The following is a 230,686-nucleotide window of genomic DNA, read 5'->3' on the forward strand; positions in this document are numbered from 1 at the left end:
ATGATACTTAAACCCTAAGTTACTTATCATTGAAAAATTAAAATATTTTTATTAATCATGACATAACGTTGATAATCATTCAAAATACAGCACTTAAAATTTAGTAAGCATTAAGCAGAAAAAGCAGCCTGTTATTCTTTTTAGTTCAGACAAAAAAAATCCTCGATCATCGATCGAGGATTTTTCTCTTGGCAATAAGATGCTAAATAATTAGCTAGTCAAATCATCAAAAAACTTCTTCACGCCATCAAGAAATGACTTAGAGCGAGGGCTATTTTTAGCACCTTTTTCGCCACCTAAAGACTCTTCAAGCTCACGTAATAGCTGTTTCTGCTTTTCATTAAGCTTAACAGGAGTTTCAACCACAACCCGGCACAGCAGGTCGCCCTGGCTTCCGCCGCGAACCGACTTCACACCCTTTCCGCGCATGCGGAACAGCTTACCCGTTTGAGTTTCTTCCGGAACCTTTAGATTGACCCGCCCGTCTAGCGTAGGGACTTCAATTTCACCACCTAAAGCCGCCATTGCGAAGTTAATCGGCACTTCACAATAAAGGTTATTACCATCGCGTTCAAAGATAGGATGCTGTTTCACCTGAACCTGAACGTATAAATCACCAGACTGTGCACCATTCTCTCCGGCTTCGCCTTCGCCAGACAAGCGGATGCGGTCACCGGTATCAACACCCGCAGGGATCTTAACCGACAGCGTTTTGGTCTTCTCTACACGGCCCTGACCATGACACTTATTGCATGGATCTTTAATAATCTTACCGCGACCATGACAGGTTGGGCAGGTTTGCTGTACGGCAAAGAAACCCTGACGCATTTGAACCTGACCAGCACCATGACAGGTAGAACAGGTGATTGAGCTGGTACCCACTTTCGCACCGCTGCCGTGGCAAACGTCACACTCAGCCAGTGTTGGAATACGGATCTCTTTAGCCACACCGCGAACCGCTTCTTCCAGCGTTAGCGTCATGGTGTATTGCAGATCAGAACCCCGACTTGCACGTTGACGACGACCACCAAAGATATCGCCAAATACATCACCAAAGATATCGTTAAAATCACCGCCGCCGCTGAAGCCACCGCCACCACCCATGCCGCCTTGTTCAAAAGCAGCATGACCATACTGATCGTAAGCTGCTTTCTTTTGTGCATCGGTCAGCACTTCATAAGCTTCTTTAATCTCTTTGAATTTCTCTTCAGATTCTTTATCACCCTGGTTTCTATCCGGGTGATGTTTCATCGCTAAACGTTTATAGGCCTTCTTAATTTCACGCTCATCTGCGTCACGGCCTACGCCTAGGATTTCGTAATAGTCTTTCTTCGCCATCGGTGGACTTTACCCTATATATGCGTACACGGGCGTAGAGTTACCTCAACGCCCGTGCCAAGTTCCGTTAACAATACCACAATTTCAGCATCATTACCGTGCCCGCTTAAGGGCGATTACTTCTTGTCTTTAACTTCTTCGAACTCAGCGTCAACGGCGTCGTCATCTTTACTTGGCGCGCTTTGTGCGCCTTCTGATGCGGTTTCAGCATGTTGCTGTTGAGCCATTTCCATCAGTTTACCGGATACTTCAACCAAAGCCTGAATCTTCGCTTCAATATCCGCTTTATCTTCACCTTTCAGTGAAGTTTCCAGCGCACTTAACGCAGCTTCAATTGCGGTTTTGTCATCCGTTGGTAGTTTGTCGCCAGCTTCTGTAATTTGCTTACGGGTACTGTGCAACAGGTGGTCACCCTGATTACGGGTTTGAACCAGCTCTTCGAACTTACGGTCGGCATCGGCGTTGGCTTCTGCTTCACGAACCATTTTTTGGATCTCTTCTTCGTTCAAACCAGAAGAGGCCTTAATGGTAATGTTTTGCTCACGACCGCTGTTTTTATCTTTCGCCGATACGTGCAGAATACCGTCAGCATCGATGTCAAACGTTACTTCGATTTGCGGCATACCGCGTGGTGCTGCCTGAATTCCGTCCAGATTAAACTGACCCAGAGATTTGTTATCTGCCGCACGCTTACGCTCACCTTGAATAACATGGATAGTTACCGCAGACTGATTGTCTTCAGCCGTCGAGAACACCTGACTGTGTTTAGTCGGGATCGTCGTATTCTTGGCAATCAGCGAAGTCATCACGCCGCCCATGGTTTCAATACCTAGAGACAGAGGCGTTACGTCTAACAGCAATACGTCAGTAACATCACCCGCTAACACACCGCCCTGCACCGCAGCACCAATAGCGACTGCTTCGTCCGGGTTAACGTCTTTACGCGGCTCTTTACCGAAGAAATCAGAGACTTTCTTCTGTACTAAAGGCATGCGGATTTGACCACCGACCAGAATAACATCGTCGATTTCATTGACTGATAGGCCAGCATCCTGTAATGCGACTTTTAACGGCTCTAAAGAGCGGTTAACTAAATCTTCAACCAGCGACTCAAGTTTTGCACGAGTCACTTTAATATTCATATGCTTAGGACCGGTTGCATCTGCAGTAATGTACGGCAGGTTCACATCCGTTTGCTGAGCAGAGGAGAGTTCAATTTTCGCTTTTTCTGCTGCTTCTTTCAGGCGTTGCATCGCCAGCGGGTCATTGCGTAAATCAAAACCCTGCTCTTTCTTGAACTCATCAACCAGATAGTTGATCAGACGATTATCGAAGTCTTCACCACCTAGGTGAGTATCACCGTTAGTTGCCAGTACTTCGAAAGTTTTCTCGCCGTCAACTTCGTCAATTTCAATAATAGAGATATCGAATGTACCACCACCTAAGTCATACACGGCGATAGTACGGTTACCTATCTCTTTATCCATACCGTAAGCCAGTGCAGCAGCGGTTGGTTCGTTGATGATACGTTTTACATCTAAACCCGCGATACGACCGGCATCTTTGGTTGCCTGACGTTGAGAATCGTTAAAGTATGCCGGAACTGTAATTACCGCTTCGGTTACTGGCTCACCTAAAAAGTCTTCTGCCGTTTTCTTCATTTTTTTCAAAACTTCAGCAGAGATCTGAGGTGGCGCGATTTTTTGACTTTTTACTTCAACCCATGCATCGCCGTTATCTGCCCCAATAATTTTAAAAGGCATAATGTCACGGTCGCGCTGAACTTCTTCATCACCAAAACGACGACCAATCAGACGTTTAATTGCGAAAAGTGTATTTTGTGGGTTGGTCACCGCCTGACGTTTAGCAGGCTGACCAACCAGAATTTCGCCGTCTTGGGTATACGCGATAATTGACGGAGTTGTACGATCCCCTTCCGCGTTCTCAATTACGCGAACCTGTGTGCCGTCCATTACAGCAACACATGAGTTCGTTGTACCCAAGTCAATACCAATAATTTTACCCATTACATGTTCTCCACTTAAAAACTATATTCGTTCACATACTCACCTATATGGGGGTGTAAAATGACTTTTCAACTGCCAATAAAAGTCTTACATCCATAGGCTTGCTTCACCGTTGTTCATAAGATGGGGGCGACAAATCTGGCATCAAGGGGGGCAAATAAAAAAAATTTCGCATTAATCCTGATCAAAACCATTGTTTCGTGACTCAGGCCTCATTATTATGCGCGCTCACGTGTAATACGCGGTGTTATTTACCCGTGGTCGTTGTTAGTTAATTCCGCCTCTATGCGGATAAAAATCCACTTATTAAATCAGCATTCGTGAGTACAGAGGAAATATGCACTCGAATAAATTAGCAAACCCAGGTCCACTAGGATTGATGGGATTTGGGATGACCACTATCCTATTAAATATCCATAACGCCGGATTCTTCCCGGTAACCACAGCCATTGTTGCTATGGGTATTTTTTATGGTGGTATGGCACAGGTTATTGCCGGTATTTTAGAGTTCAAAAAAGGTAATACTTTCGGCGTTACCGCATTTACCTCTTATGGTTTCTTCTGGATGACCTTAGTCGGTATCTGGTTGATGCCGGAAGTAGGACATGCTCATGCTACCGATGGTACCTTCCTTGGTATCTATTTAGCATTATGGGGCATCTTCACCCTATTTATGTTCTGCGGTACCTTGCGCGCTAACCGTGGCTTACAGTTTGTCTTTGCCAGCCTGACGGTACTGTTCTTTATGTTATCTATCGGCAATATTACCGCAAATACAGGCCTGCTGAACGTTGCGGGTTATGTTGGTATCGTTTGTGGTGCCAGCGCAATTTATTTGGCAATGGCGGAAGTCCTGAACGAACAGTATGGTCGCACCGTTCTGCCAATTGGTGAACGTAAAGCAGGTTAATCTCTGTTTTATTTATCACCCAAAAACGCCTGCTGATGCAGGCGTTTTCATTTAATTTGGGGGAGATTAAGACAATGCCTTACAAACGAATGAACAAACTAAATCCATTAAATGTATTTAATAACAAATGTTAAAAGCCACCCGTACATACAGATGGCTTTTAACTGGTGCGATGAATTTGAGCTTATGACGCCGTCACCGATGCCTTCTCTAACTCCGAATCACTGTGTTCCACAATGCTATCCGTCGCTCTCAGATCGTTACGTAGATAGATCCCCAACAATATTCCCATCACCGATAGTGCCAAAACATAATATGCCGGAGCCATTGGTGTGAATTTCATCAGATAAGTTACACATATCGGCGTCAAGCCGCCAAAAATGGCGTAAGAAACATTATAAGAGAAAGAGATGCCAGAGAAGCGTACCTCTGCTGGAAATGCTCGCACCATAACATAAGGAACAGCACCCACCACTCCCACACATAACCCAGCGATGCTGTAAGTCATAAACAGCAGGTCAACATTGGTTGCCGAGTGGTAAAATGTCCAACTGGCAACAGCCAGCAACGAACCGCCACCGATAAAAGTTTTACTGGCACCAAAACGGTCAACAGCCATACCCGCGATGATACAACCCACGCACAATGAGATAATCGCCATACTGTTTGCTTTCAGCGCAATAACTCGCTCAATACCAAATTGAGTTTGCAGATAGTTTGGCGTCATCAGAATAACCACAACAATACCGGCAGAGAGTAACCAGGTCAGTAACATAGACACGGTGACCGCTTTGGTGTGATTCACCACCACTGATTTTAACGGCAGCTCTGCGGCTAATGCTTTACGCTGCTGCATCTCAATGAAAATCGGTGTTTCTTTTAACCAACGGCGCAAATACATGGCAATCAGACCAAAAATGCCGCCTAAAAAGAAAGGTATTCTCCACCCACCGTTACGAATAGTTTCCATGCTCATCATGGCGTTGATCATGGTTGCGACAAAAGAACCTAGCAAGATCCCAACGGTCAAGCCCGCGGTCAACACGCCACACGCTATACCGATACGCTTATAAGGGACATGTTCAGCCACAAACACCCAAGCTCCGGGAACTTCGCCACCAATAGCCGCACCTTGGAAAATCCGCATCAACAGTAACAAAAGTGGAGCGGCAATGCCGATTGATTGATAAGTTGGTAGCATCCCCATGGCCAGCGTAGGTAAAGCCATCAGCAAAATACTCAAAGAGAACATGCGCTTGCGCCCTACCAGGTCACCGAAATGAGCCATAATGATCCCCCCCAACGGGCGAGCTAAATAGCCTGCGGCAAAAATACCGTAGGTCTGCATCAGCACCAACCATTGAGGCATATTGGCAGGAAAGAAAAGTTCACCGATAACCACGGCGAAGAATACAAAGATAATAAAGTCGTAAAACTCCAGCGCACCGCCTAATGCTGCCAGAGTCAGCGTCTTATAATCCTGTTTGTTCAATCGGCGATTTTGTTGCTGAATCATAAATTTCCATCTTTTTCTATAGGTTGATAAAAAAATTAGCTTACCATCTGTAAATTAATTTTTACTATATCGTACTCATTGCGATACACCAGTAGATGAAAATCTTATTTCGTAAAAAGCTCTAATTTAACCTTTTATATCGCGAATTGCGCTCTTGGGCCTAAAGGATTCTACTACCTGCGGATAGGTCTCTACATAAGGCCCCTCTAATAGTTGAATGCAATACGGGACACTAGCGAAAATACCCGATACTACCGTTTTCCCATCCTGATCTTTAACCCCTTCCAACGTCTCTTTAATCGACTTTGGTTGCCCCGGAAGATTAATAATCAGCGCATGTTTACGAATTACCCCAACCTGACGGGAAAGTATTGCCGTGGGTACATAGTACAAACTGATCTGACGCATCTGCTCACCAAACCCCGGCATAATGCGGTCGGCAATGGCTAATGTCGCATCAGGCGTAACGTCACGACGAGCAGGGCCGGTTCCTCCTGTGGTAAGAACCAGATGACAGCCTCTTTCATCCACCAATTCACACAACGCTTCCTCTATCAACGCTTGTTCATCAGGAATTAATCGACTTTGAGTTTCATACTCACTGCTCAAAGCGGTTTTTAACCATGATTCCAGTGCCGGAATCCCCTGATCCTGATAAACCCCATTGGATGCGCGATCGGAGATAGAAACCAAACCAATGCGTAACTTATTCATATCTAATCCTCTGTCACTAAACTGTGCGCTTACCTACGCACTATCATACTATTGTTAACACTATTTTTGCAGCGTAGTGCACACGGAGGATGTCATTATCCCCTAGTGAATCACTGATAAAAAAATACCGGCCTGAAGGCCGGTATAATTATCTTTATCAAAAAATCATTACAGCAAATCTGCAATCATCTTTTCCAGTTTTTCCTGATCGACAGCAAACTTACGGATACCATCTGCCAGCTTATCAACCGCCATTGGATCCTGATGGTGCTCCCAGTAGAACTGTGCTTCATTCAGCGGTGCTGGACGATCTTTTACTGAACCGCTATAGGTCAGCTTACGTTCAACTTCTCCCTGACTTTCAGACAATTCTTTTAATAATGCAGGGGCAATGGTCAAACGGTCACAACCGGCAAGCTCCAGAATCTCACCGGAATTACGGAAGCTAGCTCCCATCACTACAGTTTTGTAACCGTGTTGTTTGTAGTATTCGTAAATACTGGTTACAGAAACAACGCCCGGATCTTCATGAGGGGCAAACTCTTTCTTATCGCCATTGGTTTTGTACCAGTCCAGAATACGTCCAACAAACGGAGAAATCAGGAACACACCCGCTTCAGCACAAGCACGCGCCTGAGCGAAGGAGAACAGCAGAGTCAGGTTACAGTTGATACCTTCTTTCTCAAGCTGCGCCGCCGCGCAGATACCCTGCCATGTAGATGCCAATTTAATCAGAATGCGGTCATTGCTGATACCCGCATCGTTATAGAGTTTGATTAAATGTTTAGCTTTAACAATGCTGGCCTGCGTGTCATAGGAGAGGCGAGCATCAACTTCAGTAGAAATACGGCCAGGGATCAGTTTTAAGATTTCCAAGCCAATATTTACTGCCAACTTATCGGATGCATCCACGATTTGCTGTGCACGGTCGCTGCTTTGGCCTTTTGCCCAAGCAATCGCCTCATCAATCAGTTTACGATATTCAGGTAACTGAGCCGCATTCAGGATCAGAGAAGGGTTAGTTGTTGCATCCTGAGGCTTATACAGTTTCATCGCTGCAATATCGCCGGTATCAGCCACAACGGTAGTAATTTTACGTAGAGAGGAAAGTTTATCTGTCATGATAGGTCTCTTGTTAAGCTTGTGAGGCATCGAAGTATTATTGGACTAGCCTGATAATAACATGACTTAACAAGGGTGCAACGACGGAACGTAGGAGTCGTAGGTTTTCGGCATAAAATTTATCTCGACCTCTCTGCTGACAAGACTATTACTCAATGATAAATAATATAAAAATTACGTTGTGCAAAAGATTTCTTAAGCCTCCTATTAAATCCATCGCTTTTTCTATTGCCACTTTCTGCTAGAGTAACGAAAAATGATTTATCACAGGATCTGATTATGCTGATTACTCTCTCTCCGGCAAAAACTCTCGATTATACAAGCCCTCTGGTGACCGAACGTTATACTCACCCCGAAATGCTGGACCAGTCGAAAACGTTAATTAAAGCGTGTCGCAAGTTAGCGCCAGCGCAAATTGCCAGTTTGATGAGTATCAGTGATAAGTTAGCCGGTCTGAACGCCGCGCGGTTTACAGAGTGGCACCCGGACTTCACGCCAGATAATGCTCGTCAGGCACTGCTAGCATTTAAAGGGGATGTTTACACCGGCCTGCACGTTGACGATTTTAACGATCGGGATTTTGATTTCGCCCAGCAACATCTACGCATGCTGTCCGGGCTGTATGGCGTCTTACGTCCTCTTGATTTGATGCAAGCTTACCGTCTTGAGATGGGCACCCGGCTGGAAAACCCACGGGGTAAAGACCTGTATGAGTTCTGGGGCAAACGGATTACCGATAAATTGAATCAGGCGCTGAAAGATCAGGGGGATGATATTCTGGTTAATCTGGCTTCAGACGAATACTTTAAATCCGTTCAGACCAAATCATTAGACGCCACCATCATTAAACCGGTGTTTTTGGATCAGAAAAACGGCAAATACAAAATCATCAGCTTCTACGCCAAAAAAGCCCGCGGTCTAATGAGTCGTTTTATTATTAAAAATCAGCTAACGCGCCCAGAACAGCTAGTTGATTTCGATTTGGAAGGTTATCAGTTTGATGAAACCGCGTCTCAGGGCAATGAACTGGTATTTAAACGCCCTGAACAATAATCATCAATAGTGCTATCGGTAAAATGGCCTCCATGCAGTCGTGCATCAGGAGGCCATTTTTATTCAATACAGATTACGCGGGTAAGCCCATCAGGAATGCACGTAATGGGACAAAATCTGCCGGTAAATAGTGAGAAAGTAGCGGCAAATCAGCCCGGTCGGCCAATGCTTTTGGCAGCGGCAATGTCGAACCCAGAATTTGCTCTACGCTTTCTTTAAATTTCGCAGGATGTGCCGTACCCAAGAATAATCCAAACTCACCCTCTTTCAGTTCATCACGCAATAAGCGATAGGCAATGGCACCGTGTGGTTCAGAGGTGTATCCCAATGCCGCCAGCTCGCGCAATGTTTTAGCCGTCGTTTCATCGCTAACCGCACCGTAACCTAATGAACGAATAGGCCACTCTTTACGGCGAAATAATTCTTCAATGCGCGGCCAGTTATTTGGCTGACTGACATCCATAGCGTTAGACAAGGTCGCCACGGTTTTATGCGGCTGCCACTGACCATTAGCCAGATAGCGAGGAACGGTGTCATTGGCATTGGTCGCGGCAATAAAACGCTTCACCGGCAAACCTAATGATTTAGCCAACAGTCCCGCAGTCAAGTCACCAAAGTTACCGCTTGGAACCGAAATCACTAATTGATTACGTTGCGCTTGAGTCAGTTGTGCTACCGCCTCAAAGTAATAACAAATTTGCGCCAGCAGTCGGCTGATATTGATTGAGTTGGCAGAGTTAAGCCCCAGTTCTGTTTTCAGTACTTCATCATCAAAAGCCTGCTTAACCAGCGCCTGACAGGCATCAAAATCACCATCAACGGCAACGGTATGAATATTGCCCCCAGGGTACAAAATAATTTCTCCTGTAGCGGGCTGATCTTGCCATTGGGATAAAGGATCACCACCCGTACATTTTTTAAACCATAGAATGCATGAGCAACGGCAGCGCCGGTATCACCGGATGTAGCTGTCAGAATAGTCACCGGTGTATCGCCAGCCACTTCCGCCAGCATTTGCGCCATAATTCGGCCACCGAAATCTTTAAATGCCAGCGTTGGGCCGTGGAATAACTCTAACGTCGCGATATCTTTTTCAACAGCAACGACTGGGGCTGGAAACTGAAAGGCACTGGCTACTCGTTTAGCCACAGCATCCGCTGAAATTTCATCACCAATGTAGGCTGACAAAATACGGGCACTGCGAGTAACAAAATCCAGCGATAATAAATTGTCGATTTCTGAACTGTTAAAAGCAGGCAAATCCGTTGGAAAAAATAGCCCTTGTTGTTTACCTAACCCCTGACGTACTGCCTGAGCAAAGCTAACCTGTTCATTATGATCTTTTAAGTTATACAGTTTCATTATGTCACTATTTTCCATTAATCCAATTTACGGGCACCGGCAATATCCAGACGGCAGACGTGAACAAAGCCTTCATCATTTTGTACATAGTGTTTTGCCAGCCAGTCGGCAAGGCGTTGAGCTGTTTCCAGACGATCGCTCACCGCAAACAGCGTCGGGCCTGAGCCAGAAATACCGCATGCCAGCGCACCAATATCCTGCGAAGCTTTACGCGCCTCCGCAAAACCCGGCAGCAAACGCGTGCGGTATGGTTCGGCGATCACATCCTGCATTAATTTAGCTGCCAGCTCAGGTTGCTGGGTATGACAGGCGTGAATGAACCCTGCCAAATAGCGACCATGACGGATACAATCCTGACGCAGGTACTGCGCCGGTAAAATGGCGCGCGCTTCGGCAGTAGAAACCTTAATGCCAGGATATGCCATCACCCAATACCAGTTATCAAAACTGGGTACCGACTGACTGATAATGCCATTCTCTTCCAACATCAGTTGCATGCCCCCAAATAGCAAGGAGCCACGTTATCGTAATGCACGCTACCGGATATTCGCCCTTCCAGTTCACCCATCATGCCGAGCAGTTCGGTATGGCTAAACGGTCGGTCGCAGAATTCATTCAGCGCCATTAAACCGGCGACCACAGAACAGGCGCTGGAACCCAATCCTGAACCAATCGGCATATTCTTTTCTAACACCATCGCTACAGGCAGTTCGCGTCCCAAACGCTGGCAAAACAGCGCCCAGCATTGATAAACGATATTTTCTTTAGGCTCTGTCGGTAATTTGCTAACAAAACGCCCTTTATTACTCAGGCTAAAACTGTCCGCCGATTGAATGCTGACGCAGTCCCCCAACAGCGATCCATCGATGGGCGATACTGCCGCGCCCAATACGTCAAACCCCACGCTGACATTGCCTATCGAGGCCGGTGCATAAATTTTTATCATATTAAACTCCCAGCTTTCCTGACAGGGTACGTAGCATATCGGCAAAAACACCCGCGGCGGTAACATCATTACCAGCACCATAACCACGTAAAACCAGCGGTAGTGGCTGATAATATTGGGTATAGAATGCCAGCGCGTTTTCACCATTCTTCACTTTGAATAGTGGATCGTTATCATCCACCGCATCAATTTTCACCCGACACTCGCCTTCTTCAATCACACCAACATAGCGCAACACTTTGCCTTGGCTGGCAGCCAATGTCACGCGTTCGGCAAACTCAGTATCCAACTGCGGTAAACGTTCCATAAAGGTTGACACATCACCACCTGCATCAAAAGAGGGTGGCAATACAGATTCGACTTTAATCTGATCCAACTCTAACGAATAACCCGCTTCGCGAGCCAAAATCAGTAATTTTCGGGCTACATCCATACCGGATAAATCATCACGAGGATCGGGCTCGGTATAACCTTTTTCTTTCGCCAACCGAGTAGCGTCTGACAGGCTTACCCCCTCATCCAGCATGCCAAAAATAAATGATAGGGAACCTGAAAGAATACCAGAGAAGCGCATCAATTCATCACCGGCATTCAATAAGTTCTGTAAGTTCTCAATGACCGGTAATCCAGCACCCACGTTAGTATCGTAAAGGAATTTACGGTTACCGGTACTGGCCGCTTGCCGCAACTGATGGTAATAGTTCATAGAGTCAGTATTGGCTTTCTTGTTTGGCGTCACGACATGGAAACCATCAGCGAGGAAATCAGCATATTGAGAAGCAACTTCCTGACTGGAAGTACAGTCTACAATCACCGGATTAAGCAAGTGATACTCTTTTACCAGTCGAATTAAACGCCCCAAATTAAATGGCTCTTCTGCGGCTGCCAGTGCTTCACGCCAGTTCGTTAAATCGATGCCCAGTGTGTTGGTCACCATACCTCGAGAGTTAGCGATGCCACATACGCGTAACTCAATATTCTTGCGTTTCAGCCACGGTTGCTGGCGATAGATCTGATCCAGCAGCGCGCCCCCCACACCGCCAACACCGATTAAGAACACATCCAATACTTGATTAGTGTCAAACAGCACCTGATGGCTGGCCCGTACGGCTGTAATTGCTGAGTCATTACTGACTACCGCAGAAATCGAACGTTCTGAAGAGCCTTGGGCTATCGCCACGATATTGATATTAGCGCGGGCTAATGCACTAAAGAAACGAGCAGACATGCCACGCAGCGTACGCATATTGTCACCAATCACTGAAATAATGGCCAACTTGTCGACCACGTCCAGCGGATCCAACAACCCGTCTTTTAGCTCCAAATAAAACTCATCTTCCAGTGCCCGGCTGGCACGAACCAACTCACTTTGGGGTACACAAAAGCTAATGCTGTATTCCGAAGAAGACTGAGTAATCAGAACCACAGAGATGCCCGCTCGAGACATGACAGAGAATACCCGGGCGGCCATACCGACCATACCCTTCATCCCAGGCCCGGAGACATTAATCATGGACATGTTGTTCAGATTGGTGATGCCTTTAACCGGGTAACGGTCATCACCGCTTTCACGGCTGATTAACGTGCCGGGCGCTTGTGGGTTAGCCGTATTTTTTATCAGGCAAGGAATTTGAAATTGGGCAATAGGAGCGATGGTACGAGGGTGGAGAACTTTAGCACCAAAATAGGATAACTCCATCGCCTCCTGATAGGACATTGATTTAAGCAACTTTGCTCCCGGAACAGAGCGCGGATCACAGGTATAAACGCCATCAACATCGGTCCATATTTCACAGCTGTCGGCGCGTAAGCAGGCCGCCAGAACCGCTGCCGAATAGTCAGAACCATTACGTCCTAATACCACCAGTTCACCTTTCTCGTTACCGGCAGTAAAACCCGCCATCAAAATAACGTGATTCTCAGGAATACCCAACTCAACCAAGCGGCGAGTTGATTCAGTAATATCAACAGTAGATTCCAGATAGTGTCCATGAGCCAACAGCATAGCAACTGGATTAATCACCGTTACACCATATCCCCGAGCCTGAAAAACAGACTCCATAATAGCGATAGACAACTTCTCACCACGGCTGATGATAGAAGCGTTAACGCTATCAGGACACTGGCCCAACAGAGAAATACCGTGGAGCACATGCTTCAATTGAGCAAATTCCTGCTCCACAAAACTCTTTAATCGACCATATTCAAACCCAGGTTGTTCTTCAGCCAACCCGGAAAGCAGTTCGGCAAAGATTTGTTCGGCATCCATCATATTGGTCATGACTTCCTGACCGGCTACCGTTTTCTCAATCATAGCAACCAGATGGTTAGTAATTTTTGCTGGTGCAGACAGTACCGTAGCGACTTGGCCCTGACGCGCATTATTTTCAATGATATCCGCCACACGCATAAAGCGCTCGGCATTTGCTACTGATGTACCGCCAAATTTCAGAACTCGCATCTCTTGGCCTCTCATGCCTTAATCCAGTTGTGATGTAAATTATTCGCAAAAAAAAACCCGCACTCGATTCTACGGTGCGGGCTCTTTTCATTTCTTGTAAGCGTCAGCCCGCCCCGCTACTAGTTGTACCGGTGGTGGTAATGATTGTAATCATCAGGCTAACGTTTTGCATAATTTGGTATTTATCTCTGGGCTGTTTTATTAACGCTATATACTGGTTAAAGCAATTGCTGTTCAGAGTCAATTAATTTTTCATATTTCATCAAAATTAATTTAATGCCTTTAACTGCAATTTTTATGTTTCTGTGAAATAATTTAAATTATATTCAAATAGTTAAATCATAAAAATATCATTACTCATTAACATTGGGTTATTCATCCATACTCCCCTCATTTTGATAGTTATCAGAATCAGTGTCCTAAAATATCGCAGAGAGCCACTGTTCTGATGATAAATGAAAACGCAGTTTCAATATTTAAAATTTTATCCATAAATTTAATACCTTACATTTTACTGCAGCCGGTTTATCTTGAAAGCGTTTTTAGGATCATAAAAGTTACAATTGAAAAATATTTGTTAAAATATATTTCTTTTTAGAATGAAAAGAAGGAGAATCCTTGCGCCGCCACACACACCTTGGCTTTATTGAAAATCACAGCGGCATAAATGTTTCAACTTAAGGTTTTTATTGAGGTTGAATTGTGAAAAAAATGTCAAAAAATGGCATGTGATATGCATTGTTTTTGTAGATTTTTCTCACAAATCAGCTAATGTGCTATAACTATTATTGATATATATCAACAAGCCACAAGTTTGTTGATCGGCAAAAGAAATACTCCTGTTATATTACTGCTACAATAAAGAGTAATAAGTGATCGGTTTTAACAAATCACAGGTATGTAGGTAGTTTGCCTTGGCCGAACCAGCGATTGTGTTGAAATTTGAAATAGCACGGGGATTCGTCCCTTATACTGCAGTAGTTTGTTTTAGCTATCGATGGTTTAAGAACAGAACCAGACTACTGTAATATTAAATTTGATTTTGTTGGCAAATTAGGTAACAGACATGCAAACCCCGCATATCCTGATCGTTGAAGACGAACTAGTAACTCGTAACACATTAAAAAGCATTTTCGAGGCGGAAGGATACGTTGTCTTTGAAGCCAATGATGGTGCAGAAATGCATCGGATTTTGTCCGACCATAACATTAATCTGGTCATCATGGATATCAATCTGCCCGGCAAGAATGGACTACTGCTAGCGCGTGAGTTACGTGAGCAAGCTGCGGTCGCATTGATGTTCTTAACCGGCAGAGATAACGAAGTGGATAAGATTCTTGGCTTGGAAATTGGCGCAGATGATTACATCACTAAACCGTTTAATCCACGGGAACTAACTATTCGTGCACGTAATCTGCTGTCACGGACCATGAACCTTGGCGCAGTGAGTGGCGAAGAGCGTAAGCTGGTTGAAAACTATAAGTTCAACGGCTGGACTCTGGATATCAACAGCCGCTCTCTGATTAACCCTAACGGAGAAATGTTTAAACTGCCGCGTAGCGAATTCCGCGCAATGCTGCATTTCTGCGAAAATCCGGGAAAAATTCAGTCTCGTGAAGAGCTGCTGAAGAAAATGACTGGTCGCGAGTTAAAACCTCACGATCGTACGGTTGATGTGACTATTCGCCGTATCCGTAAGCACTTTGAATCAACACCAGATACACCGGAAATCATTGCTACGATTCATGGTGAAGGTTACCGTTTCTGCGGCGATCTTGAAGATTAATCAGCAATAACGAACAAAAAACCAGCATAAATTAATGCTGGTTTTTTTATTGTCTAAATTTAACTATCAAACTAACTGTAATTAGTTGTTGTTGCCCCAAGGAATGATGGGGACAGTACTCAGCGCATTTTTAGGCGAACCATCAACCACTTTATCAGAATAGACCAGATAGACCAGCGTGTTGCGCTTATTATCATAAAAGCGAACCACCTGCATGCTCTTAAAAATTATCGAAGTCCGCTTGCGAAATACCTCTTCGCCATCCGCTTTACGATTTTTAATCCGGTCGGTCAGAGTAATTGGCCCTACCTGAATACAAGAAAGTGCGCCGTCAGCCGTGTCTTCCGCCAGCCCCAGCCCCCCTTTTATTCCACCGGTTTTTGCCCGGCTCAAATAGCAGGTCACATTTTGAACATCCGGATCGTCAAAAGCTTCAATCACAATTTTATGATCGGGCCCTAATAGTTTAAATACCGTATCAACAGAGCCAATCTCTTCTGATTTAGCGCAGGCCGCCCAAAACAGGGTAACTGAGCACAGTGCCAAAATGACCTTCTTCATTAGCTATCTCCAGTGAACATCGATTAATGACTATATTATGCAATTGTGGCCTATCGGTACACAACTAAAGCCCCATTGCAACCCGCTGAACCATAGTCACTAACTTATGTCATATAGACGTGGAACAGCCTGTTTAAAAATTGTTATGATGCATGATAAGTATCACTGTATAGCACAGTAAAACCTTGTTTCACGCTGAAGATTGCGCCAGTATCCATCACCTGTTAAAAACATTTTTTGCGATGCCGTGAGCAAAATTAATAAAAAGTGTTATAATTCAGTATAGTTACGTCAATTCTGTAGATAATGCGCCCAATTTAATGAGGAAGTTTTTTATGGATCAAGCCAGTATTATCCACGATCTTCTAGACTGGCTAGAAAATCATTTAGATCAACCATTATCTCTGGATAATGTCGCCGCAAAGTCAGGCTATTCTAAATGGCACCTACAGAGAATGTTCAAAGAAGTCACTGGGCAAGCTATCGGTTCTTATATTCGCGCTCGCCGTTTATCCAAAGCGGCCGTAGCCTTAAGGCTAACGGCTCGGCCAATATTGGATGTGGCGTTACAGTACCGTTTTGATTCCCAACAAACTTTTACACGAGCGTTTAAAAAGCAGTTTGCTCAAACTCCAGCATTCTATCGCCGCTCAGATTCATGGAGCGCTATTGGCATGTGTCCGCCAATTAAACTATCCGGCAACAATTTAGTCCCCGTCGAGTATGTTATTCAGGAAGAGAAACAGTTGGTGGGAGTGACCCAAAGCTATACCTGTACTCTGGAAAATCTTTCTCGCTCCAAAACAGCAATCCGTACTCAGTTCTGGACACAATATCTGGGCAATGCCCTGACTGAAATTCCACCGATTCTTTATGGTCTTAACCACACTCGGCCCAGTCAGGAAAAAGATGATGAACAGGAAGTGTTCTACACTACAGCTATTGAGCCTGAGCATGTAATACCTGGCGTTGAAGGTCATGAAATTACACTTCAGGGAGGCGAGTATGCCCTGTTTCGCTATAACGGACCGCCGGATGGATTACAACAGTTTGTCATGACACTCTACGGAACCTGCCTGCCGCTTCTGAAGCTGACGCGCCGTAAAGGTTACGATATTGAAATATTCCATCCTAAAGGCGTTAAAGTCGGTGACAGCGCCCCTGCGGTAATTTCCGGTGAATATATGATTCCGATCCAGCGTTAACGCTGGATCTCATCGAGTGCATCTGCCGTGAGGTGCTGTGTATCTCCGGCAAATTCCACTATCCATCCTGGTGCAAGCCACGGACTATTCTGGCTCTCCACTAAAGAAAGGGAGCAATTGCGTAAACGTAAACGGCGTTCAGCATAAGGTGGAAGTCCCAAGACATTTCCCAGCAGGCTACCTAACGCAATACCGTGACTAACCAGAATTGGACGGCTACCTTCAGGTAACTTTTTACAGTCATCCAATACTGCACGCATCCGAGTGGAGAGTTCGGTCAACGACTCCCCTTGAGGAATACGTCCATTTGGTGTGCCATCAAGAATCAACATGCGTTGCTGTTCCTCTTCTGGCGTGAGGGAATCGACGCGGCGCTGCTCTAGAATTCCCATGTTCAACTCCCGTAATCGGGAATCAAAAGTTGGCTCAATACAGCAATATTCAGCGAGCAGTTGAGCTGTTTGACGAGTTCGTCCCAGATCGCTGGCAATGATGTGGGTGATACCCATATTCCTTAAGCGTTTTCCCGCCTGACGGGCCTGTAACTCACCTAACGAGGTCAATTTACTGTCCGTTTGCCCCTGAATTTTGCGAGCAACATTCCATTCTGTTTCACCATGTCGAATTAAGTATACCTGTGTCATGCCTGTTATCCGTTATACTGTGAGATTGTTTTCTTACTGCCTTGATTTAACGCTATGTATCATGTAATTGCTGCAACCACTAATCCCGCTAAGATCAACGCTATTAGCCAGGCATTTACCGAACTGTTTGGCCCTGACAGCTGTCGAATCGAGAGCGTTGAAGTCAACAGCGGTGTCCCTAATCAACCAATGGGTGATAAAGAGACCCGTACCGGCGCCCGCCACCGCGTAATGTCTGCGCGTCAGGTCAGGCCGGAAGCTGACTTCTGGATCGGTATCGAAGCCGGGATTGATGATGATATGACATTTGCCTGGATTGTCATTGAAAATAATCAGTGTCGTGGTGAAGCCCGTTCAGCTAGCCTGACGCTGCCTCCAGTGATCCTGAAAAGCCTATATGAAGGGAAAGAGCTGGGTGATGAAATGGCTCAACTCACAGGGATCAACAATATTAAACAGCAGGGCGGAGCTATTGGGTTATTTACTGAAGGTAGACTTTCCCGTACCAGCGTCTATCAACAAGCTCTTTTGCTGGCTTTTGTCCCCTTTCATAACGAAATTTATCAGGTACATGATAAATAAATTCAACCGAACATCAGGTTATTTATCCGTATCCTTAAGTAAGGTATCTTCCAGCCAGGTTCTGAATTCAGGTCTGGCCATTTTTAAACTGTTTGAACCACGGGTAATGGTAGCAATACCGGCACCCAGTTCATCCTTCAGGTCTCTCTGACTCATGGCACCTCGCATAAGTTCCTGAACAATTCTCACGCGAGTACCCAGCGCTTCTCGCTCGTCTGGTGTCATCAATAGCTGTAGCAGGTCAAACTGATACTCATCGGCAAAAGATTTCTGTAGCAGAGTGACAAAATCTTGCCACTCTTGCTGTTGGTTGGATACTGGCATGAGATTTTCTCCGGCTGATGAACTATCTTGCTAGTACGATAGCATAAACCGGAGAAAAATGCAGAGATAAACATCTCATCAGTAGCTGCGTTTCCACTCAGCATCCGTCATCACCACGGTTGGTTTACTCATAAAACTGCGGTAGAACAAATCGTAAGCCAATACGTTTTTCACATAACCTCGAGTCTCATTGAATGGAATGCTTTCCACAAACGCCACCGCATCCAAACGCCCTGCGCTGTTGTTTAGCCAACTATTCACTCGATTTGGACCTGCATTGTATGCTGCGGCAGCCAAAATACGGTTTTTACCGAACATCTGATAAGTATGTTCTAAATAGGTTGTTCCCAATTGAATATTAGTTTCAGGATCGAGCAACTGGCTGACATTATTATAGTTAATGGAGCTATCGCGCTGCGCAGTCTGTTTCGCCGTTGCTGGCATGAGCTGCATTAATCCGCGAGCCCCCACCGGTGACTGAGCCTGTGGGTTCCAAGCGCTTTCCTGACGAGCAATCGCCATAGCAAAAGAAACCGTAATGTCTTTATCATTGGTTGAAGTTTTAAACATGCTTGGATAAGCCAGCGGGAAACGCTCTTCGATATGATCCCATAGCTTAGCCACAATGGTCGCCTGAACGCTAAGATCGGCCCAACCTTGCTCATAAGCGTACCTAGCCAGTGCTTCCTGATCGTTCTTTGGTAAACTCTCCACCAGATTACGCCACTCAGAGCGGGCTAAATTATCCTGACTCCAGTACATCAACTCTCGCACCCGATTGACTTCAGCACGCTGAGTCAACGACTTCGTTGGTTTTACCGCATTTTCAACCCTGACCGGATAATGTACATTCAGGCGCTGGGCAGCAACCATCGGATAGAAACCACGATTATTCATTAAATCACGTAGAATAGTCTGCCCTTCACTCTTACTACCTTTACTGATTAAACTATCAGCGAGCCAGTAACGCCACTCATCTTTTGCCGCATATTCAGCGGGCATACGGGTAATCCACTGCGCTACGCCATTTTGGTCACCATTACTTAATGCCAGACGGATACGGCGCTCAAGCAAATCACCGTCAGTACTGCGAGCCACTGCCGCATCACGCCAACTGGCCTGCTCGCTGGTGACATTATTATTCATCAGGCGAATAGCAATACTACTTTCCAGAGCCTGTTCATCTTGCTGACTCATTTTTTGTGCACTGACAATTTGTGGTAGCATCGATCGGGCTCTTTCCACATCTTTACGGGCTGCTTTAGCAAACGCTAAACGAGTCTCTTCCCGAGTAAAATCCGTTGGTGAAAATTCGCGAGCAAAAGCATCGACACTTAATGGATCTCTCTGTAATCGACTGAGTCCATCCCCGACGCTTTTGTAGCTGGCAGGTAGCTGTGAAATCAGGGCATTCACCAATGAAGTATTATCTTCTTCACCGGCTAAACGAATACGTTCCAGTGTGACTAATGCCGTTTGATGACCCGCATTACGCCACTCGCTGAATAGCTTGTCACAGGAAGAAGGCAATGATTTGCCTGTTAACCAGATTATTTTAGCTTCATCAAAAGCCTGCTGACGGTTGCCTGTCGCCCACTGGGCATAATGAAAATCACAGCTAGCCGCCACAGAAGATGGCGCTTCTGCCGTAAAATTAACGATACCGTTCCAATCCTGACGGCGGGCCAGTTCATTAATGAAGTTATTTTTCAGATTACGTGCAAGTGGCAATGTAGGATAACGCGTCACAAACTGCTCGGCTTGTTTAACGCTTAAAGTGGTTAAATCTTGGGTCAGTTGACGATATTCGAGATAAGGATAAAGTGGATAGTCGCTTAGCGTTGGCATCAGGCGCGAAACCTCATCCATCTGGTTGCTGTCCCATGCCACTTTCACTTGTTGATAGCGCTCACGCTGCTCGCCAAGGGAGTCAGCCCAAGCACTTTGAGCCGTTACGGTGACCATCAGCCCCGCCATGAATGTACCTGTTTTGATTAAGCTGCGCCAATTTTCCGTCACAAACATCCTCACTTTTCCTGTCATTAAGCTATTAATATCAGCCTGCTTCAGAGTTGATTCATTTAGCATCAAACGCAATACCAATGCCACTAATCCTGCAAATATAGCATACCCTTATCTTGCCCGACGCTGAAAAAACTAAAACGCTGAAGAAATTAACCGTATTTAAAACATCATATTAATGATGAACAATCGAACGTTGGCATGGCTGGCGATAGCATTCCTTTTCACTGCCAGAAGCCATAATATTACTAAGACCGTAAATTATCCGTTTGATTCCCATTTCGAAGTCTAAATAACAAAAAGCCCTCCGAAGAGGGCATAATTTATATCAGCGGGTTAAACGTCTTATAACCGCTTAATAGATAATTGATTTTCGCCTACGGTGATTTCCAAACGCTTATTAGAATGATGCTGGGCAATACATAACTCACCAAATAGAGCGACATGATATCCAAGCCCTTCAACTAGGCTCATCAGTTCTTTTCTTTTAGCAACCATGCCCTTCATATAGTCACCCCAAACTTCAAACAAAATTGGAGGATAACCTGATTCAGATAACCAACTTTTTGCCCCAGAAATAACTTCAAGCTCTAGCCCTTCTACATCGATTTTAATTAAATGCGCTTTTGGCAAGTTGAGGCTATCCAATGTAGCAATCCGCACTTTTTCAGAACGCGCTTCCGGAGAAATAACAAATTGCTGTTCTATCCGAATTTCCGGGTTTAAAGATAATGCGCCAAGATTATCTGAACGATGAGGATCTAACTGGGGAACGTCTATTTCACCGTCATAATCACCAACTGCCATATTATTTGCATAGCACTCGGACAGATCGTTAATTAAATAATTGGCGCACAATTGATAAAACACCTGACGCTGTGGCTCAAAAGAATAAATTCGACCGCCCACTGCTTTGATATGGTTCCCCATAGGTACAGACCATGCGCCTAAATTAGCACCGACATCAATCAGAACAGGTTTTTCAATATTTTCAATCAGTAGCTGCGCAATATCGAGACAAGCCTGTTCCCATACTTTACCTTTACGTAAGTGAGTACTAATCATGTCCGGACCGTTGGATAGTAAATAGTTTAACCGACCGACTTTATACAGTCCGTGAGCTATTTTCCTTTCCTCCGCTGGTTTCTTTTTAATCATGAGACATCCTTGCGATGTGATGTTACTAACATTGGCAATCAAAGCGTACATAATGCCAAGAAGTAAATCTAAGTCAATGCATCATACCGACTTACATCAATAGCTAACTCATTCATATAATTAGAAAACAACAAGTTATGATTAAACAAAAAATGACGGTTTTGATTATTATAAATACAACTAATACTTTAAATTAATTACGAAAATAAAAACTAACCATACCTACAACCACGCCAAAAAATGACATAAGACCAAAATATATACACATCACCTTCCGCTTCGCTTCAGATAAAATCGTGCCGAACATCACTTTGTTGCAACACGGCTCGGAGATAGCTGGGATAGCGAGCTGAAAACGGCTAAACTACGCCATCATAATATCCATTGGCTGGGATCTTGTTATATCGGCCAATGGTTATCAACTGGGCTGATCCAACAGATATCGCGGCATGAAGGGATATAGCTCGGTGACTACGTTGTATAACGTTTACGGATAATCAAGAAACCCAGTAATTAAGAGGCTTATAATACAGTGGCACAATACGTCTACACCATGCATCGGGTTGGAAAAGTCGTTCCCCCGAAAAGGCATATTCTGAAAAATATTTCTCTCAGTTTCTTTCCCGGAGCCAAGATTGGCGTACTGGGTTTAAACGGCTCAGGTAAATCAACCTTATTACGCATTATGGCGGGTATTGATACCGATATTGAGGGTGAAGCGCGTCCACAACCAGGTATCAAGATTGGTTATTTACCGCAGGAACCTAAGCTAAACCCAGAGCAAACCGTACGTGAAGCGGTAGAAGAAGCGGTCAGCGAAGTGAAAAATGCGCTAACCCGCTTGGATGAAATCTATGCAGCCTATGCGGAACCCGATGCTGATTTTGACAAGTTGGCAAAACAGCAAGGTGAGATGGAAGCCATTATTCAATCTCACGACGGTCATAACCTTGATAACCAGTTAGAGCGTGCAGCTGATGCTCTGCGTCTACCGCCGTGGGATGCTAAAGTAGAGCACCTGTCCGGGGGTGAACGTCGTCGTGTAGCACTGTGTCGTCTGCTGCTGGAAAAGCCAGATATGCTGCTGCTCGACGAACCAACCAACCACCTTGATGCCGAGTCTGTCGCCTGGCTGGAACGTTTCCTTCATGACTATGAAGGTACCGTGGTTGCCATTACCCACGACCGTTACTTCCTTGATAATGTTGCCGGTTGGATCCTTGAACTTGACCGTGGTGAAGGCATTCCGTGGGAAGGCAACTACTCCTCATGGCTGGAACAAAAAGATAAGCGACTCGAGCAAGAAGCCTCATCTGAAGCCGCTCGTCGTAAATCGATTGAAAAAGAGCTGGAGTGGGTTCGCCAGAATCCAAAAGGCCGTCAGGCCAAGAGTAAGGCTCGTCTTGCCCGCTTTGATGAACTGAACAATGTTGAGTATCAAAAGCGTAACGAAACCAGCGAACTGTTTATTCCACCGGGCCCTCGCATTGGTGATAAGGTGTTGGAAGTCGGCAATCTGACTAAATCCTATGGCGATCGCATGCTGATTGACGATTTATCCTTCGCTATTCCGAAAGGGGCTATCGTCGGTATTATCGGTCCTAACGGTGCAGGTAAATCTACTCTGTTCCGCATGATCTCACAGCAAGAGCAGCCTGACAGCGGCACCATTACCTTAGGTGAAACCGTGAAGCTGGCTTCGGTAGATCAGTTCCGTGACAGCATGGACAACAGCAAGACCGTATGGGAAGAAGTTTCCGGTGGTCTGGATATCATGAAGATTGGTAACTTTGAATTACCAAGCCGCGCCTACGTAGGCCGCTTCAACTTTAAAGGTACCGATCAAGGCAAGCGCGTTGGCGAACTGTCTGGGGGGGAACGTGGTCGTCTGCATTTGGCTAAACTATTGCAGGTTGGCGGCAACATGTTACTGCTCGACGAACCGACCAACGATCTGGATATCGAAACCCTACGCGCCTTGGAAAACGCCCTGTTGGAATTCCCTGGCTGTGCCATGGTTATTTCCCATGACCGTTGGTTCCTAGACCGTATCGCCACCCATATTCTGGACTATGGCGATGAAGGTAAAGTTGAGTTCTTCGAAGGTAACTTTACTGAATACGAAGAGTGGAAAAAACGCACTCTGGGGGCTGAAGCTCTGGAACCCCACCGTATTAAATATAAGAAGATCACCAAGTAGTTCTGGTCTATTCTTATGGTAAGCGTTATTGATAAAGCCCCGTCATGGGGCTTTATTATTAGAAGTAGTGAATATTCCGGCCGTAAAAAATAGCTATATTGGCCTTGTGCTCGACCGGGAGACCATCTGTACTAGAATCTGGAGCCACTATGCCAAAAACCGCCTTAATACTTGGAGCCAGTGGGCTTATCGGTAACCAGTTATTGGGTATGCTGGCGTCCGATCCGCGTATTACTCGCATTTATGCACCAAGTCGTCGTCCGTTATCCGGTGTCGGTTCAAAAGTGGTGAATTCGGTTGGTGATGATTTACAGACACTGCTTGATGGGCTGACAGAACCGCTTGATGTCGCCTTCTGCTGCCTTGGCAGCACCATAAAAACCGCTGGCAGTCGTGATGCGTTTCGCTTTAGTGATGTTACTTTGCCGGTACACGGCGGCAGAACCGCGCTGCAACTGGGGGCGACTCACTATCTGGTGGTTAGCGCAATAGGGGCCAATGCTAAATCGTGGTTCTTCTATAACCGAACCAAAAGTGAAATGGAACAGATGCTAATGGCCCAACGCTGGCCACATTTGACCATTGCTCGCCCTTCAATGCTGCTTGGTCATCGACCAACGCCACGGGCTAATGAGCTGATTACTGCCCCGATATTTAAACTATTTCCCGGCAAGTGGAAATCAATTCAGGCAAAAGATGTGGCTAACGTTCTCTGGATGCGGGCTTTTTCCCCGGCATTGACCGCCATTGAGATTATTCAATCCGATCAATTGCGTGAAGAGGCCGCTGAAAATCAAGTTTAGCGTTTTACTTTTGGTCCGGCGGGATATTCCGTTATCAAAGGATGAGCCATCACTGCCTCAACAAAACGCTCCAGCGCTGGCATATTGAGTGTGCGGTTAGGATAGACCAGATAAAGCTCGTTACCTTCTGCCCGCCAGTCTTCCAGCACCGGTTGTAATAACCCCTGCTTAACCACCTCTGTCGCCAAGAATGACGGTAGAAACGTGATACCCGCACCTGCTATCGCGCACTGACGGGCGTACAGCAAGTTATCTGTAACATGGTGCGCCGTCTGTAACCAGCGATAGCTTTCATCTCCCCTACGTAATAAACACTCTGACCAAGCGCGGTGAGTTATGCAGCGATGCTGCGCTAACTGGCTAGGGTGTGTGACGGGTATCGCTTGGGATAAATATTGTGGAGAGGCTAGCAAATAACGGGGATACAGGCCAAGGAAACGTCCGATTAGCGTAGAATCCTGAGGCTTTCCAGTGCGAACGCCCAAGTCAAATCCGGCCCCTACCAGATCGGTTACCGTATCTGAAACATAAACTTCTACCGATACTTCCGGATAGCGTAGTTGAAAATCAGTCACGATAGGAGCTAACAGTGTTACCGCCAACCCTGCGGGTGCCGTGATCCTCACTCTACCGCTGGGTGATGCCTTTAACATTTGCAGCGACTGGCTTGCCCGTTCCGATGCTTGCATCATCTCCTGGCAGTGAACCAGATAACGCTCACCGGCAAAGGTCAGGCTTAACTGTCGGGTGGTTCTCATTAGCAAACGTAACCCCAACGCCTGCTCCAGGTGGCTTATTCGCTGACTAACACTCGATTTAGGCAGCCCTGCCCGCTTAGCCGCAGCGGTAAAACTACCGGTTTCCACCACCAGCGTAAATAACGCCATATCCTGCAATTGTTTGAACACGATTGTTCACCAACGATAAACAGTTTGTTTGTCATAATTCATCTTATCACTTTTTATGAGTACCGCTAGACTACATGCCAATTACTATTCAGAAAGGAATAATCCCATGTCCAAATATGCCATTGCTGTCGACCCGGTAAACCCGCAACAATTTATTCAAATTCCGGTACCTGAAGCAACGCCTAGTGAGTTTGACCTGTTGGTCGAAATCAAAGCAATTGCCATGAATCCGGTGGATACCAAAGTTCACGCGGGTTTGAAGAAAAATGGTTTACAACAACCTCGCATCTTAGGTTGGGACGCCACAGGCACGGTCGTCGCGGTTGGCCCTAAAGCCACCGGTTTCGCCATTGGTGATGAAGTCTGGTATGCAGGAGATATCACCCGTTCTGGCAGCAACACCACCCATCAACTGATTGATTCCCGCATTGTGGCTCATAAGCCAAAATCCCTGAGTTGGGTAGAGTCTGCTGCGATTCCCCTTACTGCATTGACCGCATGGGAAGGCCTGTTTGAACATCTGAAAATTCAGGAAGCCGGCAGCGATAAAACCCTGCTCATTATTGGCGGTGCGGGTGGTGTTGGTTCATTAGCAATTCCGCTGGCGGCGTTACGCAGCAAAGTACGTATTATTGCTACCGCTTCCCGTCCTGAGTCAGCAAAATGGTGTCTGGATCGTGGTGCCGACCTGACCGTTGATTACCATAATCTGCAAGAGAATCTGTTAAAGCACAATATCAAACAGGTTGACTATATTTTCTGTCTGAACGATACCGATGGTCACTGGAAATCCATGAGTGAGGTTATCGCACCATTCGGCCATATCTGCTCCATCGTAGAAAGTGCCCAGCCGCTGGAACAATCGCTGATTCGCACTAAAGGCGTTGCCCTGCATTGGGAACTGATGTTTACCCGCAGCATGTACCAAACACCTGATATGGCGGAACAGGGTCGTATATTGCAACAGGTCGCAAATATGATAGATAAAGGTGAGTTGAAAGGCACGCTGAATACCACGTTGCATGGCCTTAGCGTAGAAACCATTACCAAGGCCCATGCGAAGCAGTTAGAAGGGCATATGACGGGTAAGATAGCGATTGAGTTTTAGTTTCTTGTTGAGTACTTGATAAATTATCATTGATGGATATTCCGGCCGTAATGGCGATGTGTGCATATCTCTATTGTGCTCGGCCGGGAGACCATTAGTACTTAAGTTCTGAGTATGTTGGGCCTACGCTTGCGCCAAGTCGCCCCCACGGCACCCTCTCCCTCCGATGTACTATTTTTAGACACAAGCGTTCAATCTCTAAACTTTATCATTATATTGATACACTCGAATTCCAGTACCTAATTTTCCGTGTTATTTATACTAATTACTAATCCAATCAATCCATTATCTCTATTAACTTTCTGGTTTTGGCTGGAATAACCCCTGCCTGCATCAATAAACCGTCATGGACGGATGATATAATGACCTTCTGATGTGGCTTGACGGGATGCGTTAATGGACGACAAATTTGATGTCATCATTATCGGTGGCGGAATTGCTGGCTGTACCTGTGCGCTGTTACTGGCACGGGCTGGGGTAAATGTCTTGCTGCTGGAGCGCGCAGAACAGGCGGGGGGGAAAAATATCTCCGGTGGTCGCCTTTATAGCTATAGTCTTGAAACCATTCTGCCAGAATTTGCTCAATCAGCTCCCATTGAGCGACAAATCACTCAGGAAAAACTTAGCCTGCTGACCAATGAAACCAGTGTCACCGTGGATTATCGCCATCCCGAATTTGCACAAGACGCCACGTCCTATTCAGTACTGCGGGCCCGCTTTGATCCCTGGTTAATGGTGCAGGCTCAAAATGCCGGAGCGCAATGTCTGACCGGCGTTCAGGTCGATGCCCTGATTCAGGAAAGTGGTGCCGTTTGCGGCGTTCAGATTGGTGATGACCGGCTGTATGCCCATGCAGTGGTTCTGGCGGAGGGAGCAAATTCCCTGCTGGCAGAGCAGCATCAGTTAGTCAAAAAACCCCCGAGTCATACTATGGGAATTGGCGTTAAAGAGGTGCTGGCGCTACCCCAATCTCGTCTTGAAGAACGTTTTTCACTGGAAAATAATCAGGGAACCGCCTGGCTGTTCGCCGGAGAAACCATTACAGGAAAAGCAGGCGGCGGCTTTTTATACACCAACCGAGATACCCTCTCCATTGGATTAGTTTGTAATCTGTCGGTGGTGAGCCACGGGAAAAATGCATTGCCGCAAATGCTAGAGAGCTTTAAGCAACATCCACTCCTGCGGCCTCTACTGAAAGAGACAGAACTGTTGGAGTATGGCGCACACCTGATTCCCGAAGGGGGAATCAATGCCCTTAACCCGCCATTTGGTGCAGGCTATCTGATTGCCGGTGATACCGCCGGATTTTGTGTAAACAGCGGTCATACGATTCGAGGCATGGATCTGGCGGTAATCAGCGCACAGGCGGTAGCCGATACCCTAACGATAGCGCTACAGAAAGATGACTTCAGTGCGGCCTCACTGGCGGCTTACCAAACCCATCTGGAAAACAGCACCCTTTGGACGGTGCTAAAACAGTACCGCGGGTTACCCGATACGCTGCTAAAAAATCCACGGTATTTTGCCGAGTATCCACAAATAACCAGCGATATTTTACGCGAACTGTTTGAAATTAATCGCCATCCAGCACCGCCACTGCGTAACATCCTGTGGAAACATGCCCGCCGGGCTGGCTTGATAACACTGTTTAAAGATCTGATCGGGGGAGCGCGCAGCCTGTGAAAATAGAAATGAAACTCAGTAAAAATCACTATGTCATTGACGAAAATCAGCCGCATATCGTTGCAGCAGATCACCCGGATCGACAGACATTACAGCAGTTGGTTAACGCCTGTCCTGCTGGACTTTACCAACTCAATCAGGATGGTAGCCTGAGCTTTAACTATCATGGCTGTCTGGAGTGTGGCACCTGCCGGTTACTGTGTAATGAAAAGACGCTGACGCGCTGGCACTACCCCGCAGCGGGTTACGGAATAACCTTTCGGTTTGGTTGATACGGGATATGTGAAGTGCCGCAGGGAGGCTGATTCACGGTTATGCTACCCTGCGCCGATACTTTTACCGTGCTCTGAGCGGTAATAATAAAAGCCAAATGGAGAGCTTCCCTGTGTCTATATTGCAGTTATTGAAACAACACCCCGTCATTGCTGCGGTAAAAGATACTGAAAGCCTGAACACTGCTCTAGAGTCAGACTGCAAGATCATTTCGATCCTGTACGGCAATATCTGTAATATTGGCACCATTGTTCAGCGCATCAAGAAAGCGGGAAAGTACGCCTTTATTCACGTCGATCTTTTGGACGGAACCTCCAACAAAGAGATCGTCATTAACTTTCTGAAACTGGTTACCGCCGCCGATGGCATTATCAGCACCAAAGCCTCGATGATTAAAGCAGCAAAAGCCCAAGGGTTTTACGGTATTCACCGGATATTTCTGCTGGACTCCATCTCATTCCACAATATTGATAAACAGGTAGCCCAATCCAATCCTGACTGTATCGAGATTCTACCCGGCTGCATGCCTAAAGTACTGGGATGGGTGGCAGAACAGATAGATTTACCGATTATCGCCGGCGGATTGGTTTGCGATCATGAAGATGCCACCAACGCTCTAAATGCCGGTGCCAGCGCGGTTTCCACCACCAATACCGGCGTCTGGCAACTGACGTTTTAATATCGTAACCGCGCTCACCGGTACATTCTTATCTTTGATAACCATTCAATCTGATAATTGACGGCTAATACCGCGAATATTCGACTGCTGAACACAGTCTACCAACGCCTCTAATACGCTATTCATATCATCAACAATACCCACATCGGCCTGCGAAAAAATAGCAGCATCAGGATCGGTGTTAATCGCCACAATAAATTTACTGTGGCGAATTCCAACCGAAAACGCGGCCGCGCCGGATACACCTGCAGTAATACAAACCTCGGGTGCAACCAAGGTGCCGGACATGCCTAACATGGTTGACATACTACTCCAAGCATTCATCGCGACCGGACGACTAACCCCTAACTGAGCCCCCAATGCTTGGGCAATATCATTGAGCCGCTGTACGTTTTGGCTATTTCCAGCACCTTGCCCTATAGCCAGCACTCTCTCCGCTCGAGTGAGCCGTGGCGGCTCTTCCGGCATGCTCACCTGATGTTCAACCAGCCATATTGGCATTTCAGCTTCCGTTAATATCAATTGTTGCTCAATTTCCTGGTAATCCTGAGTTTGCGCGACTGCCCCGCCCTGACGGGCCACCCCAAGGCAATACGGCGTAGCCCGCAGCGTCAATGTGGCCATCATGTTGTTGCCATATACTGACTTCTCGACCTGACAACCGCTTTCATCTATTTGTCCGCTCATCACGCCCAGACAAGAGGCCCCATTTAGGCGAAAAGCCAGACGCGTTGCCAGTTCATTTCCCAGCGAACAACTGGAGAAAAGCAGTAATTCTGCCGGATAAATTTGGTAAACCTGTTCCAGCAGCGGCAACACCGACTCCGCCACCAGCAATACCGGGCTTTTTAACCACTGAATCTGCGTAATGGCACAATCGAACTGCGGCAAACGTTCCGGATGAACACGCCGGTGAAACAGCCACAAAGCCACTTCACTTGCTGCCAGTTGGCTTTGCTGCAAAAAGCGATTGATCTCTTGTGCCTGCTGTAAAAAGGAGGGAGAGTCTGCATCGAGAATTAATGCCACTTTCATCAGCCTAATCTCCCTTGCAAATAGTCATGGTACAGCCGCCGGGCTTTTTCCTCAGGCGTACTGCCGGTAATTATCACGCCACCCCGCCGGTTTTGCTGGCGAGTCAGCTTCGTCAGTTGTTTATCATTTTCCTGCTGTAACGCCTGTGGCGTCAATCCAAGCTGTTCCGGTGAATAGTGGTGGATGCTGTTTTTAGCCCCTGCCAGCTTCTGCTTCAGCGTAGGCACTCGCAACGCACTGGCCTGAGTTGAATTACCTACCGCCAATACTGCGGGTGTCTCAATAGTCAGCGTTTGTTGTTCATCTTCCGTTTGCCTGATGACGATGACTTGCCGGGTCTCTCTGATAACACGGAAATCACTGACCTGTGTGATGCAGGGCCAGTTCAACAGTTCAGCCAACAGCATCGCCGTTTGCATGTTATGCCCTTCGCTACTTTGCATACCCAATACAATCAGGGACTGCTGATCTATCTGCTGGTGATAAGCCTGCATGATTTTCGCTACTGCCAGAGGATTAAAACGCAGATCAATTGATGACATTGGGTCGATTCTGATTGCAGACTGAAAACCCAAGGCATACATCTGTTTCAGGTAGTGTTCTCCCCGGCGATCATCGATGGTCAGAGCACTCAAACTGAGTTCGTCTTCTTTCCAGCCAGTGCTGTCGCGCACCATTAACATCAGCTCTGCCGCACTTTCGTCAAAACAGTTCAGCATGGTTTGCGTAAAGCTCACATCAATTTGCAGGCTATCGCCAGCCTGCCAGTCCTTTTCAGCCATCATGCTTAAATCAGGCGAAGCTTTAAAACCCAACAAAATCTTCACAGTCAGCCCTCCTCTCCTGCTGCGGTACTTTCTTCACCGTCGACGCCCCCACCAGCGTCAGATTTTTGGTTTCCGGAGCCCAAAGTACCGAGACCCACAGCCCCATCAGCAGTACCGCCACCAAAATCAACATGGTGTACTGGATACCTAGAGCCAATATCGCTATAGGCAGAAATCCGGTGCTGATAGCCGAACCTAAACGACTCATGGACGTAGCAAAACCAACCCCCAGTGAACGAATATCCGTTGGAAAGCTTTCGGCCGGGAAAACCCCCACCAAATTGCTGACGGCAGAAATAGTCAGCGTAAAAATCGCAAACAGTAACAGCATAAGACCGGTTTGCGAGGAAGGAACAAATGCCAGCGTCACTAGGCTTAGTATCAGGACCACAAATGCCGTAATCAAAAAGCCCCGACGGGAACAGAACTGAGTAAATCCAATGCCGAATAGCGCTCCCACAATTAATAACCCATTCAGCATCAGATCGGTGGCGAAGCTCTCGGTTAAGCCGAGGGCGCGTAGCATAGAAGGCAGATAGGTATAAATGGCAAAATAGGGGATCACCAGACAGACAAAAAACAGGCTGTTAAACGCGGTTCTTCGCCAGTAGCGGGCAGAAAACAGCGTACGCAGGTGGCGGGCAGTTTCTACCGGAATTTCATCATTGAGTATCACATTAGGGCCAAAACAGCGTTTTACGATTTCGTGGGCTTCATCAATGCGGCCTTTGCGCATCAGCCAACGCGGAGATTCCGGCGTACCCCAGCGCGAAATCATAATGCACAGCGCCGGTATGGATGCCGATGCCAGTAACCAACGCCAAGCATCCGGTCCGGCATCCGCCAACCAGTGCCCCATAAAGCTGGCGGAAACATAGCCCACCGTCCAGATAACGCTGAAGGAACCAAGCAGTAGCCCACGATATTTACGCGGAGAGAATTCCGCCAGCATGGTGTGGCCGACAGAGTAATCCCCTCCCAGACCAATTCCCACCAGTACCCGCAGCCAAAACAGTTGTTCAGGAGAAGAGGCAAAAAACTGTAAAAATGATGCCAGAGTAATAATCACAAAGCTGAAAGTGAATATCTTCTGACGACCAATATGATCGGAGATCCATCCCAGAATCAGACTCCCAAGAAACAAACCAAACAGCGCAGAACTACCAATCATTCCTTCCCATAAGGGGGATAGCCCCATTTGAGGGCTAATTTGTGTCAGCGCAAAACCGATTACACCTAGCACATAGCCATCGGTTAAATGTGCACCAAAAGTCAGGCCTGCAATTTTGAGATGAAAACGGTTAAGGGGAATGTCATCCATGCGGACGGGTGAAGGGTTAGGCAGTGTCGCTATTGTTCTGTTGGCTATTAACATAGTTGTTCTCATTCAGCAGTAACGACCATTCGCAGTCCTTAAACAAAAACCGGGCCGCCTATAACAGACAAGCCCGGTCAGAGACACTTTAGCTTTCAATCGGGTAGATAGTACCGATATTCATAATACCGTTCGGGTCATACACCTCTTTCAGCGCTTTCAGTATGTAGTAAGCGGAACCGTGTTCATCTTTAGTCCAGTGCACGCGATGCTTACCAATACCGTGATGATGCACCATCGAACCACCCAGTTTGATGGTCTCTTCCACAATGATTTTATTCAATGGGTTATGGTATTTATCAATCTCTTCCTGTGGGGAACAATCCACCACATTGTAGTCATACACAAAGTACATATTGGTACCGTTGATATAACTGTGAGAAGAGTGACCGCCAAGCATAGTGATATCGTCCGCATGTGGGAATTCATTACGGATGCGGTGAATCACACTTTCATAAATTTTATTGATTGAACGCCAGTCGCCGGAAACCTCCGTTGTAAAGCCCATATTCTTGGTCTTCATAATCTGTACCCGTTCCGCCGCGACTTTATCCGGTCCCCAGTTAAGATTATTAAACCAAGTTTCAATCAGCTTACTGTCTACTTTCTTACATTCAGGATGGCGAGCCACAATGGTTTCAATGCCGTTACCTGTCGCGCGAGCAATCTCTTTGGCACCTTCCGCCATAAAGATCAGTACACACTGACCATCAGCAAAGTGAGTAAAGTGCTGAGAGCCATCTTCCGCATCATATAAACGCGCAATCGATGGGCGATATCCTTCAACCATTACTTCACGCAGGATATCAAAACCGGTCTTCATGTTGTCCAGAATATAGCCGTAGAACAGGTTATTTTCCGGCATGTATTTGAATATTTTCACTGTAACTTCAGTGATGTAGCAAAGTGCACCTTCGTTACCAATGATCACATGGCGAATATCCGGCCCAGCGGCGCGGCGCGGTACGTTTTTAATCCGGGTTACGGTACCGTCAGGGAATACCGCCTCAAGACCGACCACCATATCTTCAATAGCACCGTACAGCGTTGAGAACTGCCCGATACTGCGGGTAGCCACCAAGCCCCCCATTTGAGCCAGCGGTTTAGACTGTGGTGAGTGCCCGGTGGTATAGCCCTTGGCTCGTAGTTTATTCTCCAATACCTCCAGTGCAACGCCGCACTGGGCGGTAGCCTGCATGTTCTCAATATCAATATTGATAACCTGATTCAGCTCGGAGCCATCCAGAACCACAGAGTTCGCCACCACGGTTTCTAGGCCACCTTCAGTGGCAGAGGATCCGGTACGCGGCACGCAGTTGATATGATTTTTATTCAGGAATGCCAGTACGTCTGAAACCTGCTGAGTATTGGCTAATTTCACCACCGCAGCCGGTAGCGGTAGCGTGAAGATACCGTGGATATCGGCATATTTTCTGAAACGGTCAATGCTGTTTTTCTGCAGCACCTTTTCATCGGTAATGACTCGTTCGGAGCCTACGATCTGTTTGAGCTTCTCAACAATAGCTTCTCTTGTCAGCGACATGATTAATCCTTCCTGCTTTCAGTACATTTCTATGGCATGTCTTATGCCATGACGGTGGAGAACAAATAATCTAAACATCAAAATATCGACTTAGCGCACCAGATAGCCGCCGTCGACCACCAGCAGATGGCCATTCACATAGTCCGAAGCGCGGCTGGCTAAGTACACCATCGCCCCCATCAGGTCCTGAGTTTCACCCCAGCGGTTTGCCGGAATATGATCCAGAACGCGTTTGTTGGTTTCAGGATTTTTACGGGTTTCGGTGGTGATATCGGTGGCGTAATAGCCCGGGGCAATACCATTAACTTGGATGTTGTACTGGCCTAATTCGTCACAGTAAGCCTTAGTGAAACCTGCCAGTGCGTGTTTGGTGGCAGAATAGGCCGGTGACCACTGACCACCCAAATAGGAAAACAGTGAGCAGATATTGATAATTTTGCCGTGGCGTTGAGGGATCATCACTTTTGCCGCTTCATAACTGAGCTCAAACGCAGCGGTCAGGTTGATATCAATCATTGGGTCCCAGTCCGCGCGGCCAAAATCCAGCACCTTATTCAACTTACAAATACCGGCGTTATTCACCACAATATCAACGGTTCCAAAGTGTTTCAGACACTGGGCAATCACTTTAGCCGGAGCGCCTTTTTCAGTGATATCCACCTGCATAAACTCAACTTTCACCCCCTGCTTCTCAATCATTTCACGGGTTTCACCCTTATCCATGATGAAGCTGGGAATAAACAGATTGGCACCTGCTTTAGCCAGCGCCATCGCAAACGCCTGACCCAGACCGCTATTGCCGCCGGTAACGATCGCCGTTTTGCCTTTGAGTGAGAAAAAATCCAGAGAAAATTCATCCAACGCATTCAGTGACATGGTGTAACCCCTTTGATTCCTGATTAAAACGCAAAAAAAAAGAGAAAAGTAAGCTCCCCGCGTTGAGCGGGAAGTTACTTTTCTCATAATCTCTAGTAACTATTTAAAGTAGTAACATATCTGATAACGGGTTTTCCGTGACAATCCTCACAAAATTCAATCTGATAAAACTCAAGCGCTAAATAACACCAGATTGCCTGGAGCTTACTGTATCAATTTGTGGCATCACTCAAGCTTCGTAAGGCTGAAATTCATTATATTGAAAAATATCAGTAAGATAGATGAATAAATTTAGCTCAGAATGGGAATTGTGACCACTCTCACGGAAAGCCGTCAGCCTCACATGCTATTAATTATCACAGTTACTAGAGACAACGAGAAAAGTAACTTCCCGCTCAACGCGGGGAGCTTACTTTTCTCTTTTTTTTTGCCCTAAAATCAATGTTCCATAACTGAGATAACACCATGCAAAATAATAATTTTCGCCGTTGGTTAACGCTGGCGATTATCAGTATCAGCGGCGGCGTCAGTTTTGATTTGGCTTACCTGAGATATATTTATCAAATCCCAATGGCAAAATTTATGGGATTCACCAACACCGAGATCGGCTTCATCATGAGCACCTTCGGGATTGCTGCGATTATTCTGTACGCGCCCAGTGGGGTCATTGCCGATAAGTTCTCCCATCGCAAAATGATGACCTTCGCGATGATTGCGACCGGTTTACTCGGCTTGCTCATGTCAGTTTACCCGCCTTTCTGGGTGATGATTCTGATTCAGGTTGCCTTTGCCATCACCACTATCCTGATGCTGTGGTCCGTCTCCATCAAAGCCGCTTCGCTGCTTGGTAACCATGAAGAACAGGGAAAAATTATGGGCTGGATGGAGGGTCTGCGCGGCGTGGGTGTCATGCTGCTGGCGGTATTTACCATGTGGGTGTTTTCACTGTTTATGCCGGATGACCCGAGCAGTCTGAAATCAGTGATTATGATATACAGCGTAGTGTATATTCTACTCGGCATCCTGTGCTGGTTCTTTGTCAGCGATGGTTACACCTCACGAACAGAAAGTGACGGTGAGAAGAAAGATAAACCTGCCTTTAAACTTAGCGATATCTTGTCAGTACTGAAAATCAGTACCACCTGGTATTGCAGTATGATCATCTTTGGCGTGTATACCATTTACGCCATTCTTAGCTACTCTACCAACTATCTTACTGAAATGTATGGTATGACGCTGGTAGCCGCCAGCTATATGGGAATTGTAATCAACAAAATTTTCCGCGCCATGTGCGGCCCTTTGGGTGGGCTGGTGACAACTTACAGTCGCTTTAAGTCTCCGACGCGAGTCATTCAGTTTCTGGCAGCGATCGGTGCTATCACCCTCGGCGCACTGTTGTTTACCAACCAAAATCCAGGCTCCGTGGTGGTTGGCATTGGGCTGATTCTGCTTCTGGCCTTTGCCTGCTACGCCTCTCGAGGCCTCTACTTCGCCTGTATTGGTGAAGCACGCACCCCAAAATACATTATGGGAACCACCGTCGGCATCTGCTCTGTCATTGGTTTCTTACCTGATGTATTTGTCTATCCCACGGTCGGTTACTGGCAAGACTCCCTGCCTCCGGCAGAAGCTTATCGCAATATGTGGTTGATGGGACTGGGAGCCACCTGTCTGGTGATTGTGTTTACTTTCTTGTTGTTTAACAACATGAAGCGCGCCAGCCAACAGACGACAATACCAAACCCGGTAATGGAATAACGCCATTTTGAACATTATTATTTTTAATCATGAGGTTAAAAAATGAGTGACAAATATTTGATGGGTGTCGATGTGGGTACCCAAAGTGCCAAAGTGGTGATATTCGATCTGGACGGTAATGTGGTTAGCGAAGGGAAGCAGGCATTACGTAAGATGGACATTCCTGCCCCTCTACTGGCAGAACATCCGGACGATGATCTGTGGGACTCCTTAAAGCTAGCGTTCCAAAGAGCCATGACAGAATTTTCTCAGGCGGGTCGAAAAGCAGAAGATATTTTGGCGATGGGTGTGTGTATTATTCGCTGCTGTCGAGTACTGCTCAAAGAGAATGGGGAGCTGGCCTATCCAGTGATTAACTGGATGGATAAACGTTTAAACAAGCCTTATCAGTACATTGATGCCTATAAAGGGGTGCGTTATATCACCACCACCTCAGGCTATATTACCCACCGCCTGACGGGCCAGTTTAAAGATACCTGCGCCAACTACATTGGCTGGTGGCCAATGGATAACGATACACTGGACTGGAGCACCGACCCAGCGGTCTGGAAGAGCTGCAACCTGACGCGAGAAAACGTACTGGATGTGGTGAAGCCGGGAGAAATTTTGGGCTATGTCTCTGAACTGGCTGCAAAACAGATTGGCGTACCTGCCGGTATTCCTGTCGTAGCTACCGCCCATGATAAAGCAGTTGAAGCATTAGGCGCGGGTTCACTGGATGAAGGCGTCGCGCTGATTTCGCTGGGTACTTATATCGGTGCGATGGTGCATGGTCATGCCAATGTAAAAGATGCCCAAAACTTCTGGCCGTTCCAAGCCTCGATTCCTGGTCGTTACCTGTATGAGTGCATGGGTGTTCGCCGCGGTATGTGGACTATCAGTTGGTTCCGCGATCAGTTTGGCGAATCTGCTCTGGCAGATGCCGATAAAACCGGTGTCAGTATTGAAGAACTGCTGAACAGGGAAGCCTCAAAAGTCCCTGCCGGTTGCGAAGGTTTGCTCACCATTCACGACTGGGCACCGCCATCGGAAGCTGAATTCCGTAAAGGCGTAATGATGGGTTTTGATGGCCGCCATACTCGCGCCCATATGTACCGCTCGGTGCTGGAAGGCATTGCTTTCACCATGAAGAATCATATGGATAAGATGGCTAACGAACTCAATACCCCGTTCAAACGCCTGATTATCTCTGGCGGCGGGGCCAACAGCGATCTGTTTATGCAGATCTTCGCCGATGTATTTGGCATTCCAACCAGTCGAAATGTGATGAAAGGCTCCGCCTCAGTAGGATGCGCCATTAACGCTGGCATGGCCGTCGGTGCCTTCGACAGCTACCAACAGGCAACCCAGAAACTGGTTCGTATGGGAGACACCTTTATGCCTGATATGGAAAATCACCGTTTCTACAATGCGCTCAATGGAGAAGTCTACACGCAGGTAAACCAATACTTCGACCCGCTATTGAAAAAATTAAGCCCGCTGGTGGATTACGCGTGATCTAATAATAAGAAGGGGCGCAAAGCGCCCCTTGAGACTGCTGACCAGCCTAATAAATCAGCAACTGTGCATATTCCGACCGTAAAAACACGGTGCCAATATAAGCACCGTGTTTTTACGGTCGGTAAACAATCTGTACTTAGATACAGAGTGCGACGGGTCTGGCCGGGTTAGGGGCACTCCGGCAGCTAAAGCTGCTACGATCCCAACACCCGTCCTTCCCGTCGATTGGCTATCTTGAGGTGAACAATTGAACTACCAGACTTTGTCATCAGTCTGAAGGGGGGCTTTGCGTCCCTAGCCCGGCTCGGCCCGACGCACACAAAAGCCAAATACATGGCTCTCCCGGCCTAGCACTCGGATGATATTCGTGCATAGTCCTTACGGCCGGAATATTCACCTAAATAAACATGTCTTCCACATTAAAGATCCTCAAGTACCCTCAACGCATCCGACAGCTTCTTCACCCCAAACACCTGCATATTAGGAATACTCTTTTTCGGCACATTCGCATGAGGAACAATCGCGCGTTTAAAGCCATGTTTTGCTGCTTCTGAAATTCGCTCCTGACCGCTGGGAACCGGGCGAATTTCCCCCGCCAGTCCAACCTCACCAAACACCACTAAATCTTCCGGTAATGGGCGGTCCCGCAGGCTGGATACCAGCGAGAGCAACAGCGCCAAATCGGCACTGGTTTCGGTGACTTTCACCCCACCCACCACATTAACAAACACATCCTGATCCGCCATTTGCAAACCACCGTGACGGTGAAGCACCGCCAATAGCAATGCAACCCGGTTCTGTTCAAGGCCGACCGCTACCCGACGAGGATTAGACAACATGGAGTGATCCACCAGCGCCTGTATCTCTACCAGCAGAGGGCGTGAGCCTTCCCAAAGCACCATCACCGAACTACCGGAAGTAATCTCATCTCCCCGACTAAGGAAAATAGCCGACGGGTTATTGATCTCTTTAAGTCCTTGCTCCGTCATAGCAAAAACCCCCAGCTCATTAACCGCACCAAAACGGTTTTTATGGCTACGCATAGTGCGATAACGGGAGTCAGAATCACCATCCAGCAACACCGAGCAGTCAATACAGTGCTCTAGGACTTTCGGTCCCGCCAACGAACCATCTTTAGTTACGTGCCCCACCATAATAATGGCGACACCTTTGGTCTTGGCAAAACGCGTCAAATAGGCGGCGCTTTCTCTTACCTGAGCAACGCTGCCGGGAGAGGACTGGATATCCGCCATATGCATCACCTGAATAGAGTCAATCACCATCAGACGAGGCTGTTCTTGCTCTGCAATCAGGCAAATTTGCTCAATGCTGGTTTCTGACAGCATCTGCAAATGTTCCGTTGGCAAACCAAGACGATGGGCTCGCATCGCTACCTGCTGTAACGACTCTTCCCCGGTGACATACAGAGTCTTCATCTGGCTGGCCAGCTTACACATGGTTTGCAGCAACAACGTACTCTTACCCGCCCCCGGATTACCACCAATCAGAATCGCACTGCCCGGCACCACACCGCCGCCCAATACCCGGTCAAACTCTTTAAAACCGGTAGAAAAACGTGGAAGTTCTTCCAGACTAATTTCTGACAGTTTTTGAACCTTACTGACTCCCCCTTCTCCGGCATAGCCAGAAAAACGGTCAGAACGAGATGAAGAGGCAGCCGCAAGACGAATCTCAGTAATGCTGTTCCAGGCATTACAGGCGCTACACTGCCCCTGCCAGCGCGGATAATCCGCCCCACACTCATTACATACAAACGCTCGTTTCGCTGGCTTCGCCATAATTACCTCAAAATATCCCAAAACAGTTCATACAATAAAAAACACGTCAACCTTTGGCCTTGGTACTTAGTCCCTGACCTTACCAATGAGCACTGGAATTCAGCCGACAACTGAAAGAGGGTAGCACGCCAAACATGGAAGTTTGGCGAGGCGCAGCGACGTAGGGAGCGGCTCTGCGCCGGTGCGTAAGCCCGAATGAAGGCGGAGGGAAGTCGCCATCAGGCGACCTGGATTCGTGTGCGAAGGCGCGGGGGTGCAGGGGGCGTTCGCCCTAACGCCCCTTGCTCGACCGCCGCACATTAATCAATCCGGAAACCGGATTCAGAAGCGGTCGAAACCTTCACCAAAACAAATCTGCGGGTTATTTCCCCTCATGATTCTGACTCGCCGACAAAATACACAACACCCCCAGCAAATTCGCGAACCGAATCCCTACCTTCGCCTTAGAGTACACCTTCGGTTTGGCGTGATAGGCAATGCCCAAACTCGCCACTTTAATCATTTTCAGATCATTCGCTCCATCACCAATAGCCACCGTTTGCTCCATTGGGATGGACAGTTCTTCTGCCAGTTGCTGTAATTTAACAGCCTTAAATTTTGCATCTACAATCGGGCCGGTGACTTTACCGGTCAGTTTACCCTGCTTAATACCGAGCTGATTGGCAGATACCGACACCAGATTCAGTCTCTCTTTTAAATGGTCAGCAAAATAAGTGAATCCACCGGAAACAATCGCCACATGCCAGCCAGCCTCATGTAGCTTTTCCACCAGCGTGGTTAGCCCCGGCATCAACGGCAAACTTTCTCTGACTTGCTCAAGGATAGCGGAATCCGCATCTTTCAGCGTCGCCACTCTTTGACGTAAGCTGGCAGCAAAATCCAACTCACCACGCATTGCCCGTTCGGTGACTTCAGCAACCTGTTCACCAACGCCAGCCAGCTTGGCAATTTCATCAATGCATTCAATCTCAATGGCGGTAGAGTCCATATCCATCACCAGCAATCCAGGCGAACGTAATGATGGCAGATTCCCCATTTGAGCAACATCAAACTGATACTCTTCTGCAATCTTCTTCGCTTTGGTGGATAACACACCGGCCAAGCGTATCACCTGATATTCTTCCACCGTCCAGGCGGAAACCACTACCAGAGGTTCACACAGCCTGCGTTGGAACTGGGATAAACGCTGTTTATCTAATCCTTTACCATACAGTAGCCAGCCCGTATGACCGGCCCAATAGTCAAGCGGCATGACCTCGTCACCACTCAATGACAGCGGCAACCCTGGCCAGCAGTCTATTTCTGCGGGTAAATCGCTATAGGTCAGGCTAATTGGCATGCTACAACTCCTTAAAAACGAGGCTTCTTTGCACAAAAAAATGGTTTCAATGGCAAAACAGCGTTCCAAGCTATCCTAATGAATAGAGTTCTGGCAACATAAAACATCTTCAGCACATAAGGTAGTTGCATGACCAAACGGCTCAAGTTCAAATTTCACCTACATCGAATTGTTATCGTTTTGTTCTGTCTGGCATTATTAGTCGCCCTGATGCAGGGTGTTTCCTATTTCAGCTTAAACAACCAGACAGCACAAGCGAAACAATCACAGGAACTGGCCCGCACGTTGGCAAAACAAGTGACATTTACCCTTGCGCCGCTGTTAGATGGCCCGGTTGACAGCATCGATGACCAAAAAATTAAGCGTATTCTACAACATCTGACCGAACATAGTCGGATCCTCGACGTTTCAGTATATCAAGTGGATGGTACGCTGATTGCACAACAGGGGGATGGTACCAGCGTTCGCGATCGCCTTGCTCTTGACGGTCAGCGCCCCGGTAGCTATTTCAATCAGCAGATCGTGGAAATGATCAATAGCAAGGAAGGACCGTTGGGGTTTATCCGCCTAACTCTGGACACTCATGTACTGGCAACCGAATCTCAGCAAGTAGATAACACCACTAATATGCTGCGCCTGATGTTACTACTGGCCATGGTGATTGGTATTATTCTGGGACGTACGCTATTAATGCAACAACGTAGCGGATGGAAAAAATCGCCCTATCTGTTAACCGCAGGAGATTCAGAACCAGAAGAAACGGCCCTTCCGGCTTCCGACACTGAAAAGCCGATACAGCGAGTGCATAAAAAGAAGCGCCCACACAAAAAGAGACCGTATCGTTAACCGCAACGAAACAGCGCTATGCTATTGGTATACAGCTGCTGTGCAATTTCACTGACCGACTCACTTCGCAGTTGGCACAGTTGCTCAAACACCAATTTAACGCGCTCTGGTCGGTTAGGCTCGCCCTGAAATCCTGACAGCGGCATATCCGGTGCATCGGTCTCTAATACCAGTGATGTTAGCGGTAGCTTTGCTATCACTTTTCGGGTTTTTTGTGCCCGTTCATACGTAATCACACCACCAACACCAATCGAATATCCTAGCCGGATAAAAGCCTGCGCCTGAGATAAACTACCGGAAAAACCATGTACCACACCGGTACGGGGTAACGTATGCTGTTTTAATATTCCGGCTAATTTATCATGCGTACGGCGAGAATGCAGAATCACTGGTAAATCAAAGCGTTTCGCCAACTTAAGCTGCTCTGACAATAGCCATAATTGCCGCTCAGACTGCGGGGTTTCCATATAGTCATCCAACCCAATTTCCCCCACCGCAACAATCTTGCCATCATGTTGACCCAACAATTGCTCCAACTGTTGAAGTCCTTGCTCTCGATGCGAGTCGATATACAAAGGATGCAAGCCTAATGCGCCATAAATCGCGGAAAACTGGCGGGTTAATTGAATGATTCCATCAAACATTTCGCTGGTGACCGCAGGCACAATAATGCGCTCAACGCCAGATTGTGCGGCTAATGTCAGGCTCTCCTGCTCATGATGAACAAAGGGGGGGAAATCAAAATGACAATGAGTATCAATAAATACGGGCGTCACACAACCTCCACTATTAGGGGAATAGCATTATTGCGGACTTATCATATCAGGCTGTAATGGGCGGGAGAATCGCTAGAATCTGAATGTCATCAGATGTATTTTTCAATACATCGACCAACAAATTTTGTGTTCCTGCTGAAGTGCCCATCATCAGATCAAAGGGATCAAAACCTGCGCGTTGAAACTGATTTAGTACTCTGACAGTAAAAATCCCCCGCTGTCCACGCCTTCACAAATCAGCGCAATCTTGTCTGATCCCTCCGGCTTATGGATCAACGGTTTTTTACATCTCAAAATGGCAGGTATTTGGTTTCCCAAATACTAACCTTCTAATTTTTAATGATGGGTTCTCGACTCAGAAGATGCTCTTTCTTGCTCTTTTCCGTAATCTTCTTGCAGAATTCCTGAAAGCCAATCACTGTTTCCCGCAAAGAATTCATCTTCAATGCCAGCCATCTCAGCCCACCAGAGTCGGATAGATCCTTTCCACTGCTTTAGTCTGCCCAGAATAATATCACTATTCATCATAATAGCTCCTCAGTCAGACTGGCAGTAAAGCGTTAACTCGCTTTACTGCGCCATCTTAACGGTTAGTGTTTTACAACCAGATCGTTTTTCACGGTTTTAACGCCTTTTACTTGTTTAGCTATGCTTTCGGCCTGTTTAGCCTGAACCGCTTTATCAATATTACCGGTCAGTAACACTACCCCTTCGCTGGTTTCAACTTTGATTTTGCGTGAAGGGACAATTTTATCTGCCAAGAATTTGGCTTTGACTTCACTGGTAATAGCAGAGTCGCTAACATAGCTCTCTACCGTACTGCCTTTATCTTCTTGTACCTGAAGTTTGTTGCTAACAGATTTCACCCCTTCAACTTTTGCTACCACTTCGTTAGCTTGGGTCATCTGTTCGGGACTGGTGACAAAGCCACTCAGGGTAACAACACCGCCGGTGGTTTCAACTGAGATGTGTGTGCTTTCGATGCTCTTATGATCTAATAACGCACTTTTTACTTTTGCCGTAATTGTGCTGTCACCCATAAAGTTATCGACTTTCGTCATCGATTTGTCGATAGAAGAGCCGACTTTATCAACTGACTTATCAATAGATGTACTGACTTTTTCAACGGCATTTTCGGCCTTAGTTGCCACGGTTTCTTCAGCCCAAGCGCTCCCGCTGACAACAACCGTACTTAATACTATGGCGATAAAAGAACGTGCTAAGGGTACATTTTTCATTGATGATTACCTTTAGGTTTAAATACAGGAATAATGAATAAATCAGCCCACTTGGCAGTGATTCATCCGGTTATATCAACTAACTGCACAATACAATTAGCCAATAACCGTGAATAGCGGTGCAATTATTGGGCCATATCAGTTTAAATGATTAAAAATCAATAGATTATTAATAGTGTGATATATAATAGGAGGTGGACATGTTCTTTTTTAGCGACAAATTCAATGTATTAGTAACATTAAAATAACAAAAAATCATAACTCATTGAATTAATTAAATGCTAACTGTCACCCATCAGCAACACTTCAATATAATCTGTTAAATATTGTCCCAAATATGCGATTAGCTATCGGTATAACTATAGAACACCACAGGTAAACTGTTGTATAGATCACAAAATTTTTGTAAGTCTGTTTATCATTACACTGTTAATCGCTGATTAAATCGAATAAAAAAGGCCCGACGTAAATCGTCAGGCCTGTACACTGCACCAAAATAGTGAAATCAGCGGCTAATTATCACCATTAATGCTCACGCGTTTTACGGAATAGAATGTCCGGATAACGCTCTTGAGTCAGATTAAGGTTAACCATCGTTGGCGCAATATAGCTTAGGTTCTCGCCACCATCTAATGCTACATTCAGCTCGTTCTTGCGTTTAAACTCTTCCAACTTTTTCGCATCGCTACATTCAATCCAGCGGGCGGTAGAAACGTTCACTGATTCATAAATCGCTTCTACGTTATATTCACTCTTCAGGCGAGCTACCACCACATCAAACTGTAGCACCCCAACCGCGCCCACAATCAGATCGTTGTTAGCAATTGGTCGGAAGACCTGAACCGCACCCTCTTCAGAAAGCTGTACCAGCCCTTTCAGCAACTGCTTCTGCTTCAGTGGATCTTTCAGGCGAATGCGGCGGAACAGTTCAGGAGCGAAGTTTGGAATACCGGTGAATTTCATCTCTTCACCCTGAGTGAAGGTATCACCAATTTGAATGGTACCGTGGTTATGCAGGCCGATAATATCTCCTGGATAAGCCTCTTCCACATGGGAACGGTCACCGGCCATGAAAGTCAGCGCATCAGAGATAATCACATCTTTGCCCAAGCGAACCTGACGCAGTTTCATGCCTTTTTCATAGGTTCCTGACACCACACGCATAAAAGCCACGCGGTCACGGTGTTTCGGGTCCATGTTGGCCTGAATCTTAAAGACGAAACCAGAAAACTTCTCTTCCACCGCCGAGACTTCACGCACATCAGTTTTACGCGGCATAGGGGCTGGAGCCCAATCAACCAAACCATCCAGCATGTGGTCCACGCCAAAGTTACCCAAGGCGGTACCAAAGAATACGGGGGTCAGTTCACCCGCCAAGAAAGAATCCAGCTCAAACTCGTGAGAAGCACCTTGCACCAGCTCCAGCTCTTCACGCAGTTGCGCGGCTAAATCCTCACCCACGGCAGAATCCAGTTCCGGATTATTGAGCCCTTTTACAATACGGACTTCTTGAATGATATGGCCTTTACCGCTTTGATACAGATAGGTTTCATCTTTATATAAGTGATAAACCCCTTTAAATAACTTACCGCAGCCAATTGGCCAGGTGATCGGTGAACACATAATTTTCAGTTCACTCTCTACCTCATCCAACAGCTCCATCGGATCGCGGATATCCCGGTCCAGCTTGTTCATAAAGGTCAAAATTGGCGTATCGCGCAGGCGAGTAACTTCCATTAGCTTACGGGTACGATCTTCTACACCTTTTGCCGCATCGATAACCATCAGGCAGCAGTCAACGGCGGTTAATGTACGATAAGTATCTTCAGAGAAATCCTCATGTCCTGGGGTATCTAACAGATTGACCAGACACTCTTTATAGGGAAATTGCATCACAGAGGTCGTAATCGAAATACCACGCTGCTTTTCCATCTCCATCCAGTCGGACTTGGCGTGTTGGTTAGAACCGCGCCCTTTTACCGTACCGGCAGTCTGAATCGCCTGTCCAAATAACAGGACTTTTTCAGTGATGGTTGTTTTACCCGCATCGGGGTGAGAAATAATCGCAAACGTGCGTCGGCACGCTATTTCTGCAGCTCTTGACGTATCTTTCATCAGGGATTCTCTGGAAACTCTCAGGGAGCAAAAAAAGGGAATTATCGTTAATTGGCGGGAATTTTACACACATAGACCGAGAAAGGATAGGTTCCTCTCTGATTAGTCCGCGATTAGAACAAACAACACGCTTGAGTCAATGATGCGACTCCCATTCCTGACCGTAACAACGCATGCATCCTATGACGCCTTGTCAGAAAATGATAACTCTCCGTTAAGTAATGAAAACATTCGCTATCATGTTATTTAATTACTATATTAATAAACGAATCTGATCGTCTCAGAATGTTAAATATACAACTGAGATGCAACGCTATTATTAATAACGCTTTTCACAAAAAAATCATCAACCACTAAGGAGTAGAAAGGATGAAGATTGCAAAGTCACTTGCAGCCCTGTTGGGGGCCATTATTATGACCATCGCAGTTGCCGGTTGTTCACCTACGGCTAAAACAGAAGGTACCGGTGGATATATTGATGACTCCGTGGTTACCACTAAAGTAAAAGCCGCACTTTTAGGTGAAAAAACCATTCACTCTACCCAAATTACCGTCACCACATTTAAAGGAAAGGTACAGCTAAGCGGTTTTGTACGTTCGAAAGATGAATCCAACGCCGCTGAAGACGTGGCTAAAACCGTCGTTGGCGTACGTTCGGTAGAGAACTCGCTACTGGTAAAATAGTTTAGCGTTCAGAGAATAAACAGAAAAAAGCGCGGACGGCTATCACCCAACCCGCGCTTTAAATTTTTATCAATGGCTGATGGCTACAACGTTAGCGCCATAATCACGGCATCTTCTCGTCCATCTGCTGCCGGGTAATAACCTTTTCTGATCGTCACTTCATTAAAATCAAAAGCACGATACAACTCAATGGCGGCCAGATTGGAGGCCCGAACCTCCAGCCACAGCGTCATGACGTCCCGTTGAATTAACTCGTCGATCAGGTATTGCAGCAGTTCTCGCCCTAAACCACGACGCTGAAAATCCGGATGAACCGCAATATTGAATAATGTCGCTTCATCAAGCACCACTTGGGTGATGGCAAAAGCAGCAATAGTGTTATCAATGCTCAATGTTAGATTCAGGTAGCGATCACCCTGATTACTGTTTAGCGTCTGTTCTGTCCAGGGAAATGCATGACTTGCCTGTTCAATTTGCCAGACTGCCGATAAATCATCCGGCTTGAGGAAGGAAATGGTATTCATCGCGACAAATCTGCTGCCATAAGGTACGTTTTGCTTCAGGATTAGCCGCCAGTTCAGGCAGCGTTGGCGTGCTTAATACAGGTAACTCAGCCAGTACAGCCGGTAAATCGGGGAATTGCTCTAGCCCCATCAACCAGAATACACAGCGGGTATCTTCCGGCACCATCATGGCCTGTTCGGGAGTCAGGCAATATACCTGTTCTACCGAAAGGAACATGGCGCGCAAAATATCTTGCATCAACGGTGAAGAAAGCGGAGGTAGCAGTTCTGCCAATAAAATCACTTTAAGGTTAACCGGCAAAACCATGGCAACTTCCCCCTGCAACGCAGCCGGACGCCTCAGTTGATACTGCCTGATGCCCATTTGTTCCAGTTGCCAGTCACGCCGTGATGTCGTCATGATTACCCACTACTCGCTATCAATTTCATAATTAAGCTGCGCTATGCTAGCAAACCCATCGAATAACCGCCAATAAAGCTCTATAATTCGGCGCAAATACCATTTGAGGCATTTCCATAACTGATTCACCCGCCTGCCTCACAGGAGAATACTATGTCCGTTTTTTGCCCGGCCAGTGAAGTGATGCTGCGCCATGCCGATGAATTTACCGAGCGCCGCGTACTGTTTGCCGGCGATCTGCAAGACGATCTTCCCTGCCAGTTTGAAGCGAGAGAAGTTCGGGTTCACTGTTCTCAGTATCACCACTGGCGTCAACTCGCTCGTACTCTGGGGGAAAAAGCCCAGTTTAGTTTACTGCCACCGCCGGAACTGATTGATGGTTGCGACACGCTGATTTTCTACTGGCCAAAAAGTAAGCAGGAAGCCCAGTTTCAATTAAATGCCCTGCTCAATCAGTTACCCATTGGTACCGACCTGTTCATCGTCGGAGAAAACCGCAGCGGCGTACGCAGTGCAGAAACCCTGCTGGCAGATTTTGGCCCCATCGCCAAAATGGACAGCGCTCGTCGCTGCAGCCTCTATCACTTCCGTTCAGAGCGTCAGGCACAATTTGATGTATCTCAATGGTGGGATGAGTATCAGGTTGATGATGTGATAGTCAAAACCTTGCCAGGCGTATTCAGCCGTGATGGGTTTGATGTGGGTAGTCAATTGCTCCTTTCTGCGTTGGAAAATGTAAAAGGCAAAGTGCTGGACGTAGGCAGCGGTGCAGGTGTGCTATCGGCGATTCTTGCCCATGAAAACCCGGGCCTGAATCTGACCCTAAGCGATGTTAACGCAGCCGCACTCGAATCCAGTAAAGCCACTATCAGCGCGAATGTGTTACAGGCAAAAGTGATTGCCAGCGATGTATTCTCTGATATTGAAGGTCGTTTTGACTTTATTATTTCCAATCCGCCGTTTCATGATGGCTTACAAACCAATCTGACCGCGGCTGAATCCCTGATCCGTGGTGCGACAAAACATCTACAATTAGGTGGGCGTTTGTGCATTGTTGCTAATGCCTTCCTGCCTTATCCCGATCTTCTAGATGCGACCTTTGGCAGTCATGAAGTGTTGGCACAAACCGGTCGTTTCAAAGTCTATCAGTCCATATTAGGCCGTCCGTCAGCAGCACCGAAAGATAAAAAAGCAACAAAGAAACGATAAACAATCGATCCCTTAAGCTATATACTTAAGGGATCCCTATCGCATCATTAATTCGAACCTTTTCCCCCTGAATCTGGCTTTATACCCACTGCTCGTCACTGTTGTCGCCAGATTGCGGGATACAATTAACCCTCCGCTAAACGGGGCACGTTATGATTCGATTTGCTGTTATTGGTACCAACTGGATTACCCAACGTTTTATTGACGCTGCACATGCTACCGGAAAGCTGAAACTCACTGCGGTGTACTCCCGCAGTCTAGAAAGCGCCCGCGGTTTCGCAGACCCTAATAAGGTAACGCTGCTGTTTGACGATCTTCAGGCGTTGGCTGAAAGCCAAGAGATTGATGCGGTATATATTGCCAGCCCGAACTCATTCCACTATTCACAAGCGTTGTTGATGCTACAGCACCACAAGCATGTGATATGTGAAAAGCCTCTGGCTTCACACATTCAGGAAGTAGAAAGCTTGATCGCCTGTGCTAAGAAGCATCAGGTCGTGTTGTTTGAAGGATTTAAAACCGCTTGGTTACCTAACTTTATCCTGTTGCAACAGATGCTGCTGCGTATCGGTAAAGTGCGTAAAGCATTTATTAACTACTGTCAGTACTCTTCACGCTATCAACGTTATCTCGACGGTGAAAACCCGAATACCTTTAATCCCACTTTCTCTAACGGCTCAATCATGGATATCGGCTACTACTGTTTGGCCAGCGCCATTAGCCTATTTGGAGAACCTAAAGGGTTAGACGCCAGCGCAGGGCTACTGGACTCTGGCGTTGATGGACACGGCACGGTTTGGATGAACTATGGCAATTTTGATGTAGTTCTGTTTCATTCCAAGGTCAGTAATTCTGATATTCCCAGTGAAATTCAGGGTGAAGAAGGAACGCTGGTGATCGAGAAAATATCCGAGTGCCATAAGATTACCTTTACCCCACGGGGCGGCCAGCCACAGGATATCTCGCTGCCACAGCATGAAAACACCATGTTCTATGAAGCAAATGTATTTGCCGAGCTAATTGAACAACAGAGTATTGACCACGCAGGTATTCCCGTCTCGCGCAGTACATCCCGAATATTGACTGAGATACGCGCACTTACCGGCGTGAAATTTCCTGCCGACACCCCGTCAGGGCTGTCTCATTGAGGGAAGATTGATAGCGGAATTTAAACCGGTAGGATTCTGATAGTAAAAGAATCTTACCGGTGAGGCATTATCCGTAAGTATTAACGACGAACCGCAATAACTTCGATTTCTATTTTTGCATCTTTGGGTAAACGGGCCACTTCCACACAAGAACGCGCCGGAAATGACGGTGCATGGTTCTCAGTAAAGAAGGCCTCATATGCCGCATTAACCGTGCCGAAGTCATTTAAATCTTTAACGAATACCGTGGTTTTTACAATATCAGCTACTTTCAGGCCGGCGGCTTCCACAATCGCTTTCACATTCTCTAAAGACTGACGAGCCTGAGCCGCTACATCCTCAGGAAATACACCTGTTTTAGGATCGATTGGAAGCTGACCAGATGTGATAATCATACTGCCCAGATCTACGCCCTGTACGTACGGACCAATTGCCGCTGGTGCTTTGTCAGTATTAATAATGTGGGACATGGATTCTCCTTAGTTTATAAGTGTCGTTTTTGTCATGTTGAGATCAATTACGCCAGTCATTATAAGGCGCTGACAGAAAGATGCACCATAAGCCGCTAAACAAAGAAAGTAAATCCAATAATTCTTAACTATTCAATACGTCATTCTAATGTGGTGATGGTCGACTATTGATAATAAAATACTTTGCCTATTTTCCTGATGTAATAGAATATGAAACATGATTTCATTTTGAATAAGGAGTAAACATGATCGCCGGAAATATCCACCACTTAGAGCTTGTCCCTTACCTTCCAGCCAAGCTAAAACAGGCTATCGAATACATTAAAAGCAACATCACTAACGATACGCCATTAGGTAAGCATGATATTGATGGTAATAATGTGTTTGTACTGATTTCCAACGATAGCACCGATGAGTTGCAAAACCGCCGCGCTGAGTATCATGAACGCTACCTAGATATTCAGATCGTACTAAAAGGTGAAGAAGGTATGGTATTCAGTAACCTACCGGCTGGTACGCCTACCGATAATTGGCTAGCAGATAAAGACATCGCCTTTTTACCTTCTGGCAAACAAGAAAGACAAATGATTATGCAAGAAGGCGACTTCGTGGTTTTCTACCCTGGCGAAGTACACAAACCCCTGTGCGCCGTTGGCAAACCTGCTCACGTACGTAAGGCTGTGGTTAAAATGTTGGTGAGCGCGCTGTAAAGCCATAAATACAAAACCGCCCTGTTTGGTTGCCGATTGGCATAAGATGGGGTGATTTTAATTTTTGGTACCGCTTTTCGCCCTTATCCCTTGATCTATTTGTTGAGCACTGGAATTCAGCCGACAACTGAGTGAGGGAGCACGACCAACATGAATATTGGTCGTGGCGCTGCTTCGCCGGGAGCGAATCAGCGCCGGTGCGTAAACCCGAACGAAGGCGGAGGGTAGTCGCCACAGGCGACCTGAATTCGGGTGCGAAAGCGCGGGATTGTTAAGGGAGTTCGCCAACCCACTTAACTCGGCCACTTGCACGATAGACAATTTAGACTCTGCACTATTTAGTGGACGAAACCAGCTCCCAACTAAATTTTTACCTGTTCGACAAAAAATTAATATGAGTGTACCAACGTCGCCACCATCACCGCCTTGATAGTATGCATCCGGTTCTCCGCCTGATCGAACACCACACTGTGGACTGATTCGAATACGTCATCAGTCACTTCCATACCGCCATGTAATCCATATTGTTCCGCCATCTGTTTGCCCATTACGGTTTGATCGTCATGGAACGCTGGCAGGCAGTGCAGAAACTTCACCTGTGGATTATGAGTTAGCTCAATCATAGCTTGATTAACCTGATAAGGTTTGAGTAAAGCAATACGCTCTTTCCATACCTCTTTTGGCTCTCCCATCGACACCCAAACATCGGTATACAGGTAATCAACCCCTTCAACGCCCTGAGCAACACTTTCCGTCAGCGTAATGCGGGCACCGGTCTTTTTAGCAATCGCCTGACAGCTTTCGACTAAAGACTCCTGCGGCCAGCAGGCTTTTGGTGCGACCAGCCGAATATCCATCCCCATCAGGGCCGCCCCTTCCAGCAATGAATTTCCCATATTGTTGCGGGCATCCCCCAAATAGGCGAACTTAACCTGAGACAGGGATTTTTGCGGCGAATGCTCCTGCATGGTCAACAGGTCAGCCAAAATCTGAGTTGGATGAAACTCATCCGTCAGGCCATTCCATACCGGAACGCCAGAAAATTCCGCCAGCGTTTCAACAATCTTCTGACCAAAACCACGATACTGAATACCATCATACATACGGCCCAATACCCGGGCTGTGTCTTTTATTGATTCTTTATGTCCAATCTGACTACCGCTCGGACCAAGATAAGTCACTCTGGCACCCTGATCGAAGGCCGCCACTTCAAAAGCACAACGGGTACGGGTGGAATCCTTCTCAAAGATTAACGCAATGTTCTTACCGCTCAACAGCGGCTGCTCTGCGCCACTTTTTTTATCTTTTTTTAGTTTGGCAGATAAAGCCAGCAATGCGGCAATTTCATTTGGACTAAAATCAAGTAACCGGAGTAGATGACGCTGATAAAACTGAGGCATTAGACTGTCTCCCTGAGCATAAATGGAAAGTATCGCAATAAATTGAATTAAAAATCAATTTATATGAATTAATATTCACAATCAACCCGATAATACAGAAAACTTTCTCTTTCCTGTGGAGCTACCGGTTGCACTATGTGAGAATACCGTTAACTGACTATCCTAATAGGAAAAATATCATGGCTAATGACGAACTAAGTATCCTGCTGGAAGAACAACGCGAAGAAACCCGCCTGATTATTGAAGAATTACTGGAAGATGGCAGCGACCCTGATGCGCTGTACGCCATCGAACATCACCTCTCTGCGGAAGATTTCGACACGCTGGAAAAAGCAGCGGTAGAAGCTTTCAAACTCGGCTATGAAGTCACCGAGCCGGAAGAATTAGAAGTAGAAGATGGCTTAGTTGTTCTTTGTTGTGACGTGGTCAGCGAAGTTTCCCTCAATGCTGAGATCATTGATAAACAAGTTGAACAACTGATCAAACTGGCGGATCGCTTCGACATCAATTACGACGGTTGGGGCACCTATTTTGAAGATCCTAACGGTAATGACGATGATGAGGACGATGACGGCGAATATCCTATGGATGATGAGGATGACACCGGAACGCGTCATTAATTTTCACTAACCTGAGGTTGATTGCATGGCCAGACAGCGCATGCGTTATATCACTTTGCCTAGCGGGGACGATGTCCCGGTATTTGGTCAGGGTACCTGGTTTATGGGGGAACGCAGCTCCGATATTCAACGCGAAATTCAAACCTTGCGTCATGGTATTGAGCGGGGTTTATCACTGATTGATACCGCAGAAATGTATGCTGATGGTGGTGCCGAACGCGTCGTTGGCGCAGCAATTAAAGGCTGTCGTGACGATGTGTTTCTGGTCAGTAAAGTACTTCCTAGTAATGCCAGTGCACAAGGGACTATTGCTGCCTGTGAAGGCAGCTTAAAACGCTTGGGCACGGAATACATTGACCTCTATTTGCTACACTGGCGAGGCCATATTCCGTTAAAAGAGACGGTTAACGCAATGGAAGACCTCGTGGAACAAGGGAAAATCGGCCAATGGGGCATCAGCAATTTTGACGTCAACGATCTGGAAGCGCTAATGACCCTTGTGGACAATGAGCAAATTGCCACCAATCAGGTGCTGTATAACCTCTCCCGTCGGGGGATTGAATACGACCTGCTGCCATGGTGTCGCAGTAATAGTATGCCCGTCATGGCCTATTCGCCCATTGAACAGGCTCGCCTGCTGGAGCACCCTGCGCTGGTGACGGTGGCAAAACGTCATCACGCTACGCCAGCGCAAATTGCGCTGGCGTGGGTATTGCGCGATCACAATATTATTACGATTCCTAAAGCCTCTACTGTTGAACATATGATAGAGAATATTGGTAGTTTAAGTATTCATCTGGAGCATGAGGATTACGTTACGCTAGATGCGGCATTCCCACCGCCATCGCGGAAGAAACCTTTGGAAATGCTTTAACACGCTATAATCAGGGCGAATAAAATGGCTGACACATTTATTCGCCCGTGATTATTTCAATCGCAATCCGTTCGCTGAAGTTTTAATTAAACTAATATAATCAGCAAATTATATTAATAATTGATTGCGACTCTGGCCCTGTCTTTTTGCCGAAAAAAAGTCACCGGTTCATACTTATCAACATTTACAACAGGTTTTAGATCAGTGGTTGCGTTACTGATTAAATCAATTAATATCTTGGCATCACTTGATAACACTTATCGTAATATTCAGTAAGGATACTCATGAGAAGACTTCCAATTTACCTAATGCTGGACACGTCCGGTTCAATGACCGGAGAACCCATTGAAGCAGTAAAAAATGGTGTTCAGACTCTGTTATCAACTCTGCGACAGGATCCCTATGCATTAGAAACCGCCTATCTGTCGGTTATCACCTTCGATTCATCTGCCCGGCAAATCATCCCTCTCACTGAACTGCTTAACTTTAAATCCCCTGATTTAGTAGCGACCGGTACAACCGCCTTCGGTGAAGCCTTATCACTATTATCCAGCAGTATTGAGAACGAAGTTCAGAAAACCACAGCAGAAATTAAAGGTGACTGGCGTCCACTGGTATTTATTATGACCGACGGCGCACCAACCGATGACTGGCGTAAAGGTCTGGCTGACTTTAAGAAAGCACGTACTGGCGTGGTGGTTGCCTGTGCCGCAGGTCAACATGCTGACACCTCTGTGCTACGAGAAGTCACCGAAGTGGTGCTTCAACTCGACACCGCGGATTCCAACTCCATCAAAGCATTCTTTAAATGGGTATCCGCCAGTATTTCAGTCGGTAGCCAAAAAGTTGATTCTGGGCAAAAAGAGGTGACCGGCCTCGATGATCTACCGCCACCACCACCTGAAGTTAACGTTGTACTGTAACGAGATTAAAATTAAGGAGAAGTTATGGCTGTTAGTTTAAGTAAAGGACAAGGCGTTAGTTTAAAGAAAAATGAGTTTGATTTGTCCTCAGTCACCATCGGCTTAGGCTGGGATATCAATGAAGAGAAAAAAGGCTTCTTTGGTAGTCTGATGGGCAAAAAAAGCGAAGATTACGATTTAGACGTTGCCGCCTTCTTATGTGATGAGAATGGTAAAGTTAAAGATCTCGGTAACCAAACTAATGGCCGCCCAACGTTAGTCAATGGCGACATTGTTTTCTTTAACAGTCAAAAACATAAGTCTGGTCAAATCTGGTTAACCGGCGATAACCGTACGGGTGAAGGCGATGGTGATGATGAACAAATCATTGCTAAATTAAATACCCTAGGCCCGGAATACGCCAAGATTGTATTTATCGTACAGATCTACAAAGGCCAAGAATTACAACAAAACTTTGGAAAAGTGAAAAACGCCTATATTCGCGCCGTTGATGCAAAAAATATCGAAATGGCGCGATTCAATCTGTCCGGTGGTGCTGAATATGCAAACCAGTGTTCACTGCTGTTTGCAGAATTAGTCAGAGAAGATAGCGGTTGGAAACTTAACGCAATCGGTGAACCATCGCCTTCCGACAGTTTTGTGTCACACCTGAAGGACTACGTTTAATGAGAAGGCTACCCGTCTATATTCTGCTGGATACATCAGGCTCAATGCGTGGGGAGCCGATTCATTCAGTGAATGTTGGTATTCAAGCAATGCTCAATGCGCTCAAGCAAGATCCTTATGCCTTAGAAAGCGTGCATATTTCGATTATCACCTTTGATAATGAAGCCAGAGAGCATACTCCACTGACCGCACTGGAAAACTTCCAGTTTACGGATATTGAAGTACCCAGTGCCGGTGGAACCTTTATGGGCGCTGGCCTTGAATTACTGATTAAGCTGGTAGATCGTGACGTTAAGCGTTCAACTGAAGATCAAAAAGGTGATTGGCGCCCGCTGGTGTTCCTGATGACTGACGGTAGCCCATCGGATGCTTATGCTTACACTCAGGCCATTGAGGAAATCAAGAAGCGTCCTTTTGGTTCAATTATTGCCTGTGCCGCGGGGCCTAAAGCCAAGCATGAATATTTGACCCAACTAACCGACCGGGTGGTTTCTCTCGATACGTTAGATTCCACTGCCTTTTCCAGCTTCTTCAAATGGGTATCGGCAAGCGTTTCTGTTGGTAGCAGTAGTGCAGGGATTACAGACACACAACGTACTCTCCCACCACCTCCCCCGGAAATTCAACTGGTTCTGTAAAACCCGAATGGCAAAGAGTCTCTCATGCGAAGCTTTGCTATTCTTATTTACGCCCGTCAAGCTGAACATTGTGTTTAGCGCTATCAGCCATTTTTTACCTAAAGGTCATTTCGATTACCGTTGATGGTCTTCAGTTAAAAAATAGCACTCAAATTAACATAAAGGATTTTGGTTATGAGAAGACTTCCCATTTTTTTCGTTCTCGATTGTTCTGAATCGATGATTGGAGAAAATCTGAAAAAGCTCAATGATGGTCTACAAATGATCATTGGCGATCTAAGACGAGATCCCCACGCGTTAGAAACCGTTTATATCTCTGTGATTGCTTTTGCTGGCATCGCTAAAACTATTGCGCCATTAGTTGAAGTTGTTTCATTTTATCCGCCGAGATTACCGATTGGCGGCGGCACCTCCCTTGGCGGAGCGCTTAATGAACTGTCCTACCAAATCGATCGCAATGTGATAAAAACCACCGCCGAACGCAAAGGGGACTGGAAGCCTATCGTTTATTTGCTGACAGATGGCCGCCCTACCGATAATTACACCGATGCGATTAAACGTTGGAAAGAGCAGCACGCGAAAAAAGCTAACCTGATTGCCATTGGGCTTGGTCAGTCGGCAGACCTCAACATATTGAGGCAGCTAACCGATAACGTATTGCTGTTTGAAGATACTCAAGAGGGTGACTTTACTAAGTTTGTAAAATGGATAACGGCTTCCGTCGTCGCCCATAGCCGCAGCGTGGGTGAAGAGCCGCCTCCACTACTGTCTAAAACCGATGAAATCGTGCGTTTAGCCAAAGATGAAGTCGCACGCGCTTATGATGATTCGTGCGTTACGTTGGTTGGTCGCTGTAATAAAACAGAACGGCCCTATCTGATCAAATATGAGCGCCCTAACGTGAATACTTCATCGCTTAATTTTAAGCTGAATCTTAATCGTTTTAACTTAACCGGCTGCTTCCCTATTGATGAAGAGTATTTCTCGTGGAGTGATAACTCTGTATCAGCCCTACAAGTTAACACCTCTGAATTGGAAGGGGTTCCAGGTTGCCCACACTGTGGCAACTCAACGGCGTTTGCCGTTTGTGGCTGTGGAAAGTTAATCTGCGTTAATGGCCCGGAAGTCGTCAATTGTCCGTGGTGTAAACAGACCATCAAGTTTAACGATCACGGCAGCGACCATGACTTTGACGTAAACAGAGGGAAAGGCTAAATGACAAATAATACGCGAGCACTGCTGACCGCCGGACTAAGCAATGTAACGCCACGTTTATCTGAACTCGAACTCAGCCATCTCGAGAAACAAGCTGAGATTCAGCATATTCTCAGCCGCTTCAGCCAGGAGCTTAATGAAAAAGTTCAGCAGCTCAATGCGGCGCTCCCGCTGTTTACAAATACGCAGGAGAAAGCAGAACCCGCACCTGAAACCATTTTAGCGGATGAAATCACACCAGCGGCAACAGAGAGTGAGATCGCTGCCGTTCATAACGATCTCGCCGCACCCGCTCAAAATGATAACGCAACCCCGCTGAGACCGGGTCAGGTTCCAGATCGATCTGCGGCTCCGGCCATTGCACCTAAAGAGTCATCAATGCCAAAAGTTAATTTTGCCTTCGCCAATGCGAAAGTGGGCAGCGCCTATCTATCCAGAGTTGATGCCACCAGCCACTACGGTGAGGCAGTGACCATTCAGGAAATTAAGTTCAGCCATGATATTGGTATTGGCTTTAATCCTGAAACTCAGGAGTTATACGGTACACCAACCCTCGATGGTGATTATCAACTGTTTATCAAATGGACGACCGATGGAAAATCATCGCACTTCTCAGAAGCATTAATGATCGTTAATCCCGATCCGCGCAGCCTGTGGAAAATTATCGAGCCACCGGCAGACGATAAGTATTTTAAGCCCAACACTGATAATCAAATGATTAATCAGAGCGGTGTTAACATCGCCGCCGCCAGCCGCCGCGGGCGTTCTCATGAACACATTGGCTCGTTCAGAGACGATGACTTTTTTATCTCCCACGATAGCGAAACGGGCTGGAGCATTATGATCGTCGCCGATGGTGCCGGCAGCGCCCAAAACTCCCGGCGTGGTTCAGAGCTGGCCTCCGAGACGGCAGGTAGCTACCTGAGTAAGCAAATGCAGGGAGAGTCAGGCCAAAAATTAAAATCCCTGATTCAAGACTGGCAACCCGAATCACAAAAACAGATCGGTCCCCTATTCTCAGAGTTATACAAGAATGCGGCAAAATTAGCGGTTAATGCGATCGAAAGCGAAGCGATCGATATGGCACAAACCACCAAATCTTACTCTACGACGCTGTTGGCGACCGTATCTATTCGTATCAACGATGAACTGTTTGCTGCGGCATTCTGGATGGGCGACGGCGCTATTGCTGCCTACGGCCCAGTTGGAAAAGTGCGTTTATTGGGGATGCCGGACAGCGGTGAATACGCTGGCCAAACTCGTTTTCTGGATAATGATGCGATTAATGACAGTAGTTTTAATAACCGTATCATGATTGGGAAATGGACCGAAATTACCCACCTGATCCTGATGACGGATGGCGTATCTGACCCCTATTTTGAAACGGATAACGGGCTGACTTCCAGCGATAAATGGGATCTTCTGGTTAATGAAATTCTACCTTGCCTTCAATCTGACGAAACCGCAGAGAAACTGACAGAATGGTTAAACTTCTTCTCGCCGGGTAATCATGACGACCGCACCATCGCTATTAGCTGGTAATGCAGAAAGGATAAGTTTACATGGCAAATATCATCACTTGTAAAACGGTAGACGGTAAGACCGTACAGTATGTAGACGACATCATTGGTTCCGGTGCCATGAAAGATGTCTATTTTTCACCCGATAAATCCTATGTGGTGGCTTTCTACAAAAACCCGCAAGATGCACAGGCCGTCGATCGTATTCAGATGATCACCGGCAGGTTTAAGCAAAGCATCTTTGAACAAGTCGGCGGTGAATACTGGAAAGATTTATTCTGCTGGCCAACCGATATGATTGAGCATAATGGCAAACTGGGGATTGTCGTACCAACTTATCAAAACCATTTCTTTTTCAAATATGGTTCGAAAAATGACGATTTTCTCGCCATTAAAGGAAGAGAAAAAGAGGGAAAATGGTTCGCCAGCGCCAACAACCAGAATAAATTCCTCGATCCTCGGGAGCGTGGTAACACACTGAATTATTTGAAGGTCTGTATTTTATTGTCACGGGCAGTTCGCAGAATGCATGCAGCCGGGCTGTGCCACAGTGACCTGAGCTACAAAAACGTGCTAATTGACCCGGAACAGGGACATGCCTGCGTCATCGATATTGATGGTTTGGTAGTACCCGGTAAATATCCACCTGACGTTGTGGGTACACCTGACTTTATTGCGCCGGAAGTGGTGAAAACCAGCCATTTACCAAAAGAAGATAAAAACCGTTTCCTGCCCAGCATTTTGACTGACCGTCATGCCTTGTCGGTACTGATCTATATGTATCTGTTTTATCGACACCCGCTGCGCGGCGGCAAGATTCATGATATTGATGATGAACTGCGTGATGAATCCCTTTCTATGGGGGAAAAAGCGCTGTTTATTGAAAACCCAACCGACCACAGCAATGCGGTAAAACTGAATCAGGTTAAAGCGTCTTCTCTGCCATGGGCCGATACCAATAAACTGCCTTACACCCTAATGGGCCCTTATCTGTCTGTGTTGTTTGAAAAGGCATTCATTACCGGCCTGCATGAGCCGTCGAAAAGACCAACTGCAGATGAATGGGAAGCCGCACTGGTCAAAACGGTCGACCTGATTCAACCCTGTCAAAATCTGGCCTGCGAACAGAAATGGTATGTTTTCTCCGGAAAGACTCAACCGTCTTGCCCGTATTGCGGAACGGCATACAAAGGTAAGTTGCCTATCCTCAATCTGTATTCATCACGTAAAGAAGGATCGTTTCGCCCAGACGATCATCGCCTGATGGTATGGACCGGGCAGTCGATTTACCAGTGGCACGTTAACCGTCTGATTGCCCCGAATGAACGTACTACCGCAGAACAGAAAAAACGCGTTGGTTACTTTCAGTTCCATAACAATCAATGGTGGCTGGTGAATGAAGGGATTAAGGCGCTATTAGTTCTGCCGGACAAACGCCAAATTGCTATTGGCGATAAGCTGGAACTCATCGATGGGCTTCAGTTTGTTCTGTCAACGGAAGAAGGTGGCAGACTAGTGGTGGTCCAAATGGTCGATAACTAATTTATCTGCTCGTTAAGCATAAAAAAGCCGCGAATATTTTCACGGCTTTTTCTATTAAACAGTAATCAACAAATGATTAAATGTTTACACCGTACTGAATAGCTAAGGCCGCCAGACCACCGGCAAAACCCTGACCGATTGCCTTGAACTTCCACTCTGCACCGTGCTTATACAGTTCACCAAAGATCATGGCAGTTTCAGTTGAGGCATCTTCACTCAGATCAAAACGTGCAATTTCTTGACTATTATCGTTATTCACGACGCGCATATAAGCGGAGCTAACCATACCAAAGTTTTGCTTCAGTTTTTCAGCTTCGTGAATGGTTACTGCGAAAATCAGCTTCTTCACATCTTCCGGAACTTTATCCATTGTGATCAGCACTTTCTCATCATCACCATCGCCTTCACCCGTACGGTTATCACCCTGATGAACCACTGAACCACATGGGCTGGTTTTGTTATTAAAGAAAATGAATCCAGAATCGCTAATCACTTTACCTGCTTCGTTAACCATGAAGACAGATGCATCCAGATCGAAGTCTGCACCATCAGTAACGCGAGTATCCCAACCTAAGCCAATCATTGCTTTAGTCATTGTAGGTGCTTCTTTAGTTAAAGAAACATTACCGCCTTTGCTTAATGATACTGCCATAGTATTAATTCCTATTAATTGAGTAAGATGTTACAAAAACGGGCACTCTCAGGTACCCATTATTTTTTATTAACCTACATGGATACCGTATTGGGTAGCCATTGCTGCCAGACCGCCAGCATAACCCTGACCTACCGCTCTGAACTTAAATTCGCCGTTATGGCGATACAGCTCACCGAACACCATCGCGGTTTCCGTTGACGCATCTTCGCTCAGGTCATAACGCGCAATTTCGATATTGGTCAGTTCGTTAACAACGCGGATAAATGCATTAGCTACCTGACCAAAATTTTGGCGGCGAACATCTGCATCATGAATGGTTACGGTAAACACCACTTTTTCTACATCAGCAGGGATGCTTGCCAAATTAATTTTCAATGATTCATCGTCGCCATCGCCATCACCTGTACGGTTGTCGCCAGTATGTTCAACAGAACCACATTGAGATTTCAGGTTGTTATAGAAAATAAAATCATTATCACCGCGAACTTTACCGCTCGCAGATAGCAAAAACGCAGAAGCATCCAGGTCAAAATCTGCGCCATCAGTCGAACGGTCATCCCATCCTAAACCAATGAGTACGCGAGTCATTTGTGGATCGGCTTTACTTAAGGATACGTTTCCGCCTTTTGATAAACTAACACCCATTACTTACTCCTTTAATAATTTAGCGTTTGTAAATTAAGATACTGACTCTGAATCGTTTTCTTCTTTTCCAGGCCAAATCAGACTCGCCAATACGCCAAGTACTAACATTCCCAGAACGATAAACAGGCTAGTTGTTGGGTCAATAGTGTAACCATGTCCAAATAAGTGCGCGGTGGCATTTAACGCCAGTTTTGCCGCAATAAAGAACAGCAGTGCAATAATCGCTTTTTCTAAATGCACCAGATATTGCTTCATCGCCTCAAGAACGAAATACAGGGTACGCAAGCCTAAAATCGCAAACATCATTGCACTATAGACAATCAGAGGTTCCCGGCTAACGGCAATAACAGCAGGTACTGAATCGAACGCAAACATCACATCGCTTAATTCAATAACAGCTACGCATAAAAACAGCGGTGTCGCGTAAAACATGCCTTTGCCAATTTTACCCACTAAATCCGAGTTTTCTGGCTTAGCCAATTCGGTATCAAGCTCTTGCTTATTAAGTAAAAAACGATTACCGGACAGCTTCGGATAAGAGGGAAACAGTTTTTTTGCAAAACGATAGGCGAAGTGCGATGAATAATCTTCAATTTCATCATCATCACCGCCACTGCGTAACATCATCACAGCAGTAAAGGCAACGATGGCGGCAAACAGTAATTCAACCCAAGGGCCCAGCACCAGCAAACCGGTACCGATAACCACAAAAATAGCCCTGAAAACGATCGCCCCGATGATCCCCCAATACAACAGGCGGTGGCGATAAATATCAGGTACGGCAAACCATGAAAAGATGGCCATCATGACAAACAAGTTATCAACGGAGAGCGCCTTTTCTAACACATATCCTGTGATATAGAGGCTAGCCACACTTTCGCCGTGATGAACATATAAATAACCACCAAATACCAATGCCGTTGCAACCCAAAAAATTGACCACAGTACAGCACCCTTCAGGCTGATTACTGTGTCTTTGCGGTGTGCATATAAATCAATAATGATTGCGGCCAGAGCAATACCAATAAAGACCAGAACTGTCTCAATAGGGAACCCTAGTGAAGTTGTTTCCATTCTAATTACTTACCTTCCAATTTAAGGATTACAGACCAAAATCTTGTGGATCTAGGTTCAATTCTTTTGCCATTTGTCGAACGACTTTCTGTTCAGACTCGTCGAAATTACCATCACTGGCACCAACAGCAATACACACTCTTATCATCAAACGAGCTGCATCAACGTTAGTACGCAACTTACCTACCGTTTTTAACGCTTCAGCTTCACCAATAGAGTGGTCAAACTCAAAGCTGGAAACGGTTTTATTGAAAAAGGCAATAACATCAGCCATATCAAAAACCTTTAATTCTTCAGAGTTTTTGATAAAGGTTGCCATTTTCTGTTTTTCTTCACTACTTACAGAACCATCAGCGGCAGCAACTAAAGCACAACCTGCTACGGTTGCTTCCATAAAAGTGCGGTTTTTAAATTTACCGATCTCTTTAGTCAGCGTATCTTTACCCGCCAGAATGGCTGATTTCAATTTTTCTAACATGTTTTTGTCTCCATCATTTTGAACCCGCAGTCCAGCTAAAGCCCCACCGAAAGGCATTATCCATATCCTTATGTCCGCTGAAATATTGGTTAATACGCTCAATGTTAATAGACCCGTTATGATTAGTAAGACGGGCTATCGCACACATACCATTTCTATTCTGACCTTCCGTTAATCGTGTTTCGATCGGCCCCTGACCGGGCATATGAATGGTAACAACACCATCCGTTTGAGCCCAGTTAGGTACCCCTTTATAAATAAAGGCAAACACCAGAACTTCATCTATATTTTTCCATTGGGAACCGTTGATATGCAGCCATTCACCCTCAGTGACGGCCCCCGTCCGATCGTCCCCTTGTAATTCTGCATAAGGCTCGGAATCAAAATACCCGAAGGTATTCCCCAATGCCTGTATAACCCATTTCTCGCCATCTTTTAGGCGAACAAATGCACCTAAATCTAAATCAATCGACTTATTTGCACTTAACAGATTATTCAAAAAGCCCTTGCTTTCGGCTTTCTGATTCCAGTTCAAATTCACCCGAATCAGCCCAAAATCATCTTTCTTAGTGAGATTAACCCGAGGACTTTCTTTCGTTAATGAGATTTTACTTAAGTTTACAGTCGACTGCCCAGAAGATGCTCCAGAAGAAGACGCCGGTGCAGGTGATGAAGGTGCAACGGGTGCTTCATCACCGTTAACTTCAATACCAAAATGTTCTGCCAACGGTTTTAAACCACCGTTAAACCCCTGATCGATAAAGCGGAACTTCCATTCATCATTACGGCGATATAACTCGCCTAGAATTAGCGCCGCTTCCGCACGACTAGACATACCTACATTAGCGACAATAATCACTTCATTATCGCATTCGACCTGAATAGCCAGCTTACTCAATGCTTGGATGGTGTCATGATTATCGCAAGTAAGGGCAAATGTGATTTTCTTAACCGACGCTTTAACCTTGGGTAAATTCACTTCAAAAACGGAAGTGAGCCCTTCCTCTAACAGACTCACACTGCCATCATCATTAGTCTTCTGACCATAAAAGACCATATCCGCATCACCAGATACTTTATCATTGTCATACAAGCGATAGGCAGAAACGTCCGCGGCTTTACCCGCGATAATTTTGACTTTTAAAATCGATGATGGGACGGAGGTATTACCTCCTGCTATTAATTCTTTCACTGAGAAAGCTCCCGTTTAATTTGTGGAATCATATCCTTCACTGTCCGGCCATTAATCGCAACACCGTGCGCTTTAAACGTCCAATCACCATGATTACGGCTAAGAGAAGCAATAAATACTCCAGTGTGGCTACCCTGTTCCGTCAGGTTATAACGAGCCAATTCTTTCCTGTTGGAATCCAACACCCGGCAGAAAGCATTGGCGACTTGGTTGAAAGTCTGACCTCTGAAACTGTTAACGGTAAAGGCTAGGGTACTCACATTAGCCGGGAGCTGTGTCAGGTTCACGGTGATGACTTCATCGTCACCATCTCCTTCACCGGTCAGATTATCACCATGATGAACCACCGATCGACATTTAGACTGAAGCCGCATAAACCAGACATTCTCAATGAGCTGGTTATTCGCATCCAGTAAAATACAGGACGCATCTAAATCAATACTACTATCTCCCCCCATCAGCTTACCAAAGAAACCTCCAGAGCCTGATGATACGGGATCCCAACCTAATCCGATGTCAACTTTCGATAACGCAGAAGACATTTTCGTTAGCGATACTGACTGACGTTTAGTTAACGAAACTTTACCCGAGGGTTCGGCAACCGGTGAGGTAACCGGTGTTTGTGTTGGAACAGCTGTCGGGGCCGCTGTTGCAGGTTCATCATCCGCCACTTCAATGCCAAAATGTTCAGCCAATGGCTTCAAACCACCATTAAATCCTTGAGCAATAAACCGGAATTTCCACTCATCATTACGGCGGTACAGCTCACCTAAAATAAGTGCTGCTTCACTACGTCCAGCCAGCTCTGAATTGGCAGTAATTAAGCACTCACCTGCACATTCAACCTGAACACCCAGTTTCCCTAACGATTGAATTGTCTCGTTTTTATCACAGGTCAGAGCAAAAGCAACTTTTTTAACCTCTGCATGCATTTTGGTCAGGTTAACCTCAAAAACGGAGGTCAACCCCTCTTCAATCAGGTTGATGCTAAGGTCATCATTGGTTTTCTGACCGTAAAACACCATATCGGAATCGCCAGATACTTTATCGTTATCATATAAGCTATAGGCAGAAATATCGGCAGCTTTACCAGAGATTATTTTGATTCTTAAAGTGGAGGATGGAACCGAAGTATTGCCTCCTGCGATGAGTTCTTTCACTAAGTAACGCTCCAATGTTATTGAATCAGCTATAGCCAACTGACTATCACAATGTTGAATAGTATAACTTACTGTTTCATATCAATTAAAAAATATAGTTCAAATATATACCGTTTCTGATACAGCAACGTTCAGCCTAATACTTTTTCCGTTTTACGATAATATTAAAAATATGACTGTTGGTAAGAAAATTAGCATCAAAGAGGTATAATATTACGTTATCTTGTTAGAATTCACCCCAAGAAATATTAATATTAATCTCACCCGCTCATCATGTTACTAGCCTAATCTATCTCATTTATGAAAGCGAGTAGGTTTTTGTCGGACTATCAGCCAGAAAATAACTGACTTGTCGAATAATTTCATCATAAACTAATCAGCCTATTAAACCCCCGCCCCAAAAGAAACATAACCCAATAAAACAAAAGAAAATTTCACTATTAAAGATTCATTCTTTTGTAAAAAAATGAAATGTAATCTATACAAAATGACGCTTTGGTTAAGATATAATTTTACTGATTAGTGCTAAAAATCTTTGACTGACAAAATGATGATAAATTCACTCCAATGTATAAAAATACTCTTTTCAATGAAAATTGCCCACGAACTAAAAGTTTTATCTATCAATATCGCAATATAATGTAATATACCCACGGTTTTTATCTAAAAATGCAATAATACAAATTCAGATCAATGTGATTAAGGAAACGTCTCATGTTGCTATTTACCGAAGGATTATCGTCACAAAGAGAAATCATTGCTGAGATAAAAGCCCTTTTTCCATCTCTGTTCGTTGTGTCCACGCACTCCCAAGAGCGCCCCGAAATTCATGCGTTTTCTGACCGCACAGAAGCAGAGCCTAAAAGTGCCGATCTCCGTCTGGCCTTTTTACGTGATGTTATCGACAAATATGGCATAAAGCTGATTCATGCAGGCAAGCATACCTTATGGTATGAAGCACATCGTAATATCATTGAATCTCTGGGTGTCTCGTTGGTAACGGGCGTTTCTGATGCAGAGATGTTTAACGTTGCTGACAGCAAAATTCGCTTTGCTCAGTTGATGAAGCAACACCAACTTCCGGTTGTGCCTTCAATAGAAATTACCGATGTGGATCAGTTAGAAGCTGAACTTAAATCCCGTCCTTTTGGTAACGATGTTCTGTATTGCGTTAAACCTGTCAAAGGCATTTACGGTATGGGCTTCTGGAAACTTTCAGATGAGACTCCCGCAGCACGATGCTTTTACGACACAGACTCACGCATGGTAAATACCTGCATCTTCTTGCATGCCATGAAACAAACCAATGACTTTAAACCGTTGGTATTAATGCCCTATTTAGATGGCCCTGAACGCTCAGTTGATATGGTTGTCAGGCAAGGCGTCACCGTTAAAGCCGTTGCTCGGGTTAAAAATGGATCTTATCAAACGTTTGAAGAATCAGGGGCAGCGATTGACTTAGCTATCACTTGCGCCTCGGTACTCAAAGCTGACGGTATTGTTAATGTCCAAACCCGTAATGCACCCGATGGAAGCCCGGTTTTATTGGAGATGAATCCCCGTCCATCAGGCGGTATTGGCTACTTAGGCCATTCAGGTATCAGCCTGCCTGCACTGTTTGTCCAAACCTATCTTGATATTAAACCAACAGTGAGTGCCACAAACCCTCTCCTGCCCAATATCAAAGTTCGCCCTTTAACGCAGGCCATTATTGTTTAATGACAGGAATGGTTTTCTCTTCATATCATCAGGGAATCGAATGTTAACAATTGAGTTATCAACCGGTATCATTTCAGTCCGTTCTGACCAATCCACAGACTTTAGTGCTCTGTTTGAAATGGCAGAAAGAAGCAATCCTAAACGTTCTTTTCTGTTTGTCAGTAAGGTGCTGGGAAAACATATCCCGGTAACTCCGTCAGCAATGAAGGCTAGTCATCATGCCTTAGCGGCGAAAATCCCTACGGACTTGCCACAACCCATACTCTTTATCGGCATGGCTGAAACTGCCGTGGGGTTAGCCGCGGGCGTACATCGGGAATATACGCGGTCTGGGAGTCAGGCCTGTCTGGTCACCTCTACGCGCCATCCGGTCGACGGCGAATTGTTTTGTGAATTCAAAGAGAATCACAGCCATGCTACCGACCATCTGATTTATCTTCCTGAAGACCCACAGCTCCGTGAGATGTTTTTGAATGCTCGTTCGTTGATTCTCGTTGATGATGAAGCCACTACCGGTAATACCTTCGGTAATCTTTACCAATCATTATTGACCGCAGGCCTGTCAAACCTGTCGCAAATCATTACAGTAACGCTAACCAACTGGAGTGATGGTGCATTAGCTAAACGGTTAGATATCCCAGTAAATGAAGTCAGCCTGATATCTGGCGCTTGGTCATGGCAGCCTAAAGAAGATGCTCCCATCCCGGTGATGCCATCAGTTAATGTAACGGCCCGTGGGTTAGCCCCAATGGCCGTTCAACAAAACTGGGGGCGATTAGGCTGCAACCAGCATAGATTAACGCTCAAGCAGGATGGCTCTTCGTATATTGGGAAAAAAGTACTGGTTTTAGGTACCGGTGAATTTATGTGGCAACCATTTCTGTTAGGCGAACAGTTGGAAGCTGCCGGCGCTGAGGTATATCTCAGCTCTACCACACGCTCACCGATTGCTATTGGTATGGCGATCAAATGCGGCGTTGCCTTCTCCGATAACTACGGGCTGGGTATTGCGAATTATATGTATAACATTGTTCCTGATGAGTACCAGCACATCTTGCTGTGTAGCGAAACGCCTGCATCATTTATTGACCCTGAACTGCTGGCCTATCTCAGTCGTGGTAAAGCAACGCTGGAGGTTATTGTCCATGATTAACACCTCACAACCTATCGCCCTGATTGATTTGGATGACACCATTTTTCAAACCAAGCGCAAAATGCTGAATGAGCTAAATATTGAGCCAAAACACGTAGGGGCTCTAGACAGGGAATATCAGCCCCGTAGTTTTATGTCGGAAAAACAGTTCAATTTGATAAGTTGGCTCTTAAGCACCTCAGAAACCATTCCCGTCACAGCCAGAGGTACCGAAGAACTATCAAGAGTCCAAGTACCGTTTACCAGTTGGGCGATTACCACACACGGCGCGGTGCTCCTTGATAAAGGCAAACAGCCAGATGAAGAGTGGAAAAACATTGTACTTAACAGACTGCAACCGCTCTCTCCACTGATCGTTCAACTTCGCGATGCCTGTGAGCAACTGTTAAACAAAATGCACGTTAACGGTTGGGCCAGAATCAACTATGAGTACGATCAACAGCCCATCTATTTTGTGATGAAACACACTGATAGCACCAAAACGGAAGAAATTTATCGGGTCGCCGATCGATTATTCAAAGAACAGGATTGCTCTGAGTTTTATCTGCACCGTAATGGCAATAATGTTGCCTTTTTGCCGCACTGTATTGATAAAGGTGAGGCGGTAAAACACCTGCTCGGTAGGTTACTGGCCGAGGCGCCAGATCGCCCAGTATTAGGCTTGGGTGATAGCACCAGCGACCATCGTTTTCTGCATTTATGTGACTGGTTTGGCATGCCTAAAAATAGTCAGTTATCACAATTTCTATCATCTTTAATTACGTAAATTGGAGTTAACGTGACATTACGCGGATTTTCCGGATCTTATCCCACCGAATGGATAAATTTTCTCTTAAACACCGTCGTTACTGAGTTGACGTCAGTAGAAGAAAAAGAGCGATTGATTCAAAGCGGAGAGAAACACTATTCAGATATGCTCAGTGAAGAACCTGAGCCCAGCGCATTTCATCTTGAACTTTACCAAGGCGCGCTAGAGGCGGGAAGTTATCGGCTGGCCACTGAAGTGATGACATTAGCCAAAGCGCTGGTCAAAAACCTGCCAAACCAGGAGATTGTATTAGTTAGCCTGGTCAGAGCCGGTGTTCCTCTCGGCGTTTTGCTACATCTGGCGCTAAAAAAATTAGGTGTTCGTTCATTTCATTATGGCATCAGCATCATCCGCGATCGGGGTATTGATGACGTAGCCATGACGCAAATAGAACAACAGCATGGTACGCAAGGTATCGTATTTGTCGATGGTTGGACCGGTAAAGGTGCCATTACCCAAGAGCTACATCGCTCACTATCCATGCGCTCAGGCTATCCAGAACGCAACCGCTTAGTGGTGCTGGCAGATGTTTGTGGTAGCGCATGGTTAAGTGCATCTACTGATGATTGGCTGATTCCCTTTGGCATTCTGGGAGCCCCTATCTCCGGGCTGATATCGCGTTCAATTTGGTCAAGTGATGACTATCATGGCAGCGTCCTGTGTAATCATTTAACAAAATTTGACTGCAGTGTTTCTTTTATTAATACCGTAACGCAAAAATGGAATGATATTGATATCACTGCGATTAAAGCAGCGATATGTGACGATCCCGCAGTTTATCCCCTACTAAAGATGAGCCAGCATACCGTTACTTCACTGGCTAACAAGTATGAAATCAGAAATCTTAATCGTATAAAGCCGGGTATTGCGGAAGCGACGCGCGCCGTATTGAGACGGCTCCCCGACCATGTTTTAGTGCGTTCTAAAACCGATAGTGATGTTTCTCTCCTCATGTATCTGACCGAAAAATTATCCATCCCCGTACAGGAAGTCGGAGATGCTATCGCCCCTTATCGAGCTATTACCATTATTAAAAAAGTAGGTAAAGAATGATTACTCCCTATGATTTAGGTGCAACATTGTATATGCCCGCCACCAGAAACGACCTGTTTCAGGTGATCGCGCAAAATAAGTACCCCAATTTAAAGTCATTGGTTATCTGTCTTGAAGATGCGGTTATTGAGAAAGAGATTAAGCTGGGAATTGAAAACCTCAGCCAATTGTTGGCCAACATCGCAGATCTCACTCTGAAAGATGCCCCGCTGATATTTATCCGCCCGCGTAATATTTCTATGGCTAATATGCTGATAGCTGGGCTGGATCTCAGCAAAATTACTGGATTCGTTCTGCCTAAATTCGAACTTGAACAGGTTGATGAATGGAGTAAAACATTATCCAGTACACATCTTTTCGCTATGCCAACGCTGGAAACAGCAGACTGCTTTGATGCCACCAAGATGAATATTCTGGCGACCACCATGCGTAACGATGGCTATTTTTCCAAGAAAACCATTGTGTTACGGATTGGTGGTAATGACTTGATGCATGTCTTGGGCATTCGTCGCAATCGTTCCAGAACGTTGTACGATGGCCCACTAGGCTATGTGATCAAAATGATTGTCTGTATATTTGGCGCTCAAGGGTTTTATATGACGGCTCCAGTATGTGAAATTATCGATTCCCCAACGGTGCTGCTGGCCGAATTGGAAATTGATAATGAGCATGGACTGGTTGGAAAAACCGCTATTCATCCCAAGCAAATAGAGCATATCAATAATACGTTTAAGGTTGAGATCACTGATTACCTTGATGCTCTAAAAATCCTCAATAGTAACAGTGCCGTTTTCCAGTCCAACGGTGCTATGTGTGAACCAGCCACTCACCATATGTGGGCGAAAAATATTATTGCTCGTTCTCAATCTTATGGTTTTACGGATGAAGTCCCACATTCTCTATATGAACAACATTTAGCAGAAAAAATTATGTGATCTTCTGATAGAATTTTTACCATTATTATCACTGATTCACTGCCCAATAAGGGACGGATCATTTAAACATTTGGATGTTAAACGTTGAGCATCAAGATTAAACCGGAATTATACAAACTGTCGATGGCTAACCCCCTGCACTGGATTGCTACGGGTTTTGGCTCTGGCCTGTCTCCAAAAGCACCTGGCACTTTTGGTTCTCTGGCAGCAATCCCCTTCTTTTATTTGCTGCAGATGTTACCAATGCAGGCCTATTTGGTGATGCTAGTGCTCACCTTTGCTCTTGGCGTCTGGGCTTGCCAGTCTGCAACGGACGCCATCGGGATGGACGATCATGGTGCCATTGTCTGGGACGAGTTTGTTGGTATGTGGATCACCTGTATTGCGCTACCCCAAGGATTTATCTGGATGATCGCAGCGTTTGCTACCTTCCGCTTTTTTGACATACTGAAACCCTGGCCTATCCGCTGGTTTGATAGCCATTGCACCGGGGGCTTTGGCATCATGATTGATGATGTTATTGCGGGGCTCATTGCTTTTGGCGTCATACAGGCAGCATATCATCTGGTGTAACCGCCAATTCAGCACTTGCTTCCTGTTGAATGATGGCCACCTGTAGTTCAATAACGGCCAATACATGAAGCAATTGCTGCTGGTTTAACCCACCAAAGCCAAAAAACAGCAGCGGTGAGGATACCGTTTTCAGCCAGGCCACCTCCGAACCATTCGCCAGCTCTACCAGAGTATCAAAACGAATATTTTCTAGCAGGCAGCGCTCACGCAGTTGTTCGACCTGTTTCACCGTGAGAGGACATACCAATGTGAGGTGCAACCCATTTTCAATACCCAGAATTCGTCCCTGTGGGAAAATGCGCTGTAGCCCCTCTACCAGTATGCGCTGACGATTGGCGTATTCCTGTTCCAACTTACGCAAATAGCTGTAATAACGCTGGTCATGCATGAAATCAGCCAAAAATTGCTGCTGTAACCAATTACTTCCGCTATTACTTAACGCTTTCATATTTTGAACGGATGTCAAAATCGCGTCTGGACACACCATATACCCCATTCGCATACCCGGCCCCAACGTTTTAGAAAAAGTACCGATATAGATCACCCGGTCGTCTTCATCCATGGCTTTCAATGCAGGCAAAGGCGTACTGTTATAGGAAAAAACCGAATCGTAATCATCTTCAATAACATAAGCTCCGGTCTTTTGCGCCCAAGTCAGTAAAGCGCAGCGGCGCTCAAGAGAAAGGGTTCCACCAACCGGGTATTGATGTGAAGGTGTGACATAGCAAAGCTGAGTGGGACGAGAAGGAAGATGCTCAACCTGAATCCCGTGTTCATCGACCGCGACCGTTTCTACTTCAGCCTGATAATAATCAAATAAATGCCACGCCCCGGAATAACAAGGGGACTCGGTGACAACTCTGCAACTTTTGGTATTGAGAATAAAAAGCTGGGTAAGTAAAGCCAGCCCCTCCTGAATCCCATTAATCACAATCACATTTTCTGGCTGGGTTTCAATACCGCGAGTCAGACGCAGAAATCTGGCTAATTCTGTACGTAACGACATCAATCCCTGAGGAGAATGGTAACGAGTTAGCAAATGATGTTTAGAGTTGCTGGCTGAATTATTCCACTTTCGCCAACTTGGCCATGGAAAAGCATGAGGATCGGGAACGCCCAATCGACAATAAAGTTCAGGCGTCGTCGGAGAATAGACATCTTGGCCTACGCTGGCTGGCATGAGCTTAACCGGCTCTCTGGCATTCTCTATGCGCGCAGACTGAGGCGCTTTTTGTATTGCGCTACTGAAAACCACCTCATAGCCAATGCCTGGGCGGCTTTTAACATAACCATTTTGAATCAGCTTGTCATAAGCCATAACGATCGTAATGCGTGCCACATTCAAATTGCGGGACAGCTCGCGAATCGATGGCAACCGATAGCCAACGGGTAATTCTCCCTGCAGCAAAGCCTGGTGTATGGTCTGAAATATCTGTTGCTGTAAAGGAGTACCCGATGATGGGTCCAGATGAATATCCAACATACTAAACCGCCATTTTCATCAAATTAAGATCGAATAAAAGCCATAGTCGCATCATAAGGGAGAAACATCCCGAAAAAATTGATACTAACCCTATAGTGTTATCTGTTCCTATCTACAACATCTCCCTGTCTCTATCTGTTGACGACCGTTTCCCGTTAACGTTATTAAAAAACAGAGAGATAACTATGTGTAAGCTAAATAAAAAAACAATATCACTGATGTTCAGTGGTGCTTTACTGATGCTGTTATTAATTTGGGGAAGCTATCAGGGCATTCATTACACCAGCAAAACCGAGTTTTGCCTCTCCTGCCATTCCATGAGCATACCAGCAAAAGAGTATCAGGAAAGTGTCCATTTTAAGAATGCTTCCGGCGTAAGGGCGGAATGCAAAGACTGCCACATTCCGCCCGGAATTATTCCGACACTGGTCCGTAAAACTCAGGCAGTAGGCGAACTTTATTATCAATGGGTCTCCCCTTCTATCGATACTCCAGAGAAATTTGAAGCTAAACGAGCCGAATTGGCCCATAAAGAGTGGTCTCGTATGGCGGCAAACAATTCTGCTGCCTGTAAATCCTGCCACAGTTATCAAGCGATGGATCATGGCAAGCAATCCGCCGCCGCCGCACAACAAATGACCACCGCAGCAGGGAAAGATAGCCAATGTATCGACTGCCATAAAGGCATTGCACACCGTAAACCGGATATCAGTAGCGGTTTTCGTGATGATTTCAATAAGCTTCAGCAACAGGCACAACAATTACCTGAAAGCCATGAGCTATTCACGCTGAGCGATAAAAAGATCACCGCGGCGGTCAATGGTGAAGCCGGTAAAGCCCAGCTAATGCCAGCCACAAAAGTCACCGTACTGGCACATCAGGATCAGCAAGTACAAATAGAAATCACCGGCTGGCGTGAAAGCAGTGGCCGGGGAAGAGTGATCACCCAATATCCCGGCAAGCGCGTATTCAGCGCCGTACTGGATGATTCGCTCCTACCGGCAGTAAAAGTCCTTAGCCAACAGGAAGACCCAGTTTCCCACCAGCAGTGGGAACAGATTAGCGTTACCGCTTGGACATCCCAAGAAGGATTCAGCGCCAATCTACAACCCGTGTGGCAATACGCAGAGAGTATGTTGAAATCCACCTGCAGTTCCTGTCACAGCACACCCCCGACGACTCAATATAACGCCAACGGCTGGATTGCTGGATTAAAAGCCATGTCCACCTATTACCGATTATCCAAGCAGGAAGAGAGCACCTTGCTGAAATACCTGCAAACCCATGCCAGCGATACCAAAGAATAAAAATACAATGAGGATATTTCTATGAGTTTTCAAAAAATTAGTTCATCAAGACGTCGTTTCATTCAAGGCATGATGGCCACCGGAGCCCTGAGTGCTATCACCACCGGTCCATTAATGGGCCGGGCTTGGGCGGCCGAAGCCAGCCCAGAACAGTGGATTCAATCCGGCTCTCACTTCGGTGCGTTTGAAGCCAAAGTGGTGAATGGTGAATGGGTTGATACACGTCCATTTAAACATGACAAATTTCCTTGTGACATGCTGAAGGCGGTAAAAGAGATCGTCTATAACCCCTCTCGCGTTCGCTATCCCATGGTTCGCCTTGACTGGCTGCTCAAACGCGAAAAATCCGATCGCTCACAGCGTGGTGATAATCGTTTCGTGCGTGTTACTTGGGATCAGGCGCTGGATCTATTCTGGCAAGAACTGGAACGAGTACAGAAGCAATACGGTTCATCTGGCGTATTTACTGGTCTTGCCGACTGGCAGATGGTCGGTAAATTACACAAAGCTGGCGGTGCGATAGACCGAGCGCTCGGTATGCACGGCAGCTATGTGACTACCGTAGGTGACTACTCTGCGGCGGCGGCTCAGGTAGTGCTTCCACATGTGATTGGTTCACTTGAAGTGTATGAACAGCAAACGTCATTACCGCTGGTGATTGAAAATACCAATACCATCATTCTTTGGGGCTGTGACCCAATAAAAAATCTGCAGATTGAGTATCTGGTTCCTGACCACGAGCCTTTTGGCTACTGGCAACAAATCAAAGATAAAGTGTCTCAGGGGAAAATGAAGGTGATCAGCATCGATCCGGTGCGCAGCAAAACGCAAAATTATCTGGGCTGCGAGCAGTTGGCGCTCAATCCGCAGACGGATGTAGCACTCATGCTGGGTCTGGCCCATACCTTGTATAGTGAAAAACTCTACAATGCAGATTTTGTGAAAGAATACAGCGTTGGTTTTGATCAGTTCCTGCCTTATCTTATGGGTGAAACTGACAAACAGCCGAAAGATGCCAAGTGGGCCGCCGCCATTTGCGGTATTGATGCAGAAAAAATACGTGAATTAGCCCATCAGTTAGTTAAAGGTCGTACCCAATTTATGGGGGGATGGTGTGTACAACGAATGCATCACGGTGAGCAATATCCGTGGATGCTGGTGGTTCTAGCAACTATGGTGGGTCAAATTGGCTTGCCCGGTGGCGGAGTGGGATTTGGCTGGCACTATAACGGTGGTGGCACGGTCACCTCTAAAGGGCCGGTGTTGTCTGGCCTAGGTGGATTAAGCCACCCACCAAAAGCGGTTCATGCCGCGGATTTTCGTGGCGCATCGCCACACATTCCCGTTTCCCGCATGGTGGACTGTTTACTCTCTCCGGGTAAAAAACTGGCCTTCAATGGCGAAACACTTACCTTCCCAGATATAAAAATGGCTATTTTCACCGCCGCTAATCCATTCCATGCCCAGCAAGATCGCAACCGCATGATAGAAGCTTGGAAAAAGCTTGAAACCATCATTGTCCTTGACCACCAGTGGACGGCTTCCTGTCGCTTTGCCGATATTGTCCTACCGGTTACCACCCGCTATGAACGTAACGATATCGAGCAATTTGGTACCCATTCCAATAAAGGACTGATGGCCATTCGCCAAGTGGTTAAACCACAATTTGAAGCACGCCACGACTTCGATATTTTTACCGATTTGTGTAAGCGTTTTAATCAGAATGAAATTTACAGCGAAAAACTGACAGAAATGCAGTGGATTAAACGTCTGTATGACGAAGGCCGTAAGCAAGGTCAAGATACGGGTGTAACCATGCCTGATTTTGACACCTTCTGGAATGGTGAAGGTTACATCGAATATCCGGCAGGAACGCCGTGGGTGCGTCATGGTGAATTCAGAGAATCACCGGATCTCAACCCGCTGGGCACCCCGTCTGGGCTGATAGAGATATACAGTAAGACCATCGCCGGATTCAACTATCAGGATTGTCCAGGCCATCCAGTCTGGCTGGAGCCGTTTGAACGCAGCCACAGCGGCAAACAGGCTGAAGCATATCCACTTCACCTGCAATCCTGCCATCCGGATAAGCGCTTACATTCTCAAATTTGCTCCAGCGATAACTATCGCAAGACTTATGCTGTCAACGGGCGTGAGCCGCTGTATATCAGCCCGGCTGATGCAAAAGCGCGTGGGCTGAAAAATGGCGACATCGCCAGAGTATTTAATGCCCGTGGGCAGGTATTAGCCGGCGTAGTTATCAGCGAAGATTACGTGACGGGAGTGGTTCGTATTCATGAAGGTGCCTGGTATTCCCCACTAGAAGGCGGCAAAGCCGGTACGCTTTGCACCTATGGCGACCCTAACGTACTGAGTGCGGATATAGGAACATCTCAGCTTGCTCAAGGCCCTTCCGCTCATACGGCCATTGTACAGGTTGAACGCTATCAGGGAACCATCCCTGCCGTAACCGGTTTTGGTGGTCCTCAACAGGTTCAAGGTACGCATGCATGATAAGAACTGATAATCTGGCCCGGGAACGGGCCAATATTTACCGTTGGTTTGCTTGCCTGCTGTTTCAGGAGCTCTCGGTTACGGATATAGCGTCATTGAACTCACCGGAACTTCAGCAACTACTGCGCGGGCTGAAATCGATTCCTGAGCTGCACCTTCCTGCCGATTTATTTCGGCGTAAATTGAAGGCGTTAGCCAACCGCCCGAACAATCAGCTTGAACTGGCTGCCGATTATGCAGAATTGTTTCTGATGGCTCCACCGAGTGGGGTTTCTCCCTACGCCGGACACTATCCGCATAGCTCCCCGGCGGAAGAACGGATCCTGATGGATCAATGGCTAAATCGTCTGAAACAGCAAACCAGCAACAATGAGGCGGCGGATCATCTGGCCGTGCAACTTGCCGTAATGGCATTATTGATTGAATCACTCGATGACCTGTCGCCTTCCTTTACTTCACAACGTCAATACCTCAACGAGCGTTTACTTAGCTGGTTACCTAGCTTGGTTAAATTATGTCAACAACGAGATAAATTTGGCTTCTATTCATCACTGCTTCGGTTACTCAAAAGCTATATTTTGCAAGATGAACAGTATTTAACTGAGTGCATTCATACATCATCTTCATCGATACAAACCCCATAAACCACGTTTTTCTTACCAATAACCATTCCATAATAGAAGGTTATTGGTAAGTTCTCCCCAAAAAAACCATCTAAGTAATATTAAGAAAATGCGATAAACAGGTATAACAATAAGTAAATCTACCGGTTTTTTTTAGGACTGAAAGTGTGTGGAATTAGCGGTCATCCCCCGGCAAAATACCTTCCAAGCAAGCATGGCTCAGCAGCGTTAACGCTTCATCAATGAGTCGATGACTATTCCAATTTTGTCTTAGAGGTACCAAATAGTGAAACTGAATATTATCAATAAATATACTGTTCCTGGCCTGATAGCTGTTGTTTTTGGATTTGGTGCTTTTCAGGCTTATCACACTTATGACAACCACCAAAGCTACACCTTAAGCAGTACCACCAAACATGCGAATAAAGCAAAAATGGATGTTGTTGCCGAGCCAACAAATCTGACGCTGTTTAGCCAGGCAACCACCGCACCTAAAAATGCCGTTCAGGCACCACCGGTCGCAGTAGAAGTTAGCGCCATTGTCTACAGCAGTGATACGGATTTATCGATGGCCACGCTCAAGCAAGGAAGTGAAGAAATTAACTATCGCGTTGGTGAAATGCTTAAAGGTTACAGTGACGTGTTTGTTGACTCTATTGATAAGGATGGGATCCATCTGCGTAATAAAGGCAACATGGAAACCGTGAAGTTAAAACAACCTGATTATATGAAAGGGCACGCAGTATAGTCAGGATGTTAACGATAAGTCCGAATAGCTCCGTTCTCACTCATCGTATCATAATGGAAGTATTAAGTTAGCAGACAGGGACTGTCTGGAAAAACTCGCTGCGTGATTTGGATGGTAATCGCAGTAATCAGGGAAGATATATCCCCTAAAATAAAGCCGTAGGGAAGCGGCTATGTTACAAGCAGGAAGCGATTAAAAGGATACGTTGCACAATCGGGATGATGCAGTAACAGCTAATGAGCCTCGTCGTTATCGCTGTTATTGATGTGCATAATAGAACGGCCCCGCCAGTTATGGTGGGGCCGTTTTTTTATATCTTCCGAAAAATTAATCAGAAAACTTCATCAGCTTACAAAGCAGCGATGATCGCCTTCTGATCCAGCAGTTTGGCTTTATCGTCGATAAAGGTAGCTAAACGCTCACGCTCTTTAGCCACAACCGCTTCCGGAGCACGAGAAACAAAACCTTCATTTTCCAGCTTGCTCTCAATACGCTCAATTTCTTCTTCGATGCGCGACACTTCTTTCGCCAGACGCTCCAACTCAGCGGCTTTATCTACCAGACCCGCCATTGGAATTAACAGCTCGGCACCTTCCACCAGTTTGGTTACAGAAACCGGGCCTTTATCACCGGCTGGCAGAATGGTCATCGACGACAGACGCGCCAGCGTTTTAATAAAGTTCTCGTTTTCCATCACTCGGCTTTGAGCTATCGGACTGGCTTCACGCAGTAACACATCTAGCAGTTTACCCGGCGCAATATTCATCTCGGCACGGATATTACGCACCGCAACGATGGCCTGCTTGATCCACTCCAGTGAATCCCGAGCGGCTTTATCGTCCAGCGCTGCATCATACTCCGGCATTGGTTGCAGCATGATGGTATCCGCAGTGATGTTTTTCAACAGTTTCACGCGCTGCCAGATAGTTTCGGTGATAAATGGAATGATTGGATGCGCTAAACGCAGTAATGACTCCAATACGTGGACCAGCGTATGACGAGTACCGCGCAGCGCTGTTTCAGAACCTGAATTCATCACCGGCTTCGCCAGCTCCAAATACCAGTCACAGAACTGGTTCCAAGTAAATTCATACAGAATGTTGGCAGCCATATCGAAACGATAGCTATCCAGTGCCTCACGATAGACTTTCACCGTCTGGTTAAACTCCGCCAGAATCCAGCGATCTGCCAGCGAAAGCTCTTTCTCTCCACCGTTTTGACCACAATCCTGATCTTCAGTGTTCATTAATACAAAGCGGCTGGCGTTCCACAGCTTGTTACAGAAGTTACGGTAACCTTCCAGACGTTTCATATCCCAATTGATATCGCGACCGGTTGAGGCTAACGCCGTCAACGTAAAACGCAGGGCATCCGTACCGTGCGCTTCAATACCGTCCGGGAATTGCTTCTCGGTGCGCTTACGGATTTTCTCCGCCAGTTGCGGCTGCATCATGTTACCGGTGCGTTTTTCTAACAGGCCATCCAGAGAGATACCGTCTATCATATCCAGCGGATCAATAACGTTACCCTTGGTTTTGGACATTTTCTGTCCTTCATCGTCACGGATAAGGCCTGTCACGTAGACGTTTTTAAACGGTACCTGTGGTTTGCCATTTTCATCTTTAATAAAGTGCATGGTCAGCATGATCATGCGGGCAATCCAGAAGAAGATAATATCAAAACCACTAACCAATACATTGGTTGGGTGGAAGGTACGTAAATCCTCTGTATTTTCCGGCCAGCCTAGGGTTGAGAAAGTCCATAACCCGGAGGAGAACCAAGTATCCAGCACGTCTTCGTCCTGAGTCAGCACCACGTCAGCCGGGATGTTATTCTCTTGGCGCACTTCTTCTTCGTTACGGGCAACGTATACGTTGCCTTCTGCGTCATACCACGCAGGGATACGGTGTCCCCACCATAATTGGCGGGAAATACACCAGTCCTGAATATCGCGCATCCAAGAGAAGTACATATTTTCATACTGCTTAGGCACGAACTGAATATCGCCATTTTCAACCGCTTCAATGGCAACTTTGGCCAGAGGAGCAGTACGTACATACCATTGGTCGGTTAGCATAGGTTCGATAACCACACCGCCACGGTCGCCATAAGGAACCGTTAAGTCATGCGGTTTAATCTCTTCCAGCAGGCCAAGACCATCAAAGGCGGCAACCACGGCTTTACGTGCGGCAAAACGCTCTAACCCACGCAGCTCAGACGGTAACGCATCGAGATAAACTTCACTTGGTTCACCATTGGTATCAAATATCTCTGCGCTATCGCGGATATCGCCATCGAAGGTCAGAATATTGATCATTGGTAGAGCGTGACGACGTCCAACTTCATAGTCGTTAAAGTCATGGGCCGGGGTGATTTTCACACAGCCGGTACCTTTTTCCATATCCGCATGTTCATCACCCACCACCGGAATACGGCGATTTACCAGCGGCAGGACAACATACTTGCCGATAAGGTCTTTATAGCGAGGATCTTCTGGATTAACGGCTACGCCGGTATCGCCCAGTACCGTTTCAGGACGCGTGGTGGCAACCACCAAATAATCTTTACCGTCCGCGGTTTTTACGCCATCGGCCAGTGGATAGCGCAGGTGCCACATGGAACCTTTGGTTTCACGGTTTTCTACTTCCAGATCGGAAATCGCCGTACGCAGTTTTGGATCCCAGTTAACCAATCGTTTACCGCGATAAATCAGGTTCTCTTTGTGTAGGCGAACGAATACCTCTTTTACCGCATTAGAGAGGCTTTCATCCATGGTAAAGCGTTCACGCCCCCAATCGACGGAAGCACCTAAACGGCGCATTTGGCCGGTGATGGTGCCACCTGATTCGGCTTTCCACTGCCAGATTTTGTCGATAAAGGCTTCACGGCCGTAGTCGTGACGCGTTTTGTTCTCTTCAGCAGCAATTTTACGCTCCACCACCATCTGGGTCGCGATACCTGCGTGGTCAGTTCCTGTCTGCCAAAGGGTATTTTTTCCCTGCATGCGCTGATAGCGGATCATGGCATCCATGATGGTCTGCTGGAATGCGTGTCCCATATGCAGGCTACCGGTTACATTCGGCGGAGGAATGACGATGCAGTAGCTTTCTTTGCTGGTGTCGCCATTCGGCTTAAAGTAGCCACTCTCTTCCCAATGTTGATAGAGGGACTGTTCGATGTCTTGCGGGTTATATGTTTTTTCCATGGTATTTTTATATCATTCAGATGGTTGGCGGCGTTGCCGTAGACAGATTAAAACCGACGCTGCGATAAACTTTATAACGTTCGCGCGCCAACTGCTTTAAATCGTCTTCATGTGGAACAAAGTCTATCACTTCATAGAATGCCGTAGCAAAATCTGGAAATTGACTCTGTAGATTAATCAGAAGATCCCGTGGTGCGTTGCTGCGTTTACCGGGCCAGCACAGCTCCACCGGCGCTCCATATTTAGGGCCTTCACCGGCCAGGTTATGAGGAACAAACCGATCGGTATCCAACGTCCATAGTGCTTCATCCAACTGCTCTGCCTGTTGTTGGGTTTCGCAGGCGATGAGTACGCGTTTCCCCATGCGCCAACGTTCAGCCACAATGCTACAGGTCAGCGCTTCGCAGGCTGAGAGCCCCTGTGATGAGTTGCTGTGGTCGAGCAGATAAAATGATGCTGTTTTCATAGTTGGCGTTGGGTGATCACTTTGTTTAGTCGTTAAGGCATACCGTGATTGTTGAGTTGATAAGTTAGCTTCAGAGGATATTCCGGCCGTAAATACAATGTCTACATATGGGCATTGTGCCCAGCCGGAAGACCGCCCGTACTTAGCATCGGAGCACGTCGGGCCTAGTCTGCCTACGGGCACTTACAAAATACCGAAGGTATTTTGCCCTTCGGGCCAGCGCTAGCGCTGTTCAAACAGGCAAAGCCTGTTTGTCGTTGGCTTACGCCAAGTCGACCCCACGGCAGCCTCTCCCTCGATTAGCTTTATTTATAACTTAATAACTTAAGGAGCACGCGTGGCGTGCTCCTTTAATCACATAGATTGACATGATAATACCATGTCATACAGGTAACAGAAATAAACAACGTACGGCTTATATCAGTGCCTGTTACTCGTCGTAGCTTTGGCCTGAGCGGTTAAGCAAGAACTGGGTTAGTAAGGCTACCGGACGTCCTGTTGCGCCTTTGGCTTTACCTGAGCGCCATGCGGTGCCGGCGATGTCTAGGTGTGCCCAGCTGTATTTGCGGGTAAAGCGGGAGAGGAAGCAGCCCGCAGTAATCGCGCCCGCAGGACGACCGCCGATGTTGGCCATATCAGCAAAGTTAGACTCTAACTGCTCCTGATACTCATCTCCCAACGGTAAGCGCCATGCGCGGTCGCCGGCCTGTTCGGATGCGCCGATCAGTTCGGATGCCAATGGATTATGGTTCGACATCAGGCCTGTGATTTGGTGGCCTAAGGCAATAACGCAGGCACCGGTCAGGGTGGCGATGTCGATAACCACTTCGGGTTCAAAGCGCTCAACGTAAGTTAATACGTCACATAACACTAAGCGACCTTCTGCATCGGTATTCAGCACTTCCACGGTCTGCCCGGACATGGTGGTCAACACATCGCCCGGACGGTAGGCTCGTCCACCCGGCATGTTCTCACAGCCAGCCAGCACCCCGATGATATTGAGCGTGAGTTTCAGCTCTGCCACTGCGCGCATGACGCCATATACTGACGCCGCGCCGCACATATCATATTTCATCTCATCCATGCCTTCGGCAGGTTTGATGGAAATACCACCCGAGTCGAACGTCAGTCCTTTACCCACTAACACGATAGGCTTAGCATCCGCGACCGGATTGCCTTTGTATTCAATCACTGACATCAGCGATTCATTCTGGGAACCATGACCTACCGCTAAGTAAGCATTCATTCCTAGCTCTTTCATCTGCTGTTCGCCAATGACTTTAGTCATGATATTTTCACTGAACGCATCAGCCAATTGACGAGCTTGGGAAGCTAGATAAGCAGCGTTACAAATATTTGGCGGCATATTGCCCAAATCTTTTGCGACTTTTATACCGGCCGAAATCGCTAGACCGTGCTGGATGGCTTTTTCACCGCAGGTTAGCTCGCGACGGGTTGGTACGCTGAGTACCATTTTACGCAATGGACGGCGTGGCTCGACTTTATTGCTTTTCAACTGGTCGAAAATATACAGCGCTTCTTTAGTAGTTTCGACGGCCTGACGCACATTCCAGTAGGTGTTACGCCCTTTTACGTGCAGCTCAGTCAGGAAACAGACCGCTTCCATTGAGCCAGTATCGTTTAGGGTATTGATCGTTTTCTGCACCACTTGCTTGTACTGACGCTCATCAAGATCGCGCTCTTTACCACAACCGATTAATAAAATTCTTTCTGAAAGTATGTTGGGTACATGGTGTAACAATAAAGTTTGACCAACCTTACCTTCCAGTTCACCACGGCGAAGTAACGCACTAATATAGCCATCGCTGATCTTATCCAGCTGCTCGGCGATAGGTGACAGACGACGAGGTTCAAAAACACCGACGACGATACAAGCGCTACGTTGTTTTTCCGGGCTACCACTTTTTACACTGAACTCCATGCACTCTCCTGAATCTTAAAGAGACAAGGCAGGTGAGTTATGGATAGAATAGACAGATCCGTAACGCCCCTGCGGTTTTTATTAACGTGACACAAATAGTGTTAATATTTTATGCCCATTAATACTATTATTAGCAATATAGGCTGCCATTATGGTAGATGTTAGTAAAAATGGCGAATTAACGATGAAAGTATCGGCTTTCCTGTAAAAAAACAAGTTTTCACAGGCGTAATTAACTTGATAATCATTAGATATCTGATCCGGGAGACATTCAAGAGTCAAATCGCAATCCTATTTATCCTACTGCTGATCTTTTTTTGTCAGAAGCTGGTGCGGATTTTGTCGATGGCTGTTGACGGTGACATCCCGACGAACTTAGTTTTTTCTTTGCTTGGCCTCGGTATTCCCGAGATGGCGCAACTCATTCTGCCTCTGAGCTTATTCTTAGGCATTTTGATGACCTTCAGTAAGCTGTACTCGGAGAGTGAAATCACCGTGATGCATGCCTGTGGGTTGAGCAAAAACGTATTATTGATTGCCGCACTGGCCCTTTCGATACTGACCAGCGCAGCTGCCGGGATTAACTCGCTCTGGTTAGGGCCCTTGTCTGCTGTAAGCCAAGAGCGGATTATTGCCAATGCCAAAGCCAACCCAAGTTTAGGGGCGCTGGTTGAAGGGCAGTTTCAGCCCTCTCAGGATGGCAACGCCGTGCTGTTTGTTGGAAAAGTAGAAGGTAATGCGTTTACCGACGTTTTTCTGGCCCAATTACGCCCTTCAGGCAACCAGCGTCCTTCAGTGGTCGTGGCGGATAAAGGCCATATCATTGAAGACCCCAGCGGTAATCAGCGTATTCTTTTAGAGACGGGTACTCGTTATGAAGGCACCGCGCTACTGCGTGACTTCCGCATTACCGATTTCAGCCACTATCAAGCGCTTATCGGACATCAGGAAGCGATGCTTGATAACAGCGGCGTAGAACAGGCCAACATAACTTCACTGATAGCATCAGACAGTCATCAAGCCAAAGCCGAGTTGAACTGGCGTTTAACGCTAATCATCTCTGTGCCGCTGATGGCGTTGCTAGTCGTACCGCTGAGTGAAGTAAATCCACGTCAGGGCCGAGTAGTGAGTATGCTACCGGCGATGCTGTTATATTTGATCTATTTTCTGCTGCAAAGCTCATTAAAATCGAATGCCGGCCGTGGAAAAATCGATCCGATGATCTGGGTTTGGGTCGTCAACTTAGGCTATTTAGCACTGGGTATTTTATTAAATCTGTGGGATAGCCTACCTTCCCGCCGTCTACGTGCCCGGCTGAGAGGAGCGGTTTAATCTATGTTCAGCGTTTTAGACCGTTATATCGGCCGCACGATTTTCAGTACCATCATGAGTACCCTATTTCTGCTGGTCAGCCTGTCCGGAATTATCAAATTCGTGGATCAACTGCGTAAAACAGGAAAAGGGAACTATGATGCATTGGGTGCCGGCCTTTACACCCTGTTAAGCGTACCAAAAGACATTGAAATCTTTTTCCCGATGGCTGCACTGTTGGGCGCACTGTTAGGATTAGGCGCACTAGCAACCCGCAGCGAACTGGTGGTCATGGAGGCCTCCGGATTTACCCGGATGCAGATCGCTTCTGCGGTAATGAAAACCGCGATTCCTTTGGTGCTGTTGACCATGGCAATTGGTGAATGGATTTCTCCGCTGGGCGAACAAACCGCGCGTAATACCCGAGCCCAAATGATGTATGGCAGCTCACTGCTCTCTACTCGCGATGGCATATGGGCAAAAGATAAAAATGACTTTATCTATATTCAAAGCGTCGTGAAGGAAGATGAGCTCTCCGGCGTCAGCATTTATCATTTCGATAAACAGAGTAAGCTGCTGTCAGTGCGCTACGCGGGTACCGCGACTTACGATAAAAACAGCAACACTTGGCAGCTCTATCAGATCGACCAATCGGACCTTAGCCAACCGAATAAAATTATTGGCACTCAAACCCTAAACGAAGAATGGCAAACTAACCTAACGCCGGACAAACTGGGTGTGGTAGCCATGAATCCTGAATCGTTATCCGCCAGCGGACTGTATGAATACAGCAAATACCTGAAGCAAAGCGGTCAGGAATCTGCACGTTATCGACTCATCTTCTGGAACAAAGTGCTGTCGCCGCTATCCGTAGCCGTGATGATGCTGATGGCCTTATCGTTTATCTTTGGTCCGCTGCGTAGCGTACCAATGGGGATTCGGGTAGTTACCGGCATCAGCTTCGGCTTTATTTTCTATATGCTTGACCAAATTTTTGGCCCCCTCAGTCTGGTATATGGCGTGCCGCCATTTATTGGTGCGTTATTACCAAGCCTGTTATTTTTGATTATCAGTATTTTTCTGCTTAAACAAAAACGCTAAACCTCTTCACATGGCGGTGATAACCGATATCACCGCCATGTGCGTTTCCTGCTAATCATTAAAGAAGATTAAAGAGCGTTGAAACACCCTATACTCACAGGTAACATACCCGCTACTCACGGTTGATTAACTAATAGGGAAAGCGCCTTTATCATCATGACGTTATCATTGTTGCCCAAATTGCTTTTGATTCTGGCCGTGCTATTTAGCGCGCCGGGCTTTGCAATGGCTACAAACCATGATGCCTGTGCCCCTACATCCGTTACTCAAGAACACCATACCGCTATGTCACAGCATGATGCCCCAATGGAACACTGCGACGATAACGCACACTGCATGCTCTGTTTTTCCGTTGTTCCTTCCATGTCATTTTCTGTTGCTGCCTCAATCGGTCATGAGACCTATCGTGTCTCTGTCACGGCCTGGCACTCGCGCTCACTTCAACCAGAACCGCATCCTCCTAGAAGTCTCAACGTTTAAATCATCCTGTTTAAACCTGTTGAAGCGACTTATTGGACCTTTGTCCCTATTTTCGCCTTAACATTCAGATTTCAATCGCATGATGCAGCGACAGGCGCATCATTGCTCTGTTCATCTTTGATGATGAATAAGATAAGGGGAATATTATGAATCGTAGACTATTTTTAACCAAGTTAGCCGCCGCAGTCGGTACACTGGCCGCCGCTAAAGTCGTGGCACAACCCCACCATATAGAAAAGATGCCCTCTGGACACGATATGGGAAATATGCCTCATCACGGCATGGGTAATATGCCGATGGGAGGAATGCACAACGATAGCCTGCTGCCAGAATCAGCACTGCCGAAAAACCTTCCATTGCCAGATTTGAAAAAGCTGCTTAACGCCAGCGATAAACCAAACTATTTCAGCGCAACCCTCACGGCCAAGCCGGTTCGGGTACAGCTCACCCCACAAGTAGAAACCGAGTTTTGGGCCTATAACGACCAGATCCCCGGCCCCGCTATCGAAGTATTTGAAGGGGATACGGTAGAGATTCTATTTAAAAATGCGCTATCACAACCGACCACCGTGCACTGGCATGGACTGCCGGTTCCACCCGATCAGGACGGCAACCCACAAGACGAAGTCGCACCAGGCGCTTCTCGCGTGTATAAATTCACTCTACCGGAAGATTGTGCCGGTACTTACTGGTATCACCCCCATGGGCATCATACCGTAGCTGAACAAGCGTTCCGGGGTCTGGCTGGGGTATTTATCGTTAAACCTAAGCAAGATAGATTGGCACATATTCCGGTACAGAACTGGCTTATCTCCGATCTAAAACTCAATGCAGATGGTCAAATTGCACCAAACTCCATGATGGACTGGATGAACGGTCGAGAAGGACAGTTTGTTCTGATCAACGGTGCATCACACCCAAACATCACACTGGACCAGGCAACCCGTGCCCGGCTATGGAATGCCTGTTCGGGCCGCTATCTCAATCTGTCTCTTAATGATGCGGATATCTATCTGATTGGCACCGACGGCGGCCTGTTGGAACAACCTTATAAGCTCAGCACCCTGCTGCTAACGCCCGGTGAACGGGCAGAGATTCTGATTGTACCGAGAAAAACGGGCAAACAAAGCCTTCAGGCTCTGGCCTACGATCGCAGTAAAATGGGTTGCGCCACCGAAGAGGTCACCCGTTCTCTGGCATCCATTAACCTGAAAGAGAGTCAGTTACCTGAGTTACCGCAGAAGTTGGCAACCCTGCCGAATATGGGTAAAGCCAGCGCGATAAAAACGCTGGAATACTCCGAAACCATGGATATGAGCAAAGGCATGTCAGGAATGAACTTCCTGATTAACGGTAAAAAGCACGATCCAAAACGTATCGATCTCACCAGCAAAGTGGGAGAAGTCGAAGAATGGGAGATTTTCAATAACTCTCATATGGACCATAACTTCCATCTGCACGGAACGCAGTTTACCGTGGTCAACTACCAGCTCAACGGTCAGTCACGCCTGCCGGAATATATCGGCCGTAAAGACACCATCAACCTGAAGCCCTATGAACGCGTTCGCATCAAGCAGGTCCAGCAGCATAAAGGCTTGCGTATGTACCACTGCCATATTCTGGAACATGAAACGCTGGGCATGATGGGACAGTTGAATGTGATTTAAGCCAAAGCCGTACCCGGTGGCTGAAAGGCCACCACTTTTCGGCTATTTTCGAACCAGTCAGATGAAATTTAAGGGATAACGCTTGCGCGGTGTTGTCTGACAGGTATAATGCCGAAGTTTTCCGCATTCTTCTCAGTGCCTGAGTGGCGAAATCGGTAGACGCAGTTGATTCAAAATCAACCGCCTTCGGGTGTGCCGGTTCGAGTCCGGCCTCAGGCACCATTAGAATGTAAATAGACCTCAACTGAGGTCTTTTTTTATGTCTGAAATCCGCATTCCACCAGCCTTTTGATGCTTTTATATCCATTTTCAGTATACTCACATCGACCAGCATCAAGCTCTCAATATGGGTAAAAAGCTGGGTAACCTCGGTTCGATAAATAAGTTACCCATGAAAACAATAGAAAGGAGCAAGGATTATGGCTCTAACCGATGTAAAAGTACGTAGCGCAAAGCCTCTGGAAAAGATGTATAAGATTCCAGATAGCGGAGGATTAGTTCTTCTGGTTTATCCGAATGGTTCCAAGTATTGGCGCTTACGCTATCACTTCGGCGGCAAAGAAAAGATGTTCTCACTGGGTACCTACCCTGATATCACCCTTGCAGAAGCACGAAATCGACGGGATGAGAGCAGGAAGCAGATAGCTAACGGTATAGATCCTAGCGAAAAGAAGAAAACCGCGAAAACTAAACAGGCTAATACGCATACCTTTGAAGAAATCGCCAGAGCTTGGCATAGCAGCAATAAAAAATGGATACCAGCTCATAGTGCAAGAGTCATTAGAACCCTTGAATTAGAGATTTTCCCTTCAATTGGTAATAGTTATATCGCAGATTTAAAAACTTGCGACCTATTAGCCCCCATAAAGAAGGTGGAGCAATCAGGTCGATTAGATGTTGCTGCTCGTTTGCAACAACGAACTACGGCAATCATGCGCTATGCAGTACAGAACGGCATTATCGACTACAACCCAGCGCAGGATTTAACTGGTGCTATCGCTACCGGCAAGAAAGTCCACCGCCCTGCACTTCCTTTCGATCGAATCCCTGAACTACTTACACGTTTAGATAATTACCAGGGAAGATATTTAACCACTCTGGCAGTAAAATTAACCTTACTTATTTTTATCCGTTCCAGCGAACTTCGCTTTGCTCGTTGGTCAGAGATCGATTTTGAGCGGGCTCTTTGGACAATACCGGGAGAACGTGAAGAGCTGGAAGGTGTTAAACACTCACATAGAGGCTCAAAGATGAAAACAACTCACCTTGTTCCCCTTAGTAGACAGGCCATGGAGATCTTAAAGCAGATACATCAAATTAGCGGTGACCACGAGCTTATCTTTATTGGCGACCATAACGCCAATAAACCAATGAGTGAAAATACGGTAAATAAGGCTTTACGAGTGATGGGCTATGACACCAAGACAGAGGTATGCGGTCACGGCTTCCGTACTATGGCCTGTAGTGCATTAATTGAGTCTGGATTGTGGTCTAGGGATGGAGTTGAACGGCAGATGAGCCATCAGGAGCGTGACAACGTCAGAGCCGCTTATATACATAAGGCTGAGCACTTAGACGAACGCCGGTTGATGGTGCAGTGGTGGGCGGATTATCTGGATGAGAATCGGGTGAAGGAAGTTAGTCCGTTTGAGTTTGCTAAATTGACTAAACGGACTGGCTAGCAGCATACTAAATTTTATCTGAATATTAGAGGTGGCGTGTGCTGCCTCTTTTTTTTGTTCATATTTACTAAGTAAGAATAAGATACCTTCAACTCAATCTAAAAGAAGAACAAATTATACTTGAATAATTGATGACTAATCAGATCTGAACGCCCCTCTGGGGGCCCTACTATTCTATGCACTGTTTAGCTGTAATAGTTTTTTATCGAACTCAATGCACACCTGAGGGATAGTCGCAATACAACCAAAACAACGCTTTGAAAATAACAAGGTATCCTTATGAACTGTTTTACATATAAAAAATAAATAAATCATTAAAACCAAAGCGTTAGTTTACTGACCAAGAAAGCTCGAAATATCAATATAGATATAGAGGTTATGTTGTTGATTGTATAAGATACTGTAAAACATAAATAAGAGAGCATTAAGCTATGGGTTCACTCACGCTCAGGAAAGCTTTAAGCGTGCTGGCTAAGTCATCTTCATTTGCAGTAACTACGGTGACTAATCGGCAAAGGGATATATTTGACGAATTAAAAGATCAACTCTTTGTAAAACAAGATATTGAGACAGCTCTCGTTAAGTGTATGGACTCTCTAAAACAAGGCGAGATCATCTTTCTTTGTGGTAGTAGTGGCGATGGCAAATCAGAAATCCTAATTCGTTGTCGTGAACGTTTTCAACAACGATTGCACTTCCATCTTGACGCAACCCATAGCTTTGCACCAAGACAATCAGCAATTGATGCATTGGACGAACTTTTTGATAATCATAGAGAGGATGGACGCCCTCTAGTTATCGGTATTAATACAGGGATGCTAGCAAATTATGCAGTGGAAGGCGCTGAACAGCATCGAGTTATTCGCTCAGCGATTGAATCATTTTTATCAGAAAAATTAACTGCTAGTAGCCCGTACATTAAGGAAATTTATAATTTCTTTGATTTTGAACACTATCCAAAATTTCGTTTTGATGAGGAGAAGAATTATTCACGGTTCATCAAAAGTCTACTGCAAAATCTGACAACAGCTGATAGTTCAAACCGGTTTTATGCCATTGCCCGAAACGACGAACAAGCAGGTATAGAGCCTAAAGTTACTGCAAATTTTAGGCTCTTAAGTGAACCTTGTGTTCAGGACGTTCTAATAACCCAACTTTTTAAATCTAGATTGATAAGAGATCAATTTGTTACTACCAGAGCTTTATTAGACCTGCTACATCATCTACTACTCGGCCCCGGTTATTTATTTGATAATCTATTTGTAGGTGAAGAAAATGAACTAGTTCGGAAGATCTCAGGCTTTGATCCAGCTCGGATACATACTCAAGAACTCGATCAGTTTATATTAAGTTATGAACTAGGTTTGCCTGATTCAGAACTTGAAGATTTTTTGGTAATGCTCAAGCAGAGACACATAGAGTTTAATCGTCAACAACCTCATCAAGCCCATGCTTCCTCATTAATTCGCCTTTTCTTTTTATTGCGAGCAGAATCATTAGGTAATAATTACCATCAGAGATTTGCTCGATATTTTGACGAAACACTACTGGAACGTTATGCGCAAATATGGCATTTGCACATGAATTACACGGGTAACACTGAGCAGAAAAAATCTCTACGCCGATTTTATGTTACAGAGTTGATTTCAGGAATCCAGCGGTATGCAAACCGTAAAGCCCCCGAATTAATTACACGAAAAGATGAATTATTTTTAGGTGAGTTCGGCGGTATAAAAATAACGGCACCTGTCGAATTGAAACCCGATTTTGATGGCATCCTACGTAAAAATTCGACCAATAAAACATGCTTTCAAGCTCATCTAAAAATTGGGGAGCATTCATTGTATTCTATCAATATCAGCATGAATTTATTTGAGTTGTTGGACAAGCTCAATCATGGCTACCGGCCAAATAAATACGATAAAAGTGCCATTGTATTGTTAGATGAAATGGTTGAACACATCACTAAACTGGCAAAATCTAGCTCCGAACTCCGCTTTTATGATGAAGGACAAGGTGTTTATACCGCCAAATCTGATGATGACATAATTACCATTAGTGGTTTAGGCGGAGTAGCATGATATATCCAATTGCAGAAAAATTGATAGTACGCCGCAACCTATTAGATAGTTATTTACCTGTTCGCAATGGAAATAATGATTTTAACTGGGATGTCGTAACGGGTTTTATTTTAAGTCATGCGTTACGCCTGCAAATGAAGATGTTTGACTTGGATCAGTTTAAAGAAAAATGTGAAGAACATTTTACCTCTCAATTAGATGAACCCAACTTCTGGCCTGTACTAGAACGCATGTATTTCACTAATAAAGATATTCTCCGTGTATCACCTCTTTTTTTATTATTTCATGCGCAACAGTTTACTGGCTCGGGTAAATCCAGCCTAGGCGCAGCAAACTGGCGATTAAGTTCTATTTTTGCCAGCTTAATGGGGAATTTTCACCTGCAACAGCCAATTCAGGATCAACTCAACTTTATTGAACAACAGATGCTGGATGAACTAAAAGACAATCTTCAGCCATTTGAGAAAAACCCCTTTATTGATGAGCAGCCCTATTTACCTTATCTGGCTAAATGTTTTCAGGACGATCTAACTTTTCTATCAGAGCATCCCCAATACCTATTACAAGAATTGGGTAATACACTTCGTTTATATGCTTTTACCTATTGTACCCAACTAGCACTAAATTTGGATGACTGGCAAAGAGGTCAACCTAGAAGTAGAGGCCTATTTTTTATTCTTGATACGGAAAAAGCCAGTTCAGAACGAGAAAAAATAAAACGCTTTGGTTATAAGGTATTTGCCAATAACAGCAAACGATTATTTCCTATTCTATCCATGCTTGAAGTGCTGCAATGGGACAAAGAAAAGAAACGGCCATTGTGGCAGGTCTATCAGGACACGTTAGCCTATCCTGATCAAGGTTCTGTTTTAGAAAAACTCAATGAATATCTAAATCAATTTATTCAAGACCGTGCTCTTAATCCTATTGATAAACCAGCTATGGATGTTGAAAGCGTTTTCCGTCAATTGCAACAAGTGGCTGAAGAGCAGTTCAATACTGAGCAATCCGACCGTGCTGACGTAAACCGTAAATATATCAAAGAATTAGAAAATAATATTTGTAGTGACTTTATTCAGCTGCGTGGACGAGCAGGAAAGGTACTGGTCTTAAATCAAGATCGCTTACTTTTACTCACGAATCTAACTATTGGAAAAAATAAGAAACTAAGACTCCATGAACTATTGTGCGGTTTTAAACAACGCGGGTTTTATTTCGATAACCAATCCACACAAACACTGGTTACGTTTTATGAACGTATGGGGAATGTTGAACGAATGAGTGATAGTGGAGACGCTGTATATGTCCGTAAAACTATATGAAACCTATTTAGCCCAGACATTTATTGAATGGGTTAGCCGTGATATTCAAGCCGGGGAACGATATGACTTTAAATCCCCAGATGCCAATAATGCATTAAAACTCTATAAGGCCTTTGTTGAGTTATCCGGTGAAAATTCAATAATGTTAGCTGAGCAGAATTTCCATTATATTCTGTGTAATGACATCCGACTTATTCCTGTATTACATGGGGATAGTGAACCAGCATTTACTGAAAATTATATATCCCATCTACGCGATCAATTTTCTAATAGTGACGAATCATTCAAAGATGTAGCATTGCTGATTATTCATAACAGCATGTTAGATACTTTGCTTAATAGTGCAAAAGACGTCGCAGCATCAGGGGCAATTTGGCATCCTGAAACCTTCAGTTGCAAACTCAAAGAGTTAATTATGCCTGGTCGTAAAGATTATGCATTATCTTGTTGTTTGCTTGAAGACCAACTAGCGATAACGCTTGATGAAGGAGCTACGGTTTTTAGCTTTGCACCATTATATCCTCTCTTAGATGACGGTAATCTTGACTTCACTGAATTAGAACTATTTAAAGATGATGCGCTGTTGGACTTTGATAAAGAGCAGCTCCGAAACCGACTAAACGAAAATCGTAAACTTTATAGTTCAATTACAGAAAGCGTTGAACGATATAGCGACCAACTAGAAAACGTACTGTCTGAATTTAGCCCTAAATTTATCCAACAACATTTCGTTGAAAATGACGACTGGCGTTCACTTGATTTTTCCGTTTATCGTGAAGAAATAAAAACCAACAATGAACAAAAATTAGTTCTGGATGATATTTCAATAATAGATGGCATTTTGTGGCAACGAGCAAAAAGCTCTACAAAGGCAGGACAACGTGATTTCAGCTTACTAATACAAGTCCCTCAAGGGCAACAACAAGCGGAGTTATCATTTACCTTCATTGGTAATGACTTACAAGATAAGCAAGTAAGAATTGCACATAACAACAAACTAAAGAAACAGCGCTTATGGCAAATAAGTCGTGCCGGTGGAAAATATTCGCGAATGAAAGTAGCCGTACCATTCGATGGACATCCCTGTTTCTTTAGTCTTGAATTAGTCGATCGAGGAAACCGTGCTGAAGAATATAAATTTCGTCTATTAATCGTCCAAAAAGGCAGTTTTTGGTTAGAAGATATTAAGCATTGCTACCGTATAGAGCCAGGAAACGGACGGCTAACATTACAATTAGAAGAAAATAAATTACGTATTGCACAATCCGGTGATGAAATTTGTACGTTAGATGAAAACATCAACGACATTGACTGTTCACAATACGCGCAATTAGATTTTGATACATTAGCAAATGAGTCTGAACTTATTGAATTCACGCTACTTTCAGGAGAAGACCGCCTACGTTTCAATATTGAAGGCTTAAGTGCGGAAGAAGTTCTGACTTTACCACTACTATTTGATCAAAACCGCATATCCAAGCTTTTCCGGGAAGATGGACATGCCGAATATAATCGAACTAAGCAACGCATCATTCTTGATAACACAGAACATCGCATCGTAGGTGTCCGTCTGCAGCTACTAGAGCTGGAAGCTACAATGGTAGAACAACAGCTTCTTTATGTTGGTAAAAATCACCATTCTTTTACACTTAACGACATACAAACTGATCATCCAAATTTATATCATGCCTACCAAGAACTATTTGCTTATTATCAACGTTATAACTCTTTGCCTAGTCTAGTTTCATGGTCAGAAAGCTACTGCCTATTAATCAACAAGGTATTGGTAGCCTATGAACAAGTGCTACTAAATATTGCGCCTTATCAGGTACTCAGTGAACAAGATAAATCACTGTTACGCTTAGGTACTTATTATCATGAAGACCCTGATTTTTTTGAACATAGAGAACGTCTTTCACCTTTGCATCCACTGATTTTGGCTTATCATCTACAACTAGTAGAAGCTATCAGAGCCGAATTTAAGCAGCATTCATCAACATCTTTTGCCGAACTACCCGACATAACGTTGGATCGTTTAATCGCCTCAGGACTAATGCCATTTGTTTATCACAGTGAGCACGAATATGCTCAACTACAACCCGTTGCTGAAAACCGCTTCTGGATTGATATTGTACCGCAACGAGGTATGAGCCATGACTATGTGAAACGGTTAGTCAAAGATAAGCTTAATGAATTTACTGATGCGTATGCTCGGCTATTTTATGGTGCGGGTAATAGTGCTCTAATAATTAATGCAATCAATCAAGGGAAAGCTAAGGAATTATTTATAGGTTTAGTGGATTATTTTAAACAAGAAAAAGAAAACGCGACACCAATACACGTTAACTGCTATGACGAACATCTAATACAGAATACGTTTGATGATTTTGCAGAAAGCGGGTCTTATGAGCAGCTAAAAGATAACTTAGGCCTGAATAGTGGCGCGTGGCGAACTGATGCTGATATGCTAATTGACCTAATGCGTAGTCGCCTAACCTTCAGCAAATTCACCACTCCACCAGAAAATGAAAAGCTAGCTTATGCTCATTTAGCATTTTTCAGTAACATTGCGCCTGTAGATTGTAGAAGTATCAATATAGACAAAGCACCAAGTGGAGTCTTATGTCATGGACTCATCGCTGGAGAAGGTTCAGAGACACAGTCTGATGCCTATTTTACCGCCTTTGGCTTACGGCAAGTAAATACTGAGCCTTATTCAACTTTACGGCTTGCGAAGCTATTAGGAACCTTATGGCAGCCGGCTCGCCAGAGCAATAGCCAATACCAAGGTCAAAGCCTAGGGTTGGCGGTTAGTGCCAACTTCAAAGAGTTATTAACCCGGTCTTATGACAGCTCACTTTGGACTACCATAATAGACCCTAAAGTCACTCTTGATTTTTTCACCAACCAAAAAGGAGTAGTGCTTATCCACTACTCCGATCAATACACCAGCTGTGCTGGGTATGATGCAGTCACCGTAACTAAACAGGTAAGCCTGTTTAAACAATTACTCCAGATGGAAAACACCGAAAAGCAGGAAAGTAAAATCGATGGTGAGCAACTACTTTCTGAATTTAATGCTTTCAATGGTGAGTGGTTACTGAGAATGTTGCGCTCCAATGATAAAGAACGCAAAGAAAAGCACGGCATTATCGGTGCCTACAAATTTACACAAGCAATGCTACGCCATTCCGATATTTGCTGGATCCCACTTTCCGTAGCTGAGATGATCCGGGTATCTGGCAACGTAGGGCTTAGAATGAAAGAAAGCGAGTTCTCTCGCCAGTTACATGGTTACCGCAAAGGTGCCATCTCAGATGATGTTCTATTTGTTGGTTTTAAGGATGGCAAGCTATTTTTACTCCCCTTAGAAGTTAAGACCGGAGTTAGACCTGATTATAAATATGCAGGTCAGCAAGCCCGCGAACTAAAACGTTATTTACAGCAAGATATTCTGGGCAAAACAACGTTAGCATCACAGCTGTATCGCGCGTTATTTATTCGCCAGATATTAATGCAAGTAGAGAAATTGCAGATCTATGGTGTATTAAATAGTTCAGCTCTTGAACCGTTCCTTGCTAATCGCGAATGGTGGCTGACAGGAGAATATCAACTAGGTGAATTACCGGATTATATTAACGGTATTGTATTGGCACATGTCAGTAACGGCAGCTGTTTTGAACCATCCTGGAAAGAAACCGAAGATCGAATCTTACAGATCGAGCTACCTTATACGCTACTTTCATCCTTAATTGCAGCACGAACTAATACACAATGGGAAGTGCTAATGGAACGCTATCACGTTCCAGAGAAATATCAGCTTAAACCTAACAGTGAAATGAGTGTATTCGAGGCAAAACTTGATGAATTATTGGCAGTGCTAGAAATTGAACCGATTTCTGAGTCAGTGCAAGTTAACATTCCAGTAGATAAAAGTGAATCGCCGCAACCAACTGTAATATCTGATGAGCCACTGCAGGTATTATTTGGCCACGAGTCATTACATCAAACCCCTCTTTATTGGGAACCAACGAATACCGCCAAATTTATGAATACCAATACCGGCATCATTGGCACAATGGGTACTGGCAAAACACAATTCACTAAATCAGTGGTTACACAACTTATACGTAGCCAACCAAATAATGTTGCTGGAGCGCCTATTGGTCTACTCATTTTTGACTATAAATCAGACTATATAGATGAAGCGTTTATAGCAGCAACTGGAGCAAAAAAATATCGCTTGTCTTTACTACCTTATAATCCGTTATCTCTATTTGGCGATATGCCTATGCTACCGAGGCATACAGCGATGGGATTCGCAGAGACGATGGGCCGAGCTTACAATTTGGGTGTTAAACAACGAATGAAGCTCATCACCCTAGTGATGGAATGTTACGAAGCTGCTGGAATTTCCGCTAAAGACAGTTCTACATGGGGCTTAACAGCTCCAACAATTGAAGATATCTGGCAACGGTATATCACGCAGGATAAAGTCGAAGAAGATTCACTGTATGCAGCTCTATACAACCTTGCTGATTTCCAGATTTTTGAAACAAACCCAGAGAATATGGTGAGCTTATATGATTTGCTCACTGGCGTTACAGTTATTGAGTTGTCTGGTTATTCAGAGGAAATTCAAAATCTAGTGGTAGCCCTAACTCTAGATTTGTTTTATGCCCAGATGCAAAAACGCGGCAAGCCGATAATCCAAGGCGATTACCGCCAGATGACAAAAATGATTTTGGTTGATGAAGCCGATAACTTTATGCGTCAAGACTTCCCTAGTTTACGTAAAATTCTTAAAGAAGGCCGTGAGTATGGCGTAGGAGTAATTCTATCTACACAGGAGATCACTCACTTTAAGACTGGGGATAATAATTACGCCTCTTATATTTTGACCTGGGTTATCCACCGAGTATCAGAGATTAAAAATACCGATATTAAGGCGGTATTTAATGTTGATGATAAGAATGAACAAGAATCATTAATGGGCCAAGTTCGACAATTAGATAAGCATTTTAGCCTGTATATTGATGGTGATAAGAAGGTGAAGAAAATGCGGGATAAGGCATTTTGGGAGCTATAAATGACTATTGTTAACGCGATAAAATCTGCTTTAGCTACTCTAGGTAAACCATCAACATATGAAGAGGTTTATCAAGAAATTCTCGATAAGAATCTATATGAGTTCGGAGCTAAAAATCCTAAATCTATAGTAAGGGGAAAACTAAGAATTCATACTTCAGGATTAAACTTTCCAAGTGCAAGTCAGCGTAAGTTTTTCAAAATACATTCAGGAAAAGGGAAGGATGCTTTATATATAAATTTAGATAATACTGTTTTAGAGGAAGTTGATGTTTCTCAGTTACCAACTACCACTCTAACAAAAATTGATAAAATATGTTTTTTATTAAAAAATAAAATAGAAAGATTTGTAGCTAACAAAGATGCTCATACGATTACGTTGTGCGAGTGCCGTTGGATGCTTTTCGGTTCTTTTCTTCCTATCATTGTAGACTCTATATTTAGGGTTTGGTGCTTAAAAATAACATTACTCTCTGCTTTATCTGAAAATATAAAAGGTGGAGAGGTATTTCTATTTACATCGGCACTAATTACCCCTTTCTTTTTCTTTTTAGTTAAAAACTTATCAAGTAATAACAAGGAAAATGAAGAACTTCCTTATATAGGATATATATTTGCTTTAACTATCGTTTCATTGGTAGCCGGGTTGGGTGCTTTTATTTATTACAGAACCGGTGCCATTTTAGCAACAAGTGAGCAAGGTAGGATGCAGGATATATTTTCAGCCAGACTCGGCGGATGGGCATGGGCAATATATTTCGCTTCTCTTTTAGTATGGTATTACTCTGCATATATGAGTAATAAATCTGCAAAAGCATATTCTAAAATAAGAAATTCTCAGGCTGATAAATTGTCTGAAGAATATAGTGAAGTTAGGGAGTAATTAGATGAAATCCATAAAAATAAAAGCATTGAAAGTCTCTCAGCCTATTGGTGAGTTTTATTGTGGTAAAATTAAAGCTAGTGATCTAGTCAGAATCACTTTTTCAGATGTTCGGCGTATGTCTGACTCAGAAAATCGTGAACTTGATGATTATATTGGCATTCAACGTCCATTAATTGAGTCTAGAGTTAAAGCCATTCGAAGTTTCATTTCAGGCGTTGACTCATCCTTTCCGAATTCAATAATAATAGCAATGAGTTCTGATAATGTTTCTTGGAATGAAGATAATGGTGATTTTATTATTACACCTAATGATGATGGTGATTTTAATAAACTAGCCAAAATATTAGATGGACAACATAGGATTGCTGGGTTTGATGAAGACAATGTGACATTTGTAAATGAAGTTGGAGAAGAATCAGAATTCGAATTATTAGTTACAGTTTTTGTTGATGCTGATATTTCAACACAAGCAAATGTCTTCTCTACAGTTAATTTGGCTCAAACTAAAGTTAATAAGAGTTTAGTCTATGATTTAGAGTCTTTAGCTTATTCCAGAAGTCCGGAAAAAACTTGCCATGATATTGCAGTTCTTTTAAACAAAGAAAAACAGGGCCCATTTGAAAAAAGAATCAAGAGATTAGGCGTCGCTACACCGAAAGTATTGAATGAGACGCTAACACAAGCAGCTTTTGTGGAAAATCTTCTGAGATTAATAACATTTGATGCAAAATCAGATCGTAACTATTTCTTAGCTAAAGAAAAAGGAGGGAAAGCTTCCAAGGATTATAACCTTGAAAAAATTGATGAAAAAAACTTTATTAAATATCCGTTACGTAAGAGTTTCATCTCTGAGAAAGATTCCGTAATAGCAGCAAATGTATCTAATTTTTTCAGTGCAGTAATGTCCCTCTGGCCAAATGCGTGGGAAAAATCAAATAAAGCATCATCTTTAAATAAAACCATAGGATTAATAGCTCTTTTTAGAGTTCTAAAAGACATTCTGTCTTATATGAATGAAAGATACGGTGTCAATGCTTTAAGGATATTATCAATAGACGACTATTATCAAATAATTGATGGTGGAGATCTTGATGAAGAAGAATTCATGCAATTAGATGCCGTATCTAAAAGCGCTAAAATAATCTATGACATGATTTGTGATAACTTAGCACTTTATGAAGATGAAGATGAAGATGAAGATGCTTAATAACTAGTTACTAATTGCAAAATCGATTGCTCTTTTGAGCAATCGATTTCTGCATTTTATCTAGCTAAAGGCTATTTACTAATTGCGTCAAACTACGATAATTCCTTAATGCTGCAATCCCATCTTCAACATGCGCTGCCCACACCTTCCCCATTTCCTTATCTTCCATCTGAGGGTAAAGCATTTTTAATAGCAGCTCCGTAGTCTGTAGAGTTTCACCCAGCCACGTAATTTTATCCAATACTAAAGAACCATCCAATTTCTTATTATCCCGTTCAGGTGAATAACGAAACTCAGTTTCGACTGAACGAAAAAATGCTAAACGTGCTGCAACATTGGGGGTGATTCCAGTATAACCTTTCAATTTTCTAAGTTGTTCTTCAGTCTGACGACTGAGCTGCATTCTATTCGGGAGCATCAAACCGCCTCCTTGGTTAATTCCCAGAAATAGCCGGGTTTTAAAGATGATGATTTAGTGTTCGCATTAAAGACAATCTCATAAGCATGCGAAATATCATCACGCAGCTGATCAACAAAATACCGCTCATCCACTTCAGTATCAGTAGACAACAACACTACCTGATGACTAGCATACGGAAAATAATGATTAATCAATTTATCTCGATGCAGAGAATCTAAGCGGCCTAACGGAGTATCAATAATCACCGGCAGGTCACGCCCAGAAGTTTTTGCCAGTGCTTCAAGAATGGCAATTGCGTAAATCTGTTTTTCTCCAGCAGAAAGCAGCTTACGATTAATGACAGAACCTTTCTCATCTACTAACTCAACGTCAAACGTCTCCGGATTTATATGCGAGTAAAGCTGTAAATCTTCTTTGCGGGCTAATTTCCGATAGGCCATTTCAAAATTAGTCGACAGTGTTCTAACCCTAGCCTGAGTTAGTACCTCACTGTAGCGATCAAGCAAATTAATCGTCTCTTGTGCGTTCTTAAACGCACTACTAAAACTATGTTGATTCCTCGTGGAATCATGCGCTTTTTGTACCTGACGAACGCAGTCTAGCTGTTGCTGTTTAACCTGTTTAGCCTGTTCCAGCACAGTACGATATTTTTGATGCTCAGTTTCTCGTTGTCGATCGAGATCTCGTAGCTTCTCAAAAATATCAAGCAATTGATCGTCTTCCGGTGCTCGAGCGATATTGGCCGCTGCCTGTTCTAACTGTTGTTCAATATCAGTAAGCTGTTTGCGGTAAAGATCAAAGCGCTCCCATGCTTTTTTACTATCTTGCTCGATGGACTGCTGTAACATGCCAACTTCACGTTCAGAGATATCAAACAATAAATCGCCTTTAGGTTTAGTCGACATGTAATCTTTCAGGTTGTCGGCAATTGCCTCCGTAGCAATAACTCTGGTACTACTCTCACTGCTGGAACGTAAAGCAATATCATTTCTTAGCTGAGCTAAAAACTGATTTAGCTCTTTCTCAAAGCTCCTCGCCTGTTTGATCTGTGCTTCATCGGCAAGTTTCTTTAGTAGCAAAGATAATATGGTTGGAGCTAGTGCATAGGGTAATGAACCATCACATTCATGGCGTAGTGCTTTCTCCAACCGATCCTTATCTTTTAACAGCGTTTCGACTTTTTGCTTTTCCTGTGCTTTAGTCCGGGCAAATGCCCCCCCCTGCGCATTCAGCATGCCTTCATAACGAGTAATATCTTTAGACAGAACATCAATCCGCGTTTTCGTAAAATCTGCTTTTTCCAGCAGAATTTCTGCCTCACTAGCTAACGTTTTAATTTGCGTCTCTAACTCTGCGAGATGATGTTGCTGAGAGCCTTCTAGCTGGTTAGATTGCTGCCGCTTAACAAATATTACTAAGTCATTACGTAACTTATCAATCAGATCCAACCCCAACAAACGGCGCACAGCAGTGCGTAAAATATTCCCGGATTCATCCTCAGCTAACTCAGCTATTTTCTCACCATCAAAAAAGAACAAATCGGCAATACCATGAGGAATTAATTCATTAAGAAAACCCTGGCACTGCTCATAATCCAGTTCACTACGAGGTTGCCCATCTTGTTGCAATGAAAGCTGGTCCTTTTTGCCTCTTTTCCAGCTACGCGTCACAGTAAACTCTGATTCCTGTCCGCCTTTATTGTAGGTAAATGTCAGCTCTATTGCTGCATCTTCCGGACGTTCGGAGGTATCGACACCGTTATGGATTAACTCACTGAGTTGGTTAATATAATCTTGCTGCTGAGTCGCAGAGCCAAATGCTAATCGACCGTATAGTGCCAACCGGATTGCTGACAGAATAGAAGTTTTTCCCGCACCGTTTAAACCACCAAACAATACAATTGGACGAGAGTTATCTTCATAGTGTCGTGTTCTAGGCGCTAAATCGATAGTATGAGAACCATTGAATACCCGGAAATTATGTAGCACCAGTTGTTTAATTAGCACGTTCGTTTTCCTCACTGGTAAATACAGATATTTCACCGGCATTGATAATTCTGCGTTGTAAATCCTGAAGTTCCTTCTCCAGTTTTTCAACCCCTTCCTGATGCACATCCCGCTCGTTACGCTTCTGTAACGTTGCCTGCTGTTGCTTAATCTCTTCCAGACTACCCCAGTCTTGTTTCAGGATCGTACTGAGCTTATCAAATATCCCCTGACGGCGGCTTAATCCTTCCATTGAGACTTCCAGTTCAATCAGCTTCATTACCATTTCAGGCACAACGTCGAAACTTTGAGCAATCTGCGCAAGTAAGTCAGCATCACTGGCATCAAAACGTGACTGGTCATCTACTATCCAGTCTAAATCTTTCTGATATACCCCACGATAAATGCCCGGTAATGCATCATACCAGTCAGGCTCATTCGGATCTTTTAACCATTCCTGACGGATAGCGTGCAGCTCAGGTTGAGTAATTAGCGTGATAGTATGACCTTGCGCATTCATGTCACGCTCTATTTCCAGTAAGTCTTTCAGCCATTGCTGCCGGTATTTCATCCAGTAAGGACCTGGAACATGCTTACGTTCAGCGTTAGTGTCTTCACCATCTTTGGCGTACTGATAACTAACCTTGCCAGTACGGCGCTTATAGTTACGGAAAGTATCTTTATTTACCGGATCGGTAGTAAATGCCAGCAGATCACGATATTTCAGCAATGGAGACATCCAAACTTCACCATTTTGAATCAGGCTTTCCATTGCTTTATCTTTGGTGACAACGGTACAAGTCCAGCAGCCAAAACGTGAGTTACCACATGATGGGGTGCTATCATCAATCACCAGCGGACATTCACCCTGCGCTGAAGAATCCATATATAACGTCCATAAAGGGCGATTATTCCCCCCCACGGGCTTTCCCACTCATCAATATCATCAGGTGCATAACGGAATGCGCCTCTTAACAATTTCCATACGTCTTCCACATCCCAAGTATCAATCGGCGTGTAGATAAAGGCATTAGATAGTGTTGTGTGTCTGGCAAGACGTGAACCGTCAATTTTATGTTTAGCTATAACTTGTGCACGAGAGGCGCTTTCACTGCTGCGTGAACCTAACACCACAATTACTTCATCAAACTGACTGACTTTATCTTTAATAAAATCGCTTACAGGATTGATCTTCATTCGCTCAGTGCACCAGCGGAAACTGCGTGTTGGCGCAGGATAACCTTTACCTAACAGATTTACCCAAAATGTTTCATGCGTTTTAGGTGTGACAGCATGCTGTGTTATTGGTAATCCGTCACGTTTTGCACCAGACTCAATTTGCAACATGGTTTTCTTAATTAAGTCCACTACTACCGGAGTTTCTACTAGCGTATCGGATGAGACAACAAATACATCCTTTTGCCGCATTTCGGGAGGAAGACCTAACAATGCCAAATATACTAATGTAACAACTGCAGAAGAGTCTTTGCCACCACTATAACCAATTACCCAAGGCCGTTTATCTGCACAATAGATACGTTGAACCTCTGACACATACTCAAAAAGAGGACGGCCAGCAAAAGACTCTTCATTGATGAAATCTTCGTAATCACCCAAATCATGGGCTTGAATCAATTTACTCATGATACGACCATTTGTGCTTCGAGCTGTTGTTCTTCAACGCTGAGAGGCAGCATTAAAGCCTGCTTAAGTGCATTGCAGGTAAGTTGAATAGCGGTGGTTGATTTGCTCAGCTTACCATGTAGCATTGCCCGTTTAACCCACTCAGGATTAGTCTTACGCCAATTTATCTCTTTTAAAAGATTTAGTTGCTGTTGCCAGTGCTCTGGATACTCAGCAAATAAACTACGCCCAAGCAACCCTAAAGCATGTAAACCAATTCCATGCGCGTGTAAATATTCTTGGCGAAGATGGGCTGGAGAAACTTCCTTTTTAACGGCCATTTGCCAATCGGGCATGACTTTATAAATTTCTAGCCAATATTGACTTGCCAGCTCTTTATCTTTATCGGTACAACCGTCTTTTGGACCATGTCCAAGTAAAGCTCGTGTTGCTTGTTTGATACTGCTTAGAGTGAAAAGTTTGTTAGAAAGCATAGATATACTAGATTTCTCCAATTCAGTAAGGCCGATAAAAGGCTCAACATAATTGGCAAGGTAGCGAGCTAGTTCAGACCCCATATCTCTATGATCATAAAGGGTCGCTAATGATGGGCTAGGTTTTACCGCATATTTATTAAGATCGGCAAACATCTGCTGGCTGCGTTTTAAGCCTTCATCAACAAAAAATAGAACGGGAATATTGTCTTGCCCTAAATCTGGTTTCTCTTCTAAAGCTTGTTCAATCGCTTTACGCCGATGTTGCCCATCATTGATTAGAATCTGTGCGTCCATTGGAACTCTTAAAATTCCAAGATTATTCGAACCAGTATGCTCGACAAATTCAACATCAACTGCGATCGATGCAGTTAAAGCAGAAAAGACATATTCTTTTGGATTATCAAGCAAATAACGAACCATTTCTGGAATTCGTGTTTTATTTAATGTTCGCTGTGCTCTAAGTTCAGGAGGAACTTCTGTCTCATCAAAACTAAAAATTTTGGGTATGATACGCATAGGGCAAGTTGCTATATAAAAAGGCCGCCCCGCTTGTATTCCCCGTACAGCAGGAAATGAGTAACAGTACTCTGTATCAAAATTAGCCATTGCCATAACCCACTGAGATGAAATCTCATTAAACCTAGTTACGTTATATTTTACGTAATTTACGATAAAATACCACAAAACGTTATCCCTTACGTCATTAGGTCAAAGGTGCATCATTAAGCATGTCTTCAAGTAAAAATACAAGTTATAGTAAATAATTCTTATTTATTATAATAAGTTATAGTGTATTGATAGTACTCTGTCATTAAACATTGATCGTCAAAAACAATCGATACTCAAATCCCGATCGAAACAAACGATCAATCAGTGATAGGAAACCTGATAGATTAAAAAAAACAATAAATCTTCAATCGATTCAGGATTAAATCTCATGGCTCTCAGTATTTACGTTCCGATCATTCGTAATAATAGCGAAGGATTAACATCAACTAACCCGTTGGCTTTAATGCTTACTCAAGACGTTGCCCTGAATTACCTGCTAAAGCATGCGCAGATGTGTCATCCCAATGAGGCACTGACTTACCGTATCGCTCGATATGACTTATTGGAAGAGCTAGCTTGCTTTACCTATATCGACCAGACCCACTATCAGGTAGTGATGGTTGATGGGCAACCCGACAGCCTAGAAACCATTCTCAAGCAGTAACCCCATGAAGAATCTCAATATAGAAAAGCATTCGTCCCATACAGTTAACATAATAAGATAAAGCCCGTGGATAGGGTCTACTATCATTTAGCTTCTGCATCCACGAGTATTTGGCGAATCATCATCGGTTCTACACCAGAAGAATCAATTCTAAAGCTAGAGCTAATCCGGCTGGCAATCGTTACTTGCCCCACAACATTATCGTTGTAGCGTAACACTACAGTCTTCCCAATTTTTATCTTAGTAAATGTTGATAATTGATCTGCACACTCTTAATTTAACCGAAAAAAAACACCCTCACGGCCAACCAACTCTGGCTCAACTTTAGAAACTTCCACGACACAATCTGTCGGAATGAAAACTGTTTCATCACCGACAGAAAAGGAGATATCTTCAATCTTAGCTTGCGCACTACTCGCGATAAAAATAACAAAAATTAATACAACCAAACGCCCTTTCATGAATTCACCTTCCATTCCTTCGTATATTCGACATATCAATCCAACTCCTGAGAAACATCACCCCATCAGCATCAATGTCTTTATATTGAGATTGGATTATCTGGCCAACTTGAATAGAAAGCAAAGAACAGATATTCCTCAACTAGGACTTGCAATTCCGGATGTTGAGTCAAATAACTCAACATCAATGCATTGAGCGTGACAACAGATTGCCTTAATACGGTATCAATATCTCCGCTCAATAACGCATGAAAGCAGACTAATGCAAAACGTTCCCGTTCTGAAGCCTCCATCAGCGTTGATGATAATTGAGAGACTGTGTGCTGTAACTCACTCAGCCCCAAGCGATGGCACTCGTCATTAAAGAGCTCAACGAATGGGGGGACTTGCGGATAGTGTTCCAACGGACTTTTTGTTCGTGTTATTGCGGAACCTTGTGTATAAGCGAGTCTTCGTGGATGGTGACGGATGATATTTTCCTTTATCAACACCTTAATAATGAGTTCAGGAGCGATTATCCCGCTTGCTCGAGTACCTTCAATACTATTGAAACCACTAGGTAGCTCACAGAGTACAATCTGGGTCCAACGGCGTAATCGATTCACTTCGGGTTCTAAATCTATAGCGACATCAGTGTATTGATTAAGCCGGCTTTGAGCCTCTATTTTTAATATCATTAATTGACCTAATACTGCCGGATCAATAAAACGGTTCTGTCGGGCAATGTAATGTCTGAAAGCATACATATTGCAGGTCTGAGGACGTGCGGCTACCGGCACATCCGTGATAAGTGATGATGTCATAATAGTCTCACGACGATAGGATTAAACAGGTAACCCTTTGCGCTTTCGGGGATAAGGCTTCGAATAACACCATCAGGGTCGTTTAATATAAGCAAAAAGTGGATAATCGGGTGCGAAGGTATGGCGATAGGGGTTCTCGCTCAGCGGTGACGGCGAGACATCAGGTCTGTTGATATCCGATACATAAAGATGGTTGTAATAGTAAAATTTTACTTTGCGATAAGATTACCGGTCATCAATGAGGGAGCGGTGACTATGTTCTCTAAAACACCGTCATTGAATGACAACAACAGACATAATTACACCCCCTACAACGCTACGTTGATTGAAATCACAACCATAAACCAGTGAGTTACTTCGAATTACCCCCATAAAAGTATATTTTATTCCAATCATAGTTTACGACGATCAAAATCAACAGCATTGATCGTTCATAACGATCTGACTCTCTTTGCATGCTCTGGTAGTGTTCTTCAATCTGTCAAAAAACAAAATAGTCTTTTATTTACAAAGGATTATTTTGTGACATTTACCGAGATAAGAAAATCATTCCGATGGCATTAAGCCATGAAAATAAAGCACTTTACTCATTAACTTAAGGACTCGCACTATGGGTGGCATATCAATCATTGAATTGTTAATACTTTTAATTTGTGCATTACCTGTTGCTCTCATCGTTGTACTCATTGTTTTTCTGATTAAACGGATGTCAGCACCTAAAAAGAACAACTAAAAGATAAGGTTAGGAAAAATCATATGAAGAACTCGTTAACAATAGCGACAATTCAACAGGCGCTAGACTGGGCTTACGACAAAGCAGTCAATGGTGTTAAAGGACTTGATACCGCTCAAGAAATAGCAGAAAGCTATATGAAAGAAGGTAATAGCCCCATCAACAACGCCAATTCACTGATACGTTGGCAAAATAGCAAGGCGATAACCAGCGGTTTTATTACGGGTCTGGGAGGCGTAATGGTCATGCCCGTGGCGCTTCCCGCTAATATTACCAGCGTGCTGTATATTCAACTCCGCATGATTGCGGCCATCGCTTATATGGGGGGATACGATTTAAAAGACGATAAGGTTCGAACGATAGTCTATGCCTGCCTATGTGGTAGCGCTGTGAGTGACATATTAAAAAGAGCAGGCGTTGATGTGGGTAAGAAACTGACCCTGTCAACCATCAAAAATATGTCAGGTGCAATTATCACAAAAATAAATCAAGCCGTTGGATTTCGTTTACTGACAAAGTTCGGCAGTAAAGGCGTTATCAACTTAGGGAAACTGGTTCCTGTCGTCGGAGGGGTTATTGGCGGTACGCTGGATGGAGTGACCACTAATATCATCGGCAATACTGCTCGTAATCAGTTCCTTAAGGACGATGATAATACGGAACGTTACGAAACAAAGAACAATAGCGCCTGCATTGATGACTGATGAAGGAATATGACGATGATTAAGAATTATCTCCCTCAGAAATTAAGGAAATGTCTTATGCGTAAAAACTGCTTTATGGCGCTATCTGGTCTTTTGCTCCTTTGCACCAGTGGTGTAACCAGCGCTTCAACCATGCTGCAATGTAATTTAGACAATCATCACACGATAACCCTCGATATAAGCAGCGAAAAAGGATTGGTCTACGACTATAAAAAAACCGGGGAAAGCAAATCGGAGTTAACGTTAATTGGTAGTGACCCTTACTATGCAAAAATCTTGGGGGTAAACTGGTCTTATCAATATTTCCGTTTTGAGAAAGGGACTTATTCTTATGTTGTCTATAATCGAAATGATGTAAAACTTGGGTTAGCCGTCTTTCATGGTGGCAAACTTATGATGAACAGAGTCTGTGTAGGTGACGTAATATTAGACAGAGAAGCCTACGTATATGCCAGTGAACATGTCTATGTCGATGCTGACGGGGCCGAGTATGACTATTTGATTGAAGAGTAATTGATCATAGCCCCTAATAGAAATTAACCAGCCCCAAATTGGATTAACGGTCAGGGCTGGTTCAGCGTATTTACTTCAAACTGTATCCAAAGTTACGTTCCCCCTCCACACTGACTTTACTACGCTCTTTAGCTAGGTAGCTAACCCGAGTCATCAACTTGGCATAGACGCCATCCGCATTCAGCGTTTTCTCGTCAAGGTAATAACATGGATTTTCTGGAAAATAAGCGAGTGACTGATACCGTTCATCATTCACACCTAACGCACTGAGCCAAGCTTGTGTGATTAATGCAGCTAGATTCCCCTTCAACTTACGATAGTCCCCCAGAAAGGCGTAGGCGTCCTTATTCAGCAAAAGCAGTACATGGTAGTGTTTCTTCTCTTCTGGCTGATTAAACTCTCTGACCCATACGTAACGAGGCGTACAAGAATGGACTCTTTTCCCTGCTAACCTTTTCTTGTTTGAATCCGCTTTAAGCTTTGCTTTCAATGAGTCAAAAAAACGAGAGATAACCGCAGAATCAATTCTGGCTAGTACATTGTCAGGTAGCCTTAAATCAAACCGTAAAGCTAGTATTCGAGGGTGTTCATTTAACGCAGACTGAATAACGTCAATAATCTTATTTAAATAATCAGAATTAAGTGGGCCATAGGTTCTGATAATATCTTCAGCGTTCATAGTTTATTCCTCAGTAAATAATTAAGGTTGGATAAGTCAGCAATGATATATAATTAACAGCTACCACCACTCTTGGTTTTTATAAATCTAGTTACTTCACACATAGAGAGTTCATTGCTTATTATTTATGATAATAAGCAATGAATTATTAACTGGCATTAATCAATAGTGAATAGATAAAGGGGCATTGCTAGATGCCCCCTTACATTATTATCTGGATTGATAATATAAGTATCTTTGTTACTGGCACCACTACAGCTACTAACACTCTCTTTATTAATACTAAACAAACCGACAATAACCAGCTAATTAATAAAATCTATTGCACTGAATAATTAATACGATTCATCAATGAATGATAGCGAAAATAAATAGCGGGGGTAAAATTCGAATTTATTTATTCATTATAATTCACTCTGGAATTAAGTCTTAATCAATGTTGGTGCACCATGAATAGATTTAATCATTAAGCATTGTCAGATTGATAAATTCTTTAGTGAAGATTAAAAGTGTTAGTAACGGGATTGACTAACGATTACATTCCAGCGTCCGTGGTTAATTCAACCGCAACATCACCTCTGGATTCTTTAATACGTTGACGTAGCCAATTTTCGACTTCGCTTTTTAACCAGCGAGAAGAGCGCCCCATTTTAATTTGCTTGGGGAACTGACCTAGCTGTATCAGTTTATAAAACCATTTGTCCGTTAGGCCCGTTAATTGCGTAATAAAAGCCATATCTACTAGCTGGTCATCCATTAAATCAATTGGTAAGTTATTCATGTGATATTTCTCCGTTAAAGTTGAGTAAGGAGAATTCCGTGCGTCGCAGACACCTTAGGCGCCTGTTAATTTAAGTTATTCGATGATAGGCACCTCTTAGTTATTCAGTCGCTTAGCGTAAGGCTAAGGACGTATAATCAGATTCAATCAGCAATGACTCAATTAGGGACGAACGCATTCTCTACATCACATGTTGCAACCGCGTAAAAAATTACTTGAGGCCCGTTGACGTTAATAAAGAAAAGTTTGAAAACCACTCTCTATAATCAGTAATACATCACCGCAGTACACTTTATTCAGTACCGTGATCTGTAAGTGGGCTTTTTAGCATCATATTAAATAGCAGTTAGACATTGAGTTGGTGGTCACCACCTACATTGGCGATTTTACGTTGGTCAGGGGCTGAATTTGACTTTTAACGGAAGGGTAGATACTGGTTTCTCACCCACCAACCGTTGACTTTCAACAACAACACAGACTAATGGGGAGAACGTTAAAAGACAGTTTTCGATCAGCAGAATGTAAGAAACCGCCAATATTGAGATAAAAAAGAGATGACGACGGTAGTAGCGATGAGGTGGAAAAGGGCTATATAACAGCAATAACGACAGGTGACACATGAAGAAGCAGTCTAGTAATGTAAAAATGCACATCCAGAACATGACAAGATAACAGCAAAAAATCAGGTAGAATTACTCAAGAATACTAAAAATATATGGAGTACCTACACCAATAAATATCACATTGACTTCAAAAATACTACATAGTAATCTTTTTTCATTAAAGATTGTACAGCTAATCGCTATGGAGTTAATCGTGAGTTCAACCCCTATCGTCATAAAGGAACAGGACAGACGTGTTTGCCGCTCTTATTACGTCTATCTATTGTCTAAGAACATCAATACGCCTCAGGTAGATTTTTATAAACCCGCTCATTGCTGCAAAGTGTTTAATGAAGTATTGGCACTGGCTTATCCGAATCCCCAAACGCGACAGCAATTTATTCAATCGATGGTATTAACGTGCACTGGCACGTTAATACCCGATATTGAATTTGAATGGCTCAAGAACAATGAGCACGCGTGTTATTGGTTATGGACATATTTAAGGAGTGCTGACAATGGCATGCTAAATAATTACTATATAACCGATAATACTGTAACAAATGAATTAACTGACTATGAAAAATTAGGGTTAAATACATCACCAGTAAATACACAGCACAGATACAATCTTATTATTGATTTTTTTGATAGTTGGTATGCGCCACTCAATTATAAAACTTCATTACTTAAAAAATTAGAGAGCGAATGGGAAGCAATCAATGTCAAACCAAAACCCTTTAAGTGGCTTGATATTAATGATGACGAACAATGCAAATGGGTGTGGAACTATATCTCCGAGGCTCAGAAACCGAAACTTGCATATACCCTAGCCTACAGTGATAAAATGAAGATTCCAACATTTTATCTTCACCCTTCTAATATTGATGAAATTAAACTCGCTATTTATGTAGCAGTCAATTTATGGCGAGCACATCCGGATACCAAGAAACTCTTCTTTAAAGATATTAATAAAGCCTTCAGTCAGAAGAAGCACCGAATAAAAAAGGCGGATAGTAAACCCTTTAATACCTATTTAAAGATTGAGACAAAAAAACGACTAAATGAAATAGCTCGTCGTCAGGATAAAAAGATTGTTGATATAATTGATAGTCTCATCAATCAAGCATACGACACATTGCCACCAGAGCAATAAACTCCACACTGTGTTATCTTCTAACCTATATTTTTCTAAAAAGGTCTTTTTTAAGGCCTTTATTATTTTGAATAGAATAAACTCCATTCTAAATATTTTTAGACATACATCATAATCCGGATATCAATCACCTATCGGTTATATCATGCTTATTCAGGCTGATGGAATACACCCCGCAAGCCTACAATGATTATTATGTTGAGGAAATAAATCAATGACACGTCTTGCTTCCCGTTTTGGTACTGTAAATACTATTCGCCGTGACCGACCACTAACCAACGATGAATTAGCTCGTCACGTTCCCAGTATATTATCGGAAGAAAAACATATCTCCCGTAGCGACCGCTACACTTATATTCCCACCATTACGTTATTAGATAACCTACGTAAAGAAGGCTTCCAACCGTTCTTTGCCTGCCAAACTCGCGTCCGTAATCTTGATAAACAAGACCACACCAAACACATGCTACGCCTACGTCGTGAAGGTCAGATAACCGGGAAAGAAGTCCCTGAAATAATCTTACTGAATAGCCATGACGGTTCCAGCAGTTATCAGATGATCCCTGGCCTATTCCGCTTCGTGTGTGCAAATGGAATGGTCTGTGGTGACAGTTTTGGTGAAGTCCGCGTACCACATAAAGGCGATGTTGTTGATCGTGTGATTGAAGGTGCCTACGAGGTATTAGATATCTTTGATCGAGTAGAAGAACAGCGAGAAACCATGCAAGGTATCTCGCTACCAAAACCCGCACAACAAGCCTTTGCTCATGCCGCCCTAGCCTACCGCTACGGTGAAGAGCATCAACCAATAACCGAAGAACAGATCCTGATGCCCCGGCGTTGGGAGGACAGAAAAGATGACCTGTGGACCACGTACCAACGGCTGCAGGAAAACTTGATCAAAGGCGGACTATCTGGTCGTTCAGCCAAAGGTAAACGCGCTCGGACTAGGGCCATCAATGGTATTGATGGTGATATCAAGCTTAATCGCGCCCTGTGGATGATGGCTGAGAATATGCGCCAGCATTTAGCCTGACACCACTATGTACCACTAAGAGAATCAATCAATAGGAATAGATAATATGACTCATGATAATGGACTGACCATCAATACCCTACAGTCAACGCTTGATTGGCTGTATGACAGGGCTATCAACGGTATTGCCGGACTGGACTCCGCTCAAACACTGGCTGATGCTTATCGGTATACTCACCCAGACCGCCGAGAATGTGTGAACGCTTTAATACGCTGGCAGAATACCAAAGCCGGGACCAGCGGCTTCCTCTCTGGATTAGGTGGCATAATGACACTGCCAGTCATGATACCGCTCAATATGACCAGTATCTTGTTTATCCAAATCAGGATGATTGCAGCTATAGCTCTATTGAGCGGCCATAATCTGAAGGACGATAACGTCAAAACCTGTGTCTATTTATGCTTATGTGGCAATACAGCAAAGGATATCCTGAAGAATGTCGGTATCCAGCTAGGTACACGACCAACTCGGCAACTGTTCGGTCAAGCCTCATCAGGAGCAATACAGTGTATCAACCGCTCTGTCGGCGTTAAGTTGATGGCGCAAGTCGGCCAAAAAGGCAGTATCAATGCTATCAAGCTGATACCGCTGGTCGGCGGACTAATCGGTGGCATGTTTGACAGCATCACAACCGACATCATCGGGAATATGGCCAGAGATATATTTATCAGCCCACACGCGATCCCTGCTCTTATCCATAACGACATCCAGACTCAGTAACCTCTAGCTCGTTTCAGCCCTGATTACCTAAAAAACCACTGACATCAGTCTGCTTTAGCACTGATGCAATCTCGTTTGCTTAATTTCACACAAAAAGGAAATCACTACGCTTATCACCCAACGGCACATTCACGCCAATACCTTAGTCTGGCATCAGGGCCAAATAACATGGATGCCTCTGAACACCACGTTATTGGCAGCAGCGTTGCCCACAACATCTGAACATGAACCGCCCCCACAACCTAACTACCGGCTTAACAATTCGGTGGTCTGGTTCTTGGCATTTGCCCCACTATTAGGATTTATGCTGGAAAGCGTTATCGCCATTCTGATTTATGGCCGACGAGGCCTTGGCTATTCGGTATATCAACTGCTCTTTACTCATCCGTTCTGGTACCTCTCCGTTATCTTGAATATTGCACTCAGCTATCGCGATGAGCACAACCTAAAAAAAGCGGGTATCGATACTTCCAGATATGGTGCCATGACCTGGCTAGTGCCCGTCTATTTATGGCGACGGGCAAAGTCTCTAGGACAGACCCCGAGTTATTTCTGGGTCTGGGTCATTCTATTCGGGATCATCATGTTAGGAACAATTTAATTCATTCAGCTCAGGACAGGCGCACCGTCATTGGTGTCCTGTCCTTTTTGCCGTCTTGTTATTCTTTATTACGAGAACACCACTATGTCTAATCACATTCGGCGCGAACAGCGCATTATCAGCATGGCGTTACAGCTATTAGAAAAACAGATCAAAGTGAGACCTTATTCTTTCACTTCATCAACACAAACCAGAGAGTATCTCCGTTTGCAGCTAGAACAATTAGAACGGGAAGTTTTTATGGTTTTGTATCTGGATAACCAGCACCGGCTTATCGCTAGTGACGTCACTGCATTAGGCACAATTAACGAAACATCAATATATCCCAGAGAAATCATTAAAGGATCTTTAGAATTTAATGCCGCAGCGGTAATCCTTGCTCACAATCACCCTTCCGGGCTGGCAGAACCTAGTCAGGCAGATCGCTCAATCACCAATAAGTTGAAAGAGGCACTGTCGTTAGTCGACGTAAAGGTACTCGACCACTTTGTTATTGGTCATGGTGAATTAGTCTCATTTGCTGAGCGAGGTTGGTTATAAGTCAGATGGTTCCAATACGCTATACCGCATTAGCAGTTCAGTCTTCAATGTAGTTCCTCCTATATAACGCAACAATCAATCACATAATCCTTTTACCAACAGGAGATCTTTAGATGTCTGCATCACCGACGTTAAAAACCGGCGTATTTCATTTTACTTTATTACGAGATATCGCTCAGGACGACTGGTTCACTCTGTGTCGTCTGGTCACCCAAGCCCATCGACAACTCCGCCTGAAGCCGGAAACAACCGGTATTGAACCAATCCCTATTATCTGCAACGGTGCGGGTATCACGCCACTGCGCTTTGACGATAGCCTAATAGGGCTCGGTGTTATCGTGTTTAACGGGGAGCATCACCACCAACTCAGTGGTGATACCTTTATTCTAAATCAACATCGTCATCCCTACGACCGGGGATATTGTCATACCCATGGTCACCCCTATTGTTTTATGGTCATGGCAGTATTACTACTGGCCCATTACACCTGCCCGACTGTCTGGAAAATCACGTCTGATGTCAGTTGCACTCAATGGCAACGTGTTGCCGACTGGCTGCAAGCAGAACTGGCAATAGTGATAGCACTTCCCACCGAAATATTTACAGGAGTACAACCATGAATCTGATAGCTAGCTTGCTGTCACTGCAATCACTGGATAATGTTGATTTGATACACACCGTCCGGGTCACTGAGTCAGCATTTAATAATTTAACCACGTTTGGTAGTGAAGGCATTTTCTACCCAGCGACACAAAGCTCTGCTGATGCAGAATATGTAATACTAGACCTTGAGTTTATCCGTGACCATCAACTGGATTTTGATAAATCTAGTTTTACTGAATGGTGTCAAACACACCTATCGCTAAATATGACTGCATTAAAGCCGTTATCTTATTTATTTGTGGTCGGAACCAATGAAGTCTGAAACCATTTCTTACTAGGCTAATTAATCGTTAGTTGTAGTTAGTGCATATCGTTTGCTGAAAAAGTATAGATACAGTAAATTAGTTAAGTTCTAACTAACTGAACTTACCTACTCAAATCACATAAAAGCAAATATGGGTAAAAAACGGGGTAACTTTTTTAATTAAATTATCAATTATGATTAATATCATTAAGTTATATTAAAGTTCGAGTCCGGCCTCAGCACCATTAGAATGACATTTAAAGACGCTTAAGGGCGTCTTTTTTTGTGGGTGGAATTCTTGTTTTGTAAGGCCTTTGTGCATTCCAACTCAAAACAGATAAAAACGAAAAACTCAGCCAGAATTCTACGGACAATGGAGCTTGAGCTATTCCCCACTATTGGTAATCGTGATATTGCCAACCTAAATACCCGCGACCGATTATCCCCGATAAAGAAAGTAAAAGAATCCGGAAGTCTATAAATTGCAGCCCGACTACAACAGTTCACAACCGCAATTATGCGTTATGCCGTTCAAAGCGGCATCATTGATTACAACCCGGCTCAAGACCTAGTTGGCGCAATCACCACCAACAAGAAGCAAGAAAGTTCACCGCCCTGCCCTCACCTTTGATCGTATTCTTGAACTACTTACGCGTTTAGATAACTATCAAGGAAGATATTTAACCACTCTGGCAGTGAAATTAACCTTACTTATCTTTATCCGTTCTATGCCCGTTGGTCAGAGATCGATTTTGAACGAGCGCTTTGGACAATACCGGGAGAACGTGAAAAGCTGGAAGGTGTTAAGCACACACACAGAGGTTCAAAGATGAGAACAACTCACCTTGTTCCCCTTAGTAGACAGGCCATGGAGATCTTAAAGCAGATACACCAAATTAGCGGTGACCACGAGCTTATCTTTATTGGTGACCATAACGCCAATAAGCCGATGAGTGAAAATACGGTGAATAAGGCTTTACGGGTAATGGGTTATGACACCAAGACAGAAGTCTGTGGTCATGGCTTCCGTACAATGGCCTGTAGTGCATTAATTGAGTCTGGGCTGTGGTCTAGGGATGGAGTAGAACGGCAGATGAGCCATCAGGAGCATAATGGGGTTCGTGCTGCGTATATCCATAAGGCTGAGCACTTGGATGAGCGGAGATTGATGGTGCAGTAGTGGACGGATTATTTGGATGAGAATCGGGTGAATAAGGTTAGTCCGTTTGAGTTTGGTAAATTAACCAAACGAACTGATTAGCAGCATGTTAAGTTTTATCTGAATATTAGAGGTGGCTTTTACTGCCTCTTTTTTATTTTAATAAATAATGACAATGAACCGTATTTATTAAAATAAAATCTACCCGACTAAAACAAAAAGTGTCACAGTTAACAATTAGTTGTGATTTACCAATTTTTAATCCCTCGATTACGTTGCTAGCAAATGTAATAGAACGCCATTCTAAGGTTTCAGCATTACATTCAATTACAGCAGCCACACGATAGAATCGAAAGCATACCATCCTATTGAAATTCGGCTAGAAAAACAACACGGTAATATCTGGTCGATCGACTATATAACATGAGAAATACAGGCCTTTTTCCATACCCCTATTATTCATAGCTTCATTCCTGATAAGAATAGAATTTATTCAATATGAAAAATAGGCAAATTACAGCTAGTAATATTACTAGTAATTATAAAATTGATAGGTAAATCAATGAAGTTGAACTATTAGGTTGTTATTATTCTGTAGGTGGTTATCAAGATGTAACAGTATTCATGCCGTTTGTATCCATAAAGCTGAATATTTGGATGAAAATCGGGTGAAAGTGATAAGTCCGCTTGAGTTTACTAAGATTCAGAATAGGCAGCTTTATTGAGTGGTATTTTATTAGTTTCGCCACGATAGACCTACATGAGTGGGGAGCAATTCGATTATCAATTTTTAGCTCTATAGATTTAGATGACAATTCTAGCTTAAATACCTCTAAACCGCTGAGATAAGAAGCGATAAATACAAATTACATTCAATAAGTTATAATATTTTTGGTATGGAGTCTCAGGGTCTATGGAAATAAAAAAGGTAGGTGGAGCAGGACTTCACGCAAGTGAGCTTAAAGCAATCAGTAAAATGGAACAGCAATTCCAAAAAAGCTGGCACGGATTCGCAGGATTGGTTGTATCCGATGCTCAAGGACCAATGGAAATTGACTGCCTTATTATTACCCATGACCGCCTGCTTTTGGTCGAACTCAAAGAGTGGAATGGCACGATAGAGTATGACAATGGGATGTGGATCCAAAATGGTCAAAACCGTGGCAAAAGCCCCTTTGCCATCAAACGAGAACATGCCCTACGCCTGCAGAAGTTACTCGATAGAGAGTTATCACACAACCTCGGCTATTGGCTCGCTGTAGAGGCCCATGTTGTGCTCTGTGGCAATGCTACTCCAGACAATCTCCCCTTGATAGAGAGACCTTTCGTCCACTCGCTGGATGAGTTTCTCGCTATTCGAGCTCCTGAGAAGTATGATTCTCTAGTTGCAAACAAAAAACTTGCAGGTTTCTTCAACACTACAGGGAAAGCCAGGCCAAACTCTGAAAAGTCCCTACCAACCATCTACACATTTTTCGACGGTCCGAAGGTTCAGAAAAAAGAACTGGTTGTTGGTAACTTCCAGGTTCATACGAATAAACCTTGGTTTTCTCACCGAAACTCTATCTACAAGGAATACTCAGCTCAAGATCGGTCAATGCCTGCAACAAAGGGACTGATACGACGTTGGGACTTCAATCAACTGGGTACTCTGCATGCCTTACAATCAACATGGTCTAATATTGCCCTGCGTGAAAATCGGATTGGAAAATTTATTCGTGATAACAGTAACATGCGTGATTACTTACTTAGATACGTCAACGATGCTTCAGCCGATGACGTCACAGAAGATTTCTGTGAGTTGTATGAGTTGCCTCGAAATACCGATCGTTTAGATGAAATCATCGCCAGTGATTCCGCATCCTGGTCAAGGGAGCAACGGCTCGATCGAGTACGAGCTCTTCTGGCCCCTTTTGGTGACTTACATGCATTAAACATTGCTCATCGTGATGTTGACCCACATAATCTCTGGTATGCCAAAAATCACCAAAGTATTCTGACATCTGGTTTTGGTGCCGCATTCTTTCCGGAAACCGGAACAGTGGCAGATCATCGAAAATTACTGCAGAGCTCACCAATTTCCCTACCGGAAGATGCGATGTGTGCAGGTGACATCATTGACGCTTTTCGTATTGATGTCTTCCTACTGGCCTCTGTAGCCTATCAAATTTGCTTCAATCAGAAGCTTAAACTAGTGGATGGAGTCCCCGAATGGACACCACCTGTAAACGATCCTTTCGATGGTCTCTTAACCTCGTGGTTTGAGAAAGCACTCTCTTGGGATGCTGCTGAACGCTTTAATGGTGCCCATAGCATGCTGACAGAGTTCAATTCTCTCACAGGAACAAGCGCCGCAGAAGATAATGAGTCCCAGCAGATCTTTGAGCAGTTGATGCACAGTCCCCATCGACGCCAAGATCTCACACCATACTTGATCCTACAGGCCTTCCCTCCTCCTGCAGAAAAACTGCAGGATGCCATCAACGCCCTGTCTAGCGAGAGTAATAAGAAGGTTTTCCTGGCTCAGAAGGATAATCAAGAAATACTTGTGAAGTTATGGGGAAATGTTCAGATAACGCAAAATCAACCGGGGTCTAACCGCCGAATACTACAGTTTCTAAAGCGCTTGGATAAATTTCAGGATACTTCTCTAGCGACTCCAAAGGTCCTAGACTTCGGTTTAATGAATCCACAAGGACTATTTGTAGCTACTGAATATGTGGAAGGTGAAATTTGGCCAAGTTTCTTGTTGGATTTAACCTTGTCTCAAGAAGACAAGCGAAGTATGGCTATTAATCTAGTTAGTACCGTGATGGACTTTCACGACAAGCGATTTGCCCATGGGGATCTACATCCAGAGAATATTCTTCTGAAAGACAGCAATGTCGAGCAAGTCATGCTTCTGGACGTGCTTGATTACGGCAGTGAAACAGAGGCATTCAATACTGATTACGGGCCGGCAAATCCAGCTATCACCGATGCTTATGGTCGTGACCGGTTTGCTGTCTTCAAGATCGTTGAAGAGCTATTCGCAGGAGATTTGCCTGCAAACATTCAGGAGGAACTCATTCGTGCTCGTGACAATCAAACACAAATCCCAGTTGCCCTTACCCCATTATTCAATGCATTACAAACAGCCCTAGAGCCAGAACAAACTGTTCAGCCTGAAGTTAAAGAAGAGGAGCCTATCTTACTAACTTGGGGAGCTAACAGTTTTCCAGAAACGCCTACGTTGTTGGAACCCATTGATGGCGGTTATTACTTCAACTGCAAATGGAGTAAGAGTCAAGGTCACGGTAGGGATAAAGAACTTGCTTGTTTTATTACGGGCAATACCTCATATCTGCAAGTAAACCTAGATGTTGAAGCACGTAAAATTCTTAAAGTCCGACATATTACTTCTATTCCTCTAAGTGATGTTGTCAGCGCACAACGGCGTTCTGTAGGGCGGCTAACACGTCCTATTGCTCTCAAAAATGGAACTTTGGATGAACGATGCTCGTTGGTTGATGCAATTCTAAGTATGGAGACTGTTATTGATGCACTTATTGAGGAATTTAGTTCTTCAGAGGACATTTCAGAGCCCCCCTTAACGGATGAAGATCGCCGTGAGTTATCTCCAGAAAAACTGTGGAAAGCATTGGCTGATACGGAAGAACAAATTCGTCAAGGTTTTCAAATTGAATATAGCGCGGAGGAAAAAGTCAGCGATAGTGGGCATCCTATGTATCCCTATCTGTGTCTGGATGGACGAGATCTACAAATTGACATAGATGAGACCTATTATATCTATCAGCCTAGATCAGATGAAAGACTTGGCGAGCTCGTGATTAACGAAACGACTGGCAGTTATATAGCGATAGATCCCGTCAATCATTGGGCTAGTAAGCAGTTTACACCTGGCAAGTTGCTTCAACTTGAATCCATTCGCAGTAAATCATCAAGGGAGCTACGGCTTAAAGCGTTGAACCGGGTTATGGCTAAAAAGTCAGTCATACCAAACTTGATCGACTATTTTGATATCCGACAAAAACCAGCTCTGAGAGAAATGGCAGAGCGTCCAACTGCTCAGAAACTTCGGGAGTTATACGATGTACCAGGGCAGGAAACAAACAGTAAACAGCTTGACGCATTCCAGTACTTGGTAGGACAAGGTCCTATCGGTGTTCTTCAAGGACCACCAGGTACCGGTAAAACTACCTTTGTCAGTAAATTCATCCATTACTTGTTTGAACATGCCGGTGTAAATAACATCTTACTGGTGGGCCAACAGCACTCGGCGGTGGATAATGTCGCGATTAAAGCTCTTGAGCTTTGCTCAAACAAAGGTCTAGAGCTAGATACTATCCGAATTGGCAATGAATCACTAATTGATGACCGCATGTTGCCGACCCACGCCCGAGCTTTGCAACAGAAGATCCGCCATAAGTTTCATCGGGAATATGATATGCGAGTTAGTGCTCTCTCTACTCGACTGCAGCTACCACATGAACTTGTTCAAGATGCAACACGATTACACCGTAGCCTAGCGCCTTTATTAGTACAATTAGGACAATACGAACGCCAGCGAGAAAAGCTGATACGCACTGGCGGAGAGGCTAATGAGAACAATGCGGGGCAATTAACGGAGTTAATGAACCAACGCAACCAGACGGTAGAAACGATTGAGACAATCGTGCGCCAGCAGTTCAATAATACGCTTGGTGAGCTACCAACGGATAGTGAGCTGTTACTAGACAAACTGTTACAGATGTTGGCTCAAAACCATGCTGTGAACAATCCCGTCAAGGTGGAGCGCCTGCATCAATTATTATCCCTAAGTCAAGAGTGGCTCGATGTTTTGCGCTCTGGAGAAGCTGGTTATGAACGGTTTATGCTGAAAACTAAACAATTAGCTTGCGGTACCCTAGTGGGAGTTGGACGTCGTAGTTTAGAGCTGGATCATAGCCAGTTTGATTGGGTTATCGTCGACGAAGCTGGTCGTGCTCAAGCCAGTGAGTTAATGGTTGCGCTGCAAAGCGCGAAACGCGTCTTATTGGTGGGCGATCATAAGCAGTTACCGCCGTTTTACCAGAACGAGCATATAAAACACGCAAGCAGGCTACTTGAAGTTAGTCAAGAAGCCTTTCAAGAATCTGATTTCGAGCGAGCCTTCAAGGCATGTGGCGGAGTCACTCTAGATACACAATACAGGATGATTGAACCCATTGGTGATCTAGTCTCAGCCTGTTTTTACGCCGATGATATTGGCAAGCTATACACAGGGCGAGGGCCAGCCAAGCCTTGGTATAATGAATTACCTCCCCCATGGAACAAGGGCGTTAGCTGGATCGATACCACCTCTAAGCAGGGAGAGAAAGAAGCTAAACCCGGCTACACTAACCAACATGAAATAAATCTGTTATTACAATCGTTGCGAGTTTTAGTAGATGCGGATGCTGTTGAACACCTGCAACGAACAGTTACAAATGAGCATCCTTATCCTATTGGTATCATTACTATGTATAGGGCTCAGAAAAATGAGATTGAAACTCAGATCAGTCAAGCCGAATGGATGGGACCGCTTCGTCACTTGGTAAGAATCGACACCGTAGACTCTTACCAAGGGCAGGAAAATAAAATCATTATTCTTAGCTTGGTGCGGGATAATCCCAATACCCTACAAGGTTTTTTGCGGGATGCACCTCGAATCAATGTAGCAATTTCTCGGGCACAGGAGCGTTTAGTTGTCCTTGGAGCTAGCCGCATGTGGCGTAAAGATAATAATGACTCCGCATTGGGCTCGGTGTATGAATATATCGCTGAGCAATCAACCCAAGACAATAGCCACTATCAGGTAATTACAACTCTCGAATTCAACAAGGAAGCCATACCAGCATGATCCCGCTTTCTACAGACACTAAAGCACGTGTGGGGAACCGCATCACAATTCTGATTCCCGCGCGAAAGTACATCATGAATGTCGCTTGGACCGAAGAAAAGCCAATGCCTGCTATTGAGCTATTTGCATGTCGGCTGCTTATACTTTTTGAGCGAATGTTGCCCCTTGAGCTCCGTGAATTCTTCGGGCTCTCGGAACGAGAAGAAGAAGAGTTGCTAAATTCATTAGAAGATAAGCGTCTAGCTGCACTGGATCTCCTAGGTTATCTAGTCCCCAGTCCTCTGTTACAAGGCCAGATCGGCCATGCGGGTAGAGTACCAATGCTGGTTAATTACAACGAGCAGACCGAGCATGTCGTACTAGATGCTTTTGCTTTAACCGTACGTAAAGAGCAACGGCTGAGCCGATTGATGTTCGGCTTACCAGAGCTTCCCATGCCGGAATCCGTAAAAGGATTAGGAATAGATAAAGTCATTGAAGAATTTGGTCGACAGTTTCGCAGCTATCTGGAAATCACTCGCCACAATGAGCACGAACGCCTACGCACTCAACTTTATAAAGTGATGGGCTGCAGTGCTAGTGAAGTACTCCAGTTGGCGGTCGATATTGAGTTCACCTATCAGCAGGCTAAGGGAGAGCCAAAACAATGGATCCGCTCCGTCGAACGGTTAAGCTCTAACCAGAGCCGTCCCCTCAGTAGTAAGCTCGAAGCCCATATCGCAGATTTTCTTGGCTCGAACTACATCGAAGAAAAAGGTACCGATGCGGAAACTTACTGCCGGTTGGCTGATGATCATGTTCTTAAAACTTATGTCAAAGGTTATCAGGTAGACTACTCACGTTGGATCGTCGCGCGGGATGAGAGTAAGACAGGTTATGGCTCGCCTGATACGCGCGGTGTATTTGGGCCCTTGTATCTACTTGAAAACCGGCGTGAAGCACTTGAATGGATTCGTAAAACACTATACGAGCAGGACGAACTTACTGATCTAAAAGCACTATGGATGCCGAGTAACGTTCCATTTTGGGGGGCCAACTCAGAAGATATTGATCGCTTTATTCAAGATCTAAAAAACATTTTTGAGCGGAGAGATAACGACGCAAAGATCTCCCTAATCCATCAGGGGACACGCTGGAATGTTCGACAGTACTTGAAAAACATATTTCCATATGGATTTTCGACCCCGTTAGCCCTAGATAGACTAGAGTTGTTGATAATTCCCGGAATTTTTGGCCTAATTCAGTACCATGGTCAACCTAATACCGATAGCGGCGTGAGTTTGCCCATTGGCTACATGACCAAAGACCCTGCGCGTATTAAGCACCTGGAATTATTGTTCAAAACCAGAATTGGTGACTTTGGTAATTTGAATGGCACTTGGGCTCCACCCAGAGAAAGCAATTCCCCACTAAAAGCGCAGGAGTTGCTACCACAAAACTGGCTAGCCAACCCCATCTCTCAGAGCACAACTAGGCCTATTCTTAGCTTGAATCGTTAATATCAAAGTCAGTTATCAGAAATGGTAGCTGACTTTTGTAGTGATGTGATGGCCGTCCCTTCTTAACCTGAGATCTGCCACACTTAAATTGAACAATCTCATTAACTGAGGAACAACATCATGAACACGAGCAAAGTCATTGGTATTAATTTGTCTAAATCTGTTTTTCAGGTATTGTAAGTGCACCCATTTTAGTACCACGTACTTTTTGAGATTTCCGGTTTTTAGCCGTCAACCGGTATTCTTCCGGTGTCAGGCTATTCAGGGATTCATGAGGTCGCTCACTGTTATATTCATTCAGCCAGCGATCTGTGATCTCCCGTACTTCAATTACGCAGTAAATAATACTAATTTCCTTCTATCCGACCGTAGAGCATCGACTCTACCTTTACAGTTTTTATTTACCAAGTAATACACATCAACGGCGTGGTAAGCCTAGTTGCTCACTAATGCTCACCTTAATCATTCCTCATAATAAAACCACTCACCAGAGTCCAACCTGACCATCGTCTTCATACCCTCTCCCTGTAAATACATTAACGGGTTAGATCGCACTGCATATGAGTCCAGCTTCTGTAGTTAAAACAGCATAATTAACACACAAAAAAATAGTTATAAAGTTATTTTATTCAATGAGATAACCTAATTTCAGGCCATTGATATAGATAAAAACGAAATGGATACAGTCAGTATTCTTGTCGGATTCATCATTAGAACTGACAAACTGATAGCCAGTTAAATGATTCCAAAACATGTGTTTCTGTTTGATGATTAAATGCAGGTTGGTTTGGTGGTACCCGAAAACTCAATGTATATGCCAGCGTCATACTCCGTTATGGTGCTAATAATCTAATGACCTTTTCCTTCCGCATAGGCACCATTGGTATCACCCATTTTCAAACTTTTGCGATCCACCGCGACAATTCCAAATATCCCTTCCCTCCTCCATTGACCCGTTCACTGTACAAATATACCGTGTGGTGATTACCCGCCGCGTTGCGGGTAATTAAAAAAGCGAAACCCCGCAGTGCGGTAACACTAACGGGGTCTCTGACCACAAAGTTATAAGAGGTAACATCATGGCTGTCGTGAAGCATACCCAAACTCGCCCCCAATTTATACATTACCCGCGATCAAAATTCAGATCCGGATCGGAAAAACGATCCTCTGTTTCAGCAGGTTGCCTGAAAATGGGAGGGTTCTCTCATGCTTAATCTTATCGACTCAACCCCAGGCGATCCGCTGGAGCTGGCAGAACAATGCCTCGCCCTGGCCACTGCGGTAATCAAAATCAGTGAAGCACCGGTAAAAGAGTCATTGCAGTTTATTCTGCATGAGAAGATGGAATCCCTGTTCCATGCGCTTTATAACGCAGAAGGATCTGTTTGATTGTTCGGCGAGTAAATAGCGCCAATCAGAGGAAGCACTTACCCTTCGGGACTACGCTTTACGTTGCCCCGAAGGTTTTAGCTAAAAATACCAACAGGCCGGTTTCTAAATCAGGCTATGACTAAACGCATCAACTGCCAGTATGGCGTTCGCCACATCTTCACCGGTTAAATTAGGATTAAGATTCTTTAAGGTATCGCCATCGCTGTTAGCCAGTGTGCCGACTTTAACCAAATTGTCCCAACTTTCATTTTCAAGATGAAGATCTTTGAGCGTGGTTGGCATTTTGATTGAGCGATAGAAGCGGACGTATTTCGCAATTTCCTCATCAGAACGCTGCTCTAACACCATATGGGTCAGCGTGCCATAAGCCACTTTTTCACCATGACTTAAATGATGAATATCACCCTGAATAGCCGTAAAACCATTGTGTATCGCATGAGCACCCGCCAACCCGGCATTTTCAAAACCCAGACCCGACAGTAATGTACATGCCTCAACAACGGCCTCAACCGCTGGCGTAACGACTTTTTTGGCAACCGACAGATAAGCGCTGTAGCCATAAGTTAACAATGTTTTTTCACAGGCCTCGGCAATCGCCATTGCGGCAACGGTAGGATCGCCACCCACCATTGATTTGGCATGAGAGCGTTTAACCGCAAGCGCCTCAGCGTAAGTCGCTAAACCATCGGCAATACCCGAGGCAAACAAACGAACCGGAGCCTGAACGCACACGCCTGTATCAACCAGTACCAGATCCGGGTTTTTAGTATAGAAACGGTAGCTATCAAACACGCCGTCATCGGTATAAATAACCGATAATGCGCTGCACGGTGCATCTGTTGATGCAACGGTTGGAACAATGACTACCGGCTGCTTCAGTTCATCGGCAACGGCTTTTACCGTATCCAGCGTTTTTCCGCCACCCAAACCGACAACCAGCTCCGTTCCCGCTTTACGGGCTAAATCGGCAAGTCGACGAATTTCATTACCGGAAGACTCACCGTTAAAACGTTCATAGTGGAAGGTGATTTTTGCAGAGCCTAAAGAGGATTTAACATCATCGCCGATCAGCCCCCAGACAATGTCATCAGCCACTAAAAACGCGTTTTGTCCAAGCTCGGCAACATAGTCGCCCAGCTCTTTCATTACCCCCATACCCTGAACATATTTCCGCGGTGAAGAGAAAACAAATTTACTCATGATTCGGCTCCATTTACATCAATGTATTCTGGTGGCTCAGTCATCATCGTTTCATGGTTAAAAACAGTTTTATGACTATAGCCCTATTACCTAATTGAGAGATCGATACTTTTTGATACTCACACAATCAGAGAGAAAGTGAACTAAACGCACCAAGCCAATCTTGCTCAAATTTGTCTATCGCCGCGTCTACGGCAGGCGCAGCAAGGAACTGCTGTACAACATCCAGTGGTAATGTGATAGCTCCGCACCCAATTAACATACAATCAAGTGCCTGACGCGGTGTTTTAAAGCTGGCGGCCAATACTTTTGCATGAGGAGCATGGAGCTGCAGCAGGGTTTGAAGTTCACGTACCGTCTGTATTCCATCCCCTCCCTGAGCATCAACCCTATTAACATAAGGTGCGACATAAATAGCACCCGCTAATGCCGCTAACAGCCCCTGCGCTGCGCTGTATACCGCGGTTCCTAATGTTGGAATACCTAAAGTGTTTAATTGCTTAATCGCCGCCAAACCTTCCATGGTGACCGGAACCTTAACCACGATACCGGGTGAGTACTCTGACAATTGCTGTGCTTCGGCAACCATTTCATCAGCAGTACGCGCCATCACCTGAGCAAACAATGTGCTACCTTGTCCCAATGCGGCTCGTAACTGAGTGAGAACTTCCCATACGGGTACCCCTCCTTTTGCAATGATACTGGGATTGGTGGTTACCCCTTGTACCGGATATATACGTGCCAAGCGCTTAACTTCAGCAATATCCGCAGTATCTAAATAAAGCTCCATGTGGGTTTCCTCTGTTAAAGATTAAAGTTCAAGTTCGCGTGTTAATAAGGTCACAATCTCGTTTGCCTCTTTGGCATTCATCAGAGATGCGCGGAATTCTTCATGCATAATGCGGCGTGCCAGACGTGAGAAAATCCGCATATGCTGGTCCCCTGCTGCATGTTTATTAAGGGTTAGCATAATCACGAACTGCACATCTTCATCGCCCCACACCACCGCCTTAGGCAGGCGAGCAACGCTGATGGTTGATTGTTCGATATGTTCAGATTTGGTATGTGGAATGGCGAATCCAAAACCCAAGCTGGTGGCAAATACCGCTTCACGGGCCCATACATCCGCTTCTAATTTGCGAGGATAACGACAGCGCCCCGTCAGCAGTAAGTTATCGGTCATTCCTTTGATAACTTCCTCTTTGCTCTGCCAGTCGTTGCGAATAGAGATGCATCCCTCGTTGATAAGCGGAGCGTCTTGCTGTGTCATTCTAAATTGAGCCAGCAAATGCTCCACCTCTAAAGAGGTCCTACAGTTCATCGCTTTATTTAATAGCTGACGACATTCTTTCGTGTCCAGCTGTGCTAACCGTGCTTTGGTTGCCGGTATGGACGGCGCGCTCATACTCAGTTCATCCAGCCCCATGCCAACTAACAGTGGAAGAACCGATCCTTTAGCCCCTAATTCACCGCATAATCCAATCCATTTCCCCTGACGATGAACCATTTGAACCGCATAATCCAAAGCGCGTAAAAAGGCAGGATTAAGACTATTGTAATGTTTAGTCACTTTCGCGTTGTCACGATCCACCGCTAATAAATACTGAGTCAGGTCATTACTTCCAATGCTAAAGAAATCAATTTCCTCACAGCACTGATCGATGATGAACATCACCGAGGGCACTTCCAGCATAATGCCAAACGGTATCTTTTCATTAAAAGGAATTTGTTCTGAACGCAGTTTTTGTTTCACTTCAGCTAATTGATCCTTTACCCACAAAATCTCTTCCATAGAGGAAATCATGGGGATCATTATTTTTAGTGAGCCATGAGCGGACGCCCGTAAAATTGATCGTAGCTGTGTATGAAAAAGAGATAAAAATTCCTGATAAATACGGACGGCACGATAGCCAAGAAATGGGTTATTTTCCGCAGGGATTTTCAGATATTCCACCGGTTTATCACCGCCAATATCCATGGTGCGAACAATAATACTGCGCCCATTGGCATGTTCTAATGCCTGACAGTAAATATTATAAAGTTCTTCTTCTGATGGCGCATGAGAACGATCCATATACAGCATTTCTGTACGAAACAGACCGATCCCTTCAGCACCATTAGCAAAAGCGGGCGCGGCTTCAACAGAATGGGCAATATTTGCCGCAATTTCCAGACGAATACCATCTGCGCTGCACCCCGGCAGGTCAAAATAGGCTTGCTGCTGTTCTCTGATACGTTGTTGAACCGCCGCTTCTTGTCGGTAATAACGTTTTACCGGCTCGGTCAGTTCCACCACCACCAGCCCGAGATCGCCATCTATTTGTACCTGCTGCTTTAAATAAGGCGCTAACTGACTGGCATCAACGCCGACCAAGGTAGGAATATTAAACGAACGAGCTAGAATGACCGTATGAGAAGTGCTTCCTCCACTGCTGAGTAATAATCCTTTAAGTCGTTTTTTATCCAGTTCAAGAAATTGGCTGGGGGTAAGCTCATCGGCCATGCAAATGCTGTCATGCTCCAACTGCCCTTGTGATGGGAATCGAGCGGTACCGTAGATTTGTTGTAGCAATTGGAAACAAACATCACGCACATCCAACGCCCGCTCCCGAAGATAGTCACTTGAAGAGTTAGCAAATTGCTGACAAAAATGGTTAGCCCCATTAATGATGGCTTGCGCGCAGCCGGTGCCCGATAAGATGTTTTGATTAATCTCATGACGTAAAGACACATCGGTAACCAGAGAACGATGGGCCTCCAGCACCGCCGTCGTTGTACCACTGTTTTCTAACAGTTGAATATTTATTAATTTCAGTAAATTATTCAAACCATTATCTAATAATTTTTGCTCGGCTTTCACATCGCCGATCTTAGGCAGCTCTCCTGGCTGGGCGAAATTAAACGCCACCAAATGAGTCAGTGCCCCTTGTGCAATACCGCTACTTACTGGCCGGGCACGAATAATATGGGGATGTAAATTCGTCAATGAGGCCGGTAATTCCACAACTTCATCAGCATCGACCTTTTGCAAAGGCGCATCACAATGTGGGAACTCTTGGGTAATAAACGCGGATAAACGATCAAATGCCGTCTGAGAATCGCTCCCCAAAATTGAAATATGGCATTCGTCTCCCATCAACGTATCCGTACCGATGATGGCTAACGCACTTTTGGCATCGCCGCGACGATCGGTCCGCAAGTTATACCATTCAATATGAGCAGAAAACTGATTACATAATGCTTCGACGAGACTCGCGGGGCGAGCATGTACACCATTTGGCAATTCACAACAAAACTTCACAATTTGCGGCATCACACCTTCTCCTGAACCAAAGTCTGTTATTGGTTAACAGGATAAAAGTATGCCTATAGCGGCGACTATAAGATAAAACTGCCAAAAACTGGATAAATGTAGCCTGCTGAGAAAAATGAGATACCGCTCACAAACAACCTGAGAGACCATGACTTCTGAGTTTGGTAAAGAATTTTGAGGCGGATCGCATTTTGAGATGTGACTTACAAAAATCCAGTAAATGGCATTTTTCTCTCCTGTCTGAGCGGTAATGAATTCCTTATTGTGATGCTCAATCCATACTCAGGTAACCCCTTACGGGACAGGAGTTCGTAATGAAGGAGTTGGTTCAGATACTAAAACATACGCGTCAGCACTTAATGACGGGTGTATCGCATATGATACCTTTCGTGGTCTCGGGAGGCGTCTTACTTGCAATTTCTATCATGCTATACGGCAAAGGCGCGGTACCCGATGCCCTTACCGATCCCAATTTAAAAAAATTATTTGATATCGGTGTCGCCGGTTTAACCTTAATGGTGCCATTTCTGGCAGCTTATATTGGTTACTCCATTGCTGACCGTTCGGCGCTGGCACCTTGTGCCATCGGAGCATGGGTCGGTAATTCATATGGTGCCGGTTTCTTTGGTGCCATTATTGCCGGGCTAATCGGTGGCATTCTCGTTTTTTACCTCAAAAAAATAGCGGTACCTAAAATATTACGTTCCGTTATGCCTATCTTCGTTATCCCCGTTATCGGAACCATGTTAACGGCCGGAATCATGATGTGGGGGCTAGGTGAGCCTATTGGCATTCTGACTAATGCCTTAACCACTTGGCTTCAGGGTATGCAGCAGGGAAGCATTATCGTACTTGCCATCATTATGGGGCTGATGCTGGCTTTTGATATGGGCGGGCCGGTAAACAAAGTGGCTTATGCATTTATGCTTATCTGCGTTGCTCAGGGCGTGTATACCGTTGTCGCCATTGCGGCGGTGGGTATAGCCACACCGGCAACCGGCATGGGGCTTGCGACGCTCATCGGTCGCAAATACTACACGGCGGAAGAGCGCGAAGCCGGTAAAGCATCACTATTAATGGGCTGTGTTGGCGTAACCGAAGGGGCCATACCTTTTGCCGCGGCAGACCCTCTGCGAGTTATCCCTTCCATTATGTTTGGTACCGTCTGTGGCACTGTTACCGCTGCCGTTTTGGGTGCCCAGTGCTATGCAGGATGGGGCGGCGTCATCGTGTTACCTGTCGTTGAAGGCAAACTGGCCTATCTGGCGGCGTTACTGGTCGGCATGGTTGTCACGGCCATTAGCGTTAATCTGCTGAAAAGTATTGCTGCAAAAAATCAGGTACCAAAAACGAATGAAAAAGAAGACGATCTCGACCTGGATTTTGAGATTAATTAATTGAACTTATTGAGAGAAAAGATCATGACCAAAATTATTGCTGTAACCGCTTGCCCTTCTGGTGTTGCTCACACCTATATGGCTGCCGAAGCGCTGGAACGTGCCGCAAAGGCAAAAGGATGGGAATGTAAAGTCGAAACTCAGGGGTCAATTGGCATTGAGAATGAATTAACTCCCGACGATATCTCCGCTGCTAGCATCGTTATTTTAACCAAAGATATTGGTATTAAGCATGAAGAGAGATTCCAAGGAAAAACCATCGTCCGGGTAAATATTAGCGATGCGGTAAAACGCGCAGATACGATTCTGGAAAAAATTAGCGCCCACTTAACACAAGCCGCTTAACCCGATAAAAATCGCAGTGTAACGCTGCGATTTTTTACCTCTGTATCAGCTCGGAGCCTTTATGACTACTCGTATTGAACGTTTAAAAACTGCTTTATTTGCTAATCCTCGCGAAATCTCGTTAGAACGCGCTTTGCTTTATACCACCAGCCACCAACAGACTGAAGGTGAGCCAACGATCATTCGTCGGGCTAAAGCCACCGCTTATATTTTAGATAACGTTGAGATTTCTATTCGTGAAGATGAGTTAATTGCAGGTAACCGAACAATAAAACCACGTGCAGGCATAATGTCTCCTGAGATGGATCCCTATTGGCTACTTCAGGAATTAGATCAGTTTTCTACCCGACCACAAGACCGCTTTAACATTTCGGAAGAAGATAAAAAAACTTACCGTGAGCAATTACTCCCTTACTGGGAAAAACGCTCCATGAAAGACTTTATTAACAGCCAAATGACTGAAGAAGTGAAGTCTGCAGTTAAAACCCAAATATTTAGCGTTAACCAGACAGATAAAGGTCAGGGTCATATTATTATTGATTATCCTCGTCTGTTGGATAATGGCCTTGAACATTTAGTTCAGGAACTCCGAGCCTTATGCGCTCAAGAGCCACAGAATCATTTTTATCAGGCCACTTTATTGCTATTAGAGGCCTCTCAGCGCCACATTTTACGCTATAGCCGACTCGCTGAAGAGATGGCTTTAACCTGTAGCAATGCCGCTCGCCGTCAGGAACTATTAACCATATCACGCATATCCCATGATATGGCTAGCCAGCGTCCACAAAGTTTCTATGAAGCCTGCCAGTTATTCTGGTACATGAATGTTATTTTGCAGTACGAATCTAATGCCAGTTCGTTATCCCTTGGTCGTTTTGACCAATATATGCTGCCGTTTTATCAAGCTTCACTCAATCAGGGTGAGGATGCGGAATATCTGAAAGAATTACTGGAATCGTTATGGATCAAATGTAATGACATTGTCTTGCTGAGATCGACGTCCAGCGCCCGTTATTTTGCTGGTTTTCCAACGGGATACACCATTTTATTAGGTGGATTAAATGAGGCCGGACGCAGTGCCGTAAACGTTCTCTCTTCCCTGTGTTTAGACGCCTACCAGAATATCTGTTTACCGCAGCCCAATTTAGGGGTTCGGGTGAATGAATTCATTGACCGTCCATTCTTACTGAAAACAGCCGAAACTATTCGTCTCGGTACCGGTATCCCACAGATATTCAACGATGAGGTTATTGTTCCCGCCTTCCTTAACCGGGGTGTATCACTGGAAGATGCCAGAGATTACTCAGTTGTTGGCTGCGTGGAATTATCCATTCCGGGTAAGACATACGGACTTCATGACATTGCGATGTTTAATTTGTTAAAAGTCATGGAAATTGTTTTGCTTGAAAATGAGGGGAATGAATCCCTTTCCTATGCGGAATTACTACAACAAATCCGCAATAAAATATGTTATTACGTCAAACTCATGGTGGAAGGTAGCAATATTTGTGACATTGGGCACCGCGACTGGGCGCCTGTCCCATTACTTTCTTCATTTATCCACGACTGTTTGCAAAATGGAAAAGACATCACTGACGGCGGCGCTCGTTACAATTTTTCCGGCGTTCAGGGTATTGGTATTGCCAATTTAAGCGACTCGCTTCATGCACTAAAAGGCATAGTGTTTGATCAGCAACGGATGAGTTTTGATGAACTGCTTGCCACATTGAAGAATAACTTTGCCACCGCCGAAGGTGAAAAAGTACGGGCTCGTCTGATTAACCGCTTTGAAAAATACGGTAATGATATCGATGAAGTGGATAATATTAGTGCCGAATTACTGCGTTTTTATTGTAAAGAAGTAGAAACCTATAGTAATCCCCGTGGCGGACAGTTTACGCCGGGTTCTTATACGGTTTCCGCCCATGTTCCACTTGGTGCTGTTGTTGGTGCAACACCGGATGGTCGATTTGCCGGAGAACAACTGGCCGATGGGGGGCTATCCCCAATGCTTGGTCAGGATAGCCAAGGGCCAACAGCGGTACTTAAATCAGTCAGTAAGCTGGATAATTATCTTCTGTCTAACGGCACATTGCTAAACGTGAAATTCACACCGTCCACTTTAGAAGGTCAGGCTGGCCTGAATAAATTAGCAGATTTCTTAGGAGCCTTTACCAAACTTAAGTTGCAGCACATTCAATTTAACGTAGTCAATGCGGATACATTGCGTGCCGCGCAATCACGTCCTCAGGACTACGCAGGTCTGGTAGTTCGCGTTGCAGGCTATAGCGCCTTCTTTGTTGAGTTATCGAAGGAGATTCAGGATGACATTATCCGACGCACCGCGCATCAACTGTAAGTCGCTTGCGGATCTGGATAGTCAAAGATCCGGGGAGGTTGCCCGGATCTTCAACATTCAGCGTTATTCTTTAAATGATGGCGGCGGAATTCGTACCGTCGTCTTTTTTAAAGGTTGCCCCCATACGTGTCCGTGGTGCGCGAATCCGGAATCTATCTCTTCCGCCATTCACACCGTCCGTCGGGAGACAAAATGTCTTCATTGCACCCCCTGTCTGAATAATGTTCGGGAGTGCCCCGCTACGGCAATGGAACATATAGGGCAAAATATTTCTTTTGATGAACTCGTGAAGGAAGTGTTGAAAGATGAAATATTCTTTCGTTCCTCGGGTGGAGGGGTAACCTTATCGGGTGGTGAAGTATTAATGCAATCTGCCTTTGCCACTCGGTTTCTTAACCACCTCAAACGCCTTGGTATTAATACTGCTATAGAAACAGCCGGTGATGCTCCTGCAGGTTTTTTATTGCTATTGGCAAAGCAATGCGATCAGGTATTGTTCGATCTAAAAATAATGGATATTCAGCAATCAAAAGCAGCGCTTAATTTAAGGCTGCCTAGAGTGCTGAGCAATTTTGCATTATTAATAAAAGAAAACATTACGGTGATTCCACGTATTCCTCTGATTCCTGGCTACACGTTTAATAAAAATAACTTTCAGGCCATTCTTAACTTTCTAGCACCCTTTTCGTTAAAAGAAATACACCTATTACCTTTTCATCAATATGGTGAAGCTAAATACCGGCTACTAAATCGGGAGTATACGATGCGTGATGTCCCCGCTCCCACAGAACAAGAAGTAAAAGAATTTTACCTGATGGCAGAGCAAGCGGGGTATATTGTAACGATAGGTGGATAATAATTAGATAAAGGAGTCTATCGATGGCAATTAAACTCGTCGCAGTAACCGCATGCGTTAGCGGGGTAGCCCATACTTATATGGCTGCAGAACGATTAGAAAAGCTATGCCAACAGGAAAAATGGCAAGTGAAAATTGAAACTCAAGGTGCGCTGGGTATTGAACATCCTTTAACTGATGAGGATATTAAACAAGCTGACGTAGTGCTATTAATAACGGATATTGATATCGAAGGCAGCGAGCGCTTTAGTCATTGCCGCTATGTCCATTCCAGCATTCATCTTTTTCTATGTCATCCCGAAAAAACGCTAACCGCCATCAGAAAGGCAACGACATCGCCTCAGTCGACGCGCATTAATGTTAGTTAAGCACTTGTTAATTAATGGCTTTATCCGTTAGCTGACTATGATATTGACGTCGATATTCTGATGGTGACCGTTCTGTTGCCTTGCGAAATAGTCGACAAAAATAGTTGCTATCAACAAATCCACAGGCATGGGCGACCTCTTTTACTTTCATATCGTAACCCTTAAGCAAGCATTTAGCCTGTTCCAATCGGCTATAATTCAGGTATTCATTAAATCCAATTCCACCCGCTTTACGAAATAAATGGGATAAGTAATTGGGTGATATATAAAATGCCTGAGCGACCGACTCTCGCGTAAGCGGCTCTTGATAAAAGGTATCAATATGATCTCGTATCACATCAAAAAGTGCCTGACTACGGGATGCCGTTTGTACCTGACTTTTCAATAAATCGATACAATGACTAAATAAACTTTTTACGATAAATTGCGCGGTACTTTGTTCTCGCTGATTCCAAACTAATTCATTCAGTGCCTGAAGTAAAAATGATCCCACTCTTGGCCCTCTGCGTAGTACATTTTGCTTATTTTGGTTATGAAATGTTTTGCCATCCCAATACAAAATACTAAAACCAATCTGTTGTTTACCGAACAAAATGCTTAATGTTTTCACCGGCTGTTGCCAGACGGGATAGTTCCATCCCCCACCGGGAATAAATAGCACATCGCCCCCCTTCATCGTCAGTTCGCTACTTCCAGGCCACGACATCGTCAGAGAGCCTTCAATAACCAATTCCAAACGAGGAAAACTCACCTGATGTGCAAGATCGGGGGCGGCTTGCTGATTATCCGCAAAATAGATATGACAAATACTTTGTGGTTCCGATACTAAATTTGTCAAAAGGGACATCGGTTCAATAAGCATAATGAACTCATTAATAGAGAATGAGTGAAAATTATATCAGTTCAATGTTTAACTTCTTGAATCTTGGTCAATTTATGATGTAAAAACCGTTTTATTCTAGGTCTCTGCGCTATTTTAAAGATAGAAGCGTCTCTCCTGTTCATTTTGCATAAAAAATAGCATTCCTCTTCCTCGTTTTTTATGACGAAGAATGATCTGTTTGATTATCCGGTTGATAAATATGACTAACAAAGCCTGATGGTTTAGCCCCTAAACCTAAAAGCAGCTCGTCGGGCCTAACGAAAGGAACGACTACTGCGCCAATAATAATTTTCTTGCGGCGTCATAAGCCGCCAGCGTTTCGTTGCGGGCCTGTTTGTGATCGACTATCGGGCGTGGGTAGTCGAGCGTTATCTGTTCTTTATCCGCCCAAGTCCACGGTGAATGAATCGCTTCTGTTGGAACATCGACCAGTGCCGGTAACCATTGCCGGATAAACACCCCTTGGCTGTCAAATCTTTCCCCCTGCGTGGTAGGATTGAAGATGCGGAAGTAAGGCGCAGCATCGGTGCCGGTTGATGCCGCCCATTGCCAGCCGCCGTTATTGGCGGCCAAATCGCCATCAATAAGCTGCGACATAAAGTAACGTTCCCCTTCCCGCCAATCGATCAGCAGATCTTTCACTAAAAAACTGGCGACGATCATCCGCAATCGGTTATGCATCCAGCCCGTTTGATTCAGTTGGCGCATCGCCGCGTCAACGATGGGAAAACCGGTATTTCCCTGCTGCCAAGCCACCAATGCTGCACGATCGTTGCTCCATTGCACATTATCAGTCCAACCTAGAAAGGGGCGGTGCTTACATAAGTTCGGATGATAAGTTATCAGATGACGGTAAAACTCTCGCCAAATCAATTCACTGAGCCAGACTGCACCTATTTTTCCCTCCAGAGCATCTGGATGCGCTTTCAACAGAGCCTGCAAACACTGGCGTGGCGACAATACCCCCAATGCCAAGCAGGCAGAAAGTCGGCTGGTACCATCAATGGCTGGAAAATCTCGCTGCGTGTCGTAGTGCTCCACGTTGTCCTGACAAAATTGCTGTAGTCTGACCAATGCACTCTTCTCATCGACAGCAAACAAATCCGTATCGAACGGTTGCTGTGGGTAATCCAACGTAATTGGCTCAAGCTTATCGGGCAGCGCTTTCGTCCGTACTCCTGGTGGATTAACACATTCGGGTAGTTCTTCACGCAATCGACGTAAAAAGGCTCTCTTAAACGGAGTGAAGACCTTATACATTTCATGATTACCGGTCATGACACTACCCGGTGCCAGCATGACACTATCGTCAAAACCCTGGCAGGTGATATGACTTAGCGCTTTCTCAACGGCGGCATCACGCTGTCGCTCGTTGAACTCATACTGATAGTTGTAAAACAGCGCCGTCACCTTATGCGTTTCACAGACCTCACGCACCGCATCGATACTGGCGGCAAAGTCGTCTACCGGCTTAACGATAAACGGAATGCCTCTCTTTGCCAGCGACTGTTGCAGAGCATTAAGTTGACTCAACAGAAACGCCGCCTGACGCGGAGCCATTGAATGTTGCTGCCACTGTTTCACTGGCGCAATAAACAATGCCAGTACCTCCACCTCGCTAGAGCGACAAGCGGCGGCGAGAGCCAAATTATCATGTACACGCAAATCTGCGCGAAACCAGACCAGATGAGAGGCCATATTTATCCTAGATTAATGTCCGTAGCGTAAGCGTAACGCTTCTGGCCAAAGATCAAAGTAGCGCTGTCCCGCCAGATAAGCGTCCGGAAATTCAGACATATAGTGTTTGAGTAACGTCACAGGCGCAAGCAACGGCTGGGTACCCTGACGATAACGTTCAATCAACGAAGTCAGTTCATGGCGCTGACGGGGGTTAAGATGAGGGCGAAAATAACCCTGAACATGCATCAAAACGTTAGTATGATTGCGGCGAGTCGCCTGATGTGAAAGAAGATCCATCAGACGTTGGCGGTATTCCACAAAAAAATCCTCCAATTGCGACCATTCATGCATAGCGGCCACAAAACGCCCCAACTCGCGATAGTCTGGCTGAGAGTGCGCCAGTAGCAGCAGCTTGTAACGGCTATGATAGGCCATCAGTGCGCCGCGAGTCAGGCCCTGCTGGCGTAGTTGATTCAATTCATGCAGGGCATAAATACGTTCAACAAAATTCTCACGGATATGCGGATCATGCAATCGTCCATCCTCTTCTACCGGCAGCCACGGCATAGCGTTCATCAGAATACCAGTATAGATACCACGCCCGGCCTTGCGGCTATTGTTTTCGTCGGGTTCATACACCCGCACGCGTTCCATCCCGCAGCTTGGTGATTTGGCACAAACGATATAGCCACATAAATGGGCGAATTGCGCAGTGCGCTTTAGCGAAAACGCATGCATATCGGCGGTTAAATCCCCTTGTCGCTTATCGCTATAGCGCAGAGCAATTTGACCATCGTCCTGTTTAACCAGACGCAACGCCGGACGCGGTACCGGCAGGCCAATAGCCATTTCTGGGCAAACTGGTTCAAACCGCACCCAGGGTGTCAATTCCTCCACCGCAAACGTAAATCGCTTATGCCCACCGTCGAAACGAACGGCTTCCCCTAACAGACAGGCGCTAATACCAACTGGGATTTTCTCGCTCATAGCCGCTCCTTAATCGTTATTACATTAAGAGTAGCTAAAAAAGCGAAACCCCGCAGTGAGTTAACACATGCAGGGCCTCTGGCTAGGCTGTTATTAGCAACAGTGACCGAGGGAATCAAACACGATACTGAATCCCAATCATCGTCTGAGTATCAAGGTAACTGTTGCCGCCAAGCCGCTGAATAAAGATATAAACATCAATTTGTTAATAATTAAATATAAAGCGAAAGGAGGGTCTTGTCCCCTCCCTTCTCTCATGGCTTACAGCTAATGCTTTCAGCCGTTATTTTTTCGAAAATCGACGTCGAACCACCACAAAGAAAACCGGTACCAAGAAAATAGCCAACAGGGTCGCGGTAATCATTCCCCCATTACGCCAGTACCTACGGCATTTTGTGCACCCGAACCCGCACCGTGGCTCACGACCAGAGGTGATACCCCCAAAATAGAGGCCAGTGATGTCATTAGTATCGGCCTTAAACGCATTCTTACCGCTTCAAGGGTGGCCTGAATGAGATATTTCCCCTCTTTCTCCATCAAATTCTTGGCGACGCCACCATCAGGATGGCATTTTTAGCCGACAAGCCGATAGTCGTCAGCAACCCAACCTAGAAGTAAACGTCATTGTTTAACCCCCGCATGGTTGCCGCCAACAACGCACCAACGACCCCGAGAGAAACCACCAGCATGACTGATATTGGTATTGACCAGCTTTCATTCAGTGCGGCCAAGCATAAGAAAACGATCGCCAGCGATATTACATAAAACGCAGGAGCCTGATTACCGGAAAGACGTTCCTGATAGGACATTCCCGTCCACTCGTCACCAATGCCCGCAGGCAATTTTTCCGCCAGATCTTCCATTAACGTCATGGCTTCCCCGGTACTTTTCCCTTCCGAGGCTTCGCCCTGAATCTCTAGGGAAAGTACCTAATAAAACCACCGGCACGGCAATGGTGGGAATAAGCGTCGCTCTAATGTTCTGTAAGAAGATATACATCACCAGAAATACCAGAACGATGGCTTCAAATAGCGTTTTCACTACCTCAAAAATAGATATCTTAACGAATGGTGTCGTGTCGTAGGGGTAAACCGTCTTCATCCCTTCAGGGGAAAAAGGCTGTAGTTCTGCCACATCAGAGTGTTTTATGTATTACAACAATAAACACTTGATATTATAAGAGGCATTTTTGCAGAAATTAATCCTACAGCGAATATTAAAAAATAAATCAGTGTTTGAATTAGCAGAAAATAAATTTAAATTAGGCCTAAATTTAAAGTCCAATGATGGACTAAATATAATTTGAAATAATTTCATTCCAACACGATGATAACGGGTTGGCGGACATGGAAACAACGCACCCGGCCTATATTCTCTCTTTGATTATTATAGTCCAACATGTAACCTTTTTCATAAAACCCAGCCTAAATAACATCTAAATAAAGATATTGAACATGGTTGAAAAACCTATAACAGAATGTTTAAACTCCCAGAATAACCGCTTGCGGAAATATTCAATGAGATATCTCAAATAAAAAATTAAACATACTCGAATGGAGTGCGAGAATGGATTTTCCATTAAGTAGCATACATAAGCCCATAGATGCTATTCAAAAATTAATCGATGAATTACTCCCACATTCTCATCAACAAATTATTCCGCCACATAAAAATTTTGCTGTCATGAGCAATGCTACCTGATTCTGGATGGCTACATACAACTGTATAGAGTTCAGGATGGTATGATCTTATACTCGGCAAATTCACCAACGATTTTAGGATTAAGCTGCAACCTTATTCCAGGATCAGAGGATTTTTTCTTCACCACTAAAACCGCTACGACTATCGCTACCCTGCCCACAGCCAAAGCAACTCAAATCATCGAGAGCAAAAATTTGTGGGAGTATTTATCGATTTTTCAGTCGTTTATTATACTACGCCTGCATGAATACAACACCAAGATAGCCGCACTCAGCGCTTATGAAATCACCCGTAACCAACTGATTAATCTTCTTCAGGAACCCGATGAAATCAGAAGCAATACTACGGCCGTTCAATATATTCAGGACCATACGAGATTGTCTCGTAGTGGTGTGATGAAAATGCTATCGCAATTAAAGATAGGAAATTACATTGAGCTGGATAAAGGCCATCTGATTAAAATCAACAAAATGCCCCTACGATATTGATGTTAAATATCACTAGTTAAGCGGATATAAAAAAGAAGGAAAATTATTTGAGACAAATAATTTTCCTTCATTGCTAACAGTAATGATGACTATACCAAATCATTTCTTATCGTGGTCAGCAGTAATTTTCACCAGATCGGTATAAGTGACTAATACACTTTGACCGACCTTCAGATCTTTTAAACCAGCCTGAATTTTAGGATCCTTAACGGAAATCACTTTGCTACGGCCGTTAGGACCTTCAAAAGTGATTTGATGTTTCTTAATATCAATGTGAGTAATTTTCAGCGATAAATTCACCTGACGCAGTGCATTTGCATTTGGCGTAGGGTTATCTTGGGTTGCTCTACTGATTTCTTCTTTAGTCAGAATGGTTGGTGCGGATTTATTCACATCCGTTTCAAGCGCGGCAACAATAGAACGTTCTACCGTTGCTTCAATCATGTCACCGGCTTTTAAATGTTCCAGATCTTTTGCCCGATTGGTCAGTTGGAAGCTAATGTTCTCACCATCTTTACCGGCTAACACAATGACATGGTTACTCTGGTCCACTGAAACAACTTTAGCAGCAAGAAGTTCTGTTTGTACGTTTCCAGATAGAGGAATGGTATCAGCCTGAGCAGAGCAAATAGTCGCGGCTAAAAAAGAAACCGCAGCAGTCGTTTTAATCAATTTACTCAGTAACGTCATGATTCGTTATCTCCATTTAATTCACAGTTAAGTAATAAAAATTCACTCACGCTAAACAATCTATCTGCTTAGGATTATCAATTTATACTCAACGATCTCAATGCAACAGTCACTGACGGAGTTATTAATACACTTCCTAAATGGTCTAAATTGTGACTGTGGGATATCAGAAAATACGTTTCCGGTTACTAATTTTCTGAGAGTTGGACATTATTCACAGATCTCATATACCTGCGGTTGGTTCCAGACCGTGGTTTTTATCAATGGGGAAATCGCTCGTCATTTGATCATCCTGATTGGAAAAACGATCTGCAATTAATTGATTCATTTCTGAAATATTAAGAGGATATAGCAGGTTTACTGATTACCGGGATTCACGGTACTATCCGGACTTTCAAATCCGTATGTTGAAATTTATCGGATATCTCCTTTTAATAAAATGGATGTTTTATGGCAGTTTTTAACGGTAAGAAAAGTATTGTCTTTGGTATCACCGGAGGGATCGCTGGCCTTCTCAGTGCGCTAGCATATGAAGCACTCAACATTAACAACGCGCTGGCAAGTTGGACCATCTCTGGCGGTTTTGATGCCGCATTGATTTCATTATTTATTGTTATTGGCCAATCCTATTATCAATCACGAACGCTTCCAGTCACATCAAGATTGGTATCGGTACTAATTCAAGGTTTTATTTTTGGTACGCTCGGTGGTTTGGCGGTATACGCCTTTATGGCAATAACACAATCTGGAGATGTCGGTCGCGTTATTGGCTGGGCGCTCAGCGGGGCGGTTTGTGGATTTCTGGTATCCAAGAAAATCCCTAATATGAGCAAAAAACTGGCTATCGTCGCCGGTGCTATCGGTGGTGCGGTTGGCTGTCTATTAATGTATATCAATTTGGGCTTTGTGACTGGGGTAGCAGTAACCGGTGCCGCTATCGGAATTGTTGTCGCAAGTGCTGAAGTCATGTTCCGTAAATGCTGGGTTGATGTGACAGTTTATTCTGAGCCGTTGAAAGAAAACGGGGTCAGTATGGCGAAGAAGACTAATCAGTATGTGCTTAATCTTGGCAAAGATGCGATCCACGTCGGTTATTCATCCGATATGGATATTTTGCTGAAAACCAAAGGAATTGCCATGAGCAAAGAGGTTTCTCTGATTACCCTAGAAAACAATACGTGTTATTTAAATGACACCAAAACCGGCGAAAAGAAAGAGATCAAACCTGGCGAGAAAATCATTATCGAGAACTGTGAAATTCAGTTTTGTAATTAATCACACAAATCACCGTTTCTGTTCACTGGCTGCTACGTGGTCGGTGAATGGAATATAAAACCTGCATAAAAAGATGGAATCTGTGTTTCACGAACGCTATAACGCCACCCATCCATAAAATCTAAATGTCAAAAGGGTCCATGATCAACATGAACCCTTTTTAATCCAGCCGCCGAATCAGTCAACCTTACTCACGGAAGTTGGTGTTCCTACCAACTCAGGCGTTACCGTTGGCGCCACCCGAACAGCATGATGAACTTCATAGCCATACACTAGGCTAATCAGTTCCGGTTCTGCAAATTCCCGGCCTAAAAACTCCAGCGCGACAGGCTGAGGCTGCGAGTCTTTTGTCATACCGGCCATAAATGAGATGGCAGGCAGTCCAGAGAACGCACTCAAACTCACGTTTTTACGTCCTTCGGTGTTCTTACCAATCGGCATATTCAGTTCGGTAATGGTCGGATAGAGTATCGCGTCGTAACGCACCTTTCCGTTCATCACGCGGTTCAGTTGCACACGAATAAAGCCATCACGCCCCTGAATGTTTTTCTTATACACCGGGTCGTCATTACGTTTGTCGCTCAACCCAGTATAAAGCGTTAACCATTCTTCAGTCGTTGGCGCATAGCCTTTGCTTGCCAGCAACGCGTCATAGCTTCTCACATGACCATCTTTATCAGAGGGCCACTCGGTCAAATATTCAGTCAGCCCCTGCTTGATTTCATAACCGGCCAGGCTTTTAAAACCCTTGAGAATTTGCTCCTGCTCCGGTAGCGCAACAATATCAATCGTCGCGCCAGCCTTACGCATTGCATCTAACGCGTTATCAATCACCTGATAATACGCCCGATTTTTCTCTGTTCGCTCAGGAAGCATGCCGGAGATTAGCGCAATTCTAGCGCCTTTCAGACCATCTTTTACTGAAGCATCTCTGATTTGCTGTTTACGTTCTGGCGTAGACCAAGCTTCAGTAAATTGTAAAACCTGAGCACAGTCCGCTACTTTACGGCACATAGGCCCCACCGTGTCCTGAGTTTTGGACAGTGGTGCAACGCCGTTCAGATCAGCCAGTGCGCGGCTGGGTCGAATGCCGGTCAGCCCCGCAACCGCCGCAGGAATGCGAATCGAACCGCCGGTATCGGTTCCCAATCCGACCATCGCAAGGCTGGCTGATACCGCAGACCCCGTTCCACCGGAAGACCCACCGGGACCGTTGGTCAGAATATAAGGATTGCGCGTTTGCCCACCGGCAGAAGAGAGGCCAAGCATGGCAATAGCAAACTCATCCAGATTGGCTTTGCCTAGAATAATTGCCCCCTGATTAATCAGGTTATCGACTACCGCAGCATTAGCCGGAGGCTGGCTATTTTTCAATGCAGAAGATCCCAGCGAGGTAGGCATATCTTTGGTATTGATATTATCTTTTACCACCACCGGAACACAAAACAGCGGCTGATGCTTATCTGCCTGCTTGTCCTTCTGTCGAGCCAAAGCAAGCGCCTCGGAATTAACAGTGATAATACTGTTAATTTTGGGGCCATTTTTATCAAAGGCATGAATACGATCCAAATAGCCCTGCACCACTGCTTCACAGGTGATTTGTTGACTATTTAACGCTTGTTGTAGCTGTTCAATCGTGGCTTCAGACCAGTTGAATGCCGCCGCGTTGGCTGAAAAAAGCGTCATCGCAGCCGCGCCAATCATTGTTAGCGAGAATTTATTCATTTTATTATCCACTCAAATAGGCGGTAAAAATCCGTGATATCAGTAAAGTGGGCTGACAACATCCGAGAATGGAGAACATCGCCCTACCGGCCGAATACAATATCGATATACACACATTGTATTTACGGCCGGGATACTCACTGAAATAAAGATTGAATTGAAATAGGAACTGAAATAGCGCCCTACAAAACTGTCAGCACCACTCACAGGCTTCCATTACAACACCATTTCCCACATCAACATTCCCACCAAAACGGAAACCAACATCGAGAGCACACCCGGTAGCCAGAATCGGTATTTATGTGTTGATCCGGTTGGATCAATTTCTTCCGCAAACAGCAACGTGGGCTGAGCTGGAATAAAGTAGTTAACGTTAACCGCCTGAATCATTGCCGCCATAAAGCCCGGAGGAACGCCCAGCCCAAGCGCCAATGGATAGATGATGGATATAATCGCCGTTTGAGACATCACGAAAGTTGCTACGACCCCACAGATAATCACAATAAACCACGGGGCAATAGAAATCAGGCTACCCACGCTCTGCTCAAGCACAATCGCGTTTTCGGGCGACTGGAAGATCGTCGCCCCTAACCACCCCGGCCCAAGCACCGCAATGGCTGCACCAACCGCAGCGGTAAAGATTTTAGTCTTGTAAATAACCGCGGGTGACATTTTGGTCAGGAAAATAATCGCGGCGGCAGCCAAGAACATAAAAATCTGCACCGTCGAAGTGGCGGGCATAAATACGTCTTTGCCGTTAACCACGTTTGGAGTAGTGAGCATATGCAGCAAAGATTCATTGGTACCAAATATCAGAATCAGCGCAACGCTAACCAGAAACGCCAGCACAGACAGCTTTTGCTGACGGGTGAATACCGGTTCTACGACCTCGGCCGATTCATTATGAATCGTATCAAGTGGGATCAGCCCCTCAGCCAGACGCTTCTGATATTCAGGATCTTTATCCAGTGGCTTACCGCGGAAGGACATAAATACGCTTAACGCCAGCGTTGAAATCAGCGCCGCGGGCAGCACAATCATCAAATACTGACCGAAGGTATAACCGGCATAGCCGTTCAAAAAACCAAATGCCACAATCGCTGATGAAGCGGCAGGAGAACAAACCAACGCCATATTGGCCGTCGTCACACAAGCCACCAGAGGACGCTCGGGCCGAATGCCCGCTCGCAGGGCAGTACGCGCAATAATCGGCTCCAGAGAGAGCGTTATGTTTGCCGTACCGATACCAAAAACAAAACCGAAGATAATCAGTGGAGAGACAAAGGTAATTGCCGAAGGTTTTTTCTCAATCAGTTTACCGGCATGGTGCACCAGATAATCTAGACCGCCACTGGCTTCTAATAAACCACCGGCGATACCGATAGCCAGAATAATCATTACCGGTACCACAGGCGCTTTGCCAATCGGTACCTGAAAGACAAATATCATGATAAACAGGCCCAGTATGGAGAGTATCCCCACCCCAAGCGCCCCGCCAATCTTAAGGCCGTAGATCACCAGCACGGCCATGACCAGAACTTCCAATATCAGCATTAGCATTATTCTTCCCTCAAATAACGTTCTGTCAGCGCCGTCCAATAAGCACCGCCGCGTAAGATCAGATCATCGTTAAAGTCATAATCCGGCTGATGGCAGTTTGGCGTGTTGCCATTATTCAGCAGTGCATAAGCACCCGGACACGCTTCCAGCATGTAGGCAAAATCTTCACTGTTCATATAGGGCTGGAAGGATTTAGGGCAATCCTCTTCAGACAGCACGCTGATAGCCACTTCACGAGCCAGATTAGCGGCAAAGGCATCGTTAACCACCGCCGGTGCAATAGACTGAACGACTACCTCCGCTTTGGCTCCCATACCGCTACAAACATGCGTTGCGATACGTTCAATGTTTTCAAGCATCATATTTCTGACCGCATTGTCCATGCTGCGAACGCTAAGTAACATTTGAGCGGTTTCAGGAATAATGTTGTAGGAACCTTCCCGACCCGCCAAAAACGAAGCCACGGTAACCACCGCGCGGTCTTTCGGTGCGGTATTACGGGAAACGATACTCTGAAGAGCCAGAACCACGTTGGAACCCACCACTACCGGGTCAATCGTATTTTGAGGTTCCGCACCGTGGCCGCCACGTCCTTTAATATTGATGGTGACGCGATCGGACGAAGAAAGCATGGCGCCGGGCTGTACGTAGAACAATTTATTATTTTCTGCATTTGGCATGCTGTGCAGAGCAAAAACATAATCACATGGGAAACGCTCAAAGAGACCGTCGTTGATCATGGCCGGAGCACCGCCCTGTCCCTCTTCTGCCGGTTGAAAAATCACATTCAGCGTACCGCTAAAATTTTTACGTTCTGCCAATAAGCGAGCGCCTGCCAGCAGCATGGTGGTATTGCCATCATGACCGCAGGAGTGGCTGGCACCAGAAATAGTACTTGAGTAAGGCAGTCCGGTCGCTTCCTGCATAGGAAGCGCATCCATGTCCGCACGTAACCCGATCGTTTTGCTGCCTAAACCGCATTTCAGTTGACCAACAACGCCGGTTTTACCGATCCCTCGATGAACCTCATAGCCCCATTGAGTTAAATAATCAGCAACAATATCGCTGGTACGTTGGGTATCAAAACCGATTTCCGGATGAGAATGCAGGTCATGACGAATTCTTTTTAAATCATCAAACCAGTCTTTCAATTCCTGATACATAGACTTCCCCTTGTTCAAAAAATAGGATGTGTTATTTCCAATAGCAGTGAATATTTATTTTTCTGTTTGTACTGGAAGCCAATTCTATTTTTTGTTTACCTCCCATATAAGATGATTTTTTCTTTTTGGAGATAACTTTTAGGTATAGGGTGCAGAAAAATATATTGGGTTTTAAACGCCAAGAAATGAATATATCAAATTGATTTAAATATAAAATTTAATTAAAAAACAAATAACCCTATGTGAGATAACTCACAATTCTTCAGTTTTAAATAATCATTTATGTGATATGCATACTGAATAAAGTAACGATCTTGATACTAATATGTTATCGCCTTATTTTATTTATTCGGGAAACGACACTATTACCCTTAACATTACTGATATTTTACTTTCTGAAGCTATTTTGGTGTGTTTCCAATACGGATAAAAAGACCTATATTAGGCGGGAATCAATAAAGGGAAATGTCTCATGTCAGTGAAAATGAATCACCTTAAGGCATTCAAAGAAGTGGCCGAACGAGGCAGTATTCGATCCGCCAGCCGCTCAATGGGAATATCTCAACCTGCACTGACCCGAAACATTAAAGATCTTGAAAATCAAATGGGCGTGTCGCTGATTGAACGCAATTCTAACGGCATCACACTGACGGTATACGGCGAATACTTCCTCAATCATGCCAAACTTATCCTGAAAGAGCTGGAGCTGGCGCAAGACGGCATTCGGCAGCAGCTAGAAAAGTTTAACGGCTCGGTTAGCATCGGCATGGGTGGCAGCGTCGCCCTGAGCATTTTGCCTGAGGTCGCAGCCTGGTTTAGAAAAGACTATCCCGAAGCCAAGATGTACATCTACGAAGAACAGGTAGATGCACTGCTGAATAGCCTAAGAAATGGGGAGCTGGATTTTTGCATCAATACCGCCAATCCAGAAATGCATAACGGCGAGTTTGATTTTGAAGCGCTGTTTACCCTCGATTACGCTATCTTTGTCCGACAGGATCACCCGCTGGCCGGCGTGGCTTCCCTTAATGAACTCAAAGATCAAAGTTGGATCCTACCGATCACGCGTTCAGGGTATCACCAGAAAGTGCTGGATATGCTGACAGAGAATGGGCTGAATCCGGAAGTTTCATTCTATATTAACAACGTTTCCGGTGCGGTTGAGTTACTGAAAAAAACCGACTGTTTCAGTATTCTTTCTCACGATCTCAACCAATCCGACAGGAACGATCACGGCATTGTGCCCCTTAATATTGATTTGAGTCTCCCACCTGCAACTTACTATATTGTTTGCCGAAAAAGCAGCCCGCTGCTGCCGCTGGCACAAAAGCTTATCCATTTTTTCAGGTTGGAATGCAATGCCAGAACCAGAAAAAGAGCCTCAGTGCGCCAGTAAATTTACATGCATCCGGCACAGCTACCACAGCGCCAGTCCTGTGGGTTAACCGCCTGATAGAAAAAGCGAATATGCGTTTCATCAATAGGTAGGCCGTTATCCACTAAACAGTCTGCCAGCCAGTCGATATTTTCTAGGATCCAGTCATCCTCATCCCGCCCCTCGGCAAACATATCGTTTTCCGGGTCGATAATGTAATAGATGCCGTAGGTTCCCATGTCTTTATCCCTTCGGTTTTCCGGCAGAATAAAGGGTCGGTCAAAATACGTGATGTGCCACTCGCCGTGACACAATAGATTACCGGATCGGCCCCAACGGGCGATAAATGGATTTGTATTCATTGCATGGTGAATTTGAAATAGATAAGCCAGAAAGTAGCCAAGCCCGTAAGATACACTATTATGACTCAACTAAAGACCAACAAGATAGAGACATTTACCTAAACCCGTTTATCTTAGTGACGTTCTCTCATCTTGCTTGTATGAACGGTTACAACATGACTACCACTCTATTACTCCTTTTCAGTTTCGCCGATCCGTATGCAGGCCCCTGACATACTGATTACTCGTCAATTTAATGTCTCCTTTCTTGTTCATGCAAGTTGCAGGGAGCCATTAAACCTAACCCAATAGTATGGTAATGTGCTTTCTCAGGCGCTCGCATCAATGTTACTGACGTCCTTCAAAAGGAATACTATTTAAGGAGAGGTTTAATGCTTCAATCGTTAAAACCCGGTGAGAATACCTCACTTTCTCAGGCCAAAGGGCAAGTACGAGTATCCCATTCTGTTGGTACCAATCTTGATATTAATCTGACTGCTTTTTTAGTCACTGATTCTGGAAAAACCATTAATGATAATGACATGGTTTTCTTCAATGCTCCGCATCATGCTTCCGGCGCAGCCTCGTTCATCCCACCCGTGACCCAAGGCTCTACCGTAAGTCACAGCATTGATTTTGATCTTTCACGCCTTCCGGCAAATATCACCAAAATTGCCATTACGCTGACGCAGGATGGTAGTGCTGGCGGCTTCTCCACCGTCAATGATTTACGAGCTCAGGTGTTAACGGCTGGCAATACGCTGGAATTAACTCCCGGAGTGTTCTCGCAAGAAACCGGTATTATTGTGCTGGAACTGTATGTACGGAATGACCAGAACAAGGCCCGAGCCGTATGGCAGGGGTTTGCATCCGGGCTTGCGGGATTGTGCAATCTTTACGGTATCGAAGTAGAAGAATCTGCACCAGTGGCTGCCGCAGCGCCCGCTCCGGTAAATATGAAAAAAACCTTGGTCACCCTAACGAAGCCAGACAGCAGTCATAAAATTTCGCTGCTTAAAGGGGATTCGGCTCCCAAAAGTATCCGAGTTAGCGCAACCTGGATTGATAATGGTGATGGCATAGATAACGACGATTTGGATCTCAGAGTGGGTATTCTCCGTCCTGATGGTCAGATGTCTATTATTCAGGCTCCCGACAAGAGCGGTGCGTTTAATGCCGATCCTTTTGTGTTTCATACCGGCGATGTGGTAACCGCAAGTGTTTCTGCTCCAGGCTGTGAGACCGTTGAAATTAACCCGGCAATCTCTCGCTTAATGGGTGGAAAAGTTGCCCTAGTTTGCAGCGTGTATTCAGCCATAAGCAATGGTATTGTCGCCATTGCCTCGCTCAAACCCACCATGCGTATGGAATACGGCGATCAAATCGTTGACTGTGCCTTTGAATTTAAGAAAGGTTTCTTCAATAGCATGGTTTATACCTATGTGATTGGTATTATTGAAATTGATCAGGATAATATTACTCTGAGACCTTCTGGTATAACCTCCAAAGCGGGCAGCGAATCCACACCATGGCTTACCCGTACAGGTGATGAGATCTCGCTAACGATGGATGGCCCTTATGTGTTTAAAGGAAAAAAAATTTCCCGTAGTGGTAGTAAACGCTACATATAACCGATTTCAGTGAAATGACGGTATAGAAGACACAAGAAAAAACCCCGTAGAGGTCAAACTCCACGGGGTAATTGGTGATGGCGTGCTACCGTTTCATTAAACCGAGCGTGGTGTAACGCTAACCGGTTGCCCGCCCTGATTTACCATCTGCGACTTCCAGTAAAAACGAGGCGGTAAATCAGAGGTAAGGGCAAATGAAGCCTGCTTCAGGAAAGTATGAACAAATCCGGCCAATTCCACTAAAGCAAACTGTTTACCGCCGCATACGCGCTGCCCGTGGCTAAAAGAGATACCAATGCCGCTCTCTTTATCATTCAGGGGAGAATAAGTGTCATCTCGAAGATTAAGCTCACCCGGATTCTGATATACATTTTGGTTACGCATAATACCAATAAACGAAATGATGATATTTTGCCGTTCACTAATGATGTCGTTACCAATCTTATCGTTGCCTAGCGACTGACGAATAATGATAGGTATTGGTGGATACAGGCGTAACGCCTCGGAAATAAAGGTCATTAGCCTTGGCATTTGACTAAGATCTTCTCCGCAAATCGGATGAGGATGATTTATCACTTCCTGATAAAGCATTTCTTGCTGCTCAGGGTGGCTTGCCAGCAAATAGCAAACCCAACTCATGGTTGCCGCCGTCGATTCTGAGCCAGCCGCTAAAAATGCCATCAGTTCCTCTTCCAATACCACCTGACTGTCCGGTTCTGATTCCACACTAAGGATACGTTCCAATAGCGCGTTTCTACGCTCAGGATCCCTAAATATTTTCAGGTCCGCATTAACCTGCCGACGTAATGCCCGTAGCTTAACCAGTCTTCTTCGATGTTGGATATTCAGCGAACCCGCCGGTATAAAAGAGAATTCGGAGCTGAACTCCATCAGTTCCGCAATATTCTCAATATTGATGCCTGACTCTTCCAGCGAAATCGGAAAGAAATTCTCAATAAATACGGCCATAGCCATCTTACGGAACACGCTGTCATCAAGCGTAGCCTGACCCGCGCTGCTGGCTTCAATAAACTGTGCCACTCCCCATTGTGCATGACGGATGGAGAGTTCGACCGTTTGGTGGTCGTCAAAACAATTTAAAAACGGTTGGGTTAAGTTTTTATGTCGTTTCCAGACCTGACCATTTTCAAAAAAACGCGATGAGCCCAAGGCCTGTTTAAACCAGGTCATGTTCTTTTCATAGTTATCATAGTTACGGCGTAAAACATACTCAGCATCTTCCCTATTCTGGATGATCAATGTGGGCACACCATTGAGCTCAAGCGAAACGTTCTCGCCATTCTGTTCATCCGCTAACGAGTATAAATAATGACAAATATCCGTACTTAAGTGATGCATCATGCCTCTTTTTTATAACAATAATTAAAATAGGATTAATAATATCGACTATCTCCATTTATATTGTTTAAAAGGAGATCTCATAATCTGTTTGTATACCAATCACACCATAACTCCGACATATTTTAGTTATAGCAGATCAAATAAAGTTCAGATAGTACCCTCTCAGCGAAATTAACACTCATAGCCTTGAGGATAGTCAGATACCCCACACCATATCAAACCGTGGTTATAAATCAGCATTAATTAAAATAGAAGATAAAATATAATTAAAAAACATAAAGATATGAAATAAACAAATGATATTATATAAATAAAAATGTCAATTAATAAATAAATGATTTCGTTATAAGGTATATTTTCCTAATACTTAAATTATGCCATTTACTATATATTTTCTGTTAATCAGCCGTGGTATTTAATCAATAATTCATGATATAGGTTCAATATATTAACGTTCGCATCATAAAATAACTCATTAAATCAGGAAAAAATAATTTTTTATCAATAGGCTCATTGCCGTTTGTTTATGCTTATACCGAAATTGAAACATTCACCAGCTTTAGTCTGATTTGGCTAGCATGTCACAGTCGAACAGTCAGATTATGCAATCGATTGAAGCGACGGCCATTTTCCCTTTATTGCGAGAGATCTAGCAAATCTGACAGCTAGTTATTATCAACACCTTATGCCATAACATACTTTTTCACACAGGGAAGATAATTATGGCCAGAGCTAAACATAGCAATATGATGATTACCATCATCGTCATCGCTGTTATCGGATTCTTCTTCAAATCAGAAAAGCCAGCTTCTTCAGATAAATTGTCATCACAGACTACAACAGCGGCTTTATCACAGCCTTTATCGCCCCATCAAATCACCCCATCATCACCTCAAACGCTGGCAATAACCCAATATGTAAAAGCCGAAAAGCTTAACGTACGCATTTCACCCAATGGAAAAGTTATTGCTTCACTTAAACAAGGGCAGAAAGTATCAGTCCATGAACAAAAAGATAGCTGGTCAAGGGTTACACCTGATAATGAGCCAGCCGGGTGGGTCTCTTCGGCTTTACTGTGTAATACCGCTAATTGCTATATCAGTCATCCACAAGCGGTCATCACACCCGTCACTCTGCGTTCTCAGCCAAAGCCACAGCCGGCTGCACGTTCTATCAACTATTCAAACAGTGGATGTTCATGTTCTTCAGGGCGTATTTGTATTGGGCCTCGCGGTGGGCGGTATTGCATTACTTCCGGTGGAAATAAACGATATGGCGTTTAATCTGCATTAAAAAAAACAGCGTGCCACTAAAGCACGCTGTTTTTATTCGGTTTTGCGATAACCTTTCATTACCGCAAACCACGTTTTAAATACCCACTATTTAGAAGCTATATTTCATACCCACCATTCCCTGAGTATCACGATAGGTATCACTGCCAAACTGCTGACCTACGTTAATCCAAGAAGTGATGTTGTTATTCCACTTACCTTCCACACCCAATTTCACTTCAGCCAGGTCTTTTGCACCTTTCTGAGAGTCAGATAAACCACCGATATTCACTGCATAGTTATCGGTGTTATGTAACCAGTTCAGTTCCAGGAAAGGTTCAAACTCGCGGTTTTTACCATCGTCCACATGGCTGTGGCCGTTGGCATAAGTACGAATACCTAAACGGGTCATCAGGTTACTATCCGTATCATCTTTTATCCGGGTGCCAGTACTGTCGGTTCGGTCATTCGCGCTAACGCCCATCCAAACGATTTGTGCTTTAGGCTGTAACCAATAACTGGCATTTTCGCTTTGCCCCAGCTTAAAGCTATAACCACTTTCTATTGAAGCCGTCACACCGCGAGATTTATAGTTTTCAGTCTTGGCATTATTGCCGCTGACTTCGTTATCGAACCAGTTATACAGTACCCAAGTATCAACATAAGTACCCGTTTTGTCTTCGTTATTGGCATACCAAGTACCATAAAGTCCGGCACTGTAACCATCAACGCTTCCTTTAGATGAATAAAAGTTCGAATCGGTGTGGCTATGATTATTCGCATAACCGGCCATTACCCCCAGCAGCCAACGATCTAAACCATCGTTGCTCCACTGAGCTAAATCGCCGCCCATTTGCATCACGTAGCGGCTACCCGTGGTTTTTAACTGACCGCTACCATCATGGAAACTGTTGTATCCACCAACATGACGCATCCACATACTGGTGACTTTCTTCTCACCGGTTAACGCATCAATATATTGCGTCTCACCTAAGCGATCGTGTAACCGTGTGATAAACATGGTATTAGCTGCCGCTAGGTTAGCAATGTAGCTACCAAATTCCTCACGATAGAATGGTGTAACGACCACAGGTTCAATATTCGGCGTTGGATCGGGTGTTGGATCAGGTGTTGGACCTGGAGTCGGAATCGGATCCGGCGTAGGATCGGGATCCGGAGTTGGTTCAGGCTCTATCGTCGAAATCAAATACCAGTTTTTAGGATTAGCACCGGTAATTGAGCTACCTGGACGAACAAAATAGTTATAAGGGCCTGCAAAAATACGCTTACTGTTGCTGAAAGTTCCGGCTGAATTACCCGCAACGGTAATAATTTCGATCCCAATATTGGTTAGTGCGCCATTGCCGCCAATATGATTAATCTGTACATCAGTCTGACCTGAGGTATCGCCTTTCACCACCATCTTATCCGTATCGGAGCTATCATCCCCTAATACGGTGTTCAGGATCAGTGTGCCGCCATTACCGTTAAAGTTATTGTCAACGGTTAGGATTTTCGGCGTAAAAGTGCCTCCGGCTGCGGGTTCACTATATTTCAGTCTAGAATTGGTTAAGGTCAGATTAGTGACTTCAGAATCACCAGTCATGTTCCAGATGCTATTTGCACCATCAATATTTAAATTAATAACGCCAAGATTATCCGTAACGTTAGCATTGCTGGCATCTTTATAGGTGTACTGACTGACCGCTGCGGTACCAGTAAATTGACTATCGTCTTTCATGCTGAGATCGATAAGACCCGATTCCGCATACAACTTGCCATCAAGATGATAGATACCCGAGGTCAAAGAGGTGACTTTAGCCGCCTCGTTAACTACTGTTCCTGCACCATCATAAAGTTTGTCATCAGTACCGGTATAGTAGTTAGTTTGAGCGGAGGTAATAACGGAACCATCACCCAGCGTATGCATCACATAGGCGGTATCCGCTTGTTCCGGGGCAATAGTGATATCCCCTGTCAGTTCAATTCTTCCACCTAACGCATTAAAATTATTGTCTGACGTTAATTTCTTCTCGGCGCGCAGCGCATCAGCACCCGTACCGGTGGTAGAAACCGTTGTTGCTCCAGTAGTACCCTGTAGCTGAATCACACCGCCTTTATTGGCATAAACCGCATAGGCGTTATTACCGGTTGTTTTGATGGTGCTTCCTGAACCAATAATAGCGACAGCATTGGTTCCTTTTGCCGTACCGTTGGTTGATACGCTATCACGGTTACCTGCATACACAGCATAACCAATAGCATTCGAGCTATTACCACCCGTACCACCCGCCTCTATATTTGACTTATCACCAACATAGGCCAAATTATAGAAAGGTGCCTGAGAGGTTAAATTAACACGAACAGCAACGCCATTTTTTACTGTGACATTGCTCTCCTTACCGAGATAAACCCGGCCATAACCAGCGCCTGCGGCAGGGCTTTGGGCAACGTTAATACCGTTACTGTTACTGCCTTTTGCCGTGATGATGGCGCGATCGCCCGCAATAACCGTATAAACACCATTGGTGGAAGCTGTTCCATTCGTGCGAATCGCGTCAACCGAGCTGCCTGATGTAGTAACCGATAAATCAGTGCCAAAAATAAAAGCCGGGTGAGGACCATTCATGGCGAAATAGATACCATTGGTATTATTGGTTTCACTTCCCGTACCAAATATGGTCTTACTCCCTGACGTAGTAATCGTTACATTATTGCCACAGTTATTGGATACCGCATAAGCGCCACCAAACACCGTTGTATTAGTAATCGTTGCACCATTGCCACAAGGCACATTGGCATCAGCCAATACGGAAAAACTCATAAAAGGTAAAAGGAAACCAACAGAAAGGATAGATTCGGTGATAGCATTTCTTCTAAATTTCATTTTTACTCCTGTAAAAAAATGAAAAAAACAAGGAAACTTATTTATATTTAGCTAATACCACATTGCACGAGCGCATTATAATTAAAATACAATAATTTAAAATAGCAACAAATTCATATTCTATTTAACCCAATCAATTAAAACATTAACTCATTGTTTAATAATCTTTTTTAGTATTGTAAATGTTCAAATTTAAAATTTAATTCATATTTATAAATCGATAAGAAAATAGAACAACATAATAAAATTATAGAAAATAAATTATAAATACCCTTAAAAAACAAATGAATCCAAAAAAATCACCACATTAAAATAGGTAATTAAAATACATTTACCTTCCATCTTTAATTCACAAATTAACAACATTTTTCATTTAAAAAAATCAACATGAAAAGTATCGTTTTATAAGAAATTACATTCTCTATTTTTGATATTGATGAAGGGATAATGTAGGAAAATATTAAGTTACATTGAGAAAAAACGGTTTCCTAATTTCTCAATATAAACGGCAGGTATTGTTCATTGATAGGCAAAAAAGAGCCATAAAAAAACGGCGTGTCATTAATGACACGCCGTTGATTGTTGTATTACTTCGTCAGTTTTTAATTAAAACGCGTAACGAACGTTAATACCACCCTGCATACTACGATAACTCTGGTCGCCAACCTGACCACCTACACTGACTGTCGTACTCCAGTTATTGTCAAACTCGCTCTGGAGACCCAGTTTCAGTTCAGCACGGTTCTTCGGCATATCTTGTTTAACGGTATCTTCGCCCGTTTTAACAGAAGCACCGTCTTTGCTGTACCACCAGTTAACTTCTGCAAACGGACGGTGAGTATAGCTCTCACCTTTGATCTTGCCCGTTAAACGAGAACCTAAACGAGTACTCCAGTTATCATTATTCTGACCATCAACTTTGATTTTGCTAGAGTCAACAAAACTATCCGCTGCGTAGTCGTTATAAACAACTTGAGCCTGAGGGATTAAGCGCCATTCGTTCATGGTATTATCGTTAAGTACGAAGCTGTAACCGGTTTCCAGTGATGACGTCATCGAAGTAGAGTCATACTTGTTTGTTGATCTCAACTCACCGCTGGCGGTGTTATTGTACCAACCATACTGAGACCAACCATCAAGGTAGGCACCTTTCTGATCTTTAGCATCAGCAAACCAAGTCGCATAAACACCCAGACTGAAACCTTCAACAGTACCCGTAGCGTTATGTTGCTCACCGTTCATATTGGCCTTGCTGTTGGTATCAGAGTCCACATCACCCCAGCTTCCCATCACACCAATAACCGTGCCGGCATCACCTGCGGTATAGCTCAGTAAGTCGCCACCAACCTGAATCAGCGTGTAATCGCTGTTCGTATCAAGAGCACCGTTACCGGCTTTATTCTCAACGCGACCACCGATAATACGGCCCCATGCACTGCTGTCAGCACTTCTGAACTGGCTACCCTGACGGTCAAACAGCGTCAGTGATTGTAATACGCTAGCCATTGACTGGTTGCTTAAATAGATACCTGCTTCAGGACGCAGTTGCGGCTTGTTCTCTGGTCCAACAGAACGCAGATACCAGTTACCGTTTGCTTCATACGGAAGTCCCTGATACAGGCTGTATTCATAAGCACCCGCCACAACACGGTTAGCCAATGTGAACTGACCGTTTGATTGTCCACCAACGCTGATAACTTCGATGCCCTTCTTAGTTTGAGCACCTTCACCACCGGCATTGTTCACCACGACGTTAGTGTTACCAGAGGTATCACCAGAGATAATCAGCTTATCGGTAATAGAATTATCACCACTCAGCACGGTACTCAGGGTTAACAGACCATTGTTACCAATGTAGTTACCTTTTACGATGGTTTGACTACGTGGATCCGGGCTAGCCATGCGGATTTCACCGTTGTTAGTGAAATCACCACCAATCGTAAAGTTACCTGCTGGTTCTGCAGCATAACCGTTCGCCGCATCAGCCGTTGCCAGTAAACCGTGGTTGATAACGCTGCCATTCACGCCGCCATAACCACCCAGCTCTGCACCTTCAGCAATGGTGACCACATTAGCACTTTCCAGTACCGCATTGTTCAGCAGGGTCATATAACCCGCATTAATGTTGGTAGTACCTTGATAGGTTTGGCTGTTATCAATCAGTAATTGACCACTGCCTTCCTTAACCAGATTACCTGCACCGCTGATAACACCGCTGAAGGTATTATTCACGTCATTAGTGGTCGTTAATGTTGCGCTACCTAATGTTACCTTACCAGCACCGTTAAGGTTGTTAACGTGTTGATCAAAGTTGTTTAGATCGAACGTTCCGCCATCGGCTACGGTCAACTGTGAGCTCTTAGCAATAACATCAACGTTTCCTGCACGCAATGTACCTGAATTAACCAAGGTTGCGCCGGTATAGGTGTTCGCGCCAGACAGTTGAAGTGTACCTTCACCCGCTTTAGTCAGCGTTTTGCCATCCCAACCGGTTGCCGCATTGGCTGCTTCATCCGCCAGTACTACACCCAGATCGAAGAACTCTTTCTGGTCAGCCAGCGTGAAGGTACCCTGTGCTTTCTCTGGCGCTTTAGACTCAGCCGCGAACCAAGAAAGACCAAGACCAATACTGTAGTTCTGATCGTCATGAATTGGCGTCAACGTCAGATAATCAACTTCGCTAGCCGCGCCGCCAACAGAAACCGATTTAAAATCACCCGTCAGTTTACCTGCTGCTGAAGTGGTGATAACACGGAACTCATTACTTTCTAATTCTGTACTGTTCATAGTGGCAGGAACGCTATAACCGGACAGGTTAAAGGTTGCACCGCTACCAATTTCAGCCGATTTTGCCGTCACAACAGAAGCAGCATTACCGGCAGTCACTTCAAACTTGCCGTCGATTTTGAATTTATCAGCAACCGCCAGAGTCGCATCTGCCGCCATTGATAAGGTAGCTTCTGCATCGCTGGTTACGTTAGCCGCGTTAAAATCACCCGCTTGTTCAAAACGTAATGTGCCTGCTTTCACATTAACATTACCCTGGCTGGAGCCATCGTGGGTTAATGTCGCTTTACCGCTACCGGTTTTATTCAGCGTACCCTTACCAGACAAGGCATTCGCTAACACTTCATCGTTGGCGAAATCGAGCTGTAAAGTGCCGTCATTGACGATATCTCCACTGCTTAACGCTTTACTTTGTGTTGCCACTAAAGTGCCGGCCTTAACGTTGGTACCGCCTTGATAGGTATTTTCAGCCGTCAGCGTCAGTGAACCAGAACCGTCTTTAGTCAGGCTGCCGTCACCACTAATAATACCGTCATAGGTAGTAGCATCAGTGTCTTTAACCGTTAAGTTGCCGGTGCCCATCGTGATAGAGCCGGTTCCACTCAGGCTTTTTACCGTTTGATCAAAGTTATTCAGATCAAATACGCCTGCGGTCATTTTCAGGCCGGAGCTGGCAGCAATGATATCAACGATATTTGCCTTCAACGTACCGCCATCAATGGTGGTTTCACCAGTAAAGCTGTTAGTTTTGGTCAGTACCAACGTACCGTCGCCCGCTTTGTTCAATGAACCAGCATCTTGCAACAGAGCATCCATCACCAGTTCGTTACCCGCGTCAACATTCGCTACGGTGATGTTCGCTGCACTATTACTTAAAGAAATAATCGGAGCAACCAAAGTACCCGAACCGATGAACAGGCCTGCGGTTGAAACGACATTGTTAGCACCTGCCGTCAGATTGAAGGTACCACCGTTAGTCAGTACGGTACCGCCTGCGTTGATATTAATGCCTTTAGCCGTCAGCGTAGTCTTGTCGTCACCCTGAAGTGTTGCACCGTCATTAACGGCAAAAGTACCAAATTCTACGTTACCGTAGCTAACACCATCTACTAACGTGAACTTTCCGCCGTTGACGTTGGTGTTGTTTTTAATATCAGAGTTATATAACGCATCACCTGGGTTGCTGCTGTTACCATGGAAAATCACTTCACCGTCACCGGTCTTATTGATTTCCATTTTTGCGCTGGAAACAGAGGCAATTGGATCATAGAAATGAATCAATTTACCCGCAGCAGTATCCATATTCAGGCTGCCTGAGCCGCCCAGATAAATGGCGTTAGGATCGCCCGTGCCAGCTACCGGTGCATAGATGCCATTACCAATGTCGGTAAAGGTTGCGCCCTGACGGTTGCCTTGGAATACAATATCGCCATCTTTAGCATTCAGGTTAATGGTACCGCCTTCCAGATAGATAGCACCGCCCTGAGTTTTCGCCACGTTGTTGGTAAAGGTTGAGCCTGAGCCCAGATTTATTATGGCCTTAGGACCGACATCGTAATAAATCGCACCGCCGTAAGCATCGCCAGTTAATGAATAAACGTAGTTACCGTCAAAATTGGCCGCTCCGTTGAAGTTCATCAGGTAGCTGTAGTCACCACCATTACCATAAGCACTGACTGCGCCACCCAATGCATTACGGTTATTTTTTGCTTCAACAACAAAGTTGTTCTTGAAAGAAACCGCATTATTGAAATTCAGCTTGACGCCTTCGGAACCCGGATTCAGGTAACCGATGTTGATGGCACCACCACGAGAATGTTGGTCATTAACGTGATTCGGGTATTCAAAAGAATCTACCGTCGAACCATAGACATAGTTTCCGGTGAAATTGGTTGGCCCGTTAAACGTCAGGGCCGCAGAACCACCCCAGGAATCGATAGCACCACCAAAAACAGAAGAATGGTTATTGATGAAATTGGCTTCGCCATTAAAATTCATCACGCTACCATTGGTATCGTATAGTGTTACTGCTCCACCATAGTTACCGGTCCAGTTACTATCAAAAGTCACTTTACCGTTGAAATTCATGGTGTTATTAGAATAAAGTCCGACTGCCCCTGGTTGATCCCACAATCCGTGGTTGCCCTTGAACAACAAGCCAGCTGCACCACCGTCAACATTCATTACGGAACCTGTGCCGCCACGAATAGACAGGATAGGACCGTAGTCTGCTGACGCCCCTGAGGCATAGTCAGTTGGGCCGATATCGAGGAAAGTAGTCCCTTCCAGATTAAGGTTAACCGTTGTCTTCGATGAATCGATCTTAACCAGAGTAGAACGCGCCCCGGTAAACGGATCCGCAGTAATCGTAGCGTTCTTAATAGCGATGGTATCCAGCGCTTCGTCGATATCGAATAAACGCTGTCCGCTGCTAGTACCAATGGTGATAACTTTACCATTACCATCAATCGCGATAGTCGATTTACCTGCGGCATTAATATTAAAAGCCGTCTTCCAAGTAACATCACCATTCAACAAGAGATCATACGCACCCGTATTCAAACCGTTAGCGTAAATATCCTGACCTTCGGTCAATGTTGTTTGCGCCCCAGTGGCACCCATTGATACGCCCAAGTACACCGCAGGGAAAGAGAATACAATGGCTTTATGAAGAGAATTAAATCTATATTTACCGTCGAGTCTTTTTTTCATCCTAGTATTCCTAATTAAATCGTCCTTTTCGACACATGAATAAATTCAGGTAACAACCTGATTTACTTACCTGATATACAAAATAAATATTGTCTAAAAATAACACTAATCATAAGGATTCGAGTTATTAATACATTGACTGTAAAATTAAAGAGCACTAAATAACCGCACTTCATATATGTAATAAAGAAGTGTGTTATTATCGTCTTTAACAAGCACATCAATAACCCAATATGGGTAATAAATAATAGAAGACCAATTTTCAATATATTGAAATCATATTGTGAAAACATAATTTCAAATATTATGCTTACTATTCATTAGCATAAATATAGCCTTTCCAGAGTGGATTCAGAAGAATCCATGATCGACGCAATACTGGCTATCGCCTTGCAGTGAGAATGAAACATACTCAACTCATCCCTGAATCTATATAAACGCCCTATAGCCCAATTATCAATTGGGCTATAGGTTAATAAAACGACACGATCATTAATAACATAATATTAACTATCGAACCTAATAAAACTAGGCTATGGGTCATGGTAGCATGAGATTTTTAACGCTCTCAAGTAAGAATTCCCTTATATCCAAAAATAGCCATTTCAATATATTTAATTTGCAACACATCATATTTAGAACACCCGAAAAATACACCCCAAAAATATACAACACATTAAAACTAACTTATTGAATCTCTTTCTGTAAAATAAGCGAACAGACTGTGACCCCTTTCTCAAAATAAAGGCCATGCTGTATCTATATTTAAAAAATAATAAAAATCACTGTACCTATAAAAAATCTATTTATAGGTCAAAATTCATTCTAATGGCCTAAAAAATAAAAAAACCGGTGCATCGTTAATGACACACCGGTTTTGATGAGTGGTTAAAGTGACTGATTACCAAATATAACGGACACCAATACCCCCCCCTATACTGTGATAATCATCGGCCCCCCCCTGAACCCCCAGATTAACCCAGGTACTCCACGTATTATCAAATTCGCTTTGTACGCCCACTTTCAATTCTGCTCTGTTATTTGGCATATCCTGATCGATACGCATACCGTCAAAGGTCACAGAGGCATCCTGCTTGCTGTACCACCAGTTAACTTCAGCAAATGGATGATGGGTGTAGCCCTCGCCCTGTATGTTACCCGTCAGGCGTGTCCCCATACGGGTGCTCCACATTTCATTATTCTGCCCGTCAATTTTGGTATTACTCGAATCAACAAAGCTATCGGCAGAATATTTGTTATAGACCACCTGAGCCTGAGGAATCAGACGCCATTGGTTCAAACGATTATCATTGAGAATAAAGCGATATCCCGTCTCCAACGATGCGGCAAGCGGACGAGAGTCATAGCTATCCGTCGCCATCCCTTCACCACTGACGTGGTTGTCATACCAGCCATACTGATACCAGTTATCAACATATGCCCCTGTCTGCTCTTTCGCATCGGCAAACCAAGTGGCATAGATCCCCAAGCTAAAGCCATCAACCGTACCGGTTGAGCTGTGATGGATTCCATTCAAATCTGCATTGCCCGTTGCGTCAGAATCCACATCGCCCCAACTGCCCATGACCCCAGCCACTAAGCCCGAATCACCCATGTTATAGCTCAGTAAATCGCTACCCACTTGCACCAGCGTATAGTCACTGCTCATATCGATATTGTGACCCGCGGCCTTGCTGTCAATCCGGCCACCGATGATGCGTCCCCAACTGCTGCTATCTGCACTCCTAAACTGACTGCCCTGACGGTCAAACAGCGTTTGCATTTGCAATTGGCTGACTACCGACTGGTTGCCCAAGTAGATACCCGCTTCTGGACGCCATTGAGGTGCCTCGCCGGGTCCTTGCGAACGCAAATACCAGTTTCCGTTAACCGCATCAGGTAACCCCTGATACAGGCTGTAATCATAAGCACCGGCAACCACTCGATTAGCCAGAGTGAACTGGCCGTTTGATTGACCAGCAACGCTGACCACCTCAATACCGTTGATCGTCTGTGCCCCTACGCCGCCGGAATTATTCACCACAAGACGTGTAGTACCTGAGGTATCGCCAGCCACTACCAGTCTATCCGTTGCGGAGTTATCACCACCCAAGAGCGTGCTCAGAGTGAGTAACCCATTATTGCCAATATAGTTACCTTTAATGATTAACTGGCTACGTGGGTCTGGGCTGGCCATGCGAACTTCACCGGCGTTAGTTAGATTACCGCCGATAGTGAAATTGCCTGCCGGAGCATTCACTAAGCCAATCGCGGCATCCGCTACGGACAACAGGCCATTATTCATCACGCTACCGTTAACACCACCGTAGCCTCCTAGTTCAGCACCCGTTGCAACAGTAACCGTATTAGCACTGGTTAACACAGACTCTTTGAGCAGAACCAGCGCTCCGGCATTAATGTCTGTCGTTCCTTGGTAAGTCTGGTTCTTGTCTATAAACAACGTACCAGAACCTTGCTGAACCACATTGCCACTGCCGCTAATCACACCGTTATACAAATGGTCATTACTGCGGTCGAAGACTAATGTTCCGTTATCGGTGATATTGCCTATAACACTACCGCTGGTGCCACCATTTCCCAGTTGTAACGTTCCATTGGAAATGGTGGTGCCTCCCACATAACTGTTATCTCCGGTTAATCGCAGTGTTCCATCGCCAGATTTATTCAAACTACCCGCACCGCTAATCACACCACTGAAGGTGCTCTCCACACTGTGATTAGTGCTCAGGGAAGCCTCGCCTAAAACTACATTACCGCCACCGTTAAGGTTATTAACCTGTTGATCGAAGTTGTTCAGATCAAAGGTCGCTCCTCCTGCCACGGTCAACTGTGAACTATTGGCAATGATATTGGTATTTCCGGCCAGTAACGTACCACCGTTAATCAATGTGGCCCCGGTATAACTATTGGCTTTAGAGAGCTCCAACGTGCCTGCACCCGCTTTGGTCAGGGTTTTACCATCCCAACCGGTGATAGCATTTGCCACTTCATCCGCCAACACCACATCCAGATCGAAATACTCATTGGCACCACTTAAGGTGAAAGTACCGTGAGCACGTTCAGGTGTGGCACTGTATGAACCGTACCAAGACAGCGCCAGACCAATACTGTAATTCTGGTTGTCATGAATGGCGGTCATCGACAGATAATCTACCGGACTGGAAGCGCCACCTAAGTTAAACGAAGCAAAGTCGCCGGTCAGATTGCCCGGAGCCGAGGTACTAATCACCATAAACTGGTTATAGGCTAACTGACTGGCGCTGGTGGTTTCTGGTGCCGAATAACCGGACAGATTGAATATGGCGTCACTGCCAAGTTCTGCCGTATCCGCCGTCACCACTGACGAGGTATTACCGGCAACAACCTCCAGCATTCCTTCTGATTTAAACTGGTTGGCAACCACCAGTGATGCATCCGCCGCCATGGAGGTCGTTGCTCCGACAGACGTTTGGTAATCACCGGCATTAAATGCACCATTTTGCGTCAGTTTAAGCGTTCCGTTATCAACTGAAACGCGCCCCTGAGATGAATCCACGCCCGTTAACGTAGCCTCGCCAGCACCGGTTTTAATCAATGTGCCGTTACCACTTAACTGATTATTCAGGGTGTTATTCTGAGCAAATGCCAACTCCAGTTCAGCACTGTTATTAATATCTGACAGGCCAAGCGCTTCTCCCCGGGTACCCACCAAACGCCCCTGATTAATAGTGGTAGCACCGCTGTAGAAGTTGACGCCGTTCAGCGTGAAGGTATCCGCACCGGTTTTAATCAACCCACCATTACCGCTGATAGAGCCAGCAAAAGTCGTCGCCGCTAGGCTATTAACCGTTAAATCACCATTGCCTAATAAAACACCGCCATTACCGCTCAGGTTGTTGGCTGACTGAGCGAAACCATTCAGGCTCAGGATGCCGTCGTTACGAATAATGACGTTAGCACTGTCAGCAAAAGCATTGGCGATACCCGTCTCTAAAGTACCGTGGTTGACCAGCGTATCGCCGGTATAGGTGTTGACTGACGACAATACCAATGTCCCTTCGCCTTCTTTTGTCAGACTCTGCCCATTCCACCCGGTACTGGATCCCGCCTGATTGGCCAGTACGATATCCACATTAAACCTGTCATTGGAATTGGCTAGGGTAAAGGTACCATTACCTAAAGTCGCACCCGCTAACCAGGTCAGGCCATAACCAACGTTATAGTCCTTATTGTCCACGCTCTTTCCAGCACTCACCGTGAGATAATCTACCGAGCTGGAGACACCATTCAGGTCTACGCTGGTAAAATCACCGGTGATACCGTTAGTGGTATGAATGATGGTGAATTCCGTATTAGGCAGATCGCTGGCCTTAGCCGGATCGACATCAGCGTCAATACCGATGACATTCAGCGTTCCACTCAATGCGGAGGTATCGGCCTGAATCACTGGTTCAGTGGTTCCTAACAGAACCGTCAGTATTGAACCGCTGTTCTGAACCAGCGCGCCACTGAGGTTTAGGGTGCTGTCTTCGGCCAATGAGGTGGTCGCGCCACCACTGGTGGTTAAACTACCACCGGTGAAGTCACCGCTCTGAGCAAAGTTCAGCGTACCCTGACTCACGCTGATGGCTCCCTGAGTCGAGCCTGCACCGTTCAATGTTGCCGTGCCGCTACCGGTTTTATTCAGGCTGCCCGTACCGCTTAACACATTGCTTAATGTGCTGTCGCTGGCGAAGTTCAATTCCAGCATCGCATGGTTGGTCACTGTGCCGCTGCCTAACGCCTGACCCTGAGTGATGATCGTGGTTCCTGTATTCAGGCTACTGCCGCCGGCATAAGTATTGATGCCACTGAGGGTTAGGCTGCCGCTTCCATCTTTAATCACACGTCCATTGCCGCTGATATCACCACTAAATTGGGTATTGGCACTGTTGTTGGCGGTTAATGTCGCAGTACCTAAAGTAATATGACCACCGCCGTTCAGGTTATTCGCCAGTTGGTCAAAATTATTCAGATCTAACGTGGCACCGCTGGCTACCGTCACGTCGCTGCTGGTGGCGAAGGCATCGATGATACCCGCCTGTAACGTGCCGCCATTAATCAGGGTGCTGCCGGTGTAAGTATTGACGGAGGAGAGTTGTAAGGTACCTAGCCCTGCTTTGGTCAAACTCTTGCCGTCCCAGCCGCTGGTGAAGGTGCCGGTTTGATCCGCCAGCACCACGTCCACATTAAACAGGTCTCCGGCATTCGACAACGTAAAGGTCCCGTTGCCCAACGCGGTTCCCGCCAGCCAAGTCAGGCCGAAGCCCACGTTGTAGTCCGCGTTGTTCACCACCCGACCGGCGAGGGTCAGGTAGTCCACATTGCTGGCTGCGCCGCCTAAATCAACCGCAGTGAAGTCGCCGGTGATCCCTCCGGTGGTGTGGATCACGGTAAATTCGGTGTTGGTTAAATCACTGGCATTGGTTGGCGCACCGGTGGTGAATCCGGTGATATTTAGCGTACCGTCTAACGCAGCACTGTCCGCAGTAATCACCGGCTGAACGTTCCCCACCGCCACATTTAACGTGGCGGTAGCATTTTGCGTTAGTGCACCGCTCAGGTTCAGTGAAGAATCTGCCGCCACCGTCGTGCTGGCCCCATCCGCCGTGGTCAGGCTGCTGCCGTTAAACACCCCGCTCTGGGCAAAGTTCAACGTGCCCAGATTCACGTCGATGGCGCCCTGAGTTGAACCCACCCCGTTCAGCGTGGCGATACCCGCGCCGGTTTTGGTCAGACTGCCCGTACCGCTTAACACATTGCTTAATGTGCTGTCGCTGGCGAAGTTCAGTTCCAGCACCGCCGCGTTATTAATGGTACCGCTTCCCAGCGCGCTGCCCTGTGTTGCCACCAGCGTACCCGCATTGATGGTGCTGCCGCCCTGATAGGCGTTGATACCGCTCAGGGTCAGGATACCGGTACCGGTTTTGTTCAAGCTGCCGGTGCCATCAATCGCGCCGCTAAAGGCCGTATCTGCACTGTTGTTGGCATTTAACTCGGCGCTGCCCAACAGGATGCTGCCGGCCCCCGTCAGGTTATTCGCCTGTTGGTCAAAATTATTCAGATCTAACGTGGCACCGCTGGCTACCGTCACGTCGCTGCTGGTGGCGAAGGCATCGACGATACCCGCCTGTAACGTGCCGCCATTAATCAGGGTGCTGCCGGTGTAAGTGTTCACTGAAGAGAGTTGCAGCGTTCCCAGTCCGGCTTTGGTCAGGCTCTTGCCGTCCCAGCCGCTGGTGAAGGTGCCGGTTTGATCCGCCAGCACCACGTCCACATTAAACAGGTCGCTGGCGTCAGTCAGCGTAAAGGTTCCGTTGCCCAACGCGGTTCCCGCCAGCCAAGTCAGGCCGAAGCCCACGTTGTAGTCCGCGTTGTTCACCACCCGACCGGCGAGGGTCAGGTAGTCCACATTGCTGGCTGCGCCGCCTAAATCAACCGAGGTGAAGTCGCCGGTGATCCCTCCGGTGGTGTGGATCACGGTAAATTCGGTGTTGGTTAAATCACTGGCATTGGTTGGCGCACCGGTGGTGAATCCGGTGATATTTAGCGTACCGTCTAACGCAGCGCTGTCCGCGGTAATCACCGGCTGAACGTTCCCCACCGCCACATTTAACGTGGCGGTAGCATTTTGCGTTAGTGCACCGCTCAGGTTCAGTGAAGAATCTGCCGCCACCGTCGTGCTGGCCCCATCCGCCGTGGTCAGGCTGCTGCCGTTAAACACGCCGCTCTGGGCAAAGTTCAGCGTGCCCAGATTTACGTCAATGGCCCCCTGAGTTGAGCCTGCCCCGTTCAGCGTGGCGATACCCGCGCCGGTTTTGGTCAGACTGCCCGTACCGCTTAACACATTGCTTAATGTGCTGTCGCTGGCGAAGTTCAGTTCCAGCACCGCCGCGTTATTAATGGTACCGGTTCCCAGCGCGCTGCCCTGTGTTGCCACCAGCGTACCCGCATTGATGGTGCTACCGCCCTGATAGGTGTTGATACCGCTCAAGGTCAGGATACCGGTACCGGTTTTGTTCACGCTGCCGGTGCCATCAATCACGCCGCTAAAGGCCGTATCTGCACTGTTGTTGGCGGTTAACTCGGCGCTGCCCAACAGGATGCTGCCGGCCCCCGTCAGGTTATTCGCCTGTTGGTCAAAATTATTCAGGTCTAACGTGGCACCGCTGGCTACCGTCACGTCGCTGCTGGTGGCGAAGGCATCGACGATACCCGCCTGTAACGTGCCGCCATTAATCAGGGTGCTGCCGGTGTAAGTGTTCACTGAAGAGAGTTGCAGCGTTCCCAGCCCTGCTTTGGTCAAACTCTTGCCGTCCCAGCCGCTGGTGAAGGTGCCGGTTTGATCCGCCAGCACCACGTCCACATTAAACAGGTCTCCGGCATTCGACAGCGTAAAGGTTCCGTTGCCCAACGCGGTTCCCGCCAGCCAAGTCAGGCCGAAGCCCACATTATAATCCGCGTTGTTCACCACCCGACCGGCGAGGGTCAGGTAGTCCACATTGCTGGTCGCGCCGCCTAAATCAACCGAGGTGAAGTCGCCGGTGATCCCTCCGGTTCCGGTGGTGTGGATCACGGTAAATTCGGTGTTGGTTAAATCACTGGCATTGGTTGGCGCACCGGTGGTGAATCCGGTGATATTTAGCGTACCGTCTAACGCAGCGCTGTCCGCGGTAATCACCGGCTGAACGTTCCCCACCGCCACATTTAACGTGGCGGTGGCGTTTTGCGTTAGTGCGCCGCTTAAGTTCAGCGAAGAATCTGCCGCCACCGTCGTGCTGGCCCCATCCGCCGTGGTCAGGCTGCTGCTGTTAAACACCCCGCTCTGGGCAAAGTTCAGCGTGCCCAGATTTACGTCAATGGCCCCCTGAGTTGAGCCTGCCCCGTTCAGCGTGGCGATACCCGCGCCGGTTTTGGTCAGGCTGCCCGTACCGCTTAACACATTGCTTAATGTGCTGTCGCTGGCGAAGTTCAGTTCCAGCACCGCCGCGTTATTAATGGTGCCGGTTCCCAGCGCGCTGCCCTGTGTTGCCACCAGCGTACCCGCATTGATGGTGCTGCCGCCCTGATAGGTGTTGATACCGCTCAGGGTCAGGATACCGGTACCGGTTTTGTTCAAGCTGCCGGTGCCATCAATCACGCCGCTAAAGGCCGTATCTGCACTGTTGTTGGCATTTAACTCGGCGCTGCCCAACAGGATGCTGCCGGCGCCCGTCAGGTTATTCGCCAGTTGGTCAAAATTATTCAGGTCTAACGTGGCACCGCTGGCTACCGTTACGTCGCTGCTGGTGGCGAAGGCATCGATGATACCCGCCTGTAACGTGCCGCCATTAATCAGCGTGCTGCCGGTGTAAGTGTTCACTGAAGAGAGTTGCAGCGTTCCCAGTCCGGCTTTGGTCAGGCTCTTGCCGTCCCAGCCGCTGGTGAAGGTGCCGGTTTGATCCGCCAGCACCACGTCCACATTAAACAGGTCGCTGGCGTCGGTCAGCGTAAAGGTTCCGTTGCCCAACGCGGTTCCCGCCAGCCAAGTCAGGCCGAAGCCCACATTATAGTCCGCGTTGTTCACCACCCGACCGGCGAGGGTCAGGTAGTCCACATTGCTGGTCGCGCCGCCTAAATCAACCGAGGTGAAGTCGCCGGTGATCCCCCCGGTGGTGTGGATCACGGTAAATTCGGTGTTGGTTAAATCACTGGCATTGGTTGGCGCACCGGTGGTGAATCCGGTGATATTTAGCGTACCGTCTAACGCAGCGCTGTCCGCCGTAATCACCGGCTGAACGCTCCCCACCGCCACATTTAACGTGGCGGTGGCGTTTTGCGTTAGTGCGCCGCTTAAGTTCAGCGAAGAATCTGCCGCCACCGTCGTGCTGGCCCCATTCGCCGTGGTCAGGCTGCTGCCGTTAAACACCCCGCTCTGGGCAAAGTTCAGCGTGCCCAGATTTACGTCAATGGCCCCCTGAGTTGAACCCGTGCCGTTCAGCGTGGCGATACCCGCGCCGGTTTTGGTCAGGTTGCCCGTACCGCTTAACACATTGCTTAATGTGCTGTCGCTGGCAAAGTTCAGTTCCAGCACCGCCGCGTTATTAATGGTACCGCTTCCCAGCGCGCTGCCCTGTGTTGCCACCAGCGTACCCGCATTGATGGTGCTGCCGCCCTGATAGGTGTTGATACCGCTCAGGGTCAGGATACCGGTACCGGTTTTGTTCAAGCTGCCGGTGCCATCAATCACGCCGCTAAAGGCCGTATCTGCACTGTTGTTGGCATTTAACTCGGCGCTGCCCAACAGGATGCTGCCGGCCCCCGTCAGGTTATTCGCCAGTTGGTCAAAATTATTCAGGTCTAACGTGGCACCGCTGGCTACCGTTACGTCGCTGCTGGTGGCGAAGGCATCGATGATACCCGCCTGTAACGTGCCGCCATTAATCAGGGTGCTGCCGGTGTAAGTATTGACGGAGGAGAGTTGTAAGGTACCTAGCCCTGCTTTGGTCAGGCTCTTACCGTCCCAGCCGCTGGTGAAGGTGCCGGTTTGATCCGCCAGCACCACGTCCACATTAAACAGGTCGCTGGCGTCAGTCAGCGTAAAGGTTCCGTTGCCCAACGCGGTTCCCGCCAGCCAAGTCAGGCCAAAACCCACGTTATAGTCCGCGTTGTTCACCACCCGACCGGCGAGGGTCAGGTAGTCCACATTGCTGACTGCGCCGCCTAAATCAACCGAGGTGAAGTCGCCGGTGATCCCTCCGGTTCCGGTGGTGTGGATCACGGTAAATTCGGTGTTGGTTAAATCACTGGCATTGGTTGGCGCACCGGTGGTGAATCCGGTGATATTTAGCGTACCGTCTAACGCAGCGCTGTCCGCGGTAATCACCGGCTGAACGCTCCCCACCGCCACATTTAACGTGGCGGTGGCGTTTTGCGTTAGTGCGCCGCTCAGGTTCAGCGAAGAATCTGCCGCCACCGTCGTGCTGGCCCCATCCGCCGTGGTCAGGCTGCTGCCGTTAAACACGCCGCTCTGGGCAAAGTTCAGCGTGCCCAGATTTACGTCAATGGCCCCCTGAGTTGAGCCCGTGCCGTTCAGCGTGGCGATACCCGCGCCGGTTTTGGTCAGGCTGCCCGTACCGCTTAACACATTGCTTAATGTGCTGTCGCTGGCGAAGTTCAGTTCCAGCACCGCCGCGTTATTAATGGTGCCGGTTCCCAGCGCGCTGCCCTGTGTTGCCACCAGCGTACCCGCATTGATGGTGCTACCGCCCTGATAGGTGTTGATACCGCTCAAGGTCAGGATACCGGTACCGGTTTTGTTCAAGCTGCCGGTGCCATCAATCACGCCGCTAAAAGCCGTATCTGCGCTGTTGTTGGCGGTTAACTCGGCGCTGCCCAACAGGATGCTGCCGGCCCCCGTCAGGTTATTCGCCTGTTGGTCAAAATTATTCAGATCTAACGTGGCACCGCTGGCTACCGTCACGTCGCTGCTGGTGGCGAAGGCATCGACGATACCCGCCTGTAACGTGCCGCCATTAATCAGGGTGCTGCCGGTGTAAGTGTTCACTGAAGAGAGTTGCAGCGTTCCCAGTCCGGCTTTGGTCAAACTCTTGCCGTCCCAGCCGCTGGTGAAGGTGCCGGTTTGATCCGCCAGCACCACGTCCACATTAAACAGGTCTCCGGTATTTGCTAGGGTAAAGGTTCCGTTGCCCAACGCGGTTCCCGCCAGCCAAGTCAGGCCGAAGCCCACGTTATAGTCCGCGTTGTTCACCACCCGACCGGCGAGGGTCAGGTAGTCCACATTGCTGGTCGCGCCGCCTAAATCAACCGAGGTGAAGTCGCCGGTGATCCCCCCGGTTCCGGTGGTATGGATCACGGTAAATTCGGTGTTGGTTAAATCACTGGCATTGGTTGGTGCACCGGTGGTGAATCCGGTGATATTTAGCGTACCGTCTAACGCAGCGCTGTCCGCCGTAATCACCGGCTGAACGTTCCCCACCGCCACATTTAACGTGGCGGTAGCATTTTGCGTTAGTGCACCGCTCAGGTTCAGCGAAGAATCTGCCGCCACCGTCGTGCTGGCCCCATCCGCCGTGGTCAGGCTGCTGCCGTTAAACACCCCGCTCTGGGCAAAGTTCAGCGTGCCCAGATTTACGTCAATGGCTCCCTGAGTTGAACCCACCCCGTTCAGCGTGGCGATACCCGCGCCGGTTTTGGTCAGGTTGCCCGTACCGCTTAACACATTGCTTAATGTGCTGTCGCTGGCAAAGTTCAGTTCCAGCACCGCCGCGTTATTAATGGTACCGCTTCCCAGCACGCTGCCCTGTGTTGCCACCAGCGTACCCGCATTGATGGTGCTGCCGCCCTGATAGGTGTTGATACCGCTCAGGGTCAGGATACCGGTACCGGTTTTGTTCAAGCTACCGGTGCCATCAATCACGCCGCTAAAGGCCGTATCTGCACTGTTGTTGGCATTTAACTCGGCGCTGCCCAACAGGATGCTGCCGGCACCCGTCAGGTTATTCGCCAGTTGGTCAAAATTATTCAGATCTAACGTGGCACCGCTGGCTACCGTTACGTCGCTGCTGGTGGCGAAGGCATCGACGATACCCGCCTGTAACGTGCCGCCATTAATCAGGGTGCTGCCGGTGTAAGTGTTCACTGAAGAGAGTTGCAGCGTTCCCTGTCCGGCTTTGGTCAAACTCTTGCCGTCCCAGCCGCTGGTGAAGGTGCCGGTTTGATCCGCCAGCACCACGTCCACATTAAACAGGTCGCTGGCGTCAGTCAGCGTAAAGGTTCCGTTACCCAACGCGGTTCCCGCCAGCCAAGTCAGGCCAAAACCCACGTTGTAGTCCGCGTTGTTCACCACGCGACCGGCGAGGGTCAGGTAGTCCACATTGCTGGTTGCGCCGCCTAAATCAACCGAGGTGAAGTCGCCGGTGATCCCCCCGGTGGTGTGGATAATCGTGACATTACTTGTACTCAGATCGCTGGCATTTACCGGTATATTGCTGGTATCAACACCGGAAACGATGAGTGAACCATCCAGTACCGCGGTTGCCGCACTAATAATTGGGTAATCTATCCCCAGAGTCACGTCTAAACTTGAATCGGTGCTTTGTGTTAATGCCCCACTGAGGTTCAATGTGGCATTTGCTGCCAGCGTGGTCTTGGCATCAGCCGCCGTAGTAAGATTTGCCCCTGAGAATTCCCCGGTTTGCACAAAGTTTAGCGTTCCGTCATTAACCTCGATATTCCCCTGAGCAGAACCGACCGCATTCAGGGTTGCTACACCGGCTCCACTTTTAATTAGGGTTCCACTACCCGACAAAAGATTACTGAGTGTGCTATCCGCCAGAAAATTTAATTTCAGAGTCGCTGTATTGTTGATGCTACCCGAGCCCAGCGCATTACCTTGGGTTGCTATCAGCGTACCTGCACTGATACTGCTTCCCCCCTCATAGCTACTTTCACCGCTCAGTATCAGGGTACCGGTACCGGTTTTGCTCAAGCTACCGGTGCCATCAATCACACCACTAAATAGGGTATTGGCGCTGTTGTTAGCCGTCAGTTCAGCGCTGCTCAACAGGATGCTCCCGTTACCGCTCAGGTTATTCGCCTGCTGATTAAAGCCATTCAGATCCAGCGTGGCACCGCTACCTACAGCAACATCGCTGCTAGTGGCAAAGGCATTAGCAATGGCTGTTTGTAATGTGCCATCATTAATCAGGGTACTACCCGTATAGGTATTGACCGAGGAGAGTTGCAGCGTACCCAATCCGGCTTTGGTCAGGCTCTTGCCGTCCCAGCCGCTGGTAAAGGTGCCGGTTTGATCCGCGAGAACCACGTCCACATTAAACAGATCGCTGACGTTCGTTAGCGTAAAGGTACCGTTGCCTAAAGCAGGACCTGCCAACCAGGTCAGGCCAAAGCCAACATTATAATCCACGCCGTTCACCACCCGACCGGCTAACGTTAGGTAATCTACATCGCTCTCCGCGCCACCTAAATCCACCAGCGCAAAGTCATTGGTGATGCCATTATCGGTATGAATAACGGTAAACTCGGTGCTGGTTAACGCACTGGCACTGTTAGGTAAAACTGTCTCAAAACCGGTAATATTGAGGGTGCCGCCTAATGACGCCGTGTCTGCATTAATGGCTGTCAGGCCACTACCTACAACCACGTTTAACACCGCACTGTTGTTTTGTGTTAGCGCGCCGCTCAGATTCAGAACGGATTCTCCTGCCAGAGCTGTCGTAGCGCCATCGGCGGTCGTTAAGCTATCGGCAGTAAAGATGCCATTCTGAGTGAAACTTAACGTTCCCTGATTAACACTTACAACACCCTGATTTGAGCCAGCGCGACTCAGTGTCGCTACGCCAGCCCCCGTTTTAGTCAAACTACCGCTGCCGCTTAAAAGGTTACTCAATGTGCTGTCAGTGGCAAAATTCAGCACTAACTCAGCGCTGTTATTCACCGTGCCGGTTCCCAGCGCGTTGCCCTGCGACGCGATTAGCTTACCGGCACTGATGGTGCTGCCGCCCTGATAAGTATTCACGCCGTTCAGGGTTAAGGTACTGATGCCATCTTTGACTAGGCTGCCGGTACCCTCAATCACACCGCTAAAGAGCGTATCTGTACTGTTGTTAGCGGTTAACGCAGCATTGCCTAACAGAATATTGCCTGCGCCACTCAGATTATTGGCTTGCTGAGCAAAGTTATTCAGATCCAGCGTAGCCCCGCTGGCTACCGTCACATTAGCGCTGGTAGCAAAAGCATTGGCAATACCCCCTTGCAAAATGCCGCCATTAATCAGGGTATCGCCGGTGTAAGTATTCACCGAAGAGAGTTGCAGTGTTCCCAGTCCGGCTTTGGTCAGGCTCTTACCATCCCAGCCGCTGGTAAATGGCCCTGTTTGATCTGCCAGCTCCACATCCACATTGAACAGATCGCTGGTATCTCCCAAGGTAAAGGTACCGTTGCCCAATGCAGAACCTGCCAGCCAGGTCAAACCAAAACCTACGTTGTAATCTACGCCGTTCACCACCCGACCGGCCAGCGTCAGGTAATCCACATCACTCTCTGCACCGCCCAGATCGATGGTGGTGAAATCATTGGTGATACCGTTAAGCGTATGGATAACGGTAAACTCCGTGCTGGTTAGCGCGCTGGCGCTGTTTGGTACATTCGCATTGAAGTCGGTGATATTCAGGGTTCCGCCCAGTGAGGCCGAATCCGCATTAATCGCCGTTTGGCCGGTGCCGACACCAACGTTTAGCACTGCACTGCTATTTTGTGTCAGCGCACCGCTGAGGTTCAGGATGGATTCCCCTGCCAGAGAGGTCGTAGCCCCATCGGCGGTGGTCAGGCTGTCGGCAGTAAAGATGCCATCTTGAGTGAAACTTAACGTTCCCTGATTAACGCTCACCGTGCCTTGCGTTGAACCAAGACCGCTTAACGAGGCAACACCCGTTCCGGTTTTTATCAGACTACCGCTGCCGCTCAGTACATTACCGAGTTCGCTGTCGCTGGCAAAATTCAGCGCCAGCGTAGCGCTATTATCAACGTCGCCCGTTCCCAGCGCATTACCATTGGTGGCAACCAATATACCGCTACTGATAGTGCTGCCCCCTAGGTAGGTGTTCACGCCACTTAAGGTTAACGTGCCAGTGCCAGTTTTAATCAGGCTGCCGAGACCAGCAATGTCGCCGTCAAAGTCGGTATCTGCGCTGTTATTCGCCGTCAGTGCTGCATTACCTAGCGTAATGCTACCTGCACCGCTCAGGTTATTGGCTTGTTGATCAAAGCCATTCAGATTCAGCGTAGCACCACTGGCTAGGGTAACATCGCTACTAGTAGCAAACGCATTGGCAATACCCGTTTCCAATGTTCCGGCATTAATCAGGGTACCGCCGGTGTAGGTATTCACTGAGGAGAGTTGCAGCGTGCCCAGCCCAGCTTTGGTCAGGCTCTTACCGTCCCAGCCGCTCGCAAAGGTGCCTGTTTGATCTGCCAGTACCACATCCACATTAAACAGGTCGCTGGCGTCAGTCAGCGTAAAGGTACCGTTGCCTAAAACCGTACCCGCCAGCCAAGTCAAACTAAAGCCCAGATTGTAATCCACCCCGTTAACCACCCGACCAGCCAGCGTCAGGTAATCTACATTACTGGTCGCTGTGCCCAGATCGACAGAAGCAAAGTCACCGGTAATACCATTAGCCGTATGGATGATAGTGAATTCAGTATTCGGTAGTGCACTGGCGCTAGTTGGTGCACTGGTGGTGAAACCTGTCACATTCAGTGCGCCATTCAGAGATGCAGAATCTGCTGTAATTGCCGGTTGAGCGGTTCCTACGTCTATATTTAGCGTTGCGGTGCTATTTTGAGTGAATGCGCCACTCAGGTTGAGTAAAGCATCTTGGGAAAGAGAGGTGGTCGCATCATTAGCCGTCGTCAGGCTGGCTCCGTTAAACACCACGTTTTGGGCAATGTTTAAGTTGCCCTGATTAACGTTGATGGCTCCCTGAGTTGAACCTGTACCACCCAGTGTAGCAATACCGGCACCCGTTTTAGTCAGGCTGCCGTTACCGCTCAATAGATTACTCAATGTACTATCGGTGGCGAAGTTCAGTTCCAAAGCGGCCGTATTGTTCACTGCGCCAGTTCCCAGCGCGCCTCCCTGTGTTGCCACCAGCGTACCCGCATTGATGGTGCTGCCGCCCTGATAGGTATTGACACCGCTCAGCGTCAACACGCCTACGCCCGTTTTAGTCAGGCTCCCCGTGCCGCCAATCACACCACTAAATGTCGTATTGGCAATGTTGTTGGCGGTTAACTCCGCGCTGCCCAACATGATGCTGCCACTGCCACTCAGATTATTCGCAAGTTGATTAAAGTCATTCAGATTCAGCGTGGTTCCGCTAGCGAGGGTGACATCACTACTGGCAGTAAAGGCATTAGCAATCCCCGTTTGCAACGTGCCGCTATTAATTAACGTACTGCCGGTGTAAGTATTTGCCGAAGAGAGTATCAGCGTACCTAGCCCTTCTTTGGTCAGGGTTTTACCATCCCAAGTACTCGTGAATGGCCCGGATTGATCCGCCAGTACCACATCCACATTAAATAGGTCGCTGGTATTCGCCAGAGTAAATAGACCATTGCCCGATGTTGGCCCCGCCAACCAAGTCAGCCCCAAGCCTACGTGGTAATCGACACCGTTGACCACGCGTCCACCCAATGTCAGATAATCGACCAGACTGCTGGAACCATTAAACCCAATACTGGAAAAATCACCGCTAATACCGCTATCGGTATGAATAATAACGAACTCAGTATCGGGTAAGGCACTGGCGCTGGCTGGAGCACTGGCAGTAAAACCGGTGACATTGAGCGTGCCGTCCAGCGAGGCGGTATCCGCGGTGATTGATGGTTCAACGGTTCCTATATTGATATTTAGCGTTGAACCGCCACTTTGCGTCAGCGCACCACTCAAGTTAAGTGAAGAATCTGCCGCGATGGCGGTCGTGGCGCCGCTGTCAGTAGTCAGGCTGATGCCATTAAAGACGTCGCTCTGAGCAAAGTTTAAGCTTCCCTGATTAACGTTAATTATGCCTTGGTTTGAACCAGCACCGCTCAACGTTGCAATGCCCGCGCCCATTTTCACCAAATTACCGTTGCCACTCAGGATATTACTGAGCGTGCTGTCGCTAGCAAAATTCAGCGCCAGTGTTCCCGTATTATCAACCGAGCCGCTTCCCAGCGCACTGCCTTGAGTCGCAACCAGCGTACCGCTGCTGATGGTGCTCCCCCCCTGATAAGTGTTAACACCGTTCAGAGTAAAAGTCCCGCTACCGGTTTTAATCAGGCTACCGGTACCGTCAATGACACCATCAAAAGCAGTATCAACACTGTTATTCGTGGTTAATATCGCGTTGCCGAGGGTGATGCTACCCTCACCGCTCAGATTATTGGCCTGTTGATTGAAATTGTTCAGATTCAGCGTGGCTCCGCTGGCTACCGTGACATCACTACTGGTAGCAAAGGCGTTAGCTATGCCGGTTTCCAGCGTTCCTAGATTAATTAACGTGCTGCCCGTGTAGGTATTAACGGAAGAGAGTTGTAGAGTGCCAGCACCTTCTTTGGTCAGGGTTTTACCATCCCAGCCGCTGGTAAATGGCCCCGTCTGATCCGCCAATACCACATCCACATTAAACAGATCGCTGGCATCACCCAGTGTAAAGATACCGTTGCCCAATAAGGCGCCGGCCTGCCAAGTGAGATGAAGGCCAACGTTGTAATCCACACCGTTAACCACCCGACCGGCCAGCGTCAGGTAATCCACATCGCTTTGTGCACCGCCTAGATCGACGGTCGTAAAGTCATTGGTGATGCCATTAGTGGTATGAATAACGGTAAACTCGGTGCCGATCAGCGCACTGGCGTTATTCGGTACATTGGCATTGAAATCGGTGATGTTGAGCGTACCACCCAATGACGCGGTATCCGCATTAATGGCTGTCTGACCACTGCCTACACCCACATTTAATACTGAGCTGCTGTTTTGGGTTAGCGCACCGCTCAAGTTCAGAGTGGATACTCCCGCCAGCGAGGTGGTGGCACCATCGGCGGTGGTCAAACTGCTGGCATTAAATAGCCCCTCTTGAGCGAAAGCTAAAGTCCCTTGATTAACCGCAATATCACCTTGGGTGGAACCGAGGCTGTCTAATATGGCGTTACCGGAACCCGTTTTCACTAGGCTGCCGCTACCACTTAACACGTTATGTAATAGGCTGGTGCCCGCAAAATTCAGCGCCAGCGTGGCGTTATTATTAACTGTACCGGTTCCTAATGCGCCGCCCTGAGAGATTGCCAGCGTACCATTGCTAATGGTGCTACCGCCCTGATAAGTATTGATGCCGTTCAGCGTCAAGGTTCCAGTACCGGTTTTAATCAGACTCCCCGCTCCGTCAATCACCCCATCAAAGTCGCTATCTGCACTGTTATTCGCGGTTAATACCGCGCTGCCCAGCGAGATACTCCCTCCACCGCTCAGGTTATTCGCCTGTTGATTAAAGTCGTTCAGATCCAGCGTGGCTCCGCTACCCACCATCACATTGCTACTGGTAGCAAAAGCATTGGCAATGCCCGCTTGTAACGTGCCGCCATTAATCAGAGTGCTGCCGGTGTAAGTATTCACCGAAGAGAGTTGCAGGGTACCCATCCCTTCTTTGGTCAGGGTTTTACCATCCCAATTGCTGGTAAACGGTCCGGTTTGATCTGCCAGCACCACATCTACATTAAATAAGTCGCTGGCATCACCGAGCGTAAAAATACCGTTCCCCAGCGTCGTACCGGCCAACCACGTCAGATGGAAACCAACGTTGTAATCCACCCCGTTAACTACCCGACCAGCCAGCGTCAGGTAATCCACATCACTTTCTGCCCCCCCCAGGTCGACGGTCGTAAAGTCATTGGTGATGCCATTGGTGGTGTGGATAACGGTAAACTCGGTACTGGTTAACGCGCTGGCGTTATTCGGTACATTGGCATTGAAATCGGTGATATTCAGTGTGCCACCTAGTGAAGCGGTATCCGCATTTATCGCGGTCTGGCCCGTGCCGACCCCAACATTTAACACCGAGCTGTTATTTTGGGTTAGCGCACCGCTCAGGCTCAGGGTGGATTCTCCCGCCAGCGAGGTGGTGGCACCATCGGCGGTGGTCAAACTGCTAGCATTAAATAGGCCGTTTTGAACAAAACTTAACGTGCCCTGATTAACCGCCATATCCCCCTGAGTTGAGTTCACACTGTCTAATGTGGCGACACCGACACCGGTTTTCACCAAACTGCCGTTACCGTTTAATATGTTACTCAGGGTGCTGTTAGTGGCGAAATCGAGTTGCAGCGTGGCATTATTGTCCACGATGCCAGTTCCCAGTGCGCTGCCTTGGGTTGCCACTAGCGTACCCGCATTAATCGTGCTGCCGCCCTGATAGGTATTGACACCGCTCAGCGTCAAAGCTCCGCTACCATTTTGGAGCAGATTGCCGCTACCACTGAGGATACCTGCATAAGCCGATGCGTTGTTGCGGTTAAAAATCACCTGTCCGTTGTTGACAATATTGCCGGCATAATCCCCCGTCGCCCCGCCATTACCTACTTGCAGAATCGAACCGCTATTAATATTGGTGTCACCGGTATAGCTGTTATTGCCGGTTAATAGCAGGGTTCCGCCCGCAAGGGTAATGTTGCCAACGTTGCCGCTGATAGCCCCATCAAAAATGCCGCCACCGGTAATAGATAGGTTACCGGCATTAACATTCAAACTTCCCGCGCCGTTCAGCGAACCAACCGTTTGAGTTTTACCATTCAGATTAGCGGAGGCTCCGCTATTAATAATCAGATCGTTGGTATTTCCCAGCGCGTTATTGCTGCCCAGAATCAGGGTGCCAGTACCTACCGTAGTCGTACCGCTATAATCATTTGTCAGGTTATTCAGGGTGATACTATTGGTGGCATTGAGCAGCAGATTGCCGGACCCGGTGATTTTGGCATGTAATTCATCCATACCTGCTGGCGTTGTGGCATCGCCGGACAGCGTTAGCGTCTGCCCATTTTGTAAATCCAACTGTGATAATGAGTAACGGGTATAAAGCCCGGTGGCATCATCACCCAGCACGAAATCATAAGAACCGATAGCAACCAGATTGCTGTTCTGAATCACATCCGCTATCTCAACCACCGGATTGCCTAAAAGATCCGTTAGCGTCAGATTAGCGGCACTACCCGATACACTGTTGGCAGTGACTAAGCGAAAATCGATACCGTCATCCTGCCCCAGAATATTACCGCTAATATTGGTAATCGCACTGGGGTCGATGGCGACATTTCCGGAGGTCAGCGTTAGCGCTCCGGTATTAATCACCCCGGTTGATAAATTATTAAAAATTAATGAGCCGCCGTTTAGCGTCAACCCTCCTATATTTTGGGTGCCACTTCCTACCGTAGTCGTGCTGCCGCTATCCAGCTGTAAAGTAGCATTGGTTAATGCGGTGGTATTATTACCAGATAGCGCGAAACTACTGCTGCCCAACTGTACGGTACCAGCAAACGCATTACCGGCTCCGCTACTAAACTGGAAAGTATTACTACCGCTAAGTAACCCCACCTGCAGTAAACCATTTCCGGTCAGGGCGTTATTAAAGCTGTAATTACCTGAAGACGGTGTATCAACAAACATTGATGCGCCAGAAACAATATTCACGCCGCCAGAACTGACGGTGCCGGCTCCGGTCAGGCGTAGTGTTCCGCCGGATACGGTTGTACCACCGGTGTAAGTGTTAACACCCGTTAAGGTAAATATGCCACTGCCGCTCTTGGTTAATCTGCCGGTTCCACTAAAGATATTATTGGTCGCGATACTAAAGCCATTTGAGTCAACGGTGCCTCCAGATGCGCCTAACACCAGATCACCGGCAGAGAACCCGTTGATAAAAGCAGCATTGTCGCTTTTAGCCTGTAAAATACCGCCGTTAAAATTGACCGTCGCTGCGCTACCCGTTCCTTTTTGAAGGTTAGAGGTTAGCAATACACCTGAGTTATTCAGATTGAGTACGCCACGTCCTGCGCCATTACCCACCAACACACTGCTGGCATCAAGTATTGTCCCTGCTCCGTCAACCACCACATTACCCTGCGAATTGGCCAGTACGCCTAAATACAGGATATTGTTGATATGCGCCTGAGCGCCGCTGTTAATGGTTAATGTACTGTTACTGCTGGCGGAATTCCCCACATACAGGTCGTTCATCTGAACCTTGGTACCACTGCTGCCAATGGTCAGCGCAGCATTGCTATCAACCGTTCCTGTGGTGATCTGCGTTTGACTACCACCATTAATATTTAGACCACCACCGGTCACCTGTAACGCTGACGCAGGAGCATCAAGCGTCACATTACCGGTTAAGGTTAATACGCCCGTACCCTGCTTCACCAGATTACCGTTACCGCTGATAGTCCCTGCATAGGCGGTAGTATTAGTGCTGTTAACCGTTAATACGCCGGTACCCGTAGTTATTGCGCCACCGGTTCCACTTAGGCTTTTTAGCGTTTGATTAAAGTTGTTCAAATCAAATACGCCACCGGTCATGGTTAGCCCGGAACTGGCAGCAATAACGTTGGTATTATTGGCCTGTAGCGTGCCTTCGCCAACGCTGGTGGCTCCGGTGTAAGTGTTGGTTTTGGTCAGAACCAGAGTACCTGCACCTGTTTTACTGAACGATCCGGCATTGGTTAACAGGCTGTCTAAAATTAGCGTATTGCCAGCGGCAATGCCTGCCGTTGAAACGTTAGCCGCACTGGTACTTAAAGAGATGCTTGGCGCAACAATTGTCCCAAATCCGCCAAACCGTCCGGCGGTTGATATCACGCCTCCGGTACCCGCATTCAGGTTAAAGATCCCACCGTTGGCTGCCACCGTACCACCGGAATTAATATTGATGGTTTTTGCCTGAAGGATACTGTTGTTATTCCCCTGAACCGTACCGCCATTATTCACCGCAAAAACACCAAATCCAGAGTTACCATAGCTAACGCCATCAGTGAATGAGAAAGCACCGCCATTAACGTTAGTGTTGGTCTGAATATCGGAGTTATAGAGAGGATCCCCTGGATTACCACTGTTACCATGAAACACCACGTCACCCTCTCCCGTTTTGTTGACGGTAATGGTGGCAGTAGAAATAGATGCAATGGGATCGTAAAACTGAATGAAATTACCGGCAGAAGCGTCCATGTTTAAGCTTCCTGTGCCACCCAGATAGATAGCATTAGGATTTCCCGAACCGTCTACCGGTGCATAAAGCGGCCCACTACCGATGAGCGCAAAACTTGCTCCCTGACGGTTACCTTGAAAGAGGATATCGCCCCCGTTTGCTTTTAGGTTAATCGTCCCGGTTTTCAGATAAATACCGCCACCCTGCGTTTTGGCGTAATTGTTAATCACGCTGGAACCCGGCCCTAAATTTAACGTCGCGGCGGCACCCGCATCATAGTAAATTGCCCCACCGTAACCCAAGCCGGTTAATGAATAAACGTAGTTGCCATCAAAGGTTGTGGCTCCGTTAAAATTCATAAAATAGTTATAGTTACCGCCATTCCCATAAGCACTAACCGCACCACCTAAAGCGTTATAGCCATTTTTGGGATCAATGACAAAGTTACCTTTAAAGGTCGTATTGTTATTAAAGTTCAAGTTAAGACCGCTACCCCCCGGACTGAGATAGCCGATGTTAATGGCGCCTCCACGGGTATGCTGATCGTCAACGTGATCAGGGTAATCAAACGAGTTTGTGGTCGTGCCGTACACATAGTTGCCGGTAAACAACGTGGGGCCATTAAAGTCCATAATGGCCGAGGCACCCCAGAAATCGACTGCGCCACCAAACACCGAGGAGTGGTTATTAATAAAACTGGTTTCACCCGCAAAGGTCATCTTACTGCCGGCAATATCAAATACCGTGATGGCACCGCCGTAGTTAGCGGTCCAGTTACTGTCAAAGGTCACTTTACCGGTGAAGTTCATCGTATTGTTTGAATAGAGGCCGACCACACCGGGCTGATCGGCCAGCCCATGGTTTCCTTTAAACAATACGCCTGCGGTTCCACCATCAACATTCATCGTGCTGCCGGTACTACCACGAATAGATAAGATTGGGCCGTAATCGGCGGAGGCATAAGTGTTGTAATCCGTCGGCCCAATATTCAGGAACGTGGTGCCTGCAAAATTGATATTGGCAATATCGTTAAGCTGATAAAGCCGAATTAATGAACTACGTGCACCGGTGAAGGGTTTAGAGGTAATCGTCGCGTTATTGATAGAGATAGTATTATTGGTTTGAGTTATATCAAGTAAACGCTGGGAACTGCTACCGTTAGCGGTGATGGTGTAATGATTACCATCAATCGTAATCACCGTCTTGGCTGCACTATTCATCGCAAACATGGTATTCCAAGTCACGTTGCCATCAAGTAACAAATCATACGAGCCGGTATTCAACCCATTGGTATAGATATCCTGACCTTCCGTCAGAGTTGTTGCCGCTTGGACCGGGATGGATATGCTTAAATAGAGGGCGGGAAATGCAAGGACTATCGCTTTATGTAAAGAGTTAAATCGGTATTCGCAACGGTTTCTAACACTATGTTTCTTGTTCATTTGGTTTATCCTGATAAGAACCTGCCCGATTACGGCACATTCAAAAAAACAGATAAAATCCCTGTATCTCGAGGTAAAAAGAAATTAGCATCCGTTCAATTTCGTTTATAAATCACAGAGGTGACTCTGCTATAAAAATCAAAATAGCCAATATAAATCAACATATTAATTAACAGACTCATACATTCTGTAATAAAAATAGCATCTAATAAATATAGATTAGAAATGAAATAATAAAAGCTAACAGTTCAATGTATTGGGATATTCTTATCAGAAATTGAATTGGAGAATAGGCAGGCAAATTTTAAATTAACCTATTGAATATAAAATAAATTAATATAAAAACTCACACGTTTAAAAATTAATCACAGTACCAACACAGGAAAACATTTAGTCGCATTCTGTATAAAAATCGCTATCAATCTCCGCTTTACTGGGGTTTAATTTAAAAAATCATTACCATAACGAACATTATAGCTTGTTATCTCGCACTCTATTTTTGTCCTATAGTTTATAAAACTACCTGATTAGGTACACAACAATGTCCGATATACCGCCCAATATTAAAATGCACTTTCAGCTGTTAATAAATGCATTTGCTGAGAGTGATAAATTTGAAAAAATCACCATTAAGAAAGGCAGTAAATTTCTGATAACTGATAATATCTGCTGCATTCAGGAAGGGGTATTTTCTATTTATATGAATCAGGAAGACCGCTTGCTGACCTATGCTGAAGGCTATGCCATCTTCGGTTTGGTGAATACCTACACTCCCCCCACGCTCCGTTTATATATTAAGCCAACCCAAACCAGCACAATATATAATTTACCCGCAGAAGAAGGCCTAAAAATCATCAGAGAGAAAAATTTATATGAGTCAGTAAGCCATGTGCAAGCTTATAATATGACCAAATTTTTCCATATGTTTGAAAAAACCATCACACCTAACAACTATGCTTTTATTCGCACACTTCTTATGGATTTAAACCAAAACAGCGATGCGGTGAAAGCATCCGTGACGGTGGCATCTTATATTATTAAACGCTCCGGGCTGTCACGCAGCTATGTGATGCTGGTGCTGTCAGAATTGAGGAAAGGAGGCTATATCAACATGGAAGATGGTAAATTGACTTCGATAACTTCGTTGCCGGAAAGGTTCTAAACGCTCGGTCTATTGCCACGTTTTACTAACGTTTGTAGGCCTCGCGGTGTCTGGCACTCGCGAGGCTCAAGAGATTATCGTACCGCAGAAGGCAGCAACACCCGACGCGCACCAATATAGTGCTCCTGCCAGTAATCCTCATCTAATCGACTAATCTGAATATCTTTACCCGTGCGTGGTGCCTGTATAAATTCACCACCACCCAGATAAACACCTACGTGATCCGCATAGCCATAACCGCGACTATGGGTACGAAAGAAGACTAAATCACCACTGTGCAGTTGTTCTTTCTCTATTTCAATCGCCTGCTCCGCAGACATATGAAACATATTATTAGCCGTTCTTGGTAGTGTTGATTTCAGATGATCGCGATAGGCATAATTAATCAAACCGCTACAGTCAAATCCGGTGCTGGGAGATGTACCACCGTAGTGATAAGGTTTGCCCAATTGCTTCCTTAAGTTAGCAATCACCTCACGCTCAGCCGTCATCATGGTGTTTTTCTGAACGGTTGAGATTTGAGGGTGCATACCTTCGGTAATCTGTAACTTATTGATATTTTTCTGACGGAAAGGATTGATACCCGCGAGAATTTCTTGTTGTTCATCAGACTGCTGGTAAGCCTTACTGGCGTTATTTAATGAAACCCGTTTACGCTTGGTGTTGCTTTTTATAATCACATGGGCAGCCAACGGTGCTTTTTTACCGATTTTATGATGATTCGCTGCATTAGCATTAAAAGAGAGAAACAGCATAAAAATGCAGATACCGCCTCCAACAGAGGTGCGGAACAGGCTATAGAGTGCAGTGGGTATGATATGTTTCATAATAGTATGATTTAAATTTATATTTCTATCTCAAACTAAGAAGAGGAAAGTGGAATCATTCTATTCAGTTAAGTCGATTTTAAAATGCTTTTTTTGTAACTCAAACCTATAGAAAAATGACAAAATATTTCAAGCAGAAACAAGTTCAGAAAAAATGTGACATCTCCTGTGCGTCACTTATTAAGCCCATCCATTTTCCTTATCACAACGGATGCTCAGGCCTTAGCTATTCTCTTCATTTATTCACTTTTGATGAGAAATATTTAATACCATCCCATAAAGCGTTGTAATAATGTATTTTATAAAGACGTTAATCACGCCGTCGATACCTAAAACCAGCAACAGAAGAAGTCAAAATTAAAAAGCCTGAGTCCAGTGCAATACCGAACTCAGGCCCCATTCGACGATATTAAACTACCCAAGTTATCCGGGTCAGTTCCAATAACGTTTTTCTATTTACATCCCATCTTAATCAGCAATAACCGGTGAAGCGGAAATTGCGTCAGGCTGCTTTTTTGCTGTCCAACCTTTGTAAGCTAGGGGCAGGAAAGCAACCACGACAGCTAACAGGGAAACAATGCCTACATAGTAAGCGGGTGCCATAGCACTTTGCTGTAACCATGCACCGGTGATCATTGGCGTTAAGCCACCAAATACCGCGTAAGCCAGATTGTAGGCAAATGATAGACCGGAGAAACGAATAGCCGGCGGGAATGCACGAGCACCGACAATTGGCGTAGTTGCAATCGCACCCACAAACAGCCCCATCAAACCATAATTAAACATCAATTCACCTGCACCAATTTCTGGGTGCAATGAACTGTAAAAATGGTAGGCCGTTATTGCGAGACCACCCCAAGATACCGCCATACAAATACGTGTACCTAGCTTATCGCTGATCCAGCCCCAGAAAATACATCCCAGAGTCAGCATAAATGTCGCTACGCAGTTAGCTTCCAGCGAAATGGTTCTATCCACGTGATACATCTTCTCTACCACCACTGAAGGGGTCATCAGAATAGTGACCACAATCGCCGTAGACAGAGACCAAGTCAGAATCGCGGTAATCCCACAGGCTTGTTTATGGCTCTTAATCACGGTTTTAACCGGAAGTTCTTTCGCCAGTGCATGCTTCTCTGCCATCTCTTTAAAAATTGGCGTTTCTTGCAGGAATTTACGCAGGTACACCGAGATAAAACCGAATACACCACCCAAAATGAATGGAATACGCCATGCATATTCATTAATTTCTGCCGTGCTGTAGTTACGCTGAATCAAGATAGCCACAATCGAACCCAGCAGAATACCGCCGGTAATACCAGAGGTTAAGGTGCCAACACCTAAACCATAGCGCTGCTCAGGCGTATGCTCAGCAATAAATACCCATGCCCCCGGCATTTCACCGCCAATTGCCGCACCCTGTAGAATACGCATCAACAGCAGAAGAATAGGTGCCATCACGCCAATGGAAGCGTAGGTCGGAAGCAGACCAATGACCAACGTGGGTAACGCCATCAGGAAAATACTAAGAGTAAACATACGCTTACGACCGATCTTATCGCCGTAATGCGCCATAATAATCCCACCGAGCGGACGAGCCAGATAACCAGCAGCAAAAATACCCAGCGTTTTCATTTGGGCAAAAAATTCATTATCACCAGGGAAAAATAGATGAGTTAATGTTCCAGTAAAGAAAACAAAGATAACGAAATCATAAAACTCTAGGGTGCCACCAAGGGAGGATAACCCTAAGGTCTTATAATCATTCTTATTCAACGGTCGCGCTTTTGGCTGGCCAGTTATTGTGGGGGAAGATGCTGTCATTTGCTTGTAACCTGTTATCGAATTATTGTATTTGCGAAAATCTTGCCTAAAAATCTATTAATTAAATGTCCAAAAGTGACCAACGCGCACAGGTTCCGGAGCCGGAAAATAATTCAGGAATGCATATATCGTTCAGAGATATTCTGTCTCTGAAGGCACTCAATCCATTGATTCGCGGTCAGTACTGCGTAGCTTTATGAATGGTCACTCGATACTAGTTATAGCAGTAAATTCGATATACTGTAAACCACACAACTGAAAATAGGTCATCATGCTTTATTTATCAGCAAAATATAGAATATTTCACTGAATTATCCTTGTTTAAGAATGATTCATAACAAATAGCGTCAATTAAACCATTTATCGGAGGCAAAAAACACGCCGTTAAGCCCGCCATTGCAACACTTTGGTGAAAAATGTTAGCCAACGGTAAAGAGCAATATTCCCCAGACAGAAAATAAAATCAGCACACTGATTCTTAGGCCCAATCCGCTGATTATTTTACGTTCAAAACGGATGAAATATCGCCACCATCAAAGATCCACCCATTATTTTCTTATAGCGATAAATGAAAATCTTATTTATCAATTTAATTTTCTTCCTATCTAGTAGATAGCTATTTATTACCTAAATAGAGTTAGGTAATACATATTCTATAATATATTTAAGATCATCGTTTCACTATTCAGTGAAAAAAGCTATGATAAATGCGTGTTTTAAAATCTAATTAATTGATTTTAATAAAATGAGATAAACTTCATGGCTAAAGAAATAATAGTATGTGGCGTCAGCATTAAAGTAAAAAATAGCGTCAGCATATACAATCAAATTGCCTCATTGAATTTAGATCAATCTTTTTCCGCAATAATTGATTACCTTGATGAAGATTTGCTACAAATAGAGTTCAATAATGGCAATATTGTCGATATTGGTTGGTATCCCTCTTTTGATGAGCAAGGCGCATTCATTATCCATACCATTTCTGACAATAACTGGGATCAGCCCCACGCAAAATTTACTACTCGAAACAGTACCGACCTTATTACTCTGCTCAAACAGTCTATTACTATGGCATCAGCTTAATCATACAGCCGATTTCTTTTATCAGGTTGCCCCTGCAAGCTTCTGATTTTTCTTATTGATATCCCAGCCCTACTTACAACACACCATTACACCGCCCCGCTCAAAACAATTCGCCTAAAAACCAATACGTTGTAATTAAGTTACAGAAATAACAATACGCCATCGAAGCAGAGCGTTCGAAAAACAGCGTTACCCGTTGGAAAGGCGAGAAATGAAAAATACTTTGTGATTAAAGTCACATTTAATAAACAAAAGCCACAAACAAAATAGTGATTAACTTCACATAAAAATCACGAATTCAGGATTTTCTTTAACATTGTTACTTTATTACAGGTGTTTTTTGTGATCAATGTCACCAATAACCGTAGCGTGAGGGGGGGGGATAAGTGATAAGCATCACAAAATCCGCTCGGGATACGCGAGATAAAAATGTCGTGATAGAGTCGGCCTGCATTGAAATTGATTGACGGTTTTTGGCGAAACCGTCCCGACTACTACTACGCGCACCAGTATCTGCGCGCACCTCGAGGGGTGTTTTATGTTATCACCAAATATAAAGGTCAAGGTACAGAATTTTGGCCGCTTCCTCAGCAACATGGTGATGCCCAATATCGGCGCATTCATTGCCTGGGGGCTGATTACCGCTCTGTTTATTCGAACCGGTTGGCTACCGAACGATACATTAGCCAAACTGGTTGGCCCAATGATTACCTATTTGCTACCGCTGTTAATCGGCTATACCGGCGGGCGTCTGGTTGGCGACGAGCGCGGCGGCGTGGTGGGTGCGATAACCACAATGGGTGTCGTTATCGGTGCTGATATGCCGATGTTCCTGGGTGCCATGATCGTAGGGCCGTTAGGGGGTTATGCCATTCGCCGTTTTGACCGCTGGGTTGACGGTAAAATCAAAAGCGGTTTTGAGATGTTAGTGAATAACTTCTCTGCCGGCATTATTGGTATGTTATTAGCTATTCTGGCCTTTATGGCAATCGGCCCGCTGGTTGAATCGCTGTCTAAGATACTGGCTGCCGGGGTTAACATTATGGTGCAGAACAACCTGCTGCCGTTAACCTCTATTTTTGTTGAACCGGCAAAAATTCTATTCCTGAATAATGCCATCAACCACGGAATTTTCTCTCCGCTAGGCATTCAGCAGGCGACAGAGACCGGCAAATCCATCTTCTTCCTAATTGAAGCTAACCCAGGGCCAGGGCTTGGGGTTCTGCTGGCCTATATGTTCTTTGGTAAAGGGAGTGCGAAGCTGTCTGCACCGGGTGCCGTGATCATCCACTTCTTTGGTGGTATCCATGAGATCTACTTCCCCTATGTGTTAATGAACCCGCGTTTGATTATCGCGGTGATTTTGGGCGGAATGACCGGTGTATTTACCCTAACGCTGTTTAATGCAGGACTGGTTTCTCCCGCGTCTCCCGGCTCTATTTTTGCCGTGCTGCTGATGACACCCAAGTCATCGTTAATCGGTGTGGTTCTGTCGATTCTGACTTCGGGTATTGTCTCGTTCTTGGCTTCCGCCGTGATGCTCAAGCGTGTACCTGCGGGGGAAGAAGAAGATAATGGCCTCGCAGATGCCACTCGCCGTATGCAAGGCATGAAACAACAATCCAAAGGTAATAAAGCACAAGGCGGTGCAGCCCAACCAACCATGCATAAAAGCGATATGGTAAAAGACTTAAGCTATGTACGCACCATTATGGTTGCCTGCGATGCGGGTATGGGTTCCAGTGCTATGGGCGCTGGCGTATTACGCAAAAAAGTAAAAGATGCCGGGCTCAATCATATTACTGTTGCCAACTGTGCGATTAACAGCCTGCCAGACGGTGTCGATATGGTTATCACCCATCAAGACCTCACGCGCCGGGCTATGGATCATGCCCCCCATGCCATACACATCTCGCTGAAAAACTTTCTCGACGGCCAGCTCTACAATGACTTAGCGGCCCGCCTGCTGGCAGCTAAACATCCGCAAGCGGCTAACGACAGTAAACTCATTACTCAAACCTTTGTCGCCGCTAACGATGACCATTTTGATCCCGCCAATCAGGAAGAAAATCTGTTTGAGCTGAGTGCCAACAACATCTTCCTTAATCTACAAGCTGACAATAAAGAGCAAGCGATTCGCTTTGCCGGTCAGATGTTGGTTAATGGTGGCTACGTAGAGCCCGACTATATCGACGCGATGCTGGCCCGTGAAGCCTTAACCTCAACCTATCTTGGAGAATCCATTGCCGTTCCACACGGTACCGTAGAAGCCAAAGATCGCGTACTGCGTACTGGCGTAGTGATTTGTCAATATCCACAAGGCGTCTGCTTTGGTGATACACCGGACGAAATAGCCCGTCTGGTGATTGGTATCGCGGCGCGTAATAACCAACATATTCAGGTGATTACACGCTTAACCAACGCGTTGGATGATGACGGCATTATTGAACGTTTGGCACAAACCAGCAGCGTACAGGAAGTATTAGACCTGCTGGCCGGTGAGCAGGCCGCGTAATAGTACGTATTGCAAAGTATCTACTGCCGCAGCCAGCCGTCTAGCTGCTGATACTTTGTCATTAGGGGCTGGTCCCCCAGCCCCTGTTTTTTTTACGGTTTAGGTTTGAACACAGAATATTAAGGTTAACTTTATGAAAGCAATACACTTTGGTGCAGGCAATATCGGGCGCGGGTTTATCGGTAAACTATTGGCCGATGCTCAGGCCGAGCTCACCTTTGCCGACGTTAATCAACCGTTGGTTGATCAACTGGCACATCAGCAAAGCTATCAAGTTAATGTCGTTGGTCAAGATGCCAGAATAGAGAAAGTCAGCCGCATCAGCGCAATTCACAGCGCCAGCCCGGATGCCATCCGCCAAATAGCTCAGGCAGATATCATTACCACCGCCGTCGGCCCACAGGTGCTAGAAAAAATCGCAGGTACACTGGCACAAGGATTGATTGCTCGCTATCAACAGGGCAATCACCAGCCGTTAAACATCATAGCCTGTGAAAATATGGTGCGAGGCACCAGCCAGCTTAAACAGCATGTGATGCTGCAAATCCCGGAAGAGATGCAGAAGTGGATGGAGCAGAATATTGGTTTTGTGGATTCCGCCGTAGACCGTATTGTCCCGCCTAGCGAAGCGGCAAACGATCCGCTGGATGTCACGGTAGAAACCTTCAGCGAATGGATTGTAGACAGCACTCAGTTTAAAGGGGCGTTGCCGCACATTGAAGGCATGGAGCCTACCGCCAATTTGATGGCCTATATAGAACGTAAGTTGTTTACCTTAAATACCGGACATGCCATCACCGCCTATTTAGGCCAGTTGGCTGGCTACAAAACTATCCGTGACGCGATCCTCAATCCGGATATCCGCCAGAAAGTAAGCGCCGCCATGAAAGAGAGCGGTGCCGTGTTGATTCGGCGTTACGCATTCGATCCTGAGCAACATGCCGCCTACATTGATAAGATCCTCAGCCGTTTTGAGAATCCCTATTTGCATGACGACGTTGAACGAGTCGGCCGCCAACCTTTGCGTAAGCTAAGTGAAGGGGATCGGTTAATTAAACCGCTTCGTGGTACGCTGGAGTATGGTTTACCTCATCAAAATTTACTGCTTGGTATTGCTGCTGCTTTAAGCTATCGCAGTGATCAAGATCCCCAAGCGCAAGAGCTGGCAGCCATGCTGGCGTCGAAGGGAATTGAACAAACCCTGCTAGACGTTTGTCACCTTGAGGATCAACCCGAGGTTGTGGCTCAAATAACAAATGTGTATAACACCATGCAGCGTCAGGCTTAGCAGATGCCTGTATAATGTAAGTATGCACTTTTATGTAACAACATCAGGCAGCAATGTCTGCTATTCAGGTAAAAAGCTTTAGCTGGCAAAGTAAACTATGGCAACGATGGAAGAGACACAGGTATTTGAAAACCGCATTCTGGAACGTTTGAATGCCAGATTAACGGTCAAAGGCTTTATCGAGGCTGCTGTCAGCCTGTTAGCCGATGCCGTCGATCTGTTGATCCTGCAGGTATTCCGCAAAGATGACTATGCCGTTAAGTATGCAGTTGAACCGTTGTTGGAGGGCTCAGGCCCTCTGGCCGCGCTTCCGGTACGCCTGAAGCTGATTTATGCCCTTGGCGTCATCACTCGCGATGAGTATGAAGATGTCGAGCTATTACTGGCGCTGAATAATGAACTGCTGAATATTCAGGATAATCTCAGCTTTACCGATGATGAAGTGCTGGGTCCGCTGCATATGCTGCACGGCATCACCCTGCCCCCACCTCCGGTGCTAAACCTGCCGGAAGAGGTGATTGATGACAAGCTGGTGGATATGCAGCTTCAGCGGTATCAGCAGGCTATTCGATCGACGTTAGTTTTGTATATTACGGATTTGTTGTCGCGGTTGGGGCATAAGAAAGCTTTTTAGATGATCTATTTCTGCTACTGTGGCGATTCCGGCCGTAAATACGATGTTGCGTATATCACCATCGTGCTCGGCCGGTAGACCGTCTGTACGTTGCTCTGGTGCGTCTACCTAGGCGCGCTCCGGCAGCCTCTCCCTCCGATTAGCATCGTTTACTATTAGCCTCGGTGGCGATTCCGGCCGTAAATACGATATTGCATATATCACCATTGTGCTCGGCCGGTAGACCGTCTGTACTTGAGTGCAGAGTGCGTCGGGCCTAGCCGGGCTACGGGCAGTTATGAAACACCTTGCGGGCCAGCGCTAGCGCTGTTCAAACAGGCTTTCGCCTGTTTGTCGTTGGCTTACGCCAAGTCGACCCCCACGGCAACCTCTCCCTCCGATTAGCAATACTAACTGTCAGTCAGGTGATTCATTCAGGTATTTATTTTTTTATATTTTGCCCTTTGCCCTTTGCCCTTTGCCCTTTGCCCTTTGCCCTTTGCCCTTTAGGTTAAAGCATCCGAATGTTGCCGAAGGAAGACCAGAGGCAGCACGAGCCGCATGGATGCGGCGAGAGGCATAGCGACGCCGGGAGCGGCTCTATGCCGGTGCGTTAAGCCGCTGGGCTGACTGAGGTTGCCGCCGCAATGCGACGGTCAACAATCGGCTGCGCAGGCGCGGGGAGTGCAGAGGGGCGTTCGCCCCAATGCCCCTTTGCTCGACGCAAACACCACCGTGTAGTGGTCAAGTATTCCCGGACTCCAACTTAAGTTGTTCTGCAATCATTGGCGGTAATCCACCATTAAAAGCATGTGGTCGCCTTTGATTATAATATTCTAACAAGTAACGGCTTATATCTGATTTCGCTTGCATCAGATTGTGATAACCCGTTTCCGGAACCCATTCTGTTTTTAAACTTCTGAACAAGCGTTCTGTCGGCGCATTATCCCAACAGTTACCCCGACGACTCATACTTTGCGTTATCTGATAACGCCACAACCTTTGTCTGAAGGCCCGTGCTGTGTACTGGCAACCCTGATCTGAGTGGAGCATCACTCCTTTAGGTTTGCCACGATGTTGCCAGGCCATATCCAGAGCTTTAATCGCTAACCCTGCATCCGCTTTATCTGATAAAGCATAACCAATAACCTTTCGGGCATATAAATCAAGTACCACTGCAAGGTAAATCCAGCACCCAGACCAGATATAAGTAATGTCGCTCGTCCATACCTGATTAGGTCTGGACGGGATAAAATCACGACCCAGTATATTACTTATCTCCGGACGTTCTATTGTCACAGGCTTATAGCGATGTGAACCCGGCTGTTTACTTTGTAACTGCGCTTCTGCCATCAGTCGTCTCACTTTAAAGCGACCAATCACTATCTTTTCCTGACGCAGCATGCCAACAATAGTTCGACTACCGGCTGAGCCCCGACTCTGTTTAAAAAGACTGACAACATGCTGACGAAGCCGCCCCCGCTCCTTATTCACCGTTCTGGATTGGGTGTCATAGAAAGTCGATTTGGAGATATCAAATAATGAGCAGAGCAGCCGGGTTGAGTAACGCTCACTTAATTGGGCTGTCAGCTCATATTTTTGAATTCGTCCGACATTAAGAGAGCGGTAGCCTTTTTTAAAATTTCCTTTTCTAATTCAAGGTGTTTTATTCGTTTCTCCAGAGCCTGAATACGTTGTTGCTCCGCGGTTAAGGCTTGGGTAGTTGGAGTGACACCTTGCTGCTCATATTTCAGTTGTCTTACCCAGCGACGCATCGCTGTTTCACCAACCCCCATTGCTCTGCAAGCTTCAGTCGTGCTATAGCCATGCTCAACAACCAGTGCAGCTGCTTCACGTTTAAACTCTGGGGTAAAATGTCGACGTTCTTTTATCATTATTCACCTCTCTTGATGGTTTGAGTTTACCACCTTAATTGGTGTCCGAGTTTATTAGACCACTACACCGTCGAGATAAACACTGAACCAAAGGCGGCGAAACTTACACCACCCCAAACCATTCAAAAAGCAGCGGTCAACAATCGGCTGCGCTGGCGCGGGGAGTGCAGAGGGGCGTTCGCCCCAATGCCCCTCTGCTCGACGCAAACACCACCGTCGAGATAAACACTGAACCAAAGGCGGCGAAACTTACACCACCCCAGACCATTCAAAAAGCGACGGCCAACAATCGGCTGCGCTGGCGCGGGGAGTGCAGAGGGGCGTTCGCCCCAATGCCCCTCTGCTCGACGCAAACACCACCGTCGAGATAAACACTGAACCAAAGGCGGCGAAACTTACACCACCCCAGACCATTCAAAAAGCGGCGGTCAACAATCGGCTGCGCAGGCGCGGGGAGTGCAGAGGGGCGTTCACCCCAATGCCCCTTTGCTCGACGCAAACACCACCGTCGAGATAAACACTGAACCAAAAGCGGCGAAACTTACACCACCCCAGACCATTCAAAAAGCGGCGGTCAACAATCGGCTGCGCAGGCGCGGGGAGTGCAGAGGGGCGTTCGCCCCAATGCCCCTTTGCTCGGCGCAAACACCACCGTTGAGATAAACACTGAACCAAAGGCGGCGAAACTTACACCACCCCAGACCATTCAAAAAGCGGCGGTCAACAATCGGCTGCGCTGGCGCGGGGAGTGCAGAGGGGCGTTCGCCCCAATGCCCCTCTGCTCGACGCAAACACCACCGTCGAGATAAACACTGAACCAAAGGCGGCGAAACTTACACCACCCCAGACCATTCAAAAAGCGGCGAAACTCACACCGGACTCAACAACACCAGCACAAATCCCCACCTTTCCCCCATAAAAAAACCGGACAAATGACTTGTCCGGTTTTTACATTTCTAAACATCTACTAACCTATGATTCACCGTCAGAGACGAGGCTCGATGCGCTTTGCACCTGCTGGATCAACTCTTCATTGTGGTCCAACATTTTGCGTAGAAACTGGTTATACGACGAGCCTCGTTCAGAGTAGCGTCCCAGTTTATTCACTAAGTGCTCAGCCGTCACGGTATCGCCCTGACTTCTCAGCGCCGCCCGTGAATCACGCAGTTTATCGTAGGCTGCATGGGTGTTCATATTTAACAAATAGGCGGTGACGGAATCATCTACAGAGTTGTAGGACGAATATCCTTTTACTCCACCTTTGCTATTACAGTCTTTATTACCGCAGCGCATACCAAACAAATTATTGTTGGTCTGTGCCAGCTTAGAGGTTCCCCAACCTGACTCTGTTGCTGCCTGAGCAACCACTAAATGAGTCGGCAAAACATCAACGCGTTTTAACAGCTCATCCCACTTCACCTTCTTGGGATTTGAGGTGCATGTCATACGATAACGACTACAAACCTGCTGTAACTTCGCGATGTCCTGTGAGCTCCAGCTCTGGGATGAACGCTTTTTTAATAGCCACTCGCGTTCCTGGCGAATTTGACTGTTTTGTTGATCAATAATAGGTACAACTGCATTAAGAAATGCTTTTTTCCGCTGAGTGCCGGAAGGGTATTTTCGCAAATCAGGTAGGCTGTCAAGCTTATCATTGAGAGAATACTCTTGATGATTCATTGTCCCTGTTGATGCCCAACTGACCGATGAACTCACACTCAAAAAGAAAAACGCTGAACCTATTATCTTTAAAACAAGTGAAGGCATAAAAACTCCAAAACTAGTTCACAAAATAATCAGATTTCGATTTAAGAGGGTCGATGATGCAGGAATAAATTGAAAGTAGCAAGTTGTAACAAAAAACGATTATCTCACCAAAATATCAATTCGACGTGTAATGTTTGGATATAAAAGCACTTTTTCAGCATGAGATGTTACCGATGGCGGTAAAGAATCGACCCAATGTTGGCGGAGGTTGTACAATTCTACGATTCACCTATGGGTTATCCCACGACTTCATTCCTGCTCAGGCCTTTTAACCGTCAAAAAACCTTTAAGATATATTGACTTATTTCCCTCGAATTTGAACCACTCTTTCAGCAATACTCCCGATGATACTGTGAGTATTAATATCAAAGAATTTATCGCTAACGAAAGAATAGCGGCCTGTGTACGACCTCCAACAATGTTATCTGGTTCAAGGTTTTCATATAAAGGTATTGTAAAGGTATTATCAAGTGGTATTGTCGTGGCAAGCGAAAACAACCCTACCCAATATCGTGAAAGGACTGAAGCATGAATAAAACAATAGCAAAACTCTCATTCATGATGTTCATTGAATGGTTTATATGGGGAGCCTGGTTTGTCCCCCTGTGGCTTTTCCTGAATTCAAGTGGATTTACCCCTACTGAGATTGGCTGGTCTTATGCCTGTACAGCGATTGCGGCCATTCTCTCCCCTATTTTGGTTGGTTCCATTACTGACCGCTTTTTTGCGGCTCAGAAAGTACTGGCCATATTAATGTTTGCCGGAGCCATACTGATGTGGCTGGCAGCACAACAAACTCAGTTCAACACCTTCTTCCCACTGCTGTTGGCCTATTCATTAACCTATATGCCAACCATCGCGTTAACCAACAGCATTGCGTTCTCCAATGTGGATGATGTGGAACGCCAGTTTCCTCGCATTCGGGTAATGGGCACTATCGGTTGGATCGCCTCTGGCTTGGTGTGTGGTTTCTTACCCGGAATGCTGGGCTATGGCGATATCTCCGCCAGCAATATTCCGTTGTTAATTACCGCTGCCAGCTCTGCGCTGCTGGGCGTATTTGCTCTGATGCTGCCAAATACGCCACCGAAGAGTACCGGTAAGATGAGTATGAAAGTCATGCTGGGACTGGATGCCCTCGTGCTGTTGAAAGACCGCAACTTTCTGGTGTTCTTCTTCTGTTCATTCCTGTTTGCGATGCCGCTGGCTTTCTACTATATCTTTGCTAATGGCTATCTGACGGAAGTGGGTATGAAGAATGCCACCGGTTGGATGACCTTGGGCCAGTTTTCTGAAATCTTCTTTATGCTAGCGCTGCCATTCTTTACCAAACGCTTCGGTATCAAAAAGGTCCTGTTACTTGGCCTGATTACTGCGGCGATTCGCTATGGCTTCTTCGTCTATGGTGGTGCAGACCATGTCTTCACCTATGGTCTGCTATTCCTCGGTATTTTGCTGCACGGCGTTAGCTACGACTTCTACTATGTTACCGCTTATATTTATGTAGATAAAAAAGCACCGATACATATGCGCACCGCCGCACAAGGGCTAATTACCCTCTGCTGCCAAGGCTTTGGCAGCCTGTTAGGTTATCGTCTGGGCGGTCAAATGATGGAGAAGATGTTTGCCTACGCTGAGCCAGTTAACGGACAGACATTTAACTGGGCGGGTATGTGGGGTTTTGGTGCCATCATGATCGTGATGATTACCCTCCTGTTTATGCTGTTCTTTAGAGAATCCGACGGCGAAATCAAAACTGTTGCGGTAACACTGCAAGACGCTAAATCAGCCGAAGCATAATCGTTATGTTTTATCCACCGCGGTCTTCCATCAGTGAATTCCGCGGTACAGCAATAAAGTCACTATTAAGGATTTATGATGAATAAAGAGAACCGCATTTTAGGCGCCTTCTATGGCCAGGCTTTGGGCGATGCGATGGGGATGCCCTCGGAGTTGTGGCCTCGTTCTCGGGTCAAATCCTACTTTGGCTGGATAGATCGCTTTTTACCGGGTCCGGCAGAAAATAACGCCGCCTGCTATTTTAACACCGCCGAATTTACCGATGACACCTCAATGGCTCTGGCGCTAGCGGATGCCATTATTGAGTGCAAAGGGGAAATTGAACCCGCGGTTATCGGCCGTAATATTATGCGTTGGGCAGAGAAGTTCGATGCCTTTAATAAGAATGTGCTAGGGCCGACGTCCAAAATTGCGTTGAATGCCATTAAGCAAGGTACCCCCATTGAACAGTTAGAGAATAATGGCGTTACCAACGGTGCGGCAATGCGGGTTTCTCCTCTTGGCTGCCTACTGCCAGTTCACTCACTGGATGATTTTATCGCCGATGTAGCAAAAGCGTCCAGCCCAACCCACAAATCTGATGTGGCGATTGCCGGTGCCGTGGCAATTGCTTGGGCGATCTCTAAAGCTATCGATGGTGTTAGTTGGTCGCAAATTTGCGATCGGCTTCCTGATGTTGCCAAAGCAGCACAGGAAAAGCATATCACGACCTTTAGCGCTTCAATGGCAGCCAGAATCGAGCTGGCGTTACACACAGCCAGACAAGCCGAAGACGTTGAGCAAGGAATGGAACAGATTTACCATTTGGTGGGAGCCGGTACCAGCACCATTGAGTCAGTACCTGCCGCCATCGCGATGGTTGAACTGGCACAAACCGATCCTAACCGCTGCGCCATTCTATGTGCTAACCTCGGCGGCGATACGGATACCATTGGCGCAATGGCAACGGCAATTTGCGGAGCCTTACACGGAATTGAACGCATTGACCCGCAGCTAAAACAGCAGTTGGATCAGGCCAATCAGTTAGATTTTACCCGCTACAGCCAAGCCTTTATCCAGCTTCGCCATCAGAGGGAGTCCGCTTATGCACGCCGCTGAACTTAAAAGCCGACTTCCATCGTTAACCAATCAACGCCCCATCTGCGTCATTGGTGCTGCGGTGATCGATGTGATTGCCGATGCCTACTCACTGCCCCATCGGGGCAGTGATATTGAACTGCATCAGCAAGGTGTCAATGTGGGTGGCTGTGCGCTGAACATCGCCATCACCCTGCATCGATTAGGGCTCACCTCCCTTAATGCCTTGCCGATGGGCCAAGGGATCTGGGCCGATATCATCCGTAAAACGCTGGGTGAAAAAGGCATCGTTTCAGCACTCGAAACCGACAAAGGCGATAACGGCTGGTGTCTGGCATTGGTCGAACCCGACGGTGAACGCACCTTCCTGTCCGTGAGTGGCGTAGAAAACCAGTGGGACAGACAAACTCTGAATAGCCTTAAACTACAGCCTGATACATTGATCTATCTCTCAGGCTATCAATTAGCCTCCGCCACCGGCGAAGTGTTAATTGACTGGCTGGAATCATTAGAAACCGGCATGGCGCTTTTCATCGATTTTGGTCCACGTATTGAAGATATATCAGAGCAGCAATTAGCTCGCCTGATGGCCCTCAAGCCAATGGTCTCTCTCAACCGCCAAGAAGCCGAACTGATGGATGCCAGAATAGCCGGTCATACCTCCGTTCTGAGTGCGGATACGTTGGCTGAAGATTGGTACAGCCGTTATGGCTGTCCATTAATCATTCGGGTCGATAAAGAAGGTGCCTGTTACCACGACGGTAAACAAAAAGGCTGGGCCAAACCCTTCCCTGCTCAGGTAGTCGACACCATCGGCGCAGGCGATAGCCACGCCGGCGGAGTCCTCGCCGCCCTCTCCTCTGGTTGGTCACTGGCTGATGCCGTCACACTGGGTAATGCGGTGGCTTCTTACGTCGTCAGCCACCGCGGCGGCGACTGCGCGCCATCGGTCAGTGAGTTATCGGAATATCTAGATCGGCACATTTAAGTTCTGAATCTTTAAGTCCTTGGCCTTCCGTTCTTGCTCTTTGGTTATTGGCCTTTGCCCTTATCAAAGAGTACTGGAATTCAGCCGACAACTGAGAAGTGCTGGCCCAAAGGGCCGAGCCTCATGGATGAGGCGAGTACTCCGGCTCTGCGCCGCTGCGTAAGCCCGAACGAAGGCGGAGGGAAGTCACCTAAGCGACCTGAATTCGTGTGCGAAAGCGCGGGATTGTCAAGAGGGCTCGGCCACGTGCACCACTGCTAATTCACACACAACACTACTGGTGGATGAAATCTTCTCAAGACCAAAAACTATTCTTCAGAAACAAAAACATACATATCACTACGACACAAATTAATACTATACTCAATCGGTCGGTTCAAATGGTCAAACGCCAGTTGCTTAATCACCAACACCGGTACGGCATCATCCAGTTTAATATGTGACTGAAACTCAACATCCGGCATACGGGCGCTAACTTTGCTTTTAGTTCGCTGAGGAATTATGTTCTGGCTGCGGAAGTAGTCATACAGCGACATACCAATATCATCGGCATTGTTAATCAACGCCACCGGAACATAGGACTCTTCGATAGAAACCGGGTCTTCATCCACGTAACGAATCCGCTTTAGCATAAAGACCTGACTGCCAGCCGAAATTTTTAACTGCTCGGCGACGTCATCAGGACAGTTCACGATGCTTTTATTAATCCACAGGGTATTTGGCGTTTTTCCCCGCAACGCCACCTGCTGAGAGAAACCCTTGGCTTCTTTCAATGAATATTCAAACTTATCGTTGATTTGGGTACCAAAACCGCGGGAGCGAATAACGACCCCTTGTTCATCCAGCATCTCCATGGCTTTGCGCACCGTAATTCGAGACACCCCGGTTAACTGACTTAAGTCGCGTTCCCCCGGTAGAATATTTCCCGGTGGCAATATGCCAGTACGCACTGCCATTTTGACCGTTTCAGCAAACTTCAGGTATAGCGGCGTATTATCTGACTCTGCAATACGCTCACAGAGTTGTTTAATCAGCGTCGAGTGTGTGTCATTCATCTCAGTTAGCCCACAATAAGCAATTGAAAAATAATAAGTTGCTATTTTTTCAGTTGAAGTCATTCCATTATACCCACTCTGATTTTATCGGCATGCTTTTATTCACACCATCGCCCCCTGATTGAGAAAATGGTTTCATCGTGCTATTTCTGTCAGCCTATGGGATATTGTCAGGGAACGCTATGGAACTGGATGAGATATGGGGATGCCGGGTATTGGGTACCGATAAGCCGCGTTTCTATACTGACTGGGCGGAACAGCAATTAGCCAATGGCTCGGAATCTGAAGCTATATTGATATTGGCAAGTCTAGGGCTTGATCAACAGTTAGACCGTCAGGAAGTTGAGTTTTATTTTCAACGCTATATAGAAAATATTGGAATTACATCGTCGTCTCCAGCTATCAGCCTAACCAACTATGCAAAAGTGCTGTGTCACAAAATTATTTCATCAACTATTTCTCCCGAAGAGGGAGTACATCTTCTTTCTGAATTCAATGGTAAGACGGAAGAACATTCTCCTGCCTATATTATATGGAGTGACCTAGAAGAGGAGTTAACCCGATTTGAAATGGGAGAAGGATACTATTGTTGGTATGCCATAACTGCTGAAAATAAAAACTCATATATCATTGATACTGCAAAACAATTTCCAATTTTATTGGAATCAAAACTGCCTGATAATTTTTTGATATGTCTTATTGTCCCCAATGTACCTGTGCCGGAATACCGGAGAAAAAGCGGATAACTAAATCCGAGGCGATTAAAAAAGCACTCCACATCGTATTCAATCTTGATTATGTCACTGTTCAGGTATGCCCTCGCTGTCACTCTGAAGAACTCATTTCTATGCGGCTTTATCGGGGCAGAGAGTTATGGCTAAAAACCAATCAGCAACCGAGCGTGAATTTATGAATATATCTTCTGCCACATTAACCAAATACCTACTCTTCCCCTACCGCCAACCGGATAAATCCGCGTTAAACCGCTACCTGAAAAATAAAACGATTCTAATTACCGGTGCCAGCTACGGCATAGGCGAGGCGGTAGTGGAGATGTTGGCGGACAGTCCGGTTAAATTGATTCTGGTTGCCCGCACCGCAGAAATGCTACAACAGATTCAACAACGTCTCACATCACACTCCGCTGACTGCCATATTTTTCCCTGCGACTTAACCAATGAACAGCAGTGTACCGAACTACTCCATCAGCTACAGCAACATGGCAATATCGATATTTTTATAAACAACGCGGGAAAATCTATCTGCCGTCCGCTGATGGATTCATTGGATCGACTGCATGATTTTCAACGTACCATCCGTTTGAACTACCTTGCTCCGGTTCAGATCTGCCTTAGTTTGATACCGCAGCTACAAAAATCTCAAGGGCAGATTATTAATGTATCAGCCCTGAATGTGCTGCTGGCACCAACGCCTTACTGGGCAGCGTATCAGGCATCAAAAACCGCGTTTGACCAATGGCTGCGCTGTGCTGAACCGGAATTAAGACTGGCGAAAATAACCGTCTCTTCTATCTACTTTCCACTGGTCAAAACCCGCATGATAGCCCCAGTATATGCGGATAAACCAGTTCCAGCCTTATCGACTGAACAGGCGGCAGAAATCATCTGTCGCGCATTGCTCACTCGCAAACCGTGCATCCGCCCTTGGTGGGCACTGTTCGCTCAGGTGGCTTCGGTTATTTTTCATCGGCTATGGGCAGGCTGTTGTCGTTATTATTTAAAACGAAAATCAGATGAATAAGTTTCAGTTATTACGCAATACCGGTTTATTGTCGTTTAGAGGCGTATCTGCCTTGGTCGCTTCCATTAGGGCGAACGGTATTAGTTTGATGGCACTACTAGGCTATAGTGCCCGACGCTATCCTGAACGCAAGGCAGTTCAGGATGAAAATCAGTCGTTAAACTATCAACAGCTATATCAGCAATCCCGGGCAGTCGCTGGTTCCCTTATGACTCAACATCAGATTGCCTCGGGCCAGCAAGTGGCAATTATCTGTCGTAACCATACATCGCTGCTTAAAGCATTATTCGCCAGCTCCGCTAGCGGAGCGGATATTTGTTTGATCAACAGTGAAATTAGCCCCCAGCAATTAGCTTCGTTTATTCACCAGCATCAGTTTCACTTAATTATTCATGATCCTGAACTACATCTTCTGATTCAACAGGCAGGTTATGATGGTCAATGTCTACCCGTCGTTCATGATACCGAGCCATCCATCGAGTCATATAGCCAAATGCCCGTCAGACCCGTAGCTAAAATCACCTATGGTCCGGGAAACATTGTGGTGCTGACCGGCGGCACCGGTGGTGAATTTAAACAGGCGGCACGTAAGCCCTCTCTGTTTGCCTTTATTAATCCACTAATGGCCCTATTGGATAAATTGAAGCTGGATCAATACCGTTCTTTATATATTGCCACGCCGATCTATCATGGGTTTGGTCTAGCAACGTTATGTATCGCTACCCTACTGGGTTCGGCTATCTATTTGACGCGCCGTTTTGAAGCACAAGACGCGGCTGAACTGATAAAACAGCAGCAAATAGAGGTCGTCACCTTGGTTCCCCTGATGCTGAGCCGGATGCTGCATGGTTATCCAACACGGTTAAAATCACTGCACTGTATTATTTCTGGGGGAGCGCCCCTTCCACCAACGCTGGTTAGCGAAACGCAAACCCTGCTGGGTAAACGACTATTCAACCTGTACGGCACTTCAGAAGCAGGGATCTGTACCATCGCGACGCCAAACGATCTGGCCTATGCGGCAGATACCATTGGATTACCCATTGATGGTTTAACCATCTGCCTGTGCGATACCGCCACGAGCCAGTTGATTACCCGTGATAACACCGTTGGTTTGTTGCAGGTTCAATGCCGATGGGCGGCCCAACAAACCGACGACTTGGTAGCGACCGGTGACCTCGCTTTTCGTGACGCCAACGGCTACTACTTTCTCAACGGCCGCCGCGATGACATGATTGTTTCCGGTGGCGAAAATATCTACCCCATTGAGCTGGAAAAGGCGCTGGCTGAACATCCGGCAGTCAGGGAGTGCGTGGCAATTGGCGTTGAGGATAAAGAATTTGGTCAGCGGTTAAAGGCATTTGTCGTTACCGAACCCCATGAGGATATTGATGCCCCACGGTTAATGCAATGGCTAAAACCGCGCGTTGCCCGCTACCAGATGCCTGTCAGTATCGAGCTTATCGAGGAAATCCCGCTGACGGCAGTGGGCAAACCCGATACCAAAAAGTTAACTCACTTATCACGTTAACCATTTACAGAAAACATCGGGGATAACCGTCGATAATGCAGTAACGTCATCAAATGGATGCGATTATCTGGTTTATTCTATAATAACATTCGGTTTACCTATGACAGAAGAGATTGGGAGACGGTAAGTCAACACTCACCTTTAACGATTCCCACTAAAAATACGTCTGGCCCGACCCGGCGATCCGCTTCTCATAACCAGCTCCCCCACAACATTCCCCCAGATTCCCATGCGTCAGTATTGCTGCCTATCCCATTCCTCACCCCATCGAACTTTACAAATGTTAATCAAATGTTGTGAAATATTTGTGATATCTTTAATACAACCAAGCAGCACTTCAAAAATAACGACTGGCAGAGATGCCGGTAATATCGGTAATTAATGGAGGAGCTATGTCATCTGATCTACGTCAACAATGCCTTGATACCCTAACGGTCGGCCAACAGAAATATCATTATTACAGCCTGTTGAAAGCCGCAGCTCAATTAGGCAATATTGAACGCCTGCCTAAATCGCTTAAAGTTTTATTAGAGAATCTACTGCGCTTTATCGATGGCGACACGGTACAGGAAGCAGACTTAGCTGAGCTGGTTAAGTGGTTGGAAAGCGGCCATACCGATCGCGAAATCGCCTACCGCCCGGCGCGGGTATTAATGCAAGATTTTACCGGCGTTCCGGCCATCGTCGATTTGGCTGCCATGCGCGAAGCCGTTCAGCGCCTTGGCGGTGATGCCAGTAAAGTCAACCCGCTCTCACCTGCCGATTTGGTCATTGACCACTCGGTCACGGTGGATGATTACGCCAATTCGCACGCCTTTACTACTAACGTCATGCTCGAAATGCAACGAAATCACGAACGCTATGCCTTCTTGCGTTGGGGGCAAAAAGCCTTCAGTCGATTCCGTGTAGTGCCTCCGGGCACCGGTATTTGCCATCAGGTCAACTTAGAATATCTGGGACAAACGGTCTGGCAGGAGCAGCAGGATGACAAACTGATGGTCTATCCAGATACGTTGGTAGGTACTGACTCCCATACCACCATGATTAACGGATTGGGTATTCTGGGCTGGGGCGTTGGCGGCATTGAAGCAGAAGCCGCCATGTTAGGCCAGCCGGTTTCGATGCTGATCCCTGATGTGGTTGGTTTCAAAATGATCGGGCAACTTCGGGAAGGCATTACCGCTACCGATCTGGTACTGACCGTAACCCAAATGCTGCGTCAGCACGGTGTTGTGGGGAAATTCGTTGAATTTTATGGCGATGGACTGGCGCGCCTAACGCTGGCGGACCGCGCAACCATCGGTAATATGTCGCCAGAATTTGGCGCCACCTGCGGTTTCTTCCCGGTTGATGAAGAGACATTGCGTTATATGCGTTTGTCTAGTCGCAGCGAACAGCAAATAGCGCTGGTTGAAGCCTACTGTAAAGCACAAGGGCTATGGCGCTATCCTGGTGATGAACCGGTATTTACCAGCACCTTGTCTCTGGACTTGTCGACGGTGGAGGCCAGCCTAGCTGGCCCTAAACGCCCTCAAGACAGAGTCACATTGAGCGGTGTTAAGCAGGCTTTTGAAGCCTACACGCAGTTGGACACCTCCGCACGAACACCGCGTATCGAACAGATGCCCGTCACGCTGAAAGAAAGCGCCTTTGCGCTGAAACAAGGGGCGGTGGCTATCGCCGCCATCACGTCCTGCACCAATACCTCCAACCCTGGCGTTATGCTGGCAGCAGGACTACTGGCTAAAAAAGCCGTCGAGAAAGGCTTACAGCGTCAGCCGTGGGTAAAATCATCTCTGGCTCCCGGCTCTAAAGTCGTTACCGATTATCTGAATGCGGCAGGACTAACCCCCTATCTGGAAACGCTGGGATTCAATCTGGTTGGCTATGGCTGTACCACCTGCATCGGTAACTCTGGGCCACTGTTAGCACCGATTGAAGAGGCTATCAAACAGGGAGATTTAACTGTTGGTGCCGTGCTATCCGGTAACCGTAACTTTGAAGGTCGAATTCACCCTCTGGTTAAAACTAACTGGTTAGCTTCTCCACCGCTGGTGGTCGCTTATGCGCTGGCAGGCAACATGAATGTTGATTTATCTCGGGATCCGCTGGGGTATGATAAGCAAGGATATCCAGTCTATCTGAAAGATATCTGGCCTTCTTCCCATGAAATTGCTCAGGCCGTTGAAGGGGTTACCGCAGCCATGTTCCGAAAAGAATATGCGGAAGTGTTTAATGGTGATGAAGAGTGGCAATCAATCAAGATTGAAGCGTCACAAACCTATCACTGGCAGGAGGATTCGACCTATATTCGTCATCCCCCTTTCTTTACCACCATGCAAGCGACACCAGAAGCGGTACAAGACATTCATCATGCCCGCATTTTGGCTCTGCTGGGAGATTCCGTCACCACTGACCATATTTCTCCGGCGGGTAATATTAAGGCCAATAGCCCGGCGGGAATTTATCTCAATAATCACGGTATTGAAGCTAAAGATTTCAACTCTTACGGCTCACGCAGGGGTAATCATGAAGTGATGATGCGCGGTACGTTTGCCAATATCCGTATTCGTAATGAGATGGTTCCCGGTGTCGAGGGTGGCTTTACGCGTTACGTTCCCACCAAAGAAATACTGCCTATTTACGATGCCGCAATGCGTTACCAGCAAGACAATGTACCGCTGGCAGTGATCGTGGGTAAAGAGTATGGCTCCGGTTCCAGCCGCGATTGGGCGGCAAAAGGCCCAATGCTGCTGGGGGTTCGCGTAGTGATTGCTGAATCCTTTGAGCGTATCCATCGCTCTAATCTGATTGGCATGGGCATTTTACCACTGGAGTTTGCGCCAGGGATCACCCGAAAATCTCTGGGTTTAACCGGTGATGAAACCATTACCGTGACCCAGTTGGCAGCGCTGCAACCGGGCCAAACCGTCACCATCATTATCACTCACGCTGATGGTCACCATCACATCATTAATACCCGTTGCCGTATCGATACAGGTAATGAGCTAACCTACTACCAGAACGGCGGTATTTTGCATTATGTGATCAGAAAAATGTTGTAACGACAAAAATCATAAATGACACGCGCAACAGGGATGTTGCTTCAAACGCTGCCCTATCAGTTAAAATGTAAGCCAACTATTCCAGCCATCCAATAAAATAGTCACCAAGCAAATTATTAACACGCTTTGAAAGCACATCCTTTTAGAAAAACTTCTACTTAGAAATCGACCCACCCATTAAAAACATAAATAAAAATACAAATACTGCACATTAAAGCCAGCACCAATACCTTAGAACACCATCAATGAAATAGCGTGATTATAATTTTGAAACGATGTTTCATATTTACAAACAAAATATAGTTTGTATGACTCAGATCACAGCTAACCACCATCATAATTAGCTAGGATTACAGCAACAAAAACGGAGATGCAAATCTAGACGAAAATAAAATTTAAAATAATTACTTTATTATCAATGAAATAATTTTATTGAATATTAAATACCGCAGAGCCGTTAACCCATTTTATTTACGTTTACTTATTGAAACCAACAACGCCATAAGGAGCCAACTACTCTTAAAAAATCTATTAACGAATAGCAAAGATACATCAGGCCGGTATAAACCCTAACTAAAAAAGGGATATCTTCCTGATTTCATCTTAAAAGAGCAGTAGCAACTACTTAAATTAAAAATATCGAGCAACACAATAATTATCAATGTAATTATTGCGTGGCCACTGGATACTTTTTTGTTTTATTTAGCAACGATATCAATCACACGCTTATCGTTATTGAAAACAACTTACTGACTAGGTGGAAATAATATGAAAATTAAGCAGGCCATTGACAAAATCCCTGGCGGATTAATGCTAGTTCCTCTGTTTTTAGGTGCCATTTGCCATACTCTGTCTCCTGGCGCAGGTAAATATTTTGGTTCATTCACTAACGGTTTAATCACAGGTACGGTGCCAATTCTGGCCGTTTGGTTCTTCTGTATGGGGGCATCCATTCAGTTAAGCGCAACGGGTACGGTATTACGTAAGTCTGGTACGCTGGTTATTACTAAAATTGCCACGGCCTGGGTGGTTGCAGCCATTGCATCACAATTCATTCCTGAATACGGTGTTGAAGTTGGCTTCTTCGCGGGTATGTCTACACTGGCATTAGTGGCTGCAATGGACATGACTAACGGTGGCCTATACGCCTCTATCATGCAGCAATATGGTTCAAAAGAAGAAGCCGGTGCATTCGTACTCATGTCCGTTGAATCGGGTCCGCTCATGACCATGATTATTCTGGGTACTGCGGGCATTGCCTCATTCGAACCGCAAGTTTTCGTTGGTGCTGTTCTACCATTCCTGATTGGTTTTGCACTGGGTAACTTGGATCCTGAACTCCGTGAATTCTTCAGTAAAGCGGTGCATACCCTGATTCCATTCTTCGCCTTCGCATTAGGTAATACCATCAACCTAGGCGTTATTCTGGAAACCGGTCTGCTGGGCATCCTGCTAGGCGTAGGGGTCATTATCATCACCGGTATCCCGTTAATTATTGCCGACAAATTTATCGGTGGGGGTAACGGAACCGCTGGCGTCGCCGCCTCAAGTACAGCAGGTGCTGCGGTTGCTACACCGGTACTGATTGCAGAAATGCTGCCTCAGTTTAAGCCAGTTGCTCCGGCTGCAACTGCGCTGGTTGCGACTTCGGTTATTGTGACTTCAGTTCTGGTGCCAATCATTACCGCAATGTGGGCGAAACGCATGGGGAATAAGCCCGCGGTGCGAGAAACTGAAACCGCAGGCCTCGCTGAAAAAGCTTAAGGTCTACGCACTATCGACATTGTTTTGAACGCTGGGTTATGTCATCAAGGATACGGGATAATAAACATGAAAAAATTATTAGGTTCAGCACTGTTCTCATTGTTAATCAGTGGTACATGTTTTGCTCAAAGTGCGGATGTCACTGCGGTAAATAATGCCGTCGAAAACATGCGTCTGGCGATGTTAAGCGCCAAGAAAGCCGAGCTAGAAAAAATTGGCGCACCAAACCTCAGCTACGGTCACTCCAGTGGTCGCGTTGAGAATAACGCCGAATTTGTCGATGCGATTGTTAGCGGAAAATCCAGCTTCGTGACCCTGAATCTGAATGACCAAACGGTCAACGTAGAGGGTGACGTGGCTATTGCTCGACACATTTTTGAAGCCAAAACCAACGACAGCGGTAAGCCCGGTGAAGTGAAAATTGGTGTCATGCAAGTATGGCAAAAAGATAAGGTCGGCAACTGGAAACTGTTGGCCCGCCAAGCTTATAAACTTCCACAACCACAATAAGCATGACAGGTGCCGTCATGGTTTCAAATGGCGGCTACACTAACAGGTTTGATTCCTGATTAAAGACAATGGATTAGTCTACCGCGATGGCGGAGATGAGATAAATAATCCTTGTTATTCATTTGTTAAAGAGGTTCTGATATGCAAGTTCGTCAAAGTATTCATAGCGATCACGCTAAAAAACTGGATACCACTGAACTACGCCGCGAATTCCTGATTGAAAAAATCTTTGAAGCGGACCAATACACCATGACTTACAGCCATATCGACCGCATCATCGTCGGTGGCATCATGCCGGTCAGCAAGAGTGTCACTATCGGTACTGAAGTGGGTAAACAACTGGGGGTGAGTTACTTCCTTGAACGCCGTGAATTTGGTGCAATTAATATCGGTGGTGCGGGCGTCATCACCGTTGATGGCACTCGTTATCAGGTGGGCAATGAAGAAGCGATCTACATCGGTAAAGGCGCAAAAGAAGTGATTTTCAGCAGCGCTGATGCCGCGAAACCCGCCAAGTTCTACTATAACTGTGCACCAGCCCATATGGCTTATCCGACTAAGCTAATCACCCGTGCAGATGTTACCCCGATGACCGTCGGTAGCCCAGAAACCAGCAACCTGCGTACCATTAACAAATACCTGATTCCTGAAGTGGTAGATACTTGCCAGTTAAGCATGGGCTTAACCAAGCTGGCTGAAGGTAGCTTATGGAACACCATGCCAACGCATACTCATGAGCGCCGTATGGAAGCCTATTTCTACTTCAATATTGATGAAGAAAATGCCGTATTCCACATGATGGGCCAGCCGCAAGAAACTCGTCATATTCTGGTACATAACGAGCAAGCAGTCCTTTCACCAAGCTGGTCAATTCACTCCGGTGTGGGGACTAAAAACTATACCTTCATCTGGGGCATGATTGGTGAAAACCAAACCTACGATGATATGGACCATGTGAAGATCAAAGATATCCGCTAATTCATCTGTTATCGGTCGGTGATACCGACCGTTTTTATATCAAAATGGGCATCCCTGAGGTTGCCCACGAGGGAGATTTTGTCATGATTTTAGATTCTTTCAATTTGAAAGGTAAAGTAGCCATGATCACCGGTTGTGATACCGGTTTAGGTCAAGGTATGGCATTAGGGCTGGCACAAGCCGGCTGTGACATTGTTGGTGTAAATATCACCGAACCGACCGAAACTATCGAGAAAGTTAAGGCACTGGGCCGCCGTTTCTTAAGCCTGACCGCAGACCTAAGCAGTATTGAATGCATCCCTGTTCTGCTGGAAAAAGTACTGGCTGAGTACGGTAAAATCGACATTCTGGTTAACAATGCCGGTATTATCCGCCGTGAAGATGCCATCGATTTCACCGAAAAGAACTGGGATGATGTGATGAACCTCAACATCAAAACCGTCTTCTTTATGTCTCAGGCGGTGGCTCGTCAATTTATCAAGCAGGGCCACGGCGGTAAAATTATCAATATTGCATCCATGCTCTCTTATCAGGGCGGTATCCGCGTTCCTTCTTATACCGCGTCGAAAAGTGCGGTGATGGGGGTTACCCGCCTGCTGGCTAACGAGTGGGCCAAACACGGTATTAACGTTAACGCTATTGCGCCTGGCTATATGGCAACCAACAATACTCAGCAACTGCGTGCGGACGAAAGCCGCAGTGCAGAAATTCTGGATCGTATTCCCGCTGGCCGTTGGGGCTTACCAGACGATCTGATGGGCCCGGCAGTATTCCTCTCCTCTCCGGCTTCTGACTATATTAATGGCTACACCATTGCCGTTGATGGCGGTTGGTTAGCTCGCTAAGTTCCACCTCCTCTCTGTAGGATTTTGGGGTGCGCCTGCACCCCTTTTTTATTGCCCCCCCCTTTTCTCCTACCGTTTTGTCCCCTAAAATCCCCTATCGTTTCCATTCAATCAGACACGACGCTGACATTGCTATGCTGAAAAAAATGTTCTTATTGGTATTGCTACTGGCAACACCGGCTTTATGGCAAAACGTACTGGCTACAGAACGGGCGGTTGAAAAACAGGCGACGCCACAACAACAAGTTATCGAGTTTTATCACTGGTATATGACCCATATCGAACGCCTGCCATCAGCAGATCCAGAAGATAAAAAAACCTTCGAGAAATACATCAGTCAGGAAACCCTTGACCTGTTGAATAAAATTAATAGCAGTGAAAATCCATTAGATGCCGATTATTATCTCAGCGCTCAGGATTATGGCGACAACTGGGGCTCAGAGATCTCGCTATTGCGTGAGTCAATTGACGATACTCACGCCGAAGTGGACATTCACTTAGGTAAGACCGATGAGTTTGAGCAGACTTTGTATATCTCCCTGCGGTTGGAGCATGGCGTATGGAAGATCTATCGCGTACAGGACAAAGTAACTGACAATGATCTCTCGACTTGGGTTGAGCCAAAGCAATAACCTTGGTTATTGGTTAGTTTTAGTACCAACGTTTGTCTTGCTATAATGCGATACTTTCGGGTACCAAAATCAGGATGATTTGAGAAATCGCCCTTTTAACTAACGTAATCACCACGTTACCCTTATCAATTTAACAGATTGAATTATTTATATAAATTCAATTTTTTTACTAAAAATTTGCTCATTCTTTCGTTTTAAATGTGTTGTTATTGGTAATAATAAACATTAATTGTACTCATTTTTGTATACACTACCCGACCATCACAGAACTAAACCGAATGAGCCAACCCGACACATCAATTTTATGAACAAACTCAAAGCGTTATCACAACAAAAAATATCTTTAATATTAGCTATTTATATCGGAGTCTTTCTTAATCTTTCGGTGTTTTACCGTCGCTTCGGCCACAGTTTAAGTTTTACTAAAATTATCGAAGCCGCTACCGAAATTCTGGTTATTGTTCTTTTTACTTTTTTCCTTATGCGTCTGCTATCGCTGGGAGGAAAACTGTTTTATCGCGTAACGGCCTCGTTGTTTGTGTTGATATCCGTTGCAGCCAGCTACTACATGATCTTTTTCAACGTGGTTATTGGTTATGGCGTGGTGATATCCGTACTCACTACCGATATGGATATGAACAAAGAGTCCATCGGCTGGCATTTGATTGTGTGGATGGTGTTGGTGAGCGCCCTGCCGTTGTTACTGATCTGGAAGAGCGGCCTACACAATACCCTGCTAGCGCAGCTCAAAACGCCAGGACAGCGTAAAAAACCGTTAGCCATCCTGCTAATAGCCGCTTTGCTGGTCTGGATACCGCTTCATCTACTAGGGTCTGAGCAAAAGAGTGAAGAAATACAATTAAATACCGACATGCCAAGCTATGGCGGTGTCGTGGCGCACTCCTATCTTCCTTCTAACTGGCTGGCCGCGCTCGGTCTGCTTGCCTATACCAACGTTGAAGGCAGCCGAAACTCGCAGGATCTATTCGATCCGGCGAAACAATTTACCTATGTTCCTCCATCCGATATCGACAGCACCTATGTGGTGTTTATCATTGGAGAAACTACCCGCTGGGATCATATGGGCATGCTGGGCTATTACCGCCAAACTACGCCTAAAATGGAGAAAGAAGATAATCTCCTGATGTTCAAAGGCAAGTCTTGCGATACCGCCACCAAACTCTCTCTACTCTGCATGTTTGTGCGTGAGGGTGGGACCAAAGATAATGCCCAGCGCACATTACAAGAAAAAAATGTCTTCTCCGTCATGAAGTCATTAGGTTTCACTTCTGAACTTTTCGCCATGCAAAGTGAACTGTGGTTTTATAACGATACCAATGTTAATGACTACCAGTTCCGTGAAACCATTGCCTCAGAGAAGCGTAACGATGGCAAACCTGTCGATGATATGTTGTTGATCAACGAACTACAGAAGTCACTACAGCGTTACCCAAATGGTAAACATTTAGTGATTCTGCATACGAAAGGCTCTCACTATCTCTATTCTCAACGTTACCCGGCCAGTTTTGCCCGTTATACGCCAGAGTGTATGGGCATTGACCGTTCATGCACCAAAGCACAGTTGATAAACTCGTTTGATAACAGCGTGCTGTATATTGATACCTTTATCACCAATGTCATTGAGCAAATGCGGGATAAGAACGCGCTGGTGTTCTATGCTGCCGATCACGGTGAATCTATCAGTAATAATGCACACTTCCATGCAACACCGCGAGAGATGGCGCCACCTGAACAATTCCGAGTGCCGATTATGGTTTGGGCTTCCGACAGTTTTTTAAAGCAGCCGGAACATCATGACGCCTTTGAAAGGCTAAAAACCAAACATCAGGCCGGTGTGACACTGAATCACACGGAGATCTTTGACTCTATTCTCGGTTGTTTAGGCTATAACTCACCGAATGGTGGAATTAAGCAGGCGAATAACTGGTGTGGTAAATAACATTCTGTCTATTTGAGTTTCAAAACGGTAACTCCGGCCGTAAGTACAATGAGTGCATATAGACATTGTGCTCGGCCGGAAGACCATCTTACTTAGCGTCAGCGTACGTTGGGCTTAGCCCAACGGGGCCAGCGCAAGCACTGTTCAAGCAGGCTTGCGCCCAACAAAACTACTTAGCCTCAACCACCTTCGCGGTACTACTGCGGGTACTCAGCCCACCACCACTCAATACATCTTCCAAGGCCTCTAGCGTTACGCCTTTAGTCTCTGGTACCCGAGCCCGGATAAACACAAACCCAGCCATACAGATAACGCCGTACAGCAGGAAGCTGCCTGAAGCACCCAGACTGGCATTCAGCAATGGGAAGGTATAAGTGAGTAAGAAACAGGCTATCCATAATGAAAAGGTTCCTACCGCCATTGCCATACCGCGAATGCGGTTAGGGAAAATCTCTGACAGTAACACCCAAGTCACTGGAGCCAGCGTCAACGCATAAATCGCGATGGCAGCCAGCACCAACAACAGAACAGGTAGCCCCAGAACACCAAAAGCATAAGCACCAGCAATCAGTACATAGATAATGGTTAGCCCCAGTGAACCTATCAGCATCAGTTTACGACGTCCCAATTTGTCAACCAGTGGCAGCGCTAAAATGGTAAAGATCAGATTAATCAACCCGGTTGCCACGATAGATTTTAACGTATCGTTAATATCAAATCCGGCAGAAGCGAAAATCTCCTGAGCGTAATTAAAGATAACGTTGATACCACACCATTGTTGGAACATGGCCAGCACGATACCAATAATGATAATCGGACGAACTTTAGGATTGAGTAATTCACTCACTGGTACTTTCTGCGAATCACTTCCCAATGTCCGACGTATGTCATCTAATGTGGTTTCAGCATAATGCTGGCTACCAATGCGCTGCAGTACGCCTCTGGCTTTCTCAATTTTGCCGGCTTTTGCCAGCCAGCGCGGCGATTCAGGAACAAAGAACATCAGTACCAGAAAGGCTAACGCAGGTACCAGCTCCGCGCCAAACATCCAGCGCCAGCCACTTTGACCATTCCAGCTTTGTAGCAAATCAGCCGCCGTCGAAGCAGACGCTACCGGCTCAGCAATCATCAGATTAACCAATTGAGCAGCCAGCACGCCAATAACAATGGTGAGTTGGTTCACCGCCACAAACTTCCCGCGTTTATCCGCCGGACTTACCTCTGCGATGTACATCGGACTTAATGCGGAAGCCAGACCAATCCCAACCCCACCCACAATACGATAAAACACAAACCCATCAAAACTGCCCGCAATGGCTGTTCCCCATGCTGAAATGGAAAACAGTATTGCTGCCAGAATCAGAGGTCGTTTACGTCCTAAACGATCGGCACACCAGCCAGAAATCAGCGCACCAAAAACACAGCCTACCAGTGCCGAACTCATGGCCCAGCCAGACTGGGCCGGATCGGTGATAGAAAAGTAAGCTTCATAGAACGGTTTCGCGCCGCCGATGACGACCCAATCATAACCAAATAGCAAACCGCCACAGGCTGCGACCAAACACATCATCCATATATATCCCATATTCAACTGATTTGTTGCGCTTGCCATATTCTTCCTCTCATTATTGGAAATCGGACAGCAGCTAGGGGAAACTAATAAAACTTCAAAACGCTATTAGTACCGCAATAAATATCACCTACGATTGCTGTCGATAAAAATATTTAAAATCAGTGCACTACCAGCTAGTTCACAACACTATTTTCATAAATTTAAAATGCCCGTGTTGATCGGTAAATCGTTGTTCCATCTGATGATCGGATTCCTGTTGAGTTACACCTCCGGCTGGCTAATTAAGCGCATGGTTTGATACAACGTTTCGCCAGGGGCCAGTCGCTTAAGCCCTCCACCCTGTTCTTGGTTATGGGCATTTGCGGCATGGCTCATCGGTTCAACGCAGAAGTAATCAAACTGATAACCCTCATCAAATGACGGATCGGACACAAAGATGAAATAGCAAGGTGTCGCAGGCTCGGTTGTCATAGTTAGTGACCAACGATGCTCCGGCCAATGGATCTGTGCGCGACCATCCCATTGGGAAAAACCATTATTTAACCAATGGCGTGGAAGTCGTGCCGGTTGGTTAAAATCAAGTTCTGCGGGCAGTGTGGCTTGATGTTCACCCGCCAACCACTGAGCCTCTTCCAGCCAGTAGCCGTCGGCTTTCGCTTGCAGCGTGGTTTGTTCGGTTAATGGGAAATAGGGATGCCAGCCCAATCCAAAAGGCAGTGCATACTCCCCCTGATTAGTGACGCTCAGGCTCACCACCAGCGAAGATGCCTGCAGTTCAAAACTCTGGCGAGCGGTATAACAATAAAGTTCTGATCGATGCTGGTACTCGAGCACCAGCCGATCATCGCGCTGTTCCAGACACTGCCACGGATTTAGCCAACCATCACCGTGCAGATAATGCGGATCCCACTCGGTATTCGGCTTCAGAGAATAGGTTTCACCTTCAAAGGAGAAGCGATTACCCTTCACCCGATTGCCAAACGGCACCAAAGGAAAACAGCTGGAATGTCCGGCACTCCCCGTTGCAGCCCCCGGCCGCAATAAGGGGACCTGACGCCGCTCGTGACAGCCATACAGCGCCTCAATCGTTCCTCCCATAGAAGAGACTTTCACTATCAGCGCTTCATTTGCCAATGTAAAAAGCGTCATATCCATTACCTTCCTTGCCGTTGTTTATTGCTGATTACCGCGATGTCTGGTGGAGCAATCGGTCTGCCCTCCCCGATTGCCCTCAGGCTTATTCGCAGGGCTATGTCCTGATTAGCTGGCTTTCCCCTGGATGAACGCTCTGCGGTGAGCAACCGGTAAACTTCCCTAGCATTCCAGACAGCGCCTTGAATTGATGGGCTCGGCTATGTGCCGGGTTTAACGACAGCAAACGTTCAATGTGTCGCTCAAAGGCCGGTAGATCTGCCTGCCCGAGATGAGCTAACGCTTGAATGAACAGGCAGTTCTCCTGATGTTGTTGCTGCAGATCGCTATCCAGTGCCAACAGATCCGGCTGTGAAACCGCAAAGAAGTCACGACCAACGGTTTGCTTTGCCATCTCATCAGCCCAGTCCGCCATGCTGATAAACAGGGTTGAAGCGCTCTGATTGTCACCAAGACAGTTCAGCGCAACCCCCTGATAGAACAGATAGTCAACCGGTTGATCGTTGTAGTAGCGATGAACATTAATCACTCTGTCGCCAGCACTGGCTTTGATAAAGCAGTCATGGGCCAACGAGGTTTGCCCCTGTTGTTGGGCACAGACCCCCAGCCAGAACCAGATATCGTTGTCCGTCTGTCCAGAGAGTCTCCCCTCACTGAGGTTTTCCGGATAGTGCAGTGCCTGATGTAGCAGTTCTACAGCCTGTGCTGGCTGTTGCTGTTCCAAGTGTTGGCAAGCACGCAGCAGTTGATTAGAAATATACTGTCCGGTAACTTTGCCCTCACCGCCTTCCCACGGATGGAACTTCCGCTGTTGAAGGATCTCTGCGGCCTGCTGCCATTTTCCGAGTTGGTTATACAAACCCAGTATTTCTGCCGTCAGATCGTCTCGCTGCCGTGCAACGGTAAAATGCTGCTCTAACCGGCTGAGGCGTATTTGCGGATCGATAGCCCGTAGCTTGTCCAGCAGATCGCGTTCAAACAGCAGTCGCGCATCCTGAGGGGCTAGGCTGAATGCCCGCTCCAGATACGCTTCCGCCTGCTTTGCATCCCGCTGTTTATTCCATGCATAGATACCTAATCCGCGCCATGCATCAGCGAAATCAGGTTGCATAGCCGTACATTCGCGCCATAGTTCAACGGCACGCTGATAGTTACGTTTACTGTAGTGGAAACAAGCCAGAAGATGGCGGGCGAAATAGCATTCCGTCAGGCTTTCCAGCATGTCTACTTCATCCAGCGTGTTAGGGAAGCGTACATAAGCCGGGAAAGCAGCACGCGCATCCGCCAATAGCGATGCGCGCTCAGTGACAGGTAGCAAACTGGCATGAAGATAAAGAGGCAGAGTTTCCTGATTGTTGAGTCGTAACAGTACTTCCTGAGCCAACTCGCGCTGGCCGCAAGAAAGCATCAATCCTGCCGTCAGTAGTGAGTTTATTCCACGACCGCCTGAAACTTGCCGCCACTGTTCCAGATGGGCCTCATCCCTATATTGCCGCCAAAGAAGATAATGTAAGGTTGGGTTTAACGGATATTCAGCACACCAGCGCGTCAGCCATTGTTGGCTCTCCTGCTGGCGTCCCGCCAGTTGCAACACCAGACCTTTCAGGCAAATCACCGTCTGATTAGCCGCATTGCTTAATAAACTTTGATGACAGAAAGAGAGTGCCTGCTGATAGTCAGCATCACACGTTGCCAGACGGGCCAATCCGAGGTAGCCACCGGATTTACCATTACCACTCCAAGTGGCACGATAGTAATCCTCTCTGGCCTGTTCAAGTTCTCCCTGACGTTCATACGCATTCGCCCTAACCAGACTGGCTAGCCCGCATACCGGGTTCTTATTCAGTTTATGGGCGCGCTTTAATGCCTGCGTGGCATACTCAATGGTCTGAGAATAGTTCGCTCGATTGTATTCCAGCGTGGCTAGGGCCAGATTGTTGCGGTAATCCAATGGATCCAGCTCAACACCGCGCAGGTAATAGTCAAAAGGTGAACGGCTGGCGTGGTTATACTGTTCCAGATGTTGACCAATAAACCAGGTTTCATCAGTGCTGGTGATTTCTGCCGCCGGAAGTGGCGTGTTAGCGACCTCCGGCAATGGTGTTTCCTGCGGCTGATGTTCGGTATAACTCAGTATGACTTTATCCTGCGCATCAAACAGCGTGATGGTTAAACGACCGTCTGGATTCGTTGGTAAGGTATCCCGCTGCACTTCTCCCGGCTTCAGTGCAATGGTCGTATTGAATAGTGGTGACGCATGCTTGTCGCTGGTAATCACTAGACGGTAGTGGGTCAGTGGCGCAACCGCATGCACGCCCCATACCACTTCACCGTTCCCCCGCTCCAGCTTCAACAGGGCATCACAAGATGCATTCTGGATAGTTCCTAGCGAGTTGTAAGGCAGAAAATTCTGCACAAACTGCTTCTCTTCCCAAGCATCTAACCAAGTGAAATCTGGCTGATTATCGGTAAATACTCCGGTCATCAATTCGATATAAGGGCCGTTCTCATCCGTCAGGTTACGATCCCACGCCTGACCAAACTCACTATATCCCCAGGTCCACTGTTTTTTACCCGGTGAATAGTGATGATCCGCCACATGCAGTAAGCCACCATCTTCATCATGGCAATAAGCGCCGACAAAGTCGTAGTCTGACTTTTCAGCCATGTAAGAGGTTGGAACCGGTACATTCTTATAGCGAGAGATATCAACACCCGCGGAGTAATCCACTTTATAGTAGGTGCCAGTGGCAATAGGGAAAGACGAGACGGCGCGCTTACCGTGATCGAATACTGCCGTCACATCCGGAGGGAAAACGCTCTGGTGACCATCGCCTCCTTTCACTGCCGGATTGGCCCACCATAAGAAATGACGGGGAGTCGGGTTGCCGTTGTACACTTTCGATACAATTTCCAGCAATGCACGGTCGGGATGAAGAGTAAAACCGGTCATCACCTGCAAGCCACGCATGGGTTCCATCTCGCCCATCCAGACGGTTTTTGAACCGTCTTCCTGCTCCTGAATAAAGTAGTCCACTGGCATAAACGTCGTTGGACGGTGGTGTTGAGGCCAGTTGAACTCGATTCCGCCAGAGATCCACGGCCCCAGTAGCCCCACCAGTGCGGGTTTGATCACCTCATTGTGATAGACAAAATCCCGCTGTTTAATTTTATCCCAAGCTTTATGTACTCTCCCGCCTAACTCAGGGAGCAACATCACTTTCAGGTAGTCATTCTCTAGCCATAGAGCACGATAAGACTTCATCACCTTTTCATCGCTGAGTACATCGGTTACACCATAGGGATAAACCGCCCCAGACGATCCCTGATAAACACGATGTTCCAGAAACATAGGATGAATGTCCTGAGATCCCGCTTCATAAGTCGGAATATCTACCGTTTCCTGCCAAACTTTTACCAGACTCATAACGCCCCTCAAATTTAACCAGTAACACTGAAAAATAAGTTGAGGCCAGTCTAATAGACAAAATTGCGCGGATTATGCACAATGATCACGCATTATAGTTAACGGAGTTAAGTGATATGCCCGCTTGCGGACTCAACAATCAGCGCATACGCCATCACAACAAAAGCGTACTGTTGGAAATTCTGTACCGAGAGAAGATCGCCAGTAAATCCACGCTAGCAAAGCAATCGCAGCTCTCTATTCCTGCCGTCAGTAAAATCCTGTCGGAGCTTGAACAAGAAAATAAAGTATCGCATCAACAAGAGAGTCTGCACGCTCGGGGAAATAGCGGCGGCAGCTATCGTATTACGCCAGAACCGGGTTTTATTCTGTGCCTTAATGTGACTCCCTATATGATTGAAAGCGTTCTTGTCGATGGTTGGATTACCCCTCAATCCTCCCTGAAATCCACCAGTATCAAGGCCACAACACCTGAAGCACTATTGACAGAAATTGAACGTCTGTATCGGCAGTATTATCAACTCAATCGCCCTCAGCCATTGCGGCTGGCACTATCAATTCATGGTCAAGTTAATCCCGTTACTGGCGTCTCGCAAAATATGCCCCAAGCACCATGGAATGATCCTATCGAGATAAAATATCTGCTGGAAGAACGGCTAAATACAGAGCTGCTCATCGATAATGACTGCATCATGCTGGCTCTGGCAGAGAAGTGGCAAAACCCTCACAACGTTCAGGATTTCTGCGTGATTAATGTGGATTACGGTATTGGCTCGTCATTCGTCATTCACCATCAAATCTATCGAGGGAGTCTCTATGGCAGTGGGCAGATAGGGCACACCATTATCGATCCTGATGGCAGCCTGTGTGATTGCGGTCGCTATGGCTGCCTAGAGACTATTGCCTCTCTTTCTGCCTTAAAAAAAATAGCGCGTAAGATGCGTAAAGTTCATCCCCGACATGGTCAGGAGCAGAGCTTGTCAGCAACCCCCTCCACCGAATGGTTGATTGCCCATTACCATCAAGGAGATGAGGAAGTACGCAGCATGGTCAATAGAGCGGCCCGCGCAATTGGCCTTAGCTTGTATAATTTTTTAAATATATTAAATATCAATCAAATATATCTATACGGGCGTAGCTGTGGGTTCGATAAAGAGTGGCTACAACTGATTCAAGAGCAAACGGGTTTTAACCCATTTGACCAAACGGATACGGTATTTATCAATGCCACTAATATTACTTTCGGTCAGCTATCTCGTCAGCAGCAGGTGATGGGAATTGCTTACTTATATGTAGAACAAGCGTTAAAGGAGATGAACGAGTAGAGCCTAAGAGCGTATTTTCTACGTTGCTGAAAGATGCCGTTTTTTATCTATTTTTACTGTTATAAGAAAGGAGTCGTTCATAAAAGAATCTCTTACTGATTTTTCATTTTCAGTTTTAGGATAATCAATCGGCGGTTAAAAACACAGTACACTGACAATGACTACGCTGGAGATTAAATATATTATTAAAAATCATGATGATAAAAAAACCGCGTCTCACAACTCATTTCCTAGACCAAAATCACTTGCTGAAGCGTTCATATTTCAAACAACTTTTTTGATATCGACAACATCAGCCTTTCAGCTAACTAATTAAGTAAATTTAATTCAATCGCTTTCTTTATTGCATGTCTGGCATTTGAGACATTCAGCTTATTTACGATATTCTTCATATGAAATTTTATTGTTCTTTCACGAATACCTAAAATGATAGCTGATTCTATATAGGTCTTCCCCATACTAACCCACTGCAATATCTCTAGCTCCCTCGATGATAATATTGAACCCTCGTTCTCAATAAGTAGGTTATTATTAATCACATTATTCACTTTATCATGCGTTTTAATTAGTAGAAATTGTATATCTGCCAGATTATTTTGAATTTTATCGTGAAAATACTCATCTCTGTTTATATTGCAAAAACTGAGTAAAACCAAGTTATTACTGGCATCACGAAGCGTAAAGGTAAAACCATCAAAAATATTGTAGCGTGAGGGAAAAGTTTCCATACCATTACTCGCCGTGCTTTTACTCGGTTCCAGAATGTCACTCCATGCAAAAGGAAGTATTGACTGTTTTGCATAAACGACTATCGGATCAAAAAGATAAAGCTCCGCAGCGATATAGCAAGACAACCACTCCTCCGGGTAGTTCGAAAGAATGATGGGTGCAGTTTGTGCGTACTTAGGGATGAGGAAATAGCAATAGTGACTAATACCATATGACTGTAACTGTTTTTCTAATAGCAGCTTAATACTTTTATCATTTCTAAAAGGCCCCATAATCTATTTCTACCTCTAATTCTGACGCCGAATATATACATTGATAACACCATATCCACATAGCATAGCCCCATCTGGTAATAAGATATACTGTCATTATTACCAATAATTCACTCTGCTAAATAAATATAAACCCTCCCACGCCGGCGTATATTCAATAACGACTTATAGCGCACCTTGGAATAACTTCTTGAATATTTTGGGCTTCGCCTCTAACACAGAATTTATAATAGAATAATTAATGAGATAATATAAAAAAATCGATCTTAAAAACTAACAATTAAGATATAAATAATTTTTTATGTTGCAATATATTGAAATTACAACACCACCTATTTCTTCAAGCAAAATAAATGTACTAACCTATGGATAACTCAAACAATTCAACTATACTTCATCCCATTGGGGCTGGGCTTTCATCCATTCTCTTGCCATATTTCGAGATATAAATCTAGAAATTCCACAATTGACAAATATATATTATTTAATAATAGCAGAACAGGACGTAAACTATGCTTGCAAAACTGAATCAATCATTTACTCGCCTGACAGATCATCAGGACGGCGGAAAGCTTCTTTTAAGAGTCGTATTTTCCGTACTCATGATATTTCACGGCGTAGCTAAAATAGAACATGGCGTTGGTTGGATTGGTGATATGTTAGTAAATCAAGGATTACCTTACTTCATTGCTTACGGCGTTTTTATTGGTGAAATTGTTGCCCCGATACTGATTATTTTGGGTATTTTCACTCGCCCTGCGGCATTAATTGTGGCGTTTACTCTGTTAGTAGCCACCTTGATGGTAGGCACCGGAAAAATATATACACTGACCAAAGTTGGTGCTTGGGGCCTAGAAACCGAATCGCTCTATTTCTTTGCTGCCATCATCACCATGTTACTGGGTAGCGGTCGATATTCTGTTGTAGGCCCTGATTACCGTTAATTTCCCCAACATTCTTGGCCCGGATAGATCACCTTTATCCGGGCTATCTTGACTATTCCGTTCACCTTTTGCCATCGCTATTCTGCTAATTCGCACAAGGAATTAGCTCAAATATACATTCATAGCCATTACCTGTTTATGCTAACGTTAATGACATTACCCTACGGTTAATCGAACCCAAATCGAGACGGAAGCTGCATCTTATGGCCAAGACAAAACGCCTTCTGATTGTTGTTGTCATCCTCTGTACCATTGCCGCCTTTTACTCGTGGAATAGCTATAACCACAGTAGAAACGCATCGCTATCCCTTTATGGTAACGTTGACATCAGAACGGTAAATCTAAATTTTCGCGTTGGTGGGCGTCTGGCTTCATTAACCGTTGATGAAGGCGACCGCGTAAAACCTGGGCAAATTCTGGGTCGATTGGATGATGTCCCCTACATCAATGCGCTACAGCAAGCCAAAGCGAATGTTGAATCACTGAAAGCGCGTCTGGCATTGGTACAAGAAGGCTATCGCACAGAAGAGATAGCGCAGGTCAAAGCGGCACTAACGCAGAATCAGGCCGCTTATCAATATGCCGAAAGCTTCTATCAACGCCAGTTGGGCCTGTGGAAAACACGATCGGTTTCCGCCAATACCCTTGATGATGCCCGCAATGCAAGGGATCAAGCCAAAGCCTCCTTACAATCAGCGAAAGATAAATTAGCGCAGTTTGAAACTGGCAGCCGCCCGCAAGAAATAGCAGAGGCTAAAGCGAATCTGTCACAGGCTGAAGCGGCTTTAGCTCAGGCTGAATTGAATCTATCAGATACCACCTTACTGTCCCCTTCCGAAGGCACCATTCTTACCCGTGCTCTTGAACCAGGCAGCATGCTGAGTGCCAGTAATACGGTATTTAGCCTGTCATTAACCAATCCGGTATGGGTAAGAGCCTATGTGAGTGAAGTCAATCTGGCTAAAGCGATGCCCGGTACTGAGCTTGAAATCTATACCGATGCACGCCCCGATAAGCCTTACCACGGCACGATTGGTTTTGTTTCCCCTAATGCGGAATTTACGCCAAAAAGTGTCGAAACCCCTGAACTTCGTACCGATCTGGTCTATCGCCTGAGGGTTATCGTTTCCGATCCGGATGATAATTTACGTCAGGGTATGCCAGTTACCCTCGCTTTTCCGGTTCGCTAAGGTGCACCATGAGTGATACTGACTCAGTAAACGTCCACCATATCGTTCTGGATAACGTTGAGAAAAGCTTTAAAGGACTCGCTAAACCTGCCGTCGCCAGACTGACAACGCAAATTGACAGCGGTGCGGTGATGGGGTTAGTCGGGCCAGACGGTGCCGGTAAAACCACATTAATTCGTATGTTGGCGGGTTTGCTTAAACCTGATTCCGGTACCATTCGGGTTGTGGGTCTGGATCCGATCAAAAATGATGGCGAACTGCACGCAGTGTTAGGTTATATGCCGCAAAAATTTGGCCTATATGAAGATCTGTCGGTAATCGAAAACCTGAATCTGTATGCGGATCTCCGCGGTGTCATTGGCGAAGAACGTAAAATCATCTTTGAAAAACTGCTAACCTTCACCGACCTATCCCGCTTTACCGATCGGCTGGCCGGTAAACTCTCCGGCGGTATGAAACAAAAACTGGGTTTAGCCTGTACGCTGATAGGTCAGCCAAAAGTCTTACTGCTGGATGAACCCGGTGTCGGCGTTGACCCTATATCCCGCCGGGAACTGTGGAAGATGGTGCATGAACTGGCGGATGAAGGCATGCTGATTCTGTGGAGTACCTCCTATCTGGATGAAGCAGAGCAATGCCGTCAGGTACTGTTAATGAATGAAGGTGAACTCATTTTTAACGGCCCGCCAAAGAAACTGACCCAACGTATGGCGGGCCGAAGCGTTCTGATTACCGCCATGCAGGGAACCAATCGCAAAATGTTGCAAAAGGCGCTGGCTCTGCCGCAGGTTAGCGATGGCGTTATCCAAGGGAAATCCGTCCGCCTGATTCTGCGTGAAGGAGAGGATCACAGCAAATTACCTGAATGGCTTGGTCAGCCTGAAGCCTACATAGAAGAAGCCGAACCTCGATTTGAAGATGCTTTTATTGATTTATTAGGGGGAAACCCGACCAGTGAATCTGCTCTGGGACAAATTATGCCAAGTGTTGAGGGCAACCCTCACGATGTGGTGATCGAAGCTATTTCACTAACTAAAAAGTTTGGCAGCTTTGCCGCAACGGATAACGTGAGCTTTCAGGTAAAACGAGGTGAAATTTTTGGCCTGTTGGGGCCTAACGGGGCTGGCAAATCTACCACCTTTAAGATGATGTGCGGTTTGCTAGTACCCACCAGCGGAAAAGCGCTGGTATTGGATATGGACTTGAAAACCAGTTCCGGTAAAGCACGCCAGAGGCTGGGGTATATGGCGCAAAAATTCTCTCTGTATGGCAACCTGACGGTGGAGCAGAATCTGAAATTCTTTTCCGGTGCCTATGGCCTGTATGGAGAGAAACAGAAAAATAAGATGGCCGATATGATCAAGGCCTTTAACTTCACCCCAATCCTTAAGCAAGAGCCAAATGCTTTACCCTTAGGATTTAAACAGCGTCTGGCCCTCTCCTGCGCTCTGATGCATGAACCGGACATTCTATTTCTCGATGAACCTACTTCCGGCGTCGATCCCGTTACCCGTCGGGAGTTTTGGCTGCACATTAACAGCATGGTGGAAAAAGGGGTTACGGTGATGGTCACCACCCACTTTATGGACGAAACAGAATATTGCGACCGTATTGGCTTGGTCTATCGGGGGAAAATCATTGCCGCTGGCTCACCTGACGATCTTAAGCAGCAGATTGCGACCGCAGAGAACCCTAATCCAACCATGGAGCAGGCATTTATTGATTTAGTATTGGGTTATGACAAGGAGGTTGAAAGTGGGTGATTCACCAGTCAAAAAGCCAAATACCTTCTTCTCCCTGCGTCGCCTGTTTGCCCTGTGCCGTAAAGAGAGCTACCAAATCCTGCGGGATCCCAGCAGCGGGCTGATCGCCTTTGTGATCCCACTGATGCTGCTGTTTATTTTTGGTTATGGTATCAATCTGGATTCCAGCAAATTAAAGATCGGGATTTTGATGGAACAACAAACGCCAGAAGCTCGCCATCTGGTCGATGCTTTTATTGGTTCCGCCTATATCGCACCCACTATCAGTACCGATCGCCGCACATTAATTCATAAGCTACAGGCGGGTGAAATTCGTGGCTTAGTGGTAATTCCTTCTGACTTTTCACAACACCTGCTGC

The 230,686-nt window shown here is 45.9% G+C and carries 166 protein-coding genes, 1 tRNA gene, 8 pseudogenes and 1 other annotated feature (1 of these 176 cut by a window edge); of the genes and pseudogenes, 97 read left to right on the top strand and 78 right to left on the bottom strand.

All coding sequences use genetic code 11. The features are described 5' to 3' along the window. Window positions 1–210: 210 nt before the first annotated feature. Window positions 211–1,338 (bottom strand): molecular chaperone DnaJ, encoded by a 1,128-nt coding sequence (gene dnaJ / locus HYN51_RS11825; protein WP_108900214.1) that lies wholly within the window; start codon window positions 1,336–1,338, stop codon window positions 211–213. A 116-nt stretch (window positions 1,339–1,454) separates the two neighbouring features. After that, a complete protein-coding gene (gene dnaK / locus HYN51_RS11830) occupies window positions 1,455–3,365 on the bottom strand; it encodes a molecular chaperone DnaK (protein WP_108900215.1) in 1,911 nt (636 codons plus the stop codon). 337 nt (window positions 3,366–3,702) lie between these two features. Between dnaK and satP the strand changes: the two genes are divergently transcribed. Continuing rightward, window positions 3,703–4,275: an acetate uptake transporter gene (satP, locus tag HYN51_RS11835; RefSeq protein WP_108900216.1), complete on the top strand. Its 573-nt coding sequence runs from the start codon at window positions 3,703–3,705 to the stop codon at window positions 4,273–4,275. A gap of 184 nt (window positions 4,276–4,459) precedes the next feature. On the opposite strand, the gene HYN51_RS11840 is transcribed toward satP, so the two are convergent. The 3 genes from HYN51_RS11840 to tal form a co-directional block, all read right to left on the bottom strand. Continuing rightward, window positions 4,460–5,791, bottom strand: coding sequence for an MFS transporter (locus tag HYN51_RS11840; protein WP_108900217.1), 1,332 nt, complete (start codon window positions 5,789–5,791; stop codon window positions 4,460–4,462). A gap of 126 nt (window positions 5,792–5,917) precedes the next feature. Continuing rightward, a complete protein-coding gene (gene mog, locus HYN51_RS11845) occupies window positions 5,918–6,505 on the bottom strand; it encodes a molybdopterin adenylyltransferase (RefSeq protein WP_108900218.1) in 588 nt (195 codons plus the stop codon). A gap of 168 nt (window positions 6,506–6,673) precedes the next feature. Continuing rightward, window positions 6,674–7,627, bottom strand: coding sequence for a transaldolase (gene tal, locus HYN51_RS11850; protein ID WP_108900219.1), 954 nt, complete (start codon window positions 7,625–7,627; stop codon window positions 6,674–6,676). A gap of 279 nt (window positions 7,628–7,906) precedes the next feature. On the opposite strand from tal, the gene yaaA reads away from it, so the two are divergent. Beyond that, complete coding sequence (yaaA, locus tag HYN51_RS11855; protein WP_108900220.1) at window positions 7,907–8,680, top strand: peroxide stress protein YaaA; 774 nt, start codon at window positions 7,907–7,909, stop codon at window positions 8,678–8,680. Between the two features lie 73 nt (window positions 8,681–8,753). Here yaaA and thrC read toward each other — a convergent pair. From thrC to thrA, 3 genes and pseudogenes are all read right to left on the bottom strand, one after another. Beyond that, a pseudogene (gene thrC, locus HYN51_RS11860) lies at window positions 8,754–10,042 on the bottom strand (threonine synthase). A 17-nt stretch (window positions 10,043–10,059) separates the two neighbouring features. Beyond that, window positions 10,060–10,988 (bottom strand): annotated as a pseudogene (gene thrB, locus HYN51_RS11865) (homoserine kinase). Window position 10,989: 1 nt separating this feature from the next. Beyond that, window positions 10,990–13,449: a bifunctional aspartate kinase/homoserine dehydrogenase I gene (gene thrA, locus HYN51_RS11870; RefSeq protein ID WP_108902046.1), complete on the bottom strand. Its 2,460-nt coding sequence runs from the start codon at window positions 13,447–13,449 to the stop codon at window positions 10,990–10,992. A gap of 46 nt (window positions 13,450–13,495) precedes the next feature. After that, window positions 13,496–13,614 (bottom strand) — a sequence feature (Thr leader region). A gap of 901 nt (window positions 13,615–14,515) precedes the next feature. Here thrA and arcA point away from each other — a divergent pair. After that, window positions 14,516–15,235 (top strand): two-component system response regulator ArcA, encoded by a 720-nt coding sequence (gene arcA / locus HYN51_RS11875; protein WP_108900221.1) that lies wholly within the window; start codon window positions 14,516–14,518, stop codon window positions 15,233–15,235. An 81-nt stretch (window positions 15,236–15,316) separates the two neighbouring features. Here arcA and creA read toward each other — a convergent pair whose 3' ends face one another. After that, window positions 15,317–15,796, bottom strand: coding sequence for a protein CreA (gene creA / locus HYN51_RS11880; protein WP_108900222.1), 480 nt, complete (start codon window positions 15,794–15,796; stop codon window positions 15,317–15,319). Between the two features lie 335 nt (window positions 15,797–16,131). On the opposite strand from creA, the gene robA reads away from it, so the two are divergent. Further along, the gene (gene robA / locus HYN51_RS11885; protein ID WP_108900223.1) at window positions 16,132–17,001 is read left to right on the top strand and encodes an MDR efflux pump AcrAB transcriptional activator RobA; all 870 of its coding nucleotides are present in this window, start codon (window positions 16,132–16,134) and stop codon (window positions 16,999–17,001) included. Here the strand turns inward: robA and gpmB are convergent. Continuing rightward, complete coding sequence (gpmB, locus tag HYN51_RS11890; protein WP_108900224.1) at window positions 16,998–17,645, bottom strand: 2,3-diphosphoglycerate-dependent phosphoglycerate mutase GpmB; 648 nt, start codon at window positions 17,643–17,645, stop codon at window positions 16,998–17,000. The two genes, robA and gpmB, sit on opposite strands and share 4 nt — an antisense overlap. 54 nt (window positions 17,646–17,699) lie before the next feature. On the opposite strand from gpmB, the gene yjjX reads away from it, so the two are divergent. Next, window positions 17,700–18,227, top strand: a complete 528-nt coding sequence (gene yjjX / locus HYN51_RS11895) for an inosine/xanthosine triphosphatase (protein ID WP_108900225.1) — start codon at window positions 17,700–17,702, stop codon at window positions 18,225–18,227. A gap of 18 nt (window positions 18,228–18,245) precedes the next feature. Here the strand turns inward: yjjX and trpR are convergent, their stop codons facing one another. From trpR to HYN51_RS11910, 3 genes are all read right to left on the bottom strand, one after another. Next, window positions 18,246–18,551 carry a trp operon repressor gene (gene trpR / locus HYN51_RS11900; protein ID WP_108900226.1) on the bottom strand — a complete coding sequence of 102 codons (306 nt, stop codon included), beginning with the start codon at window positions 18,549–18,551 and terminating at the stop codon, window positions 18,246–18,248. A gap of 78 nt (window positions 18,552–18,629) precedes the next feature. Continuing rightward, on the bottom strand, window positions 18,630–20,528 hold the full coding sequence (sltY, locus tag HYN51_RS11905; protein WP_230514064.1) for a murein transglycosylase: 1,899 nt from the start codon (window positions 20,526–20,528) through the stop codon (window positions 18,630–18,632). A 390-nt stretch (window positions 20,529–20,918) separates the two neighbouring features. Beyond that, the gene (locus tag HYN51_RS11910) at window positions 20,919–21,731 is read right to left on the bottom strand and encodes an FkbM family methyltransferase (protein ID WP_108900228.1); all 813 of its coding nucleotides are present in this window, start codon (window positions 21,729–21,731) and stop codon (window positions 20,919–20,921) included. Between the two features lie 532 nt (window positions 21,732–22,263). On the opposite strand from HYN51_RS11910, the gene ettA reads away from it, so the two are divergent. Both ettA and HYN51_RS11920 read left to right on the top strand, forming a co-directional pair. After that, window positions 22,264–23,931 carry an energy-dependent translational throttle protein EttA gene (gene ettA, locus HYN51_RS11915; RefSeq protein ID WP_108900229.1) on the top strand — a complete coding sequence of 556 codons (1,668 nt, stop codon included), beginning with the start codon at window positions 22,264–22,266 and terminating at the stop codon, window positions 23,929–23,931. A 149-nt stretch (window positions 23,932–24,080) separates the two neighbouring features. Next, on the top strand, window positions 24,081–24,734 hold the full coding sequence (locus HYN51_RS11920) for a Rossmann-fold NAD(P)-binding domain-containing protein (RefSeq protein ID WP_108900230.1): 654 nt from the start codon (window positions 24,081–24,083) through the stop codon (window positions 24,732–24,734). Here the strand turns inward: HYN51_RS11920 and HYN51_RS11925 are convergent. Then, the gene (locus HYN51_RS11925; protein WP_108900231.1) at window positions 24,731–25,642 is read right to left on the bottom strand and encodes a LysR family transcriptional regulator; all 912 of its coding nucleotides are present in this window, start codon (window positions 25,640–25,642) and stop codon (window positions 24,731–24,733) included. The two genes, HYN51_RS11920 and HYN51_RS11925, sit on opposite strands and share 4 nt — an antisense overlap. A gap of 106 nt (window positions 25,643–25,748) precedes the next feature. Between HYN51_RS11925 and HYN51_RS11930 the strand changes: the two genes are divergently transcribed. The 4 genes from HYN51_RS11930 to HYN51_RS11945 all read left to right on the top strand — a co-directional run bounded on the left by HYN51_RS11930 (window position 25,749) and on the right by HYN51_RS11945 (window position 29,385). Beyond that, window positions 25,749–26,750, top strand: a complete 1,002-nt coding sequence (locus HYN51_RS11930; RefSeq protein WP_108900232.1) for a zinc-binding alcohol dehydrogenase family protein — start codon at window positions 25,749–25,751, stop codon at window positions 26,748–26,750. Between the two features lie 396 nt (window positions 26,751–27,146). Beyond that, window positions 27,147–28,433, top strand: a complete 1,287-nt coding sequence (locus HYN51_RS11935; RefSeq protein WP_108900233.1) for an FAD-dependent oxidoreductase — start codon at window positions 27,147–27,149, stop codon at window positions 28,431–28,433. Between the two features lie 8 nt (window positions 28,434–28,441). Beyond that, window positions 28,442–28,705, top strand: coding sequence for a ferredoxin family protein (locus HYN51_RS11940; RefSeq protein WP_108900234.1), 264 nt, complete (start codon window positions 28,442–28,444; stop codon window positions 28,703–28,705). Window positions 28,706–28,818: 113 nt separating this feature from the next. Beyond that, window positions 28,819–29,385: a glycerol-3-phosphate responsive antiterminator gene (locus HYN51_RS11945; protein ID WP_108900235.1), complete on the top strand. Its 567-nt coding sequence runs from the start codon at window positions 28,819–28,821 to the stop codon at window positions 29,383–29,385. 45 nt (window positions 29,386–29,430) lie between these two features. Here the strand turns inward: HYN51_RS11945 and HYN51_RS11950 are convergent, their stop codons facing one another. From HYN51_RS11950 to HYN51_RS11970, 5 genes are all read right to left on the bottom strand, one after another. After that, entirely contained in the window at window positions 29,431–30,420 is a 990-nt protein-coding gene (locus HYN51_RS11950) for an electron transfer flavoprotein subunit alpha/FixB family protein (protein ID WP_108900236.1), read from the bottom strand. Continuing rightward, window positions 30,420–31,247, bottom strand: coding sequence for an electron transfer flavoprotein subunit beta/FixA family protein (locus HYN51_RS11955; RefSeq protein WP_108900237.1), 828 nt, complete (start codon window positions 31,245–31,247; stop codon window positions 30,420–30,422). The genes HYN51_RS11950 and HYN51_RS11955 overlap by 1 nt, the downstream gene beginning before the upstream one ends. Continuing rightward, window positions 31,225–32,601 carry an MFS transporter gene (locus tag HYN51_RS11960; protein ID WP_192878487.1) on the bottom strand — a complete coding sequence of 459 codons (1,377 nt, stop codon included), beginning with the start codon at window positions 32,599–32,601 and terminating at the stop codon, window positions 31,225–31,227. The genes HYN51_RS11955 and HYN51_RS11960 overlap by 23 nt, the downstream gene beginning before the upstream one ends. Window positions 32,602–32,710: 109 nt before the next feature. After that, window positions 32,711–34,165: an FAD-binding oxidoreductase gene (locus HYN51_RS11965; protein WP_108900239.1), complete on the bottom strand. Its 1,455-nt coding sequence runs from the start codon at window positions 34,163–34,165 to the stop codon at window positions 32,711–32,713. 90 nt (window positions 34,166–34,255) lie between these two features. Further along, window positions 34,256–35,041, bottom strand: coding sequence for an SDR family oxidoreductase (locus tag HYN51_RS11970; RefSeq protein WP_108900240.1), 786 nt, complete (start codon window positions 35,039–35,041; stop codon window positions 34,256–34,258). 465 nt (window positions 35,042–35,506) lie between these two features. Here HYN51_RS11970 and HYN51_RS11975 point away from each other — a divergent pair, with 465 nt between their 5' ends. Further along, window positions 35,507–36,799, top strand: coding sequence for an MFS transporter (locus tag HYN51_RS11975; RefSeq protein WP_108900241.1), 1,293 nt, complete (start codon window positions 35,507–35,509; stop codon window positions 36,797–36,799). 42 nt (window positions 36,800–36,841) lie between these two features. Further along, window positions 36,842–38,296 carry an FGGY-family carbohydrate kinase gene (locus HYN51_RS11980; protein ID WP_108900242.1) on the top strand — a complete coding sequence of 485 codons (1,455 nt, stop codon included), beginning with the start codon at window positions 36,842–36,844 and terminating at the stop codon, window positions 38,294–38,296. A 422-nt stretch (window positions 38,297–38,718) separates the two neighbouring features. On the opposite strand, the gene radA is transcribed toward HYN51_RS11980, so the two are convergent. Both radA and serB read right to left on the bottom strand, forming a co-directional pair. Then, window positions 38,719–40,098, bottom strand: a complete 1,380-nt coding sequence (radA, locus tag HYN51_RS11985) for a DNA repair protein RadA (RefSeq protein ID WP_108900243.1) — start codon at window positions 40,096–40,098, stop codon at window positions 38,719–38,721. 361 nt (window positions 40,099–40,459) lie between these two features. Continuing rightward, window positions 40,460–41,437 carry a phosphoserine phosphatase gene (serB, locus tag HYN51_RS11990; protein WP_108900244.1) on the bottom strand — a complete coding sequence of 326 codons (978 nt, stop codon included), beginning with the start codon at window positions 41,435–41,437 and terminating at the stop codon, window positions 40,460–40,462. Window positions 41,438–41,566: 129 nt separating this feature from the next. On the opposite strand from serB, the gene HYN51_RS11995 reads away from it, so the two are divergent. Beyond that, window positions 41,567–42,283, top strand: coding sequence for a YtjB family periplasmic protein (locus tag HYN51_RS11995; protein ID WP_108900245.1), 717 nt, complete (start codon window positions 41,567–41,569; stop codon window positions 42,281–42,283). Here HYN51_RS11995 and HYN51_RS12000 read toward each other — a convergent pair. The 5 genes and pseudogenes from HYN51_RS12000 to prfC form a co-directional block, all read right to left on the bottom strand. Beyond that, entirely contained in the window at window positions 42,280–43,059 is a 780-nt protein-coding gene (locus HYN51_RS12000; protein ID WP_108900246.1) for a TatD family hydrolase, read from the bottom strand. The genes HYN51_RS11995 and HYN51_RS12000 overlap by 4 nt on opposite strands. Before the next feature lie 118 nt (window positions 43,060–43,177). Further along, window positions 43,178–43,377: pseudogene (locus HYN51_RS12005) on the bottom strand (hypothetical protein); the annotation flags it as partial. Window positions 43,378–43,395: 18 nt separating this feature from the next. Then, complete coding sequence (locus tag HYN51_RS12010) at window positions 43,396–43,587, bottom strand: CsbD family protein (RefSeq protein ID WP_407936322.1); 192 nt, start codon at window positions 43,585–43,587, stop codon at window positions 43,396–43,398. A gap of 62 nt (window positions 43,588–43,649) precedes the next feature. Then, the gene (gene osmY, locus HYN51_RS12015) at window positions 43,650–44,297 is read right to left on the bottom strand and encodes a molecular chaperone OsmY (RefSeq protein ID WP_108900247.1); all 648 of its coding nucleotides are present in this window, start codon (window positions 44,295–44,297) and stop codon (window positions 43,650–43,652) included. Window positions 44,298–44,822: 525 nt separating this feature from the next. Beyond that, on the bottom strand, window positions 44,823–46,412 hold the full coding sequence (gene prfC / locus HYN51_RS12020) for a peptide chain release factor 3 (protein WP_108900248.1): 1,590 nt from the start codon (window positions 46,410–46,412) through the stop codon (window positions 44,823–44,825). 369 nt (window positions 46,413–46,781) lie between these two features. Between prfC and HYN51_RS12025 the strand changes: the two genes are divergently transcribed. Beyond that, the gene (locus HYN51_RS12025; RefSeq protein ID WP_108900249.1) at window positions 46,782–47,096 is read left to right on the top strand and encodes a BON domain-containing protein; all 315 of its coding nucleotides are present in this window, start codon (window positions 46,782–46,784) and stop codon (window positions 47,094–47,096) included. Between the two features lie 83 nt (window positions 47,097–47,179). On the opposite strand, the gene rimI is transcribed toward HYN51_RS12025, so the two are convergent. Beyond that, on the bottom strand, window positions 47,180–47,620 hold the full coding sequence (rimI, locus tag HYN51_RS12030) for a ribosomal protein S18-alanine N-acetyltransferase (protein ID WP_108900250.1): 441 nt from the start codon (window positions 47,618–47,620) through the stop codon (window positions 47,180–47,182). After that, window positions 47,589–48,020, bottom strand: coding sequence for a DNA polymerase III subunit psi (locus HYN51_RS12035; RefSeq protein WP_108900251.1), 432 nt, complete (start codon window positions 48,018–48,020; stop codon window positions 47,589–47,591). Before HYN51_RS12035 ends, rimI begins: the two co-directional genes overlap by 32 nt. Before the next feature lie 153 nt (window positions 48,021–48,173). Here HYN51_RS12035 and rsmC point away from each other — a divergent pair, with 153 nt between their 5' ends. Together rsmC and HYN51_RS12045 are read left to right on the top strand one after the other, a co-directional pair. Continuing rightward, complete coding sequence (gene rsmC, locus HYN51_RS12040; RefSeq protein WP_108900252.1) at window positions 48,174–49,229, top strand: 16S rRNA (guanine(1207)-N(2))-methyltransferase RsmC; 1,056 nt, start codon at window positions 48,174–48,176, stop codon at window positions 49,227–49,229. Window positions 49,230–49,381: 152 nt separating this feature from the next. Continuing rightward, window positions 49,382–50,377 (top strand): Gfo/Idh/MocA family protein, encoded by a 996-nt coding sequence (locus HYN51_RS12045; protein ID WP_108900253.1) that lies wholly within the window; start codon window positions 49,382–49,384, stop codon window positions 50,375–50,377. Window positions 50,378–50,457: 80 nt separating this feature from the next. Here HYN51_RS12045 and ridA read toward each other — a convergent pair whose 3' ends face one another. Next, window positions 50,458–50,847 (bottom strand): 2-iminobutanoate/2-iminopropanoate deaminase, encoded by a 390-nt coding sequence (ridA, locus tag HYN51_RS12050; protein WP_108900254.1) that lies wholly within the window; start codon window positions 50,845–50,847, stop codon window positions 50,458–50,460. A gap of 245 nt (window positions 50,848–51,092) precedes the next feature. Between ridA and HYN51_RS12055 the strand changes: the two genes are divergently transcribed. Further along, window positions 51,093–51,557 (top strand): YhcH/YjgK/YiaL family protein, encoded by a 465-nt coding sequence (locus tag HYN51_RS12055; RefSeq protein WP_108900255.1) that lies wholly within the window; start codon window positions 51,093–51,095, stop codon window positions 51,555–51,557. 57 nt (window positions 51,558–51,614) lie between these two features. On the opposite strand, the gene HYN51_RS16380 is transcribed toward HYN51_RS12055, so the two are convergent. Next, window positions 51,615–51,878 (bottom strand): hypothetical protein, encoded by a 264-nt coding sequence (locus tag HYN51_RS16380; protein ID WP_157953036.1) that lies wholly within the window; start codon window positions 51,876–51,878, stop codon window positions 51,615–51,617. Window positions 51,879–51,946: 68 nt separating this feature from the next. Then, window positions 51,947–52,957, bottom strand: a complete 1,011-nt coding sequence (argF, locus tag HYN51_RS12060) for an ornithine carbamoyltransferase (protein WP_108900256.1) — start codon at window positions 52,955–52,957, stop codon at window positions 51,947–51,949. Between the two features lie 179 nt (window positions 52,958–53,136). Here argF and rraB point away from each other — a divergent pair, with 179 nt between their 5' ends. From rraB to HYN51_RS12100, 8 genes are all read left to right on the top strand, one after another. Beyond that, the gene (rraB, locus tag HYN51_RS12065) at window positions 53,137–53,577 is read left to right on the top strand and encodes a ribonuclease E inhibitor RraB (RefSeq protein ID WP_108900257.1); all 441 of its coding nucleotides are present in this window, start codon (window positions 53,137–53,139) and stop codon (window positions 53,575–53,577) included. Between the two features lie 25 nt (window positions 53,578–53,602). After that, a complete protein-coding gene (locus tag HYN51_RS12070) occupies window positions 53,603–54,451 on the top strand; it encodes an aldo/keto reductase (RefSeq protein WP_157953037.1) in 849 nt (282 codons plus the stop codon). 284 nt (window positions 54,452–54,735) lie between these two features. Beyond that, the gene (locus HYN51_RS12075; protein WP_108900258.1) at window positions 54,736–55,374 is read left to right on the top strand and encodes a vWA domain-containing protein; all 639 of its coding nucleotides are present in this window, start codon (window positions 54,736–54,738) and stop codon (window positions 55,372–55,374) included. 24 nt (window positions 55,375–55,398) lie between these two features. Beyond that, on the top strand, window positions 55,399–56,040 hold the full coding sequence (locus HYN51_RS12080; RefSeq protein WP_108900259.1) for a TerD family protein: 642 nt from the start codon (window positions 55,399–55,401) through the stop codon (window positions 56,038–56,040). After that, entirely contained in the window at window positions 56,040–56,678 is a 639-nt protein-coding gene (locus tag HYN51_RS12085; protein WP_108900260.1) for a vWA domain-containing protein, read from the top strand. The genes HYN51_RS12080 and HYN51_RS12085 overlap by 1 nt, the downstream gene beginning before the upstream one ends. A gap of 174 nt (window positions 56,679–56,852) precedes the next feature. Further along, window positions 56,853–57,893: a TerY-C metal binding domain-containing protein gene (locus HYN51_RS12090; RefSeq protein ID WP_108900261.1), complete on the top strand. Its 1,041-nt coding sequence runs from the start codon at window positions 56,853–56,855 to the stop codon at window positions 57,891–57,893. Then, entirely contained in the window at window positions 57,894–59,435 is a 1,542-nt protein-coding gene (locus HYN51_RS12095) for a protein phosphatase 2C domain-containing protein (RefSeq protein ID WP_230513973.1), read from the top strand. It abuts the gene before it with no gap. Between the two features lie 20 nt (window positions 59,436–59,455). Next, window positions 59,456–60,955, top strand: coding sequence for a helix-hairpin-helix domain-containing protein (locus tag HYN51_RS12100; RefSeq protein WP_108900262.1), 1,500 nt, complete (start codon window positions 59,456–59,458; stop codon window positions 60,953–60,955). 76 nt (window positions 60,956–61,031) lie between these two features. On the opposite strand, the gene HYN51_RS12105 is transcribed toward HYN51_RS12100, so the two are convergent. From HYN51_RS12105 to HYN51_RS16635, 7 genes and pseudogenes are all read right to left on the bottom strand, one after another. Continuing rightward, on the bottom strand, window positions 61,032–61,607 hold the full coding sequence (locus HYN51_RS12105) for a TerD family protein (RefSeq protein WP_108900263.1): 576 nt from the start codon (window positions 61,605–61,607) through the stop codon (window positions 61,032–61,034). A gap of 69 nt (window positions 61,608–61,676) precedes the next feature. Further along, window positions 61,677–62,255: a TerD family protein gene (locus HYN51_RS12110; RefSeq protein WP_108900264.1), complete on the bottom strand. Its 579-nt coding sequence runs from the start codon at window positions 62,253–62,255 to the stop codon at window positions 61,677–61,679. A 33-nt stretch (window positions 62,256–62,288) separates the two neighbouring features. Beyond that, complete coding sequence (locus HYN51_RS12115) at window positions 62,289–63,329, bottom strand: TerC/Alx family metal homeostasis membrane protein (RefSeq protein ID WP_108900265.1); 1,041 nt, start codon at window positions 63,327–63,329, stop codon at window positions 62,289–62,291. A 28-nt stretch (window positions 63,330–63,357) separates the two neighbouring features. Then, window positions 63,358–63,807 carry a tellurite resistance TerB family protein gene (locus HYN51_RS12120; protein ID WP_108902050.1) on the bottom strand — a complete coding sequence of 150 codons (450 nt, stop codon included), beginning with the start codon at window positions 63,805–63,807 and terminating at the stop codon, window positions 63,358–63,360. Window positions 63,808–63,820: 13 nt separating this feature from the next. After that, entirely contained in the window at window positions 63,821–64,999 is a 1,179-nt protein-coding gene (locus HYN51_RS12125) for a TerD family protein (protein WP_230513974.1), read from the bottom strand. Then, on the bottom strand, window positions 64,996–65,541 hold the full coding sequence (locus HYN51_RS16630) for a TerD family protein (protein ID WP_157953067.1): 546 nt from the start codon (window positions 65,539–65,541) through the stop codon (window positions 64,996–64,998). Before HYN51_RS16630 ends, HYN51_RS12125 begins: the two co-directional genes overlap by 4 nt. A gap of 198 nt (window positions 65,542–65,739) precedes the next feature. Beyond that, window positions 65,740–66,024: pseudogene (locus HYN51_RS16635) on the bottom strand (TerD family protein); the annotation flags it as partial. Window positions 66,025–66,873: 849 nt separating this feature from the next. On the opposite strand from HYN51_RS16635, the gene HYN51_RS12135 reads away from it, so the two are divergent. The 6 genes from HYN51_RS12135 to HYN51_RS12160 all read left to right on the top strand — a co-directional run bounded on the left by HYN51_RS12135 (window position 66,874) and on the right by HYN51_RS12160 (window position 72,400). Then, the gene (locus tag HYN51_RS12135; RefSeq protein WP_108900267.1) at window positions 66,874–67,878 is read left to right on the top strand and encodes an ATP-grasp domain-containing protein; all 1,005 of its coding nucleotides are present in this window, start codon (window positions 66,874–66,876) and stop codon (window positions 67,876–67,878) included. A 40-nt stretch (window positions 67,879–67,918) separates the two neighbouring features. After that, window positions 67,919–69,031, top strand: coding sequence for a phosphoribosyltransferase domain-containing protein (locus HYN51_RS12140; protein ID WP_108900268.1), 1,113 nt, complete (start codon window positions 67,919–67,921; stop codon window positions 69,029–69,031). After that, window positions 69,024–69,797: an HAD family hydrolase gene (locus tag HYN51_RS12145; RefSeq protein WP_108900269.1), complete on the top strand. Its 774-nt coding sequence runs from the start codon at window positions 69,024–69,026 to the stop codon at window positions 69,795–69,797. Before HYN51_RS12140 ends, HYN51_RS12145 begins: the two co-directional genes overlap by 8 nt. 12 nt (window positions 69,798–69,809) lie before the next feature. Then, window positions 69,810–70,892, top strand: coding sequence for a cysteine protease StiP domain-containing protein (locus tag HYN51_RS12150; RefSeq protein ID WP_108900270.1), 1,083 nt, complete (start codon window positions 69,810–69,812; stop codon window positions 70,890–70,892). Continuing rightward, on the top strand, window positions 70,889–71,827 hold the full coding sequence (locus HYN51_RS12155; protein WP_108900271.1) for an HpcH/HpaI aldolase/citrate lyase family protein: 939 nt from the start codon (window positions 70,889–70,891) through the stop codon (window positions 71,825–71,827). Before HYN51_RS12150 ends, HYN51_RS12155 begins: the two co-directional genes overlap by 4 nt. Window positions 71,828–71,950: 123 nt before the next feature. Then, on the top strand, window positions 71,951–72,400 hold the full coding sequence (locus tag HYN51_RS12160) for a phosphatidylglycerophosphatase A family protein (protein WP_108900272.1): 450 nt from the start codon (window positions 71,951–71,953) through the stop codon (window positions 72,398–72,400). Here HYN51_RS12160 and pdxR read toward each other — a convergent pair. Next, window positions 72,372–73,883, bottom strand: coding sequence for a MocR-like pyridoxine biosynthesis transcription factor PdxR (gene pdxR, locus HYN51_RS12165; RefSeq protein ID WP_108900273.1), 1,512 nt, complete (start codon window positions 73,881–73,883; stop codon window positions 72,372–72,374). The genes HYN51_RS12160 and pdxR overlap by 29 nt on opposite strands. Window positions 73,884–74,068: 185 nt before the next feature. On the opposite strand from pdxR, the gene HYN51_RS12170 reads away from it, so the two are divergent. The 4 genes from HYN51_RS12170 to HYN51_RS12185 all read left to right on the top strand — a co-directional run bounded on the left by HYN51_RS12170 (window position 74,069) and on the right by HYN51_RS12185 (window position 79,075). Further along, window positions 74,069–75,190: a NapC/NirT family cytochrome c gene (locus HYN51_RS12170; RefSeq protein ID WP_108900274.1), complete on the top strand. Its 1,122-nt coding sequence runs from the start codon at window positions 74,069–74,071 to the stop codon at window positions 75,188–75,190. 21 nt (window positions 75,191–75,211) lie between these two features. Next, complete coding sequence (torA, locus tag HYN51_RS12175) at window positions 75,212–77,704, top strand: trimethylamine-N-oxide reductase TorA (RefSeq protein WP_108900275.1); 2,493 nt, start codon at window positions 75,212–75,214, stop codon at window positions 77,702–77,704. Next, window positions 77,701–78,348 (top strand): molecular chaperone TorD, encoded by a 648-nt coding sequence (gene torD / locus HYN51_RS12180; protein ID WP_108900276.1) that lies wholly within the window; start codon window positions 77,701–77,703, stop codon window positions 78,346–78,348. Before torA ends, torD begins: the two co-directional genes overlap by 4 nt. A gap of 265 nt (window positions 78,349–78,613) precedes the next feature. Beyond that, window positions 78,614–79,075 carry a type II secretion system protein N gene (locus HYN51_RS12185; RefSeq protein WP_108900277.1) on the top strand — a complete coding sequence of 154 codons (462 nt, stop codon included), beginning with the start codon at window positions 78,614–78,616 and terminating at the stop codon, window positions 79,073–79,075. Between the two features lie 349 nt (window positions 79,076–79,424). Here HYN51_RS12185 and HYN51_RS12190 read toward each other — a convergent pair whose 3' ends face one another. The 3 genes from HYN51_RS12190 to pepA all read right to left on the bottom strand — a co-directional run bounded on the left by HYN51_RS12190 (window position 79,425) and on the right by pepA (window position 84,688). Continuing rightward, entirely contained in the window at window positions 79,425–82,280 is a 2,856-nt protein-coding gene (locus HYN51_RS12190; RefSeq protein ID WP_108900278.1) for a valine--tRNA ligase, read from the bottom strand. A gap of 16 nt (window positions 82,281–82,296) precedes the next feature. Beyond that, window positions 82,297–82,746: a DNA polymerase III subunit chi gene (locus HYN51_RS12195; RefSeq protein ID WP_108900279.1), complete on the bottom strand. Its 450-nt coding sequence runs from the start codon at window positions 82,744–82,746 to the stop codon at window positions 82,297–82,299. 430 nt (window positions 82,747–83,176) lie between these two features. After that, the gene (pepA, locus tag HYN51_RS12200) at window positions 83,177–84,688 is read right to left on the bottom strand and encodes a leucyl aminopeptidase (RefSeq protein WP_108900280.1); all 1,512 of its coding nucleotides are present in this window, start codon (window positions 84,686–84,688) and stop codon (window positions 83,177–83,179) included. A 237-nt stretch (window positions 84,689–84,925) separates the two neighbouring features. Between pepA and lptF the strand changes: the two genes are divergently transcribed. The 11 genes from lptF to HYN51_RS12250 all read left to right on the top strand — a co-directional run bounded on the left by lptF (window position 84,926) and on the right by HYN51_RS12250 (window position 101,513). Next, complete coding sequence (gene lptF / locus HYN51_RS12205) at window positions 84,926–86,020, top strand: LPS export ABC transporter permease LptF (protein ID WP_108900281.1); 1,095 nt, start codon at window positions 84,926–84,928, stop codon at window positions 86,018–86,020. A 3-nt stretch (window positions 86,021–86,023) separates the two neighbouring features. Continuing rightward, window positions 86,024–87,100 carry an LPS export ABC transporter permease LptG gene (lptG, locus tag HYN51_RS12210; protein WP_108900282.1) on the top strand — a complete coding sequence of 359 codons (1,077 nt, stop codon included), beginning with the start codon at window positions 86,024–86,026 and terminating at the stop codon, window positions 87,098–87,100. A gap of 225 nt (window positions 87,101–87,325) precedes the next feature. Next, on the top strand, window positions 87,326–87,580 hold the full coding sequence (locus HYN51_RS16395) for a hypothetical protein (RefSeq protein WP_157953038.1): 255 nt from the start codon (window positions 87,326–87,328) through the stop codon (window positions 87,578–87,580). A gap of 146 nt (window positions 87,581–87,726) precedes the next feature. After that, complete coding sequence (locus tag HYN51_RS12215; RefSeq protein WP_108900283.1) at window positions 87,727–89,247, top strand: multicopper oxidase family protein; 1,521 nt, start codon at window positions 87,727–87,729, stop codon at window positions 89,245–89,247. Window positions 89,248–89,384: 137 nt separating this feature from the next. Further along, window positions 89,385–89,469: transfer RNA gene (locus HYN51_RS12220), tRNA-Leu, on the top strand. A gap of 197 nt (window positions 89,470–89,666) precedes the next feature. Continuing rightward, window positions 89,667–90,929 carry a tyrosine-type recombinase/integrase gene (locus tag HYN51_RS12225; protein WP_108900284.1) on the top strand — a complete coding sequence of 421 codons (1,263 nt, stop codon included), beginning with the start codon at window positions 89,667–89,669 and terminating at the stop codon, window positions 90,927–90,929. A 431-nt stretch (window positions 90,930–91,360) separates the two neighbouring features. Beyond that, a complete protein-coding gene (dptF, locus tag HYN51_RS12230; protein ID WP_108900285.1) occupies window positions 91,361–93,010 on the top strand; it encodes a DNA phosphorothioation-dependent restriction protein DptF in 1,650 nt (549 codons plus the stop codon). Beyond that, complete coding sequence (gene dptG, locus HYN51_RS12235; RefSeq protein ID WP_108902052.1) at window positions 93,010–94,332, top strand: DNA phosphorothioation-dependent restriction protein DptG; 1,323 nt, start codon at window positions 93,010–93,012, stop codon at window positions 94,330–94,332. The genes dptF and dptG overlap by 1 nt, the downstream gene beginning before the upstream one ends. Next, window positions 94,313–99,421: a DNA phosphorothioation-dependent restriction protein DptH gene (gene dptH, locus HYN51_RS12240; protein WP_108900286.1), complete on the top strand. Its 5,109-nt coding sequence runs from the start codon at window positions 94,313–94,315 to the stop codon at window positions 99,419–99,421. The genes dptG and dptH overlap by 20 nt, the downstream gene beginning before the upstream one ends. After that, window positions 99,422–100,303 (top strand): hypothetical protein, encoded by an 882-nt coding sequence (locus tag HYN51_RS12245; protein ID WP_108900287.1) that lies wholly within the window; start codon window positions 99,422–99,424, stop codon window positions 100,301–100,303. It begins immediately after the preceding gene. A 4-nt stretch (window positions 100,304–100,307) separates the two neighbouring features. Continuing rightward, a complete protein-coding gene (locus tag HYN51_RS12250) occupies window positions 100,308–101,513 on the top strand; it encodes a DGQHR domain-containing protein (RefSeq protein WP_108900288.1) in 1,206 nt (401 codons plus the stop codon). Between the two features lie 64 nt (window positions 101,514–101,577). Here the strand turns inward: HYN51_RS12250 and dndE are convergent, their stop codons facing one another. The 4 genes and pseudogenes from dndE to dndB form a co-directional block, all read right to left on the bottom strand. Continuing rightward, window positions 101,578–101,931: a DNA sulfur modification protein DndE gene (gene dndE, locus HYN51_RS12255; RefSeq protein WP_108900289.1), complete on the bottom strand. Its 354-nt coding sequence runs from the start codon at window positions 101,929–101,931 to the stop codon at window positions 101,578–101,580. After that, the gene (dndD, locus tag HYN51_RS12260) at window positions 101,931–103,940 is read right to left on the bottom strand and encodes a DNA sulfur modification protein DndD (RefSeq protein ID WP_108900290.1); all 2,010 of its coding nucleotides are present in this window, start codon (window positions 103,938–103,940) and stop codon (window positions 101,931–101,933) included. The genes dndE and dndD overlap by 1 nt, the downstream gene beginning before the upstream one ends. Continuing rightward, a pseudogene (gene dndC, locus HYN51_RS12265) lies at window positions 103,930–105,563 on the bottom strand (DNA phosphorothioation system sulfurtransferase DndC). Before dndC ends, dndD begins: the two are co-directional and overlap by 11 nt. Next, window positions 105,560–106,645, bottom strand: a complete 1,086-nt coding sequence (dndB, locus tag HYN51_RS12270) for a DNA sulfur modification protein DndB (protein ID WP_108902053.1) — start codon at window positions 106,643–106,645, stop codon at window positions 105,560–105,562. The pseudogene dndC and the gene dndB overlap by 4 nt, the downstream one beginning before the upstream one ends. Window positions 106,646–106,976: 331 nt before the next feature. On the opposite strand from dndB, the gene HYN51_RS12275 reads away from it, so the two are divergent. Next, window positions 106,977–107,252 carry a hypothetical protein gene (locus tag HYN51_RS12275; protein ID WP_108900291.1) on the top strand — a complete coding sequence of 92 codons (276 nt, stop codon included), beginning with the start codon at window positions 106,977–106,979 and terminating at the stop codon, window positions 107,250–107,252. 272 nt (window positions 107,253–107,524) lie between these two features. Here the strand turns inward: HYN51_RS12275 and HYN51_RS12280 are convergent, their stop codons facing one another. Both HYN51_RS12280 and HYN51_RS12285 read right to left on the bottom strand, forming a co-directional pair. Further along, complete coding sequence (locus HYN51_RS12280) at window positions 107,525–107,713, bottom strand: hypothetical protein (protein WP_157953039.1); 189 nt, start codon at window positions 107,711–107,713, stop codon at window positions 107,525–107,527. A gap of 80 nt (window positions 107,714–107,793) precedes the next feature. Then, window positions 107,794–108,516, bottom strand: coding sequence for a hypothetical protein (locus tag HYN51_RS12285; RefSeq protein ID WP_157953040.1), 723 nt, complete (start codon window positions 108,514–108,516; stop codon window positions 107,794–107,796). Between the two features lie 756 nt (window positions 108,517–109,272). Here HYN51_RS12285 and HYN51_RS12290 point away from each other — a divergent pair. Next, the gene (locus HYN51_RS12290) at window positions 109,273–109,953 is read left to right on the top strand and encodes an EcsC family protein (RefSeq protein ID WP_108900294.1); all 681 of its coding nucleotides are present in this window, start codon (window positions 109,273–109,275) and stop codon (window positions 109,951–109,953) included. 57 nt (window positions 109,954–110,010) lie between these two features. After that, entirely contained in the window at window positions 110,011–110,466 is a 456-nt protein-coding gene (locus HYN51_RS12295) for a hypothetical protein (RefSeq protein WP_108900295.1), read from the top strand. Window positions 110,467–110,536: 70 nt separating this feature from the next. Here the strand turns inward: HYN51_RS12295 and HYN51_RS12300 are convergent, their stop codons facing one another. Beyond that, on the bottom strand, window positions 110,537–111,145 hold the full coding sequence (locus tag HYN51_RS12300) for an inovirus Gp2 family protein (protein WP_108900296.1): 609 nt from the start codon (window positions 111,143–111,145) through the stop codon (window positions 110,537–110,539). 535 nt (window positions 111,146–111,680) lie between these two features. Beyond that, window positions 111,681–111,926, bottom strand: a complete 246-nt coding sequence (locus HYN51_RS12305; protein WP_108900297.1) for a helix-turn-helix transcriptional regulator — start codon at window positions 111,924–111,926, stop codon at window positions 111,681–111,683. Window positions 111,927–112,742: 816 nt separating this feature from the next. On the opposite strand from HYN51_RS12305, the gene HYN51_RS12310 reads away from it, so the two are divergent. The 12 genes and pseudogenes from HYN51_RS12310 (at window position 112,743) to HYN51_RS12360 (ending at window position 126,028) form a co-directional block, all read left to right on the top strand. Further along, window positions 112,743–113,684, top strand: a complete 942-nt coding sequence (locus HYN51_RS12310; RefSeq protein WP_108900298.1) for a hypothetical protein — start codon at window positions 112,743–112,745, stop codon at window positions 113,682–113,684. Between the two features lie 214 nt (window positions 113,685–113,898). Further along, window positions 113,899–114,720 (top strand): DUF932 domain-containing protein, encoded by an 822-nt coding sequence (locus HYN51_RS12315; protein ID WP_108900299.1) that lies wholly within the window; start codon window positions 113,899–113,901, stop codon window positions 114,718–114,720. A 46-nt stretch (window positions 114,721–114,766) separates the two neighbouring features. Further along, complete coding sequence (locus HYN51_RS12320; RefSeq protein ID WP_108900300.1) at window positions 114,767–115,441, top strand: EcsC family protein; 675 nt, start codon at window positions 114,767–114,769, stop codon at window positions 115,439–115,441. 63 nt (window positions 115,442–115,504) lie between these two features. Next, window positions 115,505–115,663, top strand: a complete 159-nt coding sequence (locus HYN51_RS16400) for a hypothetical protein (RefSeq protein WP_157953041.1) — start codon at window positions 115,505–115,507, stop codon at window positions 115,661–115,663. Between the two features lie 55 nt (window positions 115,664–115,718). Continuing rightward, a complete protein-coding gene (locus tag HYN51_RS12325) occupies window positions 115,719–116,042 on the top strand; it encodes a hypothetical protein (protein ID WP_157953042.1) in 324 nt (107 codons plus the stop codon). Window positions 116,043–116,126: 84 nt separating this feature from the next. Continuing rightward, window positions 116,127–116,582 carry a RadC family protein gene (gene radC, locus HYN51_RS12330; RefSeq protein WP_108900302.1) on the top strand — a complete coding sequence of 152 codons (456 nt, stop codon included), beginning with the start codon at window positions 116,127–116,129 and terminating at the stop codon, window positions 116,580–116,582. A gap of 113 nt (window positions 116,583–116,695) precedes the next feature. Then, on the top strand, window positions 116,696–117,202 hold the full coding sequence (locus tag HYN51_RS12335; protein ID WP_108900303.1) for a hypothetical protein: 507 nt from the start codon (window positions 116,696–116,698) through the stop codon (window positions 117,200–117,202). Further along, window positions 117,199–117,507 (top strand): hypothetical protein, encoded by a 309-nt coding sequence (locus HYN51_RS12340; protein WP_108900304.1) that lies wholly within the window; start codon window positions 117,199–117,201, stop codon window positions 117,505–117,507. Before HYN51_RS12335 ends, HYN51_RS12340 begins: the two co-directional genes overlap by 4 nt. 331 nt (window positions 117,508–117,838) lie before the next feature. Continuing rightward, a pseudogene (locus tag HYN51_RS12345) lies at window positions 117,839–118,666 on the top strand (tyrosine-type recombinase/integrase); the annotation flags it as partial. A gap of 349 nt (window positions 118,667–119,015) precedes the next feature. Further along, window positions 119,016–119,075 (top strand): hypothetical protein, encoded by a 60-nt coding sequence (locus HYN51_RS16825; RefSeq protein WP_407936349.1) that lies wholly within the window; start codon window positions 119,016–119,018, stop codon window positions 119,073–119,075. A gap of 486 nt (window positions 119,076–119,561) precedes the next feature. Continuing rightward, entirely contained in the window at window positions 119,562–124,529 is a 4,968-nt protein-coding gene (locus HYN51_RS12355; RefSeq protein WP_108900305.1) for an AAA domain-containing protein, read from the top strand. Next, window positions 124,526–126,028: a hypothetical protein gene (locus HYN51_RS12360; protein ID WP_230513975.1), complete on the top strand. Its 1,503-nt coding sequence runs from the start codon at window positions 124,526–124,528 to the stop codon at window positions 126,026–126,028. The genes HYN51_RS12355 and HYN51_RS12360 overlap by 4 nt, the downstream gene beginning before the upstream one ends. A gap of 191 nt (window positions 126,029–126,219) precedes the next feature. Here HYN51_RS12360 and HYN51_RS12370 read toward each other — a convergent pair. Beyond that, window positions 126,220–126,356 (bottom strand): annotated as a pseudogene (locus HYN51_RS12370) (integrase core domain-containing protein); the annotation flags it as partial. Between the two features lie 878 nt (window positions 126,357–127,234). Here HYN51_RS12370 and HYN51_RS12375 point away from each other — a divergent pair. Further along, window positions 127,235–127,417, top strand: a complete 183-nt coding sequence (locus HYN51_RS12375) for a hypothetical protein (protein ID WP_108900307.1) — start codon at window positions 127,235–127,237, stop codon at window positions 127,415–127,417. Window positions 127,418–127,522: 105 nt separating this feature from the next. On the opposite strand, the gene HYN51_RS12380 is transcribed toward HYN51_RS12375, so the two are convergent. The 3 genes from HYN51_RS12380 to ptsP form a co-directional block, all read right to left on the bottom strand. After that, window positions 127,523–128,620, bottom strand: a complete 1,098-nt coding sequence (locus HYN51_RS12380) for a glycerol dehydrogenase (protein ID WP_108900308.1) — start codon at window positions 128,618–128,620, stop codon at window positions 127,523–127,525. A 127-nt stretch (window positions 128,621–128,747) separates the two neighbouring features. Further along, on the bottom strand, window positions 128,748–129,410 hold the full coding sequence (fsa, locus tag HYN51_RS12385; protein WP_108900309.1) for a fructose-6-phosphate aldolase: 663 nt from the start codon (window positions 129,408–129,410) through the stop codon (window positions 128,748–128,750). Between the two features lie 21 nt (window positions 129,411–129,431). Continuing rightward, window positions 129,432–131,933: a phosphoenolpyruvate--protein phosphotransferase gene (gene ptsP, locus HYN51_RS12390; protein WP_108900310.1), complete on the bottom strand. Its 2,502-nt coding sequence runs from the start codon at window positions 131,931–131,933 to the stop codon at window positions 129,432–129,434. 314 nt (window positions 131,934–132,247) lie between these two features. On the opposite strand from ptsP, the gene HYN51_RS12395 reads away from it, so the two are divergent. The 5 genes from HYN51_RS12395 to HYN51_RS12415 all read left to right on the top strand — a co-directional run bounded on the left by HYN51_RS12395 (window position 132,248) and on the right by HYN51_RS12415 (window position 137,258). Beyond that, the gene (locus tag HYN51_RS12395) at window positions 132,248–133,330 is read left to right on the top strand and encodes a PTS fructose transporter subunit EIIC (protein WP_108900311.1); all 1,083 of its coding nucleotides are present in this window, start codon (window positions 132,248–132,250) and stop codon (window positions 133,328–133,330) included. Window positions 133,331–133,354: 24 nt separating this feature from the next. Then, entirely contained in the window at window positions 133,355–133,675 is a 321-nt protein-coding gene (locus HYN51_RS12400; protein ID WP_108900312.1) for a PTS fructose-like transporter subunit IIB, read from the top strand. A gap of 61 nt (window positions 133,676–133,736) precedes the next feature. Next, window positions 133,737–136,034, top strand: coding sequence for a formate C-acetyltransferase (locus tag HYN51_RS12405; RefSeq protein ID WP_108900313.1), 2,298 nt, complete (start codon window positions 133,737–133,739; stop codon window positions 136,032–136,034). Beyond that, on the top strand, window positions 136,000–136,890 hold the full coding sequence (locus HYN51_RS12410) for a [formate-C-acetyltransferase]-activating enzyme (RefSeq protein ID WP_108900314.1): 891 nt from the start codon (window positions 136,000–136,002) through the stop codon (window positions 136,888–136,890). The genes HYN51_RS12405 and HYN51_RS12410 overlap by 35 nt, the downstream gene beginning before the upstream one ends. Before the next feature lie 23 nt (window positions 136,891–136,913). Next, entirely contained in the window at window positions 136,914–137,258 is a 345-nt protein-coding gene (locus HYN51_RS12415; RefSeq protein ID WP_108900315.1) for a PTS fructose-like transporter subunit IIB, read from the top strand. Between the two features lie 7 nt (window positions 137,259–137,265). Here HYN51_RS12415 and HYN51_RS12420 read toward each other — a convergent pair whose 3' ends face one another. The 5 genes and pseudogenes from HYN51_RS12420 to HYN51_RS12440 form a co-directional block, all read right to left on the bottom strand. Next, window positions 137,266–138,120, bottom strand: coding sequence for an AraC family transcriptional regulator (locus tag HYN51_RS12420; RefSeq protein ID WP_108900316.1), 855 nt, complete (start codon window positions 138,118–138,120; stop codon window positions 137,266–137,268). A gap of 291 nt (window positions 138,121–138,411) precedes the next feature. Continuing rightward, the gene (gene phrB / locus HYN51_RS12425; RefSeq protein WP_108900317.1) at window positions 138,412–139,839 is read right to left on the bottom strand and encodes a deoxyribodipyrimidine photo-lyase; all 1,428 of its coding nucleotides are present in this window, start codon (window positions 139,837–139,839) and stop codon (window positions 138,412–138,414) included. A 12-nt stretch (window positions 139,840–139,851) separates the two neighbouring features. Next, window positions 139,852–140,808: a YbgA family protein gene (locus HYN51_RS12430; RefSeq protein WP_108900318.1), complete on the bottom strand. Its 957-nt coding sequence runs from the start codon at window positions 140,806–140,808 to the stop codon at window positions 139,852–139,854. 283 nt (window positions 140,809–141,091) lie between these two features. Beyond that, window positions 141,092–141,731: pseudogene (locus HYN51_RS12435) on the bottom strand (efflux RND transporter permease subunit); the annotation flags it as partial. Then, the gene (locus tag HYN51_RS12440) at window positions 141,631–141,909 is read right to left on the bottom strand and encodes an efflux RND transporter permease subunit (RefSeq protein WP_108900319.1); all 279 of its coding nucleotides are present in this window, start codon (window positions 141,907–141,909) and stop codon (window positions 141,631–141,633) included. The gene HYN51_RS12440 and the pseudogene HYN51_RS12435, both read right to left, overlap by 101 nt. Window positions 141,910–142,374: 465 nt before the next feature. On the opposite strand from HYN51_RS12440, the gene HYN51_RS16710 reads away from it, so the two are divergent. Next, window positions 142,375–142,509, top strand: a complete 135-nt coding sequence (locus tag HYN51_RS16710; protein WP_268993521.1) for a hypothetical protein — start codon at window positions 142,375–142,377, stop codon at window positions 142,507–142,509. Between the two features lie 41 nt (window positions 142,510–142,550). Then, a complete protein-coding gene (locus HYN51_RS12445) occupies window positions 142,551–142,997 on the top strand; it encodes a helix-turn-helix domain-containing protein (protein ID WP_108900320.1) in 447 nt (148 codons plus the stop codon). Window positions 142,998–143,096: 99 nt separating this feature from the next. On the opposite strand, the gene HYN51_RS12450 is transcribed toward HYN51_RS12445, so the two are convergent. Then, entirely contained in the window at window positions 143,097–143,687 is a 591-nt protein-coding gene (locus tag HYN51_RS12450; protein WP_108900321.1) for a hypothetical protein, read from the bottom strand. 450 nt (window positions 143,688–144,137) lie between these two features. Between HYN51_RS12450 and HYN51_RS12455 the strand changes: the two genes are divergently transcribed. Beyond that, the gene (locus HYN51_RS12455) at window positions 144,138–144,962 is read left to right on the top strand and encodes a hypothetical protein (protein ID WP_108900322.1); all 825 of its coding nucleotides are present in this window, start codon (window positions 144,138–144,140) and stop codon (window positions 144,960–144,962) included. A gap of 177 nt (window positions 144,963–145,139) precedes the next feature. On the opposite strand, the gene HYN51_RS12460 is transcribed toward HYN51_RS12455, so the two are convergent. The 3 genes from HYN51_RS12460 to HYN51_RS12470 all read right to left on the bottom strand — a co-directional run bounded on the left by HYN51_RS12460 (window position 145,140) and on the right by HYN51_RS12470 (window position 149,410). Beyond that, the gene (locus HYN51_RS12460; protein WP_108900323.1) at window positions 145,140–146,687 is read right to left on the bottom strand and encodes an amidase; all 1,548 of its coding nucleotides are present in this window, start codon (window positions 146,685–146,687) and stop codon (window positions 145,140–145,142) included. A gap of 216 nt (window positions 146,688–146,903) precedes the next feature. Then, window positions 146,904–148,247 carry an anaerobic C4-dicarboxylate transporter family protein gene (locus HYN51_RS12465; protein ID WP_108900324.1) on the bottom strand — a complete coding sequence of 448 codons (1,344 nt, stop codon included), beginning with the start codon at window positions 148,245–148,247 and terminating at the stop codon, window positions 146,904–146,906. Continuing rightward, window positions 148,247–149,410 carry a M20 aminoacylase family protein gene (locus HYN51_RS12470; RefSeq protein ID WP_108900325.1) on the bottom strand — a complete coding sequence of 388 codons (1,164 nt, stop codon included), beginning with the start codon at window positions 149,408–149,410 and terminating at the stop codon, window positions 148,247–148,249. Before HYN51_RS12470 ends, HYN51_RS12465 begins: the two co-directional genes overlap by 1 nt. Window positions 149,411–149,882: 472 nt before the next feature. Between HYN51_RS12470 and HYN51_RS12475 the strand changes: the two genes are divergently transcribed. Further along, on the top strand, window positions 149,883–150,806 hold the full coding sequence (locus HYN51_RS12475; protein ID WP_108900326.1) for a LysR substrate-binding domain-containing protein: 924 nt from the start codon (window positions 149,883–149,885) through the stop codon (window positions 150,804–150,806). Window positions 150,807–150,808: 2 nt separating this feature from the next. Here the strand turns inward: HYN51_RS12475 and HYN51_RS12480 are convergent, their stop codons facing one another. After that, entirely contained in the window at window positions 150,809–151,147 is a 339-nt protein-coding gene (locus tag HYN51_RS12480) for a hypothetical protein (protein WP_108900327.1), read from the bottom strand. A 371-nt stretch (window positions 151,148–151,518) separates the two neighbouring features. Here HYN51_RS12480 and HYN51_RS12490 point away from each other — a divergent pair, with 371 nt between their 5' ends. Then, the gene (locus tag HYN51_RS12490) at window positions 151,519–152,757 is read left to right on the top strand and encodes a TerD family protein (RefSeq protein ID WP_108900329.1); all 1,239 of its coding nucleotides are present in this window, start codon (window positions 151,519–151,521) and stop codon (window positions 152,755–152,757) included. Between the two features lie 96 nt (window positions 152,758–152,853). Here HYN51_RS12490 and HYN51_RS12495 read toward each other — a convergent pair whose 3' ends face one another. Then, a complete protein-coding gene (locus HYN51_RS12495) occupies window positions 152,854–154,119 on the bottom strand; it encodes a cytochrome P450 (protein WP_108900330.1) in 1,266 nt (421 codons plus the stop codon). 722 nt (window positions 154,120–154,841) lie between these two features. Here HYN51_RS12495 and HYN51_RS12500 point away from each other — a divergent pair. Then, window positions 154,842–155,402, top strand: coding sequence for an SH3 domain-containing protein (locus HYN51_RS12500; RefSeq protein ID WP_108900331.1), 561 nt, complete (start codon window positions 154,842–154,844; stop codon window positions 155,400–155,402). A gap of 100 nt (window positions 155,403–155,502) precedes the next feature. On the opposite strand, the gene HYN51_RS12505 is transcribed toward HYN51_RS12500, so the two are convergent. The 3 genes from HYN51_RS12505 to HYN51_RS12515 form a co-directional block, all read right to left on the bottom strand. After that, window positions 155,503–158,277: an autotransporter outer membrane beta-barrel domain-containing protein gene (locus HYN51_RS12505; protein ID WP_108900332.1), complete on the bottom strand. Its 2,775-nt coding sequence runs from the start codon at window positions 158,275–158,277 to the stop codon at window positions 155,503–155,505. A gap of 606 nt (window positions 158,278–158,883) precedes the next feature. Continuing rightward, window positions 158,884–163,776, bottom strand: a complete 4,893-nt coding sequence (locus HYN51_RS12510; RefSeq protein ID WP_108900333.1) for an autotransporter outer membrane beta-barrel domain-containing protein — start codon at window positions 163,774–163,776, stop codon at window positions 158,884–158,886. A 901-nt stretch (window positions 163,777–164,677) separates the two neighbouring features. Beyond that, the gene (locus HYN51_RS12515) at window positions 164,678–187,012 is read right to left on the bottom strand and encodes an autotransporter-associated beta strand repeat-containing protein (protein WP_108900334.1); all 22,335 of its coding nucleotides are present in this window, start codon (window positions 187,010–187,012) and stop codon (window positions 164,678–164,680) included. A gap of 541 nt (window positions 187,013–187,553) precedes the next feature. On the opposite strand from HYN51_RS12515, the gene HYN51_RS12520 reads away from it, so the two are divergent. Continuing rightward, window positions 187,554–188,174 (top strand): helix-turn-helix domain-containing protein, encoded by a 621-nt coding sequence (locus tag HYN51_RS12520; protein WP_108900335.1) that lies wholly within the window; start codon window positions 187,554–187,556, stop codon window positions 188,172–188,174. Between the two features lie 74 nt (window positions 188,175–188,248). Here HYN51_RS12520 and HYN51_RS16745 read toward each other — a convergent pair whose 3' ends face one another. Further along, window positions 188,249–189,001 (bottom strand): C40 family peptidase, encoded by a 753-nt coding sequence (locus HYN51_RS16745; RefSeq protein WP_108900336.1) that lies wholly within the window; start codon window positions 188,999–189,001, stop codon window positions 188,249–188,251. Window positions 189,002–189,469: 468 nt separating this feature from the next. After that, complete coding sequence (locus HYN51_RS12530; protein WP_108900337.1) at window positions 189,470–190,825, bottom strand: MFS transporter; 1,356 nt, start codon at window positions 190,823–190,825, stop codon at window positions 189,470–189,472. Window positions 190,826–191,584: 759 nt separating this feature from the next. On the opposite strand from HYN51_RS12530, the gene HYN51_RS12535 reads away from it, so the two are divergent. From HYN51_RS12535 to HYN51_RS12550, 4 genes are all read left to right on the top strand, one after another. Further along, complete coding sequence (locus HYN51_RS12535; RefSeq protein WP_108900338.1) at window positions 191,585–191,908, top strand: hypothetical protein; 324 nt, start codon at window positions 191,585–191,587, stop codon at window positions 191,906–191,908. A 538-nt stretch (window positions 191,909–192,446) separates the two neighbouring features. Next, window positions 192,447–194,423, top strand: a complete 1,977-nt coding sequence (locus tag HYN51_RS12540) for a PTS mannitol transporter subunit IICBA (protein ID WP_108900339.1) — start codon at window positions 192,447–192,449, stop codon at window positions 194,421–194,423. A gap of 133 nt (window positions 194,424–194,556) precedes the next feature. Next, window positions 194,557–195,711: a mannitol-1-phosphate 5-dehydrogenase gene (locus HYN51_RS12545; protein ID WP_108900340.1), complete on the top strand. Its 1,155-nt coding sequence runs from the start codon at window positions 194,557–194,559 to the stop codon at window positions 195,709–195,711. Between the two features lie 97 nt (window positions 195,712–195,808). Further along, on the top strand, window positions 195,809–196,345 hold the full coding sequence (locus HYN51_RS12550) for an MltR family transcriptional regulator (protein ID WP_108900341.1): 537 nt from the start codon (window positions 195,809–195,811) through the stop codon (window positions 196,343–196,345). 592 nt (window positions 196,346–196,937) lie between these two features. Here the strand turns inward: HYN51_RS12550 and HYN51_RS16715 are convergent. The 3 genes from HYN51_RS16715 to HYN51_RS12560 all read right to left on the bottom strand — a co-directional run bounded on the left by HYN51_RS16715 (window position 196,938) and on the right by HYN51_RS12560 (window position 199,986). After that, window positions 196,938–197,072 (bottom strand): hypothetical protein, encoded by a 135-nt coding sequence (locus HYN51_RS16715; protein ID WP_268993522.1) that lies wholly within the window; start codon window positions 197,070–197,072, stop codon window positions 196,938–196,940. Then, window positions 197,069–198,219 (bottom strand): IS3 family transposase gene (locus HYN51_RS12555; RefSeq protein WP_108899760.1). Its coding sequence is split into 2 segments (ribosomal slippage): window positions 197,069–197,964 and window positions 197,964–198,219, totalling 1,152 coding nucleotides; the frame shifts between segments, so codons are not numbered across the junction. The genes HYN51_RS16715 and HYN51_RS12555 overlap by 4 nt, the downstream gene beginning before the upstream one ends. Window positions 198,220–199,191: 972 nt before the next feature. Further along, a complete protein-coding gene (locus HYN51_RS12560) occupies window positions 199,192–199,986 on the bottom strand; it encodes a protein bax (protein WP_108900342.1) in 795 nt (264 codons plus the stop codon). Between the two features lie 528 nt (window positions 199,987–200,514). On the opposite strand from HYN51_RS12560, the gene HYN51_RS12565 reads away from it, so the two are divergent. The 3 genes from HYN51_RS12565 to HYN51_RS12575 all read left to right on the top strand — a co-directional run bounded on the left by HYN51_RS12565 (window position 200,515) and on the right by HYN51_RS12575 (window position 203,851). Next, window positions 200,515–201,786 carry a nucleoside permease gene (locus HYN51_RS12565; RefSeq protein WP_108900343.1) on the top strand — a complete coding sequence of 424 codons (1,272 nt, stop codon included), beginning with the start codon at window positions 200,515–200,517 and terminating at the stop codon, window positions 201,784–201,786. 78 nt (window positions 201,787–201,864) lie between these two features. Next, complete coding sequence (locus HYN51_RS12570; protein WP_192878489.1) at window positions 201,865–202,884, top strand: ADP-ribosylglycohydrolase family protein; 1,020 nt, start codon at window positions 201,865–201,867, stop codon at window positions 202,882–202,884. Beyond that, a complete protein-coding gene (locus HYN51_RS12575; RefSeq protein ID WP_108900345.1) occupies window positions 202,871–203,851 on the top strand; it encodes a PfkB family carbohydrate kinase in 981 nt (326 codons plus the stop codon). Before HYN51_RS12570 ends, HYN51_RS12575 begins: the two co-directional genes overlap by 14 nt. Before the next feature lie 308 nt (window positions 203,852–204,159). On the opposite strand, the gene HYN51_RS12580 is transcribed toward HYN51_RS12575, so the two are convergent. Further along, complete coding sequence (locus HYN51_RS12580) at window positions 204,160–204,906, bottom strand: GntR family transcriptional regulator (protein WP_108902056.1); 747 nt, start codon at window positions 204,904–204,906, stop codon at window positions 204,160–204,162. Window positions 204,907–205,088: 182 nt separating this feature from the next. On the opposite strand from HYN51_RS12580, the gene HYN51_RS12585 reads away from it, so the two are divergent. The 10 genes from HYN51_RS12585 to eptB all read left to right on the top strand — a co-directional run bounded on the left by HYN51_RS12585 (window position 205,089) and on the right by eptB (window position 217,952). Then, window positions 205,089–205,652 carry a hypothetical protein gene (locus tag HYN51_RS12585; protein ID WP_108900346.1) on the top strand — a complete coding sequence of 188 codons (564 nt, stop codon included), beginning with the start codon at window positions 205,089–205,091 and terminating at the stop codon, window positions 205,650–205,652. Between the two features lie 127 nt (window positions 205,653–205,779). After that, window positions 205,780–206,667: an SDR family NAD(P)-dependent oxidoreductase gene (locus HYN51_RS12590; protein ID WP_230513976.1), complete on the top strand. Its 888-nt coding sequence runs from the start codon at window positions 205,780–205,782 to the stop codon at window positions 206,665–206,667. Next, on the top strand, window positions 206,660–208,198 hold the full coding sequence (locus HYN51_RS12595; protein ID WP_108900347.1) for an AMP-binding protein: 1,539 nt from the start codon (window positions 206,660–206,662) through the stop codon (window positions 208,196–208,198). Before HYN51_RS12590 ends, HYN51_RS12595 begins: the two co-directional genes overlap by 8 nt. Before the next feature lie 392 nt (window positions 208,199–208,590). Beyond that, window positions 208,591–211,263: an aconitate hydratase AcnA gene (acnA, locus tag HYN51_RS12600; protein WP_108900348.1), complete on the top strand. Its 2,673-nt coding sequence runs from the start codon at window positions 208,591–208,593 to the stop codon at window positions 211,261–211,263. A gap of 768 nt (window positions 211,264–212,031) precedes the next feature. Further along, window positions 212,032–213,027, top strand: a complete 996-nt coding sequence (gene kdgT / locus HYN51_RS12605) for a 2-keto-3-deoxygluconate transporter (RefSeq protein ID WP_108900349.1) — start codon at window positions 212,032–212,034, stop codon at window positions 213,025–213,027. 66 nt (window positions 213,028–213,093) lie between these two features. Next, window positions 213,094–213,537, top strand: coding sequence for a nuclear transport factor 2 family protein (locus tag HYN51_RS12610; RefSeq protein ID WP_108900350.1), 444 nt, complete (start codon window positions 213,094–213,096; stop codon window positions 213,535–213,537). Window positions 213,538–213,678: 141 nt separating this feature from the next. Further along, window positions 213,679–214,515 (top strand): 5-dehydro-4-deoxy-D-glucuronate isomerase, encoded by an 837-nt coding sequence (gene kduI / locus HYN51_RS12615; RefSeq protein ID WP_108900351.1) that lies wholly within the window; start codon window positions 213,679–213,681, stop codon window positions 214,513–214,515. Window positions 214,516–214,598: 83 nt separating this feature from the next. After that, window positions 214,599–215,360: a 2-dehydro-3-deoxy-D-gluconate 5-dehydrogenase KduD gene (gene kduD / locus HYN51_RS12620; protein ID WP_108900352.1), complete on the top strand. Its 762-nt coding sequence runs from the start codon at window positions 214,599–214,601 to the stop codon at window positions 215,358–215,360. Window positions 215,361–215,494: 134 nt separating this feature from the next. Continuing rightward, the gene (locus tag HYN51_RS12625) at window positions 215,495–215,992 is read left to right on the top strand and encodes a DUF3828 domain-containing protein (protein ID WP_108900353.1); all 498 of its coding nucleotides are present in this window, start codon (window positions 215,495–215,497) and stop codon (window positions 215,990–215,992) included. A 304-nt stretch (window positions 215,993–216,296) separates the two neighbouring features. Then, on the top strand, window positions 216,297–217,952 hold the full coding sequence (eptB, locus tag HYN51_RS12630; RefSeq protein ID WP_108900354.1) for a kdo(2)-lipid A phosphoethanolamine 7''-transferase: 1,656 nt from the start codon (window positions 216,297–216,299) through the stop codon (window positions 217,950–217,952). 169 nt (window positions 217,953–218,121) lie between these two features. On the opposite strand, the gene HYN51_RS12635 is transcribed toward eptB, so the two are convergent. From HYN51_RS12635 to HYN51_RS12645, 3 genes are all read right to left on the bottom strand, one after another. Further along, complete coding sequence (locus HYN51_RS12635) at window positions 218,122–219,564, bottom strand: sugar porter family MFS transporter (protein ID WP_108900355.1); 1,443 nt, start codon at window positions 219,562–219,564, stop codon at window positions 218,122–218,124. 222 nt (window positions 219,565–219,786) lie between these two features. After that, complete coding sequence (locus tag HYN51_RS12640; RefSeq protein ID WP_108902058.1) at window positions 219,787–220,674, bottom strand: aldose 1-epimerase; 888 nt, start codon at window positions 220,672–220,674, stop codon at window positions 219,787–219,789. Between the two features lie 100 nt (window positions 220,675–220,774). Then, complete coding sequence (locus HYN51_RS12645; RefSeq protein ID WP_108900356.1) at window positions 220,775–224,104, bottom strand: tetratricopeptide repeat protein; 3,330 nt, start codon at window positions 224,102–224,104, stop codon at window positions 220,775–220,777. A 116-nt stretch (window positions 224,105–224,220) separates the two neighbouring features. Between HYN51_RS12645 and HYN51_RS12650 the strand changes: the two genes are divergently transcribed. After that, window positions 224,221–225,429 (top strand): ROK family protein, encoded by a 1,209-nt coding sequence (locus HYN51_RS12650; protein ID WP_108900357.1) that lies wholly within the window; start codon window positions 224,221–224,223, stop codon window positions 225,427–225,429. Between the two features lie 308 nt (window positions 225,430–225,737). On the opposite strand, the gene HYN51_RS12655 is transcribed toward HYN51_RS12650, so the two are convergent. Then, complete coding sequence (locus tag HYN51_RS12655) at window positions 225,738–226,430, bottom strand: helix-turn-helix transcriptional regulator (RefSeq protein ID WP_108900358.1); 693 nt, start codon at window positions 226,428–226,430, stop codon at window positions 225,738–225,740. A 512-nt stretch (window positions 226,431–226,942) separates the two neighbouring features. Between HYN51_RS12655 and HYN51_RS12660 the strand changes: the two genes are divergently transcribed. From HYN51_RS12660 to HYN51_RS12675, 4 genes are all read left to right on the top strand, one after another. Further along, on the top strand, window positions 226,943–227,374 hold the full coding sequence (locus HYN51_RS12660) for a DoxX family protein (RefSeq protein ID WP_108900359.1): 432 nt from the start codon (window positions 226,943–226,945) through the stop codon (window positions 227,372–227,374). A 203-nt stretch (window positions 227,375–227,577) separates the two neighbouring features. Then, window positions 227,578–228,564, top strand: a complete 987-nt coding sequence (gene hlyD / locus HYN51_RS12665) for a secretion protein HlyD (protein ID WP_108900360.1) — start codon at window positions 227,578–227,580, stop codon at window positions 228,562–228,564. Window positions 228,565–228,572: 8 nt separating this feature from the next. Next, a complete protein-coding gene (locus HYN51_RS12670; protein ID WP_108900361.1) occupies window positions 228,573–230,327 on the top strand; it encodes an ATP-binding cassette domain-containing protein in 1,755 nt (584 codons plus the stop codon). Continuing rightward, window positions 230,302–230,686 carry the 5' end (the start) of an ABC transporter permease gene (locus HYN51_RS12675; protein WP_108900362.1) on the top strand. 788 nt of this gene lie beyond the right edge of the window, so the window shows 385 of its 1,173 coding nt (coding positions 1–385); its start codon is at window positions 230,302–230,304; the stop codon falls past the right edge of the window. The genes HYN51_RS12670 and HYN51_RS12675 overlap by 26 nt, the downstream gene beginning before the upstream one ends.

It is taken from the genome of Limnobaculum parvum (assembly GCF_003096015.2).
Classification (GTDB): Bacteria; Pseudomonadota; Gammaproteobacteria; order Enterobacterales; family Enterobacteriaceae; genus Limnobaculum; species Limnobaculum parvum.

Excerpts from the sequence above, each read along its gene's own strand:
- dnaJ (WP_108900214.1), bottom strand. The coding sequence starts at position 1,338 with ATGGCGAAGAAAGACTATTACGAAATCCTAGGCGTAGGCCGTGACGCA.
- dnaK (WP_108900215.1), bottom strand. The coding sequence starts at position 3,365 with ATGGGTAAAATTATTGGTATTGACTTGGGTACAACGAACTCATGTGTT.
- satP (WP_108900216.1), top strand. The coding sequence starts at position 3,703 with ATGCACTCGAATAAATTAGCAAACCCAGGTCCACTAGGATTGATGGGA.
- HYN51_RS11840 (WP_108900217.1), bottom strand. The coding sequence starts at position 5,791 with ATGATTCAGCAACAAAATCGCCGATTGAACAAACAGGATTATAAGACG.
- mog (WP_108900218.1), bottom strand. The coding sequence starts at position 6,505 with ATGAATAAGTTACGCATTGGTTTGGTTTCTATCTCCGATCGCGCATCC.
- tal (WP_108900219.1), bottom strand. The coding sequence starts at position 7,627 with ATGACAGATAAACTTTCCTCTCTACGTAAAATTACTACCGTTGTGGCT.
- yaaA (WP_108900220.1), top strand. The coding sequence starts at position 7,907 with ATGCTGATTACTCTCTCTCCGGCAAAAACTCTCGATTATACAAGCCCT.
- thrA (WP_108902046.1), bottom strand. The coding sequence starts at position 13,449 with ATGCGAGTTCTGAAATTTGGCGGTACATCAGTAGCAAATGCCGAGCGC.
- arcA (WP_108900221.1), top strand. The coding sequence starts at position 14,516 with ATGCAAACCCCGCATATCCTGATCGTTGAAGACGAACTAGTAACTCGT.
- creA (WP_108900222.1), bottom strand. The coding sequence starts at position 15,796 with ATGAAGAAGGTCATTTTGGCACTGTGCTCAGTTACCCTGTTTTGGGCG.
- robA (WP_108900223.1), top strand. The coding sequence starts at position 16,132 with ATGGATCAAGCCAGTATTATCCACGATCTTCTAGACTGGCTAGAAAAT.
- gpmB (WP_108900224.1), bottom strand. The coding sequence starts at position 17,645 with ATGACACAGGTATACTTAATTCGACATGGTGAAACAGAATGGAATGTT.
- yjjX (WP_108900225.1), top strand. The coding sequence starts at position 17,700 with ATGTATCATGTAATTGCTGCAACCACTAATCCCGCTAAGATCAACGCT.
- trpR (WP_108900226.1), bottom strand. The coding sequence starts at position 18,551 with ATGCCAGTATCCAACCAACAGCAAGAGTGGCAAGATTTTGTCACTCTG.
- sltY (WP_230514064.1), bottom strand. The coding sequence starts at position 20,528 with ATGGCGGGGCTGATGGTCACCGTAACGGCTCAAAGTGCTTGGGCTGAC.
- HYN51_RS11910 (WP_108900228.1), bottom strand. The coding sequence starts at position 21,731 with ATGATTAAAAAGAAACCAGCGGAGGAAAGGAAAATAGCTCACGGACTG.
- HYN51_RS11920 (WP_108900230.1), top strand. The coding sequence starts at position 24,081 with ATGCCAAAAACCGCCTTAATACTTGGAGCCAGTGGGCTTATCGGTAAC.
- HYN51_RS11930 (WP_108900232.1), top strand. The coding sequence starts at position 25,749 with ATGTCCAAATATGCCATTGCTGTCGACCCGGTAAACCCGCAACAATTT.
- HYN51_RS11935 (WP_108900233.1), top strand. The coding sequence starts at position 27,147 with ATGGACGACAAATTTGATGTCATCATTATCGGTGGCGGAATTGCTGGC.
- HYN51_RS11940 (WP_108900234.1), top strand. The coding sequence starts at position 28,442 with ATGAAACTCAGTAAAAATCACTATGTCATTGACGAAAATCAGCCGCAT.
- HYN51_RS11950 (WP_108900236.1), bottom strand. The coding sequence starts at position 30,420 with ATGAAAGTGGCATTAATTCTCGATGCAGACTCTCCCTCCTTTTTACAG.
- HYN51_RS11965 (WP_108900239.1), bottom strand. The coding sequence starts at position 34,165 with ATGTCGCTGACAAGAGAAGCTATTGTTGAGAAGCTCAAACAGATCGTA.
- HYN51_RS11970 (WP_108900240.1), bottom strand. The coding sequence starts at position 35,041 with ATGTCACTGAATGCGTTGGATGAATTTTCTCTGGATTTTTTCTCACTC.
- HYN51_RS11975 (WP_108900241.1), top strand. The coding sequence starts at position 35,507 with ATGCAAAATAATAATTTTCGCCGTTGGTTAACGCTGGCGATTATCAGT.
- HYN51_RS11980 (WP_108900242.1), top strand. The coding sequence starts at position 36,842 with ATGAGTGACAAATATTTGATGGGTGTCGATGTGGGTACCCAAAGTGCC.
- radA (WP_108900243.1), bottom strand. The coding sequence starts at position 40,098 with ATGGCGAAGCCAGCGAAACGAGCGTTTGTATGTAATGAGTGTGGGGCG.
- serB (WP_108900244.1), bottom strand. The coding sequence starts at position 41,437 with ATGCCAATTAGCCTGACCTATAGCGATTTACCCGCAGAAATAGACTGC.
- HYN51_RS11995 (WP_108900245.1), top strand. The coding sequence starts at position 41,567 with ATGACCAAACGGCTCAAGTTCAAATTTCACCTACATCGAATTGTTATC.
- HYN51_RS12010 (WP_407936322.1), bottom strand. The coding sequence starts at position 43,587 with ATGATGAATAGTGATATTATTCTGGGCAGACTAAAGCAGTGGAAAGGA.
- osmY (WP_108900247.1), bottom strand. The coding sequence starts at position 44,297 with ATGAAAAATGTACCCTTAGCACGTTCTTTTATCGCCATAGTATTAAGT.
- prfC (WP_108900248.1), bottom strand. The coding sequence starts at position 46,412 with ATGAAAGATACGTCAAGAGCTGCAGAAATAGCGTGCCGACGCACGTTT.
- HYN51_RS12025 (WP_108900249.1), top strand. The coding sequence starts at position 46,782 with ATGAAGATTGCAAAGTCACTTGCAGCCCTGTTGGGGGCCATTATTATG.
- rimI (WP_108900250.1), bottom strand. The coding sequence starts at position 47,620 with ATGAATACCATTTCCTTCCTCAAGCCGGATGATTTATCGGCAGTCTGG.
- HYN51_RS12035 (WP_108900251.1), bottom strand. The coding sequence starts at position 48,020 with ATGACGACATCACGGCGTGACTGGCAACTGGAACAAATGGGCATCAGG.
- rsmC (WP_108900252.1), top strand. The coding sequence starts at position 48,174 with ATGTCCGTTTTTTGCCCGGCCAGTGAAGTGATGCTGCGCCATGCCGAT.
- HYN51_RS12045 (WP_108900253.1), top strand. The coding sequence starts at position 49,382 with ATGATTCGATTTGCTGTTATTGGTACCAACTGGATTACCCAACGTTTT.
- ridA (WP_108900254.1), bottom strand. The coding sequence starts at position 50,847 with ATGTCCCACATTATTAATACTGACAAAGCACCAGCGGCAATTGGTCCG.
- HYN51_RS12055 (WP_108900255.1), top strand. The coding sequence starts at position 51,093 with ATGATCGCCGGAAATATCCACCACTTAGAGCTTGTCCCTTACCTTCCA.
- argF (WP_108900256.1), bottom strand. The coding sequence starts at position 52,957 with ATGCCTCAGTTTTATCAGCGTCATCTACTCCGGTTACTTGATTTTAGT.
- rraB (WP_108900257.1), top strand. The coding sequence starts at position 53,137 with ATGGCTAATGACGAACTAAGTATCCTGCTGGAAGAACAACGCGAAGAA.
- HYN51_RS12070 (WP_157953037.1), top strand. The coding sequence starts at position 53,603 with ATGGCCAGACAGCGCATGCGTTATATCACTTTGCCTAGCGGGGACGAT.
- HYN51_RS12075 (WP_108900258.1), top strand. The coding sequence starts at position 54,736 with ATGAGAAGACTTCCAATTTACCTAATGCTGGACACGTCCGGTTCAATG.
- HYN51_RS12080 (WP_108900259.1), top strand. The coding sequence starts at position 55,399 with ATGGCTGTTAGTTTAAGTAAAGGACAAGGCGTTAGTTTAAAGAAAAAT.
- HYN51_RS12085 (WP_108900260.1), top strand. The coding sequence starts at position 56,040 with ATGAGAAGGCTACCCGTCTATATTCTGCTGGATACATCAGGCTCAATG.
- HYN51_RS12090 (WP_108900261.1), top strand. The coding sequence starts at position 56,853 with ATGAGAAGACTTCCCATTTTTTTCGTTCTCGATTGTTCTGAATCGATG.
- HYN51_RS12095 (WP_230513973.1), top strand. The coding sequence starts at position 57,894 with ATGACAAATAATACGCGAGCACTGCTGACCGCCGGACTAAGCAATGTA.
- HYN51_RS12100 (WP_108900262.1), top strand. The coding sequence starts at position 59,456 with ATGGCAAATATCATCACTTGTAAAACGGTAGACGGTAAGACCGTACAG.
- HYN51_RS12105 (WP_108900263.1), bottom strand. The coding sequence starts at position 61,607 with ATGGCAGTATCATTAAGCAAAGGCGGTAATGTTTCTTTAACTAAAGAA.
- HYN51_RS12110 (WP_108900264.1), bottom strand. The coding sequence starts at position 62,255 with ATGGGTGTTAGTTTATCAAAAGGCGGAAACGTATCCTTAAGTAAAGCC.
- HYN51_RS12115 (WP_108900265.1), bottom strand. The coding sequence starts at position 63,329 with ATGGAAACAACTTCACTAGGGTTCCCTATTGAGACAGTTCTGGTCTTT.
- HYN51_RS12120 (WP_108902050.1), bottom strand. The coding sequence starts at position 63,807 with ATGTTAGAAAAATTGAAATCAGCCATTCTGGCGGGTAAAGATACGCTG.
- HYN51_RS16630 (WP_157953067.1), bottom strand. The coding sequence starts at position 65,541 with ATGTCTTCTGCGTTATCGAAAGTTGACATCGGATTAGGTTGGGATCCC.
- HYN51_RS12135 (WP_108900267.1), top strand. The coding sequence starts at position 66,874 with ATGTTGCTATTTACCGAAGGATTATCGTCACAAAGAGAAATCATTGCT.
- HYN51_RS12140 (WP_108900268.1), top strand. The coding sequence starts at position 67,919 with ATGTTAACAATTGAGTTATCAACCGGTATCATTTCAGTCCGTTCTGAC.
- HYN51_RS12145 (WP_108900269.1), top strand. The coding sequence starts at position 69,024 with ATGATTAACACCTCACAACCTATCGCCCTGATTGATTTGGATGACACC.
- HYN51_RS12155 (WP_108900271.1), top strand. The coding sequence starts at position 70,889 with ATGATTACTCCCTATGATTTAGGTGCAACATTGTATATGCCCGCCACC.
- HYN51_RS12160 (WP_108900272.1), top strand. The coding sequence starts at position 71,951 with ATGGCTAACCCCCTGCACTGGATTGCTACGGGTTTTGGCTCTGGCCTG.
- pdxR (WP_108900273.1), bottom strand. The coding sequence starts at position 73,883 with ATGTTGGATATTCATCTGGACCCATCATCGGGTACTCCTTTACAGCAA.
- HYN51_RS12170 (WP_108900274.1), top strand. The coding sequence starts at position 74,069 with ATGTGTAAGCTAAATAAAAAAACAATATCACTGATGTTCAGTGGTGCT.
- torA (WP_108900275.1), top strand. The coding sequence starts at position 75,212 with ATGAGTTTTCAAAAAATTAGTTCATCAAGACGTCGTTTCATTCAAGGC.
- torD (WP_108900276.1), top strand. The coding sequence starts at position 77,701 with ATGATAAGAACTGATAATCTGGCCCGGGAACGGGCCAATATTTACCGT.
- HYN51_RS12190 (WP_108900278.1), bottom strand. The coding sequence starts at position 82,280 with ATGGAAAAAACATATAACCCGCAAGACATCGAACAGTCCCTCTATCAA.
- HYN51_RS12195 (WP_108900279.1), bottom strand. The coding sequence starts at position 82,746 with ATGAAAACAGCATCATTTTATCTGCTCGACCACAGCAACTCATCACAG.
- pepA (WP_108900280.1), bottom strand. The coding sequence starts at position 84,688 with ATGGAGTTCAGTGTAAAAAGTGGTAGCCCGGAAAAACAACGTAGCGCT.
- lptG (WP_108900282.1), top strand. The coding sequence starts at position 86,024 with ATGTTCAGCGTTTTAGACCGTTATATCGGCCGCACGATTTTCAGTACC.
- HYN51_RS16395 (WP_157953038.1), top strand. The coding sequence starts at position 87,326 with ATGGCTACAAACCATGATGCCTGTGCCCCTACATCCGTTACTCAAGAA.
- HYN51_RS12215 (WP_108900283.1), top strand. The coding sequence starts at position 87,727 with ATGAATCGTAGACTATTTTTAACCAAGTTAGCCGCCGCAGTCGGTACA.
- HYN51_RS12225 (WP_108900284.1), top strand. The coding sequence starts at position 89,667 with ATGGCTCTAACCGATGTAAAAGTACGTAGCGCAAAGCCTCTGGAAAAG.
- dptF (WP_108900285.1), top strand. The coding sequence starts at position 91,361 with ATGGGTTCACTCACGCTCAGGAAAGCTTTAAGCGTGCTGGCTAAGTCA.
- dptH (WP_108900286.1), top strand. The coding sequence starts at position 94,313 with ATGTCCGTAAAACTATATGAAACCTATTTAGCCCAGACATTTATTGAA.
- HYN51_RS12245 (WP_108900287.1), top strand. The coding sequence starts at position 99,422 with ATGACTATTGTTAACGCGATAAAATCTGCTTTAGCTACTCTAGGTAAA.
- HYN51_RS12250 (WP_108900288.1), top strand. The coding sequence starts at position 100,308 with ATGAAATCCATAAAAATAAAAGCATTGAAAGTCTCTCAGCCTATTGGT.
- dndE (WP_108900289.1), bottom strand. The coding sequence starts at position 101,931 with ATGCTCCCGAATAGAATGCAGCTCAGTCGTCAGACTGAAGAACAACTT.
- dndB (WP_108902053.1), bottom strand. The coding sequence starts at position 106,645 with ATGGCTAATTTTGATACAGAGTACTGTTACTCATTTCCTGCTGTACGG.
- HYN51_RS12275 (WP_108900291.1), top strand. The coding sequence starts at position 106,977 with ATGGCTCTCAGTATTTACGTTCCGATCATTCGTAATAATAGCGAAGGA.
- HYN51_RS12280 (WP_157953039.1), bottom strand. The coding sequence starts at position 107,713 with ATGAAAGGGCGTTTGGTTGTATTAATTTTTGTTATTTTTATCGCGAGT.
- HYN51_RS12285 (WP_157953040.1), bottom strand. The coding sequence starts at position 108,516 with ATGACATCATCACTTATCACGGATGTGCCGGTAGCCGCACGTCCTCAG.
- HYN51_RS12290 (WP_108900294.1), top strand. The coding sequence starts at position 109,273 with ATGAAGAACTCGTTAACAATAGCGACAATTCAACAGGCGCTAGACTGG.
- HYN51_RS12295 (WP_108900295.1), top strand. The coding sequence starts at position 110,011 with ATGCGTAAAAACTGCTTTATGGCGCTATCTGGTCTTTTGCTCCTTTGC.
- HYN51_RS12300 (WP_108900296.1), bottom strand. The coding sequence starts at position 111,145 with ATGAACGCTGAAGATATTATCAGAACCTATGGCCCACTTAATTCTGAT.
- HYN51_RS12305 (WP_108900297.1), bottom strand. The coding sequence starts at position 111,926 with ATGAATAACTTACCAATTGATTTAATGGATGACCAGCTAGTAGATATG.
- HYN51_RS12315 (WP_108900299.1), top strand. The coding sequence starts at position 113,899 with ATGACACGTCTTGCTTCCCGTTTTGGTACTGTAAATACTATTCGCCGT.
- HYN51_RS12320 (WP_108900300.1), top strand. The coding sequence starts at position 114,767 with ATGACTCATGATAATGGACTGACCATCAATACCCTACAGTCAACGCTT.
- HYN51_RS16400 (WP_157953041.1), top strand. The coding sequence starts at position 115,505 with ATGCAATCTCGTTTGCTTAATTTCACACAAAAAGGAAATCACTACGCT.
- radC (WP_108900302.1), top strand. The coding sequence starts at position 116,127 with ATGTCTAATCACATTCGGCGCGAACAGCGCATTATCAGCATGGCGTTA.
- HYN51_RS12335 (WP_108900303.1), top strand. The coding sequence starts at position 116,696 with ATGTCTGCATCACCGACGTTAAAAACCGGCGTATTTCATTTTACTTTA.
- HYN51_RS12340 (WP_108900304.1), top strand. The coding sequence starts at position 117,199 with ATGAATCTGATAGCTAGCTTGCTGTCACTGCAATCACTGGATAATGTT.
- HYN51_RS12355 (WP_108900305.1), top strand. The coding sequence starts at position 119,562 with ATGGAAATAAAAAAGGTAGGTGGAGCAGGACTTCACGCAAGTGAGCTT.
- HYN51_RS12360 (WP_230513975.1), top strand. The coding sequence starts at position 124,526 with ATGATCCCGCTTTCTACAGACACTAAAGCACGTGTGGGGAACCGCATC.
- HYN51_RS12375 (WP_108900307.1), top strand. The coding sequence starts at position 127,235 with ATGCTTAATCTTATCGACTCAACCCCAGGCGATCCGCTGGAGCTGGCA.
- HYN51_RS12380 (WP_108900308.1), bottom strand. The coding sequence starts at position 128,620 with ATGAGTAAATTTGTTTTCTCTTCACCGCGGAAATATGTTCAGGGTATG.
- fsa (WP_108900309.1), bottom strand. The coding sequence starts at position 129,410 with ATGGAGCTTTATTTAGATACTGCGGATATTGCTGAAGTTAAGCGCTTG.
- ptsP (WP_108900310.1), bottom strand. The coding sequence starts at position 131,933 with ATGCCGCAAATTGTGAAGTTTTGTTGTGAATTGCCAAATGGTGTACAT.
- HYN51_RS12395 (WP_108900311.1), top strand. The coding sequence starts at position 132,248 with ATGAAGGAGTTGGTTCAGATACTAAAACATACGCGTCAGCACTTAATG.
- HYN51_RS12400 (WP_108900312.1), top strand. The coding sequence starts at position 133,355 with ATGACCAAAATTATTGCTGTAACCGCTTGCCCTTCTGGTGTTGCTCAC.
- HYN51_RS12405 (WP_108900313.1), top strand. The coding sequence starts at position 133,737 with ATGACTACTCGTATTGAACGTTTAAAAACTGCTTTATTTGCTAATCCT.
- HYN51_RS12410 (WP_108900314.1), top strand. The coding sequence starts at position 136,000 with ATGACATTATCCGACGCACCGCGCATCAACTGTAAGTCGCTTGCGGAT.
- HYN51_RS12415 (WP_108900315.1), top strand. The coding sequence starts at position 136,914 with ATGGCAATTAAACTCGTCGCAGTAACCGCATGCGTTAGCGGGGTAGCC.
- HYN51_RS12420 (WP_108900316.1), bottom strand. The coding sequence starts at position 138,120 with ATGCTTATTGAACCGATGTCCCTTTTGACAAATTTAGTATCGGAACCA.
- phrB (WP_108900317.1), bottom strand. The coding sequence starts at position 139,839 with ATGGCCTCTCATCTGGTCTGGTTTCGCGCAGATTTGCGTGTACATGAT.
- HYN51_RS12430 (WP_108900318.1), bottom strand. The coding sequence starts at position 140,808 with ATGAGCGAGAAAATCCCAGTTGGTATTAGCGCCTGTCTGTTAGGGGAA.
- HYN51_RS12440 (WP_108900319.1), bottom strand. The coding sequence starts at position 141,909 with ATGAAGACGGTTTACCCCTACGACACGACACCATTCGTTAAGATATCT.
- HYN51_RS16710 (WP_268993521.1), top strand. The coding sequence starts at position 142,375 with ATGGATTTTCCATTAAGTAGCATACATAAGCCCATAGATGCTATTCAA.
- HYN51_RS12445 (WP_108900320.1), top strand. The coding sequence starts at position 142,551 with ATGATCTTATACTCGGCAAATTCACCAACGATTTTAGGATTAAGCTGC.
- HYN51_RS12450 (WP_108900321.1), bottom strand. The coding sequence starts at position 143,687 with ATGACGTTACTGAGTAAATTGATTAAAACGACTGCTGCGGTTTCTTTT.
- HYN51_RS12455 (WP_108900322.1), top strand. The coding sequence starts at position 144,138 with ATGGCAGTTTTTAACGGTAAGAAAAGTATTGTCTTTGGTATCACCGGA.
- HYN51_RS12460 (WP_108900323.1), bottom strand. The coding sequence starts at position 146,687 with ATGAATAAATTCTCGCTAACAATGATTGGCGCGGCTGCGATGACGCTT.
- HYN51_RS12465 (WP_108900324.1), bottom strand. The coding sequence starts at position 148,247 with ATGCTAATGCTGATATTGGAAGTTCTGGTCATGGCCGTGCTGGTGATC.
- HYN51_RS12470 (WP_108900325.1), bottom strand. The coding sequence starts at position 149,410 with ATGTATCAGGAATTGAAAGACTGGTTTGATGATTTAAAAAGAATTCGT.
- HYN51_RS12475 (WP_108900326.1), top strand. The coding sequence starts at position 149,883 with ATGTCAGTGAAAATGAATCACCTTAAGGCATTCAAAGAAGTGGCCGAA.
- HYN51_RS12480 (WP_108900327.1), bottom strand. The coding sequence starts at position 151,147 with ATGAATACAAATCCATTTATCGCCCGTTGGGGCCGATCCGGTAATCTA.
- HYN51_RS12490 (WP_108900329.1), top strand. The coding sequence starts at position 151,519 with ATGCTTCAATCGTTAAAACCCGGTGAGAATACCTCACTTTCTCAGGCC.
- HYN51_RS12495 (WP_108900330.1), bottom strand. The coding sequence starts at position 154,119 with ATGATGCATCACTTAAGTACGGATATTTGTCATTATTTATACTCGTTA.
- HYN51_RS12500 (WP_108900331.1), top strand. The coding sequence starts at position 154,842 with ATGGCCAGAGCTAAACATAGCAATATGATGATTACCATCATCGTCATC.
- HYN51_RS12505 (WP_108900332.1), bottom strand. The coding sequence starts at position 158,277 with ATGAAATTTAGAAGAAATGCTATCACCGAATCTATCCTTTCTGTTGGT.
- HYN51_RS12510 (WP_108900333.1), bottom strand. The coding sequence starts at position 163,776 with ATGAAAAAAAGACTCGACGGTAAATATAGATTTAATTCTCTTCATAAA.
- HYN51_RS12515 (WP_108900334.1), bottom strand. The coding sequence starts at position 187,012 with ATGAACAAGAAACATAGTGTTAGAAACCGTTGCGAATACCGATTTAAC.
- HYN51_RS12520 (WP_108900335.1), top strand. The coding sequence starts at position 187,554 with ATGTCCGATATACCGCCCAATATTAAAATGCACTTTCAGCTGTTAATA.
- HYN51_RS16745 (WP_108900336.1), bottom strand. The coding sequence starts at position 189,001 with ATGAAACATATCATACCCACTGCACTCTATAGCCTGTTCCGCACCTCT.
- HYN51_RS12530 (WP_108900337.1), bottom strand. The coding sequence starts at position 190,825 with ATGACAGCATCTTCCCCCACAATAACTGGCCAGCCAAAAGCGCGACCG.
- HYN51_RS12535 (WP_108900338.1), top strand. The coding sequence starts at position 191,585 with ATGGCTAAAGAAATAATAGTATGTGGCGTCAGCATTAAAGTAAAAAAT.
- HYN51_RS12540 (WP_108900339.1), top strand. The coding sequence starts at position 192,447 with ATGTTATCACCAAATATAAAGGTCAAGGTACAGAATTTTGGCCGCTTC.
- HYN51_RS12545 (WP_108900340.1), top strand. The coding sequence starts at position 194,557 with ATGAAAGCAATACACTTTGGTGCAGGCAATATCGGGCGCGGGTTTATC.
- HYN51_RS12550 (WP_108900341.1), top strand. The coding sequence starts at position 195,809 with ATGGCAACGATGGAAGAGACACAGGTATTTGAAAACCGCATTCTGGAA.
- HYN51_RS12560 (WP_108900342.1), bottom strand. The coding sequence starts at position 199,986 with ATGCCTTCACTTGTTTTAAAGATAATAGGTTCAGCGTTTTTCTTTTTG.
- HYN51_RS12565 (WP_108900343.1), top strand. The coding sequence starts at position 200,515 with ATGAATAAAACAATAGCAAAACTCTCATTCATGATGTTCATTGAATGG.
- HYN51_RS12570 (WP_192878489.1), top strand. The coding sequence starts at position 201,865 with ATGAATAAAGAGAACCGCATTTTAGGCGCCTTCTATGGCCAGGCTTTG.
- HYN51_RS12575 (WP_108900345.1), top strand. The coding sequence starts at position 202,871 with ATGCACGCCGCTGAACTTAAAAGCCGACTTCCATCGTTAACCAATCAA.
- HYN51_RS12580 (WP_108902056.1), bottom strand. The coding sequence starts at position 204,906 with ATGAATGACACACACTCGACGCTGATTAAACAACTCTGTGAGCGTATT.
- HYN51_RS12585 (WP_108900346.1), top strand. The coding sequence starts at position 205,089 with ATGGAACTGGATGAGATATGGGGATGCCGGGTATTGGGTACCGATAAG.
- HYN51_RS12590 (WP_230513976.1), top strand. The coding sequence starts at position 205,780 with ATGGCTAAAAACCAATCAGCAACCGAGCGTGAATTTATGAATATATCT.
- HYN51_RS12595 (WP_108900347.1), top strand. The coding sequence starts at position 206,660 with ATGAATAAGTTTCAGTTATTACGCAATACCGGTTTATTGTCGTTTAGA.
- acnA (WP_108900348.1), top strand. The coding sequence starts at position 208,591 with ATGTCATCTGATCTACGTCAACAATGCCTTGATACCCTAACGGTCGGC.
- kdgT (WP_108900349.1), top strand. The coding sequence starts at position 212,032 with ATGAAAATTAAGCAGGCCATTGACAAAATCCCTGGCGGATTAATGCTA.
- HYN51_RS12610 (WP_108900350.1), top strand. The coding sequence starts at position 213,094 with ATGAAAAAATTATTAGGTTCAGCACTGTTCTCATTGTTAATCAGTGGT.
- kduI (WP_108900351.1), top strand. The coding sequence starts at position 213,679 with ATGCAAGTTCGTCAAAGTATTCATAGCGATCACGCTAAAAAACTGGAT.
- kduD (WP_108900352.1), top strand. The coding sequence starts at position 214,599 with ATGATTTTAGATTCTTTCAATTTGAAAGGTAAAGTAGCCATGATCACC.
- HYN51_RS12625 (WP_108900353.1), top strand. The coding sequence starts at position 215,495 with ATGCTGAAAAAAATGTTCTTATTGGTATTGCTACTGGCAACACCGGCT.
- eptB (WP_108900354.1), top strand. The coding sequence starts at position 216,297 with ATGAACAAACTCAAAGCGTTATCACAACAAAAAATATCTTTAATATTA.
- HYN51_RS12635 (WP_108900355.1), bottom strand. The coding sequence starts at position 219,564 with ATGGCAAGCGCAACAAATCAGTTGAATATGGGATATATATGGATGATG.
- HYN51_RS12640 (WP_108902058.1), bottom strand. The coding sequence starts at position 220,674 with ATGACGCTTTTTACATTGGCAAATGAAGCGCTGATAGTGAAAGTCTCT.
- HYN51_RS12645 (WP_108900356.1), bottom strand. The coding sequence starts at position 224,104 with ATGAGTCTGGTAAAAGTTTGGCAGGAAACGGTAGATATTCCGACTTAT.
- HYN51_RS12650 (WP_108900357.1), top strand. The coding sequence starts at position 224,221 with ATGCCCGCTTGCGGACTCAACAATCAGCGCATACGCCATCACAACAAA.
- HYN51_RS12655 (WP_108900358.1), bottom strand. The coding sequence starts at position 226,430 with ATGGGGCCTTTTAGAAATGATAAAAGTATTAAGCTGCTATTAGAAAAA.
- HYN51_RS12660 (WP_108900359.1), top strand. The coding sequence starts at position 226,943 with ATGCTTGCAAAACTGAATCAATCATTTACTCGCCTGACAGATCATCAG.
- hlyD (WP_108900360.1), top strand. The coding sequence starts at position 227,578 with ATGGCCAAGACAAAACGCCTTCTGATTGTTGTTGTCATCCTCTGTACC.
- HYN51_RS12670 (WP_108900361.1), top strand. The coding sequence starts at position 228,573 with ATGAGTGATACTGACTCAGTAAACGTCCACCATATCGTTCTGGATAAC.